Source organism: Agrobacterium sp. SOY23, from assembly GCF_027212525.1.
GTDB classification, from domain to species: domain Bacteria; phylum Pseudomonadota; class Alphaproteobacteria; order Rhizobiales; family Rhizobiaceae; genus Agrobacterium; species Agrobacterium tumefaciens_I.
On record NZ_JAPWDT010000001.1, the window covers coordinates 567966 to 789169 of the forward strand.

At 59.7% G+C, this 221204-nt stretch carries 232 protein-coding genes, 7 tRNA genes, 1 pseudogene and 1 riboswitch (1 of these 241 only partly in view); of the genes and pseudogenes, 136 read left to right on the plus strand and 104 right to left on the minus strand.

Annotated elements, in window-relative coordinates:
- Positions 1-75 precede the first annotated feature (75 nt).
- Positions 76-1185, plus strand: coding sequence for an endonuclease/exonuclease/phosphatase family protein (locus O3S81_RS02710; protein ID WP_269340783.1), 1110 nt, complete (start codon positions 76-78; stop codon positions 1183-1185).
- A gap of 33 nt (positions 1186-1218) precedes the next feature.
- Here O3S81_RS02710 and O3S81_RS02715 read toward each other — a convergent pair whose 3' ends face one another.
- A complete protein-coding gene (locus tag O3S81_RS02715) occupies positions 1219-2958 on the minus strand; it encodes a GGDEF domain-containing protein (protein WP_269340784.1) in 1740 nt (579 codons plus the stop codon).
- Positions 2959-3170: 212 nt separating this feature from the next.
- On the opposite strand from O3S81_RS02715, the gene O3S81_RS02720 reads away from it, so the two are divergent.
- Positions 3171-3246 (plus strand) — tRNA-Thr (locus O3S81_RS02720).
- 58 nt (positions 3247-3304) lie between these two features.
- Here O3S81_RS02720 and O3S81_RS02725 read toward each other — a convergent pair.
- Complete coding sequence (locus tag O3S81_RS02725) at positions 3305-3658, minus strand: nuclear transport factor 2 family protein (protein ID WP_269340786.1); 354 nt, start codon at positions 3656-3658, stop codon at positions 3305-3307.
- Between the two features lie 386 nt (positions 3659-4044).
- On the opposite strand from O3S81_RS02725, the gene O3S81_RS02730 reads away from it, so the two are divergent.
- Entirely contained in the window at positions 4045-4647 is a 603-nt protein-coding gene (locus O3S81_RS02730; RefSeq protein WP_269340788.1) for a J domain-containing protein, read from the plus strand.
- Positions 4648-4656: 9 nt separating this feature from the next.
- On the opposite strand, the gene O3S81_RS02735 is transcribed toward O3S81_RS02730, so the two are convergent.
- Together O3S81_RS02735 and O3S81_RS02740 are read right to left on the minus strand one after the other, a co-directional pair.
- Positions 4657-5265: a DUF922 domain-containing Zn-dependent protease gene (locus O3S81_RS02735; RefSeq protein ID WP_269340789.1), complete on the minus strand. Its 609-nt coding sequence runs from the start codon at positions 5263-5265 to the stop codon at positions 4657-4659.
- A gap of 158 nt (positions 5266-5423) precedes the next feature.
- Positions 5424-5879 (minus strand): PRC-barrel domain-containing protein, encoded by a 456-nt coding sequence (locus tag O3S81_RS02740; protein WP_269340790.1) that lies wholly within the window; start codon positions 5877-5879, stop codon positions 5424-5426.
- Positions 5880-6043: 164 nt separating this feature from the next.
- Between O3S81_RS02740 and O3S81_RS02745 the strand changes: the two genes are divergently transcribed.
- Positions 6044-6469 carry a DUF1801 domain-containing protein gene (locus O3S81_RS02745; RefSeq protein WP_269340791.1) on the plus strand — a complete coding sequence of 142 codons (426 nt, stop codon included), beginning with the start codon at positions 6044-6046 and terminating at the stop codon, positions 6467-6469.
- Between the two features lie 35 nt (positions 6470-6504).
- Here the strand turns inward: O3S81_RS02745 and O3S81_RS02750 are convergent, their stop codons facing one another.
- A complete protein-coding gene (locus O3S81_RS02750; RefSeq protein WP_269340793.1) occupies positions 6505-7473 on the minus strand; it encodes an alpha/beta hydrolase in 969 nt (322 codons plus the stop codon).
- A 169-nt stretch (positions 7474-7642) separates the two neighbouring features.
- Between O3S81_RS02750 and O3S81_RS02755 the strand changes: the two genes are divergently transcribed.
- Positions 7643-8239 (plus strand): hypothetical protein, encoded by a 597-nt coding sequence (locus O3S81_RS02755; protein WP_269340795.1) that lies wholly within the window; start codon positions 7643-7645, stop codon positions 8237-8239.
- 135 nt (positions 8240-8374) lie between these two features.
- Here the strand turns inward: O3S81_RS02755 and uvrB are convergent, their stop codons facing one another.
- Positions 8375-11353: an excinuclease ABC subunit UvrB gene (gene uvrB / locus O3S81_RS02760; RefSeq protein ID WP_269340796.1), complete on the minus strand. Its 2979-nt coding sequence runs from the start codon at positions 11351-11353 to the stop codon at positions 8375-8377.
- A gap of 257 nt (positions 11354-11610) precedes the next feature.
- Here uvrB and O3S81_RS02765 point away from each other — a divergent pair, with 257 nt between their 5' ends.
- Positions 11611-11964 (plus strand): DMT family protein, encoded by a 354-nt coding sequence (locus O3S81_RS02765; protein WP_269340797.1) that lies wholly within the window; start codon positions 11611-11613, stop codon positions 11962-11964.
- 67 nt (positions 11965-12031) lie between these two features.
- Here O3S81_RS02765 and O3S81_RS02770 read toward each other — a convergent pair whose 3' ends face one another.
- Positions 12032-12406, minus strand: coding sequence for a winged helix-turn-helix transcriptional regulator (locus O3S81_RS02770; protein WP_269340798.1), 375 nt, complete (start codon positions 12404-12406; stop codon positions 12032-12034).
- A gap of 156 nt (positions 12407-12562) precedes the next feature.
- On the opposite strand from O3S81_RS02770, the gene O3S81_RS02775 reads away from it, so the two are divergent.
- Both O3S81_RS02775 and O3S81_RS02780 read left to right on the plus strand, forming a co-directional pair.
- Positions 12563-13174: an NAD(P)-dependent oxidoreductase gene (locus O3S81_RS02775; protein WP_269340800.1), complete on the plus strand. Its 612-nt coding sequence runs from the start codon at positions 12563-12565 to the stop codon at positions 13172-13174.
- A gap of 12 nt (positions 13175-13186) precedes the next feature.
- Positions 13187-13663: a nuclear transport factor 2 family protein gene (locus tag O3S81_RS02780; RefSeq protein WP_269340801.1), complete on the plus strand. Its 477-nt coding sequence runs from the start codon at positions 13187-13189 to the stop codon at positions 13661-13663.
- Positions 13664-13729: 66 nt separating this feature from the next.
- On the opposite strand, the gene O3S81_RS02785 is transcribed toward O3S81_RS02780, so the two are convergent.
- The 5 genes from O3S81_RS02785 to rlmB all read right to left on the minus strand — a co-directional run bounded on the left by O3S81_RS02785 (position 13730) and on the right by rlmB (position 17569).
- The gene (locus tag O3S81_RS02785) at positions 13730-15094 is read right to left on the minus strand and encodes a PepSY-associated TM helix domain-containing protein (RefSeq protein WP_269340802.1); all 1365 of its coding nucleotides are present in this window, start codon (positions 15092-15094) and stop codon (positions 13730-13732) included.
- 45 nt (positions 15095-15139) lie between these two features.
- On the minus strand, positions 15140-15544 hold the full coding sequence (locus tag O3S81_RS02790) for a DUF2946 family protein (RefSeq protein ID WP_269340803.1): 405 nt from the start codon (positions 15542-15544) through the stop codon (positions 15140-15142).
- 69 nt (positions 15545-15613) lie between these two features.
- Entirely contained in the window at positions 15614-16207 is a 594-nt protein-coding gene (locus O3S81_RS02795) for a hypothetical protein (protein ID WP_269340804.1), read from the minus strand.
- Between the two features lie 5 nt (positions 16208-16212).
- Entirely contained in the window at positions 16213-16605 is a 393-nt protein-coding gene (locus tag O3S81_RS02800) for an acyl-CoA thioesterase (protein ID WP_046798149.1), read from the minus strand.
- A 76-nt stretch (positions 16606-16681) separates the two neighbouring features.
- Positions 16682-17569 carry a 23S rRNA (guanosine(2251)-2'-O)-methyltransferase RlmB gene (gene rlmB / locus O3S81_RS02805; RefSeq protein ID WP_269340805.1) on the minus strand — a complete coding sequence of 296 codons (888 nt, stop codon included), beginning with the start codon at positions 17567-17569 and terminating at the stop codon, positions 16682-16684.
- A 209-nt stretch (positions 17570-17778) separates the two neighbouring features.
- Here rlmB and O3S81_RS02810 point away from each other — a divergent pair.
- A tRNA-Tyr gene (locus O3S81_RS02810) sits at positions 17779-17863 on the plus strand.
- Positions 17864-17888: 25 nt separating this feature from the next.
- Positions 17889-17962, plus strand: a tRNA-Gly gene (locus O3S81_RS02815).
- A gap of 149 nt (positions 17963-18111) precedes the next feature.
- Here the strand turns inward: O3S81_RS02815 and O3S81_RS02820 are convergent.
- Positions 18112-18438 (minus strand): BA14K family protein, encoded by a 327-nt coding sequence (locus O3S81_RS02820; protein WP_269340807.1) that lies wholly within the window; start codon positions 18436-18438, stop codon positions 18112-18114.
- A gap of 277 nt (positions 18439-18715) precedes the next feature.
- On the opposite strand from O3S81_RS02820, the gene O3S81_RS02825 reads away from it, so the two are divergent.
- Both O3S81_RS02825 and O3S81_RS02830 read left to right on the plus strand, forming a co-directional pair.
- The gene (locus tag O3S81_RS02825; protein WP_269340809.1) at positions 18716-19165 is read left to right on the plus strand and encodes a hypothetical protein; all 450 of its coding nucleotides are present in this window, start codon (positions 18716-18718) and stop codon (positions 19163-19165) included.
- A gap of 605 nt (positions 19166-19770) precedes the next feature.
- Positions 19771-20100, plus strand: coding sequence for an MliC family protein (locus O3S81_RS02830; protein WP_269341386.1), 330 nt, complete (start codon positions 19771-19773; stop codon positions 20098-20100).
- Positions 20101-20572: 472 nt separating this feature from the next.
- On the opposite strand, the gene O3S81_RS02835 is transcribed toward O3S81_RS02830, so the two are convergent.
- Positions 20573-21205: a TerC family protein gene (locus O3S81_RS02835; protein ID WP_269340810.1), complete on the minus strand. Its 633-nt coding sequence runs from the start codon at positions 21203-21205 to the stop codon at positions 20573-20575.
- Between the two features lie 407 nt (positions 21206-21612).
- On the opposite strand from O3S81_RS02835, the gene tuf (O3S81_RS02840) reads away from it, so the two are divergent.
- The 11 genes from tuf (O3S81_RS02840) (at position 21613) to rpoC (ending at position 36692) form a co-directional block, all read left to right on the plus strand.
- Positions 21613-22788 carry an elongation factor Tu gene (gene tuf, locus O3S81_RS02840; protein WP_269340811.1) on the plus strand — a complete coding sequence of 392 codons (1176 nt, stop codon included), beginning with the start codon at positions 21613-21615 and terminating at the stop codon, positions 22786-22788.
- A gap of 383 nt (positions 22789-23171) precedes the next feature.
- Positions 23172-23975, plus strand: coding sequence for a glycosyltransferase (locus O3S81_RS02845; protein WP_269340812.1), 804 nt, complete (start codon positions 23172-23174; stop codon positions 23973-23975).
- Positions 23976-24283: 308 nt separating this feature from the next.
- Positions 24284-24359, plus strand: a tRNA-Trp gene (locus O3S81_RS02850).
- Positions 24360-24542: 183 nt separating this feature from the next.
- Complete coding sequence (gene secE, locus O3S81_RS02855; RefSeq protein WP_003523719.1) at positions 24543-24743, plus strand: preprotein translocase subunit SecE; 201 nt, start codon at positions 24543-24545, stop codon at positions 24741-24743.
- Positions 24744-24788: 45 nt separating this feature from the next.
- The gene (nusG, locus tag O3S81_RS02860; RefSeq protein WP_003523721.1) at positions 24789-25319 is read left to right on the plus strand and encodes a transcription termination/antitermination protein NusG; all 531 of its coding nucleotides are present in this window, start codon (positions 24789-24791) and stop codon (positions 25317-25319) included.
- Between the two features lie 144 nt (positions 25320-25463).
- Positions 25464-25895 carry a 50S ribosomal protein L11 gene (gene rplK, locus O3S81_RS02865; RefSeq protein WP_003523723.1) on the plus strand — a complete coding sequence of 144 codons (432 nt, stop codon included), beginning with the start codon at positions 25464-25466 and terminating at the stop codon, positions 25893-25895.
- A gap of 2 nt (positions 25896-25897) precedes the next feature.
- Positions 25898-26593: a 50S ribosomal protein L1 gene (rplA, locus tag O3S81_RS02870; RefSeq protein ID WP_269340818.1), complete on the plus strand. Its 696-nt coding sequence runs from the start codon at positions 25898-25900 to the stop codon at positions 26591-26593.
- Positions 26594-26947: 354 nt separating this feature from the next.
- Positions 26948-27466 carry a 50S ribosomal protein L10 gene (rplJ, locus tag O3S81_RS02875; protein ID WP_004442637.1) on the plus strand — a complete coding sequence of 173 codons (519 nt, stop codon included), beginning with the start codon at positions 26948-26950 and terminating at the stop codon, positions 27464-27466.
- Positions 27467-27525: 59 nt separating this feature from the next.
- Positions 27526-27903 (plus strand): 50S ribosomal protein L7/L12, encoded by a 378-nt coding sequence (rplL, locus tag O3S81_RS02880; RefSeq protein ID WP_004442635.1) that lies wholly within the window; start codon positions 27526-27528, stop codon positions 27901-27903.
- 263 nt (positions 27904-28166) lie between these two features.
- A complete protein-coding gene (gene rpoB / locus O3S81_RS02885; protein WP_269340819.1) occupies positions 28167-32303 on the plus strand; it encodes a DNA-directed RNA polymerase subunit beta in 4137 nt (1378 codons plus the stop codon).
- Between the two features lie 180 nt (positions 32304-32483).
- Positions 32484-36692, plus strand: coding sequence for a DNA-directed RNA polymerase subunit beta' (gene rpoC / locus O3S81_RS02890; RefSeq protein ID WP_269340820.1), 4209 nt, complete (start codon positions 32484-32486; stop codon positions 36690-36692).
- 167 nt (positions 36693-36859) lie between these two features.
- Here the strand turns inward: rpoC and O3S81_RS02895 are convergent, their stop codons facing one another.
- The 4 genes from O3S81_RS02895 to O3S81_RS02910 all read right to left on the minus strand — a co-directional run bounded on the left by O3S81_RS02895 (position 36860) and on the right by O3S81_RS02910 (position 39735).
- The gene (locus tag O3S81_RS02895; protein ID WP_269340821.1) at positions 36860-37885 is read right to left on the minus strand and encodes a hypothetical protein; all 1026 of its coding nucleotides are present in this window, start codon (positions 37883-37885) and stop codon (positions 36860-36862) included.
- A 12-nt stretch (positions 37886-37897) separates the two neighbouring features.
- The gene (locus tag O3S81_RS02900; RefSeq protein ID WP_269340822.1) at positions 37898-38980 is read right to left on the minus strand and encodes a helix-turn-helix transcriptional regulator; all 1083 of its coding nucleotides are present in this window, start codon (positions 38978-38980) and stop codon (positions 37898-37900) included.
- Between the two features lie 98 nt (positions 38981-39078).
- Positions 39079-39429 (minus strand): VOC family protein, encoded by a 351-nt coding sequence (locus O3S81_RS02905; protein WP_269340823.1) that lies wholly within the window; start codon positions 39427-39429, stop codon positions 39079-39081.
- A gap of 12 nt (positions 39430-39441) precedes the next feature.
- Positions 39442-39735 carry a transcriptional regulator gene (locus O3S81_RS02910; RefSeq protein WP_269340825.1) on the minus strand — a complete coding sequence of 98 codons (294 nt, stop codon included), beginning with the start codon at positions 39733-39735 and terminating at the stop codon, positions 39442-39444.
- Between the two features lie 527 nt (positions 39736-40262).
- Between O3S81_RS02910 and rpsL the strand changes: the two genes are divergently transcribed.
- From rpsL to rplQ, 32 genes are all read left to right on the plus strand, one after another.
- On the plus strand, positions 40263-40634 hold the full coding sequence (gene rpsL / locus O3S81_RS02915; RefSeq protein WP_003507760.1) for a 30S ribosomal protein S12: 372 nt from the start codon (positions 40263-40265) through the stop codon (positions 40632-40634).
- Between the two features lie 77 nt (positions 40635-40711).
- Entirely contained in the window at positions 40712-41182 is a 471-nt protein-coding gene (gene rpsG / locus O3S81_RS02920; RefSeq protein ID WP_003507761.1) for a 30S ribosomal protein S7, read from the plus strand.
- A gap of 34 nt (positions 41183-41216) precedes the next feature.
- Positions 41217-43316: an elongation factor G gene (gene fusA, locus O3S81_RS02925; RefSeq protein WP_080834948.1), complete on the plus strand. Its 2100-nt coding sequence runs from the start codon at positions 41217-41219 to the stop codon at positions 43314-43316.
- 66 nt (positions 43317-43382) lie between these two features.
- On the plus strand, positions 43383-44558 hold the full coding sequence (tuf, locus tag O3S81_RS02930; RefSeq protein WP_269340811.1) for an elongation factor Tu: 1176 nt from the start codon (positions 43383-43385) through the stop codon (positions 44556-44558).
- Between the two features lie 312 nt (positions 44559-44870).
- Complete coding sequence (gene rpsJ / locus O3S81_RS02935; protein WP_003507767.1) at positions 44871-45179, plus strand: 30S ribosomal protein S10; 309 nt, start codon at positions 44871-44873, stop codon at positions 45177-45179.
- Between the two features lie 168 nt (positions 45180-45347).
- Positions 45348-45989, plus strand: coding sequence for a 50S ribosomal protein L3 (rplC, locus tag O3S81_RS02940; protein WP_003507769.1), 642 nt, complete (start codon positions 45348-45350; stop codon positions 45987-45989).
- Between the two features lie 12 nt (positions 45990-46001).
- Positions 46002-46622, plus strand: a complete 621-nt coding sequence (gene rplD / locus O3S81_RS02945; protein WP_003495173.1) for a 50S ribosomal protein L4 — start codon at positions 46002-46004, stop codon at positions 46620-46622.
- Positions 46619-46912 (plus strand): 50S ribosomal protein L23, encoded by a 294-nt coding sequence (locus tag O3S81_RS02950; RefSeq protein WP_003521003.1) that lies wholly within the window; start codon positions 46619-46621, stop codon positions 46910-46912. Before rplD ends, O3S81_RS02950 begins: the two co-directional genes overlap by 4 nt.
- 43 nt (positions 46913-46955) lie before the next feature.
- Entirely contained in the window at positions 46956-47792 is an 837-nt protein-coding gene (gene rplB / locus O3S81_RS02955) for a 50S ribosomal protein L2 (RefSeq protein ID WP_003507771.1), read from the plus strand.
- A gap of 15 nt (positions 47793-47807) precedes the next feature.
- Positions 47808-48086 carry a 30S ribosomal protein S19 gene (gene rpsS / locus O3S81_RS02960; RefSeq protein ID WP_003507772.1) on the plus strand — a complete coding sequence of 93 codons (279 nt, stop codon included), beginning with the start codon at positions 47808-47810 and terminating at the stop codon, positions 48084-48086.
- Positions 48087-48088: 2 nt separating this feature from the next.
- A complete protein-coding gene (gene rplV, locus O3S81_RS02965) occupies positions 48089-48478 on the plus strand; it encodes a 50S ribosomal protein L22 (protein WP_006313972.1) in 390 nt (129 codons plus the stop codon).
- Complete coding sequence (rpsC, locus tag O3S81_RS02970; RefSeq protein ID WP_003495188.1) at positions 48478-49209, plus strand: 30S ribosomal protein S3; 732 nt, start codon at positions 48478-48480, stop codon at positions 49207-49209. The genes rplV and rpsC overlap by 1 nt, the downstream gene beginning before the upstream one ends.
- A 38-nt stretch (positions 49210-49247) precedes the next feature.
- On the plus strand, positions 49248-49661 hold the full coding sequence (gene rplP / locus O3S81_RS02975) for a 50S ribosomal protein L16 (protein ID WP_003507774.1): 414 nt from the start codon (positions 49248-49250) through the stop codon (positions 49659-49661).
- 12 nt (positions 49662-49673) lie between these two features.
- On the plus strand, positions 49674-49874 hold the full coding sequence (gene rpmC / locus O3S81_RS02980) for a 50S ribosomal protein L29 (RefSeq protein ID WP_003495193.1): 201 nt from the start codon (positions 49674-49676) through the stop codon (positions 49872-49874).
- An 11-nt stretch (positions 49875-49885) separates the two neighbouring features.
- Positions 49886-50122, plus strand: coding sequence for a 30S ribosomal protein S17 (gene rpsQ / locus O3S81_RS02985; RefSeq protein ID WP_077983837.1), 237 nt, complete (start codon positions 49886-49888; stop codon positions 50120-50122).
- Positions 50123-50356: 234 nt separating this feature from the next.
- Positions 50357-50725 (plus strand): 50S ribosomal protein L14, encoded by a 369-nt coding sequence (gene rplN / locus O3S81_RS02990; protein ID WP_003495199.1) that lies wholly within the window; start codon positions 50357-50359, stop codon positions 50723-50725.
- A gap of 12 nt (positions 50726-50737) precedes the next feature.
- Positions 50738-51046, plus strand: a complete 309-nt coding sequence (rplX, locus tag O3S81_RS02995; RefSeq protein ID WP_003521006.1) for a 50S ribosomal protein L24 — start codon at positions 50738-50740, stop codon at positions 51044-51046.
- Complete coding sequence (gene rplE / locus O3S81_RS03000) at positions 51039-51593, plus strand: 50S ribosomal protein L5 (RefSeq protein WP_142856880.1); 555 nt, start codon at positions 51039-51041, stop codon at positions 51591-51593. Before rplX ends, rplE begins: the two co-directional genes overlap by 8 nt.
- 33 nt (positions 51594-51626) lie before the next feature.
- Positions 51627-51932, plus strand: coding sequence for a 30S ribosomal protein S14 (rpsN, locus tag O3S81_RS03005; protein ID WP_003507785.1), 306 nt, complete (start codon positions 51627-51629; stop codon positions 51930-51932).
- 12 nt (positions 51933-51944) lie between these two features.
- Positions 51945-52343: a 30S ribosomal protein S8 gene (gene rpsH / locus O3S81_RS03010; RefSeq protein ID WP_269340883.1), complete on the plus strand. Its 399-nt coding sequence runs from the start codon at positions 51945-51947 to the stop codon at positions 52341-52343.
- Between the two features lie 43 nt (positions 52344-52386).
- The gene (gene rplF, locus O3S81_RS03015; protein ID WP_003495204.1) at positions 52387-52920 is read left to right on the plus strand and encodes a 50S ribosomal protein L6; all 534 of its coding nucleotides are present in this window, start codon (positions 52387-52389) and stop codon (positions 52918-52920) included.
- A gap of 12 nt (positions 52921-52932) precedes the next feature.
- On the plus strand, positions 52933-53295 hold the full coding sequence (rplR, locus tag O3S81_RS03020) for a 50S ribosomal protein L18 (protein ID WP_269340884.1): 363 nt from the start codon (positions 52933-52935) through the stop codon (positions 53293-53295).
- A 119-nt stretch (positions 53296-53414) separates the two neighbouring features.
- Entirely contained in the window at positions 53415-53984 is a 570-nt protein-coding gene (gene rpsE / locus O3S81_RS03025) for a 30S ribosomal protein S5 (protein ID WP_004442585.1), read from the plus strand.
- An 11-nt stretch (positions 53985-53995) separates the two neighbouring features.
- A complete protein-coding gene (gene rpmD / locus O3S81_RS03030; RefSeq protein ID WP_003495212.1) occupies positions 53996-54202 on the plus strand; it encodes a 50S ribosomal protein L30 in 207 nt (68 codons plus the stop codon).
- A 16-nt stretch (positions 54203-54218) separates the two neighbouring features.
- Entirely contained in the window at positions 54219-54698 is a 480-nt protein-coding gene (gene rplO / locus O3S81_RS03035) for a 50S ribosomal protein L15 (RefSeq protein WP_003521009.1), read from the plus strand.
- A 218-nt stretch (positions 54699-54916) separates the two neighbouring features.
- Positions 54917-55084, plus strand: a complete 168-nt coding sequence (locus O3S81_RS03040; protein ID WP_269340887.1) for a hypothetical protein — start codon at positions 54917-54919, stop codon at positions 55082-55084.
- On the plus strand, positions 55029-56369 hold the full coding sequence (gene secY / locus O3S81_RS03045; RefSeq protein ID WP_269340888.1) for a preprotein translocase subunit SecY: 1341 nt from the start codon (positions 55029-55031) through the stop codon (positions 56367-56369). The genes O3S81_RS03040 and secY overlap by 56 nt, the downstream gene beginning before the upstream one ends.
- A complete protein-coding gene (locus O3S81_RS03050) occupies positions 56366-56956 on the plus strand; it encodes an adenylate kinase (protein WP_269340890.1) in 591 nt (196 codons plus the stop codon). The genes secY and O3S81_RS03050 overlap by 4 nt, the downstream gene beginning before the upstream one ends.
- A 303-nt stretch (positions 56957-57259) precedes the next feature.
- Positions 57260-57628 (plus strand): 30S ribosomal protein S13, encoded by a 369-nt coding sequence (gene rpsM, locus O3S81_RS03055; RefSeq protein ID WP_003516122.1) that lies wholly within the window; start codon positions 57260-57262, stop codon positions 57626-57628.
- Positions 57629-57766: 138 nt separating this feature from the next.
- Entirely contained in the window at positions 57767-58156 is a 390-nt protein-coding gene (gene rpsK, locus O3S81_RS03060; protein WP_003495225.1) for a 30S ribosomal protein S11, read from the plus strand.
- 193 nt (positions 58157-58349) lie between these two features.
- Positions 58350-59360, plus strand: coding sequence for a DNA-directed RNA polymerase subunit alpha (locus O3S81_RS03065; RefSeq protein ID WP_003495228.1), 1011 nt, complete (start codon positions 58350-58352; stop codon positions 59358-59360).
- Between the two features lie 120 nt (positions 59361-59480).
- Positions 59481-59906 (plus strand): 50S ribosomal protein L17, encoded by a 426-nt coding sequence (gene rplQ / locus O3S81_RS03070; RefSeq protein WP_003521014.1) that lies wholly within the window; start codon positions 59481-59483, stop codon positions 59904-59906.
- Positions 59907-60067: 161 nt separating this feature from the next.
- Here the strand turns inward: rplQ and O3S81_RS03075 are convergent, their stop codons facing one another.
- Positions 60068-60940, minus strand: coding sequence for a DUF817 domain-containing protein (locus tag O3S81_RS03075; protein WP_269340892.1), 873 nt, complete (start codon positions 60938-60940; stop codon positions 60068-60070).
- A gap of 57 nt (positions 60941-60997) precedes the next feature.
- Here O3S81_RS03075 and O3S81_RS03080 point away from each other — a divergent pair, with 57 nt between their 5' ends.
- Entirely contained in the window at positions 60998-61426 is a 429-nt protein-coding gene (locus tag O3S81_RS03080; protein ID WP_269340893.1) for a ribosomal maturation YjgA family protein, read from the plus strand.
- On the opposite strand, the gene msrQ is transcribed toward O3S81_RS03080, so the two are convergent.
- Positions 61380-62027 (minus strand): protein-methionine-sulfoxide reductase heme-binding subunit MsrQ, encoded by a 648-nt coding sequence (msrQ, locus tag O3S81_RS03085; RefSeq protein WP_269340894.1) that lies wholly within the window; start codon positions 62025-62027, stop codon positions 61380-61382. The two genes, O3S81_RS03080 and msrQ, sit on opposite strands and share 47 nt — an antisense overlap.
- Before the next feature lie 2 nt (positions 62028-62029).
- Complete coding sequence (gene msrP / locus O3S81_RS03090) at positions 62030-62971, minus strand: protein-methionine-sulfoxide reductase catalytic subunit MsrP (RefSeq protein WP_269340895.1); 942 nt, start codon at positions 62969-62971, stop codon at positions 62030-62032.
- A gap of 310 nt (positions 62972-63281) precedes the next feature.
- Between msrP and ilvD the strand changes: the two genes are divergently transcribed.
- Together ilvD and O3S81_RS03100 are read left to right on the plus strand one after the other, a co-directional pair.
- Positions 63282-65117: a dihydroxy-acid dehydratase gene (ilvD, locus tag O3S81_RS03095; protein ID WP_269340896.1), complete on the plus strand. Its 1836-nt coding sequence runs from the start codon at positions 63282-63284 to the stop codon at positions 65115-65117.
- 453 nt (positions 65118-65570) lie between these two features.
- Positions 65571-66572 carry a serine hydrolase domain-containing protein gene (locus tag O3S81_RS03100; RefSeq protein ID WP_269341387.1) on the plus strand — a complete coding sequence of 334 codons (1002 nt, stop codon included), beginning with the start codon at positions 65571-65573 and terminating at the stop codon, positions 66570-66572.
- Positions 66573-66588: 16 nt separating this feature from the next.
- On the opposite strand, the gene O3S81_RS03105 is transcribed toward O3S81_RS03100, so the two are convergent.
- A complete protein-coding gene (locus O3S81_RS03105; RefSeq protein ID WP_269340898.1) occupies positions 66589-66939 on the minus strand; it encodes a lysozyme inhibitor LprI family protein in 351 nt (116 codons plus the stop codon).
- Between the two features lie 173 nt (positions 66940-67112).
- Between O3S81_RS03105 and O3S81_RS03110 the strand changes: the two genes are divergently transcribed.
- Complete coding sequence (locus O3S81_RS03110) at positions 67113-68519, plus strand: DegQ family serine endoprotease (RefSeq protein ID WP_269340899.1); 1407 nt, start codon at positions 67113-67115, stop codon at positions 68517-68519.
- On the plus strand, positions 68516-69832 hold the full coding sequence (locus O3S81_RS03115) for a replication-associated recombination protein A (protein WP_269340900.1): 1317 nt from the start codon (positions 68516-68518) through the stop codon (positions 69830-69832). Before O3S81_RS03110 ends, O3S81_RS03115 begins: the two co-directional genes overlap by 4 nt.
- 114 nt (positions 69833-69946) lie before the next feature.
- On the opposite strand, the gene O3S81_RS03120 is transcribed toward O3S81_RS03115, so the two are convergent.
- Positions 69947-70261: a DUF1883 domain-containing protein gene (locus O3S81_RS03120; RefSeq protein ID WP_269340902.1), complete on the minus strand. Its 315-nt coding sequence runs from the start codon at positions 70259-70261 to the stop codon at positions 69947-69949.
- Positions 70262-70504: 243 nt separating this feature from the next.
- On the opposite strand from O3S81_RS03120, the gene O3S81_RS03125 reads away from it, so the two are divergent.
- From O3S81_RS03125 to O3S81_RS03145, 5 genes are all read left to right on the plus strand, one after another.
- Positions 70505-72319 carry a methyl-accepting chemotaxis protein gene (locus tag O3S81_RS03125; RefSeq protein ID WP_269340903.1) on the plus strand — a complete coding sequence of 605 codons (1815 nt, stop codon included), beginning with the start codon at positions 70505-70507 and terminating at the stop codon, positions 72317-72319.
- A gap of 401 nt (positions 72320-72720) precedes the next feature.
- Positions 72721-74034 (plus strand): extensin-like domain-containing protein, encoded by a 1314-nt coding sequence (locus tag O3S81_RS03130; protein ID WP_269340904.1) that lies wholly within the window; start codon positions 72721-72723, stop codon positions 74032-74034.
- 502 nt (positions 74035-74536) lie between these two features.
- The gene (locus O3S81_RS03135; RefSeq protein WP_269340905.1) at positions 74537-75358 is read left to right on the plus strand and encodes a sulfite exporter TauE/SafE family protein; all 822 of its coding nucleotides are present in this window, start codon (positions 74537-74539) and stop codon (positions 75356-75358) included.
- Positions 75359-75462: 104 nt separating this feature from the next.
- Complete coding sequence (locus tag O3S81_RS03140; RefSeq protein ID WP_269340906.1) at positions 75463-76389, plus strand: ABC transporter ATP-binding protein; 927 nt, start codon at positions 75463-75465, stop codon at positions 76387-76389.
- Complete coding sequence (locus tag O3S81_RS03145; protein WP_269340907.1) at positions 76386-77147, plus strand: ABC transporter permease; 762 nt, start codon at positions 76386-76388, stop codon at positions 77145-77147. The genes O3S81_RS03140 and O3S81_RS03145 overlap by 4 nt, the downstream gene beginning before the upstream one ends.
- An 87-nt stretch (positions 77148-77234) precedes the next feature.
- On the opposite strand, the gene ribB is transcribed toward O3S81_RS03145, so the two are convergent.
- The 4 genes from ribB to O3S81_RS03165 all read right to left on the minus strand — a co-directional run bounded on the left by ribB (position 77235) and on the right by O3S81_RS03165 (position 79995).
- Entirely contained in the window at positions 77235-77876 is a 642-nt protein-coding gene (ribB, locus tag O3S81_RS03150; RefSeq protein ID WP_269340909.1) for a 3,4-dihydroxy-2-butanone-4-phosphate synthase, read from the minus strand.
- A 118-nt stretch (positions 77877-77994) separates the two neighbouring features.
- A riboswitch (FMN riboswitch) is annotated at positions 77995-78144 on the minus strand.
- Between the two features lie 150 nt (positions 78145-78294).
- Complete coding sequence (locus O3S81_RS03155; RefSeq protein WP_269340911.1) at positions 78295-79002, minus strand: TIGR02281 family clan AA aspartic protease; 708 nt, start codon at positions 79000-79002, stop codon at positions 78295-78297.
- Entirely contained in the window at positions 78999-79190 is a 192-nt protein-coding gene (locus O3S81_RS03160; RefSeq protein ID WP_269340913.1) for a DUF1289 domain-containing protein, read from the minus strand. Before O3S81_RS03160 ends, O3S81_RS03155 begins: the two co-directional genes overlap by 4 nt.
- Before the next feature lie 19 nt (positions 79191-79209).
- A complete protein-coding gene (locus tag O3S81_RS03165; RefSeq protein WP_331284170.1) occupies positions 79210-79995 on the minus strand; it encodes an adenosylcobinamide-GDP ribazoletransferase in 786 nt (261 codons plus the stop codon).
- 152 nt (positions 79996-80147) lie between these two features.
- On the opposite strand from O3S81_RS03165, the gene cobT reads away from it, so the two are divergent.
- Both cobT and O3S81_RS03175 read left to right on the plus strand, forming a co-directional pair.
- Positions 80148-81182 (plus strand): nicotinate-nucleotide--dimethylbenzimidazole phosphoribosyltransferase, encoded by a 1035-nt coding sequence (gene cobT / locus O3S81_RS03170; protein ID WP_269340916.1) that lies wholly within the window; start codon positions 80148-80150, stop codon positions 81180-81182.
- A gap of 8 nt (positions 81183-81190) precedes the next feature.
- Complete coding sequence (locus O3S81_RS03175) at positions 81191-81595, plus strand: diacylglycerol kinase (RefSeq protein WP_269340917.1); 405 nt, start codon at positions 81191-81193, stop codon at positions 81593-81595.
- Between the two features lies 1 nt (position 81596).
- On the opposite strand, the gene pdhS2 is transcribed toward O3S81_RS03175, so the two are convergent.
- Complete coding sequence (pdhS2, locus tag O3S81_RS03180; RefSeq protein WP_269340919.1) at positions 81597-83132, minus strand: two-component system sensor histidine kinase PdhS2; 1536 nt, start codon at positions 83130-83132, stop codon at positions 81597-81599.
- A 107-nt stretch (positions 83133-83239) separates the two neighbouring features.
- Here pdhS2 and O3S81_RS03185 point away from each other — a divergent pair, with 107 nt between their 5' ends.
- The 3 genes from O3S81_RS03185 (at position 83240) to O3S81_RS03195 (ending at position 85038) form a co-directional block, all read left to right on the plus strand.
- The gene (locus tag O3S81_RS03185; RefSeq protein ID WP_269340921.1) at positions 83240-83833 is read left to right on the plus strand and encodes a thermonuclease family protein; all 594 of its coding nucleotides are present in this window, start codon (positions 83240-83242) and stop codon (positions 83831-83833) included.
- Entirely contained in the window at positions 83826-84479 is a 654-nt protein-coding gene (locus O3S81_RS03190; RefSeq protein WP_269340922.1) for a uracil-DNA glycosylase family protein, read from the plus strand. The genes O3S81_RS03185 and O3S81_RS03190 overlap by 8 nt, the downstream gene beginning before the upstream one ends.
- Before the next feature lie 70 nt (positions 84480-84549).
- Complete coding sequence (locus tag O3S81_RS03195) at positions 84550-85038, plus strand: Lrp/AsnC family transcriptional regulator (protein ID WP_065115978.1); 489 nt, start codon at positions 84550-84552, stop codon at positions 85036-85038.
- Positions 85039-85257: 219 nt separating this feature from the next.
- Here the strand turns inward: O3S81_RS03195 and O3S81_RS03200 are convergent, their stop codons facing one another.
- The 5 genes from O3S81_RS03200 to O3S81_RS03220 all read right to left on the minus strand — a co-directional run bounded on the left by O3S81_RS03200 (position 85258) and on the right by O3S81_RS03220 (position 89118).
- The gene (locus tag O3S81_RS03200) at positions 85258-86082 is read right to left on the minus strand and encodes a class I SAM-dependent DNA methyltransferase (protein WP_269340924.1); all 825 of its coding nucleotides are present in this window, start codon (positions 86080-86082) and stop codon (positions 85258-85260) included.
- 84 nt (positions 86083-86166) lie between these two features.
- Complete coding sequence (locus O3S81_RS03205; protein WP_269341388.1) at positions 86167-86433, minus strand: usg protein; 267 nt, start codon at positions 86431-86433, stop codon at positions 86167-86169.
- A 168-nt stretch (positions 86434-86601) separates the two neighbouring features.
- Positions 86602-87432, minus strand: coding sequence for an ABC transporter permease (locus tag O3S81_RS03210; protein ID WP_269340925.1), 831 nt, complete (start codon positions 87430-87432; stop codon positions 86602-86604).
- Positions 87429-88232, minus strand: a complete 804-nt coding sequence (locus O3S81_RS03215) for an ABC transporter permease (protein ID WP_269340926.1) — start codon at positions 88230-88232, stop codon at positions 87429-87431. Before O3S81_RS03215 ends, O3S81_RS03210 begins: the two co-directional genes overlap by 4 nt.
- 112 nt (positions 88233-88344) lie before the next feature.
- Positions 88345-89118 carry an ABC transporter substrate-binding protein gene (locus O3S81_RS03220; RefSeq protein WP_269340927.1) on the minus strand — a complete coding sequence of 258 codons (774 nt, stop codon included), beginning with the start codon at positions 89116-89118 and terminating at the stop codon, positions 88345-88347.
- A 344-nt stretch (positions 89119-89462) separates the two neighbouring features.
- Here O3S81_RS03220 and O3S81_RS03225 point away from each other — a divergent pair, with 344 nt between their 5' ends.
- Positions 89463-91760 carry an OmpA family protein gene (locus O3S81_RS03225; RefSeq protein ID WP_269340928.1) on the plus strand — a complete coding sequence of 766 codons (2298 nt, stop codon included), beginning with the start codon at positions 89463-89465 and terminating at the stop codon, positions 91758-91760.
- Positions 91761-92049: 289 nt separating this feature from the next.
- Here the strand turns inward: O3S81_RS03225 and O3S81_RS03230 are convergent, their stop codons facing one another.
- Together O3S81_RS03230 and O3S81_RS03235 are read right to left on the minus strand one after the other, a co-directional pair.
- Positions 92050-92973 carry a pseudouridine-5'-phosphate glycosidase gene (locus O3S81_RS03230; RefSeq protein WP_269340930.1) on the minus strand — a complete coding sequence of 308 codons (924 nt, stop codon included), beginning with the start codon at positions 92971-92973 and terminating at the stop codon, positions 92050-92052.
- 30 nt (positions 92974-93003) lie between these two features.
- On the minus strand, positions 93004-93945 hold the full coding sequence (locus O3S81_RS03235; RefSeq protein ID WP_269340931.1) for a carbohydrate kinase family protein: 942 nt from the start codon (positions 93943-93945) through the stop codon (positions 93004-93006).
- Between the two features lie 246 nt (positions 93946-94191).
- Between O3S81_RS03235 and recA the strand changes: the two genes are divergently transcribed.
- The 3 genes from recA (at position 94192) to O3S81_RS03250 (ending at position 99196) form a co-directional block, all read left to right on the plus strand.
- Entirely contained in the window at positions 94192-95283 is a 1092-nt protein-coding gene (recA, locus tag O3S81_RS03240; RefSeq protein WP_269340932.1) for a recombinase RecA, read from the plus strand.
- A gap of 229 nt (positions 95284-95512) precedes the next feature.
- Positions 95513-98176 carry an alanine--tRNA ligase gene (alaS, locus tag O3S81_RS03245; protein ID WP_269340933.1) on the plus strand — a complete coding sequence of 888 codons (2664 nt, stop codon included), beginning with the start codon at positions 95513-95515 and terminating at the stop codon, positions 98174-98176.
- Between the two features lie 168 nt (positions 98177-98344).
- A complete protein-coding gene (locus tag O3S81_RS03250) occupies positions 98345-99196 on the plus strand; it encodes an AraC family transcriptional regulator (protein WP_269340935.1) in 852 nt (283 codons plus the stop codon).
- A 21-nt stretch (positions 99197-99217) separates the two neighbouring features.
- On the opposite strand, the gene O3S81_RS03255 is transcribed toward O3S81_RS03250, so the two are convergent.
- Complete coding sequence (locus O3S81_RS03255; protein WP_269340936.1) at positions 99218-99847, minus strand: glutathione S-transferase family protein; 630 nt, start codon at positions 99845-99847, stop codon at positions 99218-99220.
- 352 nt (positions 99848-100199) lie between these two features.
- Entirely contained in the window at positions 100200-100736 is a 537-nt protein-coding gene (locus tag O3S81_RS03260; protein ID WP_269340938.1) for an anthrone oxygenase family protein, read from the minus strand.
- 80 nt (positions 100737-100816) lie between these two features.
- Between O3S81_RS03260 and O3S81_RS03265 the strand changes: the two genes are divergently transcribed.
- Positions 100817-101440 carry a TetR/AcrR family transcriptional regulator gene (locus O3S81_RS03265; protein WP_269340940.1) on the plus strand — a complete coding sequence of 208 codons (624 nt, stop codon included), beginning with the start codon at positions 100817-100819 and terminating at the stop codon, positions 101438-101440.
- A gap of 19 nt (positions 101441-101459) precedes the next feature.
- Here the strand turns inward: O3S81_RS03265 and O3S81_RS03270 are convergent, their stop codons facing one another.
- Positions 101460-102674 carry an NADP-dependent isocitrate dehydrogenase gene (locus O3S81_RS03270; protein WP_269340941.1) on the minus strand — a complete coding sequence of 405 codons (1215 nt, stop codon included), beginning with the start codon at positions 102672-102674 and terminating at the stop codon, positions 101460-101462.
- Positions 102675-102889: 215 nt separating this feature from the next.
- Between O3S81_RS03270 and O3S81_RS03275 the strand changes: the two genes are divergently transcribed.
- From O3S81_RS03275 to O3S81_RS03305, 7 genes are all read left to right on the plus strand, one after another.
- Positions 102890-103420, plus strand: a complete 531-nt coding sequence (locus tag O3S81_RS03275) for a hypothetical protein (protein WP_269340942.1) — start codon at positions 102890-102892, stop codon at positions 103418-103420.
- Positions 103421-103699: 279 nt separating this feature from the next.
- Positions 103700-104533 (plus strand): RNA methyltransferase, encoded by an 834-nt coding sequence (locus tag O3S81_RS03280; RefSeq protein WP_269340943.1) that lies wholly within the window; start codon positions 103700-103702, stop codon positions 104531-104533.
- Positions 104517-105338 (plus strand): glutamate racemase, encoded by an 822-nt coding sequence (murI, locus tag O3S81_RS03285; protein WP_269340944.1) that lies wholly within the window; start codon positions 104517-104519, stop codon positions 105336-105338. The genes O3S81_RS03280 and murI overlap by 17 nt, the downstream gene beginning before the upstream one ends.
- 378 nt (positions 105339-105716) lie before the next feature.
- Entirely contained in the window at positions 105717-105953 is a 237-nt protein-coding gene (locus O3S81_RS03290; RefSeq protein WP_269340945.1) for a hypothetical protein, read from the plus strand.
- A 164-nt stretch (positions 105954-106117) separates the two neighbouring features.
- Complete coding sequence (locus O3S81_RS03295; protein WP_269340946.1) at positions 106118-106756, plus strand: LysE family translocator; 639 nt, start codon at positions 106118-106120, stop codon at positions 106754-106756.
- Between the two features lie 37 nt (positions 106757-106793).
- A complete protein-coding gene (locus O3S81_RS03300) occupies positions 106794-107687 on the plus strand; it encodes an EamA family transporter (protein WP_269340947.1) in 894 nt (297 codons plus the stop codon).
- 95 nt (positions 107688-107782) lie between these two features.
- The gene (locus O3S81_RS03305; protein WP_269340948.1) at positions 107783-109327 is read left to right on the plus strand and encodes an ATP-binding protein; all 1545 of its coding nucleotides are present in this window, start codon (positions 107783-107785) and stop codon (positions 109325-109327) included.
- 237 nt (positions 109328-109564) lie between these two features.
- On the opposite strand, the gene O3S81_RS03310 is transcribed toward O3S81_RS03305, so the two are convergent.
- Positions 109565-110548 (minus strand): TerC family protein, encoded by a 984-nt coding sequence (locus O3S81_RS03310; RefSeq protein ID WP_269340949.1) that lies wholly within the window; start codon positions 110546-110548, stop codon positions 109565-109567.
- A gap of 451 nt (positions 110549-110999) precedes the next feature.
- On the opposite strand from O3S81_RS03310, the gene rpsD reads away from it, so the two are divergent.
- From rpsD to O3S81_RS03335, 5 genes are all read left to right on the plus strand, one after another.
- On the plus strand, positions 111000-111617 hold the full coding sequence (gene rpsD / locus O3S81_RS03315) for a 30S ribosomal protein S4 (RefSeq protein WP_046798221.1): 618 nt from the start codon (positions 111000-111002) through the stop codon (positions 111615-111617).
- A gap of 69 nt (positions 111618-111686) precedes the next feature.
- Positions 111687-112616 carry a glutaminase gene (locus tag O3S81_RS03320; RefSeq protein ID WP_269340951.1) on the plus strand — a complete coding sequence of 310 codons (930 nt, stop codon included), beginning with the start codon at positions 111687-111689 and terminating at the stop codon, positions 112614-112616.
- Between the two features lie 64 nt (positions 112617-112680).
- Positions 112681-113601: a tRNA 2-thiocytidine(32) synthetase TtcA gene (gene ttcA / locus O3S81_RS03325; RefSeq protein WP_269340952.1), complete on the plus strand. Its 921-nt coding sequence runs from the start codon at positions 112681-112683 to the stop codon at positions 113599-113601.
- 19 nt (positions 113602-113620) lie between these two features.
- On the plus strand, positions 113621-114448 hold the full coding sequence (locus O3S81_RS03330) for an inositol monophosphatase family protein (protein ID WP_269340954.1): 828 nt from the start codon (positions 113621-113623) through the stop codon (positions 114446-114448).
- A gap of 30 nt (positions 114449-114478) precedes the next feature.
- Entirely contained in the window at positions 114479-115303 is an 825-nt protein-coding gene (locus tag O3S81_RS03335; protein ID WP_269340955.1) for an inositol monophosphatase family protein, read from the plus strand.
- 233 nt (positions 115304-115536) lie between these two features.
- On the opposite strand, the gene O3S81_RS03340 is transcribed toward O3S81_RS03335, so the two are convergent.
- From O3S81_RS03340 to O3S81_RS03355, 4 genes are all read right to left on the minus strand, one after another.
- Complete coding sequence (locus O3S81_RS03340) at positions 115537-116745, minus strand: multidrug effflux MFS transporter (protein WP_269341389.1); 1209 nt, start codon at positions 116743-116745, stop codon at positions 115537-115539.
- Between the two features lie 137 nt (positions 116746-116882).
- Complete coding sequence (grxD, locus tag O3S81_RS03345) at positions 116883-117218, minus strand: Grx4 family monothiol glutaredoxin (protein WP_004442454.1); 336 nt, start codon at positions 117216-117218, stop codon at positions 116883-116885.
- A gap of 153 nt (positions 117219-117371) precedes the next feature.
- On the minus strand, positions 117372-117800 hold the full coding sequence (locus O3S81_RS03350; RefSeq protein ID WP_269340958.1) for a hypothetical protein: 429 nt from the start codon (positions 117798-117800) through the stop codon (positions 117372-117374).
- Positions 117797-118045 carry a hypothetical protein gene (locus O3S81_RS03355; protein ID WP_269340960.1) on the minus strand — a complete coding sequence of 83 codons (249 nt, stop codon included), beginning with the start codon at positions 118043-118045 and terminating at the stop codon, positions 117797-117799. The genes O3S81_RS03350 and O3S81_RS03355 overlap by 4 nt, the downstream gene beginning before the upstream one ends.
- Positions 118046-118155: 110 nt before the next feature.
- On the opposite strand from O3S81_RS03355, the gene O3S81_RS03360 reads away from it, so the two are divergent.
- Positions 118156-119304: a hypothetical protein gene (locus tag O3S81_RS03360; RefSeq protein ID WP_269340962.1), complete on the plus strand. Its 1149-nt coding sequence runs from the start codon at positions 118156-118158 to the stop codon at positions 119302-119304.
- 138 nt (positions 119305-119442) lie between these two features.
- Here the strand turns inward: O3S81_RS03360 and O3S81_RS03365 are convergent, their stop codons facing one another.
- The 3 genes from O3S81_RS03365 to O3S81_RS03375 all read right to left on the minus strand — a co-directional run bounded on the left by O3S81_RS03365 (position 119443) and on the right by O3S81_RS03375 (position 123500).
- On the minus strand, positions 119443-119676 hold the full coding sequence (locus tag O3S81_RS03365; RefSeq protein WP_003507909.1) for a BolA/IbaG family iron-sulfur metabolism protein: 234 nt from the start codon (positions 119674-119676) through the stop codon (positions 119443-119445).
- Between the two features lie 16 nt (positions 119677-119692).
- A complete protein-coding gene (gene purL / locus O3S81_RS03370; protein WP_269340965.1) occupies positions 119693-121927 on the minus strand; it encodes a phosphoribosylformylglycinamidine synthase subunit PurL in 2235 nt (744 codons plus the stop codon).
- Between the two features lie 154 nt (positions 121928-122081).
- Positions 122082-123500 carry an aminotransferase-like domain-containing protein gene (locus tag O3S81_RS03375; protein ID WP_269340966.1) on the minus strand — a complete coding sequence of 473 codons (1419 nt, stop codon included), beginning with the start codon at positions 123498-123500 and terminating at the stop codon, positions 122082-122084.
- A gap of 93 nt (positions 123501-123593) precedes the next feature.
- Between O3S81_RS03375 and O3S81_RS03380 the strand changes: the two genes are divergently transcribed.
- Positions 123594-123899: a DUF1127 domain-containing protein gene (locus O3S81_RS03380; RefSeq protein WP_269340968.1), complete on the plus strand. Its 306-nt coding sequence runs from the start codon at positions 123594-123596 to the stop codon at positions 123897-123899.
- Between the two features lie 192 nt (positions 123900-124091).
- Here O3S81_RS03380 and O3S81_RS03385 read toward each other — a convergent pair whose 3' ends face one another.
- From O3S81_RS03385 to O3S81_RS03425, 9 genes are all read right to left on the minus strand, one after another.
- A complete protein-coding gene (locus O3S81_RS03385) occupies positions 124092-124541 on the minus strand; it encodes a hypothetical protein (protein WP_442864856.1) in 450 nt (149 codons plus the stop codon).
- A gap of 33 nt (positions 124542-124574) precedes the next feature.
- Entirely contained in the window at positions 124575-125246 is a 672-nt protein-coding gene (purQ, locus tag O3S81_RS03390) for a phosphoribosylformylglycinamidine synthase subunit PurQ (protein ID WP_269340971.1), read from the minus strand.
- Between the two features lie 19 nt (positions 125247-125265).
- On the minus strand, positions 125266-125508 hold the full coding sequence (gene purS / locus O3S81_RS03395) for a phosphoribosylformylglycinamidine synthase subunit PurS (protein ID WP_080790454.1): 243 nt from the start codon (positions 125506-125508) through the stop codon (positions 125266-125268).
- A gap of 55 nt (positions 125509-125563) precedes the next feature.
- A complete protein-coding gene (purC, locus tag O3S81_RS03400) occupies positions 125564-126328 on the minus strand; it encodes a phosphoribosylaminoimidazolesuccinocarboxamide synthase (protein ID WP_003495374.1) in 765 nt (254 codons plus the stop codon).
- Between the two features lie 203 nt (positions 126329-126531).
- Positions 126532-127095 (minus strand): alpha/beta hydrolase, encoded by a 564-nt coding sequence (locus tag O3S81_RS03405; RefSeq protein ID WP_269340973.1) that lies wholly within the window; start codon positions 127093-127095, stop codon positions 126532-126534.
- 68 nt (positions 127096-127163) lie between these two features.
- Positions 127164-128471 (minus strand): adenylosuccinate lyase, encoded by a 1308-nt coding sequence (gene purB, locus O3S81_RS03410; RefSeq protein WP_269340975.1) that lies wholly within the window; start codon positions 128469-128471, stop codon positions 127164-127166.
- An 81-nt stretch (positions 128472-128552) separates the two neighbouring features.
- Positions 128553-129059 (minus strand): hypothetical protein, encoded by a 507-nt coding sequence (locus tag O3S81_RS03415; protein WP_269340977.1) that lies wholly within the window; start codon positions 129057-129059, stop codon positions 128553-128555.
- 56 nt (positions 129060-129115) lie between these two features.
- Positions 129116-129793, minus strand: coding sequence for a ribulose-phosphate 3-epimerase (rpe, locus tag O3S81_RS03420; protein WP_269340979.1), 678 nt, complete (start codon positions 129791-129793; stop codon positions 129116-129118).
- Between the two features lie 132 nt (positions 129794-129925).
- Positions 129926-131005, minus strand: coding sequence for an ABC transporter substrate-binding protein (locus O3S81_RS03425; RefSeq protein ID WP_269340981.1), 1080 nt, complete (start codon positions 131003-131005; stop codon positions 129926-129928).
- A 71-nt stretch (positions 131006-131076) separates the two neighbouring features.
- On the opposite strand from O3S81_RS03425, the gene O3S81_RS03430 reads away from it, so the two are divergent.
- Positions 131077-131313, plus strand: a complete 237-nt coding sequence (locus O3S81_RS03430; RefSeq protein WP_269340982.1) for a hypothetical protein — start codon at positions 131077-131079, stop codon at positions 131311-131313.
- A gap of 956 nt (positions 131314-132269) precedes the next feature.
- On the opposite strand, the gene O3S81_RS03435 is transcribed toward O3S81_RS03430, so the two are convergent.
- From O3S81_RS03435 to bcp, 5 genes are all read right to left on the minus strand, one after another.
- Positions 132270-132695 carry an NUDIX domain-containing protein gene (locus O3S81_RS03435; protein ID WP_269340983.1) on the minus strand — a complete coding sequence of 142 codons (426 nt, stop codon included), beginning with the start codon at positions 132693-132695 and terminating at the stop codon, positions 132270-132272.
- Between the two features lie 8 nt (positions 132696-132703).
- Entirely contained in the window at positions 132704-134200 is a 1497-nt protein-coding gene (locus O3S81_RS03440; protein ID WP_269340985.1) for a DEAD/DEAH box helicase, read from the minus strand.
- A 219-nt stretch (positions 134201-134419) separates the two neighbouring features.
- Positions 134420-135715, minus strand: a complete 1296-nt coding sequence (locus O3S81_RS03445; protein ID WP_269340987.1) for a M23 family metallopeptidase — start codon at positions 135713-135715, stop codon at positions 134420-134422.
- Positions 135716-135804: 89 nt separating this feature from the next.
- Entirely contained in the window at positions 135805-136632 is an 828-nt protein-coding gene (locus O3S81_RS03450) for a ferritin-like domain-containing protein (protein ID WP_269341390.1), read from the minus strand.
- 14 nt (positions 136633-136646) lie between these two features.
- Complete coding sequence (gene bcp, locus O3S81_RS03455) at positions 136647-137114, minus strand: thioredoxin-dependent thiol peroxidase (protein ID WP_269340989.1); 468 nt, start codon at positions 137112-137114, stop codon at positions 136647-136649.
- A 235-nt stretch (positions 137115-137349) separates the two neighbouring features.
- On the opposite strand from bcp, the gene O3S81_RS03460 reads away from it, so the two are divergent.
- Positions 137350-140733, plus strand: coding sequence for a YhdP family protein (locus O3S81_RS03460; protein WP_269340991.1), 3384 nt, complete (start codon positions 137350-137352; stop codon positions 140731-140733).
- Positions 140734-140777: 44 nt separating this feature from the next.
- On the opposite strand, the gene tyrS is transcribed toward O3S81_RS03460, so the two are convergent.
- A complete protein-coding gene (gene tyrS, locus O3S81_RS03465; RefSeq protein WP_269340993.1) occupies positions 140778-142031 on the minus strand; it encodes a tyrosine--tRNA ligase in 1254 nt (417 codons plus the stop codon).
- 148 nt (positions 142032-142179) lie between these two features.
- On the opposite strand from tyrS, the gene O3S81_RS03470 reads away from it, so the two are divergent.
- Entirely contained in the window at positions 142180-143301 is a 1122-nt protein-coding gene (locus tag O3S81_RS03470) for an anhydro-N-acetylmuramic acid kinase (protein WP_269340995.1), read from the plus strand.
- Positions 143302-143542: 241 nt separating this feature from the next.
- On the opposite strand, the gene O3S81_RS03475 is transcribed toward O3S81_RS03470, so the two are convergent.
- Entirely contained in the window at positions 143543-144220 is a 678-nt protein-coding gene (locus O3S81_RS03475) for an alpha/beta hydrolase (RefSeq protein WP_003495402.1), read from the minus strand.
- Positions 144221-144431: 211 nt separating this feature from the next.
- Between O3S81_RS03475 and O3S81_RS03480 the strand changes: the two genes are divergently transcribed.
- From O3S81_RS03480 to sufA, 7 genes are all read left to right on the plus strand, one after another.
- Positions 144432-145601 (plus strand): cysteine desulfurase family protein, encoded by a 1170-nt coding sequence (locus tag O3S81_RS03480; protein ID WP_269340998.1) that lies wholly within the window; start codon positions 144432-144434, stop codon positions 145599-145601.
- A 198-nt stretch (positions 145602-145799) separates the two neighbouring features.
- Entirely contained in the window at positions 145800-147269 is a 1470-nt protein-coding gene (gene sufB / locus O3S81_RS03485; protein WP_020809911.1) for a Fe-S cluster assembly protein SufB, read from the plus strand.
- Positions 147270-147341: 72 nt separating this feature from the next.
- On the plus strand, positions 147342-148097 hold the full coding sequence (gene sufC / locus O3S81_RS03490) for a Fe-S cluster assembly ATPase SufC (RefSeq protein WP_003522658.1): 756 nt from the start codon (positions 147342-147344) through the stop codon (positions 148095-148097).
- A gap of 24 nt (positions 148098-148121) precedes the next feature.
- On the plus strand, positions 148122-149396 hold the full coding sequence (gene sufD / locus O3S81_RS03495; protein WP_269341001.1) for a Fe-S cluster assembly protein SufD: 1275 nt from the start codon (positions 148122-148124) through the stop codon (positions 149394-149396).
- On the plus strand, positions 149389-150639 hold the full coding sequence (locus O3S81_RS03500) for a cysteine desulfurase (protein ID WP_269341002.1): 1251 nt from the start codon (positions 149389-149391) through the stop codon (positions 150637-150639). The genes sufD and O3S81_RS03500 overlap by 8 nt, the downstream gene beginning before the upstream one ends.
- Positions 150640-150677: 38 nt before the next feature.
- Entirely contained in the window at positions 150678-151061 is a 384-nt protein-coding gene (locus O3S81_RS03505) for an SUF system Fe-S cluster assembly protein (RefSeq protein ID WP_269341003.1), read from the plus strand.
- Between the two features lie 105 nt (positions 151062-151166).
- Entirely contained in the window at positions 151167-151556 is a 390-nt protein-coding gene (gene sufA / locus O3S81_RS03510) for a Fe-S cluster assembly scaffold SufA (RefSeq protein ID WP_269341004.1), read from the plus strand.
- 202 nt (positions 151557-151758) lie between these two features.
- On the opposite strand, the gene O3S81_RS03515 is transcribed toward sufA, so the two are convergent.
- Positions 151759-152049, minus strand: coding sequence for a hypothetical protein (locus tag O3S81_RS03515; protein ID WP_269341005.1), 291 nt, complete (start codon positions 152047-152049; stop codon positions 151759-151761).
- Between the two features lie 177 nt (positions 152050-152226).
- Between O3S81_RS03515 and O3S81_RS03520 the strand changes: the two genes are divergently transcribed.
- Entirely contained in the window at positions 152227-152460 is a 234-nt protein-coding gene (locus tag O3S81_RS03520; RefSeq protein ID WP_269341006.1) for a hypothetical protein, read from the plus strand.
- 34 nt (positions 152461-152494) lie between these two features.
- Positions 152495-152944, plus strand: a complete 450-nt coding sequence (locus O3S81_RS03525; protein ID WP_269341008.1) for a DUF6714 family protein — start codon at positions 152495-152497, stop codon at positions 152942-152944.
- Positions 152945-153036: 92 nt separating this feature from the next.
- Here the strand turns inward: O3S81_RS03525 and O3S81_RS03530 are convergent, their stop codons facing one another.
- The 3 genes from O3S81_RS03530 to O3S81_RS03540 are packed head-to-tail and all read right to left on the minus strand — an operon-like array spanning position 153037 to position 156267.
- A complete protein-coding gene (locus O3S81_RS03530) occupies positions 153037-154245 on the minus strand; it encodes an ABC transporter permease (protein ID WP_269341009.1) in 1209 nt (402 codons plus the stop codon).
- Positions 154235-154954, minus strand: a complete 720-nt coding sequence (locus O3S81_RS03535; protein WP_269341011.1) for an ABC transporter ATP-binding protein — start codon at positions 154952-154954, stop codon at positions 154235-154237. Before O3S81_RS03535 ends, O3S81_RS03530 begins: the two co-directional genes overlap by 11 nt.
- 14 nt (positions 154955-154968) lie before the next feature.
- Positions 154969-156267 (minus strand): efflux RND transporter periplasmic adaptor subunit, encoded by a 1299-nt coding sequence (locus tag O3S81_RS03540; RefSeq protein WP_269341013.1) that lies wholly within the window; start codon positions 156265-156267, stop codon positions 154969-154971.
- A gap of 238 nt (positions 156268-156505) precedes the next feature.
- Between O3S81_RS03540 and O3S81_RS03545 the strand changes: the two genes are divergently transcribed.
- On the plus strand, positions 156506-156661 hold the full coding sequence (locus O3S81_RS03545; RefSeq protein WP_269341015.1) for a hypothetical protein: 156 nt from the start codon (positions 156506-156508) through the stop codon (positions 156659-156661).
- A 154-nt stretch (positions 156662-156815) separates the two neighbouring features.
- On the opposite strand, the gene O3S81_RS03550 is transcribed toward O3S81_RS03545, so the two are convergent.
- The gene (locus O3S81_RS03550; protein WP_269341016.1) at positions 156816-157424 is read right to left on the minus strand and encodes a histidine phosphatase family protein; all 609 of its coding nucleotides are present in this window, start codon (positions 157422-157424) and stop codon (positions 156816-156818) included.
- Between the two features lie 174 nt (positions 157425-157598).
- Between O3S81_RS03550 and O3S81_RS03555 the strand changes: the two genes are divergently transcribed.
- On the plus strand, positions 157599-157817 hold the full coding sequence (locus O3S81_RS03555; protein ID WP_269341017.1) for a hypothetical protein: 219 nt from the start codon (positions 157599-157601) through the stop codon (positions 157815-157817).
- Between the two features lie 55 nt (positions 157818-157872).
- On the opposite strand, the gene O3S81_RS03560 is transcribed toward O3S81_RS03555, so the two are convergent.
- Positions 157873-157949 (minus strand) — tRNA-Arg (locus O3S81_RS03560).
- A 48-nt stretch (positions 157950-157997) separates the two neighbouring features.
- On the minus strand, positions 157998-158303 hold the full coding sequence (locus O3S81_RS03565) for an ETC complex I subunit (protein WP_173987132.1): 306 nt from the start codon (positions 158301-158303) through the stop codon (positions 157998-158000).
- Between the two features lie 266 nt (positions 158304-158569).
- Here O3S81_RS03565 and O3S81_RS03570 point away from each other — a divergent pair.
- Positions 158570-158646 (plus strand) — tRNA-Pro (locus O3S81_RS03570).
- A 53-nt stretch (positions 158647-158699) separates the two neighbouring features.
- Here the strand turns inward: O3S81_RS03570 and O3S81_RS03575 are convergent.
- Both O3S81_RS03575 and O3S81_RS03580 read right to left on the minus strand, forming a co-directional pair.
- Positions 158700-159842 (minus strand): ceramide glucosyltransferase, encoded by a 1143-nt coding sequence (locus tag O3S81_RS03575; RefSeq protein ID WP_269341391.1) that lies wholly within the window; start codon positions 159840-159842, stop codon positions 158700-158702.
- A 213-nt stretch (positions 159843-160055) separates the two neighbouring features.
- On the minus strand, positions 160056-160325 hold the full coding sequence (locus tag O3S81_RS03580; protein WP_269341020.1) for a DUF982 domain-containing protein: 270 nt from the start codon (positions 160323-160325) through the stop codon (positions 160056-160058).
- Positions 160326-160538: 213 nt separating this feature from the next.
- Here O3S81_RS03580 and O3S81_RS03585 point away from each other — a divergent pair, with 213 nt between their 5' ends.
- Positions 160539-160787, plus strand: a complete 249-nt coding sequence (locus O3S81_RS03585) for a BON domain-containing protein (protein ID WP_269341021.1) — start codon at positions 160539-160541, stop codon at positions 160785-160787.
- Between the two features lie 60 nt (positions 160788-160847).
- Here the strand turns inward: O3S81_RS03585 and O3S81_RS03590 are convergent, their stop codons facing one another.
- Both O3S81_RS03590 and O3S81_RS03595 read right to left on the minus strand, forming a co-directional pair.
- Entirely contained in the window at positions 160848-161330 is a 483-nt protein-coding gene (locus O3S81_RS03590) for a DUF192 domain-containing protein (RefSeq protein WP_269341022.1), read from the minus strand.
- Positions 161330-161908: a cold-shock protein gene (locus O3S81_RS03595; RefSeq protein WP_269341023.1), complete on the minus strand. Its 579-nt coding sequence runs from the start codon at positions 161906-161908 to the stop codon at positions 161330-161332. Before O3S81_RS03595 ends, O3S81_RS03590 begins: the two co-directional genes overlap by 1 nt.
- Before the next feature lie 192 nt (positions 161909-162100).
- Between O3S81_RS03595 and O3S81_RS03600 the strand changes: the two genes are divergently transcribed.
- The 3 genes from O3S81_RS03600 to O3S81_RS03610 all read left to right on the plus strand — a co-directional run bounded on the left by O3S81_RS03600 (position 162101) and on the right by O3S81_RS03610 (position 164841).
- Positions 162101-162541 (plus strand): VOC family protein, encoded by a 441-nt coding sequence (locus O3S81_RS03600; RefSeq protein ID WP_269341024.1) that lies wholly within the window; start codon positions 162101-162103, stop codon positions 162539-162541.
- 157 nt (positions 162542-162698) lie between these two features.
- On the plus strand, positions 162699-163964 hold the full coding sequence (locus O3S81_RS03605; RefSeq protein ID WP_269341026.1) for a YcbK family protein: 1266 nt from the start codon (positions 162699-162701) through the stop codon (positions 163962-163964).
- Positions 163965-164097: 133 nt separating this feature from the next.
- Positions 164098-164841, plus strand: coding sequence for a glycosyltransferase family 25 protein (locus O3S81_RS03610; protein ID WP_269341028.1), 744 nt, complete (start codon positions 164098-164100; stop codon positions 164839-164841).
- Between the two features lie 16 nt (positions 164842-164857).
- On the opposite strand, the gene O3S81_RS03615 is transcribed toward O3S81_RS03610, so the two are convergent.
- The 6 genes from O3S81_RS03615 to O3S81_RS03640 all read right to left on the minus strand — a co-directional run bounded on the left by O3S81_RS03615 (position 164858) and on the right by O3S81_RS03640 (position 172591).
- Positions 164858-165589, minus strand: a complete 732-nt coding sequence (locus tag O3S81_RS03615; RefSeq protein ID WP_269341029.1) for a siderophore-interacting protein — start codon at positions 165587-165589, stop codon at positions 164858-164860.
- Positions 165586-167556 carry a Fe(3+)-hydroxamate ABC transporter permease FhuB gene (gene fhuB, locus O3S81_RS03620; protein WP_269341031.1) on the minus strand — a complete coding sequence of 657 codons (1971 nt, stop codon included), beginning with the start codon at positions 167554-167556 and terminating at the stop codon, positions 165586-165588. The genes O3S81_RS03615 and fhuB overlap by 4 nt, the downstream gene beginning before the upstream one ends.
- Positions 167553-168443 carry an ABC transporter substrate-binding protein gene (locus O3S81_RS03625; RefSeq protein WP_269341032.1) on the minus strand — a complete coding sequence of 297 codons (891 nt, stop codon included), beginning with the start codon at positions 168441-168443 and terminating at the stop codon, positions 167553-167555. Before O3S81_RS03625 ends, fhuB begins: the two co-directional genes overlap by 4 nt.
- Positions 168443-170863 (minus strand): TonB-dependent receptor, encoded by a 2421-nt coding sequence (locus O3S81_RS03630; protein WP_269341034.1) that lies wholly within the window; start codon positions 170861-170863, stop codon positions 168443-168445. The genes O3S81_RS03625 and O3S81_RS03630 overlap by 1 nt, the downstream gene beginning before the upstream one ends.
- A 114-nt stretch (positions 170864-170977) precedes the next feature.
- A complete protein-coding gene (locus O3S81_RS03635) occupies positions 170978-171934 on the minus strand; it encodes a FecR family protein (protein ID WP_269341036.1) in 957 nt (318 codons plus the stop codon).
- A gap of 153 nt (positions 171935-172087) precedes the next feature.
- Entirely contained in the window at positions 172088-172591 is a 504-nt protein-coding gene (locus O3S81_RS03640) for an RNA polymerase sigma factor (protein WP_269341039.1), read from the minus strand.
- A gap of 68 nt (positions 172592-172659) precedes the next feature.
- On the opposite strand from O3S81_RS03640, the gene O3S81_RS03645 reads away from it, so the two are divergent.
- Positions 172660-172863 (plus strand): hypothetical protein, encoded by a 204-nt coding sequence (locus O3S81_RS03645; RefSeq protein WP_269341041.1) that lies wholly within the window; start codon positions 172660-172662, stop codon positions 172861-172863.
- A gap of 295 nt (positions 172864-173158) precedes the next feature.
- On the opposite strand, the gene O3S81_RS03650 is transcribed toward O3S81_RS03645, so the two are convergent.
- Positions 173159-173234: transfer RNA gene (locus tag O3S81_RS03650), tRNA-Lys, on the minus strand.
- A gap of 282 nt (positions 173235-173516) precedes the next feature.
- Between O3S81_RS03650 and O3S81_RS03655 the strand changes: the two genes are divergently transcribed.
- Together O3S81_RS03655 and O3S81_RS03660 are read left to right on the plus strand one after the other, a co-directional pair.
- Positions 173517-174263 carry a cytochrome c biogenesis CcdA family protein gene (locus tag O3S81_RS03655; RefSeq protein WP_269341042.1) on the plus strand — a complete coding sequence of 249 codons (747 nt, stop codon included), beginning with the start codon at positions 173517-173519 and terminating at the stop codon, positions 174261-174263.
- A 35-nt stretch (positions 174264-174298) separates the two neighbouring features.
- Positions 174299-175237 (plus strand): AEC family transporter, encoded by a 939-nt coding sequence (locus tag O3S81_RS03660; protein WP_269341043.1) that lies wholly within the window; start codon positions 174299-174301, stop codon positions 175235-175237.
- Here O3S81_RS03660 and O3S81_RS03665 read toward each other — a convergent pair.
- The gene (locus O3S81_RS03665; RefSeq protein ID WP_269341044.1) at positions 175221-176429 is read right to left on the minus strand and encodes a UbiH/UbiF family hydroxylase; all 1209 of its coding nucleotides are present in this window, start codon (positions 176427-176429) and stop codon (positions 175221-175223) included. The genes O3S81_RS03660 and O3S81_RS03665 overlap by 17 nt on opposite strands.
- Before the next feature lie 210 nt (positions 176430-176639).
- Between O3S81_RS03665 and pcsA the strand changes: the two genes are divergently transcribed.
- The 12 genes from pcsA (at position 176640) to O3S81_RS03725 (ending at position 188529) form a co-directional block, all read left to right on the plus strand.
- The gene (gene pcsA, locus O3S81_RS03670) at positions 176640-177365 is read left to right on the plus strand and encodes a phosphatidylcholine synthase (RefSeq protein ID WP_269341045.1); all 726 of its coding nucleotides are present in this window, start codon (positions 176640-176642) and stop codon (positions 177363-177365) included.
- 211 nt (positions 177366-177576) lie between these two features.
- Positions 177577-179136: an ABC transporter ATP-binding protein gene (locus tag O3S81_RS03675; protein WP_269341392.1), complete on the plus strand. Its 1560-nt coding sequence runs from the start codon at positions 177577-177579 to the stop codon at positions 179134-179136.
- Positions 179126-180217, plus strand: coding sequence for an ABC transporter permease (locus O3S81_RS03680; RefSeq protein ID WP_269341046.1), 1092 nt, complete (start codon positions 179126-179128; stop codon positions 180215-180217). Before O3S81_RS03675 ends, O3S81_RS03680 begins: the two co-directional genes overlap by 11 nt.
- The gene (locus O3S81_RS03685; protein WP_269341047.1) at positions 180217-181137 is read left to right on the plus strand and encodes an ABC transporter permease; all 921 of its coding nucleotides are present in this window, start codon (positions 180217-180219) and stop codon (positions 181135-181137) included. Before O3S81_RS03680 ends, O3S81_RS03685 begins: the two co-directional genes overlap by 1 nt.
- A gap of 35 nt (positions 181138-181172) precedes the next feature.
- Positions 181173-182246 (plus strand): BMP family ABC transporter substrate-binding protein, encoded by a 1074-nt coding sequence (locus tag O3S81_RS03690; RefSeq protein WP_269341048.1) that lies wholly within the window; start codon positions 181173-181175, stop codon positions 182244-182246.
- A gap of 212 nt (positions 182247-182458) precedes the next feature.
- Positions 182459-183196: a FadR/GntR family transcriptional regulator gene (locus O3S81_RS03695; protein ID WP_269341393.1), complete on the plus strand. Its 738-nt coding sequence runs from the start codon at positions 182459-182461 to the stop codon at positions 183194-183196.
- Positions 183197-183406: 210 nt separating this feature from the next.
- Positions 183407-184768 (plus strand): bifunctional UDP-N-acetylglucosamine diphosphorylase/glucosamine-1-phosphate N-acetyltransferase GlmU, encoded by a 1362-nt coding sequence (gene glmU / locus O3S81_RS03700; protein WP_269341049.1) that lies wholly within the window; start codon positions 183407-183409, stop codon positions 184766-184768.
- 102 nt (positions 184769-184870) lie between these two features.
- Positions 184871-186697 carry a glutamine--fructose-6-phosphate transaminase (isomerizing) gene (gene glmS, locus O3S81_RS03705; RefSeq protein WP_269341051.1) on the plus strand — a complete coding sequence of 609 codons (1827 nt, stop codon included), beginning with the start codon at positions 184871-184873 and terminating at the stop codon, positions 186695-186697.
- Positions 186694-187197 (plus strand): GNAT family N-acetyltransferase, encoded by a 504-nt coding sequence (locus O3S81_RS03710; protein WP_269341053.1) that lies wholly within the window; start codon positions 186694-186696, stop codon positions 187195-187197. Before glmS ends, O3S81_RS03710 begins: the two co-directional genes overlap by 4 nt.
- A 13-nt stretch (positions 187198-187210) precedes the next feature.
- On the plus strand, positions 187211-187879 hold the full coding sequence (locus O3S81_RS03715) for a DUF502 domain-containing protein (protein ID WP_269341055.1): 669 nt from the start codon (positions 187211-187213) through the stop codon (positions 187877-187879).
- Positions 187880-187993: 114 nt separating this feature from the next.
- Positions 187994-188242, plus strand: coding sequence for a CopG family ribbon-helix-helix protein (locus tag O3S81_RS03720; protein WP_269341394.1), 249 nt, complete (start codon positions 187994-187996; stop codon positions 188240-188242).
- Positions 188239-188529, plus strand: a complete 291-nt coding sequence (locus tag O3S81_RS03725; RefSeq protein ID WP_269341057.1) for a type II toxin-antitoxin system RelE/ParE family toxin — start codon at positions 188239-188241, stop codon at positions 188527-188529. Before O3S81_RS03720 ends, O3S81_RS03725 begins: the two co-directional genes overlap by 4 nt.
- A gap of 24 nt (positions 188530-188553) precedes the next feature.
- Here O3S81_RS03725 and O3S81_RS03730 read toward each other — a convergent pair whose 3' ends face one another.
- Complete coding sequence (locus tag O3S81_RS03730) at positions 188554-188826, minus strand: hypothetical protein (protein WP_269341059.1); 273 nt, start codon at positions 188824-188826, stop codon at positions 188554-188556.
- Between the two features lie 12 nt (positions 188827-188838).
- Positions 188839-190944, minus strand: coding sequence for an ATP-dependent DNA helicase RecG (gene recG / locus O3S81_RS03735; protein ID WP_269341060.1), 2106 nt, complete (start codon positions 190942-190944; stop codon positions 188839-188841).
- 189 nt (positions 190945-191133) lie between these two features.
- Between recG and O3S81_RS03740 the strand changes: the two genes are divergently transcribed.
- Both O3S81_RS03740 and mfd read left to right on the plus strand, forming a co-directional pair.
- Positions 191134-191445, plus strand: coding sequence for an FAD assembly factor SdhE (locus tag O3S81_RS03740; protein WP_080851721.1), 312 nt, complete (start codon positions 191134-191136; stop codon positions 191443-191445).
- Between the two features lie 3 nt (positions 191446-191448).
- The gene (mfd, locus tag O3S81_RS03745; RefSeq protein WP_269341061.1) at positions 191449-194946 is read left to right on the plus strand and encodes a transcription-repair coupling factor; all 3498 of its coding nucleotides are present in this window, start codon (positions 191449-191451) and stop codon (positions 194944-194946) included.
- Between the two features lie 49 nt (positions 194947-194995).
- On the opposite strand, the pseudogene O3S81_RS26590 reads toward mfd, so the two are convergent.
- Positions 194996-195153 (minus strand): annotated as a pseudogene (locus O3S81_RS26590) (bifunctional diaminohydroxyphosphoribosylaminopyrimidine deaminase/5-amino-6-(5-phosphoribosylamino)uracil reductase RibD); the annotation flags it as partial.
- Positions 195154-195338: 185 nt separating this feature from the next.
- Here O3S81_RS26590 and O3S81_RS03750 point away from each other — a divergent pair.
- Positions 195339-195683: a hypothetical protein gene (locus O3S81_RS03750; protein WP_013636325.1), complete on the plus strand. Its 345-nt coding sequence runs from the start codon at positions 195339-195341 to the stop codon at positions 195681-195683.
- 58 nt (positions 195684-195741) lie between these two features.
- Here the strand turns inward: O3S81_RS03750 and O3S81_RS03755 are convergent, their stop codons facing one another.
- Genes O3S81_RS03755 through O3S81_RS03765 form a run of 3 tightly spaced genes read right to left on the minus strand, consistent with a single transcriptional unit; the run spans position 195742 to position 199278 of the window.
- Positions 195742-196674, minus strand: a complete 933-nt coding sequence (locus O3S81_RS03755) for a DMT family transporter (RefSeq protein ID WP_269341065.1) — start codon at positions 196672-196674, stop codon at positions 195742-195744.
- A 51-nt stretch (positions 196675-196725) separates the two neighbouring features.
- Entirely contained in the window at positions 196726-197394 is a 669-nt protein-coding gene (locus O3S81_RS03760; RefSeq protein ID WP_269341066.1) for a DsbA family oxidoreductase, read from the minus strand.
- A gap of 36 nt (positions 197395-197430) precedes the next feature.
- Positions 197431-199278 carry an extracellular solute-binding protein gene (locus O3S81_RS03765; RefSeq protein WP_269341067.1) on the minus strand — a complete coding sequence of 616 codons (1848 nt, stop codon included), beginning with the start codon at positions 199276-199278 and terminating at the stop codon, positions 197431-197433.
- A gap of 306 nt (positions 199279-199584) precedes the next feature.
- Between O3S81_RS03765 and O3S81_RS03770 the strand changes: the two genes are divergently transcribed.
- Entirely contained in the window at positions 199585-200241 is a 657-nt protein-coding gene (locus O3S81_RS03770; protein WP_004442311.1) for an invasion associated locus B family protein, read from the plus strand.
- A 102-nt stretch (positions 200242-200343) separates the two neighbouring features.
- On the opposite strand, the gene hspQ is transcribed toward O3S81_RS03770, so the two are convergent.
- From hspQ to O3S81_RS03790, 4 genes are all read right to left on the minus strand, one after another.
- Positions 200344-200673 carry a heat shock protein HspQ gene (gene hspQ, locus O3S81_RS03775; protein WP_269341068.1) on the minus strand — a complete coding sequence of 110 codons (330 nt, stop codon included), beginning with the start codon at positions 200671-200673 and terminating at the stop codon, positions 200344-200346.
- An 87-nt stretch (positions 200674-200760) separates the two neighbouring features.
- Positions 200761-201681, minus strand: a complete 921-nt coding sequence (locus O3S81_RS03780; RefSeq protein ID WP_269341070.1) for a DMT family transporter — start codon at positions 201679-201681, stop codon at positions 200761-200763.
- A gap of 97 nt (positions 201682-201778) precedes the next feature.
- On the minus strand, positions 201779-203188 hold the full coding sequence (gene glnA, locus O3S81_RS03785) for a type I glutamate--ammonia ligase (RefSeq protein ID WP_003508040.1): 1410 nt from the start codon (positions 203186-203188) through the stop codon (positions 201779-201781).
- A gap of 71 nt (positions 203189-203259) precedes the next feature.
- Positions 203260-203598: a P-II family nitrogen regulator gene (locus O3S81_RS03790; RefSeq protein WP_003515720.1), complete on the minus strand. Its 339-nt coding sequence runs from the start codon at positions 203596-203598 to the stop codon at positions 203260-203262.
- Positions 203599-203687: 89 nt separating this feature from the next.
- Between O3S81_RS03790 and O3S81_RS03795 the strand changes: the two genes are divergently transcribed.
- Together O3S81_RS03795 and O3S81_RS03800 are read left to right on the plus strand one after the other, a co-directional pair.
- Complete coding sequence (locus O3S81_RS03795; RefSeq protein ID WP_269341076.1) at positions 203688-203960, plus strand: hypothetical protein; 273 nt, start codon at positions 203688-203690, stop codon at positions 203958-203960.
- On the plus strand, positions 203957-205432 hold the full coding sequence (locus O3S81_RS03800) for an NAD(P)H-hydrate dehydratase (protein ID WP_269341078.1): 1476 nt from the start codon (positions 203957-203959) through the stop codon (positions 205430-205432). Before O3S81_RS03795 ends, O3S81_RS03800 begins: the two co-directional genes overlap by 4 nt.
- A gap of 184 nt (positions 205433-205616) precedes the next feature.
- Here O3S81_RS03800 and O3S81_RS26595 read toward each other — a convergent pair whose 3' ends face one another.
- Positions 205617-206654, minus strand: a complete 1038-nt coding sequence (locus O3S81_RS26595) for a GlxA family transcriptional regulator (RefSeq protein WP_442864858.1) — start codon at positions 206652-206654, stop codon at positions 205617-205619.
- Between the two features lie 271 nt (positions 206655-206925).
- Positions 206926-207144: a hypothetical protein gene (locus O3S81_RS03820; RefSeq protein ID WP_269341080.1), complete on the minus strand. Its 219-nt coding sequence runs from the start codon at positions 207142-207144 to the stop codon at positions 206926-206928.
- A 238-nt stretch (positions 207145-207382) separates the two neighbouring features.
- Between O3S81_RS03820 and O3S81_RS03825 the strand changes: the two genes are divergently transcribed.
- The gene (locus tag O3S81_RS03825) at positions 207383-208321 is read left to right on the plus strand and encodes a LysR family transcriptional regulator (RefSeq protein WP_269341082.1); all 939 of its coding nucleotides are present in this window, start codon (positions 207383-207385) and stop codon (positions 208319-208321) included.
- A gap of 44 nt (positions 208322-208365) precedes the next feature.
- On the opposite strand, the gene O3S81_RS03830 is transcribed toward O3S81_RS03825, so the two are convergent.
- Positions 208366-209286 (minus strand): methylenetetrahydrofolate reductase, encoded by a 921-nt coding sequence (locus O3S81_RS03830; protein ID WP_269341083.1) that lies wholly within the window; start codon positions 209284-209286, stop codon positions 208366-208368.
- Between the two features lie 105 nt (positions 209287-209391).
- The gene (locus O3S81_RS03835) at positions 209392-210168 is read right to left on the minus strand and encodes a formyl transferase (protein ID WP_269341397.1); all 777 of its coding nucleotides are present in this window, start codon (positions 210166-210168) and stop codon (positions 209392-209394) included.
- Between the two features lie 191 nt (positions 210169-210359).
- Here O3S81_RS03835 and O3S81_RS03840 point away from each other — a divergent pair, with 191 nt between their 5' ends.
- Together O3S81_RS03840 and O3S81_RS03845 are read left to right on the plus strand one after the other, a co-directional pair.
- On the plus strand, positions 210360-210521 hold the full coding sequence (locus O3S81_RS03840) for an entericidin (RefSeq protein ID WP_269341085.1): 162 nt from the start codon (positions 210360-210362) through the stop codon (positions 210519-210521).
- 119 nt (positions 210522-210640) lie between these two features.
- On the plus strand, positions 210641-211393 hold the full coding sequence (locus O3S81_RS03845) for a phosphodiester glycosidase family protein (protein WP_442864859.1): 753 nt from the start codon (positions 210641-210643) through the stop codon (positions 211391-211393).
- 9 nt (positions 211394-211402) lie between these two features.
- Here O3S81_RS03845 and O3S81_RS03850 read toward each other — a convergent pair whose 3' ends face one another.
- Complete coding sequence (locus O3S81_RS03850) at positions 211403-211753, minus strand: hypothetical protein (protein ID WP_269341087.1); 351 nt, start codon at positions 211751-211753, stop codon at positions 211403-211405.
- Positions 211754-211975: 222 nt separating this feature from the next.
- On the minus strand, positions 211976-212410 hold the full coding sequence (locus O3S81_RS03855; protein ID WP_269341410.1) for a hypothetical protein: 435 nt from the start codon (positions 212408-212410) through the stop codon (positions 211976-211978).
- Here O3S81_RS03855 and O3S81_RS03860 point away from each other — a divergent pair.
- Together O3S81_RS03860 and O3S81_RS03865 are read left to right on the plus strand one after the other, a co-directional pair.
- Entirely contained in the window at positions 212409-213812 is a 1404-nt protein-coding gene (locus O3S81_RS03860) for an L-serine ammonia-lyase (protein WP_269341089.1), read from the plus strand. The genes O3S81_RS03855 and O3S81_RS03860 overlap by 2 nt on opposite strands.
- A 65-nt stretch (positions 213813-213877) precedes the next feature.
- On the plus strand, positions 213878-214312 hold the full coding sequence (locus tag O3S81_RS03865; RefSeq protein ID WP_269341090.1) for a DUF1489 family protein: 435 nt from the start codon (positions 213878-213880) through the stop codon (positions 214310-214312).
- A gap of 246 nt (positions 214313-214558) precedes the next feature.
- Here O3S81_RS03865 and O3S81_RS03870 read toward each other — a convergent pair whose 3' ends face one another.
- From O3S81_RS03870 to O3S81_RS03885, 4 genes are all read right to left on the minus strand, one after another.
- On the minus strand, positions 214559-215167 hold the full coding sequence (locus O3S81_RS03870; RefSeq protein WP_003523403.1) for a transglutaminase-like cysteine peptidase: 609 nt from the start codon (positions 215165-215167) through the stop codon (positions 214559-214561).
- A 383-nt stretch (positions 215168-215550) separates the two neighbouring features.
- The gene (locus O3S81_RS03875) at positions 215551-216105 is read right to left on the minus strand and encodes a DUF1993 domain-containing protein (RefSeq protein ID WP_269341092.1); all 555 of its coding nucleotides are present in this window, start codon (positions 216103-216105) and stop codon (positions 215551-215553) included.
- A 234-nt stretch (positions 216106-216339) separates the two neighbouring features.
- Positions 216340-216957, minus strand: a complete 618-nt coding sequence (locus tag O3S81_RS03880) for a PilZ domain-containing protein (protein WP_269341093.1) — start codon at positions 216955-216957, stop codon at positions 216340-216342.
- A 181-nt stretch (positions 216958-217138) separates the two neighbouring features.
- Complete coding sequence (locus tag O3S81_RS03885) at positions 217139-217696, minus strand: PAS domain-containing protein (protein ID WP_269341095.1); 558 nt, start codon at positions 217694-217696, stop codon at positions 217139-217141.
- A gap of 353 nt (positions 217697-218049) precedes the next feature.
- Here O3S81_RS03885 and O3S81_RS03890 point away from each other — a divergent pair, with 353 nt between their 5' ends.
- Both O3S81_RS03890 and O3S81_RS03895 read left to right on the plus strand, forming a co-directional pair.
- Complete coding sequence (locus O3S81_RS03890) at positions 218050-218787, plus strand: rhomboid family intramembrane serine protease (RefSeq protein WP_269341096.1); 738 nt, start codon at positions 218050-218052, stop codon at positions 218785-218787.
- Between the two features lie 156 nt (positions 218788-218943).
- Positions 218944-219378 carry a CBS domain-containing protein gene (locus tag O3S81_RS03895; protein WP_269341098.1) on the plus strand — a complete coding sequence of 145 codons (435 nt, stop codon included), beginning with the start codon at positions 218944-218946 and terminating at the stop codon, positions 219376-219378.
- 52 nt (positions 219379-219430) lie between these two features.
- Here the strand turns inward: O3S81_RS03895 and O3S81_RS03900 are convergent, their stop codons facing one another.
- From O3S81_RS03900 to hisI, 3 genes are all read right to left on the minus strand, one after another.
- On the minus strand, positions 219431-219760 hold the full coding sequence (locus O3S81_RS03900; RefSeq protein ID WP_269341100.1) for a hypothetical protein: 330 nt from the start codon (positions 219758-219760) through the stop codon (positions 219431-219433).
- Between the two features lie 69 nt (positions 219761-219829).
- Entirely contained in the window at positions 219830-220771 is a 942-nt protein-coding gene (locus O3S81_RS03905) for a patatin-like phospholipase family protein (protein ID WP_269341102.1), read from the minus strand.
- 96 nt (positions 220772-220867) lie between these two features.
- Positions 220868-221204 carry the 3' portion of a phosphoribosyl-AMP cyclohydrolase gene (gene hisI, locus O3S81_RS03910; protein WP_269341103.1) on the minus strand. The gene runs 116 nt beyond the window's last position, so only the last 337 of its 453 coding nucleotides appear in the window; its start codon lies beyond the right edge, outside the window — the gene reads right to left on this strand; it ends in the stop codon at positions 220868-220870.

The window sequence follows — 221204 nt, forward strand, 5'->3', positions numbered from 1 at the left end:
GTTCGTCTTATGAGAACTCCACTGGCGATGCTGAGTTGGAATCGCTAATCTCGGCCTGCAAAACAGGAATGACCCATGTCGCTTCGGCTCGCCACCTTCAATATCGAAAATCTTCTCACGCGTTTCGATTTCACCGGCTTTCGCAACCAGACGCGGCGCGACAGGGCGATCCAGCTTTTCGACATTCGCGACGAGGCGACCTATCAGGCGCTGGAAAGCGCGCGGATGGTGTCTTCCACCGACGATACACGCCAGCTTTCGGCGCTCGCCATTGCGGATGCGGATGCCGATATTCTCTGCCTGCAGGAAGTCGACAACATGGCCGCCTTGCAGGCCTTCGAATATGGCTATCTCTATCGCATGGTCGGCAATGGCTATCTGCAGAAATATCTGGTCGAGGGCAATGACAGCCGCGGCATCGATGTTGCCGTCGTCATGCGCGAGGAGACGCGGGATGGCGACCGGATCGAGGTCGTGGACATCAAAAGCCATGCGGCGCTGACCTATCGCAATCTCGATCTCTTCAATGCCGATCTTGCCGCTACCAACCAGATCGATGACAAGATTTTCAAACGGGACTGCCTGGAAATTGACCTCAGGATCGGCGGCAAACCGCTGACGCTCTATGTCACGCATTTCAAATCCATGACCAATGCCCGCGACGCGGTCGATGCCCGGATCGCCACCATGCCGATCCGCGAGGCGGAGGCCATGGCCGTTCGCCGCATCATCGAAAACCGCTGGGGCGTGGGCAATACCCGCAACAAGAATTTCGCGATCTGCGGTGATATGAACGACTATCAGGAGCGTGTTGCCATTTCCGGCGACCGGCGCAATGGCTACAGCTTCGCGCCAGTCGAGGAGGAGCGCAGCGCGCTCGATATCTTCACGGCCGATGGTTTCGTGGTCAATCCGATGATGCGCCGCGACGTCATGGATCGCTGGACGCTTTATCATTCGCGCGGGCCGCAGGAACAGCATCTGTGCCAGCTCGATTATATCTGGCTGTCACCGCGTCTGGCGGAAACGAACGCCACGCATGTTCCCGAAATCATCCGCAACGGACAGCCTTTCCGCACGGTTTTCCCGCCGGGGCAGGAGGTGGAGCGTTATCCCCGCACCGGCTGGGATCGCCCGAAGGCGTCCGATCATTGCCCGGTGGTGATGACGCTGGATCTGGTGTGATCCGCTCCTTTTTCCGGCTGGAACAGGTTCCGCCTAGCCGTTTGCCACCTTCGGGAAATAGGTGGCCCAGACACGGTTGCGGCCGGCGCGTTTGGCCTCGTAGAGCCGGTCGTCGGCAATTGCGATCAACTCGTCCCAGCTGTTGACCGCGCGCGCTTCCTGCCAGACCACCCCGAAACTCGCCGTCAGCGACAGTCCGCTCTGTTCATCGATCGTCTGGGCTTCGATCATGCGGCGAAGACGGTCGGCCGTGGCAGTCGCCGTGGCGTGGCTGACATCCTGCAGCACGACGACGAATTCCTCACCGCCGTAGCGGGCGAGAATATCGTTCTTGCGCAAGGCGTTTCGCAAAAGCCCTGCCGTCTTTTGCAGCGCTATATCGCCCATGGCATGGCCATAACGGTCGTTGATCGATTTGAAGTGGTCGAGATCGACAATCATCACGCCGAGCGACTGACACTGGCCCTCGCCGGTCAATATGGAATGAACGGCCTTTTCGAGGGCGCGGCGGTTGAAGACGCCCGTCAGGGCATCGGTTTCGGAAAGAGCGCGCAACTGCTCGGCCAGCGCACGCTGCTGATCCTCCATTTCGCCCTTCTGGCGAAGCTGTTCGCGCAGGAAATCGAGTTCCTGGAACATCTTCCGCACTTCCGGGGCCACCCTGTCCTCATGCTCACCTTCGGAAAGATCACCGGCGGCGATCGCCGCGATCTGCGCCCGGACGGATTGCATGGGGCGGAACAGCGCCGTCTTGTAGACAGATGTGAGCCGCAACAGGACCAGGACCGCGATACCGGCCAGCAACAGCGACGCTCCGCCGTAAACCAGGGCTTCCTGTTTCTTCTTTTCGATTCTCGCGCGGGTTTCTGCCAGAATGAGGTCGCGCAACGTATCGGACGACCGCATGCCGGAAATATAGTTCCGGGAGAACTCCAGAACGCTAGGCTGGGCGGATGGCATGGCCATCACGATCGTATTCTGCGCGTAACGTAGCGCCTGACCGAAATAATGGGTCTCCAGGTCGAGCAATGCCGCATCCAGTCGCGGCGTTGACAGATAGGCCGCGGTATAGTTGGTCAGCGATGCCTTCAGCGACAGCAGGCTCTGCAACTCGGTATCGAATTTGGTGCGATAACCCAGCTTTTCCTGCCGGTTGGCCCGCAGGCTCATGATCACATAGGAGCCGAGGCGGCCGATCCTGTCCCGCATCACGCCCGCCGTGCCCGTCATCGCGATGTCTATCGCCACATCGGGCGTTTTCTTGATGATGGCGCGTGCGGCCCTGCCGCGAAGCAGGTTGACGCTGTCCGCCGCCTTGAACATTGCTGAAATCGCGTTGGACATGGCGCTGTGGTTACGCGCCTGAGGGGGGAGTGCTGCAACCTGATCGACCAATTCGCGTGACTGCGCGAGCTTCTGACGGGTTTCGGCAAGGGATTTCGCCAGTTCAGGCTGCGTCCTTATATCCTCGGCGAAGGATGCTTCCAGCTCCAGCAACTTGTCGTCCGTCGCCTGGCGTGCGGAGGCAAGCCCTTCAACCAGCATTGCTTCCGGTGCGGACGCGCCCATCAGATTATTGGCGGGGCCCCGCTCGGCCGATACCAGCCATGCGGACTGGAGAGCTGTTTCAAAACGGGTGAGCTGCGCCGCATTGGTGCGATAACGCAGATAGTTGTGAACGCTGGGCAGCGCGGCAAGGGTGGCCAGCAGGATGGAGCTTGCGGCGATGATGATCGTGCCTGTCAGCTGGGTTTTCTGTATGCTCGCGCGCATCTGGTGCGTTGTTCTCACTGAAATGGTTATGTTTCATTGTCATTTTAGCGGTACTGCGTAAATACTTCGCTTATTTCGCAGGCTATTTGCTTTAATAGTGATCGTGCGGATAAGTCGGCGGGCACGGTGTGGAAAAGAAGCCGGCTGATGATAAGCAGACAGTTTTTGCTTTACACCAAGTCAGAATCTGATAGTTGGCAAGGCACTGGCTTGCCCTTGTAGCTCAGTTGGTAGAGCACCTGATTTGTAATCAGGGGGTCGCGGGTTCGAACCCTGCCGGGGGCACCAGTATTTTCAAAGGCTTGGCCTTTTCCCCTTTATATTCTTGCGGCAGTTTCGGTGATGCTTACGGCTTTATGTGATAAAGCTTGTGCACGATCGACCAATTGCCGTCGCGTTCCAGCAAAGACAGATATTCGTAGAAATCCATACCGTCGAAACGGGTCGTCAGCTTCACGGAAGCGCTGTCGCCCTCCTTGTCGATGCCCATGATTTCGAAGGCGGGATCGTGATTGGGGAGGCCGCGGTCGCTCTTGCGCATCTGGTCGACGAAATCCTCCAGCGACAGCCATTCGATTTCGCCCTCGAAGGTGCCGACGATGCTGGCGCGCGGGTCGAAAACGTCACGCATCAGGCTCTCATCCGCATAGGCCATGGCATGAACATAGTCCGTGACGGTCTGGGTAATGGTTTGAGGCATCGGATCGTCCTCCCTTCGGATCCAAAAGCCGAGCTTACACCCGTTGGGGAGGTTCCACCATAACCCGCTGAAAATGCGCGGGTTACTCTTCCCTTCAGGGTGTTTTCCGGCTGCTCGAAGCAAGCGCTGCGCAGAATGATGCGGCATGTTTTGCCGCAGCTTTCCACAATTTTGTCCCGCCCGTCATTATAGTCGCCTTCTGTCCGACAAATTTCGGCAGCAAGGGCTTTTCCGGCCGTTGCGCCGCGAGGCTTTGTGTGGGCTTTGCCGGTTTAAAAGCCGGAGCGGGGTGCCGCACGGGGCGGAATTGGCTTATGATCCGCCCGCAGGCCTCTTGAGCGTGGCATCAGGCATGCGGGTAACAGTTTGCGTTTGAAGGTGTTTTTGTGATTGATCCCTATGTTTTGCTTGGCGTGGAGCGCGATGCCGACGAGGCGGCGATCAAGACGGCTTACCGCAAGGTGGCCAAGGCCGCGCATCCCGACAGCGGCGGCGATGCCGAGCAATTCGCGCGCCTGCAAACGGCTTACGAGCTTCTGAAGGATCCGGTGCGCCGCAAGGTGTTCGACGATACCGGTTACGATCCGCAGCTTGCCGATGCCAAGGACCTCAAGGGTCTGCTGATGCTTGAAACGCTGGTCAATGAATTCATTCTGGACGAGCGCGAACCCGGCAGTTTCGACCCCGTGGCGGCCATGCGCCGCAAGCTGACCGACGATATTCTGAAAAGCCGTTTCCATATTCTCGAGCTGGAACGGCACCGTACCCGGGTGCGTAAACACATGGATCGGCTGGGCCGCAAGCCGGAGACCGATGTGCTGAGTTCCATGCTGCGCGCCCGCAGCCAGTCCATCGCCGAAGCCATCCGCAACGCCGAAACCCAGATCGAGGCGATCGAGCAGGCCTATACGATGCTGGAAGGTTATTCCTACGAGCTGGAGAGCGTGACACTCGCCGAACCACTGCTGAAGGGCGAAGCGGCGGAATAGGCCGGTCGTTCAGGGACCGTTGGCCAGCGCGAGGATGAGCTGGTGCACCCGCCCGCCGGGGGAAAGCTCGTCCCGGTCGAAATCGCGGCCGCGCTGGCGTTGCTCGTTGGAAAGCTCGCCGAGGCGCTCTTGCAGAACGGCACGCACTTTCTGGCATTTGGGATCGTTCTCCGCCCTCAGCCCGGTGCTGAAGGCTTCGATCTTCTTGACCATGTCGAGAATATGTTCGCCATGCACGCGCTCATGGGTTTCCACGCCGGAAATGAAAGTCTTCCAGCTGGCGGCGACGGCCGGCGGCAGGTTGGCCGGGGCTTTCGGCCAGGTATAGATGATGGTGAGGTTGGGCCTTGCAGTGGCCAGCACGCAGGCGCCATCCGGCTGCGGACGATAATCCCGCCGCCATGTCAGCTTGAAGGTGGTGTGGGCGATCGCCTGCACGCCGGCCGTCGGGCCACGTTCGCCGATGGACTGGTAAAGCGCGCCCCCGGAATTGCCGCTGATGGCATAGGTCTTGATCTGTTCGGCGGGTTTCCAGCCGGCGGATTGTGCTGACAGCGGAAGGGCGCTCAGCAACAGGGCGGCACTGACGGAAAGGGAAAAGAGACTATGGGCGGGCACGCATCGATCCTTGGTGGTTTGCGTGCCGAAGATAGGCGAGGGGCAGGTCGTCAGGCAAGGGGTTGCCGGGCGCGGACTGTCGGCTGTTGCATCAATAGTTCATACGAAAACCCCCGCGCCTCGGCGCGGGGGAGACAAGTGTCCGACTGCAGGAGTAATCAGTCGTCCAGCTTGTCGTAATCGAGCTTCGGCGCGGTCTGCAGCGCGTCCTTGGTGGTGTCGACATAGGCCTTCCAGGTGCCGTTGTCGTTGTGAACCGCAACGGATGCCGGGTCGAGCACCACATAACTCTTGTCGATGCCGAGGAAGCCGCCGACGCTGGCAACCAGACCGATCATCGACTTGCCGTCGCCAATCACCACATCCTCAATCTCGCCGATGTTTTCGTTCTGGGCATTGTAGATGTCCATGCCGTCAAGCTGGGAGGCGGTGAGATCGGTCTTCTGGACATTGACGAACTTCAGCGGCCCGCTGGCCTTGGTGCCCATGGTGATGCCGGGGCCGGACAAAGTGGCGTCCGCGCCGGCGGCAGGGGGCGTGGTTGCCGTCTGGGCAAAGGCCACGGAAGAGGAGAGCGCTGCCGCGGCAGCGAGAGCGATGACATTGATTTTCATGATGTTTCTTCCCTTTGCATGCTGAACGTTGCGTTCGGGGAGGAAACGGGGGAATGGGAATTTGGTTCCGCATGGGAGGACCGGAAAATTTGGTCTATGTTGAAAGCCGGAACAGAGACGCAGCAGGCCGGGAGTGGCGGCGCAGTGAAAATCGGGAGGGCATCATGGCAAAAACGCTTACGGAAAAAGACGCGGAGGAGACCGCAGCATCTGACGCCATCGATCGTAAAATCGCGGAGCTGGGCGACTGGCGCGGCGAGATGCTCGCGCGCATCCGCGCGGTGATCCTGAAGGCCGATCCGGAGGTGATTGAAGAGGTGAAATGGCGCGGCGTGCCGGTCTGGTCGCATGCCGGCATTCTCTGCACGGGGGAAACCTACAAGAGTGCCGTGAAGATGACATTTGCGAAGGGCGCTTCGCTTGAAGACCCGGCGGGCCTGTTCAATTCCAGCCTTGAGGGAAACACGCGGCGGGCAATCGATTTTCACGAGGGGGATGTGGTGGATGCGGAGGCGCTGGCGGCGCTCATCCGGGCTGCGGTGGCGTTGAACGTGGCGGGGAAAAGCGGGAAGAAGCGGACCGGAAATTAATACGTTTTATTCAGTGGCGAAAAGAGCGCCATGCCTCAGTCCCTGGCGACATCCGCGGCCTTGTCCCACTCCCCGTCGATGAATTTCAGCGCATCGATGATCGAAACCTTCCACACCGACCAGACGTGATCACCATCCGTCACCCGCAATTCTGATTTGCGTTTGTCGGCCTGCAAGGTTTCGTAAAGGGCGATGGCGCCGCGCCAGAGGAAGAAGCCATCGTCATCACCGACCGTCAGATAGGTGGCGGGCAAATCCTGGCTTTCGGCGACATGCTGGGCAACGAGGGTGAAGACGTTCTTTTCATTGAAGAGCCGTGCATCAAAAGGCGTGCCGAAAGCGCCGGAGAAATGATCGCCGGTTGAAGGCAGCACGATGCCGCTGGTGATGGTGGTGCGGTCGACCTGATGGAAAAAGGCGCTGTCCTGAATGAGTTTGAGTTCGGCGGGCGTCTTGTCGAGATCGGCGGCGGGGACGTTCTGCCAGATGGCGCCGGACAGGCTGGCGACGGCGCCATAGAGGTCCTCATGGCCATAGGCGAGATGCAGGGCGCCGAAACCGCCCATGGAAAGGCCGGCTATGGCGCGGCCTTGCCGATCCTTGCGCACCGGCAGGGTTTTTTCGATCTGGTGGCGCAGATCGCCGGTCAGCGCCGTTTCATAATCGCCGGGGCCGCCGACGGTGGCGGAATTCACATACCAGCTGTTCTCGACGCCGGGCATCACCACCACCAGCGGGCGGATGGCGCCGGCCTCAATAAGCGTATCGAGTGTCTTTTCGATATTGCCGAGATCGCGCCAGCTGTTCTGGTCGCCATCATGGCCATGCAGAAGGTAAAGCACGGGCCAGCCATTGTCCGGCGGTGCGCCATCCGGGCGGTAGATGTTGACGGGAAGCGGCGCGTTCAGGGCTGCGCTGTGGAAGGTAGCGTCTTCGATTTGCCCGGCGAGGGCAGAACCGGAGGACATAAGCAGGCAGAAGGCCATAAGGTTTTTCCGGCACATATGGGGTCTCCTGTCATCATTCCCGAAACGATCAACGTTCCTCGGAGCTACGCGTTCCGGAACCCATAATGTTGCGGCAATGCCGCTCGCGCAAGTTTGTGCGCGGTGTGGCGCTTCAACGTCGCAAACGTAATTTCATATCGCTGTGCTTTTTTCAGGTTTTAATATGATGACATTGCCATTATCGCATTTTGCCCGCCTGCCGGTTCTGCTGCTCTTCCTCTCCGGTTGCATGACCGTGCCGATTTCCAGCATTCCCAAGCTGATGCAGCAGGATTTTCTGACGATGAATTTCGAGCATGTGCGGGTCGGGTTACAGCTCCCGGCCTATCTTTCCCTGCGTTCCGGGGATGCGGTGATGATTACCCGCAGCAAGATAGATGGCGCGACAGGTGAAACCGTCGATACCTATGCGCTGGTGGCGGATACGGATGCCGCAGCCCTCACGAAGTTCCGGTCGGAAAGGCGGGAAGGAATGCTGGCGAGCGTGTGGCGGGTCAAACCCGAAGACGTCGGGAGGCTGGCGGAGTTGCAGGAGCGGGTGCGACGCTCCCGTGTCCAGGGACCGCGTATCAGGGGCAGCACCGAGATCAAGATCGTGAAAGCTTGCTTTATCGGCGCGTTTCCCGCCGGCCCGATCTATTCCTCGATCTATATGAAGCCCGCGGCAAACGAAGACTATATTCCCACATCGATTGACGCGGATCTGGTCAAGCTGTTCGGGCCGGCCGAGATCAGGTCGCTGATCACGCCATGCGAAAATTGACGGGTGCTGCCGGAGTGTCCGCATGTCCCGTGGCGCGTTTGCGGCTTCCCGCCGGCAATCCTGATAAAAACGGCGGGTAACTTAACCCGCCGGCCTGTCACGCCGACCCGTCAGGCCGGGCTTGCACGCCGGGCATCACTGCCCCGGCCGGCCCGTCTTGCCCTTCGTCCGGCCCTTACGCTTCTGCTCGCCGGCATCCTCATAGGAGCCCGCACCGATCTTGCCGCGCACCAGAGGTCTCGGGTCATCGGCCGTCCGTTCGGGCTGGCCTTCCAGCAGCGGCGAGAACCGTTTGCCGGATTCGGTTTCGGGCTTGTCGGGCAGGGCACCGCGCACGGGCTTTTCGGTTCGGCCCACCGTCATCTCGTCCAGCGTGTTCCTGCGGAACAGTGGCTTTCCGCCATCCGAGCCGGGACCCATTTCGTCGAGTGAGGGTTTGGCGAAGAGGGATTTCCCGCTTTCGTTCGCGGCGGCACTCCCCTCTGTCCTGCCGGACATCTCCCCCTCAGGGGCGGGAATCGACTCGTGGCGGGCGCTCGTTCCGCTTTTCCTGCCCTTGCCGCCACCCTCAAGCGATTTCGCCTCTTCCTTGGCCATGGGGTCATCCATGGTGGCGAGTTCGGCGGCCTTGAGACGCTTGATCTCGTCGCGCAGGCGTGCGGCTTTTTCGAAGTCTAGGTCGGCTGCGGCGTCGCGCATGGATTTTTCCAGCGCGTTGAGATGGGCCTGGAGATTGTTGCCGACCAGATGGCCGCCATCGGCGAAGCCCTTGCCGGAAACGCCGGATATATCGGCCCTTACGTGATCGCGCTCATAAACAGAATCAAGAATGTCAGAGATCTTCGCCTTGACCGATTCCGGTGTGATGCCGTGTTCGGTATTATAGGCCATCTGCTTTTCGCGGCGGCGGGAGGTTTCCTCCATCGCCCGCTTCATCGAGCCGGTGACATTGTCGGCGTAGAGTATGACCTTGCCGTCGACGTTACGGGCGGCGCGGCCGATGGTCTGGATCAGCGAGGTTTCCGAACGCAGGAAACCTTCCTTGTCGGCATCGAGGATGGCGACGAAACCGCATTCGGGAATGTCGAGACCTTCGCGCAGCAGGTTGATACCGACAAGCACGTCGAAAGCGCCAAGGCGCAGGTCGCGGATGATCTCGATGCGCTCCAGCGTGTCGATGTCCGAGTGCATGTAACGCACGCGAACGCCCTGTTCATGCAGATATTCGGTCAGGTCTTCGGCCATGCGCTTGGTCAGCACGGTGCAGAGCGTACGGTAACCCTTGGCGGCGGTTTCGCGGATCTCACCGAGAACATCGTCCACTTGGCTGCGGGCGGAGCGCACCTCCACCGGCGGATCGATGAGGCCGGTCGGGCGGATGACCTGTTCGGCGAAGACGCCGCCGGACTGTTCCATTTCCCACGATCCGGGGGTGGCCGAAACCGCCACCGTCAGCGGCCGCATCGCATCCCACTCCTCAAAGCGCAGCGGGCGGTTGTCCATGCAGGAGGGCAGGCGGAAGCCATATTCGGCCAGCGTCGCCTTGCGCCTGAAGTCACCGCGATACATGCCGCCGATCTGGCTGACGGAGACGTGGCTTTCGTCGATGAACAGCAGCGCGTTGTCAGGAATATATTCGAACAGGGTCGGCGGCGGCTCGCCGGGATTGCGGCCGGTCAAGTAACGCGAATAGTTCTCGATGCCGGCGCAGGAGCCGGTCGCTTCCAGCATCTCGATATCGTAGCGGGTACGCTGCTCCAGCCGCTGGGCTTCCAGCAGTCGTCCGGCCTTTTCCAGCTCGGCGAGACGGACTTTCAGTTCTTCCTTGATCGACTTGATCGCGCCATTCAGCGTCGGGCGCGGCGTGACATAGTGCGAATTGGCGTAAATCTTGACGGATTGCAGATCGCCGGTCTTCTGGCCGGTCAGCGGGTCGAATTCGGTGATGGAATCGATCTCGTCGCCGAACATCGAGATGCGCCAGGCGGCATCTTCAAGGTGGGCAGGGAAAATTTCGATGGTATCGCCGCGCACGCGGAACGAACCGCGCTGGAAATCCATGTCGCGGCGTTTGTATTGCTGGGCCACGAGGTCGGCCAGAAGCTGGCGCTGGTCCAGCCGATCGCCCACCTGCATCTGGAAGGTCATGGCGGTATAGGTTTCCACCGAGCCGATACCGTAGATGCAGGAGACGGAGGCGACGATGATGCAGTCATCACGCTCCAGCAGCGAGCGGGTGGCGGAGTGGCGCATCCGGTCGATCTGTTCGTTGATCGAGGATTCCTTCTCGATGAACGTGTCGGAGCGCGGCACATAGGCTTCCGGCTGGTAATAATCGTAATAGGAGACGAAATATTCCACCGCATTGTCGGGGAAGAAGTTCTTGAATTCGGAATAGAGCTGTGCGGCCAGCGTCTTGTTGGGTGCGAGGATGACGGCGGGGCGCTGCGTGGCCTCGATCACCTTGGCCATGGTGAAGGTCTTGCCCGAACCGGTAACACCGAGCAGAACCTGGCTGCGTTCGCCGGAATTGATACCCTCGACAAGATCGCTGATGGCGGTCGGCTGGTCGCCGGCTGGCTGGTAATCCGAAGCCATGCGGATGGCGACGCCGCCTTCCGATTTCGGCGGACGGGCGGGCCGGTGCGGCGTCCACATCTTGCCGTCCTTGAACAGCGGATTACCGCTCTCGATCAGCTTGGACAAGGCGTCCACGGTGGCGGTGACGGCCCCCGGCGCGAGGTTTGCGGCCTCCTCCAGCGAGACATCCAGACCAGCAACCGGATTGAGGCCGGCCGCCGCGCGGGTCTTCGGATCGCTCGATCCGCCGATGGAAACGCCGCGCGCTGTCTTGGACACGGTGGTGTTCTTGGCCGTTTTGGTGGCGGCCTTCTCCGTTTCCTTGCGCGTCTCGATCTCGATCTTCTTGCGGTGCTTGCCCGCCTTGGAAGCGATTTCGCGCTGGGTTTCGACGGAGGATGCCTCCGCCTCAGCCTCAAGCTGCTTCACCCAGTCGGCAACGCTGCCGCTCAGCGGTGCGCCTTCGAATGACGATTGCGGGGCTTCCTCGAAGCCCGAGGGCGAGGAGGTGGAGTTTTTCGGTGATCTGGCCATGCGCGAAATATGGAGGGAGTCACGCGCAAAGGGAAGGGGAGGCGGTGAAAAAATGAGTACAAAAAGGAAACGAAGCGCGGGGAACAAAATTCGGCCGGATGCGTTGCGTAGCGGCTGAAGCGAGCTTTACGGAAACCCTTCAAAAATCCATTCCGGTTTTTGTTGCGATACGCTAGAGCAATCCCCACGGGCAGAATGATGGTTGCGTTTTCAAACTGCCTTTTAATGACCTCCCTTCTTATTTTTCAGGAACCATCATGCCGTTCTCGATCAGTCCCGCCCACATCTGGCCTGTCCTGATGCTTATTGTCTCCAATGTTTTCATGACCTTTGCCTGGTACGGCCATCTCAAGCACAAGGGCAGCGCGCTCTTCCTGGCGATCGTTGCGAGCTGGGGTATCGCCTTCTTCGAATATGTGCTCGCCGTGCCGGCGAACCGTATGGGATCGGAAGTTTATTCCACGGCACAGCTCAAGACCATTCAGGAAGTCATCACGCTCGCGGTCTTCGCGCTGTTCTCGATCTTCTGGCTGAAGGAAAGCATCACCATCAACCATGTGATCGGTTTCGCGCTGATCGCTTTCGGCGCTTCCTTCATTTTCCGGTCCTGAACCCGCATTCTCCAGCCGTGGCGGAGCGTTCCGCCGCGGCTGGCGCATTTCATTTTATGACGAGGTTCTAGGCGTTGGCGACGTAGTCCAGCCGCGCCTTGCAGATGCGGACATGGTTCTCATCGGCCCATTGCACCAGCAATTGCATGGGCACCAGAAACGAGCGGCCGAGATTGGTCAGCTCATATTCCACGCGCGGGGGCACCTCCGCATAGAGCGTGCGGCGGATGAAGCCATCCTCCTCCAGCCGTTTCAGCGTGCGTGACAGCATCTGCTTGGAAATATCGTCGATCCTGCGGTTCAACTCGTTAAAGCGAAGCACGCCACCCTGCAGGGCTTCGAGTACCAAGAGGCTCCATTGATCGCCGATGCGGTCCAGCACATCGCGGATGGGGCAGGGCTGGTCGAAGGCGAATATTTCTTTCGTTTGCATATCCGGCATTTTTCTTACCCCTTGCCTGTTTTTACCCTTGCAGGTCATCGCCATGTGACCAGATCAGCCGCCGCTGACTTCTTGCGGTTATGGTTGCGATACCATAGCTCTTCCTCGCGGTCTATTATTTAGACCAATGAAGGTATCAATAAGAGGAAAGAAGCCATGGCTAACATCGCGCTCATCGGCGCTTCCGGCAATGCCGGGTCCCGTATTCTCAAGGAACTCTCCGATCGTGGGCGTCAGGTGACCGCGATTGCCCGCAATCCCGAAAAGATCGCCAAGCTGCCGAATGTGGTGGCAAAAAAGGGCGATGTCTTCGATCAGGCGGGGCTTGCGGACCTGCTGAAGGGTCACGATGCCGTGATCAGCTCGGTTCACTTCACCGCCAGCGATCCGGTGACGCTGATCGAGGCCGTGCGCGCCTCCGGCGTTCAGCGTTATCTCGTGGTCGGCGGCGCCGGCAGCCTTGAAATCGCACCGGGCCAGCGTGTGGTCGATCTGCCGAATTTCCCCGCTGCCTACAAGGAAGAAGCGACCAAGGGCGCAGCGTTTCTGGATCTGCTGAAACAGGAAAAGCAGCTCGACTGGACCTTCCTGTCGCCTTCGGCCGAATTCGTGCCGGGCGAAAGAACCGGTAAATTCCGGATCGGCAAGGACAACCTTCTGAGCAACGACCAGGGCAGCCGTATTTCTTTCGAGGATTACGCCATCGCGCTTGCCGATGAAATCGAGAAGCCGCAACATTCCCGCCAGCGTTTTACCGTCGGTTATTGAGAGGTATCACCCATGAATTTCGTAACACGCCGTCTCGCCATCGCCACGCTTGCGCTCGCACCCGCGCTGATGGCCGCCCCCGTTCTGGCGCAAACCGCCAAACGTGATCTGGCGCAGGAAGAAGCCAACCGCAAGCTGGTGATCGAGTTTTACGACACCGTCTTCAACAAGCATGAGGTGGAGAAGGGCGCGGCCGTCATCGTCGACAGCTACAAGCAGCACAATCCCATGGTGCCCGATGGCAAGAAGCCCTTCGTGGATTATTTCACTGGCCACTTCAAGGAAAACCCGCAGTCGAAGGCACGGATCGTTCGCAGCGCGACCGATGGCGATCTCGTTTATCTGCATATTCACTCGACGGAAAAAGACGGTGATCGCGGCACCGCCATCGTCGATATTTTCCGCGTCACCGATGGCAAGATCACCGAGCACTGGGACGTGATCCAGCCCGTGCCGGAAAAGGCTGCGAACAATAATACGATGTTCTGAGCAGCCTCCCATCGCAACGCCGATAGCCAGTGTGACAGCCGGGATTTTTCCCGGCTGTTTGCATTTTCAAAGGGCTCGTCGTTTGTGACGGGACTGTATGACCAGATCCAGCACGAGCATTGCCAAAAGGCTCGCACCCACCAGCGGGAAAATGATGCCGCCGATGGCGAGCATGGCGAGCAGACCGCGCAGGACGCGTTTTTCCTGCGGCAGGGGTGGCACGCCGAGCGACCCCTTGGGGCGGCGTTTCCACCACATGATGCCGGCGGACACGGCAAGCAGGACGATGCCGATACAGACCGCAAGGAGTACGATCTGGTTGGCGAGGCCATATTGCTGGCCGAGATGCACGTTGATGCCCCATTCCAGCGCCCTGCCGAGCGGGCCGTAATCGGCGTAGCTCATGTCGATCAGCGGCTCGCCGCTATATTGATCGAGATGAACGACACGCTGCTGCGCGAGATCGTCGGGATAAACCGAGCCGCTATAAACACCGGTCGATTTCCCCGGCAGGGCAACGGCGTAACCGGCGGCAAGGCGGAGCGTGTCGAAACGCGCGATCGCGGCATCAATGCCGATCGGCCGGGTTTCGGTGGAGGCGGTGGATTCGGGGATTTTTGCCTGTTCCAGCGACCAGCTGGTCTTGGCGACGTGGTCGAGATGCTCACCGGACATCGGAACATCGGTGCGCAGGCCGGCCGGATATCCGAAATTGCTGCCATTTGCCCATTCATTGACCTTCGCGCCCCAGACGCCCGACCAGGGCATACCGGTGATCGCAAGGAAGACGATGAAAAAGCCCACAAAAATGCCGGTGACGGCATGGGTATCGCGCCAGAACACGCGTTTCTTCGGCGTGCCGCGCACGGTGATGACACCGCCCGTCTGCTTGCGCGGCCACCAGAGATAAATGCCGGTGGCGACGAGAAGGATGGACCAGCCCGCGGCGATCTCGATCAGATAACGGGCATAGGTGCCGAAATATTTCAGGCTGTGGAGATAGCGGATCGTCCACATGACGGTGCCGCGATCCGGCAGGGAGCCGGCAACCTCAGCCGTATAGGGATTAACGTAAACGGCGCGCTTTCCTTCTACCGTATTGACGGTGATTTCCGTGGAAGCACCCGGATCGGCGGGTGTCGTATATTTGACGGCGGTACCCGGTACGGCCGCCAGCGCCGCAGAGATGATTTCCGAAGGAAGCGCTTTCGGCGCGTTCTGCGCCACCTCCACCCGTTTCAGATCGGAATGGATGAGATTGTCGAATTCATCCCGGAAGAGATAAAGCGCGCCGGTGACGGCAAGCGATATCATGAAGGGCAGGACGAGGAGGCCAGCGTAAAAATGCCAGCGCCAAACGGCGCGATAAAGATTGATGGACGAGGACTGCGCAGGCGCGCGCTCGTCCTCGAAAGAGGTCGTGACGGACATGAATGTCTCCGCAAAAGGGTTGATTTCCGGCGGGCCGGGAAGGTTTCAAGCGTGCGGAGAAGCGGGTGGTGCGCGCGGGCGCGATTCCAGATTGGGCGGCGATGGCGGTGACGCGGCATCGAAGTTCACAAAGGCGACTTCGCCACTTTGGATGATCCGGTCCGCTCGCTCGACAGGCGTAATCGGAAGAGTAGCGATTGTGGCCGATGCCAGTCGGCAGAGCGTGCCGCAGCAGTCGGCGGCGATCTTGCCCGCCGGGTCCTGCTTGCCTGCGCCGCCATCAGGCATATGGGTGGAGCAGATGACCTCATCCGCCGCCAGCGCGGCCATTGCCATATTGCCGCTGGTCAGGCCATTGGCGAGACCCTGCAACAGGAAAAGCAGGATCGCCAGCGTGGCGATGGCGCCCGCCGAACTCCTGTCCTGCATGATCCTGCGAATGAATCCCATGCAATCGCAATGTCATATTCGCGGCGAAATGTCACCGCGACACAATGACGGTAGACGGTCGGGTGTTCTTCAGGCCAACAGGTCGTAGGTGCGGAAAATCCAGGCGATCTGGTAGACCAGCGCGAAGATCACGAGAAATCGATGAAAACGGCGATTGTCGATGAAGACCGCCAGCGTGAAGAGAACGACGTAAATGGCGGTGCGGATGAGATATTCCGGGCCGAGCGAGGCGAGGTAATCCTGCCCTTTCAGCAGGGTGTCGCCGACATCCGTGACGAAAAGCGCGGCCAGAAAGGCGAAGAACCAGCTTTTGCGGGAAAAGAAATAATCCTCATATCCCTTATATTCCTTCATCTCCGTGGGAAACAACAGCACGCAGAGGAAATAGAACAGCGAGCAGAACAGGATGAGGAAAAGGAAGGCACCGAAATCCAGCACATGACCGGTGGCGGAAAGCCGGTGCTCCCACCACCAGAAATGCACCAGCATCAGAAACAGGAACGCCACCCAGCCGAGATGCAGCGGATAGATGCGCTCCTTCTTCGGGTGCTGCACGAAGCCGGCAAGGCCGGTCAGCAGGCGCGCGAGGCTGAGGCCGACCACCATGCCCATGACCGCGCGGATGTGCGAATAGGCTTCTGCGGCGTTGACGGCGGCCTCCATCGTGTTCACTCCGCCGGAGGAATGGGCGTCGGCTGCCCGTTCTCGTCCATCGCCACCATGATGAATGTGCCGGCAGTGACCTTTTCCAGCTTGTCGAAACGCGACCGTTGCGCCCAGGCTTCTACCGTCAATGTGATCGAGGTACGGCCGACGCGGGCGATATCGGTATAGATGGACAGCGTGTCGCCGATCTTCACCGGCAGTTCGAAGGCCATTTCCTTGACCGCCGCCGTGACGACGCGACAGCGGGAGCGTTCGGCAGCGCGGATGCCGCTTGCCAAGTCCATCTGTGACATGACCCAGCCGCCGAAAATATCACCGGCCGGATTGGCGTCGGCCGGCATGGCGAGCGTCCTGAGCGTCAGCTCGCCCGTCGGTTTGATGGTCTGCTCGGTCATGTTGAGATGTGCTCCATGCGAATGACAAAGGCGCAGCATGCGATGCGCTTTGCGATTTCGCAAGGAAAGGAAAGCCTCAGGACGAGGCTTTGCCCAGAAATTGCTGCGTTGCGTAAAGGGCGATGGCCGCCGCATTCGAAACGTTGAGCGATTTGATCTCGCCCGGCATGTCGAGGCGGGCGAGTGCCGAGACCGTTTCGCGGGTCTTCTGGCGCAGCCCCTTGCCTTCGGCGCCCAGCACCAGCGCGATCTTGTCGCCGCTGAAGGTCTGTTCGATGGGGGCGGGGCCTTCCGAATCCAGGCCGACGGAGAAGAAGCCGAGCTTGTGCAGTTCGCCTAGCGCATCGGCGAGATTGGTGATCTGTATATAAGGAATGAGTTCCAGCGCGCCGGAGGCGGATTTCGCCAGTACGCCGGACTCCGTCGGGCTGTGGCGCATGGTGGTGATGACCGCGCCGGCGTTGAAGGCGACGGCCGAGCGCATAATAGCGCCGACATTGTGTGGATCGGTGACCTGATCGAGCACCAGGATGAGCGGGCTGTCCTTCAGCGCGCCGAGCCGCTTGACCGGCAGCGGTTTCGTTTCCAGCATCACGCCCTGGTGGATGGCCTCGGGGCCGAGTACCCGGTCGATATCCTGCGGGGAAACCATCTCGACCGGGAAGGGCTGGGCATCCGCCTCGCCAATATCCAGACGCGCAAAGGCGTTCTGGGTGACGGAGAGCTTGACGATCTGCCGTTCGGGATTGGCGAGTGCCGCGCGCACGGTATGCAGGCCGTAAAGATGCACCTGATCGGGCGCAAGCTGCGGCGGCTTCCAGTCGTCAGCGCCACGGTTGCGGCGTTTCGGCTGCGGCGGTGTCGGAATTTCACCGCGCTCGCGCTTGGCATCGCGCACGGCACGGCGCAGGGTGGCGTAATGCGTGTCGCGGGTGGATTTGTTCTTGGGATCGTCTTTGCTCATGGCGCCTTATATCTCCGGCAAGAGCCGCGCACCAGCCCCCGCGATAATCCACAGGGCCGCAAAGGGGTTTGAATTTTTTCCCGAAAATTCGTGAAAGGGCGTGTTGACAGAAACGAACGAGGCCGTCATATACGCGCCACAGACGACGCAACGGCGCTTCGCCGCAGCGAAATCTGAAGAGCTTGGTCGCTCGATCCTAGCAGAAAGCTGGAGGGATGCCCGAGTGGTTAAAGGGGACGGACTGTAAATCCGTTGGCTACGCCTACGTTGGTTCAAATCCAACTCCCTCCACCATTCTGCACGGATCGAAATCACCACCGCGGGTATAGCTCAATGGTAGAGCAGCAGCCTTCCAAGCTGAATACGCGGGTTCGATTCCCGCTACCCGCTCCAGCAATCTCCCAATAAAATCAATGGTATCTGCTTAGCGCCTATCTTTTAGCCCCCTGGCTCGATGGCGAGTTGTGTCCGCCTTCCGAGTTTTAGCGGTCGTGCGAAGGCCTTCTGGCCTGCCTGAATGTTCCTGACTGCGTTAGGCAGCATCAATAGGGAGAACGGCACTGGGTGCGCGTGCCTGCCGGCGCGATATAACTGTTATCGGTCGGATGATAGGAAGCGTAACGCGCTGCGCACCACTTTACATGATTTATTTCGGCCTGCGACAGGGCGTATCCGCCGGACGTGGCTTCTTCGCCGGTTCCGGCGGCGAAGGCGGATGCGGGGTAGCTGCGTCCGTTGGAATTCTGCGCCTGTTCCTGCGGCGCATAAGCCGGTTGTATGAGGCTCAGCGCATGGGCGGGCACGACGGAAGCGGCAGATAAGGCGACGCCAAGAGCGAGCGCGCAGATGGTCTTCGGCATCCTCAACATCGGGAAATCCTCGTTATTCGTTCGGGACGTTAACGAAAATTCAGGACATTCGTTCCGGTGGAGGATTGACGCCAAACGCAGACGTGATTCTTGGGGCCGCAACTGATCCATGCATGACGGCCTGCCGGCCCGATGCCACTTTCGCCGGGAAAATGTCGTGAGCGATGAGCCGCTTATTGCCGTTTAACGGGACTTTTCGTCCTTATTGCACTGCTCGTTGACAAGCGGAAAATCCGGTCGGATAGTCGGCCCGCAATCATGCAAACGGGAGTCTTCAATGATTAACAGGGTTGTCATTCTCTCATCCTTTGCGCTGCTGGCATCGGCGGCGTTTGTCTCCCCCGCAGCCGCACTCACCATGAAGGAGTGCAGCGTGAAGTATCAGGCGGCGAAAGCCGACGGGTCTGCCAAGGATATTAAGTGGAACGACTATCGCGCCAAGTTCTGCGGCAGCGAGGCGGCCGCTGAAGATGCCGCCGACGACAAGCAGGTCGCGGCCACCAGCGAAAAAGAACCCGCAAAAGCAACGATCAAAGCTCCGAAGGGCGTCGCTTTTCCGAGTGCTGTCGATAAGAAATATTCAAGCGAGACGCCCGGAAAGGCCCGCCTGAAGACCTGCGTCGACGCCTACCACAAGAACAAGAATGACGGCACGCTCGGTGATCTGAAGTGGATCCAGAAGGGCGGCGGTTATTGGAGCCTGTGCAACACGGCCCTGAAGAGCTGAGACCGGCAGGGCCGTCGGTTGATTGCCGCTTGCCCGACATTGGGGCGTTATCCGAATAACATCGGATAACGCCCGTGCCGATTCGTCTGGCAGCTATGCGGCCAGGGTGCTTTGCCGCCAACGCAAGGTATGAGCGGACCGGTTCTTCAAGCGGAACTGCCCTGTTTGGGTGAAGGGCCGGCCCTTTGACGGGGCGGTGTCGCGTGCCATGGGCAACCCCGTTTTCGGGCGGGTAAAATCTGTGAATGGTTTATGATTCAGTCTCTTGCTAGAAACGGCTGATCATGCGGTTTGATCCGCATCCAGCAATTTAACGGCTTACCGCTCCTGTGCTGCGGTCGGCCGCAATGTGGGCGGATGACCAGACGATTTAGAAATTATCTCGCTGTGCTGGCCATATCATTGTTGATGTGGACGGTCATTCTTGGCGTCGTTTATTGGCTGTTTCGCTAGGGCCTTTCCCTGTTAGGCGAATCGTAAGAGTGAGCTGACTCCCTGTTTTATTGCGTCTCCGGACGAAAAATCGGGCTCCGCCTTTCCTGAAAATGCCCGGTTTTTTTGCGGCTTGCCGGTCAAAATGAAAGTGCTGTGCTGCGCCTGTCGCGATAAAGACGACATGCTTCCGCGCCCTTGCGGAGGATCTGGTGATTCCGCTGCCGAACGATACGACTGTCGAAAAGGTGGAGAACGTCTATCAATGCGGCGCCGACAGGGTGGAGGCCGTTTATTTCAATGCCGGCGATGTCAGCCTCGTGCGGCTGGGGCTGAAGGATGGCGTTACCGTTGCCGCGAACGTCATTTCAGGGTCGGGCGCCAAATATCAGGGCGGTGTTTATGTCTGGTGGTCGAAGGGTGATGAAGCGGATCTCTATGACTTGATGGCGGATCCGGAGATGAAACAGCCGGTTCATTGTGTCGAGGCCGGGAAATCCTGATCGCCGGTGATTCCTCCCGAAGGAGCGGCGGCAGGGCGGTGTGGGAAACCTTGCCATGCCGCCGGTCAGCGTTGGATTGCGCGCGTGGCGCGTTCAGCCAAGAACGAGCGACGCAAGAAGCGCCAGCAGGATGAGAGAGCTGGCGACGACGCCAAATTTCATCCGGCGAAGGCGGCGGGTGCGACCGCCACTCCAGTCATAAGCCATTGGCAGCTTTACCTTTCTTTTTATTATTATGACTTATTGCCTAGCTCCCTAGGCTTGCCCGTGGCTGACCTCAATTGCCAGAAACCATAGGCGAAAAATCACGATTTCCCTGTCTTCTCCAGATGTTGCAGCGAGGATGGCGATTGATTCTCGTTCTCTGCCAGCGGCGGGGGCAGGCGCTGCGGGCGAGGCGGCCGGATGATACGAAAAAGGCCCGGAAGCGGGCGTTTCCGGGCCTTCTGAAGAAACATTGCTGCCGGTGATCTTAGCCGAGGTAGGCCTGGATATGGGGCAGAACTTCGAGCGTGCCGTGATACAGCATGTTGAGCGCCACATAGATGATGACCATCAGGCCGAGATAGGAAATCCAGCGATAGCGGTGCAGCAGCTTGGCGACGAAGTTGGCGGCGAGGCCCATGAGGGCGATCGAAACGACGAGGCCGATGATCAGCACCGTCACATGTTCCTGCGCGGCGCCGGCGACGGCAAGCACGTTATCCAGCGACATGGAGACGTCGGCGATGACGATCTGGGTTGCGGCCTGGAAGAAGGTCTTGTGACCCTTGGTCAGATCGGCCTCTTCGTCCGTCACCTCGTCTTCGATGGAGCCTGCGGCCTCGCGCAGTTCGGTCCACATCTTCCAGCACACCCAGGCGAGCAGCAGACCGCCGAACAGTTGCAGGCCGACGATGGCGAGAAGCTGCACGGTGACGGCGGCAAAACCGATGCGCAGCACCGTTGCGGCGATGATGCCGACCAGGATCGCCTGGCGGCGCAGATGGGCGGGAAGACCGGCGGCGGCAAGGCCGATGACGATGGCATTGTCGCCCGCCAGAACGAGATCGATCGCTATGACCTGTAAGAATGCCGTGAAACCGGCGGCTGTAAAGATTTCCATGGAATGGTCCTGAAACGGATAGAAAGATAGCGCGGGGAAAGCGGCGGAGCGGGATATGTTGGTTGGGACGGCGCGACCGCGCCTCGTTCCACTCGCCCGTCTCCCCCCGGCGATGGAATGTCCTTAAGCCATCATGCCGGTGCAGGTAAAGAAGTTGTGATGGAAATATCTTGATTAGTGATCGGAAATGGTGGGAGGAGGTCCTCTCCGGACCTGCGTCGACTTTGCCATTCGGAGGGTTTAAATGTCGAAAACCATACACCATATACGCGGCTCAGGGCACGCTTTGGACGCGCGCGCAGGCGGTTTCACAATTAAGTCTTGCGCATTCGCTTACAAAGCCTTAAACGGCGACACCAAACCGGTTCGCCGGGGAAACTACTTCACGTTCACAGGAAGCAATTCACATGGCAAAGAGCAAGTTTGAGCGGACGAAGCCGCACGTCAACATTGGCACGATCGGTCACGTTGACCATGGCAAGACGTCGCTGACGGCAGCAATCACGAAGTTCTTCGGCGAGTTCAAGGCGTATGACCAAATCGACGCTGCTCCGGAAGAAAAGGCTCGTGGTATCACGATTTCGACGGCGCACGTTGAGTATGAGACGCCGAACCGTCACTACGCTCACGTTGACTGCCCCGGCCACGCCGACTACGTGAAGAACATGATCACCGGTGCTGCGCAGATGGACGGCGCGATCCTGGTTTGCTCGGCTGCCGACGGCCCGATGCCGCAGACCCGCGAGCACATCCTGCTTGCCCGTCAGGTTGGCGTTCCGGCGATCGTCGTGTTCCTCAACAAGGTCGACCAGGTTGACGACGCCGAGCTTCTCGAGCTCGTTGAGCTTGAAGTTCGCGAACTTCTGTCGTCCTACGACTTCCCGGGCGACGATATCCCGATCATCAAGGGTTCGGCACTTGCTGCTCTTGAAGATTCCGACAAGAAGATCGGTGAAGACGCGATCCGCGAGCTGATGGCTGCGGTTGACGCCTACATCCCGACGCCTGAGCGTCCGATCGACCAGCCGTTCCTGATGCCGATCGAAGACGTGTTCTCGATCTCCGGCCGTGGTACGGTTGTGACGGGTCGCGTTGAGCGCGGTATCGTCAAGGTTGGTGAAGAAGTCGAAATCGTCGGCATCCGTCCGACCTCGAAGACGACTGTTACCGGCGTTGAAATGTTCCGCAAGCTGCTCGACCAGGGCCAGGCCGGCGACAACATCGGTGCTCTCGTTCGCGGCGTTACCCGTGACGGCGTTGAGCGTGGTCAGATCCTGTGCAAGCCGGGTTCGGTCAAGCCGCACAAGAAGTTCATGGCAGAAGCCTACATCCTGACGAAGGAAGAAGGCGGCCGTCATACGCCGTTCTTCACGAACTACCGTCCGCAGTTCTACTTCCGTACGACGGACGTGACCGGTATCGTTTCGCTTCCGGAAGGCACGGAAATGGTTATGCCTGGCGACAACGTCACGGTTGAAGTCGAGCTGATCGTTCCGATCGCGATGGAAGAAAAGCTGCGCTTCGCTATCCGCGAAGGCGGCCGTACCGTCGGCGCAGGCATCGTTGCTTCGATCGTCGAGTAATATTCGATTGTGGTCGTCGTCGAATGTTCATTCGGCGATGACTTGACTGAATATCGTAAATTCAAAAGCGGCGGTGTCATCGGCACCGCCGCTTTTGTTTGTTGAAAATGATCCCGTCGGCGGCAGGTCGCTTGAAACAGGACGAAGAATTTCCTAGCTTCACCCCGGATAAAAGCAGCCTGTTATTGGTCTCATCTGATGTGTTGCGGTGTTTCCAGGCGCTGTTTCTATTGAGATCATAGTCCGGCTACTGAAAAGGTCTTTCCGGGACTGTTCGTCTGTCCGGCAGCGCATCCATGAGGGGTGTCGCGCGGGACGTCTGGACGACATGAAACCGGTCGCCCGATCCCATTATTCGTGATTTTCCGTCTGAGACCGTTTCCATGTCCGATTTAACTGTTGTGCTGACGAGTTGCCGCCGTCCCGATCTTCTTGCCGGGACTCTCGATAGCTTTTTTTCGACGAATGACTATCCCCTGCACGAGTTCATCATCATAGAGGACTCGGACGACGTATCCGTTCTGGAGGTGGCGAAGCGCTATCCCGACCAGCCGATCCGGGTCATTCTCAACGGCGTCAATATGGGGCAGCACCGGTCGATCGACAGGGCCTATTCGGAAGTCACGACGCCCTATATTCTGCATCTGGAAGATGACTGGGCCTTTCCCGTCACCGGTGTCGTGCGCAGGGGTGTCGAGATATTGAAACGCGACCCGGTGGTTAAGCTCGTTCAGCTGCGGACGGATGCCGACATGCCGGGCAACATTCGAAACATGGCCCGGGCGCCCGGCGATATCGGATACTGGCGTATACCGCCGACGGCGCACCGCGTCTGGCACAGCTTCACCTTCAATCCCACGGTGAAACGACTGGCGGATTACCGCGAATTGCCTCAGGGTTATGCCGGTTTCCGCACAGAGGCCGAGATCAGCCTGTACTACAAGGATCGCGGCGCGGTCATGGCTTGGCTTGCCGGCACGGACGTCAAGCATTCCGGCTTCGGGCGCAGCAATTATGGTTCCAAGTCGGGGCCGGGCTTTGGCGGGGTGCTCAAGAAGGTGAACCGCTTCTTCTCAATCGCGACGATTCAGAAATGGAAGCGTTCGGCATCCCGTCGCGTCGCGCATTTCAAGCGCAAATATCGCGAGCAGCAGGCGGCAAAAAAGACGCTCGACACCCGAAAATAGCGGTTAACCGTTCCGGTATGTGCCGGGTTTATCGACAGGGTGGGAAACGCCGGTCGCCCCGCACTGGTCCCGTGGGCGCTCGGGGAGGGCGTGCCGGCTTTTGGCCGGAAAATGCGTAAAAACCAAAGCTGTGGAGCGTGTCCGGCGATTCCGCCCGGATCGCCGAGGGTCTCGTGAAAATCCCGGAAGAGGGGTGTCGCATATTCTTCAGATGCTGCGTAAAAAAGCGCTTGCCATTCTTTTCCCTGCACCTTAAAGGAGCCCATACCGAATTGGCCAAGCGATTTCGCGGCCGATTCAGGTGACTAAGGGGTATAGCTCAGTTGGTAGAGCGGCGGTCTCCAAAACCGCAGGTCGGGGGTTCGAGCCCCTCTGCCCCTGCCACTTTCCATTCGCAAGCGCGGTTTTCGCTGCATGGCAGATGGGGCCGGTTTTCCGGCGAATTTCGCCGAATGTCGATTTCCTCTTGTTAAAAGTGGAATCGGCGTTTATGTAGGGTCAAAACAGACACGCGGTGCGTGGGGCTGATTAGTTCGGCTTTACGCGCCGTAATTGCGTGGGCAGTCAATGGCATCCAAAACCAATCCGTTTACGTTTCTGCAGCAGGTTCGCGCCGAAGCGTCAAAGATCACTTGGCCGTCGCGCCGCGAGACCATGATTTCGACGGCTATGGTGCTGGTGATGGTCATTTTTGCGGCTCTGTTCTTCTTTGCTGCGGACCAGCTCATCGGCTGGCTGCTCAGCCTGGTGCTGAACGTAGGCCGGTAACGGCACGGTCAAAGGCCCGGTAGAAGGATCGAACGGAGAATAAAAATGGCAGCGCGCTGGTACATCGTTCACGCATATTCGAATTTCGAAAAGAAGGTCGCCGAGTCGATCGAGGAAAAGGCCCGTCAGAAGGGTCTTGATCATCTTTTCGAGAAAATCCTCGTGCCGACCGAAAAGGTGGTCGAGGTGCGTCGCGGCCGCAAGGTCGATAGCGAGCGCAAGTTCTTTCCGGGTTACGTGCTTGTGCGCGCCAACCTGACGGATGAGGCCTATCACCTCATCAAGAACACGCCGAAGGTCACCGGTTTCCTCGGTTCGGACAGCAAGCCTGTTCCGATTCCCGATTACGAAGCCGAGCGCATCCTCGGTCAGGTTCAGGAAGGTGTCGAGCGTCCGAAGTCTTCGGTTTCGTTCGAGATCGGCGAGCAGGTTCGCGTTTCCGACGGTCCGTTCGCGTCGTTCAACGGCGTGGTTCAGGATGTCGACGAAGAGCGTTCGCGCCTGAAGGTGGAAGTTTCGATTTTCGGCCGCGCTACGCCGGTCGAGCTGGAATACAATCAGGTCGAGAAGGTCTGATTGGCGGGGTAAAGCCCCAAGCGCGTGGAAGGCAAACTGGCTCTTTAAGCCGGGGCAGGGCGCCGCACCACGCAACCGCAGCCGCCGGAGCGATCCGGCTTAAGAGAAGCCGGGTAACCGGTTTGAATTGAAAGGCAGAGAGATATGGCTAAGAAAGTTGCAGGCCAGCTCAAGTTGCAGGTAAAGGCCGGGGCGGCCAATCCGTCCCCGCCGATCGGTCCGGCACTTGGTCAGCGTGGCATTAACATCATGGAATTCTGCAAGGCGTTCAATGCCGCCACGCAGGAAATGGAAAAGGGTATGCCGATCCCGGTCGTCATCACCTATTACCAGGACAAGTCCTTCACCTTCGTCATGAAGCAGCCGCCGATGACCTACTGGCTGAAGAAGGAAGCTAAGATCACCTCCGGTTCCAAGACGCCTGGCAAGGGCGCCAAGGTCGGCTCCATCACCAAGGCTCAGGTCAAGACGATCGCTGAAGCCAAGATGAAGGATCTGAACGCAGCCGACATCGAAGGCGCAATGGCAATGGTCGAGGGCTCTGCCCGCGCCATGGGCCTGGAAGTGGTAGGTTGATCATGGCCAAGGTAGCAAAGCGCATTCAGAAGATCCGCGAAGGCGTGGATCCCAACAAGCTTTACGTTCTCACCGACGCCATCTCGATGGTCAAGGAACGTGCTGTCGCCAAGTTCGACGAAACCGTTGAAGTTTCGATGAACCTCGGCGTTGACCCGCGCCATGCGGACCAGATGGTTCGCGGCGTCGTCAACCTGCCGAACGGCACCGGCCGTGACGTTCGCGTTGCCGTTTTCGCCCGCGGCGTCAAGGCTGATGAAGCCACGGCTGCTGGCGCTGACATTGTTGGCGCTGAAGAACTGGTTGAAATCGTTCAGGGCGGCAAGATCGACTTCGATCGTTGCATCGCGACCCCGGACATGATGCCGCTCGTCGGCCGTCTCGGCAAGGTACTCGGCCCGCGTGGCATGATGCCGAACCCGAAGGTCGGTACGGTGACGATGGATGTTGCCGGCGCCGTCAAGGCGTCCAAGGGCGGCGCTGTCGAGTTCCGCGTCGAAAAGGCCGGTATCGTACATGCTGGCGTTGGTAAGGCTTCGTTCGACGCCAAGGCTCTTGAAGAAAACATCAAGGCTTTCGCCGATGCCGTCATCAAGGCAAAGCCGACTGGTGCCAAGGGCAACTACGTCAAGCGCGTCGCGATTTCCTCGACCATGGGTCCGGGCGTCAAGATCGACCCTTCGTCGGTCACCGCTTAATCAATTCTCGCGCTTCGTCATGAGGCGTGAATAAAAGAATTTCCGGCTCCCAGGGAGCCGGAGATTTCCGGGGAAACCCGGAACTCCTGTCCGAGATTGCGGGTGGCCTTGTCTTTCGGGATTTGGCCTTAATCATTTAGCCTGCATGAGACGGGTGAGGCTGGATTTGAGGCATCTGTCGATGCCTGACTGTCCGGTTCGAACCTGGTGTGCCTGTGCCTGAAGCCGTTTGCGGCGACAGAGCGGGGGACAGGATCCTCGAGCGTCGCTCGGGATCTTTGTAAAAAGGTCCCTTGGGGCAAAGGCAAACCCGACGGGTTCACATGTTGTGTTCCCGTCTACTGGAGACAGACAGTGGAAAGAGCGGAAAAACGCGAATTCGTCACGGAGCTGAACGAAGTCTTCAAGGCTTCCGGTTCGGTTGTCGTGGCCCACTATGCTGGTGTCACCGTTGCGCAGATGAACGACTTCCGTTCGAAGATGCGCGCTGCCGGAGGCACCGTCAAGGTCGCGAAGAACCGCCTGGCCAAGATCGCTCTTCAGGGTACGGAGTCGGAAGGGATGACAAATCTCTTCAAGGGACAGACGCTGATTGCATACAGCACTGACCCGATGATCGCTCCGAAAGTCGTCATGGATTTCGCCAAGACCAACGACAAGGTCGTTGTTCTCGGTGGTGCCATGGGCGCAACCACGCTCAACGCCGAAGCAGTTAAGTCGCTTGCGACCCTGCCTTCGCTGGACGAGCTGCGCGCAAAGCTGCTGGGCCTTCTCAATGCCCCGGCAACTCGCGTCGCTACGGTTGTCGCAGCACCTGCAAGCCAGCTGGCACGGGTGTTCTCGGCTTACGCCAAGAAGGACGAAGCCGCTTAAGGCGGTTTTTCGCTGTAAATATTCAAACTGGTTCGAACTGAACAAAAGGAACTATCAAAATGGCTGATCTCGCAAAGATCGTAGAAGACCTCTCCTCGCTGACCGTTCTGGAAGCTGCAGAACTGTCCAAGCTTCTCGAAGAAAAGTGGGGCGTTTCCGCTGCTGCTCCGGTAGCCGTTGCTGCTGCTGGCGGCGCTGCTGCTGCTGCTGCTCCGGAAGAAGAAAAGACCGAGTTCGACGTTATCCTGGTTGACGCTGGCGCCAACAAGATCAACGTCATCAAGGAAGTTCGCGGCATCACCGGCCTCGGCCTCAAGGAAGCCAAGGACCTCGTTGAAGGCGCTCCGAAGCCGGTCAAGGAAGCCGTTTCCAAGGCTGAAGCTGCTGATCTCAAGAAGAAGCTTGAGGACGCAGGCGCCAAGGTTGACGTTAAGTAATCTTGCGATTGCTGGCGGGAAGGGGCCTCGTGCCCCTTTCCGTCGTTATCGTTTTTAAAACTCATTACCCAAAAGCCGCGTGAAAATGGCTTTTGGGTAATGGGTTCTTCAAGAGAATGGTTCCGAACCGGCTCATCTAGGCAATCCGGCCTGATCGATCCGGGATGTGGAACGAGATTGATGATACCCATTGCTTGACGGGATCGACTGGCCATCGGTTCCCGTCCGTTGCAGGCCCGGATGCAATTTTTAAAGGAGCGACGATGGCTCAGACCCTTTCGTTTAACGGTCGCAGGCGCGTACGCAAGTTTTTCGGCAAAATTCCAGAAGTAGCGGAAATGCCGAACCTCATCGAGGTTCAGAAGGCTTCGTACGACCAGTTTCTCATGGTTGACGAGCCCAAGGGTGGCCGTCCCGACGAGGGATTGAATGCCGTATTCAAATCCGTATTCCCGATCACCGATTTTTCCGGCGCCTCCATGCTCGAATTCGTATCCTACGAATTCGAAGCGCCGAAGTTCGACGTCGAGGAATGCCGTCAGCGCGATCTGACCTACGCAGCGCCGCTCAAGGTGACGCTGCGCCTCATCGTGTTCGATATCGATGAAGATACGGGCGCGAAGTCCATCAAGGACATCAAGGAACAGTCCGTCTACATGGGCGACATGCCGCTCATGACCAATAACGGTACGTTCATCGTCAACGGTACCGAGCGCGTCATCGTTTCGCAGATGCACCGTTCGCCGGGCGTTTTCTTCGATCACGACAAGGGCAAGAGCCATTCTTCCGGCAAGCTGCTTTTCGCTGCCCGCGTCATTCCGTATCGCGGTTCCTGGCTCGACATCGAGTTCGACGCCAAGGACATCGTCTATGCGCGTATCGACCGTCGCCGCAAGCTGCCCGTGACCTCGCTGCTGATGGCGCTTGGCATGGATGGCGAAGACATTCTGTCGACCTTCTATACCAAGGCTTCCTACGAGCGCTCCGGCGATGGCTGGCGCATTCCGTTCCAGCCTGAGACGCTGAAGAATGCCAAGGTCATCACCGACATGATCGACGCCGATACCGGCGAAGTCGTTGTCGAAGGTGGCAAGAAGCTGACCCCGCGCCTCATCCGCCAGCTGACCGAAAAGGGCCTCAAGGCACTCAAGGCGACTGACGAGGACCTCTACGGCAACTTCCTCGCCGAAGACATCGTCAACTACGAGACGGGTGAAATCTATCTCGAAGCCGGCGACGAAATCGACGAGAAGACCCTCGGCCTCATCCTGCAGTCCGGCTTCGACGAGATTCCGGTTCTCAACATCGACCACGTCAATGTTGGCGCCTATATCCGCAATACGCTGTCTGCCGACAAGAACGAGAACCGCCAGGAAGCCCTGTTCGACATCTACCGCGTCATGCGTCCGGGTGAGCCGCCGACCATGGAATCGGCGGAAGCGATGTTCAACTCGCTGTTCTTCGATGCGGAGCGTTATGACCTGTCGGCCGTTGGCCGCGTGAAGATGAACATGCGCCTCGACCTCGACGCCGAAGACACCGTGCGCACGCTGCGCAAGGAAGACATCCTCGCCGTCGTCAAGATGCTGGTCGAACTGCGTGACGGCAAGGGCGAAATCGACGACATCGACAACCTCGGCAACCGCCGTGTTCGTTCTGTCGGCGAGCTGATGGAAAACCAGTATCGTCTCGGCCTTCTGCGCATGGAGCGTGCGATCAAGGAACGTATGTCCTCGATCGAAATCGACACCGTGATGCCGCAGGACCTGATCAACGCGAAGCCGGCTGCTGCCGCCGTTCGCGAATTCTTCGGTTCCTCGCAGCTGTCGCAGTTCATGGACCAGGTGAACCCGCTTTCGGAAATCACCCACAAGCGCCGTCTTTCGGCTCTTGGACCGGGTGGTCTGACCCGCGAGCGCGCTGGCTTCGAAGTCCGCGACGTTCACCCGACCCATTACGGCCGTATTTGCCCGATCGAAACGCCGGAAGGCCCGAACATCGGTCTGATCAACTCGCTTGCAACCTTTGCCCGCGTCAACAAATACGGCTTCATCGAAAGCCCGTACCGCAAGATCACCGATGGCAAGGTTACGAACGACGTGATCTACCTCTCCGCCATGGAAGAGGCCAAGTATTACGTCGCGCAGGCCAATGCCGAGCTCGATGCCGAAGGCGCCTTCGTTGAAGAGTTCGTCGTCTGCCGTCACTCGGGCGAAGTTATGTTTGCACCGCGTGACAACATCAACCTGATGGACGTTTCGCCGAAGCAGCTTGTTTCGGTCGCAGCGGCTCTCATTCCGTTCCTGGAAAACGACGACGCCAACCGCGCTCTCATGGGCTCGAACATGCAGCGTCAGGCCGTTCCGCTTCTGCGCGCCGAGGCACCGTTCGTCGGTACCGGCATGGAGCCGATCGTTGCCCGTGACTCCGGCGCTGCCATTGCAGCCCGTCGTGGCGGTGTTGTCGATCAGGTGGATGCGACCCGTATCGTTATCCGCGCCACGGAAGACCTCGATGCCGGCAAGTCCGGTGTTGACATCTACCGTCTGCAGAAGTTCCAGCGTTCGAACCAGAATACCTGCGTCAACCAGCGTCCGCTGGTGTCCGTTGGCGACATCATCTCCAAGGGTGATATCATCGCGGACGGTCCGTCGACCGACCTCGGTGACCTGGCTCTCGGCCGCAACGCGCTCGTCGCGTTCATGCCCTGGAACGGCTACAACTACGAAGACTCGATCCTGATGTCGGAGCGTATCGTTTCCGACGACGTGTTCACCTCCATCCACATCGAAGAATTCGAAGTGATGGCGCGTGACACGAAGCTTGGTCCGGAAGAAATCACGCGCGACATTCCGAACGTTTCGGAAGAAGCACTGAAGAACCTCGACGAAGCCGGTATCGTTTACATCGGTGCGGAAGTTCAGCCGGGCGATATCCTCGTCGGCAAGATCACGCCGAAGGGCGAAAGCCCGATGACGCCGGAAGAAAAGCTTCTGCGCGCCATCTTCGGTGAAAAGGCTTCCGACGTTCGCGACACCTCCATGCGCATGCCTCCGGGCACGTTCGGTACGGTCGTGGAAGTCCGTGTCTTCAACCGTCACGGTGTGGAGAAGGATGAGCGCGCGATGGCTATCGAGCGCGAAGAGATCGAACGTCTGGCAAAGGACCGTGACGACGAGCAGGCGATCCTCGACCGTAACGTTTACGGCCGTCTGATCGACATGCTGCGTGGCCAGGTTTCCATCGCCGGTCCGAAGGGCTTCAAGAAGGGTGTGGAGCTTTCCAACGCCGTCGTTTCCGAATATCCCCGCTCGCAGTGGTGGATGTTCGCAGTCGAGGACGAGAAGGCCCAGTCCGAAATCGAAGCGCTTCGCGGCCAGTACGACGAATCCAAGTCGCGCCTTGAGCAGCGCTTCATGGACAAGGTCGAAAAGGTCCAGCGCGGCGACGAAATGCCTCCGGGCGTCATGAAGATGGTCAAGGTCTTCGTCGCTGTGAAGCGCAAGATCCAGCCGGGCGACAAGATGGCCGGCCGTCATGGTAACAAGGGCGTCGTCTCGCGTATCGTTCCGGTCGAGGACATGCCGTTCCTCGAAGACGGCACGCATGTCGACATCTGCTTGAACCCGCTCGGCGTGCCTTCGCGCATGAACGTCGGCCAGATCCTCGAAACCCACCTCGCATGGGCATGCGCAGGCATGGGCAAGAAGATCGGCGAGATGCTCGAAGAGTATCGCAAGACGATGGATATCAGCGAGCTTCGCAGCGAACTGACCGAAATCTATGCGAGTGAATCGCATGACGAGGTCCAGCGCTTCGACGACGAATCTCTGGTCAAGCTTGCCGAAGAAGCCAAGCGCGGTGTTTCCATCGCGACCCCGGTCTTCGACGGTGCGCATGAGCCCGACGTTGCCGCGATGCTGAAGAAGGCAGGTCTGCATGAATCCGGTCAGTCCGTTCTTTATGACGGCCGTACCGGTGAGCCGTTCGACCGCAAGGTCACCGTCGGCTACATGTACATGATCAAGCTGAACCACCTTGTCGACGACAAGATCCACGCTCGCTCGATCGGTCCTTACTCGCTCGTTACCCAGCAGCCGCTGGGCGGCAAGGCGCAGTTCGGCGGACAGCGCTTCGGGGAAATGGAAGTCTGGGCTCTGGAAGCATACGGCGCGGCTTACACGTTGCAGGAAATGCTCACCGTCAAGTCGGACGACGTGGCGGGCCGCACCAAGGTTTACGAAGCGATCGTCCGTGGCGACGATACCTTCGAAGCCGGTATTCCGGAGAGCTTCAACGTTCTCGTCAAGGAAATGCGGTCGCTTGGTCTTTCGGTCGAGCTGGAAAACTCGAAGATCGAGAACCAGTCCGAAGACCAGCTGCCCGACGCGGCGGAATAAAATGAGAGAGGCGGGCGCCTTCAAGGGCGCCTGCCGGTTCCCCGTCAGCCTCCGGTTGCCGAGGGACACTTTCGCCGCATTGTGCGGTTAATCCGTATTTAAAGCTCTGGACGGCGACCCGGGAAGAAGCCGGTCCAGATGCAAACAGGGGCAGCAGCTAGCCTCTCAAGGAGACAAGGCATGAACCAAGAGGTCATGAATCTTTTCAATCCTCAGGTGCCTGCGCAGCATTTCGATTCCATCCGGATTTCGATCGCTTCGCCGGAAAAAATCCTGTCGTGGTCCTACGGCGAGATCAAGAAGCCGGAAACCATCAACTACCGTACGTTCAAGCCGGAACGTGACGGTCTCTTCTGCGCGCGCATCTTCGGACCGATCAAGGACTACGAGTGCCTGTGCGGCAAGTACAAGCGCATGAAGTACAAGGGCATTATCTGCGAAAAGTGCGGCGTCGAAGTCACGCTGTCGCGCGTTCGCCGTGAGCGCATGGGCCATATCGAGCTCGCAGCGCCGGTTGCCCATATCTGGTTCCTGAAGTCGCTTCCCTCGCGTATCTCGACCCTGCTCGACATGACGCTGAAGGATGTCGAGCGCGTTCTCTATTTCGAGAACTACATCGTCACCGAGCCTGGCCTCACTTCGCTGAAGCAGAACCAGCTTCTGTCTGAAGAAGAGTACATGATCGCCGTCGACGAGTTCGGCGAAGACCAGTTCACCGCCATGATCGGCGCTGAAGCCATCTACGAGATGCTGGCTTCGATGAACCTCGAAAAGATCGCCGGCGACCTGCGTGCCGAACTTGCTGAGACCACCTCTGATCTCAAGCAGAAGAAGCTGATGAAGCGCCTGAAGATCGTCGAGAACTTCATGGAGAGCGGCAACCGTCCGGAATGGATGATCATGAAGGTCGTTCCGGTCATTCCGCCGGACCTTCGCCCGCTGGTTCCGCTGGATGGCGGTCGTTTTGCGACGTCCGACCTCAACGATCTCTATCGCCGCGTCATCAACCGTAACAACCGTCTGAAGCGCCTGATCGAGCTTCGCGCACCTGGCATCATCATCCGCAACGAAAAGCGTATGCTGCAGGAATCCGTCGATGCGCTGTTCGACAACGGCCGTCGCGGTCGCGTCATTACGGGTGCCAACAAGCGTCCGCTGAAGTCGCTCTCCGACATGCTCAAGGGCAAGCAGGGCCGCTTCCGCCAGAACCTTCTCGGCAAGCGCGTCGACTATTCCGGTCGTTCGGTCATCGTGACCGGTCCGGAACTGAAGCTGCACCAGTGCGGCCTGCCGAAGAAGATGGCGCTCGAACTGTTCAAGCCGTTCATCTATGCCCGCCTCGACGCCAAGGGTTACTCCTCGACCGTCAAGCAGGCCAAGAAGCTGGTTGAAAAGGAAAAGCCGGAAGTCTGGGATATCCTCGACGAGGTCATCCGCGAGCATCCGGTTCTCCTGAACCGCGCACCGACGCTGCACCGTCTGGGTATCCAGGCTTTCGAACCCATGCTGGTCGAAGGCAAGGCCATCCAGCTGCACCCGCTCGTCTGCACGGCCTTCAACGCCGACTTCGACGGTGACCAGATGGCTGTTCACGTTCCGCTTTCGCTGGAAGCCCAGCTGGAAGCGCGCGTGCTGATGATGTCGACCAACAACATCCTGCATCCGGCGAACGGTCATCCGATCATCGTTCCTTCGCAGGACATGGTTCTTGGCCTGTATTACCTGTCGATCATGAACCAGAACGAGCCGGGCGAAGGCATGGCCTTCTCCGACATCGGTGAGCTGCATCACGCGCTTGAAAACAAGGTCGTGACGCTGCATGCCAAGATCCGTGGCCGCTTCAAGACCGTGGATGCCGATGGCAAGCCGGTTTCGAAGATCCATGAGACGACCCCCGGCCGTATGCTCATCGGCGAACTTCTGCCGAAGAACGTCAACGTGCCTTTCGACGTCTGCAACCAGGAAATGACCAAGAAGAACATCTCCAAGATGATCGACACGGTCTACCGTCATTGCGGCCAGAAAGACACGGTCATCTTCTGCGACCGCATCATGCAGCTCGGCTTTGCCCATGCCTGCCGCGCCGGCATTTCGTTCGGCAAGGACGACATGGTCATTCCGGACAGCAAGGTGAAGATCGTCGGCGACACCGAAGCTCTCGTGAAGGAATACGAACAGCAGTATAACGATGGTCTCATCACCCAGGGCGAAAAGTACAACAAGGTTGTCGACGCCTGGGGCAAGGCAACCGAGAAGGTCGCCGAAGAAATGATGGCACGCATCAAGGCTGTCGAGTTCGATCCGGAAACGGGCCGCCAGAAGCCGATGAACTCCATCTACATGATGTCCCACTCGGGCGCTCGTGGTTCTCCGAACCAGATGCGTCAGCTGGGCGGCATGCGCGGCCTGATGGCGAAGCCGTCGGGTGAAATCATCGAGACGCCGATCATCTCGAACTTCAAGGAAGGCCTGACCGTTAACGAGTACTTCAACTCGACCCACGGTGCCCGTAAGGGTCTCGCAGACACCGCCCTGAAGACCGCGAACTCGGGTTACCTGACCCGTCGTCTCGTCGACGTCGCGCAGGATTGCATCGTCAACTCCAGGGATTGCGGCACCGACAAGGGCCTCACCATGACCGCCATCGTCGATGCCGGTCAGGTCGTTGCCTCGCTCGGCGCACGTATCCTCGGCCGTACGGCTCTGGACGATATCGACAATCCGGTCACTGGCGAGAACATCGTCAAGGCTGGAACGCTGATCGACGAAGCCGACGTTGCTACCATCGAGAAGGCTGGTATCCAGTCCGTCCGCATCCGTTCGGCTCTGACCTGCGAAGTGCAGATCGGTGTCTGCGGCGTCTGCTACGGTCGTGACCTTGCACGCGGTACGCCTGTCAACATGGGCGAAGCGGTCGGCGTCATCGCCGCACAGTCGATCGGTGAACCGGGCACGCAGCTTACCATGCGTACGTTCCACCTTGGTGGTACGGCGAACGTGGTCGACCAGTCGTTCCTCGAAGCGTCGTATGAAGGCACGATCCAGATCAAGAATCGCAACATTCTGCGGAACTCCGAAGGCGTTCTCATCGCCATGGGCCGTAACATGTCCGTTACGATCCTGGATGAGCGTGGCGCGGAACGTTCCACCCAGCGTGTGGCCTACGGTTCGAAGATCTTCGTGGATGATGGCGACAAGGTTAAGCGTGGCCAGCGTCTTGCAGAGTGGGACCCCTACACCCGTCCGATGATGACGGAAGTGGAGGGTACCGTTCACTTCGAAGACCTCGTCGACGGTCTCTCCGTTCTGGAAGCAACCGACGAATCCACCGGCATCACCAAGCGTCAGGTCATTGACTGGCGTTCGACGCCGCGCGGTTCGGACTTGAAGCCCGCGATCGTCATCAAGGACGCTTCCGGTGCTGTGGCGAAGCTTGCCCGTGGTGGCGAAGCCCGCTTCCAGCTTTCGGTCGACGCCATTCTGTCGGTCGAGCCGGGTTCCAAGGTCTCTCAGGGTGACGTGCTTGCACGTTCGCCGCTGGAAAGCGCCAAGACGAAGGACATCACCGGTGGTCTGCCGCGCGTTGCGGAACTGTTCGAAGCCCGTCGTCCGAAGGATCACGCCATCATCGCCGAGATCGATGGTACGATCCGCCTCGGCCGCGACTACAAGAACAAGCGTCGCGTGATGATCGAGCCTGCGGAAGACGGCGTCGAGCCGGTCGAATACCTGATCCCGAAGGGCAAACCCTTCCATCTTCAGGAAGGCGACTACATCGAGAAGGGCGAATACATTCTCGACGGCAACCCGGCACCGCACGACATTCTGGCGATCAAGGGCGTGGAGGCTCTGGCTTCCTACCTCGTGAACGAAATCCAGGAAGTCTACCGCTTGCAGGGCGTTGTGATCAACGACAAGCACATCGAAGTGATCGTTCGCCAGATGCTGCAGAAGGTTGAAATCACCGATGCCGGCGACAGCCAGTACATCGTTGGCGACAACGTCGATCGCATCGAGCTTGATGACAACAACGACCGCCTGATCGAAGAGGGCAAGAAGCCTGCCTATGGCGAGCCGGTTCTGCTCGGCATCACCAAGGCTTCGCTGCAGACGCCGTCCTTCATCTCGGCCGCATCCTTCCAGGAAACCACCAAGGTTCTCACGGAAGCTGCGATTGCCGGCAAGACGGACACGCTGCAGGGCCTCAAGGAAAACGTCATCGTCGGCCGTCTCATCCCGGCCGGTACTGGCGGCACCATGACGCAGATCCGCCGCATCGCCACCTCGCGCGACGACCTCATTCTCGAGGAACGCCGCAAGGGTACGGGCGCAGGCTCTGCCAACCAGATGCTGCAGGACATGACGGACCAGGCTCCGGCCGCCGAATAAGGTCAGACGAGGGCAGGGGCTTTGCGAAGCCCCGCCAAAGTTCAATGAAAAACGCCCGGAGCAATTCGGGCGTTTTTTGTTGTTCGGCTTTCTGCATCAGGAGCTATCGGGTCTTCCGTACGATCAAACTCGCGCTGTTTCATGATCTCGCCGGGGCGGCGCAGTCGTCAGCTCTGTTTTGCCACGCGCCTGGAGTCCGGGGCGCGAAGCGCCCTGTCGCCCTTGATGCAGCTGATTGCGACGTGGTCGGCAACATTGCCGGTGATGATCTCGATGCAGTCGCGCTGCTTTCGAAGAACCACACCGATAAGCAGACGACTTGACGCTTCCGGCAAATTCGCGCGGCGGAATATGGCGAGCGTTCCCGGCCTTACATCGTCCTGCGGAAGCTCCACACCCCAGTTTTGCCAGGCAAGAAAGGACGGCGCCGCCCGCGGCGGTTCAAATCCGGCGTGGGTAACGACCCAGCTCAGAAAAGCCCCACCCCAGGGAACACCCTCGGTCGGCGTGTTCCAGCCTGCAACCGATCGCCAGTAGTCCGATATACGGTCCTTGTCCTGCTGGGTGCCGTTTTCATCAACGCCAACCTCGATCAGGGCGGCGCCGAGCAACTCCCTGGCCCCCTTGTCGGAGATCGACGAAAGGATAGCGAAGTCATCCGCGGTTGTTACCCATCTCGTGCTGGCGACGACCATATCGGTTGCGGCGGCTTGAGACTGTGTGGGGGGTGCAGCGGGGAGGTCCCTTGCAAGTTCACCCGGCTTTTTCCAGTCGTTTGGAAGAAATTTCACGGTGATCTTTTCGCCGCGCCGCTGGATGCCGACGGCATCGCGGGCGATTTCAACCTGGCCGTTGTTTATTCGTTTGACGGTCATGATGTAGTTGTCCGGTTCGGCGTAAACGACGATGCTTCGTTCCGAGACCACGTCATAACGTGAATACCCCTCGGGATCGGCCTCTTCCGACGGTTTTCGTAGATATAGGCCGCGCTCGGCCAGAACTATCGGCTCATCGAACGACAGGTTCGCGGTGTGCGGATCGTAGAAATTCTCTATCTTTTGTGAAATCGCGGGTATGATTTTGGCCGTGAGATTATCGAATACTCCGATGGCCAACAGCGACAGGATCCAGATCACAGTGGACAGGACCCCTCTGCGTTTCAATTGGCTGATAATGCGCTTCCAGTCAGGCATTGCTCACCCTCTCTATCTTTGCTCACCGATAGTATAGCGTGTCAAAACGGAAAGGCGGCGAACGAGATCGGCCTGGCCGGTACTGCCGGTCTTGGCGTAGATCGACTTGGCGTTGCTGCGCACCGTTTCGTGGGAAATCTGCAATTGCTTCGCCACGGAGGGAAGTGAAAGCCCCTTCATGATTTCGAGCGCGACGCGGGCCTCGGCCTTGGTGAGATCGTAAAGCCCCTTCAGAAGCGGCGTGGCGTCGAGGACTGTGTCTGACGGTTGCGATATCAGAATGATGGCTGAGCCGTTCGGGGAAAGGTCCAGCGCATCCTTGCGCAGTGGTATGACGTGCAGGATGCAGGCCCTGTCTTCGGTCGGCAGGGGGAAAGAGCTGACGTTATGTCCGGCAAGAGCCTTGTAGAGCAGCCGGTTCACTCTCTCGTCGGAGATCACGATCCTGTCGCGGGCGCGGGTGGAAATACATTTCTGGATTGTCTGAAACAGGGTGTTGGCGGAAAGAACGCGGCCACTCGCTTGAATGACCGCGGCGGGGGCGCCGATGACGTTGAGGCCGAGCGCCATGGCATCAGCTTTCTGCCGCTGCAGCCGGGTTGCAAGGGTGAGGCTGCGGGCAATGTGCGGCCTCAACCCGCCGAGCGCCGCCATGGTCTCCGGCCCGATGACGCCGCTCTCCAGCTTGCGTTCAAAAAGCACCGTCATTTCCGGATGATCGGGCGGCGCAACCTGGGTCGCTGCGCCATACCCCAATCCGCGTGGCATGAGGAAATCACGCACGATCGGCAGCCCGGCCCATTCATCATGGGTGAAGACGTCGAAATCCTGCACGAAGGAAAATTGTCCCTCGCGGATTGCGCGGGTGAGGCGGTCGTTGCGGCGGTTCCAGCCGCCCTCCATGAAGGCCTGCATCAGCTCCTGCAAGTTCGGAGTGTAAAGCCAGGCTTCCTCCTCACCCTTGCCCCAGGTGAGGGCGCCACCCCAGAAATCCAGCCGGTGGCCGATGGTGGCAATCACCTTCGCCCAACGATCAGGGAAAAGCGCTGCCTCGTAAATGTCATCGATAATGTCTGCCGACGATATAGTATTCAACCCGTCACCGGAATCTTGTGTCGGGATTATTCTAAGCTCATATTTCGGTATTGTTCAACGGATAAAGTAATAATACTATTGTATCCAAAGTATATAATCTATGCGTGACTTAATATATTGATCAGCTTGCCGAAGGGATCGCGCAGAAACAGCCGGCGCACACCCCAGGTTTCGGTAATAGGTCCATATTCGATCGGCAACCCTGCCTTCAGTATCTTCGCGTGGACCTCGTCGAAATCATCGACCTCGATGGAAAGGTCCGGCACTGCCGTGCCGGAACCGCCTTCGCGTGCGAAGCTGACCTGGGCGCGCGCCTCGAGCGGGCTGGCATGGGTGACGATCCAGCCGTGATCCATGGCGACGGACATGCCGAGAATATCGCCATAGAACGCCTGCGCCAGCGAGGGCTCCGGCGTTGCTATATTGGCGACGACACGTCTGACCGCCATTGCTCCCACACCTCAGGCGAAACGGATGATGGCGACTTCGCCTTCCAGCGCACCCTGATAGGCGGAAGCGTGCGGCTCTTCATCCGGAACGTCGGTCAGCATGCCGATCTGGTCGAGATCGGCTTCGATGAAACCTTCCTCGGACAGTGCGTTCAGCGTCTCGCGCACGGCGGTGTCGTCGTCCGGCGCCCTGAGGATGACGTGGATGTCGATGCCTTCGGAATTGTCGGTCTCGTATGCCTTGCCGATGACGATGAAGACCATCGGCTCGTCGCGTCCATTATCGTTGTCGGGGAGGTTGCTCATGACGCGGTTCCTTGATCTTTCGTTGCTGTCATGCGGGCCGATGGAATCGGTCCCGCGGGTGGCGGAGCCGATCCGGCCCGCCCTCAGGGAATCAATAGACGGATTTTATGAAAAGCCAAAGCACGGAGGTCAAAATCGCTGCCTTCTGCGCCGACTTATGTTAAAGCGCGTTGGAAATGGCCCGGACGTGGGCTTTGCGGCCATGGGTGGTGGCGCAAAATGTGGATTCACCCTTGACGAAAGCTGGCTAAAACAGTAGTACGCCCGCCATCGGAGCCTCTGTGGGTGCTGGCCGTTCGGGATGCTTTTTCCCGAGCATCATCTCAAACGGGTCTCCATTGCACGTAGAAGACACGAATGTTGCACGCAAGACGCCTCATCCGGTGTCCTCTGCTCTTGGTGGTCCATCCGTGAAAACGGATCGGGCCACGTTTTGCGCATGAGGATATATGCGTGCATCGTCGCCGGCAACGGCATAGCCGCCACCCGTGAGGGTGGCTAAAGTAGTTTTTGCAAGGGATGGTTATATGCCTACCGTAAACCAGCTGATCCGCAAGCCTCGCCAGGCACAGGTAAAGCGCAACAAGGTTCCTGCTCTTCAGGAAAACCCGCAGAAGCGTGGTGTTTGCACCCGCGTTTACACGACGACCCCGAAGAAGCCGAACTCGGCTCTGCGTAAGGTTGCCAAGATCCGCCTCACCAACGGCTTTGAAGTCATCGGCTACATTCCGGGCGAAGGTCACAACCTTCAGGAACACTCCGTGGTCATGATCCGCGGCGGCCGCGTAAAGGACTTGCCGGGTGTGCGTTACCACATCATTCGCGGTGTTCTCGATACCCAGGGCGTCAAGAACCGCAAGCAGCGCCGCTCCAAGTACGGTGCGAAGCGTCCGAAGTAATTCGGGTTTAACAAATTCCGGCGCTGCGCGAGGTTCTCCGCGTGGTAAAGCGTCAATAACATTGAGAGACAAAGAATATGTCCCGTCGCCATAGTGCAGAAAAGCGTGAGATCAACCCGGACCCGAAGTTCGGCGATCTGGTCGTCACCAAGTTCATGAACGCCATCATGCTTCACGGCAAGAAGTCGGTCGCAGAAAGCATCGTTTACGGCGCGTTCGACGTCGTTCAGGGCAAGACGAAGCAGGAGCCGCTCGGCGTGTTCCACTCCGCCCTCGACAACGTTGCTCCGCACGTTGAAGTGCGTTCGCGCCGCGTTGGTGGTGCAACGTATCAGGTTCCGGTCGACGTTCGTCCCGAGCGCCGTCAGGCTCTGGCCATCCGCTGGCTGATCACCGCTGCACGCAAGCGCAACGAAACGACCATGGTCGATCGCCTTTCCGGCGAACTCATGGACGCTGCGAACAACCGCGGTTCTGCTGTCAAGAAGCGTGAAGACACGCACAAGATGGCCGACGCTAACCGCGCATTCTCGCATTACCGCTGGTAATCTTAAACGGTCGCATATCGAAAGGCAGTCCATTATGGCTCGCGAATATAAAATCGAAGACTACCGCAATTTCGGTATCATGGCGCATATCGACGCCGGCAAGACCACGACCACCGAGCGTATTCTTTATTACACCGGTAAGTCCCACAAGATCGGCGAAGTCCATGATGGCGCTGCCACGATGGACTGGATGGAGCAGGAGCAGGAGCGTGGTATCACCATCACCTCCGCAGCTACCACGACCTTCTGGAAGGGTCGCGACGGCAAGATGCGCCGCTTCAACATCATCGACACCCCCGGCCACGTTGACTTCACCATTGAAGTTGAGCGTTCGCTGCGCGTTCTCGACGGTGCCATCGCTCTTCTCGACGCCAACGCCGGTGTTGAGCCGCAGACGGAAACCGTCTGGCGTCAGGCTGAGAAGTATCATGTTCCGCGCATGATCTTCTGCAACAAGATGGACAAGACCGGTGCTGACTTCTACCGCTCGGTAGAAATGATCAAGACCCGTCTCGGCGCCATCGCCGTTGTCATGCAGCTGCCGATCGGCGCTGAGACCGAGTTCAAGGGCGTTATCGACCTGATCGAGATGAACGCACTCATCTGGCGCGACGAATCGCTCGGCGCTCAGTGGGACGTCGTCGAGATTCCGGACGACATGAAGGCCAAGGCTGACGAATATCGCGAAAAGCTGATCGAGACCGTTGTCGAGATCGACGAAGAAGCGATGGAAGACTACCTGAACGGTATCATGCCCGACAACGACAAGATCCGTGCGCTCGTTCGCCGCGGCACCATCGACGTGAAGTTCCACCCGATGTTCTGCGGTACCGCGTTCAAGAACAAGGGCGTTCAGCCGCTTCTCGACGCTGTTGTCGACTACCTGCCTTCTCCGCTGGACATCCCGGCGATCAAGGGCATCGACTTCAAGACCGAAGCTGAAATCGAGCGTCATGCCGACGACAGCGAGCCGCTTTCCATGCTCGCGTTCAAGATCATGAACGACCCCTTCGTTGGTTCGCTGACCTTCGCACGTATCTACTCGGGCAAGCTCGAAAAGGGTACGTCGGTCATCAACACGGTCAAGGACAAGCGCGAGCGCGTCGGCCGTATGCTGCAGATGCATTCCAACAGCCGTGAAGACATCGAAGAAGCCTTTGCCGGCGACATCGTTGCTCTGGCTGGCCTCAAGGAAACCACCACTGGCGACACGCTCTGCGATCCGCTGAAGCCGGTTATCCTCGAGCGCATGGAATTCCCCGAGCCGGTCATCCAGATCGCGATCGAGCCGAAGACCAAGGGCGACCAGGAAAAGATGGGCCTCGCGCTCAACCGTCTGGCTGCTGAAGATCCTTCGTTCCGCGTCAAGACCGACGAAGAGTCCGGTCAGACGATCATCGCAGGCATGGGCGAACTTCACCTCGACATTCTCGTTGACCGTATGCGTCGCGAGTTCAAGGTTGAAGCGACCGTCGGTGCTCCGCAGGTTGCCTACCGCGAAACCATCACGCGTCAGCACGAAGAAGACTACACGCATAAGAAGCAGTCCGGTGGTACCGGTCAGTTCGCTCGCGTGAAGATCATCTTCGAACCGAACCCCGAAGGCGAAGACTTCAAGTTCGAATCGAAGATCGTCGGTGGTGCTGTTCCGAAGGAATACATCCCGGGCGTTCAGAAGGGTATCGAAAGCGTTCTGTCTTCCGGTCCGCTGGCTGGCTTCCCGATGCTCGGCGTCAAGGCGACGCTGATCGACGGTGCATTCCACGATGTTGACTCGTCGGTTCTCGCCTTCGAAATCGCATCGCGTGCCTGCTTCCGTGAAGCAGCGAAGAAGGCTGGTGCACAGCTTCTCGAGCCGATGATGAAGGTCGAAGTCGTAACGCCGGAAGACTATGTCGGCGACGTTATCGGCGACCTGAACTCCCGTCGTGGTCAGATCCAGGGCCAGGAAAGCCGTGGTATCGCCGTCGTCATCAACGCGCATGTTCCGCTCGCGAACATGTTCAAGTACGTCGACAACCTGCGCTCCATGTCGCAGGGCCGTGCACAGTACTCGATGACGTTCGACCACTATTCGCCGGTTCCGTCGAACGTGGCGCAGGAAATCCAGGCAAAGTACTCCGGTCAGAAGTGATCGGGGTACGCCCCAAACGAGATTTGAAGATTATTCCCGTCAAGGGACAAGAATGGAGAGCCACTAATGGCAAAGAGCAAGTTTGAGCGGACGAAGCCGCACGTCAACATTGGCACGATCGGTCACGTTGACCATGGCAAGACGTCGCTGACGGCAGCAATCACGAAGTTCTTCGGCGAGTTCAAGGCGTATGACCAAATCGACGCTGCTCCGGAAGAAAAGGCTCGTGGTATCACGATTTCGACGGCGCACGTTGAGTATGAGACGCCGAACCGTCACTACGCTCACGTTGACTGCCCCGGCCACGCCGACTACGTGAAGAACATGATCACCGGTGCTGCGCAGATGGACGGCGCGATCCTGGTTTGCTCGGCTGCCGACGGCCCGATGCCGCAGACCCGCGAGCACATCCTGCTTGCCCGTCAGGTTGGCGTTCCGGCGATCGTCGTGTTCCTCAACAAGGTTGACCAGGTTGACGACGCCGAGCTTCTCGAGCTCGTTGAGCTTGAAGTTCGCGAACTTCTGTCGTCCTACGACTTCCCGGGCGACGATATCCCGATCATCAAGGGTTCGGCACTTGCTGCTCTTGAAGATTCCGACAAGAAGATCGGTGAAGACGCGATCCGCGAGCTGATGGCTGCGGTTGACGCCTACATCCCGACGCCTGAGCGTCCGATCGACCAGCCGTTCCTGATGCCGATCGAAGACGTGTTCTCGATTTCCGGCCGTGGTACGGTTGTGACGGGTCGCGTTGAGCGCGGTATCGTCAAGGTTGGTGAAGAAGTCGAAATCGTCGGCATCCGTCCGACCTCGAAGACGACTGTTACCGGCGTTGAAATGTTCCGCAAGCTGCTCGACCAGGGCCAGGCCGGCGACAACATCGGTGCTCTCGTTCGCGGTGTTACCCGTGACGGCGTTGAGCGTGGTCAGATCCTGTGCAAGCCGGGTTCGGTCAAGCCGCACAAGAAGTTCATGGCAGAAGCCTACATCCTGACGAAGGAAGAAGGCGGCCGTCATACGCCGTTCTTCACGAACTACCGTCCGCAGTTCTACTTCCGTACGACGGACGTGACGGGCATCGTTTCGCTGCCGGAAGGCACGGAAATGGTTATGCCTGGCGACAACGTTACCGTTGAAGTCGAGCTGATCGTTCCGATCGCGATGGAAGAAAAGCTGCGCTTCGCTATCCGCGAAGGCGGCCGCACCGTCGGCGCCGGCATCGTTGCTTCGATCGTCGAGTAATATTCGACCGTTGAAATTCTGACTGGCGGCGGTGTGAACAACACCGCCGCCGGACTTTTCATAAAAAGCCTGGCGGCGTTGCATTTTTAGTGCTTGAAAAATTCGGTGAAAGCGCGTAAACGCGCACTCACACTCACCGCTGGATTCGCAAGCGATTGCGAAACGCGGTGTTTTAGCAATACAGACTACTGAAATGATTGGGGTGCGACGCGCATCCCCTCTCGATTTTTGAAAATCTGCGGCGCCACGATCAATAGAAGTTCATGTGTTTCCGCGTGCGGAAACGAATAACAAAGAACAAGGACAAGACGAATGAACGGCCAGAATATCCGTATCCGCCTCAAGGCGTTCGATCACCGGATCCTCGATGCCTCTACCCGTGAAATCGTGTCGACCGCAAAGCGCACCGGCGCCAGCGTTCGCGGCCCGGTTCCGCTCCCCACCCGCATCGAAAAGTTTACCGTCAACCGCTCTCCCCACGTTGATAAGAAGAGCCGTGAACAGTTCGAAATGCGGACGCACAAGCGTCTTCTCGATATCGTTGACCCCACCCCGCAGACTGTCGATGCTCTGATGAAGCTCGACCTCGCTGCTGGCGTTGACGTGGAAATCAAGCTCTAAGACCCGGCCCGAACCATCCAAGGTGAGGGCTGAAATAACAAGGAAGGTACGTGGAGCAATCCAACGACTTCCAAACCGGAGACCGGAAACATCGTGAGATGTCGAAGGGCACTCCTTAACAAAGGCCAGAGAGGGTTTTCCCTTCAAGGCTCGCAAGAGGATGAACCAATGCGTTCAGGTGTGATTGCACAGAAAGTGGGTATGACACGCGTCTATAACGACGCAGGTGAACATATCCCTGTAACAGTATTGCGACTGGATAACGTACAAGTCGTTGCCCAGCGCACGGAAGACAAGAATGGCTACACCGCAGTTCAGCTCGGTGCCGGCCAGTCCAAGGTCAAGAACACGACGAAGGCGCTTCGCGGCCATTTTGCCGCTGCCAATGTCGAACCGAAAGCCAAGCTCGTCGAGTTCCGGGTTTCCCCCGAGAACCTGATCGACATCGGTGCAACACTGACCGCAAATCATTTTCAGTCCGGCCAGCTGGTCGACGTCACTGGAACCACGATCGGTAAAGGTTTTGCCGGTGCTATGAAGCGTCACAACTTCGGTGGTGGCCGCGCTTCGCACGGTAACTCCGTATCGCACCGTGCACACGGTTCGACCGGTAACAACCAGGATCCGGGCCGCGTCTGGAAGGGCAAGCGCATGGCTGGTCATATGGGCCAGACGCGCGTTACGACCCAGAACCTCGAAGTCGTTTCGACTGATGAAGACCGTGGCCTCATCCTCGTGAAGGGTGCAGTTCCCGGCTCGAAGGGTTCCTGGATCATCGTCCGCGACGCCGTCAAGTCGGCTGCGAAGTAAGGGAGCCTTATCATGGAATTGAACGTCAAGACCCTCGAGGGAAAAGACGCCGGCAAGGTTTCTCTGTCGGATGAGATCTTCGGCCTCGACCCCCGCCAGGACATCCTGGCCCGCATGGTTCGCTGGCAGCTTGCAAAGAAGCAGCAGGGAACCCACAAGTCCAAGAACCGGTCGGAAGTTTCCCGCACCGGCGCGAAGATGTACAAGCAGAAGGGTACGGGCCGCGCTCGTCACCATTCGGCTCGCGCACCGCAGTTCCGCGGCGGCGGCAAGGCCCACGGCCCGGTCGTTCGCAGCCACGCCCATGACCTTCCCAAGAAGGTTCGTGCGCTCGCTCTGCGTCACGCCCTGTCTGCAAAGCTGAAGGCTGAAGAACTGATCATCGTTGATCAGCTCGTTGCATCCGAAGCAAAGACCAAGGCTCTGCTGGGCAGCTTCGCTTCGCTTGGCCTGACCAACGCTCTCGTTATCGGCGGCGCCGAACTTGATGGCAACTTCAAGCTCGCTGCTCAGAACATCCCGAACGTGGACGTTCTGCCGGTTCAGGGCATCAATGTTTACGACATCCTGCGCCGTGGCAAGCTGGTGCTTTCCAAGGCTGCTGTAGAGGCTCTGGAGGAGCGGTTCAAATGACGGATCTTCGCCACTACGATGTGATCGTATCTCCTTCGATCACGGAAAAGTCGACGCTGGTATCCGAACAGAACCAGGTCGTATTCAACGTCGCCAAGAATGCTTCCAAGCCTGAAATCAAGGCTGCCGTGGAAGCTCTCTTCGGCGTCAAAGTCACGGCTGTGAACACGCTTATCCGCAAGGGTAAGACCCGTCGTTTCCGTGGGTTCGCCGGTAAGCTTAAGGACGTCAAGAAAGCCGTCGTTACGCTCGCCGAAGGTCAATCCATCGACGTGTCCACCGGACTCTAAAGGTTAGGCCCAAGCGGGCAAAGACCCAAAAGGGAACAAGAATATGGCATTGAAAAGTTTCAATCCGACCACGCCGAGCCAGCGTCAGCTGGTTATCGTGGACCGCGCTTCGCTCTACAAGGGCAAGCCGGTAAAGGCTCTCACCCAGGGCCTCAGCTCCAAGGGTGGCCGTAACAACCAGGGCCGGATCACCGTCCGTTTCCAGGGTGGCGGTCACAAGCGGACCTACCGTCTGGTAGACTTCAAGCGTCGCAAGTTCGACGTTGAAGGTACCGTTGAACGTCTGGAATACGACCCCAACCGCACCGCGTTCATCGCGCTGGTTACGTATACCGACGGCGAACAGGCTTACATTCTCGCGCCACAGCGTCTCGCTGCCGGTGACAAGGTGATCGCCTCCGACAAGGCAGTGGACGTGAAGCCCGGCAACACCATGCCGCTTCAGTACATTCCGGTCGGTTCGATCATCCACAACGTCGAGATGAAGCCGGGCAAGGGCGGTCAGATCGCTCGCTCCGCCGGTACGTATGTCCAGCTCGTCGGCCGCGATGCCGGTATGGCCATCCTGCGTCTCAACTCGGGCGAACAGCGTCTGGTGCATGGCTCCTGCCTCGCATCGATCGGTGCTGTTTCGAACTCGGACCACGGCAACATCAACGACGGCAAGGCCGGTCGTTCCCGTTGGCGCGGCAAGCGTCCGCACGTTCGCGGCGTCGTCATGAACCCGGTCGACCACCCGCACGGTGGTGGTGAAGGTCGCACGTCGGGTGGTCGCCACCCGGTTACTCCGTGGGGCAAGCCCACGAAGGGCAAGCGCACCCGTTCGAACAAGTCGACCGACAAGTTCATCATGCGCTCGCGCCATCAGCGTAAGAAGTAAGAGAGGTAGTCACTAATGGCTCGTTCAGTATGGAAAGGTCCGTTTGTTGACGGCTATCTTCTCACCAAGGCTGAGAAGGTGCGCGAGAGCGGACGTAACGAAGTAATCAAGATCTGGAGCCGTCGCTCCACGATCCTGCCGCAGTTCGTTGGTCTGACCTTCGGCGTCTACAACGGCAGCAAGCATGTGCCCGTCTCCGTCAACGAAGACATGGTCGGACACAAGTTCGGTGAATTCTCTCCGACCCGTACCTATTACGGTCACGGCGCGGACAAGAAGGCAAAGAGGAAGTAATCATGGCGAAGGCTAAGACCGAACGCCGGCTGAAGGACAATGAGGCTCAGGCCATTGCCCGTACGCTCCGCGTCAGCCCCCAGAAACTGAACCTGGTTGCCGCTCTTATCCGTGGCAAGAAGGTTGATCGCGCTCTCGCCGAGCTCGAATTCTCCCGCAAGCGCATTGCAGGCACCGTCAAGAAGACGCTTGAATCTGCAATTGCCAATGCGGAAAACAACCATGACCTCGACGTCGACGCTCTCGTCGTCGCCGAGGCCTATGTTGGCAAGTCCATCACCATGAAGCGTTTCCACGCTCGTGGCCGTGGTCGTGCTTCCCGCATTGAAAAGCCGTTCGCTCACCTCACGATCGTTGTTCGTGAAGTTGAGGAAAAAGGGGAGGCCGCATAATGGGTCAGAAAATCAATCCGATCGGCTTCCGCCTCGGCATCAACCGTACCTGGGACAGCCGCTGGTACGCTGACACTGCTGAATACGGCAAGCTGCTGCATGAAGACCTGAAGATCCGGGCTTACCTGATCAAGGAACTCAAGCAGGCCGGCATCGCCAAGGTCGTCATCGAGCGCCCGCACAAGAAGTGCCGCGTTACGATCCACTCGGCTCGTCCGGGTCTGATCATCGGCAAGAAGGGTGCAGACATCGAAAAGCTTCGCAAGAAGCTTTCCGAGATGACCAACTCCGAAACGCACCTCAACATCGTTGAAGTGCGCAAGCCGGAAATCGACGCGACGCTGGTTGCCCAGTCGATCGCCCAGCAGCTCGAGCGCCGCGTGGCTTTCCGCCGTGCGATGAAGCGTGCTGTTCAGTCCGCAATGCGTCTTGGCGCCGAAGGCATCAAGATCACCTGCGGCGGTCGTCTCGGTGGTGCAGAAATCGCTCGTACCGAATGGTACCGCGAAGGTCGCGTTCCGTTGCACACGCTGCGTGCGGACATCGACTACGGCACGGCCGAAGCTGAAACTGCATTCGGCATCTGCGGCATCAAGGTCTGGATCTTCAAGGGCGAAATCCTTGAGCATGATCCGATGGCTTCTGAGCGTCGCGGTCTCGAAGGCGACGCACAGGGCCCTGCAAGCCGTGAGCGTGGCGATCGTCCCGATCGTCGTCGCGAAAACGCTTGATTGACGCTGGCGAAAGATAAGCTCGGAGAAGTAAGAAAATGTTGCAGCCAAAGCGTACTAAGTACCGTAAGCAGTTCAAGGGACGCATCAAGGGCGTCGCCAAGGGCGGCTTTGACCTGGCATTCGGTGAATTCGGCTTGAAGTCGCAGGAACCGAACCGCGTGAATGCACGCGAGATCGAAGCGGCCCGCCGCGCGATCACGCGTTACATGAAGCGCGCAGGTCGTGTGTGGATCCGCGTATTCCCCGACGTTCCGGTTACGGCCAAGCCGACCGAAGTTCGTATGGGTAAGGGCAAGGGTTCGGTCGATTACTGGGCATGCAAGGTCAAGCCCGGTCGTATGATGTTCGAGATCGACGGTGTTACCGAGGAGATCGCCCGTGAGGCGCTTCGTCTCGGCGCTGCCAAGCTCTCGGTCAAGACGCGCTTCGTACAGCGCATCGCAGAGTAAGGAGCAAGGCACATGAAAGCCGATGAAGTTCGCGGCCTCAGCGCCGACCAGCTCAAGGACAAGCTCGCCGATCTGAAGAAGGAGCAGTTCAACCTGCGCTTCCAGAAGGCAACTGGCCAGCTGGAGAAGTCCTCGCGCATCAACGAAGTCCGCAAGGACATCGCCCGCGTTAAAACCATTGCCCGCCAGAAGGCGGCAGAAGCCAAGGCCTAAGGAAGAATAATATGCCGAAACGCATTCTGCAGGGCGTCGTAGTGTCCGACAAGAACGAGAAGACTGTCGTGGTCCGGGTTGAGCGTCGATTCGCTCACCCGCTCATGCAAAAGACCGTTCGTCGTTCGAAGAAGTACAAGGCACACGACGAAAACAATCAGTATAAGGTCGGCGATGTCGTTTCCATCGAGGAATGCGCACCGATTTCCAAGGACAAGCGCTGGACGGTCGTTTCCGCCCAGGCTTAATTTCATCAGAATCGCGCCAGGTCTCTTGTACTTGGCGCGGAATCCTGTATGAAGCAGCGCAAGGACGCTCGTGACCCGGGCGTCTTTTGCTTTGATGCGCACGGAAGGTCCTTCGGGAAACCACCCTGTCACGACATTTCCGCGCAAAAAAAGAGATATTCATAAGCTGGGGCAGGGGGCTCGCTCGGGAGAGTTTGCCCAACCGTTCTGGTAACAACAAGAAGGCGACCTGACATGATTCAGATGCAAACAAACCTCGACGTGGCGGATAATTCCGGCGCACGTCGTGTCATGTGCATCAAGGTGCTGGGCGGCTCGAAGCGCAAATATGCTTCTGTTGGCGACATTATTGTCGTTTCCATCAAGGAAGCTATTCCGCGCGGCCGCGTCAAGAAGGGCGACGTGATGAAGGCGGTTGTCGTGCGCACCGCCAAGGACATCCGCCGCGCTGACGGCAGCGTCATCCGTTTCGATAACAACGCAGCCGTTCTTATCGACAACAAGAAAGAGCCCATCGGCACCCGTATCTTCGGACCGGTTCCGCGCGAACTTCGCGCCAAGAACCACATGAAGATCATCTCGCTGGCTCCGGAAGTACTGTAAGGAGCGAATGCGATGCAGAAGATTCGTAAAGGCGACAAGGTTGTCGTATTGACCGGTAAGGACAAGGGCCGTACCGGCGAAGTAATCCAGGTTTTGCCGAAGGAAGATCGGGCCGTTGTGCGTGGCGTTAACATGGTGAAGCGTCACCAGCGCCAGACCCAGGCCCAGGAAGCCGGCATCATCAACAAGGAAGCATCCTTGCACATCTCCAACATCGCCATCGTCGACAAGGATGGTAAGCCGACCCGCGTTGGCTTCTCGGTTGTGGATGGCAAGAAGGTCCGCGTGGCCAAGCGTTCGGGAGAAGTGATCGATGGCTGATAAGTACGAGCCGCGTCTCAAGGCGGAATACGTTTCCCGTATCCGTGGCGCCATGCAGGAGAAGTTCTCCTACGCGAACGTCATGATGATCCCGAAGCTTGAAAAGATCGTGATCAACATGGGCGTCGGCGAAGCAACCGCCGACTCCAAGAAGCCCACCATCGCTGCCGGTGACCTGGCTGCGATTGCCGGCCAGAAGCCGGTCGTTACCCGCGCTCGTAACTCGATCGCAGGTTTCAAGGTTCGCGAAGGCATGCCGATCGGTGCGAAGGTTACCCTTCGTGGCGCCCGCATGTACGAATTCCTTGATCGTCTGGTCAACATCGCGCTGCCGCGCGTTCGCGACTTCCGGGGCCTGAACCCGAAGAGCTTTGACGGCCGTGGCAACTTCGCCATGGGCATCAAGGAACACATTGTGTTCCCTGAGATCAACTACGATAAGGTTGATCAGATGTGGGGCATGGACATCATCGTTTGCACGACGGCGACGTCGGACGACGAAGCTCGGGCTCTGCTGACAGAGTTCAACTTCCCGTTCCGTCACTAACCGTAACGACGAGCGTAGAAAAGGAACTCCGATATGGCGAAAACAAGCGCAGTTGAAAAGAACAAGCGCCGCCGCAAGTCGGTCGCCCAGCAGGCCGCCAAGCGCGCCGCACTGAAGGCGATCGTGATGAACCAGTCCCTTCCGATCGAAGACCGGTTCAAGGCCACTCTGAAGCTCGCTTCGCTGCCGCGTGACGGCTCGAAGACGCGTATCCGCAACCGCTGCGAAGTAACGGGCCGTCCGCGCGCGTTCTATCGCAAGCTCAAGATGTCGCGTATCGCGCTTCGTGAGCTGGGCAATTCCGGCAAGGTGCCGGGCATTGTCAAGTCGAGCTGGTAAGGAGACGGGCACATGACCATGACTGATCCTTTGGGTGATATGCTCACCCGCATCCGCAATGGTGCTGCTCGCCGTAAGTTGTCGGTAAGCACGCCTGCTTCCAGCCTGCGCGCACGCGTTCTCGACGTGCTGCAGTCTGAAGGCTACATCCGCGGTTATTCCAAGGTCGATTTCGAAAACGGCAAGTCCGAATTCACCATCGAGCTGAAGTACTACGAAGGCGCGTCGGTGATCCGTGAGATCGGCCGCGTGTCCAAGCCGGGCCGCCGGGTTTATGTCTCGGTAAAGTCCATTCCGCAGGTCGCGAACGGCCTCGGCATCACCATCCTTTCGACCCCGAAGGGCGTGATGGCCGATCACCAGGCTCGCGAACAGAACGTTGGTGGCGAGGTTCTTTGCTCGGTCTTCTAAGACCCGAGCAAGGATCTCCATAACGAACAGACAGGATTGAATAATGTCTCGTATCGGTAAAAAGCCCGTTCCGGTTCCCGCAGGTGTGACGGCCAATGTCGACGGCCAGAAGGTCACTGCTAAGGGCCCGAAGGGTGAGCTGTTTTTCGTCGCTAACGACGACATCCAGCTGAAGCTCGAAGATAACGGCGTTTCCGTAACGCCGGCAAACGGCACCAAGGAAGCTCGTTCGAAGTGGGGCATGTCCCGCACGATGATCGAGAACATCTTCAAGGGTGTTAAGGACGGCTACGAGCGCAAGCTCGAAATCAACGGTGTTGGTTACCGTGCCGCCATGCAGGGCAAGAACCTGCAGCTGGCTCTCGGTTTCAGCCATGACGTTGTTTATGAGCCGCCGGTCGGCATCACCATTGCCGTTCCGAAGCCGACGGAAATCATCGTTTCCGGCATCAACAAGCAGCAGGTTGGCCAGGTAGCCGCGGAAATCCGCGAATACCGCGGTCCCGAGCCCTACAAGGGCAAGGGCGTGAAATACGCTGAAGAGCGTATTGTCCGCAAAGAAGGCAAGAAGAAGTAAGGATCACGCGAAATGGCTAGCAGGAAAGAAGCACTTGCACGTCGCGCGAGCCGTGTGCGCCGCCAGATCAAGGCGGTTGCCAACGGCCGCCCGCGCCTGTCGGTTCATCGCTCGTCGAAGAACATCTACGCCCAGATCATCGATGACGTTGCTGGCAAGACGCTTGCGTCTGCCTCCACGCTCGAAGCCGATCTGCGCGGCTCGCTCAAGACTGGCGCCGACGTTGCAGCAGCATCCGTTGTCGGCAAGCTGGTTGCCGAGCGCGGCGTCAAGGCTGGCGTCAAGGATGTCGTATTCGACCGTGGCGCGTTCATCTATCATGGCCGCATCAAGGCCCTGGCAGACGCTGCCCGCGAAGGCGGTCTGAACTTCTGATTTTTTTCCGCCCGGACAATGATCCGGGCGGAATTTCACCGGACCATGCGGATCTCTTCATCGAGGCCGCTGGTCTTTTCGTTTGCCGTTCCACCCGCAAAAGAAAAAGGACAAGGACAATGGCACAGGATAAAAGAGGTTCCCGCGAAGAGCGTCAGAACCGCGAAGAGCGCGATAGCGAATTCGTCGACAAGCTGGTCGCGATCAACCGCGTTGCAAAGGTTGTTAAGGGTGGCCGTCGCTTCGGCTTTGCCGCTCTCGTCGTCGTTGGCGACCAGAAGGGCCGCGTTGGCTTCGGTCACGGCAAGGCTCGTGAAGTTCCGGAAGCTATCCGCAAGGCAACCGAAAGCGCAAAGCGCGATCTGATCTTCGTTCCGCTGCGCGATGGCCGCACTCTGCACCACGACGTCAATGGCCGTCACGGCGCAGGCAAGGTTCTGCTGCGTTCGGCCAAGGCCGGTACCGGTATCATCGCCGGTGGTCCGATGCGCGCCGTTTTCGAAACGCTCGGCGTTCATGACGTTGTTGCGAAGTCGACCGGTTCGTCGAACCCGTACAACATGGTTCGCGCCACGTTCGACGCTCTGAAGCATCAGGTTCATCCGAAGGACATCGCTGCACAGCGTGGCCTCAAGTATGCGACCCTTCAGGCTCGTCGTGCCGCTTCCGGCAACGCTTCTGAAGAATAAGGAGCTGGATCATGGCCAAGAAAACTACTGAAGCCAAGAAGACTGTCACGGTCGAACAGATCGGCAGCCCTATTCGCCGCCCGGCAATCCAGCGTCAGACGCTGGTCGGTCTGGGTCTCAACAAGATGCATCGTCAGCGCACCCTGGAAGATACTCCTGCGGTTCGCGGCATGATCCGTGCGGTCCAGCATCTCGTTCGCGTCGTTGACGAGAAGTGAGACGGAGTAACCTATCATGAAACTCAATGAAATCAGAGATAACGAAGGCGCCTCCAAGGATCGTATCCGCGTAGGTCGCGGTATCGGTTCCGGCAAGGGCAAGACCGGTGGTCGCGGTGTGAAGGGTCAGAAGGCTCGTTCGGGCGTCGCCATCAACGGCTTCGAAGGCGGTCAGATGCCCATCTACCGTCGTCTGCCGAAGCGCGGTTTCAACAACATCTTCGCTTCCGAATATGTTGTCGTATCGCTCGGCCGCATTCAGACCGCCATCGACGCCAAGAAGCTTGACGCTTCCGCAACGATCGATGCCGCTGCTCTCAAGGCTGCCGGCGTTATCCGCCGCGCCAAGGACGGCGTACGCATTCTCGCCGACGGCGAGCTGAAGGCCAAGGTCGCTTTCGAAGTTGCCGGTGCTTCCAAGCCCGCAATCGAAAAGATCGAAAAGGCTGGCGGTTCGATCAAGCTTCTCGCAGTTGCAGCAGAAGCCGCCGAGTAATATATAGACTTCAGACGCCCGGTGCGCATGTCGCTCCGGGCGTTTGCGCTCCCTGGCCACTGGTGCTTTCGATCTAAATCGATTTATAGAGCATCAGGGCAATCTCTTCGCGGTGTGCTTTCAAGGCCCCGCTTGCGGCAGAAAGTGCTGCAGGGAGAGCCTCACAGTTCTTGAACTTCCGTAGGGGAGGGGATAGGACATAAAAAACAGGGTGAGGCATGATGGCGGCCAAGAGCCGCATTCGTCCGAAGCCCGGTTTTGACCAGTATCTTTTAGACCTTTCCGCATTGGCCGGTGTTGCTGGCTGGCAAGGGTCATTCGGAGAAATTTATGGCTTCAGCAGCGGAACAACTGGCTTCGAACCTGAATTTTTCGACCTTCGCTAAGGCGGAGGATCTGAAAAAGCGTCTCTGGTTTACTCTTGCCGCACTTCTCGTCTACCGTCTCGGCACCCATATTCCGCTTCCGGGCCTGAACCCCGAAGCCTATGCGCAGGCCTTCCGTGGCCAGGCCAACGGTATTCTCGGTCTTTTCAACATGTTTGCGGGCGGCGCCGTCGAGCGCATGGCGATCTTCGCCCTCGGCATCATGCCTTACATCTCCGCTTCGATCATCGTGCAGCTCATGACCTCGGTCGTGCCCTCGCTCGAAGCGTTGAAGAAGGAAGGCGAAGCCGGCCGCAAGATCATCAACCAGTACACCCGCTACGGCACGGTGCTGCTCGGCACACTGCAGGCCTATGGCATTGCGGTCGGCCTTGAAAGCGGCAACGGTCTCGTGGTCGATCCGGGCATGTTCTTCCGCATTTCCACCGTCATTACGCTGCTCGGCGGCACGATGTTCCTGATGTGGCTTGGCGAACAGATCACGTCGCGCGGTATCGGCAACGGTATTTCGCTGATCATCTTCGCGGGCATCGCCGCCGGCCTGCCCAAGGCTCTGGCCGGAACGCTGGAACTTGGCCGCACCGGTGCGCTGTCTACCCCGCTCATCCTGATGGTTGTCATCGTCGCCATCGGCGTCATTGGCCTCATCGTCTTCGTGGAGCGCGCCCAGCGCCGCCTCCTGATACAATATCCGAAGCGACAGGTCGGCAACCGGATGTTCCAGGGCGATACCTCGCATCTGCCGCTGAAGCTCAACACGGCCGGCGTCATTCCCGCGATCTTCGCATCGTCGCTGCTGCTCCTGCCGGCAACGGCTGCGGGTTTTGCCGGCAACACCAACCTGCCGACCTGGGCGACCTCGATCATCGCGTCGCTTCAGCACGGCCAGCCGCTGTTCATGGCGCTCTACGGCCTGCTGATCGCGTTCTTCGCATTCTTCTACACGGCGATCGTGTTCAATCCGAAGGATACGGCTGACAATCTCAAGAAGCATGGCGGCTTCATTCCGGGCATCCGTCCGGGTGAGCGCACTGCGGAGTACATCGATTACGTCCTGACCCGCATCACCGTGGTCGGCGCGATTTATCTGGTCTTCGTCTGTATCCTTCCTGAGACACTTATCGCACGTACGGGCATTCCATTAGCCCTTGGTGGTACTTCGCTTTTGATCGTCGTCAGTGTAACTCTGGATACGGTTGCGCAGATTCAGGGTCACCTGATCGCCCAGCAGTATGAAGGTCTGATCAAGAAGTCGAAGTTGCGTGGAGGAAAGAGGGGACGATGAGACTGATATTTTTGGGTCCGCCGGGTGCGGGCAAGGGAACCCAGGCCAAGCGGCTGACGGACAAGTACGGGATCCCGCAGCTTTCCACCGGTGACATGCTGCGCGCTGCGGTCAGCGCGGGCACCGAAATCGGCAAGCGCGCCAAGGCCGTCATGGATGCCGGCGGGCTCGTTTCCGACGATATCGTCAATCAGATCGTTTCCGAACGTATCGAAGCAGCTGACTGTGCCAAGGGCTTTATTCTCGACGGCTATCCGCGCACCGTTCCGCAGGCCAAGGCGCTTGCCGACAATATGCGCAAGAAGAATCTGGTCCTTGATGCCGTCATCGAGCTGAAGGTGGATGAGGAGGCGCTGATTCGCCGAATCGAAAACCGCGTGGCTGAAACCATTGCCGCCGGCGGCACGGTTCGTTCGGATGACAATCCGGAAGCCTTCCGCAAGCGCCTGACGGAATATCGCGAGAAGACCGCGCCGCTGTCGGCCTATTACAGCGAGCAGGGCGAGCTTGTGACGCTGGATGGCATGGCCGATGTCGATGCTGTCACCGAGGCTATCGAGCGCGTTCTCGAGAAAGCCTCTGCCTGATCGACGGAGCGGATGGGCAGGCGCTGTTGCGTTCTTGCCCATATCGCGCTTGCGCATGGCGGCAGATCCTCTGGATCGCAAAAGAATCTTGGCGGAGCCGGTTGCTTTTTTGCGCTGATTCCGTTAAACACCGCGCCAACTCGCGACATCCCAAGCGACTGGCGCGGATTTCCCTTAGGGAAGGGAGATCCGGGTTCGGTCGTTTTGACTTGTCACGGACACCAATTTGAACTGGCGGTCTTGTCGGCCGCTCAAATGGAATCACCACTTGCCGGATGGCAACTGGAACCAAGGAGAAAAGACGTGGCACGTATCGCTGGCGTCAACATCCCGACTGCGAAGCGCGTTGTTATTGCGCTGACCTACATTCACGGGATTGGTCCGAAATTCGCGCAGGAAATCATGGACAAGGTCGGTCTTCCGGCTGACAAGCGCGTTCATCAGCTGACGGATGCTGAAGTTCTTCAGATCCGCGAAGCCATCGACCGCGACTACCAGGTCGAAGGTGACCTGCGTCGTGAGACCTCGATGAACATCAAGCGTCTGATGGACCTCGGTTGCTACCGCGGCCTGCGTCACCGTCGTGGCCTTCCGGTCCGCGGTCAGCGCACGCACACCAACGCTCGCACCCGCAAGGGTCCGGCGAAGGCTATCGCTGGTAAGAAGAAGTAATTTTCCGGTTCTCCGGAAAGGGGAGGCTGGTGCAGTCCGCGCCAGCCTTTCTGAGTTTGGCGAAAAGCTCGGTCACGGGCTGATTGCCGGTGTAGCCGCTGGTGTTACGGCGGTGAAGAGATCAATGAAAGGTATAAAATGGCCAAGGAAGCCGCACGCGTCCGTCGTCGCGAACGCAAAAATATCACGTCTGGCGTCGCGCACGTCAATTCGACCTTCAACAACACGATGATCACCATCACCGACGCACAGGGCAATGCTATTGCCTGGTCGTCCGCTGGTGCCAAGGGCTTCAAGGGTTCGCGTAAGTCGACCCCGTTCGCTGCCCAGATCGCTGCTGAAGATTGCGCGAAGAAGGCTCAGGAACACGGCATGAAGTCGCTTGAAGTTGAAGTTTGCGGTCCGGGTTCCGGCCGTGAATCGGCACTTCGCGCTCTGCAGGCTGCCGGTTTCATGATCACCTCCATTCGCGACGTGACGCCGATCCCGCACAACGGTTGCCGTCCGCGCAAGAAGCGCCGCGTCTGACGCGACCGTGGTTCGGAAATTCCGCCTTACCTCAGGTCTGGCGGAATTTTCGTGTATCTGGCGTGTGCGCGTCGATTTCGATCGACGGACTTGCGCTCAAGAACCCACCGATGAACCGGCTTAAGGTTCCTCTCGGTGTTTTCATGCTCGGTCCGTCACGATTGGATGGTGGCGGCGAACGGAAGGTTTAAAGATGATTCAGAAGAACTGGCAGGAACTTATCAAGCCGAACAAGGTCGAGTTCACCTCGTCCAGCCGCACCAAGGCAACTCTGGTTGCCGAGCCGCTGGAACGTGGTTTCGGTCTTACCCTCGGCAACGCGCTGCGTCGCGTTCTGTTGTCTTCTCTGCGTGGTGCCGCTGTAACGGCCGTGCAGATCGACGGTGTCCTGCACGAATTCTCCTCCATCCCCGGCGTTCGGGAAGATGTGACGGATATCGTGCTCAACATCAAGGAAATCGCCATCAAGATGGACGGCGATGATTCCAAGCGCATGGTCGTGCGCAAGCAGGGTCCGGGTGCCGTAACCGCTGGTGACATCCAGACGGTTGGCGACATCGAGATCCTGAACCCCGACCACGTGATCTGCACGCTGGACGATGGCGCTGAAATCCGCATGGAATTCACCGTCAACAACGGCAAGGGTTACGTACCGGCTGAGCGCAACCGCGCGGAAGATGCCCCGATCGGCCTCATTCCGGTGGACAGCCTCTATTCTCCGGTCAAGAAAGTGTCCTACAAGGTGGAAAACACCCGTGAAGGTCAGGTTCTTGACTATGACAAGCTGATCATGACGATCGAGACCAACGGTTCGGTTTCCGGCGAAGACGCCGTTGCCTTCGCCGCTCGCATTCTCCAGGACCAGCTGGGCGTCTTCGTCAACTTCGACGAGCCGCAGAAGGAAGCAGAAGAAGAATCGGTTACCGAACTCGCGTTCAACCCGGCGCTTCTCAAGAAGGTCGACGAGCTCGAACTGTCCGTTCGTTCGGCAAACTGCCTGAAGAACGACAACATCGTTTATATCGGCGACCTGATCCAGAAGACCGAAGCCGAAATGCTCCGCACGCCGAACTTTGGTCGCAAGTCGCTGAACGAAATCAAGGAAGTTCTCGCTTCCATGGGTCTGCACCTCGGCATGGAAGTGCCGGCATGGCCGCCTGAGAACATCGAAGATCTCGCAAAGCGTTACGAAGACCAGTACTAACAATCAAAAAGGCAGACCCTTTAAAGACTGCCTTTCCCCGTCAAACAGCAGATAAGTCATCTGCATGTGCCAGGAAACGGCAGGCCTTAGAGAAGGAACCTGCGTAGAAGGAGAATAGCAATGCGCCACGGTAATTCAGGCCGCAAGCTCAATAGAACCGCCAGCCACCGCAAGGCAATGTTTGCCAACATGGCTGCTTCGCTCATCACCCATGAGCAGATCGTCACCACGCTTCCGAAGGCGAAGGAAATTCGCCCGATCGTTGAGAAGCTCGTCACCCTCGGCAAGCGCGGCGACCTGCACGCTCGTCGTCAGGCGATTTCGCAGATCAAGGATCAGGATGCCGTTCGCAAGCTGTTCGACGCGATCGCAGCCCGTTACGCAAACCGCAACGGCGGCTACCTGCGTATCATGAAGGCCGGCTTCCGCCAGGGCGACAATGCCGCTCTCGCCGTCATCGAATTCGTCGAGCGCGACGTTGACGCCAAGGGCGCAGCCGACAAGGCTCGCGTTGCCGCTGAAGCTGCTGCTGCCGAAGCCGCATAAGGTCTGACGCCTTTTCCAGGCGTCGTGAATTAAAAAGCCGGGTGAGAGATCACCCGGCTTTTTTGCGTTTGGGTTTTGGGAAATCGAGCAGGCGAGGGTGCTGCCTCTGCAAAGCCTTTGGCGCCTGCCAGATCAGATGCTCGGCTGAAGCTTTGCTTCTCTTACTCCGGAACGTGAATACGGGCCTTGATGTGCTTGAGTTGCGCGACGATTGTAAACGTCATGATGACCAGCAGCGACCATGAACTCCATTTCCCGATATGCACCACGGACCAGGCGCCGATCTGATCGGGATATTTCCAGATGCCGAAGAAGGTGGAGATATTCTCCGCCAGCCAGACGAAAAAGCCGATCAGGATGAAGGAGAGGAGAAGCGGCATCTTCCGATCCCGATCGTAGGGGCGATACACCACCGTTGCGCGGGAATAGAGACCGATGGCGCAGGCGGCGATGTACCAGCGGTAATCACCGATGAAGTGGTGGGTGAAGAAGTTGGCATAGATGGCGATGCCGATCAGCGTCGCCATCCAATAGGTGGGATAGTGGCGAATGCGCACATCCAGCAAACGCCACGCCTGGATGATGTAGCTGCCGACGGCGGCATACATGAAGCCGGAAAAGAGCGGTACACCGAGGACCTTGCTATAGGCGAAGTCGGGATAGGACCATGACTGGATGGCGCCTGACGTCTTGAACACCTCCAGCGCGAAACCGACGATATGGAACAGCAGGATGGCCTTGGCCTCATCCAGCGTTTCCAGCCTGCTCCAGATCATGAAGGACTGGATGCCGAGAGCGATGATCAGCAGCACGTCATAACGCGGAATGCCAAATAGTCCGGCATGTGGCACCACGAAGATGGAGATGAAGAACAGTCCCGCAAACAGGCAGGCACGAGCTTCCTTGATGCCGAAATAGAGAAATTCGACGATGAAGCGCCTGATGCCCTTGAGTTCGCCCCAGGGATAGGTATCGCACAGAAGATCGTCCAAAACCGAGAGGCGGGTTGCGGCTGTACCTGTTGCTGTGCTCATGTTCGCGCCTCGATTTGCATCCGTTAGATTTTCATACGAAAACCGGAAGGAACTCGCATGGGTCCGTCACGCCTTTCCCCGCCTTATTTTGCCCGCATCCGGCTTTTGGCGGCGGCCGTGACGGTGATCATTGGCGGCCTTTGCCTGCGGGCGTTCGGCTACGAGGTGGGATTGCCGTTCGTGGCGGTAAAATACGGCGGATCCGTGCTCTGGGGGGCGATGGTCTATCTGCTGCTGGCGGCCATTCTTCCGTCCCGCTGGCACGGCTATGAGGTTCACATCGCCGTCATTGTCGTTGTCGTCGTGGAATTGATCCGGCTCGTTCATTTCCCGGCGCTGGATGCGTTTCGCGCAACGGCGTCCGGAGCTTTGCTGCTCGGCCGCGTTTTTTCCGTGTGGAATATCGTCTGTTATATCGGCGGGATCGCGGTGGCGTCCTTTACGTCCGGACGGGCCTTGCGCGCTTATTCCTCTTCATCGTCATGATCGTCGGCCGCACCAGCCGATAGCCCAGCAAGACAACCATGGTGCTGATATAAAACACCGGCTCCAGCGTGATCGATTTCCGGGCCAGCACGAAATGCAGCACGCCGACGATGAGGACGAGATAAACGAGCTTGTGCAGTGTGTTCCAGCGACTACCGAGCTTGCGGATGGACCAGCGGTTAGAGGTAAGCGCCAGCGGAATGAGCATGAGAAGGCCCGCCATGCCGAACATGATATAGGGGCGCTTCAGAATATCGCCGGCGATGGAGCCCAGCATCAGGCCGCGATCCAGCACCAGATAGACGGTGAAATGGGCGAGCACATAATAAAAGGCGATCAGCCCCAGCGCCCGGCGATAGGCGATGAGGTTGATGTTGAGGAGATCGCGCAGCGGCGTTACCAGCAGTCCGAGGCACAGGAAGCGCAGGGCCCAGATGCCGAGCAGGTGCTCGAAATCCTTGACCGGGTTGAAGCCGAGGCCACCGGTTGCGGCGAGGTAGAAATACCAGACGCCCGGACAGAGGCCGAGCACATAAAGCGACCAGATGGCTGTCGGCTGGTAACGCTTCGGCAGCGTGGGAAGGGGCAGGGCAAAGGCCATGGTCAATAATTCGCCTTCAGATCCATGCCGGCATAAAGGCTCGCCACCTCGTCATAACCGTTGAACATCAGGGTAGGGCGGTTCTCCGTGCCGAAAAAGCCGCCTTCGCCGATACGCTGTTCCGTCGCCTGGCTCCAGCGCGGATGGTCCACATGCGGATTGACGTTGGAATAGAAGCCATATTCGCGGGCATTGGAGTTTTTCCAGGTCGTTTCCGGTTGTTTTTCGGTGAGCGAAATGCGGACGATGGATTTGATGCCCTTAAAACCGTATTTCCACGGCACGACAAGCCGGATCGGCGCGCCGTTCTGGTTTGGCAGGGTCTCGCCATAAAGCCCGACGGCGAGGATGGTGAGCGGATGACGTGCTTCATCAAGACGCAGGCCTTCGACATAGGGCCATGACAGAGGCTGGAAAAGGCCGCTCTGGCCCGGCATTTCGTCCGGCCGCACCACCGTCTCGAAGGAAACGTATTTTGCGCTGCCCAGCGGCTCCACCTTGTCGAGCAGTGTGGCGAGCGGAAAACCGATCCACGGAATGACCATCGACCAGCCTTCGACGCAGCGCATGCGATAGGTGCGTTCCTCCAGCGGATATTTCATCAGTTCTTCGATGCCGAATTCCTGCGGTTTGGAAACGAGACCATCCACCTTCACCGTCCACGGCGTCGGTTTGAACTTGCCGGAGTACTCCTTCGGATCGGATTTTCCGACGCCGAATTCGTAGAAATTATTGTAGCTGGTGACGGCATCGAGCGGGGTGAGCTTGTCATCCAGCTTATAGGCACCGGCCTTGGCGGAGAGCGGCGCGGCAATGGCCTCGCGTCCTGCCAGTCCTATGGCAGCAAGGCCTGCCGCCGTTCCGAGGAAGTTGCGTCGGGACAGATAAAAGGATTTGGGCGTTATCTCTGAAGACGCGATATGGGGCGGACGATAGGCGGGCATAAAAACCTCCACAAAAGCCGGGTGCATCGGCGATAAATCGATTATGATAGCCAATACGGTCGCTGCACAGATATGTTTCAGCGCTCTGCGGAAAAACAACGCTGAACAGGTGGTAATCGCGCATTTGTGATGGCGTGTCCTCTGCCGATGGTGCCGAATAGAAAGCGTACCGTACCGAACCGTACTGTTTTGCCCCAAGGTGACAGTGACAGGGCTTGCGGTTTGCGCTAGAAAAACCGCAAAATAGGGCAGGAGCTATTTTTACCGCGTTTGCGGAATGCGCTCTTCGCCAGAGATCGAGGAAAACACCATGCCAGCCTATCGCTCCAGAACGACAACCCACGGCCGCAACATGGCGGGCGCGCGCGGCCTTTGGCGCGCCACCGGCATGAAGGACAGCGATTTCGGCAAGCCGATCATCGCGGTGGTCAATTCCTTCACGCAGTTCGTGCCGGGCCATGTGCACCTGAAAGATCTCGGCCAGCTGGTCGCTCGCGAAATCGAGGCGGCCGGCGGTGTTGCCAAGGAATTCAACACCATCGCGGTTGATGACGGTATCGCCATGGGCCATGACGGCATGCTTTATTCGCTGCCGTCGCGCGAGATCATCGCGGATTCGGTGGAATATATGGTCAATGCCCATTGCGCCGATGCGATGGTTTGCATTTCCAACTGCGACAAGATCACGCCCGGCATGCTGAATGCGGCCATGCGCCTCAACATTCCCGCGGTCTTCGTATCCGGTGGTCCGATGGAAGCGGGCAAGGTCGTTCTGCATGGCAAGACGGTCGCGCTCGATCTGGTCGACGCGATGGTGGCTGCCGCTGACGACAAGATTTCCGACGAGGACGTCAAGGTCATCGAGCGCTCTGCCTGCCCGACCTGTGGTTCCTGTTCCGGCATGTTCACCGCCAATTCCATGAACTGTCTGACCGAGGCGCTTGGCCTGTCCTTGCCCGGCAACGGCTCGACGCTTGCCACCCACTCGGATCGCAAGCGCCTGTTCGTTGAAGCCGGTCACCTGATCGTCGATCTCGCTCGCCGTTATTACGAGCAGGATGACGAAACCGTTCTGCCGCGCACCATCGCCAACAAGGCGGCGTTCGAAAACGCCATGTCGCTGGATATCGCCATGGGCGGCTCCACCAACACGGTTCTGCATATTCTGGCGGCAGCCCATGAGGGCGGCGTCGATTTCGGCATGGAAGACATCGACCGTCTTTCCCGCAAGGTTCCCTGCCTTTCCAAGGTCGCGCCTGCCAAGCAGGATGTGCATATGGAAGACGTTCACCGCGCCGGCGGCATCATGCGCATTCTGGGTGAGCTTGAGCGCGGTGGCCTCATCAACCGCGATACCTATACGGTGCACGAAGCGACGCTGGGCGACGCCATCGACCGTTGGGACATCACCCGCACCAACAGCGAAACGGTGCGGCAGTTCTTCAAGGCTGCTCCCGGCGGCGTGCCGACGCAGGTGGCCTTCAGCCAGTCCTCGCGCTGGGACGATCTCGATACGGACGGCGAAAACGGCGTTATCCGCTCGGTCGAAAAGCCTTTCTCCAAGGATGGTGGTCTGGCCGTGCTTTACGGTAACATCGCGCTCGACGGCTGCATCGTGAAGACTGCGGGTGTCGATGAATCCATCCTGAAATTCACCGGTCCGGCGGTTGTTTACGAAAGCCAGGACGCGGCCGTGAAGGGCATTCTCGGCAACGAGGTCAAGGCGGGCGACGTCGTCGTCATCCGTTATGAAGGGCCGAAGGGCGGACCGGGCATGCAGGAAATGCTCTATCCGACCAGCTACCTCAAGTCCAAGGGCCTCGGCAAAGCCTGCGCGCTGATCACCGACGGTCGCTTCTCCGGTGGCACATCAGGCCTCTCCATCGGTCACGCCTCGCCGGAAGCGGCACAGGGCGGTGCCATCGGCCTCGTGCGTCAGGGTGACCTGATCGAGATCGACATTCCGAACCGCACCATCAACCTGAAGGTCTCCGATGCGGAACTGGCGTCGCGCCGCGCCGAGCAGGAAGAGCTGGGCTGGAAGCCGGAAGCACCGCGCAAGCGCAATGTCACGACGGCACTGAAGGCCTATGCGGCCTTTGCGTCCAGCGCCGACAAGGGTGCTGTGCGGATTCTGCCGGAGTAATCCTGTCGCAGAATGGGGTGGGGTTGCCCCAGGTGGGCAGCTTTCTTCTCGAAGTGTCGCAGAGCGACAACAAGCACGCCTCGTCACCCCGGACTTGATCCGGGGTCCAGCGCGATCAAGTCTTTGATCGCATGAGACTCCTCTCACGGCGCAGACGCGCCGTGGCTGGTTGCCGGATCAGTCCGGCAGGACGGAGGAGAGAGCTTCGCACCTCGTCTTCAACTTGAGCCGCCCTCTGGGGCGGCTTTTTGCTGTCTGCACCAGATGATGCAACTCAGCTCACAAACAGATTCAATTGCCTCACAGGATGATTCTTCGACTGCCTTCAACATTTTGTTTTTCCATCGTAAATGCGAATCTACTTGCAGGCTGTTTCCTATCCCGCAGTCACATTGGAGTGATGTTCGTCCAGCGGCTCTTTTCCAGAACGCTGGGATGCCTAACTTCATCACCATGAAAAGACGAACCGCACTCGCCCTCATCGCGTCGCTGCCTCTTGCCCGGCTTGCCCAGGCGCAGAGCGCCGGCAACAATATCCGTTTCGATCCGTTGCTAAGGCAGGCGGATGCGCTTTCCAGCCTCAAGGCGGTGATTGTCAGCATCGATGGCGAAGAGGTTGCGAGCCGCGCCTATCATGGCGCCAGCCTCAATGGCTCCACCAATATCAAGTCGGCCTCGAAATCGGTCATTTCGGCGCTGGTGGGCATGGCGATCGATCGCAGGATCATTACGGGTGCAGACCAGCCGATCGCCACTATTCTGCGCAGTGATTTTCCGCCAAATCCCGATCCTCGGCTGGAGCGGATCACCATCGGCAATCTCCTGTCCATGCAATCCGGTCTGGAGCGCATGTCCGGCCCGAATTATGGACGCTGGGTTGCCAGCCGCAACTGGGTGAGAATGGCGCTGGATTCCGGTTTTGCCGGGGAGCCCGGCGGCGGCATGCTCTATTCCACGGCATCTACACATCTGCTCTCGGCGATATTGACCAAGGCATCGGGCCGCTCGACGCTTTCTCTCGCCCGAGACTGGTTCCGCCCGCTCGAGGGATTTTCCATCGGCGGCTGGGAGCGCGATCCGCAGGGTATCTATCTCGGCGGCAACCAGATGGCGATGACGGCGCGTTCCCTGCTGGCTTTCGGCGAGCTTTATCGTCTTGGCGGCGTAACGCCTGAGGGTGAGCGGCTGATCTCACAGGAATGGATCAGCCAGTCCTGGCAGCAGCGCACCAATTCCGTCTTTAATGGCGATGGTTACGGTTATTGCTGGTTCATCAAGGAAATGGCGGGTGAAACGGTCTATTACGCCTGGGGTTATGGCGGGCAGATGCTCTATATTGTTCCCGCCAGACGGCTTTCCGTGGTCATGACCTCCCGCGAGGACGCGCCTTCGGCCAGAACCGGTTATCGCGACCAGCTGCATGGGCTTATGGAAAACATCATCCGTGCGGTGTGAGGGCAGGCGGTAGAGATCAGAGCGGGCGGTTGATGCTCTGGAAGGCTTCGCCGAGTTTCTTCATCCGTTCCTCATAGGCACCCGTCAGGCAGGCCACGTCGGCTGCGCATTCCTGGCGTTTCTTCAGCCATCGGCTCTGCTCGTCGCGCAGCGTATCGCGCGCGCCCATGGCCATCAGCTGGGTGAGGATATCGAAGGTGGTGGCCATCTTCACATCCTGGTCGTTCAGCGCGCGGTTGTCGCAGATCGCCTTTTCGTCGGCCGCCAGATCAGGTTTGCTGCAATCGAAGCTTGCCGCGCTGGCCGGTGTAACGAAGGAGGAGGCGAGGAGGGTGGCTGCGGCGAGGAGGCTTGGTTTCAGATGCATGGATCGTCTCTTTTAAGGACAGTCGGATGCCGGTGAAACCAGAAAGGGGCGCCGTTGGTTCCAATTGCGTGAACCGATCCCCGCCTGGAAAAGCTTGGCCATCATCTTGCCGCTCTTTGCTTTACAGGCTTTGGCGTTATAACTCCATCATACTGATGACGATGAGGAATCACATGCGAAGCGTGTTGAAGTATCTGTCCACCGGCTTTCTCGCCGCGCTCGTTCTCTTACCCGTGGGGGCTGCGGCGCAGGACAACAAGACCGTGCCGGCAAGCCACACGGAAATGCAGCTTTCCTTCGCGCCGCTGGTGAAGCGCACCGCAGGTGCTGTGGTGAATGTCTATGCCGAGCGCGTGGTACAGCGGCGCCTTTCGCCCTTTGCCGGCGATCCCTTCTTCGAGCAGTTTTTCGGCCAGCAGATGCCGAACCGCACGGAAAAACAGTCGTCGCTCGGTTCGGGCGTGATCGTGACGGCTGGCGGCCTCGTGGTGACCAACAATCACGTCATTGATGGCGCTGATGACATCAAGGTGGCGCTGGCGGATGGCCGTGAGTTTTCCTCCAAGGTTCTGCTGAAGGACGACCGGGTCGATCTTGCCGTGCTGCAGATCGATGCCAAGGAGCAGTTCCCGGTGCTGTCGCTCGGCGATTCCGACAAGATCGAGGTGGGTGATCTGGTGCTGGCCATCGGCAACCCCTTCGGCGTCGGCCAGACGGTGACGAGCGGCATTGTCTCCGGTCTCGCGCGCAACCAGGTGACGCAGGGTGATTTCGGCTTCTTCATCCAGACAGATGCCTCCATCAATCCCGGCAATTCCGGCGGTGCGCTGATGAACATGGCGGGTGAGCTGATCGGCATCAATACCGCGATCTTTTCCAAGGGTGGCGGTTCCAACGGTATCGGTTTTGCCATTCCAGCCAATCTGGTCCGGGTTTTCGTGGCTGCCGCCGAGCGTGGCGATCCGAGCTTCCAGCGGCCCTATATCGGTGCGACTTTCGATCCTGTGACGTCCGATGTCGCGGAAGCGCTCGGCCTGCATCGCGCCCGTGGCGCGCTCGTTGTCAGCGTCGTCAAGGACGGCCCGGCTGAAAAGGCGGGTATCGAGCCGGGACAGGTGGTGACCGCCGTTAATGGCCTCGAGGTGGAGCATCCCGATGCGCTGGGTTATCGCGTGACGACGGCCGGCATCGGCAAATCCGCCGAGCTGACGGTCATGGACAAGGGCAAGGAAAAGAAGGTGACCATCGCGCTCGATACGGCGCCGGAAACCGCGCCGCGTGATGAGCGCCTGATCGAAGGCCGCAATCCCTTTGCCGGCGCGAGTGTCGCCAATCTCTCGCCGAAGCTTGCCGATGAATTGCGCATGCCGTCGCAGATCAAGGGCGTTGTCATCGTTGACGTGAAGCGCGGCTCGCCGGCGTATCGTGTCGGTTTCCAGCCGAAGGATATCATCCTGTCGCTCAATGGCGCGGATATCGGCTCGACGGCTGCGGTCGAAAAGGCGCTGGACGATAATCCCGGCTTCTGGCGCGTGGAAATCCTGCGTGACGGGCAGCGTATCCGGCAGTTCCTGCGATGAGCGACGATCTCTTCGCCCCGCAAGTGCCCGTGGAGGTCGCCAACCGGCGGCCTCTCGCCGATCGCCTGCGTCCGAAGACGCTTGCCGAGGTGAGCGGGCAGCCGCATCTGACGGGCGAAGAGGGCGTTCTGCGCCGCATGATCGATAGCGGCTCCCTGGGGTCGATGATCTTCTGGGGCCCGCCCGGCACCGGCAAGACCACGGTTGCCCGCCTGCTTTCCGGCGAGGCGGGGCTGGCCTTCGAACAGATTTCGGCGATCTTTTCGGGTGTCGCCGATCTCAAGAAGGTGTTCGAGGCGGCGCGCACGCGCCGGATGAATGGCCGGCAGACGCTGCTTTTCGTCGATGAGATTCATCGCTTCAACCGCGCCCAGCAGGATAGCTTCCTGCCGGTCATGGAAGACGGCACCATCATTCTCGTTGGTGCCACCACGGAAAACCCGTCCTTCGAACTCAATGCCGCTCTTCTGTCGCGGGCGCGTGTGCTGACCTTCCGCTCGCATGACGAGGAGAGCCTGAGCGAACTTCTGAAACGTGCCGAGGAAGCCGAGCAGAAACCGCTGCCCTTGACGGAGGATGCGCGGGCAAGCCTCATCCGTATGGCCGATGGCGATGGCCGCGCGGTGCTGACGCTTGCCGAAGAGGTCTGGCGCGCGGCGCGCAGGGATGAGACCTTCGATACCGAAGGGTTGACCCGCATCGTGCAGCGCCGCGCCCCGGTCTATGACAAGAGCCAGGACGGCCATTACAATCTCATTTCCGCGCTGCATAAGTCCGTGCGCGGTTCGGATCCGGATGCTGCACTTTATTATCTCGCCCGCATGTTCGATGCCGGCGAAGACCCGCTCTATATCGGCCGTCGGCTGGTGCGCATGGCGGTGGAGGATATCGGCCTTGCCGATCCGCAGGCGCTTGCCGTCTGCAACGCCGCCAAGGATGCCTATGATTATCTCGGCTCACCGGAAGGGGAGCTCGCGCTGGCGCAGGCCTGCGTCTACCTCGCCACCGCCCCGAAATCGAACGCCGTCTATACCGCCTTCAAGGCGGCGATGCGGGCGGCCAAGGAAAACGGCTCGCTGGTGCCGCCGAAACATATTCTGAACGCCCCGACCAAGCTCATGAAGGGTGAGGGTTACGGTGACGGTTATCGTTATGACCATGACGAGCCGGACGCCTTTTCCGGGCAGGATTATTTCCCGGAAAAAATGGGGCGCACGACCTTTTACGATCCCCCGGACCGGGGCTTCGAGCGGGAAATCCGCAAGCGTCTCGACTGGTGGGCGAAGCTGCGCCGGGAGCGTGGCGCGCGCTGACCTCGTCACGCGGTTTGGCCGAAGCCCATATCGCGCATCGATCTTCACAAACAGAATCAAGCCGCTGGCAAAAAGAGTCGCGAAGTCGCGACAACTGACTGTTTTTAAAGGAAATCAGGATGCCTTGCGATGCGGCGCGGCCTGCGGCTGGGCGGGCAGCATCTTGACCGAGGATTCCGCGAGACCGCTATGACCTTCGGCATCGATCACCAGATGCCAGTGCATCGTTTCGGGAATGGCGATGCGGATCGGCGATTTTTTCGCGACGCCGCCGAGATATTTGAAATCCAGCAATTCGGTAAAGCGCTGGAAGTTCGCACCCGTCATCAGCCGAACATTGTTGATGGACGACAGTGAGACTTCGATGACCGTGCCGGCCCGCAGTTCCTTCAGGTCATAATGTGTGTAGCGAAAATTCGGCCGGGCCATCGCGCGCCTCCGTGTAACGTAATTTTGGTCAAAGAGGATAGGGGCCGCACGGTTAACGCTGTCTTTAAATGCCGTGGATCGGCCTCGAAATTCGCGCGTGCCGCCGCCGTCTGGAATGAAGGTGTGAACATCTATGGGTGCAAAGGAATAATACCAACGTATAATATGTGTATTTAATAATAATAAATTTTTTGCCTTTAACATTGCCCGGTCGAAGTGCAATCGGCGATGTTGAGGGGGAACATGAAAAACGTAACGATATCTATGCGCCTTTATGCGCTCGTCGCATTGTTTCTGGCAATACTGGCTGCGGCCCTGACATTCAGCCTGTTCGAGAGCTACCATGAAATGGAGCGCGAGCGGAAAGCCGGCCTTGCGGCGATGAACGAAACGGCGGTTGCCATTCTCGACCAATATTACCGGCTGGAACAGGCCGGAAGCCTGACGCGCGAGGCGGCGCAGCAGCAGGCCAAGACAACCATTGCGGCGATGCGCTATGGCAAGGGCAGCGGTTATTTCTGGATCAACGACATGCATCCCAAAATGGTGATGCATCCGATCAAGCCCGAGATGAACGGCACGGACCTCACCGCCAACAAGGACCCGAATGGCAAGGCGCTGTTCGTCGAGTTCGTGAATACGGTGAAGGCCGGCGGGCAGGGCTTTGTCGATTATTACTGGCCGAAACCCGGTGCGCCGGAGCCGGTCGAGAAATTTTCCCATGTCGCCGGTTTCGCCCCCTGGGGATGGATCGTCGGCACCGGCGTTTATGTCGATGACCTGGAAGCAGTGTTCTGGCGCGACGTCTATTTTAATGGCGGTGTCTGTCTCCTGGCGGGCCTTCTTGTGGTCGGTGTGGCTGCCGCCGTCGTGCGCAGCGTGACACGGCCGATCGATCTCATTCGCCAGAGCATGCGGCGGATTGCCGACGGTGACGGCGAGGCCGAAATCCAGTTTGCCGACCGCCGCAATGAAATCGGCGCGATCGCCAAGACGCTGCTGGTGTTGCGCGACAGCGTCAATGAGCGCAGCGCGCTGCAGGCTCGCGAGGCGGACCAGCAGCGGGCGCTGGAGGAGGCGCGGCATGGCAACGAGATGGTTCTACGCTCCGCATCCGAGCGGCAGGCCCATGCCATGGAGCGGCTGGGCAATGCGCTCGAGACACTTGCCAATGGCGATCTGACCGTCGAACTGTCGGATATCGGCGCGGATTACGAAAAACTGCGCGTGGATTTCAATCGTGCCGTCGGCGCGCTGCATGGCGCGATCGAGGCGATTGCCAGAACCGGCCATGTCGTCAATGACAGCGCTTCCGACATCAGCGGCGCGACCGGCAATCTTTCCCGCCGGACCGAACAGCAGGCGGCGGCGCTGGAAGAGACAGCGGCCGCTCTGGACGAGATCACCGCCACCGTGCGCACCGCCTCCGAACGGGCCAATGAAGCCCGGCAGATGGTGCAGGACACGAAAACCAGCGCAGGCCGTTCGGGCGAGATCGTCCGCAATGCCGTTGAAGCCATGGGCCGCATCGAGGACTCCTCGAAGCGCATCGGGCAGATCATCTCCGTCATCGATGAAATCGCCTTCCAGACCAACCTGCTGGCGCTGAATGCCGGCGTTGAGGCGGCGCGGGCGGGCGAGGCGGGGCGCGGTTTTGCCGTGGTGGCGCAGGAAGTGCGTGAACTGGCGCAACGCTCCGCCAATGCCGCCAAGGAGATCAAGACGCTCATCAACCGCTCGGCGGAAGAGGTGGGCGGCGGCGTCGCACTCGTGCGCTCCACCGGCGATGCGCTCGACGAGATCGTGGCGCTGGTCAACCGCGTCGAAGGCCATGTGAATTCCATCGCCACGGCGGCGCGGGAACAGGCGACCGGCCTGCAGGAGATCAATACCTCCGTCAACCACATGGACCAGATGACCCAGCAGAACGCTGCCATGGTGGAAGAGACGACCGCGGCCAGCCAGACACTGGCCGAAGAAAGCCAGCAGCTGCGGGCGCTGCTTTCGCGTTTCGAACTGGGGCAGGGTGCGGCGCGCGCGGTTTCGCGGGCGGCGTGATTTGATTTACAGGGATGAGTGAAGGGCGCGGCTGCGGCTGCGCCCTTTGCCATTGGCGAGATGCAAACCGTTCTTCCGTCATGCCGGACTTGATCCGGCCGCCCCCAGTCGCGGTGCGTCTGCTCCGTGAGAAGACTCTCTTGCGATCAAGGACTTGATCGCGCTGGACCCCGGATCAACTCCGGGGTGACGGAGTGCGGACGTTGCGGCTTCGCCAGAAATCCTCGTTTGGCGGACATCGCCAAAGCCTTTGCGAGTTTCGGTTCGGCTTCTCCGTCTGCAGTGTCGCGCGACAGGCCATTTCGTTATTTCCCGCAACCAATAAGGTTTCGTTTACCTCATTTCTTTAAAATTTGTCCTGTATTGCCGCGATAGCGGCCGCTGAAGGTACAGGTTCTCGTATGGCGTATGTTTCCCTTCCGCGTCGTCTTGTGACGTTGCTGATGATTTCCACGGTCATGGTGTCGTGTTCGGCGGAGGGTCTCGTGCCTCCGGCGGAGGTGGATGGCACCACGCGCGTCAGCGCCATTCGCTCGTCGCGGCAGCAGGGTTACAGTGCACCGGCCGGGGCCGTCTATCAGGCCGAGCGGGCCGGACAGAGCGCCGATTATCCTTCCGCCATATCGCAGCCGATGCCGGAACCCTACGCCTCTCAGGATCCGCTGCTGCGGTCGCCGCAGGGCGGGCAGGGTTATTCCACGCTCGACGCGCAGCACCAGGCGCGCATGGCGGCCAGCGGCCATGCCAATATACCTTCCCAGACGATGCAAAGCCAAACCATGCAGAATGAGGCCATGCAAGGCCAGACCATGCCCGCGCAGCAGATGGCCGGCAACCAGATCGCCGAAGGCGAGGGCGGCGTGAACATGGATTCCATGCTGGGTGTGGAACCGGTTCGCGGCCTTGCCGAAGAACAGGATGCGCAGATCGCCGAGGGCGCTTCGACGCAGCCGGTGGTGGATGGCATCGGTACGGACAATCCGGTGGCCATGTCTCCCGCGCGCCGGCAACCGGCCTCCAGCCAGTCACGCCTGATACCGCCGCCACCGCCCGGTTCCTCTTCCCGCCGCCAGCCGGTGGAGGAAGTGGCCATGCTCATGCCGAACGATCCGATGGCGGGTGGCGGGATGCAGAGCAACCGGCAGATGCCGCCCGGCGTCATGCCATCCTCCGAAATCGCCTGCCGTAGCGAATTGCGCCGCCTCGGTGTCGCCTTCCGCGACGTCGCCCGTATTGCCGACGGCCCGACCTGCGGCATCGATTATCCGATCGAACTCAGCGGTCTTGCCAGCGGTGTCGCCATTCGCCCGGCGGTGAAGCTCAATTGCCAGGTCACGCTTGCCTTCGCCAAATGGGTGAAGTTCGAACTCGTGCCGTCCTCGCGCTTCCGCTATCTCTCGGGCGTCGGTCGCATCACGCCGATGGGCGGTTATTCCTGCCGCAAGATGAACTCCCGTTCCAGCAATCCCTGGTCCGAACATGCGCGCGGCAATGCCATCGATATCGGCACCATTACGCTGAAGAACGGCAAGGAGATCGACGTCCGCAAGAAGAGCTTCTTCGCCTTCCGCGAAAAGGCGCTGCTGAAGGCGGTGAGGTCCGACAGCTGCAAATATTTCTCGACCGTTCTTGGGCCGGGCAGCGATCCCAATCACTGGAACCATTTCCACTTCGACCTGCGCACGCGCAAATCCGGTTACAGGCATTGCGATTAGGGTGTGCCGGTGGAGGTTGACGACTGAGTTTGAAAGCGTCTTCTCCGTCATGCTCGGGCCTGTCCCGAGCATCTGCGACGTCGCGATTGGCGATGGGTTGGCAGATCCTCGGCACAAGGCCGAGGATGACGTCGAATGTGGAGGGCGGCTTGTTATCTGCCTGTTGCCGATGACTTGGGCTGCGGATTTCGGGAGAAGGCCGGAATGACGAAGATTGGGGATGTTTCTCCAGCTGCGTGCCAGTTCGATAGCCGCCTGTCACACCGCACAAAAAAAGACCGGCCCGAAGGCCGGTGAAGAAGACAGCCATATCGGGGGGATATCGGCGTCTTTGCAAGGGCATGCAATGGGAAAACGATCCCACGGAGTGGTCTATCCGGCGCGGATATGCGGCAAAAGACATCGCGCCGTACTGACCTGCGGCCAACATGGCTTGCCGCGCCTTTCTGATACGCTATGAGCGTCACATGTTTGTGACAACGGCCCCCTGGAGCCTGCTTTCATGCCCCCTGTTTCGGAGATAATGGTCTTTGCCGCCGCGCTCGCGGCCGCGGGTGTGGTGGCCGGACTTCTGGCGGGATTGTTCGGCATTGGCGGCGGCGCGGTGCTGGTGCCGGTCTTCTACCATGTCTTCGGCCTTCTGGATGTGCCGGAGGCTGTGCGCATGCATCTTTCGCTCGGCACGTCGCTCGCCATCATCGTGCCGACCTCCATCCGTTCGTTCCTGACGCATCGTCAGAAGGGGGCCGTCGATATCGATCTTCTGAAGGGCTGGATCATTGCCGTGCCGCTCGGCACCATCCTCGCATCGGTGGTGGCCGCCCATGCCTCCAGCATTGCCCTGCGGCTGATCTTCGCCTTCATCGCACTGGCGCTCGCCTTCCGGATGATCTTCAACCGGGCGAGCTGGCATCTTGGTTCCGACCTGCCGAAAAATCCGGGCCGTTTTCTGGTGGGAACCGGCATCGGGCTTTTTTCCGGCCTGATGGGCGTGGGCGGCGGGGTGATGAATAACACCTTCATGACGCTTTACGGACGCACCATCCATCAGGCGGTCGCCACCTCTTCCGGCGTCGGCGTGCTGATTTCGCTGCCGGGTCTCCTTGGCTATATCTGGGCCGGCTGGGGCGATGCGGGCCTGCCGCCGTTCTCGACCGGCTTCATCAACTGGATTGCCGTGGTGCTCCTGATCCCCATCACGCTTTTCGTCGCGCCTTATGGGGCGCGGCTCGCGCATGCGCTCAGCAGGAAGCAGCTTGAGCGGGCTTTCGGGCTGTTTCTCGTCTTCGTCGCAGCGCAGTTTTTCTATAGCGTCTACGGCTGATTTTCCCTTTTTGCCGAACGCAGTGTTCAGGCTGCCGGGCTGGCAATCGCGCCTTTCCCGGCCTATATGGCGTGCATCTTACTCGGTTTTTCGAAAGATTCGTCATGAATGCCATTGTTTCGATACGGAATCTGACAAAATCCTACGCAAATGGCTTTCAGGCGCTCAAGGGTATCAGCCTCGATATCAGGCAGGGGGAAATCCTCGCGCTTCTGGGGCCGAACGGTGCCGGCAAGACGACGCTGATCTCGATTGTCTGCGGTCTCGTCAATCCGGGCGAAGGTTCGGTGCTTGTCGGCGGGCATGACGTGGTCAAGGATTTCCGCCAGACGCGGGCGCTCATCGGCCTCGTGCCGCAGGAACTGACGACGGATATGTTTGAGACCGTGTGGAACACGGTCAGCTTTTCGCGCGGCCTGCACGGGCAGAAGAAGAACCCGGCGCTGATCGAGAGCGTTCTCAAGTCCCTGTCGCTGTGGGACAAGAAGGACAATATGCTGCGGGAACTTTCCGGCGGCATGAAGCGGCGTGTGTTGATCGCCAAGGCGCTGGCGCACGAGCCGAAGGTTCTGTTCCTCGACGAGCCGACCGCGGGCGTGGATGTGGCGCTGCGTCGTGACATGTGGAACGTCGTTTCCGATCTGCGCGCCCGGGGCGTCACCATCATTCTCACCACGCATTACATCGAGGAGGCGGAAGAAATCGCCGACCGGGTGGGCGTCATCAATGGCGGCGAATTGCTATTGGTGGAAGAAAAGACGGCGCTGATGAAAAAGCTCGGCCGCAAGCAGCTTTTCCTCGAGTTGGCGCAGCCGGTGGAGCAATTGCCGGAAAGCCTTGCGCCCTTCGGCCTGACGTTTTCGGATGATCGCTGCACGCTCACCTATGAAATCGAGGATAATGGCGAGCAGGGGCGCATCGCCGATCTCCTGGGAGCCCTTTCCGCCGCCAACATCCATTTCAAGGATATTTCAACGCGGCAGAGTTCGCTTGAGGATATCTTCGTTTCGCTGGTCGGAGACCAGAAATGAATTTCGAAGCCATCAAGTCCATCTATCTGTTCGAAATGGCGCGCACGCGGCGCACTCTGCTGCAGAGCGTGGTGTCGCCGGTCATTTCCACCTCCCTTTATTTCATCGTGTTCGGAACCGCGATCGGTTCGCGGATTCAGGAAGTTGGCGGGGTTTCCTATGGCGCTTTCATAACGCCCGGCCTGATCATGCTGACGCTTCTGACCCAATGTATCGGCAATGGTTCCTTCGGTATCTATTTCCCGAAATTCACCGGCACGGTCTATGAAATCCTCTCCGCCCCGGTGTCGATGACGGAAATTCTGGCCGGTTATGTCGGGGCGGCGGCGACCAAGGGGCTGATGATCGGCACGATCATCCTGATAACCGCCACCTTCTTCGTGGATATCACCATTGCCCATCCGTTCATGATGATCCTGTTTTTCGTGCTGACGGCGGTAAGCTTCAGCCTGTTCGGTTTCATCATCGGCATATGGGCGACGAATTTCGAGCAGCTGAACCTCATCCCCATGCTGGTGGTGCCGCCGCTGACCTTCCTTGGCGGCAGCTTCTATTCCATCGACATGCTGCCACCCTTCTGGCAGACGGTGAGCCACTTCAATCCGGTGCTTTATCTCATCAGTGGTTTCCGCTGGAGTTTTTATGAGATCGCCGACGTCAATCCCGTCATCAGTCTGGCGATGATCACGCTGTTCCTGGCGCTCTGTCTTGGCGTTGTCGGCTGGATGTTCAAGACGGGTTACCGGCTGCGCAACTGACGGCGGGCTGGTTTCTGACCTGATTTTATCAGATTGACGCCCGGCTCTCGCCGGGCGTTTTTGTATTCACGACACAGGGTGTGCAGATCAGGCGACCTGCTTCTGCACCACGTCCTCAAGCTCCTCGCCCTTCAGATAGGCAACGAGGTCCTTGATGGTGACGATCAGCAGGCCGTGGCGTTCGGCGAAGACCCTGAGCTGGGGCAGGCGGGCCATGGTACCGTCATCATTGGCGATTTCGCAGATGGTGCCGCAGGGGAATTTCCCGGCAAGACGGCAGAGATCAACGGCCGCTTCGGTATGGCCGGTGCGGCCGAGAACGCCTTCCGGGTTGGCGCGCAGCGGGAAGATATGGCCGGGGCGGGCGAAATCGTCCGGGCGTGAGCTCTCCGATACCAGAGCGCGCACCGTGTTTGCCCGGTCGGCGGCAGAAATGCCTGTCGTGGTGCCGGGAATATAATCCACGGAGACGGTGAAGGCCGTTTTCATGGATTCGGTGTTGCGCGGCACCATCAGCGGAATATCGAGCGCATCGAGGCGCTCGCCCGGAATGGCGACGCAGATCAGGCCGCGCGCATGGTTCATCATGAAGGCGATCTGCTGCGGCGTGATGCTGTCGGAAGCGGCGATGATATCGCCTTCGTTTTCGCGATCCTCGTCGTCGACGACAATCACCATCTCGCCACGGGAAATGGCTTCGATGGCATCTTCAATTCTGGCAATAGTCATTTTCTTTCAAGCCTTTCAAGGGTTATGCCGTTTTGCGGCATTTTCGCGCTTCACGAAGCGCCAAATATCCCTTGGGCGAACAATGCAATGCGAGCCCGCTACGCGCGGGCGTCTTATGCCTTGTCCTCTTCCATCCGGACTATACCGTCGGCTCCGGCCTCTCACCGGATCTGCTGACCTTCCGGCTTTGGAGACCGGAAGCGCTCGCGGGCTCCGGGAAAATCCCGATACCGCCGGTGGGGAATTGCACCCCGCCCTGAGAACGGAACCAACATAAATTATCAAATGAGGGGGAATCAAGGGGCAATGGTTTGCCGGATTCTCAATAGGCGAAAAGAACGTCCCAAATATATTCGAAATGGGGCATTTCCTTTCCGGACCTATGGCGGCCCGGAGATCGGTCTGTCGGTGGTTGGCGTTACCGGTCGCGCAGCCGCAATTCGTCGGTCTGCATCTGTAGCGAGCCGAGTGTGGACAGGAAGCTCATGCCGAGCAGGCTCTGGCCCAATTGCCCGTCCTGCGCGACGAGGGCAGGGATGTTGCGCCGTACGATCGGGCCTATGCCGATCTCGGACAGGGTGACGGGCGCCGCCGACGTGCGGCCGTTCGCGGTCATGACGGGTACGGTGTAGCGCAGGCCCGTCGTGTCGATGCCGATTGCGGCTGCATCGGCATTGGCGAGCACCACCGAGCTTGCGCCGGTATCGACCAGCATATGAATGGTCTTGCCTTCGATGACGACATTCGCCTCAAAATGGCCGCTCATCGACTTGTGCAGCACGATTTCCTGCTCGCCGCCGGCCGTTGTCACCATCACGGCGCGGCCGGGCATCAGGCCGCCCAGCAGCCGGTCGGCGAAGGATTGCAGGTCGTAGCGATAGAGGTAAAGCGAGACGAGGCCGAGGATGATGACGAGCCAGACCGCAAGCTGGCGGATGACGGTGCCGAAGCTGCCGCGCCTTCCCGCCAATATGCCGGCGGAGAGGAGACCGGCGATGGGCAGAAGATAAAGGACCTGGGCGAATTGATCATTGTCGATGCCGAGCGTCCGTCCGCCGTCATGATTGATGAGCAGCAGGCCAAGGCCGACGGCCAGCAGAAGGAGAACGATGGTCAGTCTGTTCATGCGGTATGTGTCTCCCTGGCGCTCTCGCTCAAATTTTCCAGTCTCTGCGGCAGCGCCCGCATGATCGTGCGGCGCTTCTCGTCGCTATACCCTGCCCAGCTGCCGATTTCATCCAGCGTGCGGCCGCAGCCGATGCAGAAACTATTGGTCGCGTCGAGGCGGCAGATATGGATGCAGGGTGTTTCCATGGCGTTCTATATCAGGCCGTCATGTCGCAAGGGCAAGGGCGACGAGAGTAACGATCTCCGTGATCTGCTGGCAGGCGCCGATGGTGTCACCGGTATGGCCGCCGATCTTCCTGTCACAGAGCCTGCCAAACAGCACCGCTGCAAGGACGGCGGCGGCCAGCACACATGCGATGGCGACAAGCGGCAGGGCGTGCAGCGTGAAGAGTATGAAGAGAAGCAGACCGCTCACCAGCGCGATGTTGCGTTCGCTTTCGCCCGGCTGGCCCGCATTTGCGGCAATGCCGGAGGTCTTGGCGGCGGGCAGGGCCTGCCAGTGCCACACCATCAGGGCGCGGCTGAGGACAAGGGCGGCGATCAGGCAGGCAGCGGCGGTTTTTCCGGGCAGGGTCTCGATCAGCGACGCAAGCGCTGTGGCACGCAGTGCAAAGGACAGAACCATGGCGATGGTGCCATAGCTGCCGATGCGGCTGTCCTTCATTATCTCCAGCATGCGGGCCTTGTCCTTGCCGCTGCCGAAACCGTCGGCCATGTCGGCCAGCCCGTCCTCATGCAATGCGCCGGTGATGAGCGCCGTCAGGCCGATGGCGAGCCAGCCCGTGAGCTGCGGCGAGGCATCGAAGCCGGCGAAAATCACCACCAGGAAAGCGGCGGGCAGGGCGATCAGCAGGCCGGCGGCGGGAAAGGTCCGTGCAGTGCGACGCATGGAGGTGCCGTCGGTATCTTCGAAAAACCGGGAAGGAACCGGCAGGCGGCTGAGAAAGGCAACGGAATGCATGACATCTGTTATAAAATCCCCGGCCTTCATGCTCTCTCCGTTGCAGTCGCTGCATTTCCGGTTGTTCCGCGGCGCATCCGCGATTATGAGAGGCGCAACAAAGACCGATTTGCCGGAAAACACAAGTTCCGGACGCATGAGCCGATGCGAAAGCCAACCCGGCGATGAGAGAGACAGATATCATGAGCATGAGCGGATTGCCCTTCGATGATTTCCGCGCGCTGTTGCGCGAGCTTCCCGGCCCGGATACGCACGCGCTTGTGGCGGCCAAGGAGCGCAATGCGCAGCTGACCAAGCCTGCCGGCTCGCTCGGCCGTCTCGAGGAAATCGCCATGTGGCTGGCCGCCTGGTCCGGCCGTTCGCCCGCCGTCACCCGCCCGCTGGTGGCGATTTTCGCCGGCAATCACGGCGTTACCCGCCATGGCGTCACGCCTTATCCGACGTCGGTTACCCAGCAGATGGTGGAGAATTTTGCAGCAGGTGGCGCGGCGATCAACCAGATCTGTGTGGCCAATGATCTCGGCCTGAAAATCTTCGACCTGGCGCTCGATTATCCGACCGGCGACATCACCTGTGAGCCGGCCCTTTCGGAGCGTGACTGCGCCGCCACCATGGCCTTTGGCATGGAGGCGATTGCCGGCGGCACCGATCTTCTCTGCGTTGGTGAAATGGGCATTGGCAACACCACGATTGCCGCCGCGATTAATCTGGCGCTCTATGGCGGCACGGCGGAAGAATGGACCGGTCCCGGCACGGGTTCGGAAGGTGAGGTCATGGCCCGCAAGATCGCGGCGGTTAAGGCTGCGGTGGAATTCCACAAGGACCACCTGTCCGATCCGCTGGAAATCATGCGCCGTCTCGGCGGGCGCGAGATCGCGGCGATTGCCGGCGCCATTCTGGCCGCCCGCGTGCAGCGCATCCCCGTGCTGATTGACGGTTATGTGGCAACAGCCGCTGCCGCTCTCCTGAAGGCCGCCAATTCTTCGGCGCTGGACCATTGCCTCATCGGCCATGTCTCGGGTGAGCCGGGTCATCTTGCCGCCATCGAAAAGCTCGGCAAGACACCACTTCTGGCGCTTGGCATGCGGCTCGGTGAAGGCACCGGTGCAGCACTTGCCGCGGGCATCGTCAAGGCCGCTGCCGCCTGCCATTCCGGCATGGCGACCTTCGAAGCGGCGGGTGTGGACACCCGCATCAGCTCCCGCACCGACCATTGAGGCCGAAGATGGACGTGACGCCGCAAAAGAAGCAACCGGAACCCGCCTTTCGCAAGGAAAAAGGCTGGCGGCATCTTTTTGCCGCCGCCCGTTATTCCGTGCAGGGGCTTGGCCGGTTGTGGCAGGAAGCGGCGTTCCGCCACGAAGTTTTGGCCTTTGGCGTCGGGCTCGCCCTGCTTCTGGTGATCGGCGCGCCCTTTGCGCATCTTCTCACCTTCATGGTATTGATGCTGCTTCTGTTTTCGGTCGAGGCGCTGAATACCGCTATCGAGGAGCTGGTGGACCGCATTTCGCCGGAAATCTCCTCCGTCGGGCGGCATGCCAAGGACCTCGGCTCCTTCGCCGTCTTCTGCCTTTTGTTGGCGAACGGATTTTTCGTGCTCTATTCGCTGGTGGCGACGCTGTTCTTCTGATTTACGCGAAGGACCGGCGGCGCGGCTGGACGGCGTGGGTTTCTTCCACCGCCGGCAGGCTTTGCAGCACGCGCTTGGCCGGCAGGATGGCGATGCCTTCGGTGCCTTCGCGCAGCTTCGACTTCAGGATGAACTGGCCATCATGCTTGGCGAGGATGGCTTGAACGATGGGCAGGCCAAGGCCCGTTCCCTGTTCTGCGCTCTTGATCGCGATCGATCCCTGACCGAAGGCCGACAGCACCACGGGGATTTCGTCCTCGGGAATGCCGGGGCCATTATCCCTGATCGACACATATTGCCCGCCGCCCGCAGTCCAACCCGCCTTCACCAGAATCTCGCCGCCCTGCGGGGTGAACTTCACGGCGTTGGAAAGCAGGTTGAGAATGACCTGACGGATGGATTTTTCATCGGCCCAGACCTGCGGCAGGCTGGTTTCGAACTGTTGGGAAATCCTGATGTTCTTGGCGCGGGCGCGCAGCTGGATCATGCCGATGCAATCCTCGGCGATTTCCAGCATGGAGATGGATTCCTCGTTGAGATCGTAGCGGCCGGCCTCGATACGCGACAGATCGAGGATTTCGTTGATGAGATCGAGCAGATGCTGGCCGGAGCGATGGATGTCGCCGGAGTATTCCTTGTAGAGCGGATTGTTGAGCGGGCCGAGCACCTCTGACGACATGACCTCGGAAAAGCCGAGAATGGCGTTGAGCGGGGTTCTGAGCTCATGCGACATGGAGGCGAGAAAGCGTGATTTCGCCAGATTGGCCTCTTCGGCGCGCCGCCGCGCTTCGTCGGAAACGGAATTGGCGACTTCGAGTTCGGCGATCAGGTCGTCCTTCTCCGTCTGCGAGGAGAGGAGCTTGACGCTGGTCTGGTAAAGCCGGCTGGTGATGCGATGACAGAAGAGGATCGCCATGCCGAACATCAGCGCAAGACCGACATCGAAGGGATCGCGCGAGATGGCCGAGGTCATGCACAGGGCCGCCAGAACCGGCAGGAAGGTCACGAAGGTTGCGCGCCGCAGCATGAAACCGGCCATGGCGGTCAGCGAAAGCGCGATCAGCAGCGTCGAGCCCTTGAAGAAAAGCACGAGTGTCGGGTCGTTGCGCACTGGCTCGACCAGTGCGAACATCGCCCAGGCGCAGCCGATGAGGATCTGAACGCCGAGAAAGAGGTTTTTCCAATGCTGGAGATTTTCGACCGTGATCTCCTGTTTCGCCGCCCGTTTGGCCAGCAGCAGGGATATGGCATGGAAGCTCAGCGCGATCAGCGACCAGAGGATCAAACCGATGTCGCGGGTGATATAGAGGCCGATGATGGAGGCAAGCACGATAAAAAGCGGCATGATCATCGCGCCCTGAAGGGTCTCGGCGATGTGCATGGTCAGCATTTCGCGTTCATAGGCGTCGCTAGCGCCGGCCCCCTGCTGCAGGCGTTCACGCGTCGTCTTCACCGTGTCGAAAACCGCCTTGTTACGGTGTTTTCTCGACCGGTCGACGATGATCTTGTCGGTGGACGTGCTGACGCTTTTACTCATTGTTACAACGCGAGTGACATGAACCCTTGCAGGCTACGCCCAAAATCTTAAGAAGATGCTGCCGTGAAAGGATTTGTTTGCCATTTCTGACAAGGGTTTGTTGTGACATGAGACGAAATGGAGGCAGGCGCGGGCGTTTTTCGGCCTTTCGCGATGGCGGGCTTTTTCTCGCCACGGTTTTTCTCGGCATTCTCATCGCCGCCAAGCTGGACCAGATCAACAGCGAAACCTATGTCGGTCGTTTCTTTGTGATCGATGGCGACACGCTGTCTAAGGGCGAAGACCGGTTCCGGCTGCTCGGTATCGATGCGCCGGAGCTTGCGCAGACATGCCTGCGTGACGGTGGGAGCTGGCCTTGCGGTGAGGAGGCGCGCCGTGTGCTGCAACGGCTGGCCGGCGCTCGGGATTTTTCCTGTTCCGGCAGCTCGAGGGACCGTTACGGACGGCTGCTGGTTTATTGTTCCGCGGGCGGTCAGGATGTTTCCTCGGAAATGGTGTCGGCGGGTTTTGCCGTTGCCTCCGGTTATTTCCAGTTTTCAGGCGAACAGGCGGCGGCCCGCCGGCAGGCACGGGGCATCTGGGCGGGCGAATTCGAAAAGCCGTCACAATGGCGGCGCGAGCATCGGGCGGCGGATATCGAGACGCCGGCCGCGGGTTTCCTGACCATCATCCGCCATCTTCTGGGGTGGAACCATGGCTGAGCCGGATCTGCTGGATGATGGGCTTGATGACGGGCTGGATGGGCTGCGCGGCGAGATCGCCCGCTGCCGTCTCTGTCGTGACAAGCCGCTCAAGGGAATGGCCGATCGCCTGCCGCACGAACCGCGGCCGGTGGTCGTCATGTCGAAGAAGGCCCGCATCCTGATTGCCGGGCAGGCGCCGGGGTTGCGCGTGCACGAAACCGGGCTGCCCTTCAACGATGCTTCCGGCGACAGGTTGCGGCAGTGGCTGAATGTCGACCGGGAGACATTTTACGATCGCGATCGTTTTGCCATCGTGCCAATGGGGTTCTGTTTTCCCGGTTATGACGAAAGTGGCAGCGACCTGCCGCCACGACGTGAATGTGCGCCGCACTGGCGGGAGCGGGTGATGGTGGCGATGCCGCAGGTGGAGCTGATCCTCGCCGTAGGCCAATATGCGCAGGCTTTTCACCTGGGCGAAAAACGACGCAAAACCATGACCGAAACCGTGCATGACTGGCGCAGCTACCTCCATGCCAATTCCGGCCCCGGCATTTTTCCCCTGCCGCATCCAAGCTGGCGCAACACCGGCTGGCTGAAAAAGAACCCGTGGTTCACCGAGGAATTGCTTCCGGTTCTGTGGCAACATGTGGAAATGCGGATTTAGTGAAACAATTTTCTGTTTTTCTGCAAAAATTAGTGTATTGAAAGGAAATTAATTCAGGAGGATAGACGCATTGGATCGCCTTGACCGTAAGATTTTGCGCATTTTGCAAGAGGATTCCACACTGGCCGTCGCTGACCTTGCGAAGAAGGTCGGCCTTTCCACAACGCCCTGTTGGCGGCGCATCCAGAAGATGGAAGAGGATGGCGTCATCCGCCGGCGTGTGGCGCTGCTCGATCCGGGCAAGGTCAACACCAAGGTCACGGTTTTCGTCTCCATCCGCACTGCTTCCCATTCCATCGAATGGCTGAAGCGTTTCTCCGAGGTGGTGTCCGAGTTTCCTGAAGTCGTGGAATTTTATCGCATGAGCGGCGATGTCGATTATCTGCTGCGCGTCGTCGTGCCGGATATTGCCGCCTATGACGCCTTCTACAAGCGGATGATCGCCAAGATCGAAATCCGCGACGTCTCGTCCGCCTTCGCGATGGAACAGATCAAATATACGACGGAACTGCCGCTCGACTATATGCTGCTGGATAACCCGAAATCCGGCGAAGAGTGATCCGCTGCCAATCCGGTTTTTGAGCAATGCCCTTTCCGGTCGTCGGGAAGGGCATTTTTCGTTTTGTGGGTTTCGGTGACGGAAAGTCGAATCTCTTCAAGCCGCTGGGCGGAGTTGATGAGATATTGATTCAGCAAAGCGGGTTCGTCGCATTGAAACGAGCCTCCGCGGCATCTTTCTTCTCCCCGGCGGGGAGAAGAAAGATGCCGCGACGCCGCCTCAGCCCTTGAGCTTGGCGATAATCAGATGGCCCGGCGTGGGGTTGCCGTCCTGCATGCGCACATTGATGTCGGTGACCTCGACGACCTCGAAACCGGTCGCGGCCAGTCTTTCCCGGACATAGGTTTCCGCATGGGCGAAACGCTGGTGCGGGCCGACCATATAGGGGCGGCCGGCCATGATGTCTTCGGGCAGGGTTTCCGAAGAGAAGATCAAGAGACCGCCGGCATTGAGGTTTTCGGCGGCGCCGAAAAACAGCGGCTCCAGTGCGCCGAGATAGGGCAACACATCAGTGGCGGTGATGATGTCGAAGGGCTCGTCGTCGTTGTCCTCGAGGAAGTCCTCGGCTTCGGCGACATAGAGCGTCTCGTAGAGATCCTTCTCATGGGCGATCTCGACCATGTTTTCGGAAATGTCGATGCCGGTGATGTCGTCAGCCATATCGCGCAGCGCCTCACCGGTGAGGCCGGTGCCGCAACCGAGATCGAGCAGGCGCTTGAAGGGGCCGAGGTTCAGTGTCTGCAGCCGCTGGCGCACCATCATCGGCACGGCGTAACCGAGCTGCTCGACAAGAATATCCTCGAAGGCTTCGGCGTGCTGGTCGAACAGGGTTTCGACATAAGCATCGGGGGCTTTCGACGGCTGTTCGCCCCGGCCCATGGCGGCGATGCGCACGGCCGCGCCGCCGTGGTCTTCCGGATCGATGGCCAGAACTTCCTCATAGGCCTTCACCGCCGCGTCCACATCGCCGGCTTTTTCGAGCGCGAGTGCACGGTTATAGGCCTCGGCAAGCGCCTCTTCGTCGATCTTCTGGTTCTTCGTCATCGTGCCTTATCCGTCAGCATCTTCAGTTGAGGTTTGCTGTAAGCCGCATCGGGGATGGGCGCAATGCTTATGTGACGCGACGCATCAGTGGATGATGAACTCTCCTTTGAGCGCGCGCCATTCCTGCGCCGAGATCACCTGCCGGTGCACGTAGCGGACGGAGTGCAAAGGCCCGTCGAGCTTTTCCTGCCAGAATTTGAGGAAGCCGTGCATTTCGGGGAAGTCCGGGGCGAGATCATAGTCCTGCCAGACATAGGTCTGGAGAAGCAGCGGATGGTCCGGCAGGCGGTAAAATATCTGCGCGGTGGTGAGGCCGTAGCCTCTCAGCATCATTTCCATGTCCTTGTTCATGACGGCGGTTCCCGTATCCATGATTGCCGATCACAGCATTGCCGCTGTATCGAATATGGGAACACGACAGGGTTAATCCAAGCTTGCCAAAGGCGTGGACTGTCACAAAATATTTATATTTTTCAAAATGTTGGCAGCCGCTCTTGATGAGTGCTGCCAATGTTTCGCCTAGCGCTTGAGGTGGCGCGTCAGGCGTGCTTCCAGCCATGCCCAGACATGCCGCAGCGTTTCGACGATCGTCAGATAGAAGATCGCGGCCCAGAGATAGGCCTGATAATCGAAGGTGCGGGAAAAGGCGTAACGGGTCTGCCCCATCAGATCGAAGACCGTGACGATGGAGACCACCGCCGAACCCTTGATCATCAGGATGATCTCGTTGCCATAAGGGCGCAGCGCCACGATGAGCGCCTGCGGCAGGATGATCTTGCGGAAGGTGACGAGTTTCGACAGGCCGAGCGAGGCCGCACCCTCATGCTGGCCGCGCGGCACGCTGCGGATTGCGCCGCGCAGGATTTCGGCCTGATAGGCCGCCGTGTTGAGGGTGAGCGATAGCAGGCCGCAATACCAGGCCTCGCGGAAGAACCACCACAGGCCAACGGTCTCCAGCCCCTGACGGAAGCTGCCGAGGCCGTAATAGATCAGGAAAAGCTGCGCCAGCAGCGGCGTGCTGCGGAAGACATAGACATAGGTATAGGCCAGCGCGCCGAGGACGCGATTTTCCGACATGCGGGCAAAGGCGATCGGCACGGAAAGAATGGCGCCGAGAATGATCGAACTGCCGACGAGGGTGATGGTGGTGATGAGACCATCGATATAGCGCGGCCCGTAACGCTCGAACTTGTCCCAGTCCCAGCCTTCGATCATGGCGAAGATCAGCCCTGCGGCGAGCAGCGCCCAGAGCGCGATGACGGCCATGCCGACGATGCGCGAAATATTGAGCGGCTTGTCCGCAACGACGGGCGCGGGGCGTGGCGGAATGAGTTCCTGAATATGGCTCATCGGCTCACCTCCGACTTGCGTGACCAGCGATCGATGAAACCGATGCCGATGGACGAAAGCAGCGCGAGGATGAGATAGAGCAGGCAGGCGATGCTGTAGAAGAAGAAGGCTTCCTTGCTGACGCGGGCGGCGATGCCGGTCTGGCGAATGATGTCGGCGAGGCCGATGATCGAGACGTAGGAGGTGTCCTTCAGCAGGATGACCCAGAGATTGGTCATGCCGGGCAGGGCGATCCGCACGAGCTGCGGGATGATGATGAGCACCATGGTGCGGCCGCGCGACAGGCCGAGCGCGTGGCCGGCCTCATATTGTCCCTTCGGTATGGCTTTGAAGGCGGAAAGCAGCACTTCAGACGCATAGGACGAGAACACCACGGAGAGTGCCACCATGCCCGCCACGAAGGCGTTGATTTCGACGGGACCGGTGATGCCCACATAACCGGCCACCGATTGCAGCAGCATCTGGATGCCGTAATAGACGATGAAGAGCGTCAGGAGTTCCGGCAGGCCGCGGAAAATGGTGGTGTAGATGCCGGTCGCCAGCCGCAGCGATTTTTCTTCCGATTGTGCGGCAAGCGCGATGAGGAAACCGATCAGCAGCCCGACGGGCAGGGTGGCGAGCGCCAGCGAGATGGTGACCTTGACGCCGAAGGCGATTTCATCGCCCCAACCCGCATCGCCGCAGGCGACGAGGGTGCCGTTTCCGAAAAGCGAGAAGAGACCGACCGGTCCGCAGAAAGGATCGAGAAGTGTCGAGACATAGGTCCAGAACGCACCTATGGCGGAAAATGCTCCGCTCATGCCAGTTTTCCCCCGCGGTCTTAAGCCGCCGTGATTGTTATGCTGACGTTTTCAAACAAAAATGGCGGAAGGGCAAGCCTTCCGCCACCAGATTTCAACAGATCGAACAGGCTCACTCGCCGTAAACGTCGAAATCGAAGTATTTTTTGTTGATCTCCTGATACTTGCCGCTGGCGCGGATACCGGCGATGGCGGCGGTGAACTTGTCGGCGAGCGCCGTGTCACCCTTGCGAACGGCGACGCCCGCGCCATTGCCGTTGATCTCGACGTCGACCTTGAGCGGCGTCAGGATCTTGCAGCAGGCGCCGGCATCCGTCTTCAGCCATTCCGAAAGCACGACGATATCGTCGATGACGGCGTCGATGCGGCCATTGGCAATGTCGAGCTTATATTCGTCGGCGGTCGGATACATCTTCACGTTGGCATCCGGAAAATGCTTTTCGGCATAGTTGGAGTGGGTGGTGGAACCCTGCGCGCCGAGCGACTTGCCCTTGAGATCGTCGAGCGACTTGATCGGCGAATCCTTCGGCACGGCGATGGCCGGCGGGGTGTTGTAATATTTCTTGGAGAAGTCGACCTTCTGGAGGCGTTCCGGCGTGATCGACATGGACGCGATGATGGCGTCGAACTTCTTGGCCTGCAGGGCGGGAATGATGCCGTCCCAGTCATTGGTGACGAAGGTGCATTCGGCCTTCATTTGTTCGCACAGCGCCTTGGCGATGTCGATGTCGAAGCCGGTCAGCGTGCCGTCGGCTTCGAGATTGTTGAAGGGCGGGTAGGCGCCTTCGGTGCCGATGACGATCTTGTCCTGCGCGAGGGCAGCGCCGGAAAACAGCGAGATGGCGGCAATCGATGCGGCTGCGAGCAGACGGGTGGAAATAGGCATTTCGATCCTCTCTTTTGGTCGTTCATCCGCAGTCTGTTGTTGTTTTCAGTGCGGACGCCAGGGGCGCTGGGCGCGGCAGAACGGATTATACCGCCTGTGGCCTTCAGCGCGGATCAGATTATTCGTCCGGTTGGTCAAAAAATGCAACTGCAATATTAGCGACCGCGTTTGTGCCGCAGAGCTTCCACGAAAACGCCTTGATCTGTTCATTTCCGGTACAGAAGGCTTTGTTCATCATGGGAACCGAAGCGTGTGCCGGGCGTTGACCAGCGCCTGCACGCGCAGCCGGATTCACGATGTCGCGGCACACGCGACGTAAAACGATGGCAGATGAGGAAGCACTGATGCTGAAGAAGAACACATTGCTGACGGGGGTGGTTTTCCCCCTCATGTCGCTGGCGATTGCGGTGGAGCCGGCAGCCGCCGGTTTTGCCGGCGCCGCGCGGGCGCAGACACAGATGCCCCATTCGCAGAGCCCGCTGATCCTGGCGCAGGCACAGCCGGAAGCGGAGAACCCGGAAGAGGAACTGCGCAAGAAGCACAAGCAGGCCGAGGAGGCGCAGCCGCAGGCCGAGCCTCAGAAACACGAACGCGCGCCGGAAGCCCCGCGTGAACGGCCGCCCGAACCGAAGGCCGAAGCACCCGCCGAACCACGCCCCGAACCCCAGCGGGAGCCCCAAAGGGAGCCCCAGCGCGAAGCGCAGCCCGAACTGCAGCGGGAACCCCAGCAGCGCGAGGCCCGCCCGGAACCGGCGCCGGCACCTGCCGAACAGCCGCAGGAGCGCCCGCGTAAACCCGAACGTGCGCAGGAGCCGCAGGGCGAGGGTGAACAGCGCCCGGCACGCCAGCGGGAGGCAGCGCCCGACGCCGCACCGGCCGAACAGCAGCCGCAGGAACGTCCGCGCAAGCCTCAACGGGCGGAACAGCCGGCTGGCGAGGGCGAGCAACGCCCGGAACGTCCCCGCAAGGAGAAGGAACCCACGAAGGAGCCTGCGAAGGAACCCGCTGCCGAACAGCAGCCCGCCGCGCGCCCGGAAAGCGCCGAGCAGCCCGCCAAGCCCCGCGAACCGGCACCCGCGAAAAAACCGCAGGTAGAGGAAAAGGCCCTGGAACAGAAAGCCGAGCCGGCTGAAAAACCCGTTCCCGAGAAAAAGCCGGCAGCTCCCGAGCCCGCCGTGAAGGAAGCGCCGGTCCCGACCGAAGCGCCAACACCTGCGCGCCCACCGGCACCTGAGGTGCAACCCAACCCCGCACCCGGCCGCCAGCCTTCCGAGCAGCCGGCCGAAGGCCAGGGCAGGACGGAGCCCGCAGCGCCGCTGCCGGGTGCCCCGACACCTCCGCCGCCGAGCGGTGCGACGACCGGACAGGCGCCGGCCGGTGAGCCCGTGCCCAATCAGGTCGCCGTGCCGCAGACGGAAGCGCCGCCGATGACGAAGGAGGAACTGGACAAGGCCAAGGCAATCGCCAAGGATCCGTCCAAGACCGCTGACACCGTCATCCTGCCGGTCGACAAGGGCGCGGCCGTTCTTGACAGCGACAAGGAAGTGGAACGCTCCGGCAACCGCCAGACCCGCGAGGAACGTCGCCGCGAGCGCGAACAGGCCGGTGACGTCAAGGTTCCGACCTCCGACGCCGAAGCACAGCGCGCCGGTGCCGCCGAAGGCAAGGTCCCGCCGCCGCCCGTGAAGATGGAGGCGATCACCTCCCAGCAGGGCGAGCGCATCGACCGTCGTCCGCAATATGAGCGGCCGGAAGGCGTGCGTGAATGGCAGCCACGCGAAGGCCGTCCGCGTGACCGGGATCGTGACGCGCCGATCATCCTGCAGTTCGGCGACCGTGTCGTGGTGCGCGGTGACGACAACCAGCGCTTCATCCGTGATGGCGGCGAGCCCTATTACGAACGCCTGCCGGGCGGCCGTGTGCGCGAAACCGTCGAGCGCCGTGACGGCACGCAGGTGGTGACGATCCGCAACCGCTACGGCGACGTCATCCAGCGTTCGCGCATCGATGATCGCGGCCGGGAATATGTGCTGTTTTATGCACCGGAACTGATGGACGATCCCGACCGCGATTATGTCTATCGCGACCCGGGCCTCGACCTGCCGCCGATGCGCCTGCGCATTCCCGTGACCGACTACATCATCGACACCTCGAGCGATCCGGACCGCGATTATTACCGCTTCCTGGAGCAGCCGCCCGTCGAGCCTGTGGAGCGTGTCTATTCGCTGGACGAAGTGCGTTATTCGGCCCGTATCCGCGACAAGGTGCGCCGTATCGACCTCGATACCATCACCTTTGCCACCGGCAGCGCCGAAATTCCGATGACGCAGGCCCGCTCGCTGCGCAAGGTTGCGGATGCGATCAACAAGGCGCTGAACAAGAACCCGGCGGAAACCTTCCTGATCGAAGGCCATACCGATGCCGTCGGTTCGGATGAAAGCAACCTCGTCCTTTCCGACGAGCGCGCCGCCTCCGTCGCCAATGTGTTGACCGACGTTTACGGCATTCCGCCGGAAAACCTCGCGACGCAGGGTTATGGCGAGCGTTACCTGAAGGTGCAGACGCTCGGCCCGGAACAGCAGAACCGCCGCGTCACCATCCGCCGCGTGACGCCGCTGGTGAAGCCCGTCGCGCAGAACTGATCGGGTTCGGGAAGAAAAACAAAGGCCCGGAAAGCGCAAGCTTTCCGGGCCTTTTTGTTGTTGGCGACAGGTCTTTCCAGCAACTCGACGTCATCCTCGGGCTCGTCCCGAGGATCCAATCACGTCTCACCGGGTGAGGCGTCGCAGATGCTCGGGACAGGCCCGAGCATGACGGATGGGACGTTTGCGATGACCTCCCATGTCCGGGAAGTCAAAAGCTCCCCGGCTCATCTCTATTTTGACGAAGACTCTCTGCTGTCGAACGGAACAGAAGAGGGGAGGCATGGCCTCAGTTCAGCGCCACGGCGATTTCAGCCGCAAGCTGCGCATTGTTGCGCACCAGCGCAATATTGGTCTCGAGGCTGCGCCCATCCGTCAGGCGGAAGATATCGCCGAGCAGGTAAGGCGTGACCGCCTTGCCGGTGACTTCATCACGCTCGGCGTGGGAGATGGCGCGGTTGATGTAGATTTCCATCTCCTCGCGCGGAATTTCGTCGGCTTCCGGCACGGGATTGGCCACCAGCATGCCGCCATCGATGCCGAGCTGTTCGCGGGTCGCCTGGAAATTGGCGATTGCCGCAGGGCTGTTCAGCGAGAGCGGGCTCGCCAGGCCGGAGGAGCGCGACCAGAAGGCCGGGAATTCTTCAGACCCGAAGGTGACGACCGGCACGCCGTTGGTTTCGAGAACTTCCAGCGTCTTCGGAATATCGAGGATTGCCTTGGCGCCGGCGCAGACGACGATCACGCCGGTCCTGGCAAGCTCGGTCAGGTCTGCGGAAATATCGAAGCTTTCTTCCGCGCCCTTGTGCACGCCGCCAATGCCGCCGGTGGCGAAAACGCGAATGCCGGCGCGGGCGGCGGCGATCATGGTGGCGGCGACCGTGGTGGCGCCGGTGCGACGCTCGGCGATCGCAAAGGCGATATCGGCGCGCGAGACCTTCATGGCGTCGGTGGTCTGCGCAAGCGCCTCGAGCTGGTCTTTCTCAAGGCCGATATGCAAATTGCCGTGAATGACGGCGATGGTGGCCGGAACCGCACCCTGATCACGGATGATCTGTTCGACGCTTTCCGCCATCTCGATATTGCCGGGATAGGGCATACCATGGGTGATGATGGTCGATTCGAGCGCGACGATCGGCGCACCGCGCTGCTTGGCGGCGGCGACTTCCTGAGAATAGACGATGGGCAGGAGCGGGGAGATGGGGCGGGTCATTTTAGTTTGTTCCAATTTTCAAAAGCGGGTTCATGCCAGTATTTCAGCCTGGGGAACAAGCCCCAACATGGCGTCGACACTGTCTTTTGATAGTTCCTGGGCCGTGGCGAAGGGCGATTGCACGGTGATGGCGGCCGCGGCCGCCCCTTGTCTCAATGCTTCCGTAATCGTCTTTCCCTCGGCAATGGCGGCGAGATAACCCGACGCCATGGCATCACCGGCGCCGGTGACGTCCTTCACCTCACGGATGAGGGGCGGGTGGAGGATTGCTTTTTCTGTTCCGTTAAAGGCCACCACTTCGCTTGCGCCACGGGTGACGACGCCGCCGGAAAGCCCGGCCTTGCGCAGAATATCCGGCCAGTCACGGACATTCTGTGCCGTCTCGCCGGTCAGTGCGCGGGCTTCCGCCTCGTTCATGAAGAGAATGCCGATATCACCGAGCGCCGCTTTCAGCTTCACCGCCTTGGCGGGCGAAATGGCGATGGCCGCAAGCGGCTTTTCGCAGGCCCGGGCAATGAGGCCGAGCGCCGTCAGCGTATCTTCGGGCAGATTGGCGTCGCAGAGCAGGATATCGCTGGCGGTGATCGCCTCGCGCACGCCGCGTACCTTCAGGCGGCGCGGGGTGAAGAGCTTGTAGAGGTCCATGTCGGCAAGCGCGATGACCAGATTGCCGTCGCGCTCCAGAATGGCGGTGTAGCTCGGCGTGCGGCGGTCGAGGAAGACGAAGGGCGTGTCCTCCACCCCCGCCTGCCTTGCTGCCTCCGCCACGGCTTCTCCTGTCACATCGCCGCCGCGCGGGGCGATGATGCGGACCTTAAAACCGAGGCGGGAAAGATTGCGCGCGGCGTTAAAACCGCCGCCGCCGGCCTCTTCCATCCACGAGCCGGGATTGCTGGCGCCGGGCGCCGTCTCGGTCTCGATCATGCCGCGCCGGTCGATATGCGCGCCGCCCAGAACGAGTATTTTCTTCACGCTTGCGTTTCCCTCTTTGGCGGATGGAAAGACCGGACGATTCGGCCTAAACTGATGTCTTCCTGACCTCGCATCCGGTTTGCGGCGATGGGCCGGGCACGGAAAAACGAAAGCAGAACAAACTACTTATCGCTATTTGTTTTCAATATGCTGGCTCAGCCTTGCGAAATGAGAACAAATAGAGTACATACCGTTTCCATACTGCTTCATTGCCTGTGCGGCTTCAATAACCTAAAGGTGGTTCGGATGGCACAAAATTCTTTGCGTCTCGTAGAGGATAAATCGGTGGATAAAAGCAAGGCACTGGAAGCGGCGCTCTCCCAGATCGAACGGTCGTTCGGCAAGGGATCGATCATGAAGCTCGGTTCCAATGAAAACGTGGTTGAGGTGGAGACCGTTTCGACGGGTTCGCTCAGCCTGGATATCGCGCTCGGCATCGGCGGTCTGCCGAAGGGGCGCATCATTGAAATTTATGGCCCGGAAAGCTCGGGTAAGACGACGCTGGCGCTGCAGACGATTGCGGAAGCCCAGAAGAAGGGCGGCATCTGCGCCTTCGTGGACGCCGAACATGCGCTCGATCCGGTCTATGCCCGCAAGCTCGGTGTGGATCTGCAGGGCCTTCTGATCTCGCAGCCGGATACGGGCGAGCAGGCGCTTGAGATCACCGATACGCTGGTGCGCTCCGGCGCGGTGGATGTTCTCGTGGTCGACTCCGTTGCGGCACTGACGCCGCGGGCGGAAATCGAGGGCGAAATGGGCGACAGCCTGCCGGGTCTTCAGGCCCGTCTGATGAGCCAGGCGCTGCGCAAGCTCACCGCCTCGATCTCCAAGTCGAAGTGCATGGTGATCTTCATCAACCAGATCCGCATGAAGATCGGCGTCATGTTCGGTTCGCCGGAAACGACGACGGGCGGTAATGCGCTGAAGTTCTACGCCTCCGTGCGCCTCGACATCCGCCGTATCGGCGCCGTCAAGGAGCGTGAAGAGGTTGTCGGCAACCAGACGCGCGTCAAGGTCGTCAAGAACAAGATGGCGCCGCCCTTCAAGCAGGTGGAATTCGACATCATGTATGGCGAAGGTGTTTCCAAGACCGGTGAGCTGGTCGATCTCGGCGTGAAGGCCGGTATCGTCGAGAAATCCGGTGCCTGGTTCTCCTATAACAGCCAGCGTCTGGGGCAGGGGCGTGAAAACGCCAAGACCTTCCTGCGCGACAATCCGGATACGGCCAATGAGATCGAACTGGCGCTGCGCCAGAATGCCGGTCTGATCGCCGACCGCTTCCTGCAGAATGGTGGCCCGGACGCCGGCGAAGGTGACGACGGCAGCGACGAGGGCTGATACGGTCCGCGAAGGTCCGGGTATCGCAGCCCGGAGACTTTGCCGAACTGATATGGATTAAAAGGGTCGTGCGATTTTTCTTCGCGCGGCCCTTTTTCCTTGCCTATATGTCTTGCTTCGCCTCCATGGCTGGACAGGGCAGGATGCGGACGATAAAAGCCAGTGATTTTGCAATATAGCCATCTTCGGGATGGCGGTGATGGACTCCAGCTGTGAGCGGTGTGTGGGCATGAGCGGTGTGAATGAAATTCGGTCGACCTTTCTCGACTACTTCAAGAAGAACGGACACGAGATCGTGCCTTCCAGCCCGCTGGTGCCGCGCAACGATCCGACACTGATGTTCACCAATGCCGGCATGGTGCAGTTCAAGAACGTCTTCACCGGTCTTGAAAGCCGCCCCTATTCCACGGCCGCTTCGGCGCAGAAATGCGTGCGCGCCGGCGGCAAGCATAACGACCTCGACAATGTCGGTTATACCGCCCGTCACCACACCTTCTTCGAAATGCTCGGCAATTTCTCCTTCGGTGATTATTTCAAGGAAGAGGCGATCACCCATGCCTGGAACCTGATCACCAAGGAATTCGGCATTGACCGTAACCGTCTGCTGGTCACGGTCTATCATACCGATGACGAGGCCTTTAACCTCTGGAAGAAGATCGCCGGTTTCTCCGACGACCGTATCATCCGCATTCCGACCAGCGACAATTTCTGGGCGATGGGCGATACCGGTCCCTGCGGTCCCTGTTCGGAAATCTTCTACGATCACGGCGACCATATCTGGGGCGGCCCGCCCGGTTCGCCGGAAGAGGATGGCGATCGTTTCATTGAAATCTGGAACCTCGTCTTCATGCAATATGAGCAGCTGACGAAGGAAGAGCGCATCGACCTGCCGCGCCCGTCGATCGATACCGGCATGGGCCTGGAGCGTATTTCGGCGCTGCTGCAGGGCAAGCATGACAATTACGACACGGACCTGTTCCGTGCGCTGATCTCCGCTTCCGTGGAAGCAACCGGCGTTCCGGCCGAAGGCGAAAAGCGCGCCAGCCACCGGGTCATCGCCGACCATCTGCGCTCGTCCGCCTTCCTGATCGCCGATGGCGTCCTGCCTTCAAACGAAGGCCGCGGTTACGTTCTGCGCCGTATCATGCGCCGCGCCATGCGCCATGCCGAGCTTCTCGGCGCGCGCGAGCCGCTGATCTACAAGCTGCTTCCGGCACTGGTGCAGCAGATGGGCCGTGCCTATCCGGAACTCGTGCGCGCCGAAGCGCTGATTTCCGAGACGCTGAAGCTTGAGGAAACCCGTTTCCGCAAGACGCTGGAACGCGGCCTGTCGCTGCTCTCCGACGCTACCTCGACCCTGCACAAGGGCGATATGCTGGATGGCGAAACCGCATTCAAGCTTTACGATACCTATGGTTTCCCGCTCGACCTGACGCAGGATGCGCTGCGCGCCCGCGAAATCGGCGTCGATATTTCCGGTTTCACTGATGCCATGGAGCGCCAGAAGGCGGAAGCCCGCTCACATTGGGCCGGCTCCGGCGACAAGGCAACCGAGACAATCTGGTTCGAGCTCAAGGAAAAGCTCGGCGCGACCGAGTTCCTCGGTTACGACACCGAAACCGCCGAAGGCGTCGTCCTGGCGATCGTCAGGGACGGCAAGGCTGTCGAGAGCGCTGCCGATGGCGAGACCGTGCAGGTCGTCGTCAACCAGACGCCGTTCTACGGCGAGTCCGGTGGCCAGATGGGCGATACCGGTGTGATCTCCGGCGACAACGGCGCCTTTGCCGTTTCCGATACCCAGAAGAGGGGCGAAGGCCTGTTCGTGCATATGGGCACCGTCTCCAAGGGCGGCCTGAAAGTGGGCGATGCCGTTCAGCTGACGGTCGATCACGAACGCCGCTCGCGCCTGCGTGCCAACCACTCCGCCACCCACCTTCTGCACGAGGCGCTGCGCGAAGTGCTCGGCACCCATGTGGCCCAGAAGGGTTCGCTGGTTGCGCCCGAGCGCCTGCGCTTCGACGTTTCGCATCCGAAGCCGATGTCGGCCGAGGAGCTGAAGGTTGTCGAAGAGATGGCCAACGAAATCGTGCTGCAGAACTCGCCGGTCGTCACCCGCCTGATGAGCGTTGACGACGCCATTGCCGAAGGCGCCATGGCGCTGTTCGGTGAAAAATACGGCGATGAGGTTCGTGTTGTCTCCATGGGCACCGGCCTGCATGGCGCAAAAGCCAACCGTCCCTATTCCGTCGAGCTTTGCGGCGGCACCCATGTGGGCGCCACCGGCCAGATCGGTCTCATCCGCATTCTCGGCGAAAGCGCCGTTGGTGCCGGCGTGCGTCGTCTCGAAGCGGTCACCGGTCAGGGTGCGCTTGCCTATCTTTCCGAACAGGATGAGCGGGTGAAGGCGCTTGCGTCGTCGCTGAAAGTACAGCCGGGCGACGTTCTCTCGCGCGTTGAAGGGCTGCTGGACGAGCGCAAAAAGCTGGAGCGTGAACTTGCCGATGCCCGCAGGAAGCTTGCCATGGGCGGCGGTTCTGCCGATGCCGGCGCAAGCGACGTCAAGCAGGTGGCCGGCGTCAATTTCCTGGCGAAGTCCATGTCCGGCATCGATGCCAAGGACCTCAAGGGTCTCGCTGATGAAGCCAAGGCCAACCTCGGCTCCGGCGTCGTGCTGCTGATCGCGGTTTCCGAAGACGGCAAGGCAAGCGCTGTTGCGGCCGTGACCGAAGACCTGACCGCGCGCTTCAGCGCCGTGGACATTGTTCGTACTGCTTCCGCCGCACTTGGCGGCAAGGGCGGCGGCGGTCGCCCTGACATGGCACAGGCCGGTGGCCCGGATGGCGCCAAGGCGCAGGAGGCCATCGAAGCGGTGGCCGCGGCACTGGCGGCCTGATCCTAAAACCACAGGGTTGGTCCGGTTTTCCGGGCCAACCACTTCCGTTTTCACCAATAAGGTGAGGACTGTCGGCTGCCGGCCCCGTTTGCCGGGCACCCAACTGAGCAGGATTTGTCAAATCGAGTTATGGTTCTATTGGCCATCGGATTTGCAAAGAGGCTCGATATGAACGGTGACACGGCTTGGGCAATCTATGAAACGCGTCTGAGGCGGGTTTCAGCCTATATTCACGACCATCTTGACGAGGAACTGGATATGGGCCGGCTGGCGGAAATCGCCTGCATGTCAAGCTATCACTGGCACAGAATTTATCGGGCAATCCATGGCGAAACGGCGGCCATGACCGTCAAGAGGCTGCGGTTGCACCGCGCGGCGGGCGAAATCGTCCGCGGCGATCTTGCCATCGGCGATATTGCAAAACGATCGGGCTACCCGAACCTCCAGTCCTTCAACCGCATTTTCAAAACGGCCTATGGCATGCCGCCGGCGCGTTACCGGAAAGAGGGGAGCCACAGTCTGTTCAACGCAGTTCCTTTGGAAAAGGTGACCGATATGTTTGATATTGCTGTGAAAACCGTTTCTCCGATGATGCTGACCGGGGTTCCGCATCGCGGCTCCTACATGCTGATCAGCAAGGCGTTCGAAACCCTGTTCGGGACGCTGTATGCGCGTGGACTGGCCGGACCGGACATGCGCATGATCGGGGTTTATTTCGACGATCCCGATATCGTGCCTGCCGACAAGCTTCGTTCCATTGCCTGCGTCACCGGTGTTGTGACACCGATGGAGAGCGAGCCGTTGCAGCGGCAACCCATCGCAGGCGGTGAATATGCCGTGCTGCGTCACAAAGGTCCCTATGCGGATATGCACCGGGCTTATCGATGGCTTTACGCTGAATGGCTTCCCGCCTCCGGACGACAGATCGGCGATGGCGCGATGTTCGAGGAATATCTGAATAGTCCCAGGGACACACCGCCAACCGAACTGCTGACGGATATTTACCTGCCGCTGGCATGACCATGGGAGCCGACAGGCCGGTCAGCTTGCCGCCGCCTGCAGATCCTTTGCCGCTTCTTCATCGAGTTGGGCGGCGCGCTTGAAGGCCGGGCGGTCGGTGAGATGCGCCATGTAATCGAGAAAGGCCGGGCGTTTTTCGATGGTGCCGAAATGGAGCCCCCAGCCAATATGGGCGCCGACATAGACATCCGCCGCGGTGAAGAGATCGCCGGCGATGAAGCGGTTTTCGCTGACGGCCCGTTCAAGCGTGTTCATCACATCCGCGTAGCTGCCGCAGCCGGCCATGCGCAGCTTTTCCTTCGGCACTTCGAAACCCATCGCCTTCATGCTCACTGCCATTTCCAGCGGGCCTGCGGCAAAGAACATCCAGCGGTAATAGAGCCCGCGTGCCTTCGGTGTGGGCGCAAGGTTCGCGCCGGGAAAGGCATCGGCGAGATAGGCGCAGATCGCGGCCGCTTCGGTGACGATGGTATCGCCATGTTTGATGGCCGGCACCTTGGCCATCGGGTTGATCAGCCGGTAGGCGGGCGATTTCATCGAGGTCTCGAAGCCCAGTATTTCCGTCCGGTACGGAACGCCCACTTCCTCGAGCATCCATCGCGCGATGCGTCCGCGCGACATGGGGTTGGTGTAAAAGATCAATTCACTCATGCTTTTGCCTCCCCAAGCAAAATCGTCGAAGCATCACGGGAAAACCGGTAGGGATTTCGCACTCGTGCTTCGCTTTTTAACAATCCGCAGCGTCATTCGCGTATTCCCTAAAGATCGCGCCGATGCTCCGATGAACGTTTGACTGTGCCTGGCAAGTTATGTGCAAGTAGATGCTGTTTCAGCTTTGTCTTATTGTTGTACTGGCCGTGGCACGCGGAATCGAAGTCTGCGCCTAGTGTCACGGCTAATCAAGATACTGTGAACAAAAAAGAAAACCCGGCGTTACGACCGGGTTCCGTTCCCTGATGGCGCATGAGGCTAGCCGGCTATCGGTGTCGTCGGATGCCGCGGCCTAATCGTCTGTTTTCTTTCCCGCCTGCCGCGTTGCGGCCAGCAGTGCGAGGAAAAAGGCAATACTGGTCAGCACGGTGCGGATAAGGTTGGAAAGCGCCCAGTGATCGCGCAGTTCCTGCCAGTTTGACGGTATTTCGGTTGAAACGGTTTTGAAGAACTCGTTGATGGGAACATTGACCATTCGCGTCTGGATCACGACAACAGCGTAGATGACCAAAGCGGACAACCATATCAGGCGGTTGTGCCTGTCGGCCAGTGCGGCGGCGAAAAGGATCGCCAGCGGGGAGAAGAAGGCGGCATAAAATACGCCATTTCGAACGCTGAAATTTATGCTGTTGAATGCTGCAACAAAAATTTCCGCATCAAGCTGCGGGAAAGCCATCATCACGGGATTGCTGAAGGCAAAAAAGAAGCCGGCCATGATGCCGAGGCTCAGGGGCGCGGCGATGCGCAGGGCCGATGCTGCCGGTTCTCTCACAAGGGTCTTCGCAGGAAATTGCCTTGTTCTTATCGCGTGCAGAAATGAGCTGGACATGAAAATCTCCATCGAATAACCGTACATATGCGTACGGATAATCCGTACGCATATGTACGGTTATTGTCAAGGAAATGCGGATGCGTAACGAGAGCAGGGAATTGCGCCGGCGCGAGATTGTCGAACATGCCTTCGCCATGCTCGCGCAGGAGGGATATGCCGCCTTTTCCATGCAGGCGCTGGCGAAGGTGAGCAGGTCGTCGAAGGAAACGCTCTATGGCTGGTTCGGCGGCAAGGCCGGGCTCTACGAAGCCATGGTGGCAGAAAATGCCGCAAGGCTGGTATTGCCCTCGGCGGAGGTGGCCGATGGGGTGAATGAGCTTTCCCGTTTCGGGGCTGAATTGTTGTCGATGCTCCTGGGGGAGCGGGCAGTCCTGCTCAATCGGGTCGCGGCGGCGGAGGCCGGCGGCGAGGCTGCACTCGGCGGATTTCTGGCGGAAAAGGGTCGTGACCAGGTCATGCCGAAGCTTGCGGCATATTTTCAGGCACTGGAAAAACAGGGTGTCCTGCGCATGGCGGCATCGGAAGAGCCTGCGGAACTCTGGCTGTCGCTTCTGGTCGGGGATTTGCAGATCAGGCGCGCGACGGGGGCGATTGGCCTGCCGACGCAGGAGGAGATGGCGGCACGCTCGGCCTGCGCCGCGGAGCTGATATTCCGTCTTTACGGCACAAATGAAAAACCCGGCACTGAGGCCGGGTTCTGAAGTGGCTGAGAAGGCAGGCTCAGGCCGCCATGGCCTTCTTGAGGTTTTCGTCGATCTTGTCGAGGAAGGCGGTGGTGGAGAGCCAGGGCTGATCCGGTCCGATGAGGAGCGCGAGGTCCTTGGTCATGTAGCCGCTTTCGACGGTATCGACGCAGACGGTTTCGAGCGTTGCCGCGAACTTGGCCAGATCGGCATTGTCGTCCAGCTTGGCGCGGTGGGCGAGGCCACGGGTCCAGGCGAAGATCGAGGCGATCGAGTTGGTCGAGGTTTCCTGACCCTTCTGGTGCTGGCGGTAGTGGCGCGTAACCGTGCCGTGTGCAGCTTCGGCTTCGACCGTGCGGCCATCCGGCGAAAGAAGAACCGAGGTCATCAGGCCGAGCGAACCGAAGCCCTGCGCGACCGTGTCGGACTGCACGTCGCCATCGTAGTTCTTGCAGGCCCAGATATAGCCGCCGGACCACTTCAGCGCGGAAGCGACCATGTCGTCGATCAGGCGGTGCTCATAGGTGATGCCGATTTCGTCGAACTGCTTCTTGAATTCGTTCTGGTATACTTCTTCGAAGATATCCTTGAAGCGGCCGTCATAGGCCTTGAGGATGGTGTTCTTCGTGGAGAGGTAAACCGGCCACTTGCGCATCAGGCCATAGTTCATGGAGGCGCGGGCGAATTCGCGGATGGATTCGTCGAGGTTGTACATGGCTAGTGCTACGCCGGCGCTCGGGGCGTCGAAGACGTCCTTTTCGATGACCTGGCCGTCTTCACCGACGAACTTGATGGTCAGCTTGCCCTTGCCGGGGAACTTGAAATCAGTTGCCTTGTACTGGTCGCCAAAGGCGTGACGGCCGACGACGATCGGCTTGGTCCAGCCGGGAACGAGGCGCGGAACGTTCTTGCAGATGATCGGCTCGCGGAAGATGACGCCGCCCAGAATGTTGCGGATCGTGCCGTTCGGGCTCTTCCACATCTGCTTCAGGCCGAATTCCTCGACGCGGGCTTCATCCGGGGTGATGGTGGCGCATTTGATGCCGACGCCGTGCTTCTTGATGGCGTGTGCCGCGTCGACCGTGACCTGGTCATTGGTGGCGTCGCGGTTTTCAACCGAGAGGTCGTAATATTCGATATCAAGATCGAGGTAAGGCAGGATCAGCTTGTCCTTGATGAGCTGCCAGATGATACGGGTCATTTCGTCGCCGTCGAGATCGACGACCGGATTGGCTACCTTGATCTTTGCCATGAATTCCTCACCTTCGAAGCTGTGGCGCCGGGTGACGCCAATAGTCGGAAAAATATCCGGTGCGGCTATAGCATCGCACGCGCCTGAGGCAAAGCCATGGGGGGCGCTTTTTTGGCGCAGCGCAATAACGCTTTGCGCATTGCCAAACCACAATGCCGGAATACAGTCAGGCGAATCGCTTCGCCCGCTTGTCGGGCCTATCCCGGGATCACATCATGCGGAATATTCTGCTTCTGACTGCCGCCGTCCTCTTTTCCCACAGCGCCCTTGCGGCCTCACCTGCCGATCCCGTTCAGAAGGTGATGGATATCACCGTCAAGAACTGGTCCGGTGATGCGGAGAACTGGAAGTATATTTTCGATGAGGACATGCTGACCAGCCTCTTCAGCAAGGACTTCGTGACGCAATATCGCGAAGCCTCCAAGAAGCCGGCTTACGAGGCTGAAAGCGGGGAGAAGGGTGATCCCTTCGGTTACGATGTCGTGACCAACTCCCAGGATGGCTGCCCGCTGGCCGATGTTTCCGTGACGCCCGGTGCGGTGAAGGACGGCGTGACGGATGTGACGGCGAAATTCAAGCTCTGGGCCTGCATGGACGAGGCCGAGATGAAGGCGACCGTCGACGAAGTGCATTTCGATGTTGTCGAGGAGGATGGCCGGCCGGTCATCAGCGATATTCACCGGGTGGGGGACGAGGGCCGGGATTCGCTGCGCGAAGAGATGGCGGCGATCATCAAGGGCGAGTGAGGGTGGCGATACGGAGGTTCGCCGCACTTGAAAACAGCTCCTCCGTCATGCTCGGGCTTGTCCCGAGCATCTGCAACAGATTGATTTTACGAGACGTGCGTGGATCCTCGGGACAGGCCCGAGCATGAAGTAGGGTGTGGGGTGGAGCTTCTGTCCCACTCGAAGGCCGCCATTCGCCCGCTCCGCCTTTGATTTTGGTGCCGATCTGTGCCAGTGAAGCGCGCTTTAGCGCATCGGATGCAAAATCGACGCGCAGCTTTAAAAAACGGACAAATGACGATGGCAGGCACAAATAGCGAGCTTGAACTTCTGGCGGAAGGCCCGGCGATCATTCTGGTCGAACCGCAGCTCGGCGAAAATATCGGCATGGTGGCGCGGGCCATGGCCAATTTCGGCCTTGCCGAATTGCGTCTCGTCAACCCGCGGGATGGCTGGCCGAGCGAAAAGGCGCGCTCCGCCGCCTCCAAGGCCGATCACGTCATCGATGGAACGAAGGTGTTCGACACGTTGGAAGAGGCGATCAAGGACCTCAATTTCGTCTATGCCACGACCGCGCGCGAGCGTTATGGTTTCAAGCCGGTGCGTGCGCCGGTGACTGCCGCCGATACGCTTCGCGCAAAATTCAAGGCGGGCGAAAAGACCGGCATCCTGTTCGGGCGCGAGCGTTGGGGGCTGACGAACGAGGAAGTGGCGCTGGCCGACGAGATCGTGACCTTCCCGGTCAACCCCGCCTTTGCCTCGCTCAACATCGCCCAGGCCGTGCTTCTGATGTCCTATGAATGGATGAAATCCGGCATGGACGATCTGGGGGAGACGCTTTTCCAGTCCGTCGAGCAGCGGCCTTCGACCAAGGAACAGGTTTTCGGCCTGTTCGAACATATTGAAGAAGCGCTGGATGCGCGCGGTTATTTCCATCCGGCTGAAAAAAAGCCGAAAATGGTCGACAATCTGCGCGCGGTGCTGTCGAGACGCGGTTTTTCCGAGCAGGAAATCAGCGTTTTCCGCGGCGTGATCAATTCGCTTGACCGTTTTCCCCGGCAATGGCCGAAGCAGGCGGGCAGGGCAGCGGGGCCGTCGGCCGAGGGAGCAGGGGAGAATGCTGAAGACGAGTGAGGCGGCCGCTGATGTGCTGAAACCGGTGCTGGTGTTTGATTCCGGCATTGGCGGGCTAACCGTGCTGCGCGAGGCGCGAGTGCTGATGCCCGAACGCGGTTTCATCTATGTCGCCGACGATGCGGGTTTTCCCTATGGCGGCTGGGAGGAAGAGGCGCTGAGGGCGCGTATTCTCTCGCTTTTCGAGAAGCTGCTGCAGGAATACAGCCCGGAAGTCTGCATCATCGCCTGCAACACCGCCTTCACGCTGGCCGGGGCCGATCTTCGCGCCCGGTTTCCGCAGATGACCTTCGTCGGCACTGTACCCGCCATCAAGCCGGCAGCGGAGCGCACACGCTCCGGCCTCGTCTCGGTTCTGGCGACGCCCGGCACCGTCAAGCGGGCCTATACGCGCGATCTCATCCAGTCCTTTGCCACCCAATGTCATGTACGTTTGGTTGGCTCGGAAAATCTGGCGCGCATGGCGGAAAGCTGGATCAGGGGCGAGCCGGTCCCTGACGATGCGGTGCTGGCCGAAATCGAACCCTGTTTCATCGAAAGTGACGGCAAGCGCACGGACATCGTCGTTCTTGCCTGCACGCACTATCCTTTCATGGCCAATCTGTTCCGCAGGCTCGCCCCCTGGCCGGTGGACTGGCTCGACCCCGCCGAGGCGATTGCCCGGCGTGCGCGCCATCTGGTGCCGCTGCCGCAGGATGCGGAACATCCCGATGGTTTCGATTTCGCCGTATTCACCTCCGGCAGGCCGGATTTCGCCACACGGCGGCTGATGCAGGGTTTTGGCCTCAGCGTTGCGGCAGCTTGAGCTGCTGTTGTATTTTTGCATCGCCCTTGCCTGTCTTTTGCAATTCGAGATTGCGGCCTCTTGTCGCGCCGGTTTTCTCGTGTAAGGTAATTCTCGTCTGTAACCGCACTAGATGGAGGCGTGAAATGACTAATGACATGAATATGCGCCTTAACGGCATGTCTGGCCTTTCCGGCATGATTATCGGCGGTTATGTGACCCGAGGCGTGACCCTCCGATAAGGCTTATGGCCTGATTTCCTTGCCGTTTGGCATTTTCACTTCGCTCGACATGTAACTTGCGCCTTTGCGTGGCATGACTGCTGCGTCCGTCGTTTCGGCATGTCGTTTTCCATCGATAAAGGACCTGGCCGCTTTGCCGCGCCGGGATGGATTCCCCATGCAAAATGATCAACCATTGGTAGCATATGCGCTGCCGGATGCGGTGGACCGTCTGTTCGTCACATTCGGCGTCTGGAAAACCCTGAAAGCGGTTCTTTTGGCCGCACTGGTGCCGCGCGCACCGCCGACCGATCCCGCCGATCTGCCGGACCGTCTGCTGGTCGATATCGGCCTTGAGCCTCGGCAATTGAAGCGGCGGCGAGACTGGTCGGTGCCGTGGGCGCCGCGGTTTTGATGATGGCGGCCTCTTCGGCAAAGAAATGTCGAGGAGGTCGTATCTCTACGAGCAGCCGCCCGTTCCTCCGCCGGATGACAGGGCGGCTTAATCTTCGAAGATTGAGCTTGATACCTCCTGATTTTGGTGGCTTGCTCGACAAATTGGACAAGGGAGACTCAATCATGCCGCTGGAGAACTGGCTGGCCTTCGTGGCCGCATCTGCCATCATGCTCGCCATTCCGGGACCGACGATCCTGCTGGTGATTTCTTATGCGCTGGGCCATGGCCGCAAGGCGAGCACGGCAACGGTGACGGGGGTGGCGCTCGGGGATTTTACCGCCATGACGGCTTCCATGCTGGGTCTCGGGGCGCTGTTGGCCACATCGGCTGCACTTTTCACCGGCCTGAAATGGATCGGTGCCGCCTATCTTATCTATCTCGGCATCAAGCTCTGGCGTTCACCGGTCAGCGGCGAAGGAGCGGAAGGGGCGGGGGTAACCGGTCGGGAGCGGCCGCTCAAAATCTTCCTGCATGCCTATATCGTCACGGCACTGAACCCCAAAAGCATCGTGTTCTTCGTGGCCTTCCTGCCGCAGTTTCTGGTGCCGACATTGCCCTTCTGGCCGCAGGTGCTGATTTTCGAGGTGACGTTCCTGGTGCTTGCCACCGTGAATGCGGCCCTTTATGGACTTCTGGCAAGTGCCGCCCGCAACACGATCCGCAAACCCAAGGTTCAGCGCATCGTCAACCGCACGGGCGGCGGTCTCCTGATTGGCGCCGGTCTCATTGCCTTTGGCTGGAAAAGGGCGGTTGCGCCGTGAGGCACCTCTCGATCGCCTGAAATTCGGACATAACAAAATGGCATTGCCGCATATTCTCCTTGCCCTGATCACCGTGTTTTTGTGGGGCTTCAACTTCGTCGTCATCAAGGTCGGCGTCGCGGATATGCCACCCCTGTTTCTGACGGGGGTGCGTTATCTTTTTGCGGCGGTGCCTCTCGTCTTCTTCCTGCCGAAACCCGATGTGCCGTGGCGGCATATGATCGTTTACGGCATGGCGATGGGCTTCGTGCAGTTCGGCCTGCTTTATCCCGCCATCAAGCTCGGGCTGCCGGCCGGGCTTGCCTCGCTGGTCATGCAGTCGCAGGCTTTCTTCACGCTCGCCCTTGCCGTGGTGTTTCTCGGCGAACGGCCGTTGCCTTCGCAGATTCTCGGCGCACTCATCGCTTTTGGCGGGCTCGCCGTCATCGGCGTGGAGCGCATGACGGCGGCAGCGCTGGTGCCGCTTCTGATGGGCGTCGGTTCCGCGATTGCCTGGGCCTGCGGTAACATCGTCAATCGCCGCATCGGCCAGGTAAACGCGGTCTCTTTCGTTGCATGGACAAGCCTTGTGCCCGTTCTGCCGTTGATCCTGCTCTCGCTTGTGGTGGAAGGGCCGCAGGCGATTGCCGAAGGTGTGGCGAATGCCACGCCGACCATGGCTTTCGTGGTGATCTATATGGCCTATGGCGCAACCATCGTCGGTGCCGGCATCTGGAGTTATCTGCTTCTGCGTTATCCTGCCGGAACGGTGGCGCCGTTTTCACTGCTGGTGCCGATTGTCGGGTTCATCAGCGCCTATCTGGCTTTTGCCGAACACATCACCGTCTTCGAGATCGTTGGTGCGACGCTGGTCATTCTCGGGCTGGCGCTCAACGTCTTCGGCCGGCGCATCGGCATTTCGCGCTTCCGGGTACGGTCGGCACAGGGCTGAGACCGAATTGCCTGTGCATTATCGGCACGGGGCAGACGCAACCGGTGATTTTTTGGTAAAGAGCATGTTCGGCCACGCCTGAGGGAATCGGCCGGATGACATGCAGCACGAGGAACGGAACATTGCAGGTCGGTATCGACATGGGAACCCTATCGGGCGGGCAGCAGGCCAAGCTCGATATCGAGGAATTGCTTGCGACGCGTTTGCTGGTGCAGGGCAATTCCGGTTCCGGCAAGTCGCATCTGCTGCGCCGGCTGCTGGAACAATCGGCGCAATGGGTGCAGCAGGTCATCATCGATCCCGAGGGTGATTTCGTCACGCTGTCCGACAAGTTCGGCCATGTGGTGGTGGATGGCGAGCGTACGGAAGCCGAGCTTGCCGGCATTGCCAACCGCATTCGCCAGCACCGCGTTTCCTGCGTGCTGACGCTGGAAGGGTTGGATATCGAGCAGCAGATGCGGGCCGCAGCCGCTTTCCTGAACGGCATGTTCGATGCCGATCGCGAATATTGGTATCCGGTGCTCGTCGTGGTGGATGAGGCGCAGATGTTTGCGCCCTCCGTCGGCGGCGAGGTGACGGAAGATGCGCGCAAGGCGTCGCTTGGCGCCATGACCAACCTGATGTGTCGTGGGCGTAAACGTGGACTTGCGGGCGTCATCGCCACGCAGCGCCTGGCCAAGCTTGCCAAGAACGTGGCGGCGGAAGCCTCGAACTTCCTGATGGGCCGGACCTTCCTCGATATCGACATGGCGCGCGCTGCTGACCTACTCGGCATGGACCGCCGGCAGGCGGAAATGTTCCGCGATCTGCAGCGCGGCAATTTCGTGGCGCTCGGCCCGGCGCTCTCGCGCCGTCCGCTTCCCATCGTCATCGGGGCGGTGGAAACCTCGGCGCGCTCGTCCTCGCCGAAGCTGATGCCGCTGCCGGATGCGCCTCAGGATGTAGAAGACCTGATCTTCACGCCGGACCCGGAAGAATTCACGCGGCCCGCCGTGCGTCGCACGCCGCCAGCACCGCGTCCGACCACGGATATTCTGGCAGAGCTCTCCCGTTCTACCCCTGCCGCCGTCGGTCCTTCACCCGAGCAATCGCCGCGTGCAGGTCAGCCGGAGATGACGCCGGAGGAGCGCGAGGAGAAGATCGGTGCGGTTCTGGTCGAAATCCTCGATGATCCGCAATCGGCCTATCGCACCGATGCCGTGCTCTATCAGGATTTTCTGGTGCGTGCCCGCATGCGCCGTATTCCCGGCACACCGATGTCGCTTCCCGAATTCCGTCGGCAGGTGGCGATTGCCCGCTCCGGCGTGGATGCCACGATGGCCGCCAGCGAGGGCTGGCAGAAGGCGCTGGAACTCTCGACCTCGGTTTCCGATGATCTGCAGGGCGTTTTCCTGCTGCTGGTCAAGGCCGCACTCGGTGAGGAGCCTTGCCCGTCAGATGCCCGCATTGCCCGGGCCTATGGCACTCATTCCGCCCGCCGCGCCCGCCGGCTGCTCGGTTATTTCGAGGAGAAGGAGCTTGTGGTGGTGCATGCCGATTTCTCGGGCAAGCGCATCGTGGCGTTCCCCGATCTCGACGCAAAAACCGCACCCGGCGATGCGGATGCGGCTGAGGATGATGCCAGACTGGCGGCGGAGTGAGGCCTGGCAGGCTGCCTGTTAGACATACCCTCGGTCAGCCGGACTTGATCTGGCATCCAGCCACGGCGCGTCTGCGCTGTGAGAAGAGTCCGTTGCGGTCAAGGACTTGATCGCGCCGGACCCCGGATCAAGTCCGGGGTGACGGCGCGTGTATTACGTAGCGTTGGCAAACTCACCCATAAGCGGAAACTCTGAGAGAGGTGAAGGCGGCACAATCGCCGCCTCCGTTGCTCATCATTACTCGACGGCCTTCACTTCCTTACGCGTCGCAATCAGCGAACCGATGATGCCGGTTGCGAGGATGGTGACGGTGACGCCGAGCGAGACGACCGGCGGGATCTTGGCGATGCCCAGCATATCGGCGACGAAAATCTTAGAGCCCACGAAGACCAGAACCGCAGCCAGCGCGTATTTGAGATAAGCGAAGCGGTGGATCAGGGCGGCAAGTGCGAAGTAGAGCGCGCGCAGGCCGAGGATCGCGAAGATGTTCGAGGTATAGACGATGAACGGATCGGTGGTGATCGCGAAGATCGCCGGGATCGAATCGACTGCGAAGATCAGGTCGGCGATTTCGACCATGATGAGCGCCAGGAAGAGCGGCGTCACGAAGGTCTTCAGCTTTCCGGTGGCCTCATCCGTTTCCTTGATGAAGAATTTCTCGCCATGCAGACGATCTGTCACCGGCAGGTGACTACGCAGGAATTTCAGGATGCGGTTATTGCCGATATCCGACTCATCATGGTCGGACGAGAACAGCATCTTGAGGCCGGTGAAAACGAGGAAGGCGGCGAAGAGATAAAGCACCCAGTGGAAGTTTTCGACGATGGCAGCGCCGCCGGCGATCATGATACCGCGCAGGACGATGACGCCGAGGATACCCCAGAGCAGCACGCGGTGCTGATATTGGCGGGGAATGGCGAAATAGGAGAAGATCATGGCGATGATGAAGATATTGTCCATCGCCAGGCTTTTTTCGACCACGAAGCCGGTGACATATTCCATCGCTGACTGCTGGCCGGACTGGTACCAGATCCAGCCGCCGAAGGCTAAACCGATGGCGATATAAAAGCCTGACATCAGCAGGCTTTCACGAATGCCGATTTCCTTGGAGTTCTTGTGCAATACGCCGAGATCGAGCGCCAGCAGGCCAAGGACGAGAGAAATGAAGACCGCCCACATCCAGGTGGGGGTACCGAGAAAATCGTTGAGGAGGAAGTCCATCAGTCAACCTTTAGCCGGACGAGGTTGGCTTTGCGGATGGGGAACGTGTGTCAAGAATATACGTGGGCCCCAACCTTAAGAAACTCGACATCGCGTATTGTCCGGTAATACGCCAGAGGGGCCCGAGTTCTGATCACGATCGAAAGATGGGAGGGCTTGCAGGCTTTTCAAGGGGCGGCCCGCGAAAAAAGCGGCGGGCGTTGTTTGACAAATTTGTAAAACGCGTTTAGAAGCCGCCCCAACGCCGGGCAGTGATGTCCGGTGTGTTTTGTTGACTGCCTTGCAGTTTAAAGGCTGACGTTCGGCGGTCAATATCACCGACATGTCCCGTGGTTTCTCCATTTGCATGTGAGAAGCCTGTCAGAGGCCCTGAAACGGGCTTCAGAGGAGGGCGTGTTTCCTTGAACCGGTTTGGTAACAAACCGGCACAACCTTTTGAGAAGGAAATACGATGAGCAAGCGCGAATCGGCTAAGTACAAAATCGACCGCCGTATGGGCGAAAACATCTGGGGCCGTCCGAAGTCCCCGGTAAACCGCCGCGAATACGGCCCGGGCCAGCACGGCCAGCGCCGCAAGGGCAAGATGAGCGACTTCGGCACGCAGCTGCGCGCCAAGCAGAAGCTCAAGGGCTACTACGGCGAACTGCGCGAAAAGCAGTTCCGCGCAACCTTCGACGAAGCAAACCGTCGCAAGGGTGACACCTCCGAAAACCTGATCGGCCTGCTCGAGTCGCGTCTGGACGCCATCGTCTACCGCGCCAAGTTCGTTCCGACCGTTTTCGCTTCGCGCCAGTTCATCAACCATGGCCACGTCACGGTTAACGGCGTTCGCGTTAACATCGGTTCTTACCGTTGCAAGGCCGGCGACGTTATCGAAGTTCGTCAGAAGTCCAAGCAGCTGGTTACGGTTCTCGAAGCCGTTCAGCTCGCAGAGCGTGACGTTCCGGACTACATCGAAGTTGACCACAACAAGATGGTTGCGACCTACGCTCGCGTTCCGTCGCTCTCCGACGTTCCGTACCCGGTCGTCATGGAACCGCATCTGGTCGTCGAATTCTACTCGCGTTAATCGACGCGTTTCAGTATTCAGGAAGCCGCCCTTCGGGGCGGCTTTTTTGTTTGCTGGGGAAGGCATTGCATGCAGGACATTCAGGCGATCGTCGATTCCATCTATGACAGCATGGTGCCCAGGCTCGGCGAGGGTAAGGTCGCGGATTACATTCCCGAACTCGCCAAGGTCGATCCCAACCAGTTCGGCATCGCCATCACCACTGTCGATGGAACCACCTATACGGCCGGCAATGCGCTTGTGCCGTTTTCGATCCAGAGCATCTCCAAGGTCTTCATGCTGACGCTGGCACTCGGCAAGGCGGGGGAAACAGTGTGGAACCGGGTAGGGCGCGAACCTTCAGGTTCTTCCTTTAACTCCATCGTTCAGCTGGAGCACGAGCACGGCATCCCGCGCAATCCCTTCGTGAACGCCGGCGCGATCGTGGTGACCGATATCGTTCTTTCCGGCCACCAGCCGCGCGAGGCGATCGGCGAGCTTCTGCGCTTCGTGCGTTATCTCGCGGACGATGATACGATCAGCATCGATGACACGGTGGCGAAATCCGAGCAGGCGACCGGTTTCCGCAATTTCGCGCTTGCCAATTTCATGCGTTCCTTCAGCAATCTGCATCATCCGGTGGAACACACCCTCGGCGTTTATTTCCATCAGTGCGCGCTTTCCATGACCTGCGCCCAGCTTTCCCGCGCGGGCCTCTTCCTCGCCAATCGCGGCCGCAATCCGCTGACGGGTCACACCGTCGTCTCCGACCGTCGGGCGCGGCGTATCAATGCGCTGATGCTGACCTGCGGCCATTATGACGGATCGGGCGATTTCGCCTATCATGTCGGCCTGCCGGGCAAGAGCGGCGTCGGTGGTGGCATCATGGCGGTGGCGCCGGGCAAGGCGTCGATTGCGGTCTGGTCGCCGGGTCTCAACAAGGTCGGCAATTCGGCACTCGGGTCACAGGCGCTGGAAATGCTGGCGACGAAAACCGGCTGGTCCGTATTCGGGGCTTGATCTTGCCGGCGTATGGGGGCATTGCCTGCATCGAGAACGGCAGTCGTGCCGGAGCGAGCTGATTATGAACATTCTCACCAAGATCGATGACATGGCTGACCAGATCGGGGCAGATCAGGATCCGTCCGAAGAAAACGGCAGCTCGCATCCCCTGTTCGACAATGCACCGCGCTCGGTCTCCTTCAACAAGCTGCGCAAGCGGCTGTTGCGCAATGTGCGTCAGGCCTTTGAAGATTTCGGCATGCTGAAAGGCCAGAAGCGCTGGCTGGTCGGTCTTTCCGGCGGCAAGGACAGCTATGGGCTGCTGGCGCTGCTGCTTGACCTCAAATGGCGCGGCCTCCTGCCGGTGGAGCTCATTGCCTGCAATCTCGATCAGGGCCAGCCGAATTTTCCCAAACACGTGCTGCCGGAGTATCTGGCGAAGATCGGTGTTGCCCATCGCATCGAATATCGCGACACCTATTCCGTGGTGAAGGAGAAGGTGCCGTCGGGTGGCACCTATTGTTCGCTCTGTTCGCGGCTTCGGCGCGGCAATCTCTACCGCATCGCGCGGGAGGAGGGCTGCGACGCGTTGCTGCTCGGCCATCACCGCGAGGATATTCTTGAAACCTTCTTCATGAATTTTTTCCATGGCGGCCGGCTGGCCGGCATGCCGGCGAAGCTGATGAATGACGAGGGCGACCTGATGGTGCTACGTCCGCTCGCCTATTGCGCCGAGGAAGATATGGCGAAATTCGCGGCGGCGATGGAATTCCCGATCATTCCCTGCGACCTCTGCGGCTCGCAGGACGGGCTTCAGCGCAACGCCATGAAGGAGATGCTGGCCGATATCGAACGGCGTATGCCGGGCCGCAAGGATGTAATGCTGCGGGCGCTTGCGCATGTGAACCCTTCGCATCTGCTCGATCCCAGGCTTTTTGATTTTTCGGCGCTTTCTGTCACCGAAGCGTCATCTGAAGAGCGTAGGGAGGCCAGCCCTCCCTGATGAAGAAGTGCCCCGCGCCATGAGCCTTTCCGACAAAGATATCGAATTCCTCGTTTCCACCGTCGCCGCTGCCGGCCGACAGGAAATCATGCCCCGCTTCCGAAACCTGAGTGCCGGCGCCATCTCCGAAAAGACCTCCGCCGTCGATCTTGTCACCGAGGCAGACGTTCTGGCGGAAAAGGCGATCACCACCGCGCTGCTTGAGCGGTTTCCGAAGGCCCATATCGTTGGTGAAGAGACGTATGAGGCGGACCCATCAGTCATTCCGGCCCTTGCCGACGCGCCGCTTGCCTTCGTGATCGATCCCATCGACGGCACCTTCAATTATGCTTCCGGCTTTCCCGCTTTTGGCACATTGCTCGCGGTCACCGTCAAGGGTGAGACGGTGGCGGGCATCATCCACGATCCCGTCATGGGCGATACAATCGTTGCACTCAAGGGCGAGGGGGCCTATCTCCACCGCAAGAACGGTTCGCAGGCGAAGCTCAAGGTTGCTGATCCTGCGCCACTATCCGAGATGGTCGGTATCTTTTCCTGGGGCCACAGCCATGAGGATCGCCGCCCGGTGATCGCCGCCAATATGGCCAAGATCAAGATGGCGCTTTCAATCAATTGTTCAGCACATGAATATTGGCTTGCCTCGGCCGGCAAGCTGCATTTCATCGGTCATGAAAAGCTGATGCCCTGGGATCATCTCGCCGGTGTTCTCGTTCATCAGGAGGCCGGCGGTTACACGGCCCGTTTCGACAATACGCCTTACCGGCCCGGCCAGACGACGGGCGGCATCCTGTCGGCTCCCGACAAGGAAAGCTGGAAGATGCTGCGGCGGGAAATCGTCGCCTTATAAAGTTTACGCTCAGAAAGAAGGATATCGCCCATGGCTCTCGAACTCGACATCGCCTCTCTTGCCAATGCGCTTCAGGAGGCGGCGGCAGTGGAAATCCTGCCGCGGTTCCGCAATCTGGGCGAGGGCGATGTGCGGATGAAGACCGAGGCGATCGACCTCGTGACGGAGGCTGACGAGGCTGCCGAGCGCCTGATCCGCGCCCGGGTGCAGGACATCATGCCCGAAGCGCTGTTCATCGGCGAAGAGGCGGTGGCGGCGGATGCCTCGCTGCTTGGCAAGCTTGCCGATGCCGATCTGGCGGTCGTGGTCGATCCGATCGACGGCACCTATAATTTCGCCTCCGGCCTGCCGCTGTTCGGCGTGATGATGAGCGTTATCTCGAAGGGCGAGACCGTTGCCGGCCTGATCTTCGATCCGATGGGCAATGACTGGGCAATCGCCGAGAAAGGCTCCGGCGCATGGCTTTGCAGCGCCGATGGCGCGCAGACGCAGATGTCGGTGGTGCCGGCGCCGGAACTGTCGCAGATGATCGGCATCGCCAATACCGGTTATTTCGATATCGAGACCCGCCGGAAGGTGCTGCTCAATCTTGCGGATGTACGGCTCTTCACCAGCTATCGTTGTGCTGCGCATGAATATCGCCTGTTCTGCGGCGGCCACATGCATTTCCTGATGTATAACAAGCTGATGCCCTGGGACCATCTGGCCGGCACGTTGATCTCGCAGGAAGCGGGCGCCTATGCCGCGCGCCTCGATGGCTCGCCTTATCTGCCGAGCCATGTGGATGGTGGGCTGCTGCTGGCGCCTGATCAGCAGACGTGGGAACTGCTGCGCGAGAAGATTTTCACGGTTTGAGGTGGCTGGCTGGGCAGGCCGGCAAGGCTTTCTCCCGTCATGCCGGACTAGATCCGGCATCCAGTAGCCGCGCGTCTGCGCGGCGGAAAGACTCTTCTCAGCCCAAAGACTTGGGCTGGCTGGACCCCGGATCGGGGCCGGGGTGACGGAATGTGTATGACGTGAACCGTCAACCAATAAATAAAAAGGGCGCGGAACAGAATTCCGCGCCCTTTCTTTTTGTCCGCCTGAATTTACCGGGTCGGCTTGTTGTGAGCCTGAAACAACACGCCCTTTTCGCCGATCAGCACGAAGACCAGACCAATGATGGAGACGATGAAGAAGCCTGCCACCATGGGCAGCGCCGTGCCGTCGAAGGCCTGGCCGATGGCGGCGCCGATCAGCGAGCCGCCAACCGTTCCCATGAAGCCCATGACGGAAGAGGCGGTGCCGGCGACATGGCCAAGCGGTTCCATGGCGAGCGAGTTGAAGTTCGAGCCGATCCAGCCGAACTGGAACATGGCCAGTGCGAAGAACACGATGAAGACGGCAAAGGGCATGGGTTCCGGTCCAAGCATCTGCACCACCAGCCACAGGAAGGTGATGGCGATGAAGCCGAGCAGCGAGCCGTGCGACAGTTTGCGCATGCCGATCCGGCCGACAAGCCTTGCATTGATGAAGGACGAGAAGGCCATGAACAGGGCAACGCCGGCAAAGGCCGCCGCAAACCATGCGCCAAGGCCATAAATGCCCTTGTAGACCTGTTCAGCCGAGTTGATGAAGCCGAACAGCGCCCCGAAGATGAAGGTGCTGGAAAGCGTGTAACAGAGCGCGATACGGTCGGTGAGCACGATCTTGAAGCCGCCGAGGACCGAGCGAACCGTGAAGGGCCGCACATCATCGGGATGCAGGGTTTCCGGCAGGCGGAAATACATCCAGGCCGTCACCACGGCGGCAATGCCAGCCATGAAGGCGAAGATCAGGTGCCAGTTGCCGAAGAAGAGCACGATCTGGCCGGTGCCGGGCGCGATGACCGGAACGACCATGAAGACCATCATGATCAGCGACATGACTTCCGCCATCTGCCGGCCGCCATAGATATCACGCACGATCGAGATGGTGATGACGCGTGTTGCCGCCGAACCGATGCCCTGGATGAAGCGCAGGAACAGCAGGCCGGAGAAGGACGGAACAAAAACGACAGCGAGGGCTGAAACGATGTAGATTGCGAGCCCGAAAAGCATCGGCTTGCGGCGACCGAAACGGTCCGAGATCGGCCCGTAGAGAAGCTGGGCGATGCCGAAGCCGAGAAGATAGGCGGAAATGACGTATTGGCGGTGGTTTTCATTCTCAACGCCGAGCGATGCGCCGATTTCCTGAAGGCCGGGCAGCATGATGTCGATGGCAAGCGCATTCAGCGCCATCAGCATTGCGGCCAGCCCAATGAATTCCGTGCGCCCCATCGAGCCTGCGCGCGAAGCGGTGGATTGTGAAAGATTTGTCACAGGATTGCCCCAAAAAGAACGGCAAAGGCGTTGCATGAAGCAACGCCTGGCATAAATTTCTGACAATCAGGGTGGGCCGGATGAACCGGCCGAAATCAGGCCGCGCCGCGGACGCTGATACCCTGTTCTTGGAAGTGGCTCTGCAGTTCGCCGGACTGGAACATCTCTCTTACGATATCACAGCCACCGACGAATTCGCCCTTGACGTAGAGCTGCGGAATGGTCGGCCAGTTGGAATAGTCCTTGATGCCCTGACGGATGTCGGCATCGGCAAGCACGTTGATGCCCTTGTAGTCGACGCCGAGATAATCGAGGATCTGTACCACCTGACCGGAAAAACCGCACTGCGGAAATTGCGGGGTGCCCTTCATGAAAAGAACGATGTCGTTGCTCTTCACTTCGCTGTCGATCATGTCGTGAATGCCGCTCATAGGCTCAATCCTTTCACATGCGGTTCAAGGCCGCTGCTTTCTGTTTGTTCCTAGATAACATGTCGCGGCGCGATTTCCACCCGGGGAGCGTAAAAAACTGCGTGTGTTGCATCGACGAAGGGGACAGGAATCGTCTTGTTCAACCGGCATCCTTCAGTGATCCGGATATATGAGCAGTATCTTTCCGATCGTCTTGCGCGGCTTGGAGACAAGCAAGGTGAATATACCGGTTTCCTTACCGGAAAAAAGATCAAGTTCCCGTTGGCTCTGGAGTCTCATGCGTGACTGGCCGTTCGCTAGCGAACAATCAGGCTCGCAGCGCACCCGCATTTCGGTGACTAACGTGCCGCTCTCATAAGCAGGCGTAACTTCAACCCGTATCTTTGGGCTTTCCTTATCGACCAGACGACATGATTTGCCGATTTCACATATGGCTGTGCCAGCAATTGGATCGCTGCCATCAAGCAGCACGCCAAAACCGATATTGATCTCTTTGCTGCTCGTATCCTCTGCGGTGTCTTTCAAAGGCACTGAAATCGCCAGCAGAGCGCAGGCGACAAGCAGATGGGCGCGACGTATCACCGATATCTCTGCCGGCTGCGGGCGGCGGCGGTGCGTCTCCTGCTTACCTGCTTCTTGGCCGGCTTGGGTTTGACGGCGGCGTTGAGTGCAGCCTCCAGAACAGAACCAACGATTCCACCGGCCAGCGAGCCGGTGCTTTTCGTCCGGCGCGCGCGCCGGGTCTTGCGGATACCGGTCTTGGTGAGGATTTCAGAAAGTGCGCCCTTGACGACGCCGTTGAGCACTTGATCGACGATGCCAGACAAATTTCCCTCGCCAATAAATAAATCACATTTCCGTCGCGATTTTTACTATACGTGCATCGCCCACTGTATCAAGCGATCCTTTCGGGTGTCTCCAGCCCGAAGGTTTATGCATGCAGCCCGTCAAGTCGCGACTTGTTCTTTATTTCCCCGGTTTCGATCCGCTCGACGCAGCCGCCCATCATCTGCGTTACCAGCGCGCCGCAGCGCTGGCGGGAAAAACATGGGATGTCAACTATGCGGTAGGGCGACTGGAGAGCAGGCCGGCCGGTGAAGCATTCACCGTGGAAGCCTCGGCGGGCGACTGGCGGACGCGGTCGGATATTTTTGTCTATGACCATAATGACGTCATTTCGCAGCTGCGGGGTGCGCCGGTCTGGCGGCAGGTCTGGCTGGGCTTCAAGGCCGGGGCGGGCATCGTCAGCGAAGGCGGTGCGGCGCGTTATTTCCGCCATGCCTGGCGTTTTGGCCTGTTCTTCATCTTCCCGTTCCTGCTGATGCTGGTGGGAGGCGCGCTTGCGGCTGGCATCGCGCTGTCGCCCTGGCTTTTCGGTTTGCCTCTCTGGCTTCTGGTGGTCAGCCTTCCCGCTGCCGCCCTGTTTTTCGCGAAGGCGTTCCTGCCTTTCGCGGAGCGGTTCCACACCCTGCATCTTTATGCGGACTGGCGTTTCGCGCTCGCGGTTGGCCGTGATGAGCCGATTGCCCGGGACTGGATCGAGGAGAGGGCGGCGCTTGTCCTGTTGGCGCTCGAACAGCCCTCGGATGAGGTGCTGGTGGTATCGCACAGCATGGGCGCAAGCCTCGCGCTGGCGGTTATCGGCCGCGTGCTGGAGTTGAAGCCTGAAGCGCTGGACGGCCGGAAACTGTCTTTCTCGACGCTGGGCGGCGCTGTGCTGCAATGTGCGTTCCTGTCGAGCGCGGACCGGCTTCGTGCAAGCGTCGGCGCAATTGCGCGTCACCCACAGGTGACATGGTTCGATATCCAGTGCCTGACCGATCCGATCCATCTCTATCGCTGCAATACCGTGGCGCTCACCGGTCATAGGGATGCGCCGCAGCCGAAGATCGTACCGATCCGCTTCAAGCATTCGCTTTCGCCCGAGCGCTATAAAAAGAACAAGCGCAATTTCCTGCGCATGCATCGTCAATATGTGCTGGGGCCGGACCGCAAGTCCGGTTACGACTTTACCCTGCTGACGGCGGGGCCTCTGCCGGCTGCATCCTTTGCCGATTTGGATTCGCAGAGCCCGCCCGTTTTGTAAGTGTCCCTTTCCATTTTGCCGGATGTGAAAAGGCCCGCGTGAGAGCATCACGCGGGCCTTTTGGGGTTCGCAGTCTTAGTGCTTATGCGCAGGCGGGACAGAGACCTGCCGTTGCCGCAACCGCTTTGACGGCCGCAATCATTCAGGAGCCGAGGTCTGAAGGGCGAGCGCGTGCAGAACGCCGCCCATATTGCCCTTCAGCGCGTCATAGACCATCTGGTGCTGCTGCACGCGGGTCTTGCCCTTGAATGCCTCCGCGACGACTTCCGCCGCGTAATGATCGCCATCACCGGCCAGATCGCGGATCGTGACCTTTGCCCCGGGGATTCCCGCCTTAATCATGTCTTCAATGTCGCCGGGTTTCATGGGCATGGTGTTTCTCCTTAATTCATTCTGCGGCGAGCAAAGTTTCGCCGTCCATGAATTGAGGGAACCACGATTCATAGGCCGAGTGCAATTCTTTAATCTCCACGGCGCGCGCCGTGCCCAGCTTTACGGTGGAGCCGCCGGTAGTGCCGATAACGGGGCAGGAAACACCCGCCGCCTTGGCTGCCGCCTGCACCTCGTCGAGATCGGCCTTTTTGACCGTCATGACGTATCGGCCCTGATCTTCGCCATAGAAGGTAAGAACCGGGTTGTGGCCTTCGACCGCGTCGATCGTCGCGCCGATGCCGGAGGAAATCGCCATTTCGGCAACCGCAAGCGCCAGACCACCCGAAGAGCAATCGTGAACGGCGGTGGCAAGGCCATCGGTAATGAGGCTGCGGACGAAATCGCCGTTGTTCTTTTCGGCGGCCAGATCCACATGCGGCGCCGGGCCATCGATGCGGCCATGAATGTCACGCATGTAAACCGACTGGGCGATGTGCGTGCCGAGGCCGGCAGGGGCGCCGATGAGCAGCACCACTTCGTCAGCGGCGGCAAAGCGGATACGTGCCATGCGGCCCCAATCCTTCAGGAGGCCAACACCGCCGATGGTGGGGGTGGGCAGGATCGCCTGGCCGTTGGTCTCGTTATAGAGCGAGACGTTGCCGGAAACGATCGGGAATTCCAGCACGCGGCAAGCTTCGCCGATGCCCTTGATGGCATGGACCAGCTGGCTCATGATTTCGGGCTTTTCCGGATTGCCGAAATTGAGGTTGTCGGTGGCCGCCAGCGGCAAAGCGCCGGTGGCAGTGATGTTGCGCCAGCATTCGGCGACCGCCTGCTTGCCGCCTTCGAAGGGATCGGCCTCGACATAACGCGGGGTTACGTCGGAGGAGAAGGCGAGCGCCTTCTTGTCGTGGCCTTCGACGCGCACCACGCCGGCATCGCCACCCGGCAGCTGCAGGGAATTGCCCTGGATCAGCGTGTCATATTGTTCATAGACCCAACGGCGCGAGGAGTTGTTCGCCGAACCGACCAGCGATACCAGCGCATCGGCGATATCGGCGGCGGGAACGTCGTTTTCTGCCAGAGGTGCGGGCACCTTGGCGGGCGTCCACGGGCGGTCATATTCCGGAGCCTGATCGCCCAGTTCCTTGATCGGCAGGTTGGCGACTTCCGCGCCATTGTGCAGCACGCGGAAACGCAGGTCGTCGGTGGTCTTGCCGACGATGGCGAAGTCCAGACCCCATTTCACGAAGATCGCCTTGGCGACTTCTTCCTTGGAGGGCTCGAGAACCATGAGCATGCGCTCCTGGCTTTCGGACAGCATCATTTCATAGGCCGTCATGCGCTCTTCGCGCACCGGCACGGCATTGAGGTCAAGCTCAATGCCGAGATCACCCTTGGCGCCCATTTCGACAGCCGAGCAGGTGAGGCCGGCGGCACCCATGTCCTGAATGGCGATGACCGCGCCGGTCTTCATCAGTTCAAGGCAGGCTTCCAGCAGGCACTTTTCGGTGAAGGGGTCGCCGACCTGAACGGTCGGGCGCTTTTCCTCGATGGATTCGTCGAATTCGGCAGACGCCATGGTTGCGCCGCCGACGCCGTCGCGGCCGGTCTTCGCACCGAGATAAACGACGGGCAGGCCCACACCCTTGGCTTCCGAGAGGAAGATCGCGTTGGACTTGGCAAGGCCGGCTGCAAAGGCGTTGACGAGGATATTGCCGTTATAACGCGGGTCGAATTCCACTTCGCCGCCAACCGTCGGAACGCCGAAGGAATTGCCGTAACCGCCGACACCGGCAACGACGCCGGCCACGAGGTGGCGGGTCTTCGGGTGGTCAGGCGCGCCGAAACGCAGGGCGTTCATGGCCGCGATCGGGCGTGCGCCCATGGTGAAGACGTCGCGCAGAATGCCGCCGACGCCGGTCGCAGCACCCTGATAGGGCTCGATATAGGACGGGTGGTTGTGGCTCTCCATCTTGAAGACGACGCAGTCGCCGTCGTCGATATCGACAACGCCAGCGTTTTCACCGGGACCCTGAATGACGCGCGGGCCCTTGGTCGGCAGGGTCTTCAGCCACTTCTTGGAGGACTTGTAGGAGCAGTGCTCGTTCCACATGGCCGAGAAGATGCCAAGCTCGGTAAAGCTCGGCTCCCGTCCGATCAGGTCGAGGATACGCTGGTATTCGTCGGGCTTCAGCCCGTGGGATGCAACGAGTTCCGGGGTGATCTTGATGGAGTTTGAAATCGACATAGGTCTCACGCGGTTCGAGCCGAGGAAAGTTTCCGGTTCTTTAGCGCAAGAGGCTCCATGGCGCGACAGGAAAATGCGCCGCTTTGCTGGCTAATGGGCGGTTTTTGCGGTTATTCACCCGTTGTGGGTGATGCCGGAAAGGTCACAACCCGCATCACGCCTCGCTTTCATAGCCGGACGAACCGTTGTCGAGCAAATTGCGCAGGATGCTGAAGGCATGCGTCAGTTCCTCACGCGTGGAAGGTCCGGAAAAGCTGATACGGACACGGTGAAACACCTTTTCGGACCGGCCGGCCTTGAACTCGTCCTCGTCGTCGATCAGCACACCTTCCTTCATGGCGGCATTGCGGAAGGTACCCGACAGCCAGGGTTCGGGCAGCCTCAGCCACATAAAGGCGATATCGGGCAGGGAATTGAATTCCAGCCCGGCAAAGATACGTCTGGCGATCGCCTCGCGCTGATTGATTTCGGCGATGCAATCCTTGCGGATGTCATGGGCGTCGCCGCTATTGACGAGGCGCGCATTCAGCTCGGCCAGCATGAAGGGCAATCCGCCGGTTAACATCGAATGCGAAATCCGTATTCTCGATGAAAACTGCGCCGGGCAGGCGACCCAACCACCCCTGACCCCGGCGGCAACGGATTTCGACAGGCCACCGACAACGAAGGTGAGGTCGGGCGCGAATTCCGCAATGAGCGGGATCGCCTCACGGGTCATGGCGCCGTAGAGATTGTCCTCCACGATCCATACCCCGTATCTGCGGGCAATATCGGCGATTGCCCGCCGCCGATCCTCGGGCAGGGTGGCGCAGGTGGGGTTCTGGCCAGCCGACATCAGGAAGATCATCTTTGGATGTTGCTGGGCGCAGAGGCGTTCGAAATCATCAGGGACGATACCCTTTTCATCCGCGTCCACGAGCGTGACACGGCGCCCGGCGAGGGTGGCGCTGCGGCTGATGTGGGAATAGGTGACGGGTTCAAAGACGATGCGGTCACCCGGCGCCGTCATTGCCGTTACCACGCTCATCACCCCAGCATGAGCGCCGAGCGTGGAGACGATGTTTTCCGGTTTCGGCGACCAGCCGTTCTGGGAGAGCCAGCGAGCGCCCGCCATACACCAGTTGTCGGGAAAGGTGCGGGTGTAGTTGGAAATTTCGAACGGATATTCTCTGGCGAGGGCCTCGACGTGTTTACCGACCAGCGTGCTCTGGCCGACATCCGGTGCTGCCGTGGTGTTCAGGCGAAATTCGGCGCCGGTGTCGATGGCGTGGCGCGTGCCACCAAATGCCGACGCAGACGGTTCCGCGGGCGATAATGGCGCAGGGGTCTTGCGTTCGTTGACATAGGTGCCGCGGCCGACTTCGCCGCTGACGAGCCCACGTTCGTGAATAAGCCCATAGGCCCGGCTGATTGTACCGATTGTCACGCCGAGATCGTAAGCGAGATTGCGCTGCGGTGGCAATTTCGAACCGGCCTGCAAGGTTCCGTCCGAAATCGCGCCTTCGATACTGTCCGCAAGGCGAAGGTAGATCGGGCCGTCGCCCTCGGTGATGTCAGGAAGCCAATTTGTCATGGTGACAATTTATGCATTGTATCTGCATGCAAGTCAATTGTATTTATTGTCTGCATTGAATGACATCAAACACACGGAGACAATAGGTGCAATATGCGCAAGATGGATCAATACCTTTCGACAGCGGATACACTCTATCCTGATGGCTACGAACGGGAACGCGTGTTCCGCGATGCCGGCGACATGGTCGCACCGGCGCCCTTTCCGGCCAAGATCGCCCGCACGCTTATTGGTCGCCTGATTGCGGGCATGTTTCATTGGCACCGGAAACGGCAGGGACGGCTCGCCTTGCGGGAACTGTCGGACGATCTTCTGGAAGATATCGGCGTGACACGGGATGAGGCCCTGAAGGAGGCCGCGAAATCGCAGCTTTTCTCCTGGCCGTCGCGGTCGCTTTGATTTTTTGTCGGAGAGCGGTGCCTTCTTTCCCCGGCACCAAGCAGCCATTCGGCAACCCGCCACGCCAATCCCAACCGGCGTCGGCGGGTTTTTTTATTGGGTATACGCGGTGGGCAGCAAACCGCCAAAACATTTCCACGTCATTCTCGGGACAAGCCCGTGGATGACGTGATTGATGTAGACGTATCTAGATCAGCAGCCCTTGCCGCCATTCGCCCAGCGCTTGACGTCGGTTGCGATGCGGCCGGAGATGGCTTCGTTCATCATCGGTCCGAAAGCATCGAGCTTTGCCGGGTTACCTTCGGCCTGGATCACCAGCATGGGGCGCGATTCCGGGCTGTGGCGCGGCACGAGCAGGATGCGCGGGCGGCCGGAGAAGGAATTCAGCTCAGGAGCCAGACGATAGGCCTTGAAGGCGGCGTCGCCCGATTTGAACCAGCAGGCATTCGCACCGAGCGCGATGCGCTCCATGGTGGGCAATGCCGCGCGGGAGAAGGAGGCGGTCGGCTGCGGTTTCGGCTGGCAGGCGGCGAGCGCAGCCGCAGCAAAGATCAAGCCGGTGGCTTTATAGGCATTGTGTCGAAGAAGGCGAGGCATCAGGTCATCCAGAAGAGAAGCCGAAACGGTGCCGGAAGCCGGCATCAAAAAAGGCGGGCTTGAAGCCCGCCCGGTCTATCAGGCTGCGATGACGCCGAGCGCCGAAGCGAAGAGGCCACGGCCGTCATTACCGCCATGGGCGGCTTCGATGAGGTTTTCCGGATGCGGCATCATGCCGAGAACGTTGCCCTTGGCGTTGATGACGCCGGCAATGTCGTTCAGCGAGCCGTTGGGATTGGTGCCTTCGGCATAACGGAACACCACCTGGCCGTTGCCTTCCACGGACTTCAGCTCATCCGTATCGAGGAAATAGTTGCCGTCATGATGGGCGACGGGGCAGCGCAGGATCTGGCCCTTGTCGTAAGCGCGGGTGAAATCGGTGTCGTTGTTGGCGACTTCGAGCTTCACTTCGCGGCAGACGAATTTCAGCGAGGCATTGCGCATCAGGGCACCCGGCAGCATGCCGGCTTCAACCAGAATCTGGAAGCCGTTGCAGACGCCGAGAACCTTGACGCCCTTTTCGGCCTTTTCGCGGATGGCCTGCATGACCGGCATGCGGGCGGCGATGGCGCCGCAACGCAGATAGTCGCCATAGGAGAAGCCACCCGGGATGACGATCAGGTCGACGTCGGGAATATCCGTTTCCGTCTGCCAGATGGTGACGGGCGCGCTTCCGGAGATTTTCGTCAGCGCCGCGATCATGTCGCGGTCGCGGTTGAGGCCGGGAAGTTGGACGACAGCGGATTTCATGGGCGCGGCTCCTGCGGCTTTAGAGGATGGCGATTGCGTAGTTTTCGATGACCGTATTGGCCAGCAGCTTTTCGCACATTGCCTTCAGGTCGGTTTCGGCCTTGGCCTTGTCGGCGCCTTCCAGCTCCAGATCGAAGACCTTGCCCTGGCGGACGTGGCCGACGCCATCAAAACCGAGGCTGCCGAGCGCGCCTTCGATTGCCTTGCCCTGCGGATCGAGAACGCCGTTCTTCAGCGTAACAGTCACCCGTGCCTTGATCACCTGATCTTCTCCTGATTTTACCCTACGAGGCCAATATTACTTCACGAGGCCGATATTACTTCACCAGAACAGGGCCGGTGCCGCGGATCGGTTCGTTTTCATTGATGATGCCGAGACGGCGCGCCACTTCGGAATAGGCTTCCAGAAGCCCGCCCATATCGCGGCGGAACAGGTCCTTGTCCATCTTTTTCTGGGTCTCGATGTCCCACAGACGGCAGCTGTCGGGCGAAATCTCGTCGGCGAGGATGATGCGCATCATGTCGCCTTCGAAAAGCCGGCCGCATTCGATCTTGAAGTCGACGAGCTGGATGCCGACGCCGAGAAAGAGGCCGGACAGGAAGTCGTTGACGCGGATGGCAAGCGCCATGATGTCATCAAGCTCGGCGGGGTTTGCCCAGCCGAAGGCCGTGATGTGCTCTTCGGAGACCATCGGGTCTTCCAGCTCATCCGACTTGTAATAGAACTCGATGATCGAACGCGGCAGCACCACGCCTTCCTCGATGCCGAGGCGCTTGGAGAGCGAGCCGGCGGCGACATTGCGCACGACGATCTCGAGCGGGATCATCTCCACTTCCTTGATCAGCTGCTCGCGCATGTTGAGGCGGCGGATGAAGTGGGTGGGAATACCGATCTTGTTCAGATGCGTGAAGACATATTCGCAGATGCGGTTGTTCAGCACACCCTTACCGTCGATGACTTCGTGCTTCTTCTTGTTGAAGGCGGTCGCATCGTCCTTGAAGAACTGGATAAGCGTGCCTGGCTCCGGACCCTCGTAGAGGATCTTGGCCTTGCCTTCGTAAATACGGCGGCGACGGTTCATAATTGCAGGTCTCTTGGTTGACGCCGATTCTGGTGGCGTTGCGTTTGGTCTTTGAAGCGGTCCCATAAAGGAAAAGAGTGCATTCTACAATGCGGCTGGCATATTTCCCTTCAATTCTTGTGACAGGCCGGGGAAACCGCCGCGCCCGGAAAATCAGCTTTCCGGGCTGATCGAAGGGGAGGCGGTCCACACGGCTACCGCTGTCAGGGCTCGACTGCCTTCAGCCGGCTCAAAAACTGGGCGAAGACCATACCGCCTTCCGGCCACGGACCATGGCCGGACTCGGTGTTGATATGGCCAGACATGCCGGCGTCGATCAGCAGCGAACCCCAGGCAGCGGCGATGTCATCGGCATGTTCATAGGAGCCGAAAGGATCGTTCCGGCTGGCGATGGTGATCGCCGGGAAAGGCAGCGGATCACGCGGGTAAGGCCCGAAGGTCATCAGGTGCTTGGGCCGGATATCGGGATTGGCGACATCGGGCGGCGCGACGAAAAGCGCGCCGGACACCTTCTTGCCGATTTCCGGCAGCGCGTGGATGACGGTCGGCACGCCGAGCGAATGGGCGACAAGGACGATGGGCTTGGTGGAGGCATTGACCTCTTCCACCAGCCGGGCGACCCAATCTTCCTTCACCGGCTTCGACCATTCCGCCTGCTCGACACGGCGGGCGGTGGAAAGCTTGCGCTCCCAGCGGCTCTGCCAGTGGTCGGGGCCGGAATTGGTGTAACCGGGGACGATCAGGATATCTGCTTCTGAAACTTTCATGCGCCCATATCTGTGTTGTGATGCCGCCGCGATCAAGGCCGCGGCGGCATTAACTTCAAGGAGTTCTCTCAGGCGTTGCCGAAGACGCGGTTGAAGATCGTGTCGACATGCTTGGTGTGGTAACCGAGGTCGAACTTCTCGCGGATCGTCTCTTCGGACAAGGCAGCGCGCACTTCCTCGTCGCCCAGCAGTTCTTCGAGGAAGTCCGCACCCTGTTCCCAGACCTTCATGGCGTTGCGCTGTACCAGGCGGTAAGCGTCCTCGCGGGAAACGCCGGCCTGCGTCAGGGCCAGAAGAACGCGCTGCGAATGCACGAGGCCGCGGAACTTGTTCATGTTCTTCAGCATGTTGTCCGGGTAGATCACCAGCTTTTCGATGACGCCGGCCAGACGGTTCAATGCGAAATCTAGGGTAACCGTGGTGTCGGGGCCGATGGCGCGCTCCACGGAGGAGTGGCTGATATCGCGCTCGTGCCAGAGCGCCACGTTTTCCATGGCGGGCACGACCGACATGCGCACCAGACGGGCAAGGCCGGTCAGGTTTTCGGTCAGAACCGGGTTGCGCTTGTGCGGCATTGCCGACGAGCCCTTCTGGCCGGGAGAGAAGAACTCTTCCGCTTCCAGAACCTCGGTGCGCTGCATGTGGCGAATTTCGATGGCGACGTTTTCGATCGACGAGGCGATGACGCCGAGGGTTGCGAAGAACATGGCGTGGCGGTCACGCGGGATGACCTGGGTGGAGACCGGCTCGGGGATGAGGCCAAGCTTGGCGCAGACATGTTCCTCGACGCGCGGGTCGATATTGGCGAAGGTGCCGACGGCGCCGGAGATCGCACCCGTGGCGATTTCGGCGCGGGCATTGACGAGGCGCTCGCGGTTGCGGTGCATCTCGGCATAGAAGCGGGCGAAGGTCAGGCCCATGGTGGTCGGCTCGGCGTGGATGCCATGGCTGCGGCCGATGCGCACCGTGTTCTTGTGCTCGAAGGCGCGGGTCTTGAGAGCCGTCAACACCCGGTCCATATCGGCGAGCAGCAGATCGGCGGCACGGACGAGCTGGATGTTGAGCGTGGTGTCCAGCACGTCGGACGAGGTCATGCCCTGATGCACGAAACGGCTGTCGGGGCCGACAAATTCGGCAAGATGGGTGAGGAAGGCAATGACGTCGTGCTTGGTCACGGCCTCGATTTCGTCGATGCGGGCGACGTCGAAAGTGGCGCTGCCACCCTTTTCCCAGATGGTCTGGGCCGCGGACTTCGGAATGACACCGAGCTCGGCCAGCGCGTCACAGGCATATGCCTCGATCTCGAACCAGATGCGGAACTTTGTTTCCGGCGACCAGATGGCGACCATTTCCGGTCGGGAGTAACGAGGGATCATGGCAATGACTTTCTTAGTGGAGGAATTTTGCTGCCCGTTTAGCAAAGTGTTCCGGTAATCTCAATCTATCAAGCTGCATGGCTATGTCGCTCGCTGCGCACGCCGGCAGAGGATTGCGCCCGCAGGCAGGAGCGGAACGGCGGCAAAGGGAAAATACAGCCCTAGGCCAAGAATTGCGAACTGATAGATCGCGCCGAGCGAGGTGAAGAGCTGCTGGAAGAACCAGATGCGGGAAAAGGCCGGCGCATGCCACTGCGCATAAAAGATGCGGTACTGGAACGCGAAAAACGCCGCCGCGACCGCTATGGTGAAGATGGCGATGGCCGCACAGCTTGCCGCAAAGCGCAGCGGCAGGGCCGAGGAGGCGGGTAGCAGATGCAACGCCGCCGTGGCCAGCGGCCAGCCCAACAGGCCGCCGCAGAAGAACAGTGCGATTATCTCGGCGGCATGGTCGGTCTCCAGCCGGTTCCTGAGATAAAGGCCAAGCAAGGCGGTGGCCGCCGAACAGCTTGCCCAGACGAACGAGGCGAGAAGGGGAAACAGCGCTTTCGAGATTGCGTTGCGGAAACCCTGCCTGTCGCTGTCCATCAAGCCCCCGCCTTCAAGCGCCCGTCGTAATACTTCCGGCGTTGCCGCCTTTTCGGCTACGACCTTGCGGTTTCCGCTGCCGCGCGCAGCAGCGAAACCGTCTTGCGATAGTCTTCGACGCCATCGCCCTTGAAGACGGCTGAACCTGCCACCAGCGCATTGGCGCCGGCAGCGATGATCGCGCCGGCGGTTTCCGCCGTCACACCGCCATCCACTTCCAGTTCGATCGGCCGGTTTCCGATCATCGCCTTTGCGGCGCGGATCTTGTCCAGCATGGCCGGAATGAACTTCTGTCCGCCGAAACCGGGATTGACGCTCATGATCAGCACGAGATCGACATCATCCAGCACGTTTTCGATGACGGAAAGCGGGGTCGCGGGGTTGAGGGTCACGCCGGCCTTCCTGCCGAGCGTGCGGATGGTCTGGAGCGAGCGATGCAGGTGAGGCCCGGCCTCCGCATGCACGGTAATCCCGTCGCAGCCCGCCTTGGCAAAGGCTTCGAGATAGGAATCGACAGGGGTGATCATCAGGTGACAATCGAAAAAGGCATTGCTGTGCGGGCGAAGCGCCTTGATGACATCCGGCCCGAAGGAAATATTGGGCACAAAATGCCCGTCCATGACATCGAGATGAATCCAGTCGGCGCCTGCTTCCGTGACATCGGCGACTTCCTGTCCCAGCTTGGCGAAATTGGCAGCCAGAATGGACGGGGCTATGCGGATGGGCAGGGACATGGGGCAAACTCCTCTCGACGCGTTGCGTAAGCTGCCTTTAACATCAAGTATCGGGGTTTGAAACGGCTGGCAGCGCGGTTGCCGGTGGTTTTCAGCCGTGCTTCAGCGAATTTCCGGCAAGGTCGGCCGGACCTATTGCCTTTCGGCCTTCTCCACCGGCTCGAAACGCTGGCCGTTCCAGCGCTGCAGGCGGTAGGGATTGTCCGATAGCTCATGTGAGGGATTGAAGCCGAGATCGCCGATCACGGTTTTGAAGACGGTGCCGCCCGTCAATATTTCGGGCGCAGGTTTCGACTGTGCCTGTACCGCTTCCGCAAGTGCTGCGGTGAGTTCCGTTGCCGCATAGGCCGGCAGGACATAGCCTTCGGGCTCGATGCCGGCGGCGCGCAGTTCACCGGCGGCGGCCTGGGCCGAGGGCAGGGTATCAAAGGCAGGGCGGGTGACCGCCAGCACATTCGCGGCCAAAGGGACGGGATTGTTGGCCGCATTCATGGCGTCGCCGCCCATGACCGTCAGGGCAAGGTTTTCGGAGCCGGCGTCTCTGGCGATGATGGCGACGTCGTTGCGTTCGGCGCCGACGAAGACATGCGTGATGCCGGTTCGCGCCAGCCGGCGCACAAGCGCCACCTGCTGCTCCTGATTGGGGCGCATCGTATCGGCAAAGGTGGGTTTGAGGCCGTTTTCCTCCAGTGCCGAGCGGATGCGGTCGACCAGTTCGCGGCTGTAGATCGTGCCGTCATCCACCAGCCCGATGGAATGTCCCTTCCAGTCGCGCAGGATGATTTCGGCGATCCTGTCCGATTCTGCCCGGTCGGACGGGGCAAGCCGGAAAAGCGGCCAGCCATATTTCAGTGCGTCTTCCATGAGAATCGGCGCACGGCTGGAAAGCGTGATCGCCGGAATGGCGGCCGCCTTCAGCGGCGGCAGAACACCCTGAAGTGTTTCCGTGCACAAAAAACCGATTGCGGCGCTGACCTTCGCGGCTGCCAGCCCATCGGCGATCGCGCCGCCGCTGCCATCTTCGCAGCTTTCATGGATTTCCACGACATCCAGGCCAAGCTTGGCAGCCGCCGCCTTCGCGCCCTGCCGCACCTGCTGGCCCAACAGTTCGTAAGGGCCGTTCTGCGGGGCAACAATGCCGATCGACGCCGCGCTTGCTGAGCCCGCAAAGGCAAAACCGGCGATGATCGTTAGCAGGCGAAGTGAAAGCATGACGTGAGCGAAATCCTGTTGTCCCGGCTTGATGTTTATCGGCAACAACCGGTTTTCCAAAGGAAAAATACGTGCGCGTCACTGACATTCCTGCAAAACCACCACATTGCCCACGTGCCGGCATTGCTTTTGAGGATCAGCTTGCCGATCTTTTGCTCGTTTCAGGGCTTGCGCGTTTTGAGCGCAGCTCCTCCCCAAGACTTTGCTCCACCCATGGTAACTGGGACATGAGATCGTTCCATTCGAAGGAGGGGCCGGCGCGGCTGGTCAGATTGTTGTGCCATCTGGTCAGTTCCGCGAAGCGCTGATCGTCGGTTATCCTGACTTCGTGGTCGCGATAAACTTTGTTTATCAGTCTTCCGAGTGTTTCATGTGGTGGATTATTATTTTTTTGCACGCGATTGATTATATCAAAGTTGTAAGTGCGTTAATTCATGGATTCCACACTGCGACGGAATTTATGTCCGTATAATCTCCGCTGGTTGTTCGGGAACTGTTTCACTTCGGGAAATTTGGTGAGACTGGCGTTCATGTTGCTTGATGGATCGCTTTTTTAAGGGCGTCAATTTTAAGTTGTTTTTGCCCGTCACGAATGAAGAGGACCGTTGTCGTTGATTTTCAACGGAACTTTAAGCGTCCGTCTCTCTCGTCGCGGGGAAGAATTCAGCGCGGCTGAATTACTGTATTGCTTTATAAAACTATTATATTTGTGGAGTAGAGATACAATTTGGAGAGTGCGCGCTATTTATTGTGCCCTTTAGAGTGCAGCCCACAAAAATGCACATTTTATTTCCACTTCCCTAACTTGCTGATATATATTCGAAATATATAAAGCTTCCCATTAGAGGCATGTTTTTTCTCGTGGTTTTTTCGCAATTGCGAGAAGATTTGCTTGACGGAAAGTAAATGATTGGCTTAGATATAAGTGTTTCAGGGGACGACTGAAATTGGCTGTAACAGGCCTCGGAAGGTGTTCCGGTATAAGCACTGCCAGACTATATTGCATTCTATATTCTATTTTTTTCATTACGTATAAACCGCTTCGGGAAACTGGGGCGGTTTTTTATATAGAGCTAATTTAAGCAATTTAAAATTGAATTTGAGAAGCCTCCGGCAAAGACGTTCCATCATTTTTATATTTACAGAAAAGATATCGCGCGGAGAGGGCGGGTGTGACGCCGGCATATATGCGCGCGTAACCGTTTGAAAACACCGCCGGCTGCCCTTTTCCCGGCAGGCGAGCCGCTCGGTTTCCTGTTCGGCTTTATTTCAGGGCGGCGAGGGCGTCTTTCGCAAAGGCGGAGATCGGTTCCGGGAGTTTATCCAGATCGAACCAGCCGATGGCGGAAAGCTTGTCCGGTTCGGTCAGGGCAGGTTCGCCCTCTGTGTCACGGGTGACGAAGATCAGCGAGACCCAATGGTGCCGGTCTTCCGGATCGATAAATTCGCTGTGGCAGAGAAATTCGACGTCGCCGATCGTGAGGCCGGTTTCTTCCTCGGCCTCCCGACGCGCTGCGGCGAGGCAGGTTTCAAGGTGATCGACCTTGCCACCGGGAATGTTCCAGTATCCGGCTTCCGGCGCCTTCAAGCGCCGGCATAAAAGCAGGCGGCCTTCGCGCAATATGACAAGACCCACGCCAACGCCCGGAAAATCCAGGCCTGGTTTGATGGTCGATGTCATGCTGTCCATTGCGCTGGTCAGGCCTTGGCGTTGGCCACGATCAGCATGAAGGCGGGAATGTCGTCGCCGAAACCAACCGGTGTCGGGCCGTCATCATGGTCGCGATAGTGGCGGCGGCGGTCACGGTTGTCATCGTTGGCATGCAGCGGGTTGCGGCTGTTGCGCTCGGAATTGCGCGGGGTCTTTTCCGGTTTGCGTTCTGCTTTCACCTTGTCGTCTCCCTGAGCCGCGATGTCCGTGTCCGCAGCGGATTGTGCACCCTGATTGATGGTTTCGACCGGCGCTGCGTCGCGACGGTTGCGGTCGCGGCCTCTGCCGCCCCGTTCCTTGCCCCGGCGGCCGGAACTGCTTTCGAAGCTTTCCATAGGCGCGGGAAGGGTGGAGAGATCACCGTTCAGCCACTCGATCTTTTCGCCGATCAGCTTTTCGATCGCGTCGAGATATTTCGTGTCGCTTCTGGTGACGATGGTGAATGCCTTGCCCGAGCGCCCGGCACGGCCGGTGCGGCCGATGCGGTGGACATAGTCTTCCGAATGAATGGGAATATCGAAGTTGAAGACATGGCTGACATCCGGGATGTCCAGGCCGCGTGCGGCAACGTCGGAGGCGACGAGCAGCTTCAGATTGCCGTCCTTGAAGTTCTGCAGCATCGTGGTGCGCGAACGCTGGTCCATGTCGCCATGCAGCGCGCCGACGGAAAAACCGTGGCGGTCGAGCGAGCGGAACAGGTCCGCCACATCCTTCTTGCGGTTGCAGAAGATGATGGCGTTCTTCAGTTCGGCCTCTTCGGCGCGGACGAGATCGCGCAGCACGGCGCGCTTCTCATAATCCTTGGCATGCGCGGCGACGATGCGCTGGGCAACGGTCTTGGCCGTGGAGGAAGGCTTGGCAACCTCGACACGAACGGGGTTCTGCAGGAAGCGGTCAGCCAGCTTCTGGATTTCCGTCGGCATGGTGGCCGAGAAGAACAGCGTCTGCCGGGTGAAGGGGATCATCTTGGCGATACGTTCGATATCGGGAATGAAGCCCATGTCGAGCATGCGGTCTGCTTCGTCGATGACGAGGATTTCAACGCCGGTCATCAGCAGCTTGCCGCGCTCGCAATGATCGAGAAGGCGGCCGGGTGTGCAGATCAGCACATCGGCGCCGCGCTCGAGCTTGCGGTCCTGGTCCTCGAAGGAAACGCCGCCGATGAGGAGGGCGACGTTCAGCTTGTGATTCTTGCCGTATTTCTCGAAGTTCTCCGCCACCTGTGCCGCAAGCTCGCGGGTCGGCTCGAGGATCAGGGTGCGCGGCATTCTGGCGCGCGCACGGCCCTTTTCGAGCAGCGTCAGCATCGGCAGAACGAAGGACGCGGTTTTGCCCGTGCCGGTCTGTGCGATACCGCAGATATCACGCTTTTCCAGCGCCGGCGGAATGGCGCCAGCCTGAATGGGTGTCGGCGTCGTGTAGCCGGCATCTGCAATAGCGGAAAGAACTTTTTGGCTCAGGCCAAGATCAGAGAATGTTGTCAAAGGAAGAACTTTTTCCGTTCTGGTTCGGTAAGAACACCTGCGTGCCGCTACGGCACTTGCAAAGACTTGGCGCGGGGATAGGCCCAAATTGCCGGAAAGTCAAGGAAACAACGGGAAAAGCGCACGAAACGTGATGCTTCGCGCGGGGCTTTTGAGCCTTGGGCGTGGATTTGTGCGATTTATCGTTAAAAGAGCAAAAGAAGCGTTAAAATCAGGCTGCTATTTCAGATAGGTTTTCAGCTCCGCCCCGGCGATCAGGAACCGCATGGGATCGACCGGCGTATCGTTGCGTCGCACTTCGTAATGTACGTGCGGACCGGTGGAGCGGCCGGTGCTGCCGGCACGGCCGATAATATCGCCGGCTTCGACCCTGTCGCCAGTCCGGACGAGGATGGCGGAGAGGTGGCCGAATCGGGTGGAGACGCCCTGGCCGTGGTCGATCTCGACCATATTGCCGTAACCGCCCGAGTTTTCCGCCACCGTCACCCTGCCGGCGCCGGTGGACTTGACGTCCGCACCGGTTTCGGCGCGAAAATCGATGCCGGTATGCAGAGCGGGACGCCCGAGAAACGGATCCATCCGGTTGCCGAATCGGCTGGTGATCGCCCGGCCGGGGGCAGGGTTCCCGAAGGGCAGGGCGGTCGCGCTTTCCTTGACGACATCAAGCCGGTTCAGCGCATTGTCGAGATTGGTGAGCGACAGGTTGAACGGATCGGTTTCGCCGCGCTCAGGGGCGGCGTAGGGCCCGCCGACATCCTCGGTGCCGTTTTCCTCGATCTTCAGGCCCGCCTGCCGGATGATGTCCTGCATGGCGCTTGCCTTGTCTTCGGCGTCGCTGGTCAGCTTGGCGATGCGCGATATCTGCTGGCGTTCGATATCCTTCAGCGACAATGTAACCTTGGAGAAAACCCGGTCTGCGCGGTCCGAAGGTGTTTCGCCGGATTCGGGCACATAGGCGGCCCGTCGGTCTGCTGCTGCTTTTTCCGCCTGCGGCTTCGGTGCCATTAGCTTTTCAATGGCGGAAAGGCCGCCGGAAATATCCGCGCGTTTTTCCGGAACCATGGCGTTCGAAAGCGAGGAGGGCGCAACCGGGGCGGTGGCCGCGATGCCGGAATTTTCGGCGCGCTCCAGAAGCTCGCTCATGCGCCCGTGGCGCGAGGTGAGCGCGGCTTGCTGTTCCAGCAGTTTTTCCACTTTCTTTTCAACGACCTGCTGATCGAGCAACTGCCGGGAGGTGACGCGGTCCACCTGGGCTCTGAGCGCGGCGATGCGATCTTCATAGTCGTTCTGCATGCGCGTCTGGCGCGCCATGGTCGCGCCGATGAGGTCGTCGCGCAGGATGAGATAGCCGGTGGCGCCGAGATAACCGAGCGAAAACAGGCCGATGGTGCAGCCGGCAAGCGCCGCCATCCATGGCCGGATGGTCACATGCCGCACGCTTTCGCCGCGCGCGAGAATGAGCATGTGCGGCTCACGCTTTTTGCCGAATACCCGGTTTTCCGCCGTATCAGTCACAATCTCTCTCCGGACTGGCCGATTTCTTATGGGAAATCATAATTCGTTAAGGTTAACGAAGTTTTGCCGGAGATGCGTAGCGGTGGTGGTCAGCTATGGCTGACGGATGTGAGTGACCGATAGAACGAGGGCGTCAGGCCGGCTTCGGCGCGGGCAAGGTCGTTGAAGGGCGGTTTCAGCGGGCCACGGAAATTGGCGCGTACCAGTTGCCTGAAGGTTGCGGCCGGGTCTTTCTTTTCACGCGCGCAGAGGAACCGGAACCATTTGGCGCCGATGGCGACATGGCCCTTTTCGTCATTATAGATGACATCGAGAACCGCGGCACTTTCGAGGTCGCCGGTCTCGCGCATCTTGGCCTGCAAAGAAGGGGTAACGTCCAGCCCGCGCGCCTCCAGAATGAGCGGCACGACGGCGAGCCGTGCGGTCAGATCGTTGCGGGTGGAATGCGCCGCCTGCCACAGCCCGTCATGGGCGGGCAGGTCGCCATAGTCGGCGCCGAGGCTGCGCAGCCGGTCCCGCACCAGCCGGAAATGTTTCGCTTCCTCGAAGGCGACCTGCATCCAGCCGTCAAAAAAGGAATGCGGCACCGGCTCACTGGCATAACGGGCGACGATGTCGAGCGCGAGATCGACGGCATTGAGTTCGATATGGGCGATGGCATGCAGCAGCGCGATGCGGCCCCTGACGCTGTGAAGGGAGCGGCGCTCCACCGCGGTCGGCGGAACGAGTTCGGGCTTCTCCGGCCTGCCCGGCCGCTCGGGCAGGGGCGGATCGAGCGGTGAGCGCAGCGACAGGCGGCGCTCGAACCAGCGCGTCGCGGTTTCCTGCGCCAAAGCGGTTTTCCTGTCGAGATCCGCACTGGCGATGGCTTCCGTCGCGCCGCCGCGCAGGGACATGATCTTGAACGGGGGCGTCACCACGGGTCCGTCCTTCAGAGGTTCCTTGCGGCCTCGAGAACGGCCTGCGCATGGCCCGCGACCTTTACCTTGTTCCAGATTTCCGCGATTTTTCCATCGCGCCCGATAAGGAAGGTGGTGCGTTCCACGCCCATATATTTCCGACCATACATGCTTTTTTCCTTCCAGACGCCATAGGCTTCCAGAACCTTTTTATCCTCATCGGAGGCCAGCATGACGGAGAGCGCGTGTTTTGCCGCAAACTTGTCGTGGCTTTTGACGCTGTCGGGTGAAATGCCGATGACGACGGCGCTTGCGGCCTCGAATTCGCCACCGAGCGCGCTGAAATCGATCGCTTCGGCGGTGCAGCCGGAAGTATCGTCCTTCGGATAAAAATAGAGGATGACGGCCTTGCCTTGAAGTTTGGACAGTGTCACCGTCCCTTCACCGTTGCGGGGCAAAGTAAAATCGGGAGCCGGGCCACCAATCGTCAAGTCTGTCATAATCTACCTTTCTTTCGCCGGGATGTTGAGGGAAAGTCGCCACATTCGATATATAGCGAAACCGCGCGTCGTTCAGATCACGATTCAGATTTCAGGCAAATAGGGCCTGAAATCTGAATCGTGATCTGAATTAGAGAACTAGAGCGGGATTCCGGACGAAAACCGCTTACACTTTTCGCCATCCCGCTCCGGTGTTGCGGCGAAACAAGAGCTATCCAGGGGCAAACACGGGCGTATGGCTGAAATACGGGGTGAAAAGGTTACGTTCGGCAGGCGCGATATCATTGCGCTGCACGAGCTTCCTTCGGCGCAGGCGGAAGATCCCATCATCGTGCATTGCCCGCCGCCGCGTTCCATGGCGCGCGCTTTCTGTAAGATTTTCGCGGCACTTTTTGTGCTGGCCTTCCTCTCCATCGGCGGCATCATTCTGTCCGTCGAGACCGGCTCCATCGACAGGACATTGTCCAGCCAGGCGCAGCAGGCGCTTGAGCGGGCGCTTGGCCCGCACTACAGCGCGCGCATCGGTTCCTCGGCGATCCGCTTCTCCACCGGGCTGCGGCTGGCGCTGGTGGCCGAGGATGTGGATATCATCGAGAAGGAATCCGGCCAGCATCTGAGCCGGGCACGGGCGATCGGCATGGCGCTCGATCCGCTTGCGCTTCTGGCCGGCCGTGTCTCGGTGGAAAGCGTCGAAGCCGATGGCATGGAACTGGATACGGCGCTGCTGCCGAAGGGTAACGGCTTCGATCTCACCAGCATCAAGCTCGACGCCGTGCCGCAGCAATTGCAGGAGGCTTTCGGGCAGCTGGACAAGCTCGCTCAGGCCTTTTTGAGCAGCGGCACCGAGGAAATCGATATTTCCAGCGTTTCCATTCACCTGCCGCCGAGCGAGCTTGGAAAGCCGCGCACCATTGAGGTGCGGGAACTGTCGCTGACACCCGACCAGCAGGGTGGATATTCGCTGGACGGCGAGACGATGTTTAACGGTGAAGTCGCCAGCGTGGCGCTTCAGACATCGGGATCGGGTGGCAGGATCGACGGTTTTCAGGCCCGTATCGATGGTTTCGATATCGGTCCGTTTCTGGAGAAATACGATCCCGACGGAAATCTCCATGAGGGGCTGAACGTCAAGACGGGTATGAATATTGTCGCCCGGCGCGCCACGGAAGGGCAGGAGCCCAGGCTGGACGTCTCGGTCGGCATGGGCAACGGAACGCTTCTTATCGGCGGCGAGGCCCAGACCTTCACCTCCGGCACCGTCAATGCCCGTTACGACTTTGCAAAAAGCACCGTGGTCATCGACAATTCGCGCGTGGAACTCGGGCGGACGATCATTCCGGTCGCCGGTGAAATCAGCGATACGGACGATGGATTCGGCCTTTCGCTCAGAATAGACAATGGGATCGCGTCCTCCGAAGCCTCGGGCGAGGCGCCGGTTCCCTTCAGCCTGAAGGCGGACGGGCATTTTGCGGCAGCCACGAAGCAGCTCGATGTTCCCTCGCTGTATGTCAGCGGCCCGCTCGGAGACATGGCGGGATCGCTGAAGATCCGGTTTGGCCAGGGCTCGCCGGAAATCAGCTTCGGCGGTCAGATTCCGAAGATGGAGGCGACGGCGGTCAAGCAGCTCTGGCCGTTCTGGATGGCCCACAAGCCGCGCGACTGGGTGGTGTCAAATCTCTACGGCGGCACCATCACCAATGGCTCGATCGCGATCTTCATCCCGCAGGGGCGGATGTGCGGCCCCGGCTGCCCGCTGGTGCTTGGTGAAAGCGAAATGCAGATCCGCTTCGATATCGACGATACGCGCCTCAACACCACCGGCGACATTCCGCCGCTGCGCGATGTCGATGCGCATTTCGACCTCGTCGGCGGCAGGATGGCCGTCGATATCAAGCGGGCGACATCCTATTTTCCCTCCAACCGCTCGCTTTCGCTTGAAAACAGCCGTTTCCTCATTTCTGCCGTTTACGAGAAGCCGCTGCTTGGAAATCTGGAGCTGAACGTATCGGGTTCGGCCGATGCCGTGGCGGAGCTTGCAACGCTCAATCCCATCAACGCGCTGAAGGACACCCAGTTCAAGCCGGAAGATTTCACCGGCGACGTCAAGGTCAATGCGAAACTGACCGTCGGCCTGCTCTCCAGCCACAAGCCACCGCCGCCAGTGTGGACGGCCGATCTCGACCTGAAGAACCTGTCGCTGACGAAGCCTTTCGCCGGCCACAAGGTGACCGCGCTTGACGGTTTCATGACGCTGAACGACCACCAGCTCAAGCTGGAAGGCAAGGGCCGTGTGGACGATGTGCCGATGGACATCGTGATGACGGAACCGGTGCGCAAGAACAGCGATGTTGCTCCCACCCTGTCCCTGAAGGCCACCCTGAACGAGACGCAGGTCGCCAAGCTTGCGCCTGAACTGTCCTCCGTGCTGGGCGGTACGACGGTGCTGGAGATCAATGGCGCGGATCCGAAACGCCAGGACATCCGGCTCGATCTCGCCAAGGCATCGATCGTCCTGCCGGGGCTTGGCTGGAGCAAGGGCGTCGGCATTCCGGCCAAGGCCGCCTTCACCTTGGAAACCGCCGATGGCCGCACGACGATCAGCGATTTTTCCCTGGACGGCGACGGTTTCGGCGCCGCCGGCGATATCGTCTTCAGCAAGAACGGGCTAATTTCAGCCGATCTCGACCGGGTGCAATTGTCGCCCGCCGATAATTACGCCGTTTCGGTCGCCGCCTCGAAAAACGGCTACACCATCAATGCTTCGGGCAAATCCGCCGATCTTCGGCCGTTCATTTCGAAGCTGCGCAGCCCGTCCAGCGGTGGCGACGGCACATCCCGTTCGCAGCCCACGCTTGCGGTCACCGCGCAATTCGACAAGGTCTACGGGTTCAACGACGAGATTCTTGCCAATGTCAGTGCCGATGTCAGCGTGCGCGATGGCAAAGTCCGGTCGGTCAATGTGCGGGGTGTCACCGGTAACGGCCAGGCGGTCGTGGCGCAGACCACCAATCGCGGGGCGACGGGAACCGTGACGCTGACCAGCAGCGACGCAGGCTCTCTCGCCCGCTTCGCCAATATCTACAGCCGTATCCGTGGCGGCCTGCTCAATCTTGCACTGACGACCGCCAATGGCAGCGACTGGAGCGGCTCGCTCGACCTGCGCAATTTTGCCGTGGTCAACGAAGCGAAGCTGCAGGATATCGTCGCCACGCCGACCGGCGAGGACGGCAGGAGCCTCAACAATGCGGTGCGCCGCAATATCGACGTCAGCTCGGAAAAATTCCAGCGCGGTTTTGCCCGGCTGGTTTATGTCAACGGCTCGGTGGCGGTCGAAAACGGCGTCGTGCGCGGTGAACAGATCGGCGCGACATTCCAGGGGCTCTTGAAGGATCAGAACGGCCGCATGGACATGACCGGCACCTTCATGCCTGCTTATGGGCTGAACCGGCTGTTCGGTGAATTGCCCTTCATCGGCATCTTCCTAGGCAATGGCCGCGACCGCGGCCTGCTCGGTATCACCTTCAAGCTTTCCGGCCAGACGGACCAGCCGAAGCTGACGATCAACCCGCTGTCGCTGATTGCGCCGGGTGTCTTCCGGCAGATTTTCGAGTTCCAATAAAAAGGGCCGCTTGCGCGGCCCTTGATGCGGGTTTGGCGCTGGTTTTACGCCGGGCGAACCAGAACGTGCTTCTTCTTGCCGACCGACAGCTTGATGACGCCATCGCCGGTGACTTCGCCGGTGCCGACGACCTGACGCTCATCGGAAACGCCCTGATCGTTGATCTTCACCGCGCCACCCTGAACGTGGCGGCGGGCCTCGCCATTCGAGCCGGCAAGGCCGGCGCGGACGATGAGGGAAAGAACACCGACGCCGTTTTCCAGTTCGGACGCCGGAACCTCGATGGAGGGCAGGTTTTCGGCAAGCGCGCCTTCTTCGAAGGTCTTGCGCGCCGTTTCCGCTGCCTCTTCCGCCGCTGCGCGGCCATGCAGGATCGCCGTCACTTCGGTGGCGAGGATTTTCTTCGCCTCGTTGATTTCCGATCCGCCAAGGGCGGCGATACGGGCGATCTCATCCATCGGCAGGGTGGTGAACAGCTTGGCGAAGCGAACCACGTCCGCATCTTCCGTGTTGCGCCAGTATTGCCAGAAATCATAGACCGGCAGCAGGTCCTTGTTCAGCCATACGGCGCCCGACGCCGACTTGCCCATCTTCGCACCCGAAGAGGTGGTCAGAAGCGGTGAGGTCAGCGCGTAAAGCTGCGTCGTCCCCATGCGGTGACCGAGGTCGATGCCATTGATGATGTTGCCCCATTGGTCCGAACCGCCCATCTGCAGGCGGCAGCCGGTGCGCTGGTTCAGCTCCACATAGTCGTAGGCCTGCAGGATCATGTAGTTGAATTCGAGGAAGGACAGCGACTGTTCGCGGTCAAGACGCGTCTTCACGCTGTCGAAAGACAACATGCGGTTGACCGAGAAGTGGCGGCCGACATCGCGCAGGAATTCGAGGTAGTTCAGACCACGCAGCCAGTCGGCATTGTTGATCATCAGCGCCGGATTGTTGGCGCGATCGTAATCGAGGTAATTGGCGAAGACGTGTTTGAGCGAGGTGATGTTTTCCTCGATCATGTCGACCGTCATCAGCTTGCGGGCCTCTTCCTTGAAGGAGGGATCACCCACCATGCCGGTGCCGCCGCCCATCAGCGAGATCGGCTGGTGGCCGGTCTTCTGCATCCAGTGCAGCATCATGATCTGGGTGAGGTGGCCGACATGTAAACTGGAAGCCGTCGGGTCATAGCCGATATAGGCGGTCACGGTTTCCTTGGCGAACAGTTCGTCGAGACCTGCCTCATCGGAGATCTGGTGAATGAAGCCGCGCTCATCGAGCGTGCGGAGGAAATCGGACTTGAACCTGGACATAACCTTTTACTTTCTGGTTTGATCTTTTCCGTCATTGAAAGCCAATGAACGCCGGGGCTTTATCATTGTTTTTTGAAATGTGCACCCGTTTCGGCCATGAATATCGGGATTCACGTCATCATGATTCGATATTGCAAGGGAGCGGCGCGTGGGCGAGGTCAAAACGGCAATCGGGCTGATGAGCGGCACATCGATGGACGGCATCGATATTGCGCTTTTGCGCACGGATGGCGAAAGCGTGGTCCGGCACGGGCCGAGCGGTTATTTTCCCTATGATCAGGGCCTGCGCGCCATCTGGCAGAAGGCATTGATCACGGCCAAATCCATCGTCGAAAGGCGCGAACGCCCCGGCGATCTGGGTGAGGCCGAGCGCAAGCTGACGCTTGCCCATGCGGCGGCGGTTAAATCCTTCCTCCATCGCCACAGGCTTCAGCCCGGGGATATCGATGTGATCGGTTTTCACGGTCAGACCGTGCTGCACCGGCCGGATGAGGCGCTGACCGTGCAGATCGGCGACGGGAAGCTGCTCGCCGAAGAGACCGGCATCGACGTGGTTTACGACATGCGCGCCAATGACATGGTGCATGGCGGGCAGGGCGCGCCGCTGATCCCCGCCTATCATATGGCGCTTTCCGCCAACCTGCCTGATGGTTTCGAAACGCCCGCCGTCTTCGTTAATATCGGTGGTATCTCCAACCTGACCTATATCGGCGAGGCGGGACGGCTTGCCGCCTTCGATAGCGGTCCCGGCAATATGCTGATCGACCAGTGGATCGAGGCGCACACCGGCAAGGCCTTCGACAAGGGCGGCAGGACGGCGGCAGGTGGCAGCGTGGTTGCTTCGCTGGTGGAGCGTTATATGGAAAGCCCGTTCTTTTCGGCCAATATCCGCCGCTCGCTCGACCGCAGCGATTTCGTGCCGCCGCAAAAGGGCGAGGCCTCGCTGGCGGATGGCGCGCGGACGCTGGCGCATCTGACGGGTGCGGCGATCCTCAAATCGGCGAGTTATTTGCCGGAGGTGGCAAAGACCTATGTCGTCTGTGGCGGCGGGCGGCTTAACCCGGTGATCATGGCGGAGTTCGCGGGCCTTGCCGCAAAGGTTGGGGCGCGGGTGATCGCGGCCGAAGAGGCGGGTTTCGATGGCGGGGCGATGGAGGCGGAGGCCTGGGCCTATCTGGCCGTGCGCTCGCTGAAGGGGCTGCCGCTGACCTATCCGGGCACGACGGGGGTTAAGGAGCCGGTGACGGGTGGGGTTTTGGTGCGGGCATAGTAGATGAAGGTGGGCTTGGCTCACCCCCTCTGCCCTGCCGGGCATCTCCCCCACAAGGAGGGAGATCAGCCAGATGCCTGCTCTTCGCCTGAGTTGCGAAACTTGAAGTTGGTCGATCGGTTGCCACGATTCGATCTCCCCACCTGTGGGGGAGATGCCCGGCAGGGCAGAGGGGGGTAAGCCACACCCGCCGGGGACCATTGTAGGGATATCAAGCCTGCCCGGATACCGGGCGGCCAAATCACCGAATGCGCTTCGCTGCCGGTTCCGGAACCAGTTCGCCGTTCAGGCGACGGTCGAGGTAGTCCTCGCATTCGCCCATCAGCTCATCCACCTTGCCGTTGAAGAAGTGGTTGGCGCCGGGAAGGGTGCGGTGGGTGATGAGGATGCCCTTCTGGGTCTTCAGCTTCTCGACGAGACCGTTCACGTCCTTTTCAGGCGCGACCTTGTCGGCATCGCCGTTGATGATGAGGCCGGAAGACGGGCAAGGGGCGAGGAAGGAGAAGTCGTAGGTGTTGGGCTGCGGCGCAATCGACATGAAACCTTCGATTTCCGGACGGCGCATCAGAAGCTGCATGCCGATCCAGGCGCCGAAGGAATAACCGGCGACCCAGCAGCTTTTCGAATCGGGATGCAGGCTCTGCACCCAGTCGAGCGCGGAGGCGGCATCGGAAAGTTCGCCGGCGCCGTGGTCGAATTCGCCCTGGCTGCGGCCGATGGAACGGAAGTTGAACCGGAGCGTCGTGAAGCCGCGCTTCTGGAAAAGATAGAAGAGCTGGTAGACGATCTGGTTGTTCATCGTCCCGCCAAACTGCGGGTGCGGATGAAGAATGATCGCGATCGGCGCGCTCTTTTCCTTGGAGGGTTGATAACGGCCTTCGAGGCGACCCGCAGGGCCGTTAAAGATGACTTCGGGCATTGGTACTCCGGTCGTGTTTTTTCATTCCCGAACCGCATTCTTCCGATGAGAAGACTTGACGAACTGTGTCATCTTTTCTAGAACGCAGTTTAGAATAATTCGAAACTTTGCGTGTGCTCAAGCACTCGGGTCGTGTCATAAGGCAAGCGCAACTGTAATTTCAAGAAAAATGCGTTTTGGCGCATATAAGATTGAGCGAAGCTTTTCCGCTATGACGGGTTTAACGCGCACATATATGGACTGGAACGCCACGGCGCCGCTTCTGCCCGCCGTGCGCGATATCCTTGTGTCCGCGCTTGATCTTGCCGGCAATCCGTCTTCCGTGCACCGGGAAGGGCGTGCCGCCCGCGCCGCCGTGGAGGCTGCCCGTCGCGACGTTGCCGCACTTGCTGGCGCGCTGGCATCCCATGTCACCTTCACCAGCGGCGCGACCGAAGCCGCCAATCTGGTGCTGACGCCGGATTTCAAAATGGGGCGCGCGCCTGTGCGTTATGGCCGGCTTTATGTCTCGGCCATCGAGCATCCCGCCTTCCGGGAAGGCGGTCGCTTTGCGAAGGCTGACGTTACGGAAATTCCCGTTACGTCAGCGGGGGTTCTCGATCTCGCCGAACTGGAGACGCTGCTCTCATCGCATGACAAGTCCACCGGCCTGCCGATGGTCACCTGCATGCTGGTCAATAATGAGACCGGCATTCTCCAGCCGGTGGCGGAGGCCGCGCGGCTTGTGCATGCGGCAGGCGGATTGATGGTGGTCGATGCGGTTCAGGCAGCGGGCCGCGTTCCGCTCGATATCAATGCGCCGGATGCGGATTTCCTCGTCATCTCGTCCCACAAGCTCGGTGGCCCCAAGGGCGCCGGCGCTCTCATCTCGCGCGGCGAGGTGATGATGCCGAAGCCGCTGATCCATGGCGGCGGGCAGGAAAAGGGACATCGTTCCGGCACGGAAAATACCCTGTCGGTCATCGGTTTTGGTGCCGCCGCTGCCGTGGCGGCCGAGAGACTGGCGGACGAAGCGACGCGTCTTGGCGCGTTGCGGGCGAAGCTGGAGGAGGGCATGCGGGTCAACGCGCCCGATGTCATCATCCATGGTGCGGATGTTGCCCGTGTGGGTAATACGACCTTCTTCACCCTGCCGGGCCTGAAGGCGGAAACGGGACAGATTGCCTTCGATATCGAGGGTATAGCGTTGTCTGCCGGTTCGGCCTGCTCTTCCGGCAAGGTGGGGGAAAGTCATGTGCTGACGGCGATGGGGCACGATCCCAAGCTCGGCGCACTCAGGATTTCCCTCGGCCACGCGACCGACGAGGCCGATATAGACAGGACGCTTGCGGCGTTCACGAAAATTGCCGGACGGCGCAAGCTTTCCGGTCAGGCCGCGTAAAATGTGGCAAAGAATTGCGGAATAGCAATTTTCCGCTTGCCGGGATGTGTGAAAAGCGCCATCCCGCACCTACATGGGTATAAGCTCCGCCCCGGCTGACGGCTCGGAACGATTTGCCCGAAGATGAATAAGGCGGCTTTCCGCCTTGATACGTTGACAAGCCACCGGACCTTGGCTCCGGCGAGATTGGAGAACGACATGGCAGCGGTTCAGGAAACGATCGATCAGGTCCGCCAGATCGATGTGGACCAGTATAAATACGGCTTCGAGACAAACATCGAAGTCGACAAGGCTCCGAAGGGCCTTTCGGAAGAGGTGATCCGTTTCATCTCGGCCAAGAAGCAGGAGCCGGAATGGATGCTGGAATGGCGTCTTGAGGCTTACAAGCGCTGGCTGACGATGGAAGAGCCGACATGGGCACGCGTAAGCTACCCCAAGATCGACTTCAACGATCTCTATTATTATGCCGCGCCGAAGACCGCGCCCGGCCCGAAGTCGCTGGACGAAGTCGACCCGGAGCTTCTGAAGGTCTATGAAAAGCTCGGCATTCCGCTGAAGGAACAGGAAATCCTCGCTGGCGTCGAAAAGCGCCCGGTGGCGGTGGATGCCGTGTTCGACAGCGTCTCGGTCGTCACCACCTTCAAGGCGGAACTGGCGAAAGCCGGCGTCATCTTCATGTCGATTTCGGAAGCCGTACGCGAGCATCCGGAACTGGTGAAGAAATATCTCGGCTCGGTCGTCCCGACGACGGACAATTTCTATGCGACGCTGAACTCGGCCGTCTTCACCGATGGTTCCTTCGTGTTCGTGCCGAAGGGTGTTCGCTGCCCGATGGAGCTTTCCACCTATTTCCGCATCAACGAGAAGAACACCGGCCAGTTCGAGCGTACGCTGATCATCGCCGAAGAAGGTGCTTACGTCTCCTATCTGGAAGGCTGCACGGCCCCGCAGCGCGACGAGAACCAGCTTCACGCCGCCGTGGTTGAACTGGTGGCGCTCGATGATGCCGAAATCAAATATTCCACCGTCCAGAACTGGTATCCGGGCGACAAGGAAGGCAAGGGCGGTATTTACAACTTCGTGACCAAGCGCGGCGATTGCCGTGGCGACCGTTCGAAGATTTCGTGGACACAGGTGGAAACCGGTTCTGCGATTACCTGGAAGTACCCGTCCTGCATTCTGCGCGGCGATGACAGCCGTGGCGAATTCTATTCGATCGCGGTTTCCAACGGCCACCAGCAGATCGACAGTGGCACCAAGATGATCCACCTCGGCAAGAACACGTCGAGCCGCATCATCGCCAAGGGCATTGCCGCCGGCTTCTCGGAAAACGTCTATCGCGGCCAGGTCTCGGCCCATCGCAAGGCGACCAATACCCGCAACTTCACGCAGTGCGATAGCTTGCTGATCGGCGACAAGTGCGGCGCTCACACCGTGCCCTATATCGAGGCGAAGAACTCGTCTGCGCATTTCGAGCACGAGGCGACGACGTCGAAGATTTCCGAAGACCAGCTGTTCTATTGCCTGCAGCGCGGCATCCCGGAAGAAGCGGCCATCGCGCTCATCGTCAACGGCTTCGTCAAGGAAGTCATTCAGGAACTGCCGATGGAATTCGCCGTGGAAGCGCAGAAGCTGATCGGCATTTCGCTGGAAGGTTCGGTCGGCTGATAGTCACCCAAATATGCACCTGAGTGCGCGACGCTCGCGCACCTTCGCTCACACTATTCTTAGGATAAATCCATGCTTGAAATCATCGACCTGCACGCAAAGATCGCCGATACCGAAACCGAAATCATCAAGGGTCTCAACCTGAAGGTTGCCGCCGGTGAGGTTGCTGCCATCATGGGGCCGAACGGTTCTGGCAAGTCGACGCTGTCCTACATCCTGTCGGGCCGCGAAGATTACGAAGTCACCTCTGGTGACATTCTCTATAACGGCGAAAGCATTCTGGAACTGGATGCCGCCGAGCGTGCCGCCAAGGGCATCTTCCTTGCCTTCCAGTATCCGGTTGAAATTCCCGGCGTCGCCACCATGCAGTTCCTGAAGGTTGCGATGAACGAGCAGCGCAAGGCGCGTGGCGAGTCCGAACTGACGACGCCGGACTTCATCCGCCGCGTCAAGGAAGCGGCTGGCGATCTGAAGATCGACATGGAAATGCTGAAGCGTCCGCTCAACGTCGGTTTCTCCGGTGGCGAGAAGAAGCGTGCTGAAATCCTGCAGATGGCGCTCCTGGAGCCGAAGCTCTGCGTTCTCGACGAAACCGATAGCGGCCTCGACATCGACGCCCTGAAGATCGTGGCTGACGGCGTCAATGCGCTGAAGTCGCCGGATCGCGCCACTGTCGTCATCACCCACTATCAGCGCCTGCTGGATTACATCGTGCCTGACAGCGTGCATGTTCTCTACAAGGGCAAGATCATCCGCTCGGGTGACAAGGCGCTGGCGCTGGAGCTGGAAAACAACGGTTACGCCGACATCATCGGTGAAGCGGCCTAAGCCGAAGGCCAGGAGGTGATGTCCATGAACATTCAAGCTACCAACCGGCTGACGCCCGCGGAAACCGCGCTGGTCGATGCCTATACCGCCAAGTTCAGCGAATTGCCGGGCGATGGCGCCGTGGTTGCCGCGCGTGACGTGCTGTTCGACGATCTGAAGACCGGTGGTCTTCCGACCCGCCGTATCGAGGCCTGGCACTATACCGATCTGAAAAGCCTGCTGCGGACCATCCCGGAAGACCAGCCTGCACCGGTTATCGAGAAGGCTGTATCCGTCATTGCCGGTTCGCCTGTCGCTTATGTGCTGCATGGGACGGCCAATACCGGCAAGATCGACGAGGTTCGCGTTTCGAGCTTTGCCGGAAGCCTGGCCGACGGTTCCGCCGCCGCAGGTCTTGCAGAAGCCAGCAAGGATGACACGATCGGCCGCATCAATGGCAGCTTCGTGCGCGACGGTCTGGTGCTCGACATTCCGGCCGAGGCCGAAATCGAAAAGCCGATCGAATTGCAGGCGATCCATGGTGCAGGTCAGGTTCACAGCCGCTTCCCGGTGCGCTTCGGCAAGGGCTCCAAGGCCACCGTCATCGAGCGTCACCTTTCGGTGACTTCGGATGCGGCCTTTGTTTCCTCCGTCAGCGACATCGTCGTTGAGGATGGCGCGGAAGTGACCTGGATCGTCTTGCAGCAGCAGGGTGCCGCCGATATTCATCTTGGCCAGCTGCGCATGAAAATCGGTGCGGATGCCAAGATTCGCCTGTTCATTGTCAATGCCGGCGGCAAGCTGGTGCGGCAGGAACTGCGCATCGACGTGGAAGGCGAGGGCACGGATCTCATCGTTCGTGGTGTCAACCTTTTGGGTGGCGAAACCCATACCGACGTGACGATGGTTCTTGGTCACAACGTGCCGAACACGACCTCGACGGAAGTGTTCCGCAACGTGGTGTTCGACCGTGCCAAGGGCATTTTCCAGGGCATGATCCGGGTGGCGCCCGATGCCCAGAAGACCGACGCGAAGATGGCCTGCAATACGCTGCTGATGTCTGACGATGGCGAGTTCTCGGCAAAGCCGGAACTGGAAATCTTCGCCGATGATGTTCAGTGCGGCCATGGTGCGACGGTTGCCGATATCGACGACAACCATCTTTATTACCTGATGGCGCGCGGCGTGCCGAAGGCCAAGGCACGGGCGATGCTCGTCAACGCCTTCGTCGCGGAGATCGTCGAGGAACTGGAAGACGAAGAAGAACTGGTAGAGGCGCTGGAGACGATCATCTCCGGCTGGCTGGAACATCATGCCTGAGAGCGAACGCGCCGCAGTGGCGGCCCCCTATGACATCGAAGCCGTGCGCCGGGATTTTCCGATCCTGTCGCGCGAGGTCTATGGCAAGCCGCTGGTCTATCTCGACAACGGCGCGTCCGCTCAAAAACCGCAGGTGGTGATCGACGCCGTCTCGCATGCCTATGCGAACGAATATGCGAACGTGCATCGCGGCCTGCATTTCCTCTCCAATGCCGCAACCGACGCCTATGAGGCGGCGCGCGAAAAGGTGCGCCGTTTCCTCAATGCCGGTTCGGTGGACGAGATCGTCTTCACCAAATCTTCGACCGAGGCGATCAATACGGTTGCCTATGGTTACGGCATGCCCAAGATCGGCGAGGGCGACGAGATCGTCATCTCGATCATGGAGCACCACTCCAACATCGTGCCGTGGCATTTCATCCGCGAGCGGCAGGGCGCGAAGCTCGTCTGGGTGCCTGTCGATGATGACGGCGCGTTCCATATCGAGGCTTTCGAAAAGAGCCTGACCGAGCGCACCAAGCTCGTTGCCATCACCCATATGTCGAATGCGCTCGGCACCATCGTGCCGGTCAAGGAAATCTGCCGCATTGCCCATGAGCGCGGCATTCCGGTGCTTGTTGATGGTTCGCAGGGCGCGGTTCATATGCCGGTCGATGTGCGCGATATCGATTGCGACTGGTATGTGATGACCGGCCACAAGCTTTACGGTCCGTCGGGCATCGGCGTGCTTTATGGCAAGGCTGACCGGCTGCGCGAGATGCGGCCGTTCCAGGGCGGCGGCGAGATGATCCTCGACGTTTCCGAGGACAATGTAACCTATAACGAGCCGCCGCATCGTTTCGAAGCCGGCACGCCGCCCATCGTGCAGGCCATCGGCCTGGGTTACGCGCTTGACTACATGGACAATCTCGGCCGCGCCGCGATTGCCGCGCATGAGGCGGATCTTGCGGCTTATGCCGCTGAGCGGTTGCGTGAGATCAATTCGCTGCGCATCATCGGCAATGCACCGGACAAGGGCGGCATCTTTTCCTTCGAGCTTGAGGGCATCCATGCCCATGATGTCTCGATGGTGATCGACCGGCGCGGCGTTGCCGTGCGGGCCGGCACCCATTGCGCCATGCCGCTCTTGAAACGGTTCGGCGTCACCTCCACATGCCGGGCATCGTTCGGCCTTTACAATACCCGCGCCGAAGTAGACTCTCTTGTCGAGGCGCTGGAATATGCGCGCAAATTTTTCGCCTGATATCGGGATTAAAGAGATCAGGATTGAGGTTTAAGACCATGACTGCCGAAGCCACTGCAAAGACCCAGGATGCGACCGAAGCTCAGGAAAAGGTATCCACCATTCCACCGGAAGAGTTGGCACGCCTCAGCGACGACGTTATCGCGGCGCTGAAGACCGTCTACGACCCGGAAATTCCGGCCGATATCTTCGAACTCGGTCTCGTCTACAAGATCGACATCGAAGACGACCGGATGGTCAAGATCGTCATGACGCTGACCGCTCCCGGTTGCCCGGTGGCCGGTGAAATGCCGGGCTGGGTGGAAAATGCCGTTGGCGCCGTCGAGGGTGTTTCCGGCGTCACCGTTGAAATGACCTTCGATCCGCCGTGGACGCCGGATCGCATGTCGGAAGAAGCACAGGTCGCCGTCGGCTGGTACTGACGTGATTTTGACGGGTGTCATCTCTTGATGACATTCTCAGGCGCTATTAGATTGAATTCCATAAACATCGAGCCTTGAACTCGATTGTCGAAGGAGAATGAGCCCATGGGCTTTGCGATCATGACCATGACGGGGGCTGCGGCCTCTCGCGTTAAAGCAATCGTCGAAAATTCCGGACCGGACGCCAAGGGCGTGCGCGTCGGCATCAAGAAGGGTGGCTGCGCAGGCATGGAATATACCATCGACCTCGTGACAGAGGCAGATGCGAAGGACGATCTGGTCGAATTCGAAGGGGCAAAGGTCTGGGTTCAGCCTTCCGCCGTGCTTTATCTGCTCGGCACCCAGATGGATTTCGAAGTGACCAAGATGCGCTCCGGTTTCACCTTCAACAATCCCAACCAGACCTCGGCCTGCGGCTGTGGTGAATCGGTTGAGCTGAAGCCCGCCGATCTGGCGGCACTGGCAAAGCAGCGCGAGGCTGAGGCGAGCGTTTGATCGCTTGCGTGGGCTCTTCGATGGCGCGGGGTCCTTTCATTGTGCACGCAGCATTCCTGCAAACGCGACGTCATCCTCGGGCTTGACCCGAGGATCCATTCCCCTCACATCGCTTGAAATGTGCGTAGATCCTCGGGTCAAGCCCGAGGATGACGGGGACAGGTCTGAGCTTCCGTTTCCCGGAACTGATTGTCACCGGAAATCAGTTCTCGAAGGACGATGACTGCTGTTTCAGGGTGTTGATAAAATCCGCCAGAGGATGAATCGGTGGCGTCGTCGTCAATAACGGTTCGAGAGCGGCGGCGATCGTCTGGCAATCGTCTGCCGAGAGCGACCGAAGGCTCGAGACGATTTTGTTATAATCGGGCGTCCCGCGCGCCGCGAAGGAGCGATTGATCACAAACTGCTCCGTCTGCCCGTCAACGCGCTCCACGAAGAGGGCGAGCGAACCGCCGTCAGCGGCGGCAGCGCTGTCCGATACCGATTTGAACATCCAAACTCCATCCGGTAAACTTGAGGGCGAGCCTATCCGATTGACGCCCTGACGCAAGATCAGCAAGGATATCGGATATTCTGCGAGGTTTGGCGGAGGTGCGGAACCGCATGCCTTTCATGCTCCGGGAAGGCGTTTCAGGCCACCAACGGGATTGATCGTGGGGAGCGAACCGGGATGGACATCAGTAGCGCCTCGATTGATATCTGGACGATAGGACTGATCGTCGCCAGCGTCGTGGCTGGCCTGACGCTGATCGTTGGTATTGTTTGTCTTGCATTTTACTGGGAGGAGACAAAGGGATCTGCGGCATCCAAGGGTGATGCGTTGAATAGCCCCCCGCTCGAACGGACTGAGGGTGGAGACTGGCCCACAGTGCACGGCGACGCGAGTGGGGGAGCGCATCATTGAACAGGCAGACTATTTGATGAGGCCGGAACCCGATATGATTGCGAATGCCAAAGCCGCTGTGCGGGCGGCATTTGCGGGTGTCACTTTGGGTGGCGGCGTCGGTCTCTCCGAGGCGCAGGCACTTGACGACTATGCGAATGATGAAGTTCGCGCGACATGCCGCGCTGGCGATGAGAAGAATGATTGGGCGGCGATCCCGCCAAGGGGCCTCAACAGACATTCCGGCAGCCCCGCCTTCCTTGATGCTGAAGGAATGCGATTTCATTTGCCTGCCTATATGATCGCTGATCTTGATGGCGACTACAGGCATGAATTCGCACCCTATTTATGCGGGTGCCAGGAGAAGTTTTCCTTGCTGACCCCTTTGCAACGGACTGCCGTGGAAGTGTATCTCCGCGCCATCAGTGAGAGGGAAAATGTGCCGTCCTATCAGGATGACATAAATCGCGCACTTGAAGAGTGGGTTGGTCTGCGCGCGCCTTAGCGAGCGATTAAAGCGGTTCGGCTAATCCCCCGGAAGAACCGGAGGTTTCCGTTTATTGTCCCAAAAGCCGGTTGCGGTTTGAAATCCAGCTTTCATTCATGCCTGAGCGCCTCGATCGGGCTGAGACTCGCCGCCCGCCGTGCCGGGAAATAGCCGAAAATCACCCCGATGGCCGCCGAAAAGGCGAAGGCGAGGAAGATGATCGACGGGCTGGTGACGAAGGGCACGTTGAGATAACCGACGACGGCGTAAGCAAGGCCGAGGCCAGTGAGGATGCCGACGAGGCCGCCGAAGGCCGACAACATCACGGCTTCCACCAGAAACTGCGTCAGCACCTGTTTTTCCAGCGCGCCGATGGCAAGCCGAATGCCGATTTCGCGGGTGCGTTCCGTCACTGACACCAGCATGATGTTCATGATGCCGATGCCGCCGACCAGCAGGCTGACGGCCGCGACCGCGCCCAGAAGCCCGGTCAGCAATGTCGTCGTGCCCGTCATGGCCGAGGCGATCTGGGTCATGTCGTTGACGGTGAAGTCGTCCTCACGGCCGATGCCGATGCGGCGGCGCTCACGCAGCAGGTTCTGCAGGTCGCTCTGCACCTTGGCGGTGGAAACGCCATCCTGCGCCGAGACCATGATCGAGGAAATGGTGGTGGTGCCGCCGATGCGCCGCTGGTGGATTTTCAGCGGCATGATGATGGTGTCGTCCTGATCGTCGCCGAGGCCGGACTGGCCTTTTCTGGCCAGCACGCCAATGACGGGGCAGGAGATGTTGCTGACACGAACTGTCTGCCCCACCGGGTTTTCCGCGCCGAAGAGTTCCTGCCGTACCGTTTCCCCGATGATGCAGCCGATCTGGCCGCCGCGATCTTCTGCAGGCTGGAAATCGCGGCCGAGTGCGATCGTCCAGTCCTGCGCGATCAGATAATCATTGGTGGTGCCGATGACGCTTGTCTGGTGGTTCTTGCCGCCGAAAATGACGGTTGCTGCGGAACTGCGGTTCTGGGGCGCGACAGCACGGATGCCTGTGACCTGGTTGCGGATGGCCTCGACGTCGCGGTCATCGAAGCGTTTGGCTTCGGTGCTTGCCCGTCCGGGGCCGAACTGGCCGGGGCGCACGAACAGCATGTTGGTTCCCAGCCGCGAAAGCTCCGATTTCACCTGCTCGGTCGTGCCGTTGCCGATGGTGACCATGGCGATGACGGCGGCCACGCCGATAACGACGCCGAGCACGGTGAGGAAGGAGCGCAGGAGGTTGCGGCTGATGGCGCGCAACGCAAGACGCGACGTTTCAAAGAACATCCGATGTCTCCTTGTTGTCCGCGGCGCTGTCGGAGGCGAGGTGGCCATCAACGAAGCGCAGGAGGCGTCCGGCGTGGGCGGCGATATCCTCTTCATGGGTAACCATGACGACCGTGATGCCCCTGTCACGGTTGAGCGCGGTGATCAGTTCCATGATCTCGTTGCTGGTTTTGGTATCGAGGTTGCCGGTCGGTTCGTCGGCCAGAAGCAGGGCAGGGCGGGTGACGATGGCGCGCGCAATGGCCACACGCTGCTGCTGGCCGCCGGAAAGCTCCTGCGTGGTGTGATCCTCACGGCCCTTGAGCCCCACCTGCGCCAGCGCTTCCATGGCGCGGGCCCGCCGTTCCGAGGCCTTCATGCCGCGATAGACCAGCGGCAGCTCGACATTTTCCACCGCAGAGGTGCGGGAAAGAAGATTGAAGCCCTGAAATACGAAACCCAGCATGTGCCGGCGCAGCAGCGTCAGATGCTCATTGTCGAAGCCGCTGGTCGGTACGCCCTGAAACAGATATTCGCCTGATGTCGGCACGTCCAGACAGCCGATGATGTTCATCGAGGTGGATTTGCCCGAGCCTGATGGCCCCATGATGGCGACGAATTCCTTCTCGCGAATGGAGAGGCTGACGCCGTCGAGCGCGCGGATCGCCGCTTCGCCGCGGCCATATTGCTTGACGACATCGCGGAATTCGATGAGCGGCGGCTGTTGCATGCGGTTCTCCTCCGTCAGCCGGCGTTGCGGGCCGTTGCGTCGGTAATCACCTGATCATCGGCTTTCAACTCGCCCGATTTTACCACGGTATGCTGACCGTCGGTGGAGCCTGTTTCGATGGCGACGGAGACCGGCGTGTTGTTGCGCAGCACCCACACGGTTCTCTTGCCGGTCGCGGCCTGACCGGCATCGCGGTTCTGCGAGCGTCCCATGCGCGGCGGGCGGAACAGGCTCATCAGCCCGCCACCACGGGAGGCGGATTCGCGCGGCGGCGTATAACGAAGCGCGGAATTCGGCACCAGCAGCGTGTCCTTGATTTCCTCAACGATGATATTGGCGGTCGCCGTCATGCCGGGGCGCAGCAGCAACTCCGCATTGTCGACCGTCAATATGCCCTTGTAGGTCACCACATTGGACACGGTTTCGGAGGCGAAACGGACCGTTTCGATTTCGGCCGGGAAGCTGCGGTCGGGATAGGCATCGACATTAAACGTGGCCTTCTGCCCGGTCTCGACCTTGCCGACATCGGCCTCATCCACCGAGACCTGCAATTCCATATGGCGCAAATCGCCGGCGATCGTGAACAGCACAGGCGCGTTGAGGGAAGAGGCAACGGTGGCGCCGGGATCGACGCTGCGGGTGAGGATGACGCCATCGATGGGCGAGACGATCTTGGCCTTGCCGAGATTGACTTCGGCGAGCCGCAGATCGGCTTCGGCCGAAAGCACGGTCGCTTCGTTGACCTCCAGCGTGGCTGCGGCCGCATCATGGGTGAATTGCGCCGCATCGAGATCCTGCTGGCTGGACACCCGGTTCTGCACCAGCGACCGCAGGCGTTCCATGGAGGTCTTGGCCGAACCGAGATCGGCGCGCGCCTTCAGCACATTGGCCTTGGCGGAGGCGAGCTTGGCGCGGGCGCTCTGCACGTCGGCTTCGAGCTTGTTGGTATCCAGCTCCGCCAGAACGTCTCCGGCCTTGACCGGGCTATTATAGGTGACGTTGACCTTGCGCACCGTGCCGGACAATTCGCTCGATATATCGACCTGATCCGTCGGCTGGACGGAGCCGGTGGAGGTGACGATGACGGACAGATCGCCCTGGCGCGCCGCTTCCGTGGTGTAGCTATAGGCGACGCCCGCCGCACGCGACTGGTAATAATAACCAAGGCCACCGCCGACCAGAACAAGGAAGGCGGCCACATAAAGATAACGGCGCGATTTCTTCTTCCTGCCGTTTCTGTTCGTTCCCAGAATCTCACGCAGATCGGGCTGGCTGTTTGGTGTATCGCGGCCAATGCCGTTGGCGTCATTCATTCTCGTCACCCGCAAAATTCAAAATACCACAGAGGGTTGTTTCCGCTCCGCGGTTTATCCGTCCATCTGTCGTTCTGTATTCCTCTGATTGTGGGAAGTGGCATAGCTTGCCTCAAGGGTGAAGTGAAAACTTGGTAATATTTATGATAGTTCTGGTCTGATAGAGATAGGCACTGGAAAGCCCGATGCCACCGATACGGCAAAAGGTTTCAGCAGCGACAGTCAGGACGATGATGAAATGAACGACAATGTGGTGAAGTTCTGCAAACCGGTGCCGCCGAAAAAACCGCGCGAACCGCTGGGTCCGAAAGCGAGGAAAGCTTTGACGATTGCGGCTGTCATTTTGTTTTTCGTGGCTGCGTGGGGTTATTTCACGCTGATGGGGCAGGGGTAGGGCAAAGGGGCCGGCGTTGGCGCTCTTGCTTGGGGCAGGATGGAAGGCGCCAGTATTCAAGCCGGCTAAAGCGGGTGTCTCTGGAGACGAATAGACTTAGGGGCGTCGCCGCTGATTCTGATGACGGCTATTAGCTCGTAGCGGCCTTTCGATCTCATATTCGGGCAGGCACTGTTGCCGGGGACAAACCGTCGATCAAACAAAAAGCGCCGTCGTGAAGACGATAGAAGCCGTCTTGCGGAACTGGGAGTTCCAGCATTTCTCGTTTCGATAGGCCGGTGTAGACACCACGGACTATTCGACCGAATAACCCGTGTGATACGGCTATCGTCGGACGTCCGATATCTGCAATCCAGGCTTTCGCACGATTACACGCATCGTCGAAACTCTCGCCGTCAGGTGATTTGAAGTACCAGTCGAACGCATCGGAACCGTCAAGATAGCCAGGGAACTCGGAATCGATTTCAAATCTTGTCATTCCGTCCCATGAACCAACTGTGACCTCCATGAGCCGGGCATCTTCGATGCTGGGAAGTGAAAGCAAGCGTCGAACCCGACTTGCGGTTTCGCGAGTTCTACCAAGAGGGCTTACTTGCATCTCAAATGACTGACCGTCATCAGAAAGCTCGTGATAAAGAACGTTGGCGACGAAATCCGCCTGTTCGATACCAAGCGTCGTTAGTGATGAATCTTTTTGGCCCTGAAATCGTCCAAGAGTATTCCAAACGGTTTCACCATGCCGCAGCAGGTAGATCGTCGACACACGAATGCCCCTCTTAAACGACTTAATACAAAAATGGACAATCGCATGACCGATTGATGACGGCAATTGGCGCAATACTGCCCAAACGATAACTTGCTGTCGCCGCTGTAAAAGCCACTTGCCAACGGGATCATACCCAATACCTTATCAACACGGCCAAGGGAGGTGGATTGTATGAAAGGTTTTCGCGACAGTGTGCTTTTTCCGCTCACGCTCCTGATCGGCGGCGTGGTCGCGTTTTTTCTCTTCCTCTACGTGACAGGCCACGACCCGGATGAACGACCCCTGACTCTCGGCGAGTGGGTTATCGGCGGCATGCTGATCGGACCGGGTTTCGGTTATCTCGTGAAATGGAGAAAGGCTAAGAATAGCCGGAGCGCAAATACGGACTGATACCGTGTCTGCGATCGAAACCAAACCAGTCATTCGTGGGGAATGTGAGAAGCGGTGGCGACCCCTGCAGGACTCGAACCTGCGACCTACTGCTTAGAAGGCAGTTGCTCTATCCAGTTGAGCTAAGGGGCCGTCATGCCGGGCAATCGATACTCCGGCAAAAACTTTGATCGTCGTGTTTCAGTGCGTCCAGGGCTGGGTGCGGTTGAAACGAAAATTGTCGGTGTAGGAAACCACCTTGCGGGTTGCTTCTTTCGGCAGGATGACGCGGTATTCGATGCCCTTGCGCTGGGCATAGGCTTCGGCCTGTTCCTGCGTCTCGAATGTCAGCTTGACCTGCTGCTTCATGTCGGAGCTGGAGGTATAACCCATGATCGGATCGATCTTGCGCGGAACCTCGGCGTCGAATTCCAGAACCCAGACATTGGTCTTCGCCTTGCCGGATTGCATGGCGGTTTTTGCAGGGCGGTAAATCTTCGCAGACATGTCGAAACTGCTCCGGTTGGACAGTGGGGCGCAACACCCCGAATTATTCTTCACGTACCTGAATAGAATAACCAAATCGTGTCAGGAACGTTGAATTTGAAATGGACTGACTTCAGGTGAGAGTCAAGACGATTATCCCGCGCTTTCCTTTCGCGCCACTGCAACGCCGGCGACGGATTTTGCCGATCGAGGCCGCGACTGAACAAAGATGAATTTCCCTGTTGCGGACTTCGGGTGAACCGTGTATTCCCCAGCCATCGCCTCGGCGGAGTGTAGCGCAGTCTGGTAGCGCATCTGGTTTGGGACCAGAGGGTCGGGAGTTCGAATCTCTCCACTCCGACCATTTTAAAGCAAAACATCTGCTTTCCGGCGTAACCTCTTTCAAGAAGCCAGTATTTATTCTGCCGATGGTCCGGCCAGCGTGCTTTCCGCCGTGCCGATCGTCATCACATTGCCGCGCCATGCCACCGCGCTGCCGATCCAGCTGCGTGCCCAGACGACGGGCATGATCATGTCGCGGGCGATCATGGCCGGCAGCGTATTGAGCGATACCGGCCAGCGATTGAGGGCGGCAAGCGCCAGTTCCGGCACGTACATGAGGGCGAGCACGGCAAAGGCCGTTGCCACGAGGTTCACATCCATCATGGCAGCGGCGGCGAGCGCGAAAAGAAGCGGGGGAAGCGCACCGGTCAGGATTTCCGGTGCGAAATATTGCGGGAAGGTCACGCGTCTCAACCGCGCCCAGCGGGTCTGGCGCGACCAGATTTCGCCGGCATGGCGCTGGCCGAGTGGTTGCTCGAAGGGAGTGGAGACCAGATGCACCTTGCGGCCGGCGCTTCGCACCAGTTTCGTCGAGGCCGCGTCTTCGGCGATTTCGGCGGCGAGGGCGCGAATGCCGCCATTCTCCTCCAGAAACGGCTTGTTCCACAACATCGACTTGCCCTGCGCAAAACCCATGCCGATCGCTTCCGCAGCATATTGCCAGCGCCCCTGCGAGCCGTTGAGGAAGGCGCATTCCACATGTGCCCAGAAACCCGTCGGCCGCGAGCCGAGCGGCGGCGAGCAGACCAGCCCGCTATCCTGCCGCCAGGCCGACATCATGGTCGTTATATAGGATTTCGGCATCAGCACGTTCGAATCGGCGAGAATGACCCATTCGTGGCGGGCGGCGCGCCAGCCCTTGACGCAATTGTTCAGTTTCGGATTGGCACTGATGCGGTCGTCACCGATCAGCAATTGCGCCGGCACCGTGGGGAAGGCCGATTGGGCTTTGCGCACTTCCGCGATCACGGGATCGAATTCATCGGCGACGCAGAACAGCAGTTCGTAATCCGGCCAGTTGAGCTGGAAGGCACGTGACAGCGTCAGCGGCGTGAAATTTTCGACGCCGCGCAACGGCACGACCAGCGAGACCGGCGGTTTCTTCCGTACAAGCTCGTTTTCGGCATCGCGTCTCCTCAGCCGCCAGCCGGCCAGAACGATGCCGAGAAGATTGAATGCAAGGAGCAGAATTGCACAAAGGGCAAAGACAGTTTCCATGCTGGCCAGTTCCACTCCCAAGCTTTCGGCGGTTATTCCGCCAATCGATTCCATGGAATTCGTCTCTGCCGATTATAACGTTTGCGTGACAGTTACATGTCATCATCCGCAGGCGGGCAGGCTGCGCCGCGTGTGAAAACCTGGTGAAGACACATGGCCGCAAAAGAAAAGCCCTCCGTGGTGAAGGGCCCAATCGTCACGATGACATGAATTCTAGTGGATGTTCAGAATATGGGCATGGCTGCTTGCAACGAGAAACGATTCCCGCGCTATTTCGATGTCGCATTTGCCGGCGATCGCATCGAGGCAGTTTTTGCAGGCTTCCTGATGTTCCGGGCCGTGTTCCTCCGGCCAGCGGTACATCAGCATGTCCAGCGCCACCAGCGGGCTGTAGATTTCCACGGCCGCCGACAGTGGCAGGTGGATCGCCACCGGCTTCATCCACAAGGCGTGGTGACACGGCTCCGTTCTGTTAATCAGCATATCATTCTCCTCCCTGTTTATCTGGTCTCGACAGCCTTTCTCACTCCCATGCGCGAAATGTTTGCCTCACGAAATGGTTCCCGATCACCTAAAATGTGATCGATCAGGGGGTTCCAATTTTCCAAGATGAATGGAAGATGAACGAATAGATGAACCGGAGATGAACAAAACCGCCCATCAGGCGTTGTTGTGTCCATAAGAAGGAGAACGCATATGTTCAATTTGTCAGGCATTCAGGAAAGCTTCTTCGGGGATCGCATGGCGGGCGTCTGCCAGGCGATTACCTCGGCGCTGGCCTTCGAATCGGGCCTCGAAAAGTCACGTATTTCGGCAAGCGTCGAAAATGACGTGATCTATCTGGAAGGCACGGCCGATTCGGTCGAGGCGATCGACATCGCCATCAATCTCGCTTCTTCCATTTCCAATTGCCGGGTTTTGAGCCATATCGAGCCGGTCTACTGATTATTGCGTCGGCCGGGTGAAACCTCGTCCGGCCCGTTCAGACGCAATAACGCGGCAATCTTACTTTCGGTTGCCGATTTGCGCACTGCGGATCATATCGCCCGGCTTGATGCCATAGCGTTTTGCAGTGCCGCCATTCAGTTCAAGAACGAAATTCACCGGGCCGCGGGAGCTGATGATGGCTTCCGAATGCGGAACCGCGTTCTCGTGGATATGGGTGATGCGCCCGTCGCGGGCAATGAACAGCATGTCGAGCGGGATGAGGGTGTTGCGCATCCACATGGCGACGTCGCGTGACATACCGAAATCGAACAGCATGCCACTTTCAGGCGGCATCGACTTGCGGAACATCAGGCCCTGTTCGCGCTGGGCATTGTCCAGCGCCAGCTCGGCAGTGAAATCGTGGGTTTTGCCCGAGGCGGTTTCAATTGTCAGTGGCTCTGACGTGAATGTCAGCCGTTCCTGAGACTGGGCGGCGCCCGCAAGCGTGAAAAAAAGAAGCGCCAGAATGGCGCTTTTCACCATCTGGGGCAGGGCGGCCATCAATGCGACATCCCGATGGAGACCGGGTTGTCGGGGTGGATTTCCGCCGCCATCAGGCCCTTGTCGCCATCGCCGAAACGCACCAGCACCACCTGGCCGGGGCGAAGCTCCGTCAGGCCGAAACGGCGCAATGTTTCCATGTGCACGAAAATATCTTCCGTTCCTTCGCCGCGCGTCAGGAAGCCGAAACCCTTGGTGCGGTTGAACCACTTGACGATGGCGCGCTCGAGGCCGCTCGAGGGCGTCACCTGCACATGGGTGCGCACCGGCGGCAGCTGCGAGGGGTGAACGGCGGTCGTTTGATCCATCGACAGGATGCGGAAAGCCTGGAAGCCACGGTCGCGGCGCTGGATGAGCGCGACGATGCGCGTACCTTCAAGAATGGTCTGGTATCCGTCGCGGCGCAGGCAGGAGACGTGCAGCAGCACGTCCTGCGTGCCGTTGTCCGGCACGATGAAACCGAAACCCTTGGCGACATCGAACCATTTCACGACGCCGGTAATTTCGGTCAGGTCCACGGCATCGCCCGAAAGGTCCTCGACATCGACTATCGTTTTCGATGACATCCTATCAGCCATATCCTGCCAACCCCTCGATTACGCGCCACACATCGGTCAACTGATTCCTGTGCGCCAGATTAACATCTTGGTAACGGTTCCACGCAAGCCCTAGTTTTTGATTTGCGCAGCTGCTTTTATGTCGCCGTCCTTGTCCGGGGCTTGCCGCCAGGCGTTTAACGGCCCCGGACCCGTGTAATGGAGAGGAAGAAAATGCGGTATCTGCACACAATGGTTCGCGTCAAAGACCTTGGCGAGTCACTGAAATTCTATTGCGACCTGCTGGGTCTTGCGGAAATACGCCGAATCGAGAACGAAAAAGGCCGATTCACTCTGGTGTTTCTTGCCGCGCGTGACGACATTGCTGCGGCAAAGGAAAACAAGGCGCCGTGCCTGGAGCTTACCTACAACTGGGACACGGAGGATTATACCGGCGGCCGCAATTTCGGCCATCTGGCTTACGAGGTCGACAATATCTACGATTTCTGCGCCAGCCTTCAGCAGAACGGCATCGTCATCAACCGGCCGCCGCGCGACGGACACATGGCCTTCGTGCGTTCTCCGGATGGCATTTCTTTTGAAATCCTGCAGAAGGGCGAAAGCCTCGCACCAGCCGAACCATGGATATCTATGCAGAATACCGGTTCCTGGTAGGGATTTTCCGGCCAATAGCGGCGTTTTCGGGCGCTCTTGCCTTATCCCGAGGGGATGAGGCATAGTCCGCGAATCGAAACGGCCAGTCCCGTTTTGGGGGAAGCACACGATTCCGTTCCCGTGCTGCTGTTGGAAATGCAAGATACGGAGGCCACCCATGAAAACTGTCGAGGGCGCGAAACAACGCGTTTCCTGTCAGCGTCTCGTCATTGCGGTTTCGCTGCTCGGGCTTTCCGGATGCGTTTCGGCGGTGACGGATGACGAGATGGCCGCCAGTACCAAGAAGCCGGAAATTGCCGCACAGCATAAGCCGCAAACCGCAGCCGCTGCTCCCCAGACATCCGGCGCCCAGCCGGGGCACTATGTGGATCCCGCCGTGGCATCGGCCGCCGGAGCGGCCACGCCTTCCCAGCCGCAGCACGCCGGAGGTCCCGCCCAGGTTTATGGCGCTGCCGCCGATATTGGCGGATTGACGACGCAGCCGACAGCGATTTCGGCCGGGACGGCCAGCATCTATTCCACGGCATCTGCCGCCGCGCCCGCCGCTGTGGCGGGTGCACCGGGCACGGCCCCCGCCGCAGCGGGCGCTCCTTCACAGAAAATCATGCCCGCTGTCAGCAGCGTCTATTCCGCGCCGGTGCAGGCGGCGCAGCCACAGCCGGTATCCGTTCCGGTTCCGGCAGCCGCGCAGGTGCCGGCGGAACAGCACAGCGAAAATCGCCAGCCCGCAGCCGTGCCGGTGCCGCAGCCGCCATCGGCGCAGCTCGCCGCCGCTGAGCCGGCGGCCAATGCCGGAACGACGGGCGAAGGGCAGGAAAGCGAAGGCAAGGGCGTGACGCTTGCGGCGTTTTTCGCCGGCGCGGCCAAGAAGCGCCTGCCGAAGATGATTGAAAGCGGCACGGCGGGCAACACGCAGGTCGCCGCACTTCCCGGTGCCTCGGACGGCTCGATGGGCATTGCGCTTTCCGGCCGCTCGATGATGTCCGATGAATTTGACGATGCCCATCTCGACGAAGAGGATGACCAGCCGACCGGCCTAATGAAGCTCGCTTCGCTTTCCGGTCTCACCCGCGTTGCCCCGAACGGGCTTTTCCTGCAGACGGACCGGGTCGAAGTCGGTTGCTTCAAGCCAGAACTGGTGCGGATGATCAAGGATGTGGAGCACCACTATAACAGCCCCGCAATCGTCACCTCGGGCTATCGCCCGCCAAAGGGCATAAGGCAGGGCTCCAAGCACTATACCTGCGATGCCGCCGATATCCAGATCAAGGGCGTCTCCAAATGGGAGCTTGCCACCTATCTACGTTCCCTGCCTGATCGCGGTGGCGTCGGCACCTATTGCCACACCGAATCGGTGCATATGGACACGGGTGAACCGAGAGACTGGAACTGGCGTTGCCGCCGCACCGCTGCGCGTAAATAATCTCCCTCAGCCTTCCCGTCGAGAATCGTGCGGTTTCGCGCGCTGTCGAGACGGGACATCCCTTCCGCATGGACGTCCGGCCTTGCTTGCTATAGGAGGCTGTCCTTCATCTTAAGCTTATGGTGCCTTGCGAATGCAGCCGATCTCCACCTTCCCGATATACATCATTTCAATTGCCCGGGCGCGGGCGCGGCTTGATAAGATGCTGGAGAGTGCCTCCGGGCTGGGCCTGGACCTGCGGCCGGTGGAAGGGGTGGACGGCAAGAGCCTGTCGCCGAATGACTGGCGGGATTTCGACCGGCGCGGCTTCGAGTTGCGCAATGGCCGGTATGCCCTGCCGGGGGAATATGGCTGTTATGCCAGCCATATCAAGGCACTTGAAATCTTCCTCGCGACCGATGCGCCCGTGGCGGTGATCGTCGAAGACGACGTTGCCTTCACTCCGGATTTTGCCGGGCGGATCAAGGCGATGATTGCGGTGATGCCGGACAATTCCATCGTGAAGCTGACCAACCACCGGCGCAGTGGTTTCAAGGGTCGCAAGACCACCATTCTTGGTGATACGCTGGGGCGCTGCATCTACGGGCCACAGGGATCATCCGCCTGCTACCTCATTTCACGCAGCGCCGCGCAACGTTTTCTGAAGGCCGCAAGGGTTATGACATTGCCCTTTGACCGGGCTCTGGAATGCGGCTGGGGTTACGGCACGCAGGTTTACGTGGCCGACAGGGATTTCCTGCCATTTGGCAACCCGGATACGCTGGTCGGGACGCGGGCGGAATATAAAGACACCAAATTTGCCCGTTTGAAGCGGATCCCCGCCTATCTGTCCAACGTCTATGACAGCATCGCGCGGTATGTTTACGCCTATCGGTAACCGCGAGTGCTCCGCATCAATTGCCCGCTGTCGCGTCATCACGCCAGTAGCAGGCATTGAGACAGCTTTTTTTTGACAAGCGGCCCAGCTTGTCTCGGAAATCCTGCCAATGCGAGAATGGATTGGCGAGCCAGAGGAAGTAGCTCTCGGCCGAAGCCGCTGTCGTCATCGCAGCATCGCAAACATGGTCGACAAATATGGATGGCGATACGGTGGAGCGCGGCAGCCAGGATATGCCTATGCCGGACGGAACAGGCATATCATATCCGACGTTCTCGGACCGCAGGAAAACCTGACCCGTCGCACCCGGTGGGAGATTTTCACAGATGCGGGCAATTGCCGGCAGGGCCGTTTCGTCCCCGGCAAACAGATACTGTTTTGCCGGCTTTATTCCGAGTCCGCAGGGGCCTGTCATGCCGCAGATCGCGCCAGGACGTGCGCTGCGGGCAAAGGAGCACCCCGGTCCCGCGTCGTCATGCATGACAAAATCGACATCGATCCATCCGCTATCGGCGTCTATCGCGCGGATCGTATAATAGCGAACATGGAAAGAATCTGCGTTCAGGGCCTGGGTATCCTGTGGGCCATTACCCGGTTTTGCGAAATGAAGCCTGACATGCAAGTTCTCCAGCGTATCAAAACGATGAAGCTCGGAGCCCGTAAATCTCAGCCGCTGCATGAACGGGGTGATGCTGCGGCTCTCGACCAGGGTTAGCACGCGAAAGCTCTCATCCATCAAAATGGTCATGTGCGCCTTCCAATCAGTATGAGCAAGAACGGCCCGCCGACCACCGTGGCCAGCAGGCCTGCGGGGATCTGAAACGGGAAGATAAGATTGCGACCCAGCCAGTCGGCGATAAGCAGGATCAGCCCGCCGATCAGCGCTGCTGCCGGCAATTGCGTGCCGGCGCGCTGGAAGCCCGCAAGCCGTGCCAGATGTGGTCCCATCAAACCGGCGAAACTCAAGGGGCCGACGAGGATCGTGGCGCTTGCCGTGAGAATGGCCGACAGCGAATAGAGGCTATTGCGGCTCGCCATGATCGAGACGCCGGTGTTTCTGGCAAAGTCTTCGCCAAGCGGCAGCACTTCCAGCCAGCGGCGGATGAAGGGAACCAGGGCAAGTCCGACGGACAGCAGGAGTGCGGAGATGATGGCCTCACCGGGCGCGACGGCATAGGTGGAGCCGGAAAGCCAGGCCAGAAGCTGGCCGAGCCTCGGGTCCTGTGATGTCATCAAGACCGCCATGACGAAACCGGAGACCGAGCTCAGCGCAATGCCGATCAGCAGCAGCCGGTCGCCGGAAAAACCCGGCTTGCGTGACAGGGTCAGCATCAGCAGCAGAACCGTCAGCGAGCCCGCCGCGCCGGCGAGGATTTGCGCGGAGCGGCTGGGCGCGGCAAGCGTGAGAAGAACCGCGATGACGCCGAGCATCGCCCCGGAAGAGACGCCGAGCACTTCCGGCGATGCCATGGGATTGCCGGTGACGCGCTGCAGAATGGCGCCCGCAAGCGCCAGCATGGCCCCGCCGCTGAAGGCTGCGAGCGCCCTTGGCCAGCGCCAGCCGAGGCTATGCGTGTCGTAGAGCCCCGATAAAAACCAGCCTTCCGTGCTTTTCCCGACGAACAATGCCACACCGGCGGCAAGGCAGAGAATGGCGAGGAGGCCGAGCAGGACCGGCATGGGCCGGGCAAGACGCGCCGCCACCGGCTGGGCACCCGGCTGCGGTGGGGCCGGCATCTTCAGCCGCCGGATCAGCGCAAACATCAGCGGCGCGCCAAGAAGCGCGGTGACGGCTGCGGTCGGGAACAGGCGATAGGTAACGGGGAAAAACAGGACGATCTGGTCGGTCAAGGTCAACAGCAATGCGCCAAGGGCGGCTGAATGGAGAAGCTGCGCCGCCATTCGTCTTGCGCCGCAGGCGCGCGCCAGTGCCGGTGCGGCAAGGCCGATGAAGCTGATGATGCCGACGGAGGCGGTGACCACCGCGGTCAAGGCCGCTGCCACAACGAGTGTCATCAACCGGTAGGCCGCAAGCGACAGGCCGAGACTTCTGGCATTGGCGTCCTCGAGCGTCATGATCGTCAGCGGGCGAAGAAGCAGGGCTACGGCAAGGACGAGCACGGCGAGGCGAGGCGCGAGAAAGGTAACCGCGCTCCAGTCCTGCTGATCGAGATAGCCCGCGCCCCACAAAAAGATGCTGACGAGAAAATCATGGTTGAACAGCACCAGAACCGCACTCGCGGCACCGCAATAGAGGCTGACGATCATGCCCGCCAGCGTGACCGTGACAGGCGACAGGCCTTTGCGCCAGGAGAGTGCAAGGATCGCCAGAAGCGACAGCGCCGCGCCCGCAAAGGCGATCCATTCCTGTGCGCCGGCCCATTGCGGGAACCAGAGCGTTGTAATGGCAAGCAGCAGATAGGAACCGGCCGAAATGCCGAGTGTCGCCGGCTCGGCCAGCGGATTGCGCAGGATGTTTTGCAGGATAGTCCCGACGAGGCCGAGCGTCGCGCCGGTCATCAGCGCAACGACGATCCTCGGCAGCAGGGTATTGTGAAGCAGCACCTGAGCCGTCACGTCCGGATCGGGAAAGAACAGGGCTGCAAGCGGCATTCCATCCGGCATGCGCAGATAAAGATTGAGGCCGGTGAGGCCGGCGCAGACGATGGTGAGCGAAGCGATCACGATCGCGGATAGATTTACTGTCCTGCTCATGGCGATGCCTTACCGGCAAGGGCTGTGGAAACGAGACGGGCGAAGCGTTTTGCCGGTGGCAACCCGCCGTAAAACAGCACGTCCTCGATGCGCACCAACCGGTTTTCGCGAATGAAGGGCAGGCTTTTGATGACCGGTGCTGCGAGAAGCATGTCCAGTTTCTCGCTGCTGGTATCGCCGATGCATAAAAGCCGCGCCTGCGGATGGCGGGAAAGCTGGTCGGCCGTTACCGTTGTATGACCATATTGAGAGGTGTAGCCGTCCCAGGCGTTTTTTATGCCGAGTTGGTCTAGGACATTCTGGAACAGGCTGTTCTTGCCGAAAACCAGCAGCCGCCTGCCGTCTATCACCGTTGCCAGCAACAGGGGGCGTCCGTCATAGGCGGCGAGCCGTGCGCGTGCCTGCTGCATTTCGGCGTCGAAACTTTCCTGAAACGCGTAAAACCGGCCGGGATCGCCGATCCGCGCGGCAAGCGCCACGAGAGCGTTTCCGCCGCTGGTAAGATGGTTTTCGCCCGCTACGACGCCGGCATCGAAACGATGGGTCGGAGCGATGGCGGCAAGCTGTCCGGCGGCCATGGCGAAATCATCGCTATACACGATCAGGCACGGCCGAAGCCGGTCGATAAGTTCGAGATTGGGTTCGGACCGCAATCCAAGCTCGGCGACCGAGGGCGACAGCACCGGCTCGACGACGAGGCTGCGATATCGCTCCAGTTCCGGCAGGGTGGCGGGTTGCACGCCAAGCGCCAGCAGGTTTTGGCCGCTCACCCAGTCCATGGCGACGATGCCACCGGAGCAGGCAGCCGAAGATGACCGGCCGGCGAGGAAAAACGAACCCGCCCCGCAGAGCAGCGCTCTGCGGGACAGGGAACTGCGCGATATCATCAGAACTTCGCCTGAACCGAGAAGGAGACGGTTCTCGGCGCTCCGAGATAATAGCTGTTCTGCCAGTAGTTCTCGTCGGTGATGTTGCTGACATTCAGCCGGAAAGTCAGCGGATTGCCGAAGTTTTCGGTGGTGTAGCGCAGCCCGAGATCGGCGGTGACGTAGGAGGAAAGGCGATCATTGTTTTCGGATGTCGCCCATTGTTTGCCGGTATAATAGAGGCCACCGGTCAGGAAGAGTCCTTCGACGGTGGGGACCTCATATTCGGCATAGACCTTGGCCAGAACATTGGCGACATTCATGGGGCGCTTGCCGTCATAGGTTCCGCCTTCGACCCTGGCGTCAAGGAACGTCACGCCACCGAGAATGGTAAGATCATCCGTCACCTTGCCGGTCGCCGTGAACTCGACGCCGCGATGGCGCTGACGTCCGTCCTGCGTGTAGACATTGGCATCCGTCGTCAGTTCGTAGGCCTTGGAGATGTCAAACAGCGCCGCTGTCAGCAGCATGTCGCCGACATCGCCCTTGATGCCGATTTCCTTCTGCTTGCTGACCATGGGGGCGAGAATTTGCCCGCTGTTTATGGCCGTATCCGGTGCGACGCCACCTTGCTCCAGCCCTTCGATATAGCTGCCATAAAGAGTAACAGTCTCTATCGGCTTGAACAGCAGCGAGGCAGAGGGCGAGAGCCTTGCTTCATCGTAATCCGGTGCGGAGCGGGCGCCGCTGCTGTCCAGCGACTGGCTCTGGATCATGCTGTAATTGGCGCCGACGAGGGCCGACCATTGTTCGTCGAATTCGATCTGGTCGCCGACGACGAAGTTATGATTGCGCACATAGCCGGACTTGTAGAGCGTGCCGGTGTTGGGCGGGAAAGTCGGCTCGGCAGTATGCCGGGGAGAAGACAGGGGGAAAGACGGCTGCCAGCCGGTATTGGGGTTGTAAGTCGTACCCCAGTCCTTGCCCTGATACATGTAATATCCGGCGGTCAACTTGTGGGAGACCGCGCCGGTGTCGAAGGAGACATCAGCGAAAACATTCGCGGCGTCGAAGACGCTTTTTGTTCTGCCGGAGCGAATTGTGATCTGGGAATATTCCTCCGCGGACTGAACAAGATTCATGGTATGATCCTGAACCGGCCTGTCGATATATTCCCGCATATATCCGCCGCGCAGGGTAATGGCGTCGTTCACATCATAGGTGAGCTTGGCAGAGTATCGTTTTTTCTCGATTTCGTCGTGAATCCAGGGTTGGCTCCAGTTTCTGCTGGCGTCGGGCGCGTCGCCATGCAGCACGCCGTCTGCGAAAGCCCAGTAGGAGTTGGCGGCGTCCAGCTTGTATTTGCTATAGGACGCGTTGAGTTCCAGCTTCAGCCGGTCGGTGATGTTCCAGTCGAAAGCGCCGCTTGCGAGAAAGCGATCGACATTCTGATCGTCGATGGCGGTGTCTCCCGCCGAGCGGACGATGTTGAGGCGATAACCCATATCGCCTTCCGGATCGATACGGCCGCCGAAATCGCCATGGACGAAGGCCTGCGCGCCGCCGTAATTGCCGACCGTCACGCTATTTAAACGTTCCTGCGTCGGGCGCTTGTAGACATAGTTGATCATGCCGGCGGGCGAGGCCGCGCCATAGAGAAAGCCCGAAAGGCCGGAAAGAACCTCGGTCCGCTCTTTGTCTTCCAGCACCGTCGCGTGGCTGTAGGAGCGGCGGAAACCGTCTTCGGCCGTGTCATAGGTGGTGAAGCCGCGAATATTGGCCATCGGCGCCCAGCCGGACATCTGCGGCGTCTGGCTGCGGATGGTCGGCAGGACACGGTAGATATCCTCAGGCGATTGCGCCTGGATATTCTGCATCAGCTCCCTCGGCGCGACGGAGACGGAAAACGGCGTGTCGCGAATGGCGGTTTGCCCCAACAGGCCAAGGGAGGACAGGGTCTCTGTCCGGTAGCCGTCCTGCGCAAGCCCGTCCTGCTGCAGCACCGATGCGCCCTGCGAACCCTGAACGGTGATGGTCTGGAGAAGGGTGGAGTTCCCGGCTGCAGCAACAGTTGCGGCACTGACCGGCGCAGCGATGACCACGGAGGTAGCGTCGGTGAAGGAATAGACGAGGCCGGTGCCCCGCAGCAGTTCCACGATTGCCTGCTCGCGGGTGGTCGCGCGGCTCACGCCCTGCGACAGCTTTCCGCGTGCGATCGAGGCATCATAGGAAATCTGCGTCCCCGACAGTTTTCCGAAGGTCGCCAGCGACTTGTTCAGCGGGCCGGCCGGAACCGAATAAACCGCCTGCGCAAAAGCGGGCTGTGCTGCAAGGCCGGCGGCGAGTGCCGATGTCGTCGTCAAAAAAGCGGCGACGAGCGCGCCATGACCCATGCGGCCCCGATTGTTACCCTTGTGAGCCGTTGAGAACTCATTCCCCATGTGAAAACCACTCCATTAAATGTCCCCGGAGACCGGCCTGCGGATAGTGCCGGCGGGCTCCCTGAGGACAATACGAATGGCGTTCGAAAATTTTCCTCTTTTTCTCAAGTTTTATCAGATAGAGGAGATAACGGTCAAAAACGGCGTGACTGTTCTTACTTTCCCGCCGAATGGCCGCACCACCGCATCAAGCGCGCGGACGGGATCGGCAAGATCGAATACGCCGCTGACGACATTGTTTTTAAGGGCAGGGGTGGCGATGACCACCTTACCCTTCTGCCAGCGGGCGATGCGATTGACCACCGCCGCGACGGTCTCCCTTTCGGCAATCAGCATGCCCGTGCGCCATGCCGCGATTTCCGAGGCTTCCCTGACGCCACGATCCATACGGCGCGATGCCTGATCGTAGATCAGCCAATCGCCCGCCGCCAGTTTCTCTCCCTCGGAGGAGGGCAGATCAGGCGAGGTGGCGAGAACAAGCCCATGATCGACGGAGACCGAGATCGAGAGATCATCCCCCGAAACATCAAAAGCAGTTCCGAGCGCGGTCGCGGTCAGCTGCCCATAGGTGACCGAGAAGGGGCGCGCCGGATTTGGCGCGACGTTGAAATAGGCCATGCCGGACAGGAGGTTCACCCGTCTTGCCTGCGCGCTGAAATCGATGGCGATTGCGCTGTCCGGCCCGAGCGTGACCATGCTGCCATCCTCAAGGGGAATGTCTCTGATCTCTGCGGTCGAGGTCAGGTAGTCGGCGCGGGCGCGCAGCGACACATAGGGCGCCAGCACCGAACCGCCCGCCGCCGCGCCGAGACAGAGCGCGCCGCCGACGAGCAGCAGGCGCCGGTTGGGGTCGACGTCCTTTTGCGAGGACCGCGCCTCCTCGGCCAGAATCTGGCCGGTCATGCCGTGGATCGCGGCAACCTTTGCCCAGGCAGCCGCATGGGCCGGTCCGCGCTCGATCCAGGCCCGTGCGGTTTCGATGGCGACGGGATTGCCGGGGTCGTTCTGCAGGCGAATGGCAATATCCGCAGCTTCACGAAACAGGCGTCGTTCTTCCGACACTTCGTTCATAGGGAGCCTTTCAGGATTGCCGGAGATCGGACAATGTTACAGCCTTTGATATATACGAATGAGAGGCTGCATATTTCCGGATGAAAAGAAGTTTAGTGCACGGGCCGGCGGCCAAACGGTAATATCCGGGACGGGATGGACGATATTTGTCCCCTAGAGACCGTTCAGCCGATCCTCGATATGTTCGTAGGCGTCGCGGATCAGAACCCAGGTGCGGGTGGTGGACATGCCGAGCTTCTGTGCGACCTCGCTTATGGTCAAACCGCCCATCCGGTGCAACTGGAAGGCCTCGCGCACCCGCCGGGGCAACTCAGCCAGCGCCTGCTCCACCAGTTGCAGCCGCTGGCGGTCGTAGACGATTGTTTCTGCCGATGGCGATGGATCGACGATGGCGTCGAAGGCACTTTGCGGCAGATCGACACGGAGCAGGCTACGTTCACGGCGATAATGGTCGATGCTGAGATTGCGCGCCACCGTATAGAGATAGGATTTTGGATTATGGGAGGCCGCACTTGCGGATGGCCGTGAGGCCAGAACCTTCAAGAACGCATCCTGCGCCAGATCGGATGCCGTTTCAGGATCGATGCCCCTGCTGCGGAGGGACCTGACGATGCCCTTTGCATATAGCCGGAACAGTTCCTGCAGATCCCAACTCAAGCGCTTTGCCTTCCGGTAATCCACCGCCGCGTTTGCTAGCGTTTTCTAGCAGTTCGGCTGAAAGTGAAGTGGGTACGATCAACGCAGTTTCAAAACCAATTGAAGCGATTACTATAACAAAAAGGCCATCACGCAAGCATGGGCTGGCTGTTGTTGATGCCGCTAGCATGGCCACTTCGAGAGAGCAAAGAAAAAATCCAGGCAGCAAAGAGACTGCGATTTCCGTGCGCGTGCAAATTTCCGGTAAGGGCTTCCATGCGCCGATGCGTTGAGCCTTTGTCGGGGGCAATATTGAAGCTTGATACGTGCTTCGTGGTCTTTGAGGTGACGCGGATTGCGCGGCCCGTTGGTGAGCGGCACATACTCCAGCAGAAACTGCCCGGCCACATCCGCAAAGGTGTGCTCGGTCTTCAATTGGCGGATACGGCTCTTGCCGCGCGGCTCCAGATAGGTGGAGCATTCCCACAACGACCTGTCGGTACGGCGGTAAACGCGAACCGTGTCAAACAGCGCGAGAATGATTCTTGCCTGTGTCAGGTAATTTCAACGATAACCGGTTGATTATGTTGGTGAGAGCGCAGGGATTCGAACCCTGGACCTACTGATTAAAAGTCAGTTGCTCTACCGGCTGAGCTACGCTCTCCCGTGTCCGGGCTTGGCTGCCCTTCGGAAGTGCGCGGAACATAGGTAGAGCGATCCGTTCGGTCAACCCAAAAAAAGCGGTTTCGACACTCAATACGGTTTTTTTTGTCGCACCCCCGAAAAGGTGATTGGAGAGAGGGGGCGGCTGGGGATAAAACCGGCTTCAGGCGTGTCGGGCGGACGGGTGAAATCGTTTCGCGGCAATGACATGCGCGAAAATGAAGCGTGAAGTGGTGGCGAATCTCGAGAATCGCGGCGGCTTTGCGGGATGCGGAGTTCTTTCTTGTCGATTGCCGATATTTCCCTGTTCAGTGCGCTTCTGGCCGGCGCTCTTTCGTTTCTCTCGCCCTGCGTCCTGCCGCTGGTGCCGCCTTATCTCTGTTATATGGCGGGTGTTTCGGTCGAACAGTTCCGGACGGAAGAGACCGCGCCGCGGCCGGAGATTCGCCGGGCCGTGCTGTTTTCGGCCTTTTTCTTCACGCTCGGTTTTGCCACGGTGTTCGTGGCGCTCGGGGCTGGCGCCTCGACGATCGGTACGCTTCTGCGCCAGAATCTCGATATCCTCGCCAAGATCGGCGGTTTCATCATTATTCTCATGGGCCTGAATTTCCTCGGTGTTTTCCGCATCGGCCTGTTTTCGCGCGAGGCGCGGTTTCAGGGGGCGGGCAAGCCGGCCACGCTGTCCGGAGCCTATGTCATGGGTCTCGCCTTCGCCTTTGGCTGGACGCCCTGCATCGGCCCGGTTCTGGGAGCTATCCTCGGGGTTGCCGCCGCGCGTGATACGGTCGGCGATGGCGCGATGCTGCTTGCCGTCTATTCGCTTGGCCTTGCCGTGCCGTTCTGGATTGCGGCGGCGTTTTCCGGGTCGTTCATGCGTTTCCTCGTCCGCTTCCGCCGCCATCTCGGTCTGGTGGAAAAGCTGCTCGGCGTGCTGCTGGTGCTCACCGGTCTCGCTTTCATGTCCGGTTTCATCACCAATGTCGCGATCTGGTTCCAGGAGACCTTTCCGATCCTGATGAAAATCGGTTAAGCCTCCCGCGGACATTACAGGCGAGGGGAATGATCGTGGCCGATATCGTGGGATTGCTGTTGCCGTTTTTCGGCCTGATCTTCATCGGTTACGGTGCGGCGCGCATAACGAAACAGCCGGTCGAGGCGATGGGCTGGCTGAATACCTTCATCATCTATGCCGCGCTGCCGGCGCTGTTTTTCAAGCTTGTCTCCAAGACACCGGTGGAAGAGCTGGCGCGCATGGATTTTGTCGCCGCCAGCCTTGCCTGCACCTATGGCATTTTCCTGCTGGTGTTCCTGATCGGCCGTTTCGTGCGGAAAAACAGCCTCGCCGAAACCACGATCCAGAGTTTCGCGGCCAGCTACGGCAATATCGGCTATATGGGGCCGGGGCTTGCGCTGCTGGCGCTTGGCGAGAAGGCGGCGGTGCCGGTGGCGCTGATCGTCTGCCTTGAAAACGCCGCCCATTTCATCGTCGCGCCGGCGATGATGGCGGTTGCCGGCGGGGACAAGCGCTCAGTCGGAAGGCTTGCGCTGGATGTGGCGCGCAAGGTCATCACCCATCCCTTTATCGTGTCTGTTATTGCCGGTTTCCTGGCCGCTTCGCTTTCCTGGCAGCCGCCGGAAGCGGTGCAGCGGCTGGTGGATTATCTGGCGCAGTCGGCGGCGCCCTGTGCCCTCTTCGCCATGGGCGTGACGCTGGCGCTTCGGCCGATGAAACGGGTGCCGGTGGAGATCAGCTATATAGTGCCGGCCAAGCTGATCCTGCATCCGCTTGCCGCTTATCTGCTTCTGTCATCGCTTGGGCGGTTCGAGCCGGTGTGGATTTATTCCGCCGTGCTTCTGGCGGCGTTGCCGACCGCGACGAATGTCTTCGTCATCGGCCAGCAATATCACGTCTGGCAGGAGCGGGCGTCAGCCACGATCCTGATCTCGACGGTGCTGTCGGTGTTTACGCTGACGGGCGTGGTATATTTCATCCAGCCTTTTTGAAGCTGCCGAACAGCAATGAGGGCAGGGCCTTCAGGCCGCGACCGGGCTCGATGCCTTCGCGCATGACCATGCTTCGCAGCGTACCGATGCCGGAAAGGACATGCAGGCCGGCCGCGCGCGCCATCTGTACCGGCAGAAGGTCCGACAGCAGCGAGCGATTGAGAAGATCGACGCTCAGCGTGCGGCTATAGACATCCGCGCGTCGCCTGCGGTCGAAGCTCGCGCCGGCATCGGCCGCGATCCGCCGATCCGAGACGGCGCCAAGCAGTTCCGTCAGGGTGATGATGTCGCGCAGGCTGAGGTTCAGCCCCTGTGCGCCAATGGGCGGAAAACCATGTGCTGCCTCGCCGATCAGGGCGACGCGGCCCTTGCCGAAACGATGCGCGGTCATGGAGGAAAGCGGCCATGCCTGCACGCTGTCTTCCACAGTCACGGCGCCGAGCATGGATTGCATACGCTCCTCGACCCTCAGGCTCAACGCCTCCAGCGGCAGGGCCGTCAGCTCCCTGGCCTGTTCCGGTGTGACGACCCAGACGAGGCTGGAGCGGTCACCCGGCAGGGGAACCTGCGTGAAAGGCCCGGTGGGGGTGTGGAATTCCGTCGAGATATTGCCGTGCGGGCGGCTGTGGCCGAAGTTCAAAACCACGGCGGTCTGCGGGTAGGACCAGGATTTGGCGCCGATGCCGGCGGCTTCCCGCACCATCGATTTCCTGCCGTCGGCGCCGATCAGGAAATCGGCGGAAAGCACCTCGCCATCCGCGATCGTGACCGAAATCCGGTCATTGCCGATGTCGATCGTCTCGGCTGTGGTGTCGAGGCGGGTAATATTGTGTTCCTGCTCCACCGCTTCGCTGAGAACACCGAGCAGCGCCTCGTTGGGAATATTCCAGCCGAAGGCGTCAAGCCCGATTTCGGAGGAGCGGAACTGCACGGTCGGCGCGCGCAGCAGCCGGTCGGTGCCGTCGATGATCTGCATGGTGGACAGGCGTGCGGCCGAAGGCATGATGCGTGACCAGAGGCCAAGACGGTCCATGAAACGGATGGACTGGTCCATCAGCGCTGTGGTGCGCTGGTCCTTCCTTTCGCCCGAAGGCGCGATGAGCGCCACATGGCGGCCGGCCCGGGCGAGCGCGATGGCCGCGATCTGGCCTGCAAGGCCGGCACCGGTGATGGCGATATCGAAGTGTCTCATGGTCCTGATCCATTGTTATTTCCAGAACATCATAGAGGCTTTGGGCGGGTAAATCCACTTCGGCTCTTGAACATCCGGTTGTGAAGATTCGTTGGTTGCCCTCTTATATTAGTCTTAGGATAAGCGGGTTGAGCCGGTTGCAAAGCGTGGTGAATGGCCGCATACCGGAATGAACAGGGCGGATGAAAAAACGGGGCGCAGGCGCTGACCATGAAAATTTTCAACTACAAGCGTGTTCCCTATGCGGAAATCCGCGCCTTTTCCGTTCATATTTTAACGGCGTCCGGCTCTTTCCTGGCGTTTCTCGGTGTCGTGGCCGCTTCCGAACATCGCTTCGTCGACATGTTCTGGTGGCTGGGGCTTGCGCTTCTGGTGGATGGCATTGACGGTCCCATCGCCCGCAAGGTCAGGGTGAAGGACGTTCTGCCCAACTGGTCGGGCGATACGCTCGACAATATCATCGATTATGTCACCTATGTGCTTCTGCCAGCCTTTGCGCTCTACCAGAGCGGCATGATCGGCGAACCCTGGTCCTTTGTGGCGGCCGGCATGATCGTGGTTTCGAGCGCGATCTATTATGCCGATATGGGCATGAAGACGGATGAATATTTCTTCTCCGGCTTCCCTGTCGTGTGGAATATGGTGATCTTCACCCTGTTCGTGATGGATGCCAGCGCGACCACGGCCATGATGGTGGTGACGGTTTCGGTGTTCCTGACCTTCCTGCCGATCAATTTCCTGCATCCGGTGCGGGTGAAGCGGCTGCGGCCGCTCAATCTCCTTGTCGTGGCCATCTGGTGCGCGCTTGGCGGTTATGCGCTGCTGATGCATTTCCAGACGCCGACATGGGCGGTGATCGGCTTCGTGGTGAGCGGAATCTACCTTTATTGCATCGGGGGAATCCTGCAGTTTTTCCCGTCGCTCGGCGCGAAATGATGAAAAGATAAAGCTGTTTATTGCTTGTGCAAATTGCATTTAAGCAGTGTCTTTTTCAGTTGTGCGCAGCAGCAAAACAGTTATCAATATGTCTTGATTGGATGAAATTGCATACGCATTGGCGTCTGATTGGGAACAATGACCACGATCGTTGGAAACGCTTCGAAGAAGGCGCGGCGGTCGGTGAGAGAGGGAACTCGTGACTGGAACTTTGGCGCCGGAGGCCGTGCCTCTCCTGTCCGTCCGCAAGCTGACCAAGCTGTTCGGCAATTTTGCCGCCTGCAACGGCATCGATCTCGATATTGCGCCGGGCGAAATCCATGCGCTTCTGGGTGAAAATGGCGCCGGCAAGTCGACGCTGGTCAAGATGCTGTTCGGTGTACTTGCGCCGACCGAGGGTGACATCATCTGGCAGGGTCAGCCGGTGTCCGTGGGCTCGCCCAGCGAGGCCCGCAGGCTTGGCATCGGCATGGTGTTCCAGCATTTTTCCCTGTTCGAGGCGCTGACGGTCGCTGAGAACATCGCCCTGTCGCTCGATCCGAAAATTTCTCTGAAAGAAATCGCCAGGGAAGCGGAAACGCTGTCGCGCGCCTATGGCCTGCCGCTCGATCCCAATGCGCATGTGGCCGATCTTTCGGTCGGCGAGCGCCAGCGTATCGAGATCGTCCGCGCCCTGTTGCAGAACCCGCGCCTGATCATTCTCGATGAGCCGACCTCGGTTTTGACGCCGCAGGAAGCCGACAAGCTGTTCGAGACACTGGCAAAGCTGAAGGCCGAAGGCCGTTCGGTGCTTTATATCAGCCATCGCCTCGAAGAGGTGCAGCGTATCTGCGACCGCGCCACCGTCCTGCGTCATGGCAAGGTGACGGGCGCCTGCGATCCGCGCAAGGAAACACCGGCATCGCTGGCGCGCATGATGGTTGGCAGCGATGTCGCAAGCGTTTCTCGCGCGACGGGCGAGGCGCTCGGTGCGCCGCAGATCGAAGTCATGGGGCTTTCGGTTGCGCCGCGCACGCCTTTCGCCGTGGCGTTGAAGTCGATTTCCATGCAGGTGCGTGCGGGCGAAGTGCTGGCGATTGCCGGTGTTGCCGGCAACGGGCAGGGCGAGCTGTTCGATGCGCTTTCGGGCGAATATCCCGTCTATAATAATGACGCGATCCATCTGCGCGGCAAGCCGGTCGGTCGTATCGGCATCAATGGCCGCCGGCTGATGGGCGCGGGTTTCGTGCCGGAGGAGCGCCACGGCCATGCCGCCGTTCCAGGGTTGAGCCTTTCCGACAATCTTCTGCTGGCGCGGGCGCGGTCCGACCGCAAGGCGTTCCTGACCGGCGGTTTCCTGCGCGTCATCCGCGGCTCGGTTATCAAGGCGGCAGCGCGGCGCATTTCGGAAACCATGGATGTGCGCAAGAGCGGGGCCGATCCTCTGGCGGGTTCGCTTTCCGGCGGCAACCTGCAGAAATTCATCGTCGGGCGCGAGCTTGACCGTCAGCCTTCCGTGCTTGTCGTCAACCAGCCGACCTGGGGTGTGGATGCGGGTGCCGCAAGCCGCATCCGCCAGGCGCTGGTCGATCTCGCCAGGGCCGGCTCGGCCGTCATCGTCATCAGCCAGGATCTCGATGAAATCTTCGAGGTTGCCACCAATATCGCAGTCATTTCCGACGGCAAGCTGTCCGAAGTCCATCCGGTGGAGGAGATGACGCTTGAAAAGATCGGTCTGTTGATGGGCGGCATTCAGACGTCACATTCGGGAGCTGCCCAGCATGCGCATTGAGCTTGAAAAACGCGCAGGGGTCTCCCGGCTTTTCACCCTGCTTTCACCGCTGCTGGCGCTGGTTTTGACGCTGCTGGTCGGCGCCGTCATGTTCGCCATGCTCGGCAAAAATCCGGCCCATGCGCTTTATGCCTTTTTCGTCGAGCCGCTGCTGGAGGTCTGGTCGCTGCATGAACTGGCGATCAAGGCCGCACCGCTGATCCTGATCGGCGTTGGCCTGTCGATCTGTTATCGCTCCAATAACTGGAATATCGGCGCGGAGGGGCAATTCACCATCGGCGCGATTACCGGCTCCATCCTGCCGGTGCTTTATCCCGACTGGCACTCGCCGCTCATTCTGCCGCTGATGATGGTGATGGGTGCCATTGGCGGCGCGCTTTATGCGGGTATTCCGGCGCTGTTGAAGACGAAGTTTAATACCAATGAAATCCTCGTCAGCCTGATGCTGGTTTATGTCGCGCAGCTTTTCCTCGACTGGCTGACGCGCGGCATATGGCGCGATCCGGGCGGTTATAATTTCCCGCAGACCAAGCCCTTTAACGAGAGCGCCGTTCTGCCGGAAATGCTGGCCTCGGGCCGGGCGCACTGGGGTTTCGTGTTCGCCATCGTCGCTGCCATCGCGCTGTGGTTCATGATGCGCTACATGCTGAAGGGCTTTGAGGTTACCGTGCTCGGCCAGTCTGCAAGGGCAGGGCGTTTCGCCGGTTTCTCATCGAGCCGCATGGTCTGGTTTTCGCTGCTGCTCTCAGGTGCGCTCGCAGGGCTCGCCGGCATTTCGGAAGCCTCCGGTTCCATCGGCCATCTCCAGCCCAGCATTTCGCCTGGTTATGGCTTTACCGCCATCATCGTCGCCTTTCTCGGCCGTCTCAATCCGCTCGGCATCATTCTCTCCGGGCTGGTGCTGGCCCTGACCTATCTCGGTGGCGAGGCGGCGCAGCTTTCGATCGGTGTTTCCGACAAGGTGACGAGGGTGTTTCAGGGGCTGATGCTGTTCTTCGTCTTGTCCTGCGACACGCTGATTTTCTATCGGGTCCGGGTTGTCTTCACCGGCAAGGCACATCGCAAAGAAGGAGCGGCATGATGGATATGCTTCAGGCCATTCTTCTCACCGTCATCACCGCCGCGACACCGCTCGTCATCGCTGCCTCGGGAGAACTGGTGACCGAACGCGCAGGCGTGCTCAATCTCGGCGTCGAGGGCATGATGATCATGGGCGCGGTCTGCGCTTTCGCCACCGCGCATATGACGGGTTCACCCTATCTTGGCATTCTGGCCGGGATTGCTTCCGGTGCGGTTTTCTCGCTGCTGTTCGGTTTCCTGACGCTGACGCTCGTCACCAACCAGGTGGCGACGGGCCTTGCGCTCACCATTCTCGGCCTCGGCGTCTCCGGCATGCTGGGCGAAAGTTTCGTCGGCCTGCCGGGCATCAAGCTGCAGCCGATTGTCTTCCCCGTGCTGTCGGAAATCCCCTTCATCGGGCCGTTGTTGTTCCGGCAGGATCTGATCTTCTACATGTCCATCGCGCTGGTCTTCGGCATCAGCTGGTTCCTGTTCAAAAGCCGCAGGGGCCTGAAAATCCGCGCCATCGGTGACAATCACGCCTCGGCCCATGCGCTCGGCATCAATGTCATCCGCACGCGGTATCTGGCCGTCATGTTCGGCGGTGCCTGCGCCGGCCTTGCGGGCGCGCAGCTGTCGCTCGTTTATACGCCGCAATGGGTGGAAAACATGTCGGCCGGGCGCGGCTGGATTGCCTTGGCGCTGGTCGTCTTCGCTTCCTGGCGTCCATGGCGCCTGCTGGCGGGCGGTTATCTGTTCGGCGCCGTCACCATCGGCCAATTACACGCGCAGGCCTTCGGCATCGGCGTGCCGTCGCAATTGCTTTCGGCGCTACCTTACCTTGCAACTATTGTCGTGCTGGTCATCATCTCGCATAATCGCCGCACGACCTTGATCAATACACCGGCATCGCTGGGCAAATCCTTCGTGCCGGACAGGTGAAGCATTCTCACGTCTCCAAACCAACAGGGGTAAAAATGAAAAAACTGGTCATCGCACTTGCCGCTTCCATCGCGGCGCTTGGAGGCGTTGTTTCCTCCGCTGAAGCCGCCGACGCCAAGAAGGTCTGCTTCATCTATGTCGGCAGCCGCACCGATGGCGGCTGGACGCAGGCGCATGAAATCGGTCGCGAAGAGCTGCAGAAGCATTTCGGCGACAAGATCGAAACGCCGTTCCTTGAAAGCGTTCCGGAAGGCCCGGATGCTGAACGCGCCATCGAGCGTATGGCCCGTTCCGGCTGCGAACTGGTGTTCACCACCTCCTTCGGCTTCATGGATGCGACCGTGAAGGTTGCCCAGAAATTCCCGAAGGTGAAGTTCGAGCACGCCACCGGCTTCAAGACGGCTGAAAACGTCGCGACCTACAATTCGCGTTTCTATGAAGGCCGTTACATTCAGGGCCAGATCGCCGCGAAAATGTCCAAGAAGGGCGTTGCCGGTTACATCGCCTCCTTCCCGATCCCGGAAGTGGTGATGGGTATCGACGCTTTCGTTCTCGGCGCGCAGTCCGTCAATCCGGACTTCAAGGTCAAGGTCGTCTGGGCCAATACCTGGTTCGACCCCGGCAAGGAAGCCGATGCGGCCAAGGCGCTGATCGACCAGGGCGTCGATATCCTGACGCAGCACACCGACACGACGGCACCGATGCAGGTTGCGGCCGAACGCGGCATCAAGGCTTTCGGCCAGGCTTCCGACATGATCGCCGCCGGCCCGCAGACGCAGCTGACCGCCATCAAGGACACCTGGGGCGCCTATTACATCAAGCGCACGCAGGCTCTTCTCGACGGCACCTGGAAGTCCGAATCCATCTGGGACGGCCTGAAGGACGGCATCCTGACCATGGCGCCCTACACCAACATGCCTGATGACGTGAAGAAGATGGCCGAGGAAACCGAAGCCAAGATCAAGTCGGGCGAACTGCACCCCTTCACCGGCCCGGTGAAGAAGCAGGACGGTTCGGAATGGCTGAAGGCGGGTGAAAAGGCAGAAGACAAGGTTCTGCTCGGCCTCAACTTCTACGTTGCCGGCGTGGACGACAAGCTGCCGCAATAATTCGGATTCTCTTCCGTTACTGATGTCGGGCCGCACGTGAAATTCATGTGCGGCTTTGCTTATTTTCATGTGTTTTACTGCGCGGATGAAGTTTGCCTTTGCTTTTCATGCAACTTGATGTTTTTCACTATAATCTGACTTGAGATACACACGTCTGGCGCGATTTTTGTGATCGCCAACCGAACGGAAGGACATGGCACTTGCAGCGCGGAATGCTCGATGCGGCGATCGGTTTTCGAAAGCTGCGGACAAATCATGCACAGGTCGTTCACAAGCTCGGTCTCGATATCGTTTCCGGCATCTTCAAGACGGGTGACATCCTGCCGGGTGACGCCGAGCTTATGGAGCGGCTGAAAGTTTCCCGCACCGTGTTGCGCGAGGCGATGAAGACGCTGACCGCCAAGGGCATGATTTCCCCCAAGGCGCGTATCGGCACCCGGGTGACGGAGCGGGAAAGCTGGAACATGTTCGACAGCGAAGTGCTGCTCTGGCACTTCGAGGCCGGCGTCAGCGATGAATTCCTGCTGCATCTCTACGATATCCGCAAGGCTTTCGAACCCTATGGCGCGGGACTTGCCGCCATCAGGGCGAATGATGCGGATATTGCAAAGCTCGCCGCTTACGCAAACGAGATGGGCAATACGGCCTATTCCAAGGAAAAGCGGGCGCTTGCGGATATGAATTTCCATGTCCTCATCACCGAAATGTCCGGCAATCCGTTCATGCGCACCGTCGGCTCGCTGATAAAGGCGGCACTGGTCGGCATCTTCCGGATGAGCAATCCGGATACCGACCCCGACGAGATTTCCGACGTTTCCGCCTCTCACCTGAAACTCGTCGAAGCGTTTCGTCTGCGCGATGAGGCGGCTGCACGGCGCGAGATGGAGAGGCTGATTGAAAACGGCCGCCAGCAGATATTGCAGTTCACGGCCCGCAATCCCCGCCGATAGGGCCGATCGCCGTCCCGCCGCTGATCACGTTTGATGAAAATCCCTGCGGAAATTTGGTGCAGATTTGCATGGTTTCTTAAGTGGGCCGCCGTTATAGCAATTCCGGAATGAAGTTACCGATGCGCCCGTTCGTTTTGCGGATGGCGTGAAGTCAAACATATGCCGCTGTACCGGCTGCTAGGCAGCCGCTAACGGGGTGTTGGAGGTCTTATGGAGCGCAGCTCTCTAGCCATTATTCTCGCAGCGGGCGACAGCACGCGCATGAAATCGTCAAAATCCAAGGTGCTGCATCCGGTCGCCGGGCGTCCGATGATCACGCATGTGGTTGAGGCGGTGGCTGGATCGGGTGTCGGTACGGTGGCGCTCGTCGTCGGGCGCGATGCCGACAATGTAGCAGCCGCCGCGAGCCTGCCGGGCCTTGAGGTCGAAGCTTTTCTCCAGACGGAACGCAAGGGCACCGGTCATGCCGTTCTCGCTGCCCGCGCCGCCATTGAGCGCGGTTTTGACGACCTGATTATCGCTTATGGCGACGTGCCGCTCATCACCTCAGCGACGCTCGACCGTGCGCGCGAAGCCATTGCCGCCGGCGCCGACGTTGCCGTCATCGGCTTCCACACCGACCGGCCCACGGGTTATGGCCGCTTGCTGGTCGAGAATGGTGAGCTGGTGGCGATCCGCGAGGAAAAGGATGCCACCGACGAAGAGCGCAAGGTGACCTGGTGCAACAGTGGCCTGATGGCAATCAATGGCCGCAATGCGCTGGATCTGCTTGGCCGGATCGGCAACAGCAATGTGAAGGGCGAATATTATCTGACCGACGTTGTCGAGATCGCCCGTTCGCTCGGTCGCCGCGCGGTGGCCATCGACGCGCCGGAAAACGAACTGGTCGGCTGCAACAACCGCGCCGAACTGGCCTTTATCGAGAAGCTCTGGCAGGAGCGCCGCCGTCATGAACTGATGGTCGATGGCGTATCGATGATCGCGCCCGAGACCGTCTTCCTCTCCTTCGATACGAAGATCGGACAGGATGCGCTGATCGAGCCCAATGTCGTCTTCGGCCCCGGCGTGACCATCGAGTCTGGCGCGGTCATCCACGCCTTCTCGCATCTGGAAGGTGCGCATGTCGCGCAAGGTGCGACGGTCGGCCCCTATGCGCGGCTGCGCCCGGGTGCGAACCTGCACGCCAATGCCAAGGTCGGCAATTTCTGCGAAGTCAAGAAGGCTGAGATCGGCGAGGGCGCCAAGGTCAATCACCTGACCTATATCGGCGATGCCTTCATCGGTGCTGGCAGCAATATCGGTGCCGGCACCATTACCTGCAATTACGATGGTTACAACAAGGCGGAAACCCGCATCGGTGCGAACAGCTTCGTCGGTTCGAACTCGTCGCTGGTCGCTCCCGTGACGATTGGCGAGGGGGCCTATATCGCTTCCGGCAGCGTGATTACCGATGACGTGCCCGATGATGCGCTAGCCTTTGGGCGCGCACGGCAGGAAGTGAAGCCGGGCCGGGCGACCGTCGTGCGTGAGCGGGCGAAAGCGCTGAAAGAAGCGAAGAAAAAATCGTCCTGAGAGACGTTACCAAACGATACTGAAAGTGACCGGCGGCATAATTGCCGATTTCACGGAAACGGTTAGTAGTTCCGGCGAAGAGATCGCCGTCTGGAGAAATATATGTGCGGAATTGTCGGAATTGTCGGAACTGAGCCCGTTGCTGAACGGCTTGTCGATGCGCTGAAGCGTCTCGAATATCGCGGTTACGATTCGGCCGGTGTCGCCACCATCGACAATGGCGCGATGGACCGCCGCCGGGCGGAAGGCAAGCTGTTCAACCTGGAAAAGCTGGTTTCGGAAAAGCCGCTGCCGGGTGTCGTCGGTATTGCGCATACACGCTGGGCGACCCATGGCGTGCCGAACGAGACCAATGCCCATCCGCATTTCGTCGAAGGCGTGGCCGTCGTTCACAACGGCATCATCGAAAACTTCGCCGAATTGCGCGATGAGCTGACCGCCGAGGGCGCCACCTTCACCACCCAGACCGATACCGAGGTGGTGGCGCAGCTTCTGGCCAAATATACGCGTGAGGGCCTTGGCCATCGCGAAGCGATGCTGAAGATGCTGAACCGCGTCACCGGTGCTTATGCACTGGTCGTCATGTTCCAGGACGACCCCGGCACGCTGCTTTCGGCCCGCTCCGGCCCGCCGCTTGCCGTCGGTTATGGCCGCGGCGAAATGTTCCTCGGATCCGATGCCATCGCGCTTTCGCCCTTCACCAACGAGATCACCTATCTGGTGGATGGCGACTGCGCCATCGTCACCCGGCAGGGTGCTGAAATCATCGATTTCTCCGGCAAGCCGGTGAAGCGCGAGCGGCAGATTTCGCAGGCGACGGCCTTCGTGGTCGACAAGGGCAATCATCGCCACTTCATGGAAAAGGAAATCTACGAGCAGCCGGAAGTTATTTCCCATGCGCTCAGCCACTATGTGGATTTCGCTTCCAAGACAGTGAAGCAGGCCGACAAGGCCATCGACTTCGCCAAGCTTTCCGGCCTTGCCATTTCTGCCTGCGGCACGGCCTATCTGTCTGGCCTGATCGGCAAATACTGGTTCGAGCGTTATGCTCGCCTGCCGGTAGAAATCGATGTCGCTTCGGAATTCCGTTACCGCGAAATCCCGCTCGTCCCCACCCAGGCGGCGCTGTTCATTTCGCAATCGGGCGAAACCGCCGATACGCTGGCGGCGCTGCGTTATTGCCAGCAGGAGGGGCTGAAGATCGGCGCGGTGGTCAATACGCGGGAATCGACGATGGCGCGCGAATCGGATGCGATCTTTCCGATCCTCGCCGGCCCGGAAATCGGCGTCGCGTCCACCAAGGCCTTCACCTGCCAGCTTGCGGTGCTGGCTTCGCTTGCCGTTGCTGCAGCCAAGGCCCGCGGCACGCTGAAACCGGGTGAAGAAAAGCAGCTGGTGCAGCATCTGATCGAGATGCCGCGCATCATGAGCAAGGTGTTGAACGTCATCCAGCCGCAGATCGAGGCGCTGTCGCGCGATCTGTCGCGTTTCAAGGATGTGCTTTATCTCGGCCGCGGCACCAGCTTCCCGCTGGCGCTGGAAGGCGCGCTGAAGCTCAAGGAAATTTCCTATATTCACGCCGAAGGTTATGCCGCTGGCGAGCTGAAGCATGGGCCGATCGCGCTGATCGACGAGAACATGCCTGTTATCGTCATTGCGCCGCATGACCGCTTCTTCGAAAAGACCGTGTCGAACATGCAGGAAGTCGCAGCCCGTGGCGGCCGTATCATCTTCATCACCGACGAAAAGGGGGCTGCCGCCTCCAAGCTCGACACCATGGCGACGATCACGCTGCCCAATGTCGACGAGCTGATCGCGCCGATGGTCTTCTCGCTGCCGATCCAGCTGCTTGCCTATCACACCGCCGTCTTCATGGGCACGGATGTGGACCAGCCGCGCAATCTGGCGAAATCGGTGACGGTGGAATGATCGTCCGGCCGGAGCGGCAGGGCGACGAAGGGGCGATCGGAGCGCTGACCGAAGCCGCGTTCCGGAATATGCCATTCAGCGACCAGACGGAACATCTGATCGTCGACCGGCTGCGCAAGGCGGGGGCGCTGACCGTTTCCCTGGTGGCGGAAGATGGCGTGGAAATCGTCGGTCACGTCGCTTTTTCGCCCGTCTCCCTGCCCGGTGTGGAAGGCCACTGGTTTGCGCTCGGGCCGATCTCTGTCGCTCCGGACAGGCAGGGTGAGGGAATAGGCTCGCGCCTCGTGCGGGAGGGACTTTCCACGCTGGATCGGCTTGAGGCCGCCGGCTGCGTTCTGGCCGGCGATCCCGACTATTACGGCCGCTTCGGTTTCCGGCATTTCGAGGGTCTGCACAGCAGGGGCATTCCTGACAAATATTTGTTGGCCTTACGCTTGCATGGCGGAACTCCATCCGGCATTGTCGGTTTTCATCCGGGTTTCGATAGCGACAACGCTTAATTCCGAACGGTAAATGACCGATATTCCAGTCAAAATCTCCTTCGCAGCCCGTCTGCGCAACAGCTTCCTCACGGGTGTCCTGATCCTTGCGCCCGTCACCATCACCATGTGGCTGGTGTGGAGTTTCCTGCAATGGGCGGATAGCTGGGTGAAACCCTATATTCCCGCCCGTTACGACCCCGAGCAATATTTCGATGTGGCAATCCCCGGTTTCGGCCTGCTGATCGCCGTCATCGGCATCACCTTGATCGGCTTTCTCGGCAACAACCTCATCGGCAAATGGATCGTCGGTTTCGGTGAATCCATCCTCAACCGCATGCCGCTGGTGCGGCCGATCTACAAGAGCATCAAGCAGCTGTTTGAATCGGTTCTGAAGGAGCATTCGAACTCCTTCAAGAAGGTCGGCCTGATCGAGTTTCCGTCCTCCGGCACCTGGGCCATGGTCTTCGTCGCCTCCGATGCCAAGGGCGAGCTGGCCTATCGTTTCAACGAGATGGGCCAGCAGATGGTCGCCGTCTTCCTGCCGCCGACACCGGTGCCGACGGCGGGTTTCCTGCTGTTCGTGCCAAAAGACAAGATCGTGATGCTGGACATGACGCCGGAAGATGCGGCGAAACTGCTGATTTCCGGCGGTATCGTGGCGCCAGATTTCACGCCGCCGAAGATGATCGCGCCGGTTTGAAGGCGTTGCGAGGCGCCAGGCTCGTTCCTCCATTCTCACGGCAGAATGAAAAGCCATACGGTTGACGAACCAATGTGGTTCACTAATAATCGTGGTGAACCGAAAGAGGTTGCGATCATGACTGCATTCACTGTGCGTCTGCCTGATGAGGTTGCCGACAAACTCGACCAGTTGGCGGAAAAACTTGATCGGTCGCGATCCTACATGGCGGCGCGGGCGATTGAGGACTTTGTTGCCCGTGAGGAGTGGCAGCTTGCAGAGATCGAGGCCGGTGTGGCGGAAGCCGATCGCGGCGAGTTCGGGACGCCTGAGGATCTCGCAAACATTGTTAGAAAATATGTAAGACCTACTCGGCCGTCATGAGTGACCGGCGAATTCGTTGGACCTTACGGGCGCTGCGACGGCTCGATGAAATTGGTGCGCATATCGAAAAGGATAATCCAGCGGCTGCAGCCCGGGTGATTTCCCGCATTGTTTCAGCGGTTGATATATTGGCGGAGCAGCCAGCAATGGGGCGGGTCGGACGAATCAGAGGAACATGGGAAGGCGTGCTTTCCGACATTTCCTACATCATTGCCTATCGCGTGGGCGAGGATGTTGAAATTTTGACGATCATCCACACTTCGCAGCGGTGGCCTTCGGCGCTTTAGCCAAACAGTCTCCAGATTTCATGGTCAATCCTCGTCATCCATATCATCCACTTCCGACCCGGTATTGGTCGCGTGGAATACGGGAACGAAAAGCCGCATATAGACCAGCCGCACACTCCAGCCCTGCTCCTGCGCCTCTGCCCATGCCTTCTTGCGGCCGGGTTTTTTGAACGCCTTGCCGATCGCCTTCTTCTCGCTTTTCGCAAATGTGTCGGGCTGCAGGATATTCTGCGGCGAGCAGAGCGCATAACCCTTGCGGAAGGCGGGTGGCGGGCGGCGTGGGTCGATCATGTTCATGGGCGTTCACTTTCAGCCGGCATGCAGGAAGCGGATCGCTTCGTCGCGGCGGTGCAGGTAGAGCAGGGTGCGCAGCGCACTGCCGCGCGGGCCCGTGAGTTCGGGATCGCGCTCTATGACATAGGCCGCGTCCTTGCGGGCGATTTCCAGAAGGTCGGCATGGGCCTCGAGGCTGGCGATGCGGAAACCCGGCGTGCCTGACTGGCGGGTGCCGAGCAGCTCACCTTCACCGCGCAACTTCAAATCCTCTTCCGCGATCAGGAAGCCGTCTTCGCTGTCACGCAGGATGGAGAGCCGGGCGCGACCGTTTTCGCTGAGCGGGCCTTTGTAGAGCAGGATGCAGGTGGAGGCCTCGTCGCCGCGTCCTACACGGCCGCGCAGCTGGTGCAGCTGGGCAAGGCCGAAACGTTCGGCATGTTCGATGACCATGATTGTCGCGTCAGGCACATCGACGCCGACTTCCACCACCGTTGTCGCCACCAGCAGCCGGGTTTCGCCGCTCTTGAAGGCCAGCATGGCGGCGTCTTTTTCCGGGCCGCTCATGCGGCCGTGGATGAGGCCAATATTGGCGCCGAGCATCTGCGAGAGAACTGCGTGCCGCTCTTCCGCCGACATCAGGTCGGACTCTTCCGTTTCCTCCACCAGCGGGCAGATCCAGTAGGCCTTCTTGCCATCTTTCAGCGCCGCGCGCAGCCGCTCGACAATATCGCCGATCCGCTCGGTGGGGATCGTTACCGTCTGGATGGGTTTGCGGCCGGCAGGTTTTTCCGTGAGCTTGGAGACATCCATATCACCGAAGGCGGCCAGAACCAGCGTGCGTGGAATGGGCGTGGCGGTCATGACCAGCATATGCGGCGTGATGCCCTTGGCGGTGAGGCGCAGGCGCTGATGCACGCCGAAACGGTGCTGCTCGTCCACCACGGCCAGCACGAGGTTTTTGTAACTCACGCTGTCCTGAAACAGCGCATGGGTGCCGATGATGATCTGCGCTTCGCCGGAAGCGACCCGTTCCTCGATCTCGCGGCGCTCCTTGCCCTTGGTGCGGCCGGTCAGCACTTCGACGGTGATGCCCGCTGCCTGAGCGAGTTTGGAGATGGTGGCATAGTGCTGGCGGGCGAGGATTTCGGTCGGCGCCATCAGCACCGCCTGTCCGCCGGCCTCCACCGCCGTTGCCATGGCCATCAGCGCCACCAGCGTCTTGCCGGCACCGACATCGCCCTGCAACAGCCGCAACATGCGGTCTTCGCCGGCCATATCGGTGAGGATATCCTTCACCGCCGCACTTTGGCTTGCCGTCAGCGAGAAGGGCAGCTGTGACAGGATTTTTGCGGCGATATCGCCCTTGGCGCGGATCGGTTGGCCCGCCACCTTGCGCAGCCGCTGGCGCACCAGCGCCAAGGACAATTGCCCGGCAAGGAATTCGTCATAGGCAAGCCGCCTGCGCGCCGGGGCTTGCGGCTCGATATCGGCACTGTCGCGCGGATCGTGCAATTCGCGGAAGCTCGAAGCGACATTGCCGAAACCCTGGCGGGTCTTGAGCGTCTCGTCGATCCATTCCGGAAAGGCCGGCAGCTTCGACAGCCCACCTTCGATCGCCCGCCGCAGTACCTTGGGAGAGAGACCTGCGGTCATGGGATAGACGGCTTCGACCAGAGGCAGGTTTTCCGCCTCGGAAAGCTTCACCATGAAATCCGGATGCACCATGGAGGCGCGACCATTGAACCAGTCCACCTTGCCACTGACGAGAACCTCTTCATCGACAGGCAGCGCCTTGGACAGCCAGTCGCCCTTGGCGCGGAAGAAGGTCAGCGCCAGTTCACCCGTCTCGTCATGCAGGAAAACCCGATAGGGTGCGGAGCGGTTTCCGGGTGGCGGCGGCTGGTGCCTGTCGACTCGTCCCTGGATGGTGACAATGGCGCCGGGTGCGGCAAGCGCGATGCCGGGGCGGTTGCGGCGGTCGATGACGTTCGACGGTGCGTGGAAGAGAAGATCGATGACGCGGGTGTCGTCAGCGCTTTCCCGGCTCAAGAGCTTCGCCAGAAGATCGGCAAGCTTCGGCCCCACACCGGCAAGGGTGGAAACGGAGGCAAACAGCGGATCGAGAATGGCCGGGCGCATGGGTCAGCAAAATCAGGGAAGGGGACGCGTTATGCAAGACTTGGCGCCCGACAAACAGGGTTTATCACCGGCAGATTTTCACTGCTGCGGCATTATTTCGATAAAAACCGGTTCCCAAGCGTTCGCTTCTTGTTCTATAGGAGGTCGCAGTCAACACGTTGTTGATTAGTCAACCGAAAGGTGAATGCGATGACTGGACTGGTGCGCACGAGTGCCGACCTTGATCCGAGACGCCGGCGGATTCTTTACCGCTGCTGGCACCGGGGCATTCGCGAGATGGATCTGGTGCTCGGGCAATTTGCGGAAGACAATATTGCCGGGCTTTCCGATGATCAGTTGGATGAGCTGGAAGTCATCATGGCGGAAGAGGATAACGACCTCGTCAAGATGGTGACGGGCGCGCTTGCCATCCCGGAAAAATTCCAGACGCCGCTGTTTGAAAAGATCGCCTCTTACCGTCCCGATTTCGATCTCGTCACCGCCGAAACCCTGAAAGCCTGAAACATGATAGCCGGATTCGATGCAAAGCTGGTGTCGTCGGCCGATACGCCGCTGACCATCGGAAACGTGCCTTCCGGCATGGAAGCCCTGCTGTTGGCCGACATGGCGCGGGCAGGGACATCGGTGGCTTACGTGATGTCGGATGGCCAGCGGGTCGCCGATCTCGAGCAGATTCTCGGTTTCGTCGCACCTGACATTCCGGTCATGACGCTGCCGGCGTGGGATTGCCTTCCCTATGACCGTGTGTCACCGAGCGCCGACACCTCGGCGCGCAGGCTCGCCGCGCTCTCCGGTCTCATTGCCCATGCGAAGAAACCGCATCCGGCCATCGTGCTGGTCACCGTCAACGCCATGCTGCAGAAAATGGCGCCGCGTGAAATCATCGAGAGCCTCGGCTTTTCGGCCAGGCCCGGCAACCAGATCCGCATGGAAGAGATTGCCGCGCGGCTGGAGCGCAACGGTTTTGACCGGGTGGCGACGGTGCGTGAAGTGGGCGAATTCGCCGTGCGCGGCGGCATTCTCGATGTCTTTGTGCCGGGCACGGAAGAGCCGGTGCGGCTCGATTTCTTCGGCGATACGCTGGAAAGCATCCGCACCTTCGATCCCGCCAGCCAGCGCACAATCGGCCAGGCGCGCTCGCTCGATCTGAATCCGATGAGCGAAGTGACGCTGACGCCGGATACGATCAGCCGTTTCCGCAAGAATTATCTGTCGCTGTTCGGCGCGGCGACGCGTGACGATGCGCTTTATCAGGCCGTCTCCGAGGGCCGCCGTTATGCCGGCATGGAGCACTGGCTGCCACTGTTTTACGAACAGCTGGAAACCACCTTTGACTATCTGAAGGGCTTCCGCATCGTCACCGATCACACGGCGCGCGAGGCGGCAAAAGAGCGCTCCAAGCTGGTGCTCGATTATTACGATGCGCGCCGTGCTTCCGGTGAAACCAAGGGGTCGACGCAGGGTGCGCCCTATAAGCCGGTTCCGCCCGGCCAGCTCTATCTCGACGGCAAGAGCTTCGATGCGGCACTTGCCGCCGTCAACGCCGTACGCCTGACACCCTTCAACGAGCAAGACAGCGAAGGTCGCCCGGTCGCCACGCTGGACGCCCATGTCGGGCCGCGCTGGGCGCGTCCGCCAACCGAAGGTGAGAGCGAAGAACGGGTCAATGTTTTTGATCTCGCGGTGAAGCATATTGCCGAGCGCCGCGCCAAGGGCTGGAAGGTGCTGATCACCGGCTGGTCGGAAGGTTCGCTCGACCGGCTGCTGCAGGTGCTCAACGAACACGGGCTTGAGAAGATCAAGCCGGTCACTTCGCTCAAAGAGGTGGAGAAGCTCGGCAAGGGCGAGGCGGCCTCGGCGGTTCTCAGCCTCGAAGCGGGTTTCGAAACCGGGACGCTCGCTGTCATCGGCGAGCAGGACATTCTCGGCGACCGCATGGTGCGGCGCTCCAAGCGCCGCAAGCGCGGGGCGGATTTCATCTCGGAAGTGGCGGGGCTGGACGAAGGCTCTCTGGTCGTCCATGCCGAACATGGTATCGGCCGCTTCGTCGGCCTGCGGACAATCGAGGCGGCGGGCGCGCCGCGCGCCTGTCTGGAACTGCATTACGCCGACGATGCCAAGCTGTTCCTGCCGGTTGAAAACATCGATCTTCTTTCCCGTTACGGCTCGGATGCGGCGGAAGCGCAGCTGGACAAGCTTGGCGGCGGCGCATGGCAGATGCGCAAGGCCAAGCTCAAGAAGCGCCTGCTCGACATGGCCGATGAGCTTATCCGCATTGCGGCCGCGCGTCTGGTGCGCCATGCGCCGGTGCTGGCGGCCCCCGACGGACTTTATGACGAATTTGCTGCCCGTTTCCCCTATGATGAGACGGAAGACCAGCTGAACGCCATCGAGGCCATTCGCGAAGATCTCGGTGCCGGCCGGCCGATGGATCGCCTTATCTGCGGCGATGTCGGTTTCGGCAAGACCGAAGTGGCGCTGCGCGCCGCTTTCCTTGCCGCTATGAACGGCGTGCAGGTGGCGGTAGTGGTGCCGACTACGTTGCTTTCCCGCCAGCATTTCCGCACTTTCTCGGAACGTTTCCGTGGCCTGCCGATCCGGGTGCAGCAGGCTTCGCGCCTTGTCGGCTCCAAGGAACTGACGCTGACGAAAAAGGAAGTGGCGGATGGCAAGACCGATATCGTTGTCGGCACCCATGCGCTGCTTGGCGCGGGCATCAGCTTCGCCAATCTTGGCCTGCTCATCATCGACGAAGAGCAGCATTTCGGTGTGAAGCACAAGGAGCGGCTGAAGGAGCTGAAGAGCGACGTGCATGTGCTGACGCTGTCTGCGACGCCCATTCCGCGTACGTTGCAGCTGGCGATGACGGGCGTGCGCGAACTCTCGCTCATCACCACGCCACCGGTGGACCGCATGGCGGTGCGCACCTTCATTTCGCCGTTCGACCCGCTCGTCATCCGCGAGACGCTGATGCGCGAGCATTATCGCGGCGGCCAGAGTTTTTATGTCTGCCCGCGTCTTGCCGATCTCGCCGATATTCACGCGTTCCTGCAATCGGATGTGCCGGAACTGAAGGTGGCGGTGGCGCATGGCCAGATGCCGGCCGGCGAACTCGAAGACATCATGAATGCCTTCTACGACGGCAAATATGACGTGCTGCTGTCGACCACCATCGTCGAATCCGGCCTCGACGTGCCGACTGCCAATACGCTGATCGTGCATCGCGCCGATATGTTCGGTCTCGCCCAGCTTTACCAGCTGCGCGGTCGTGTCGGCCGGTCCAAGGTGCGGGCCTTCGCGCTCTTCACCCTGCCGGTCAACAAGGTGCTGACGACGACTGCCGAGCGCCGGCTGAAGGTGCTGCAATCGCTCGATACACTCGGTGCCGGTTTCCAGCTGGCGAGCCACGACCTCGATATTCGCGGCGCGGGCAATCTGCTCGGTGAAGAACAGTCGGGCCACATCAAGGAAGTCGGTTTCGAGCTTTACCAGCAGATGCTGGAAGAGGCGGTTGCCGAGGTGAAGGGCGACGAGCAGGTGCAGGATAGCGGCTGGTCGCCGCAAATCTCTGTTGGCACCTCCGTCATGATCCCGGAAGATTACGTTCCCGATCTGCATCTGCGCATGGGTCTTTACCGTCGTCTCGGCGAGCTTGTCGATATCAGCGAGATCGACGGTTTCGGTGCGGAAATGATCGACCGTTTCGGCCCGCTGCCGAAAGAGGTGCAGCATCTCCTCAATATCGTCTACATCAAGTCGCTCTGCCGTATCGCCAATGTCGAGAAGCTGGATGCCGGGCCGAAGGGTGTGGTCGTGCAGTTCCGCAACAAGGAATTCCCCAATCCGGCGGCGCTGGTCGGTTATATCGGCAAGCAGGGCTCCATGGCGAAAATCCGTCCTGATCACAGCCTGTTCCTGAACCGCGATCTGCCGACGCCGGAAAAGCGGCTGACGGGTGCGGCGATGATCATGACGCAGCTTGCGGAACTGGCGCGGTCGTAGATTTGAGCTTTCGGGAGCATTCACAGCAGGCCTAGGTGCGTGTGGCTTCACCCCCCTCTGCCCTGCCGGGCATCTCCCCCTCAAGGGGGGAGATCGATCTGCGGCGAGGTTTCCCCTATCTCAACGTCTGAGGACGAAGCGACGAGAGAGCCTCCTGCCGATCTCCCCCCTTGAGGGGGAGATGCCCGGCAGGGCAGAGGGGGGTAAACCACACCCACCTTCGGTCAGTTGCCAAATGGCCAACCCCCCGAAAACCCAACCCACTCGGCTCAGCGACATTACCGCGATGTAACGAAATGGACATCTGCCGGTAGCCTTCGTGGGCGTAGTCTCAGTTTCGTACCCGGTGCGGCGGATCAGTGGATGCCGCCGGGTCATGAAGGAGCAGGACGATGTGGACCAACATCAACAGGTTTGCCACCGCTGGCCTGGTTGCTTTGACAATTGCGGGCACCACAATTGCCACCACCAGCCAGGCGGAAGCGCGCAATAATTTCGGCCGCGGCCTTGCCGCGGGCATTGCCGGCACGATCATCGGCGGAGCGCTTATCGCCGGGGCAAGACATCCCGGTTACGCTTATGGCCCCGCCTATTACGCGCCCGCCTACGGTCCGCCCGTTTATGCTGCACCGGCCTACGGCCCGCCAGTTGTTTACCAGCCGGTCTATCCGCGCTGCCACGTGGCCTGGAGGCAGAATGCCTGGGGCGACATGTATCGGGTCAGGGTTTGTGATTGACCGAATGCCATACCGGCGACGCGAATATGCGTCGCCGGTTCTTCGCATTCTTTAGGCGTCAGCGTCCGTCTTCCGGCGTGATCCCCACGGCCACGTTCTGGTCGGTTGCGGCGATGGAGGCGGGCAGCGGCACTTTTCTCTGCTTCTCGCGGATCAGTGTCAGCAGGCCGGAGCCGACGATGAGGGCGATGCCGACGAGCATCCAGCTGTCGATACGGTCACCGAAAATCAGATAACCGAACAGGATGGCCCAGAGCATCTGGCTATATTGCGTCGGGCCGATCATGGCGGCGGGAGCATATTGGGCGGCATACATGACCAGGACGTTGCCGAGCGCGCCGAGCAGGCCATATCCCGCCAGCAGCAGCCATTGCTCACCGCCCGGCATGACAAAGGTGGGCACCATGGCGATGCCGCTGATGGTGAGACAGCCCAGCACGCCGGCCCCATAAAGCGAGACGTTCTTTTCCGAAGGGCCCATGGCGCGGAAGATGACGATGCTGAGTGCACCGCTGAAGCCGCCGATGATGGCGCCGAGATGGCCGACGCCCAGTTCACGGAAGCCCGGCCGCAGGATGACCAGCACCCCGAGAAAACCGATGATGACTGCAGACCAGCGGCGGATGCCCACCTGTTCCTTCAGAAACACCACCGACATGATGGTAACGAAGGAAGGCAGCAGGAAGATCAGCGCGAAGGCTTCGGCCATGGAAAGATGGGTGAAGGCAGTGACGCTGCCGACCGCACCCGTGCCGGCGGCAAAAAAGCGGATGATCCACAAGGGCCGGTTGGTCGTCTTCACCACATCCACCCAGCGATCACTGCGTTTGCGGATGAAGGGCAGGGCGATGAGGCCGAACAGGGCGCCGAAGAAGGCCGATTCGATCGGCGAAATCTGGCCTTCTATGAGTTTAACGCTGGCATCGCTCCAGGCGTAGGCAGCGAAGGCGGCAAAGGCGAGCAGAATGCCTTTCAGGGTCTTGTCGGACACGGAAACACCGGCGAAAAATCGAGTTGCTGAAAACCGCCGGTGGTTCGACCGTCAGTTCATCGATCTATGCTCGTCCGCCTTGATTTTTGCAATATCCCGCAGTGCAGCAATCAGGACATCAGGCGTTTGTGCACCGCTTATGGCGTATTTCTGATCGAGGATGAAAAACGGCACGCCAGCGACACCCATCTGCTGCGCGGCGTCTATTTCTGCAACGACCGTGTCCTTGTCCGCATCGGAGGCAAGCAGCCGCTCGACCACTTTCGCATCCATGCCGGCCTTCGCGGCGACGTCAGCCAATACGGCGTGGTCGCCGATATTGCGGCCTTCCTCGAAATTGGCTTTGAATAGGCCGGTCACGACCTTTTCCTGCACGTCGCGGCCTTCCGAATGGGCCCAGAGCGACAGGCGATGGGCGTCGAGTGTGTTCGGGCCGATCTTGATCGCATCGAAATCGTAGTTGATGCCGACTTCTTTGCCGAGCTGCACCAGCGTGGCATGGGCCTGTTCCAGACGCTCCTTGCCAAGCTTTTCCTCGAGAGCCGCTTTTTGGTCGACGCCCTCCGGCGGATAGTCCGGGTTGAGGCGATAGGGGCGCCAGTTCACGTCGACGCTGATTTCATCCTGCACCTCGGCAATGGCGAGATCGAGCCTGGCCTTGCCGAGATAGCACCATGGGCAGACCATATCCGATACCACGTCGATGACGATGCGTTCCATGGCTTAGTTCCTTGCTCTGGACCCGGCGACGGCAGGCTATTGCGCCCGCGCATCCCACCAGGTCTGTTTCTGATTGCCTGATATTGGTGTCATATCCGGACGGTCGATATATTTCCAGCGCGCGACCCACTGTGCGCCGATGTAATAGAGCGGAATAATGTAGTGGCCGGCAACGAGCAGACGGTCATAGGCGCGCACTGCCGCCTGGAAATCTTCCGTCGAGCGCGCCTGCAGCAGCGCCTCGATCATCCGGTCGATATCGGGATTGGCCGCACCCGCATAGTTGAAGCTGCCCTGCGCATCGCGTGAAAGCGAGTTCCAGCGGTTCAGCTGCTCCATGCCCGGCGAAAGCGAGGAGGGCAGGGAGCGGATGATCATGTCGTAATCAAAGCTGTTCGAGCGGGCCTGATATTGTCCGTCATCGACCGAGCGGATGCCCATGGCGACGCCGATCAGGTTGAGCGAGCGCTGATAGGCAAGCGCGATGCGTTCCTGCGCCGGGTTCTGGGTCATGATCTCGAAGGCGAGCTGACGGCCATTGGCGTCGGACATCCTGCCATTCTTGATCCGGTATCCGGCCTCTTTCAGCTTGTCGACGGCCATCTTCAGAACCCTGCGGTCCGCACCGGTGCCGTCGGTCTCCGGCATGGCATAGGTGCCAGCCAGCAATTCCGGGGGCATGGTCTTCGCCGCGTCGCCAAGCAGGGCAAGCTCGCGTTCATCTGCGGCATTGCCATAGGCGCCGAGCGGGGAATTCTGCCAGTAGCTCTGGGTGCGCTTGAAGGAACCGCCGAGGATGTTCCGGTTCAGCCATTCGAAATCGAGCGCATAGGACAGGCCTTCACGCACCTTTTCATCGGCGAAGACGGCGCGGCGGGTGTTGAAGACGAGGCCGAACATGCCCGTCGGCAGACGCGGCTGGAAGACGTCCTTGACGATATCGCCACGATGCACGGCCGGGAAATTATAGGCCTGTCCCCAATGGGACGTATCAGAGGTGCCGTTGATGGCGTCACCTTCGGGATAGATGTCGATATCACCCTTCTTGAAGGCCTCGAACATGGTGGTGACCTGAAGGAAATAGGTCACGCTGATCTCGTCGTAATTGTCGAAGCCGACCTTACCGGGAACGTCCTTGCCCCAATAATCCGGATTGCGTTCCCAGATGATTCGCTCGCCCGGCCGCAGGGTCTTGATTCGGTATGGACCCGAGCCGACAACCGGCCCAAGGCCTGCCTGCTCGAATTTTTCCGGATCGATCGCATGTTTCGGCAGGATCGGCGTGGAGGAGGCGAGAATGAGCGGCGTTTCGCGGTTCGCCTTGTCGTTGAAGGTGAAACGCACGCCGCGATCACCGACCTTTTCCATTTTCGCCACGCCGTCCAGACGGCTGTTGAACGGAGGCCGCCCTTTTTCCTTCAAGAGGTTGAAGGTGAAGATCACATCATCCGGCGTCACCGGCTGGCCGTCGGACCATTTTGCGCTCGGATTGATGTTGAACTGGATGAAGCTGCGCTCCTCATCCCACTCCACGGTTTCGGCGAGCAGACCGTAAAGGCTGAAGGGCTCGTCACTGGAGCGCAGCATCAGCGATTCGTAGAGGAGATTGCCGAATTCCGGGTCCCAGACGCCGCGTGCGGTGGTGCGCATTCCCTTGAGCACGAAGGGATTGAGGCTGTCGAAGGTGCCGACGACGCCATAGGAAATGCGGCCGCCCTTTTTTACGTCCGGATTGACATAAGGCAGGTGCCTGAAGTCCGCGGGAAGCTCCGGTGTGCCATGCATGGAGATGCCGTGCAGCGGTTGCGCCAGGGCGTTCCCGGCGGGAAGCAGGGATGATCCCAAAAGGAACAATGCGGGGATGAGGGCCGCAAGGTTGCGCATGTCATTATCCTGTCTAACTGTCCGTCCGATGTGCGTCACGACCCGTTTATCGTCATGATTCTGGCAGATATGTAGCACACGGACATTGCATGACCCATGCAAGGGCGGGAAATCTTGGGTCCGCTCAAGAAAAAGTTAAAGAAGTGCTGGATATCGCCGCGATCGGCATGTAACAGGGTGGCCGGAAGAGACGGGTCACGCATTTGCCTCATTTAAACGACAGTTGAACGGGCAGAAGGATACCGCCATCGGCGAACAGGGTCTTAACGGTTCTGTTCTGGCAGACATTCAGGAGACGGAACTCTTATGATGCACAAGGCAAACACATTCACCCGGACGGCTCTGTCCGCTCTGGTCCTCTCTCTGGGCGCGGTTTCCGCTCCGGCCATTTCGCAGGCGCAGGATGCTGCTCCGGCCGCTCAGGGCGCTGGCGCCCCGCCGCTCGGCTGGTTCAAGACCTGCTCCAAGCAGGAAGACAACGATGTCTGCGTCGTGCAGAACGTGGTTCTCGCCCAGAACGGCCAGATGATCACCGCTGTCGGCCTCATCACCGTTGAAGGCAAGGTCAACCGCAAGCTGCTGCAGGTTTCCGTTCCGACCGCGCGTCTCATTCCTCCGGGCGTGATGATGCAGATCGACGGCGGCAAGGGCCAGAAGCTTGACTACGCCGTTTGCCTTCCCGACAAGTGCACGGCCGAAGTTCCGCTGACGGACGCAATGATCGCTTCCTTGAAGAAGGGTAGCGAGGTGGTCTTCACCTCCATCAACTTCCGCCGCGCGCCGAACCCCATCAAGATCGCGCTCTCCGGCTTCACCGGCGCCTATGACGGCCCGGCGATCACCCAGTCGCAGCTGGCCGAAAGCCAGCGCAGCCTGCAGGAAGGCATGCAGAAGAAGGCTGAAGAGGCCCGCAAGAAGCTGGAAGCCGCTCAGGACGCCGCCAAGGGCGCGCCGAAGCCCTGATCGCTGCAAAGCATCGACAATGACAAAACCGGTCTGGCGACAGACCGGTTTTTTTATGCGCGTTTTATGCCCCTGGGAGGGTGGGGAGATGTCTGGCGGGCGTCAATGCGCCGTCGACATTTTCGGGCGCCATTCGCCGTTCGGCGACTTGTCGAAGATGCGGCCGATATTGGGATTTCTCAGCGGCGTCTCGTCTTCATCGTGCACGAGGTTCTGCTCGGAAACATAGGCGACATATTCCGTCTCCTCGTTTTCGGCCAGAAGATGATAGAAGGGCTGGTCGCGATCCGGCCTGATTTCCGCGGGGATGGCGTTCCACCATTCCTCGGTATTGGCATATTCCGGATCCACGTCGATCACCACACCGCGGAACGGAAACACCTTGTGGCGGACGATCTCGCCCAGCGTGAATTTTGCGTTTCTGTGTTTCATGGCATGTACTTCCTTTCCCAATACTAATTGGTGTCGGAACGCGAAATATCAAGACCTAGCGGTTCTGACGCCGGTCAGCCGCCATGCTCAGCGTTTTCTGCCGATCGGTGCTGTGGCGAGGATGACGCCGCCGGTGACAAGCACGATGCCGATGGCGTGATAGGTCTCGAAGGTCTCGCCGAGGAACAGCGTCGCCATCAAGATCGAGACCGGCGGCATCATGTATAGCGTGATGCCGGCCGTGGCGGGTCCAAAAACGCGCACCGTATGGGTGAAGCAATAAAAGGCCAGAAGCGAGGCGAAGAGGATGATGCCACCGATCTTCGCCCAGGCCGCGCCGGTGGCGGGCAGCATGCCGCCTTGGGCAAGTTCCAGTGCCGCCGGAGGCAAAAGCACCAGCGCGCCGGAAAATGCGATCAGGCCGAAAAGGCTGAAGGACGCCATCTGCCGCGCCGCGGGATCGCGCAGCAGCAGAGAATAGATGGCAAAGGCGATCGCCGCCGTCAAAATCGCGAAATCGCCGATGTTGAAATTCATGTGCCTGAGAGCGGAGATATCGCCCTTGAGCACGGTGGCCGCGACACCGGCAAAGGCAATGACCATGCCCACCACTTCAAGTTTCCGGATCGGACGTCCCTGAAAGACGCGCTGGAACAGGATGATGAACAGCGACGAGGTGGTGTAGATCAGCGTGCCGTTGGCGGCCGTTGTCATGGTGAGGCCCCAATAGACCACGCCGCCGCAGATGCCCATGCCGAGAATGCCGAGCACAAGCCAGAGCATCGTTTTCCGCCGCAGGAAGGCAAGGCAGTTGCGCCAGTCGGCAATCATGAAGGGGGCGATGATGAGGGTAGAGCCCATCCAGCGGATGAAGGCGGTGATGAAGGGCGAGACCTCGCCGACGACGCCCCGGCCGAAGATGACATTGCTGGAAAAAAAGAGCGGCACTGCCAGAAAGATGAGCCAGTCCGTGAGGCGTGTGGGCTGAGAGGCTGGCTTCGTCGGCATGGGCTTATGTCACATTCGGCAGAATAGAAAACGGCGGCTTTCCGTAGAAAACCGCCGAGATGGATCGAGCGCCCCCGGGGAGCGCCCGAAAGGCTGATCAGGCCGAGTAATACATGTCGAATTCGACCGGATGCGGGGTCATTTCGAAACGCATGACTTCCTGCATCTTCAGCTCGATGAACGAGTCGATCTGGTCGTCGTCGAACACGCCGCCGGCGGTGAGGAACTTGCGATCCTTGTCGAGGCTTTCCAGCGCTTCGCGCAGCGAGCCGCAGACGGTCGGGATCTTCTTCAGTTCCTTTGCAGGAAGGTCGTAAAGGTCCTTGTCCATCGGCTTGCCGGGATGGATCTTGTTCTTGATGCCGTCGAGGCCGGCCATCAGCATTGCCGCAAAACCGAGATAGGGGTTCTGGGTCGGATCCGGGAAGCGGACTTCGACGCGCTTTGCCTTCGGGTTGGAGCCGAAGGGAATACGGCAGGAGGCGGAACGGTTGCGCGCGGAGTAGGCGAGCAGAACCGGCGCTTCATAACCCGGCACCAGACGCTTGTAGGAGTTGGTGGTGGGGTTGGTGAAGGCGTTGATGGCCTTGGCATGCTTGATGATGCCGCCGATGTAGTAGAGGCAATTTTCAGACAGGCCGGCATATTCGTCGCCAGCGAAGGTCGGCTTGCCGCCCTTCCAGATCGACTGGTGAACGTGCATGCCCGAACCGTTATCGCCGAAGATCGGCTTCGGCATGAAGGTTGCCGTCTTGCCATAGGCATTGGCGACCTGGTGCACGACGTACTTGTAGATCTGCATCTTGTCGGCGCTGGAAACCAGCGTGTCAAACTTCACGCCCAGCTCGTGCTGTGCGGCAGCCACTTCGTGGTGGTGCTTTTCAACGACGACGCCCATTTCGGCCAGAACCGTCAGCATTTCGGAACGCATGTCCTGCAGGCTGTCGATCGGCGGAACCGGGAAATAGCCGCCCTTGACGCGCGGACGGTGGCCGAGGTTGCCGGTCTCGTAGTCGGTGTCGTCGTTGGACGGCAGTTCGGACGAGTCGAGCTTGAAGCCGGTGTTGTAGGGGTCTGCCTTGTACTTCACGTCGTCGAAGACGAAGAATTCGGGCTCAGGGCCAACGAAGACGGTGTCGCCGATACCGGAAGCCTTGAGGTAGGCTTCAGCCTTCTTGGCGGTGCCGCGCGGGTCGCGGTTATAGGCTTCGCCCGAAACCGGGTCGAGAATGTCGCAAAGGACGACCAGGGTGGACTGGGCGAAGAACGGGTCGATATGGGCGGTGGCCGGATCGGGCATCAGCACCATGTCGGACTCGTTGATGGCCTTCCAGCCGGCGATCGAGGAGCCGTCGAACATGACGCCATCGGCGAACATGTCTTCGTCCACACAGACAACATCCATGGTGACGTGCTGCAGCTTGCCCTTGGGGTCGGTAAAGCGCAGGTCCACGAACTTGATGTCGTTATCCTTGATCTGCTTCAAGATATCGTTTGCGGTCGTCATTTAAACGTTTTCCTTGAGTGTGATGATGACGAGGTGAAAACCCAAGCCTCCCCGGCTCGGGACGTTCTTGATTATATGGCGTCCACGCCTGTTTCACCGGTACGGATGCGGATGACTTCCTCGACATTGGAAACGAAAATCTTTCCGTCGCCGATGCGGCCGGTCTGCGCCGCATTGCGGATCGCCTCAATGACGGCTTCCGCGTTTTCGTCCGCCAATACGACTTCGACTTTCACTTTCGGCAGAAAGTCCACGACGTACTCTGCTCCGCGGTAGAGTTCCGTGTGGCCCTTCTGACGACCAAAGCCTTTTGCTTCCGTGACCGTGATGCCCTGAAGTCCGACTTCCTGAAGGGCTTCCTTCACTTCATCGAGCTTGAAAGGCTTAATGATCGCTTCGATCTTTTTCATGAGAAAATATCTCTCCGCTTCTCCCGTTAAAGCAGGTTATTCCCGCTCTGCCACAAGAATGCACGTATTGTGCCAGATCGGAAGCGGGCGTGAAGAAAAAACTTCGCTCACCCGGCTTTCCGACACAAAATGCATTCGGTTTTGGCGGTTTTCCAGCCAATTTCTCTCCGGAACCCGAAAAATCCATCAGCATTTCTGTGAATTCTTATTGTTTTAGCAATTCTGAATATTTTGGAATGCGTAAGTGGAACGATGCCTGTTTGTTTATATTTTATGCATTTGATTATTATTTGGACTTGGCTATCTGCTTATTTTTGTATCGATTGCCTTTCCGGCGTTTTGAAGGGATGATCGGGACATGACATCCCTCCTGTACCTTTCCCTGTTCGACCCGGCCGTGATGGCCCGTATTGATGCGGCGGCCGGGCAATCCGGCATTCCGCTTTATGATCTGATGGAGCGGGCGGGGCAGGCGGTCGCCGCTTCTGCGCTGCGGCACTATCCGCAGGCGCTGCGTTTTGTCGTGCTCTGCGGTGGCGGCAATAATGGCGGTGATGGTTACGTGGCGGCGCGGGCGCTTGTACAAAGCGGCGCGGCGGTTGCGGTTCATCATCTCGGCGATGCGGCCGCACTCAAGGGCGATGCGCGGGTGGCATTCGAACGGAGCGGGGTGACGCCGCTGCCGCTCGGCGACTATGCGCCCGCCGGCGGCGATGTGGTGATTGATGCGGTTTTCGGGGCGGGATTGTCCCGCGATGTTCCGCACGAACTTGTCCGGGTGATCGATGCGGTGACAAAGGAAGGCGTACCTGTTCTTGCCGTTGACCTGCCTTCCGGTCTCTGCGGCAGGCGGGGCGTACCTCTCGGCGCCTCATTCAGGGCGGAACGCACCGTAACCTTCATGGCGCGCAAACCGGGCCATCTGCTGATGCCGGGGCGGGAACTGTGCGGAACGCTTGAGGTGTTCGATATCGGCATACCCGGCCGCATCCTTGCCGCCCATGCGGGATCGGTTGCGGAAAACGACCCGCTGGTCTGGCGGAATGCCATGCCCCATGCCGATATGGAGACCCATAAATTCCGGCGCGGGCATCTGACCGTCTTTTCCGGTCCCGCGCATGCGACGGGCGCAAGCCGCATGACGGCGCTTTCCGCGCTGAAGGCGGGGGCGGGCATCGTCACGGTCGCGGCGCCAAAGAAAGCGCTCGATGTGCTGTCGATGACGCTGACGGCGGTAATGAACACGGCCATGGACGATGCCGACGATCTGCGCCTGTGGCTCGACGACCGGCGCCACGGCGCCTTCGTTCTCGGGCCGGGTTTCGGCGATCTCGAAAAGGCACGGCAATTCGTGTCCCTGCTTGGAGACAGGGCGGTCGTGCTGGATGCCGATGCCATTACGGCTTTCAAGGATCGCCCGGAAAGCCTGTTCGAGCGCATCACATCCGGCGCGGGCAAATTCGTGCTGACACCGCATGAGGGCGAGTTTGCGCGGCTGTTTCCCGATCTTGCCGCAGACAGGGCGTTGAGCAAGATCGAGAAGGCGCAGGCCGCCTCAGCCCGCAGCGGCGCGGTGCTGGTCTATAAGGGGGCCGATACGGTGATTGCCGGGCCTGATGGCCGGGCTCTCGTCAACACCAATGCGCCGGCAAGTCTTGCCACGGCCGGATCAGGCGACGTGCTGGCCGGCATTATCGGCGCTCTGCTCGCGCAGGGCGCGCCGGCCTTCGAAGCGGCTGCCGCCGGCGTGTGGCTGCATGGGGAGGCGGGCAGCAGGGCGGGTGCCGGCATGACGGCGGAAGACCTTGCCCATGCGGTTCGGCCGTTTGGTTGAATTCAGGATGATGGGGTTCCGGTGGCCGTCACCTTGACTTGACCCGTTACTGTCCGGCTCAGATGTCCGGACAAGCGCACGACATTGTTTCTCGCGGGGTTCAGCCGAAAATGCAGCCTGCCTTGAGACTTAAACCGGTCGGCACTGGATCATGCTCGATCCTGTGCAAACACCAGCCGCCTCGTCAGTGTGCGGCCTTGCCCTGGCTCGCCGTTGCCATTCGCGAGGCGCTCATCAGCAGTTTGCGTTCGGCGCGTTCCTGCTGCGGCGTGCGATTGTAGATCTCGCGGTAACATTTCGAAAAATGCGAGGCGGAGACGAAGCCGCAGGCGACGGCAACCTCAACGACGGGCATTGCGGACTGGATCAGCAGATGCCGTGCGCGGTCGAGGCGGATTTCGAGATAATAACGCGCGGGCGAGCGGCCCATTTCCTGCCGGAAGAGGCGTTCCACCTGTCGGCGTGACAGATCGGCGGCATCGGCGATATCCAGCAGCGACAGCGGCTCGGCGAGATTGCCTTCCATCAATTCGATGATCGACAGGACCTTGCTGTTCTGCACGCCAAGCCGCGCGCGCAGCGGCAGGCGCTGGCGGTCGTTGGGGCTGCGCACACGATCGGTCAATTGTTGTTCGCAGACACGGTTGACGAGGTTCTCGCCGAAATCCTGTCCGATCAGGCTCAGCATCATGTCCAGTGACGCCGTGCCGCCGGCGCAGGTATAGATGTTGCTGTCGACTTCGAAGAGGTCCGCATAAACTTCCACCTGCGGGAAGGCCTCGGAAAAGCCGGGCAGGTTTTCCCAGTGGATCGCGCAGCGCTTGCCGTTCAGCAGGCCGGCCTGTGCGAGGATATGTGCGGCGGTACAGAGGCTGCCGATGGCGATGCCGCGATTATAGGCTTCGCGCAGCCAGGCATTGACGGATTTGTTGATGTGTTGGTCCACATCAATGCCCGAACAGATGATTGCCATTTCCGGGCGGTTCTCGCCGCTGACGTAGCGCCGCTCGTCGGCAAGACAGGTATCGGCCTCAAGACAGATGCCGCTGGACGACATGACCTTCTGGCCGTCGAGGGAGGAGAGGCGCCATTCATAGGCCTCATAGCCCAACATTCGGTTGGCGATGCGAAGCGTTTCAACCGCTGCGGCGAATGGCAGCATGGTAAATTGCGGAATGAGAAAAAAGACGATTGAGCGTTTCTTCTGGGAGTTCTTGCTCATTTGCCCGTGCTCCGTTGCGAATACGCAATTCCTCCCTTGGAATTGGTCTTCTGGATGTCCTGATTACGACATCTTTAACGAAAAATACGCCTCGGAATCGGAGCTGTCAAAAAATAGCTTTTGAAATATGCAAATTTTGCGACAAGCCTTTAAAACGGGCGATGTGTCGCATGCAAAACAGGCAGGTAATTTTGCGCCTCTGACCCTGTCACTCAGGGGCGGCGGTGGCGGCTCGCAACACATGCAGAGGTTGCGAGCCATCGGGTGGCCATCATTTGCGGATGGCGTGTATGCGGGTGGTTTCGGTCGTCGGCCATCCGATATCCTTCAATGTTTCAGGCGGCAATGACTCCAGTGCACGAAGCATCCTTTCACGGCGCCATGCCGCGTAACGGGCCGACACATGGTCCGACAGGCGATCGAGCCAGCCGCTGGGCGAGGGATGGTGCTGAGAGCGGTTTGTCACTGGCAGATGATGTATCATGGTCATGTCTTGATCCTTTCCTGAACCACGATCCTGTTTACGACTTCGGTATGTGCCTGCCTCTTTCATCAGGCAAGAGAATGAATCTTATGTCATTCATCAATATTGAGAATGAATGACCGGCGGCGGCGAGGGGGAACATTTCGGTTCGTGCCACGCCAGTGCTTCGTTCCCACGAGGTTCATTCCACCCCGTTTATCGATGTCCCGGATGGTGCGCGCTTGTTGACATTCAATCAAACGAAATGATATCCATCTATAAATCAAAATATTTGAAGGTGCGTGCCATGACCGTGACTTTCCGCCAACCGCTGCCGTTGCTGGATAACGACATATTGAGAACCTTCGTCGCCATTGCCGAAACGGGAAATTTCTCCACCGCTGCGGAAGTGGTGTTCAGAACGCCTTCGGCCGTTTCCATGCAGATCAAGAAACTCGAGGAACAGTTGAAGACGACATTGTTCCTGCGCGATGCCCGCTCGGTGACATTGACGGCGCATGGCGAGACGCTTCTGACCTATGCGCGGCGTATGATCGCGCTATCCAACGAGGCGGTGTCGCGTTTCGTCATGCCGGAACTGTCCGGCGTCGTCCGTCTCGGCGCGCCGGAGGATATTGGCGAGCGTGGCCTGCTGCCCGGCATTCTTAAGCGTTTTGCCGAAGCCTTCCCCGGCATCATGATCGATGTCACCATCGATTCCAGTTCCAATCTCTATAAGCGCATGGACGAACAGCGGCTGGATCTCGCTCTCGTCAACTGTGCCTCGCATCCGCTGCGGGATACGGGCGAGGTGTTGATGCGCGAACGTCTCGTCTGGGCTGGTGCGAAATGCGGCACGGCCTATCTACGCGATCCGCTGCCGATTTCGATCTGGGAAGAAGGCTGCATCTGGCGGTCGGAGGCGATCCATTCGCTGGAGAAGCGCGGCCGCAATTTCCGTGTCGCCTATTTGAGCGGCCATACCATGGCGCAGCGTGCCGCGATTGCCGCCGATCTCGCCATCGCACCCCTGCCGCGATCCTATGTGCAGAATGACTTGGTCATTCTGAGCGACAAGGAGGGGCTTCCGGAGCTTGGCTGTTTCGATATTCGCCTGATCATGGGCGACAAGGCGTCGCGTCCCGTTCTTGCGGTGGCCGAGAGCATCCGCAACGCCTTTGTCGAGGTCGCCAAGGCGGCATAAGCCAAATGGTCGTGCGGCGGCATCGTCCGCCGCGCCGAAGGGCCTTAGACGGCTACCGAATCCGCAGGCGCGGCACGGCCCGTATCGTTCGCCTGCCAGCTTCCGCGGCTGACCAGCCAGTCGGACGATGTCTGCAACCCACCAAAGGGGAAGACGTGAATCTGCCGGATCGGCCCTTGCGGATTGGCCTGCCAATGCCGCTCGATCGGTCCGACGACGCTTTCCGGCGAATGGCCCCTGGCCAGGGTCGTCAGGGAAAGGGCGTTCTTCTTGAGATAGGCGATGGAGTTGCCGACGCCGCAGAGCGCGGCATATTTCAGCAGCGTGGTGATCTTGGCCGGGCCGGAAACGCCGATATGCACCGGAAGCGCAATTCCTGATGCCGCAAGTCCTTCCGCCCAGGCGATGAAACGCGCCGGATCGAAGCCGAACTGGGTGACGATGCGCATCGTCGCATCGCTTCTTTCGGCAAAATCGCGTTTCAGCTGCAGCGCGGCCATCGCCGTCTCTTCGCTGAAATCGGGACTACCTTCGGGGTGTCCGGCGATTGCGATCTGTTTTATGCCGTAACGGTCGAAAATGCCGGTGGACAGCATGTCCATGCTGGCTGCGAAGGGACCGGCAGGCCTGTTGACGCCGCCGCCCACCACCAGCACATCCGTTACGCCCGCTTCGTCGACGAGCCGCCTGACCTGTTCCTCAAATTCCGCACGCGACGGGATGCGCCGCGCCGCCAGATGTGGCACCGGCTCGTAACCGAGATCGCGCAGATGCCTCGCCGCATCAACGAGCCTTTCCTGTGATGCCGCTCCGGTATCGGTGAGATAGACCCGCACGCCCTGCGGAAAAAGACCGGCAAGGCTGCTGGGGCCAAGCACCTGCGCGGGCGAGGCTTCGATGGAGGCGGGAATGGGAGAGGCGGTGGAAATATCGGGCAATTTGTGCGTGATCCTTTTCATTATCATGCACCGGTTTTTCGGCGAAGTCTTTGCCCGTTGCGGCAGGACAGCCCTGCATCTGCGACGAAGCTGTGCCGGATTGTCCGGCCTGCGCCGTTTTCCCGTATCCGTTCACCAGATCCGTTTGGTCAGGCCATTCCACAGCCAGGTCCAGATCGTCGGCGGAAAGCGCAGCACCGATTTTCCGGGAGAGGGTGGCTGCGGCGCAAGGCTGCCGGAAAGGGCGTCTTCGATAGCGCTGACGGCAATATCGACCGAACCGGCGGTGAGAAGCAGCGGATAGGTGGCGATGGTGTCGGAAGGTGATGGTTTCAGCCGTTTTTCGTAAAGCGTGGCGCCGGTATCCACGCCCTTGTCCACCAGATGCACGGTTGCACCGAAATTGCCCCGGTCCTTTTCCACCAGCGCCCAGTAGCCGCCCATCTGGCCGCGATAGGCGGGGTTGATGCCGGCATGAAAATTGATGACCGGGCATTGCAGGGCCTGCAGCGTGGCCGGTGTCAGCAGACGGCAGGAAATGGTGAAGATCGCCGCCGGTTTCAGCAGATTGGCCGCCGTGCGGCAGTTCTCATCGTTGAGCGAGGTGAATTGCGTGACGGGAATGGCGGGATGAAGGTCGGGAGAAAGGCCGTGTTCGGCGATGATGTCGTTGCCGCGCCGAACCGTGAAGCGTTTGCCGAGCCGGGAGGCGATCATCGTCGCCATCTGGCCCATGGCGACAATCCAGCCGAGCCGCCGCGCCCGCCTTCTCAGAATGGCCGATTTGCTTTCGGGCTCTTCCTGGAAGACGTGAATATCCGGAAAACGCCCGGCCAGCGCGTTGATCATGACATTCGGGTTCAGTCCGCCCGCCGTCATTACCAGAAGCCGATTGTTGAAGTCAGTCATATCACCCACGGACTTTTCCCAAACCATGATGCAAGTGACGAGTTTCCCTCGGAAAATTTCAAAACCCTGTTAATTTTCATCGACGGGAATTTTTGAAATGCGCTGGAACCGATTTTCAGGACTCACGTTATTGTGACGCATATCACATCGGTGCTTGTCTTTGGACGGCAAGCCATAGGGGAGTAGTTCAAATGATCACACGCATTCTTTCGACCGTTTTCGTGGCTCTGTTGACCGTCGTAACCTTGAGTTCGTGCGGCAACACCATTCGTGGCATGGGCCGGGATACGGCGAATGCCGTGAATGCGACGCAGGACGCCGGCCGCAGTGTGGACCGCGCCGCCCGTCGCTGACAGCATCTCCCCTTAAAAATCCGGCGTCATTCTGAAACAGGGGTGGCGCCTTTTCTTTGACCGAATTTCCCTGCGAATGTTCCCCTGACGAGAATCACGGGGTGGGCATGAACCGATCGATGAAGAAACTGGCAAAGCTGCTGTTGCCCCTGTTACTGCCGTTTTCGGCTGAGGCGGGCGGACAGGTGGATTTCTGCAAGACCGTGGACCACGCGGGCGGGCGCTACACCGTCTGCAGTTTCGATCCGGCCAGGAGCACGATCCGGATTTATGATCGCGATCATGTCTCCGGTCAGGGATATCGTTCCTTCGCCGATCTTTCCTCCGGGCTCTGGCGGCAGCACATGTTCAGCGTCTTTGCCATGAATGGCGGCATGTACCATTCGGATTATTCCCCCGTCGGGCTCTTTGTCGAAAACGGTGTCGAGCGTGCGCCGATCATTACCGGTGGCGGCTGGGGCAATTTTCATCTTCTGCCGAATGGCGTGTTTTATCTGAAGGGCGCCACGGCCGGCGTGCTGGAGACCGAGGCCTATCTGGCCGCGGCGCCGAAACCCGATTTCGCCACCCAGTCCGGCCCGATGCTGGTCATCGACGGCAAGCTGCATCCGCGTTTCCTGCCCGATAGCGACAGTCTGAAGCGGCGCAACGGTGTCGGCATCTCCCGCGACGGCATGGTGCATTTCGCCATTTCGGAAAATACCGTGCGTTTTTATGATTTCGCCACCCTGTTCAGGGATGTGCTGGATGCGCCCAATGCGCTTTATCTCGACGGTACGATTTCCAGCGTCGACATTCCGGCAATGAACAGGCGGGACGGGCTGTTTCCCATGGGGCCGATCATCGCTGTCGTCGACAGGGTGCCGGACTAGTCAGGGCAATCAGATCGGCGCCTTCGGATAGGCGTTTTCGAGACCGGCCGATGCCGTCAGCCCCTTGCGGAAGGCAAGATAGGCGGGGTGCTGGCTGGCCTTGGCCGTTTCCATGAGGCGTATCTGAAGCCGGGCGGGGGCATTGCCGCCGAGCCAGTCGCCGGTCGCTTCCAGCTTCAGGCTGTTGAGGAAGCGGGCATTGCTCTGCTGGTCGAGATAGAGATTAAGGCCGGCCAGCAGGTTTTCATCCTGCAGCGCGTTTTCCATAAGCAGCAATACCCAGGCCTTATCCTCGCTTGTCAGCGAAGTCAGTTTCGACGCGACCGTTTCGCGGTCGGGAAAGGAGGATGCCTGCTGCATGGAGTGACTCGCATCGTTGCCGTTGCCTCCGTCGATAAAGCAGAGGCGGCAGCCTTTCAAGGCGCGAAGTCCGGATGCGGATGTTCGACCGAAACGTGCCGGCCATAGGGGTTTTCAACAGGGGTTTGTGCGAAACCTTTAAATAACGGTTACACTTTAGTCCAAATTGCGGCGATCACTGAAATGGCGCGGATGACGACCTCAAGCTAACGCCTTGTTTTTTCATATACCTATGCGCGGGGCGAATGGCAGCTTGTCGAAAACGCCTTCATTTAGCCGCTTTTTGCATTTGCCTTCGCCGTCGGATTTTAATAAATGCTTCCTCCACGGGCCGGGTCTTGAAGATCCCCCGGAGAGTGAATAGCTGGAGTAATCATGGAAGAAACCGCTCAGAAATCCTGCTGGGGCGTCACCTTGCGCGCACTTGCAGGCTTTGCCGCTTTTCTCGCATTGACGTACATTTTTGGCAGCCCATAAGCACTTCTCCTGAATGACGGGTTTTGAAACGGCGCGGTTTTCCTTTGGAAACCGTGCTGTTTTCGTTTGCGGGCCCCGGATGTCGCGGCTGCGCAAACCGCTGCCGCTCTTTTGTGGCGATCCGTCGCGGCTTTGGATATGATGGTGGTGGAATCCATTATCATTCAGGACGAATTTCATGTTTCTTTCGGTCTTCGACGTCTTCAAGATCGGTATCGGTCCTTCGAGCTCCCATACGATGGGGCCGATGACGGCGGCCAACCGCTTTCTGGCGCTGATCCTCAGCGACGAGTGGCCGCGTCCGGCGGGGGCATTCGTCTCGCAGCTGAAGGTCAGCCTGCATGGCTCGCTTGCCTTCACCGGCATCGGCCACGGCACCGGGCGTGCCGTCATTCTTGGCCTGACCGGCGAGCGGCCGGACCTTGTCGATCCCGATGCCATGGATGCGATTATCGGAAAGGTCGAAGAGGCTGGCGCCGTATCGCCGCCCGGCCATCCGTCCTACGTATTCCGTCCGGCCGAGGATCTGATCTTCGACAAGAAGAACCCGCTGCCGGGCCATGCCAATGGCATGACCTTTTCCGCCTTCGACAGTCAGGGCAGGCTGCTTATCAAGCGCATCTATTATTCCGTCGGCGGCGGTTTCGTCGTGACCGATACGGAACTGGAAGCGATCAAGCAGCGCGGCAAGACCATCGATAACGGGCCGCGCGTGCCTTATCCCTTCGCGACCGCCCGGGAAATGCTGGATATGGCTGCCCGCTCCGGCCGCACCATCGCCCAGATGAAGCGCGCCAACGAGGAAACGGTGGTCACCCGCGAGGAGTTGAACGAGCGGCTGGACCAGATCTGGGAGGCCATGAATGGCTGTATCGAGCGCGGGCTGAAGGTGGATGGCATCATGCCGGGCGGCCTGAAGGTGCGCCGCCGCGCCCGCTCCATCTACGAGAAGCTGAATGCGGAATGGCGCAGCAACCGGATGAACCCGGTGATGGCGAATGACTGGCTGAGCGTCTACGCCATGGCGGTGAACGAGGAAAATGCCGCCGGCGGGCGCGTCGTTACCGCACCGACCAATGGCGCGGCGGGCGTCGTGCCGGCCACGGTGAGATATTTCCGGCATTTCCATGAGGATGCGAGCGTCGAGGACGTGCGCGATTTCCTGCTGACGGCAGCGGCCATCGGCGGCATCATCAAGCACAATGCCTCCATCTCCGGTGCGGAAGTGGGCTGTCAGGGCGAGGTGGGATCGGCTTCCGCGATGGCGGCGGCGGGTCTTGCCGCAGTCATGGGCGGATCGCCCGAGCAGGTGGAAAATGCCGCCGAAATCGCACTCGAACACCATCTCGGCATGACCTGCGACCCTATCGCCGGGCTGGTGCAGGTGCCCTGCATCGAGCGTAATGCCATGGGCGCGGTAAAGGCGGTGACGGCGGCTTCGCTGGCGCTGAAGGGCGACGGCCAGCATTTCGTGCCGCTCGATGCCTGTATCGAAACCATGCGCCAGACCGGCAATGACATGAGCGAAAAATACAAGGAAACCTCCACCGGCGGCCTCGCCGTCAACGTTGTGGAGTGCTGAGCGGGCAGGGCGGCAGGCTTCGTGCAGATGCTTGACGCCCGCCGCAAAAAGGCATTGATAGAACCATGCCTCTACATCTCATCAAACTTTGCGTCGGCGCGGACTCCCTCCAGGATTTGAGGGAGTGGGTGGCGCATCGCTCCCTGACTGCAATAGCAGCCGGTCTTGAACCGCATAGCGTGCACACCACCCGGATGATCCCGAAACGGGTCGAGGAATTGCTGGAAGGCGGTTCGCTCTACTGGGTTATCAAGGGACAGGTGCAGGCGCGGCAGAAACTGCTCGATATCCGCTCCTTCAAGGGCGAAGACGGTATTTCCCGCTGCGACCTCATTCTCGGCCCGGAAGTCATCGAAACCTCACCGGCGCCGAAGCGGCCGTTTCAGGGCTGGCGTTACCTGAAGGACGATGAGGCGCCCCGCGATCTCGGCGGCGGCGGAGGCGGGGAGGACATGCCTTCCGATCTTCGGCGGGAATTGGCCGAGCTTGGTTTGCTCTGACATTCCATAGATGAAAGAAATCTCGTTTCGCCGGCCGAGTTGATGGCGTCCTGAAAGCTATCCTCCGTTATGCTCGGGCCTGTCCCTAGCATCTGCTACGTTTCGATTGAGCTGGACGTGATTAGATTCTCGGGACAGGCCCGAGGATGACGTCGGGTGTCAGGCGTTTATCGGCAAACAAAAAAAGCCGGCCCCTTGCGGAGCCGGCTTTTTATTTGGGGAGACGGTATTCTTGTTGGTTGGGCGTCAGTTGATGCCGCCGACCGCAGTGGTGGCGCGGCCATCCTGAATTTTCACCCAGCGGCCCGGATTGGCCGTGTCCTGGCGCTTCAGGTAGGTATATTCGGTTTCCGACCAGTTCATGACCTTGTTGCGCATGTTGTCGAGAACGAAATCGCCACGATCGGTGCGGACGGTCAGGACGGCATGGCCTTCGCCATTCGGCTGCAGAACCACGGTGATCAGCAGGTTGGAGGCGGAGAAGCCCTTGTTCATCAGCATCTTGCGCTTCAGGAGCACGAAGTCTTCGCAATCGCCGACGGTGGTGGGATAGGCCCAACGCTCTTCGACGCCGTAGATTTCCATGTCGGTCATCGGCGTGATGGTGGTGTTGACGGTGTAGTTGACGTCGAGCATCGTCTTCCAGCGCTCTTCGGTCAGTTTCATCGGGCCGTTGTCCAGCGAGGTCGGCTGGCATTCGCTCTGATAGGTCTGGCAGAATTCATAGTGGCCGATCGGCGGATTGGCCTTGCCGATGACGCGCATGACGGCGGCCGGCGATGCGCTGGCCTGATGTGCGAAGGCGCTGACGATGAATGCGATCAGAGTGAAAACGAAACGGTTGTTCTTGTTCATTGCTTATCTCCCCGTGGTGAGGAGACATTCGCAGCTATATTTTGACCCTGCGGAAATTTGCGTGGCGCAATTTGAGCTTAAATTTCAGCAAATTAGCCGCTATTTTGAACTGTATTTGAGTGAGTTTTTATGCGTGTTTGAAGCAAATTTTATTACAATTTTACGCATCCGGACTTTAGGGTTTCGGTAGCCATTTAGATCGCTGTATTGAAAGCGGTTTTCAGTGCGGCGGTATTCTCGTGATCCTGTGCGGTCCATCGGCGACGCCTGCTGGAGACACGGATTTCCCGTTTTGGGATGGGTGTTTCAGGCTGGAACAGTCCGAAAAGCGCCGAAAAAAACTTCGAAAAAACTGCATTTTTTCCGGAAAAAATGTTTGCGGGCTAATTTTCCCCGCCGGTTTCGGCGGTGATCTGGGCCGGCCTGGTACGCAATTGTCTCTCATAATCGCGTTTTCCGAGCGGCACGCCGCGCATGCGCAGGATGTCGTAGGCGGTCACGGCATGGAAATGGAAGTTCGGTAGCGAGAACGAGAGAATGAAGGTTTCCGATGTGAAGCGGAGCCTTCGGGGGCCGATCTGAAGGTCCAGTTCCCTGCCGGCCCAGCTATTGACCGCATCAGGGATGAAAGCTTCCAGCGCCGTTTGCGCCTTGCCCATCATGGCCCTGAGGTCGGTGAAGGGGACGGGGCCCACCAGGGCGGGCGGTTCGAACACGCCGGTTTTGGCAGCTTCCACGCCCCATACGGCATGGTGCCAGGCGGCCTCGATCTGAAAGTGGAAGGGCGCCATGTCCTCGAAGAGCCGGGCCTGCACGAAATCATCCGGATCGGTGCCGGTTTCGGCGCAATGCCGGGCCGCACGGTCGAGAAAACCTCCGACCGCTCTCACGGTCTGCAGGAAGGTTGGAACGCTGAGGTCGTAAAATGTCGTCACCATCGGCTTTTTCCATTTGAGCCGAACGCCGCCGCAAAGGACAGGTGCCGATAATCACACCGCCGTCCGGGAACCCTGTTGATTATGAGTCCATGGTCTGGTGCAAATGCGCGCAGAAAATACCGCGCCAATGTCAGGTTACATCACGCCCGGCGGAACGGCCTGTCGGGAGCGTTGCACGCGCACGACCTTACACGTTTTCCGGATGTAAAACCACGCCGTGTCCGGTGGAATTTCCTAGAGGAATTCGATCAGCGCGTCGGGCGACTGGACCCGGTCGAATTCGACCGCGACGCCTTCCATGAAGTGGCGCACGATCTTGCCGCTCATATTCTTGCCGAGCTGAACCCGGCTACCCAGAGGCGGGCGGTTTTCGATCTCGATTGCGGCACCCGACAGGGAAAGGTCGATCAGCCGGCAGGCGACGAGCACGCCGTCTTCCAGAACGAGCTGCGCTTTTGCGTTGCGCGGCGTCAGGCGGTCATGGCGGCGGTCTTCCGGCAGGCCGAGCAATTGCCGTTTGGCGATCCATGCGAGCTGCGCGGCGAGTTTTTCGCGCTTGCGCTCCGGCGCATTGATGGCGATGAGGAAACCCGACGCGGTGAGCGATGTCACCGTGCCTTCGATCCGGCCGATATGCTGGAGATAGGCGATGACACGATCACCGGTGCGGGCAATGCCCGGGCAGGTGAACTGCGCCCTTTCGGCGGTCATCTCGGTTGCGGTGCAATCATATTCTTCATGGTCGGGCAACATCAGGCGGCCGGTGAAAGACACACGGACGGCGTCGTCGAGGTGAGGCTCCTCAACCGGGCGCAGGATTTGGGCGGTGTTGACCGAACGGGACGAAAACATGGGCAGCGCAATTTTATTGAATGATGACGGTCAGTTTCTACCTTGCGCGAGTTAACAGACTGTATTGTTTAATCTCTACAATTTTTCTGATCGGCAATATCGTTACAGCTTTGACCTATTTTTCGAGATTCCGGGGCGGCGTAAATCTTTCGGCCCGGCCATGCGCAGTCCGGGAAATCCGTCAGATGCTTCCTGCGAATGGTATCGCGGCTGCTTCCATTTCCGTCCAATGCCCCGCCGGCGCGATGTCCATGCGCAGCAACCGGCTGCTTTTCATCGACAGGCAATGGATGGGCGCGGCGAATTCATGACGCGGCCGTTCGGGAAGCAGCGCGCCGAGCAGCCTTTGGGCAGCGTCGGCATCCGTGCGCAGCGGCAATAACAGCATTTCGAATGCCAGCGGCGAGGCGCCATGGTCGTCTTCCGCTTCGACATCGAAGACGACGGGCAACTGGTGCTGCAAGATGCCGCGCGCCACGCGGCAGGGGAAGGTGGCATTTGCCCGCGGCCACAGTTCCGAAAACGGCCGGTCGCGCAGTTCCCGGCCGAACAGGTCGCAGAGGCGGGTGCCGGCAAGGCGGAAGAATGGCGTGGCCTCTCCCTTGTCCGTCAGGATGAAAAGGTCGCCGAGATGATGTTTGAGCTTCGCGGGATCGATATCCTCGCGCCGGGGGGCGGGGTTTCTGCCCCGCAATTCATCCCAATAGGCATATATGTCCAGTCCGGCCATGCTTTTCATAGCATCTCTCCCTGTTCGTTTTTGAGACATCATGTCCATCCGAACGCCTGTATCTGGTGATGTAGCGATTTTCGTGCCAACTGGATTTGTTAAGGTTAACAAAGGGTTGAGATTGCGCGGTGGCATGGCCCGTGGCACGGGTGCCGCCATGTCGGGGAATACTCCGTCAGCACAATTGACTGGCGCTGCCCCATGATCTTGCGGCGCGCCGACGAGCCGGACCGCCCGCTGGCCCGCCGCTTGAACCGGTTGCGGTTTGGCGTCGCGCAGCAAAGGCGGGACGGCTTTTTTTTCGTCCGGGCTTCCTATATTGCTCGGTGAACGCAAATTTCTACCAAGACAGGGATGGGATCATGTCCTACGGGGACGGCGAGCAGCCGCCGGTTTCGGAAACGCCGGAGCCGAAAGACGACACGAACAATCCCGTCTTCAACCTGCCGACGCTGCTGGTTGGCATATTGGCGGCGCTGGTCGCTGCCTATGTGGTTCCCGCCTATCTTCTGTCCGAGGAGGGCAATGGCTGGTTCATTTTCACCTTCGGCTTCATTCCGCTGCGTTACGCGGTGCCTTTCTCCCAGCAGGGGCTGGAATGGCTCTGGACGCCGGTGACCTATTCCTTCCTGCATGGCGGCGTTGAGCATATTCTCTTTAACGGCCTGTGGCTGATGGCCTTCGGCGCGCCGGTTCTGCGTCGGATCGGAACAGTGCGCTTCGTGCTGTTATGGTGCATTTCCGCGGCTGTTTCGGCCTTTGGCCATGCGGCGCTGAACTGGGGGGATGTCACGGTCCTGATCGGGGCCTCCGGTGTCGTCTCGGCGCTGATGGGCGCGGCCTGCCGTTTTGCCTTTCCCGCGCGCGGCGGATACAGCGCCTCCTTCGGCCATCTGATGCCGCGGCAGAGCATTTTCGGGGCGCTTGCCAACCGCACCGTGCTGATCTTCACGTTGATGTGGCTGTTCGGCAATGTGCTGATCGCGGTGGGCGTGCCGCTGTTCGGTGATGTCGGCGGGGAAATCGCCTGGGATGCGCATGTCTTCGGCTTCCTGCTGGGTTTCCTGTTCTTCGGCCTGTTCGATCGTCCGTCACGTTAAGCCGATCACGCTCCTTGTCGGCCGTGGCGCAAATTTGCTTTTGCGCGTCCCATCCGGGATTGCATTCATGCGGACCTCAGCGCACCATATCTCATGATTTGCAACCGCCAGGGGAGACTGCGGCGTGCTGCGGGTCGCTGAAAAGAGGAGGAAGGCATGCCAACATTCGTAAAGGATCTTCTCGACCGCAAGGGCCGGGACGTCGTGACTGTCGGTCCGGAAGTCAGCATCGGCGAGGCGGCGGGAACGCTGCATGCGCATAAGATCGGTTCCGTCGTCGTCACCGATGGCGATGGTGTTGTTCTCGGCATTTTCACGGAACGCGATCTGGTAAAGGCCATCGCAGCCCAGGGCGCCGTTTCCCTCCAGCAATCCGTGTCCGTGGCCATGACCAAGAACGTCATCCGCTGTCATCACAACTCCACCACCGATGAGCTGATGGAAATCATGACCGGCGGACGTTTCCGCCACATCCCGGTCGAAGAGAACGGCCGCCTTGCCGGCATCATCTCCATCGGTGACGTGGTGAAGGCGCGGATCGGCGAGATCGAGGCCGAGGCCGAGCATATCAAGGCCTATATTGCCGGATGATCCTGTGTCCCGGCGTCAGGCCGCTGGAAAAGCTTCAGTCTCGGGCCGGGACTCACACATCACCCTTGGTGATAAGTCGCCATGCAAGAAAGTCGGCTATTTTGGCCGATATTTCCACATAGAAGTTTTGCTGCTCATAATCAGAGCAGACGATTTCAACCCGATTAAACTGTGAAATGAATGTGCCGCTGCTGGACCAGTTGCCATCAGCCGTTCCTTTCACAATGGTGATGTCGATCCACGGCTGACCGTCCGCCGCCCCGAAACTGACGGGGTTCGTGCGCCTGAGTTCAGGCTGTCCTTCCAGAAACTCGATCAGTGGATTCGTGTCGTACAGCGTGCTTTCGACGGCTGGGGGCAGGATTGAGATATACCAGTACATGATCTCACCACAGCCCGGTGTTTCGTCGATCCGCCCTTGGGCCTTGAAGGCATCTGCGACGCGGAGCCCTCAGCGCCGGAACGCCTGCTGCATACGCTCGAGTTCCGGAATACGTGCGCGTGTTTCCTGATATCCCCGGTCGATGGCTTCGCTGGCGCGATGGAATTCCGACAGGCCGATATCATTGATGCGCGGATGAAGCATCAGATCGGGTGGATCGCCCGCCAGGCGCGAGCGCGAAATCCTGTCCTGAATGATGTTGAAGGCTTGCACCATGACGCCCGGCAGGCCGGGACGCGGCGGGCTTTCCACAGCCGGCGCAACGCCGCCATGCGAGGGCGAGGCGGCGTGCTTGACCACGGCGGAACGGCCGAAGAGATCGTAATTGAGGTTGACGGCAACGACCAGCGCCTGCTCATAGGCGCGGCAGACGGAAACGGGCACGGGATTGACGAGCGCGCCGTCGATCAGGGTGCGGCCGTTGCATTGCACGGGCTCAAAAATGCCGGGCAGCGCATAGGAGGAGCGTAGCGCGGTGACGAGATCGCCCTGATGGATCCAGACCTCGTGGCCGGTGCGCAGTTCCGTGGCGACTGCGATGAAGGGGTGGTCGAGATTTTCGACACGCAGGCCTTCCAGATGCTCCTGCATGCGCTTGGTAAGCCGCATGCCGCCGAAGAGGCCGCCGCCGCCGATGGTGAGGTCAAGCAGGCCTGCAATGCGGCGCATTGTCAGTGAGCGGGCGAATTCCTCCAGTTCGTCGAGCTTGCCGGCGAGATAACAACCGCCCACAAGCGCGCCGATCGAGGTGCCGGCGATCATGCCGATCTTCACGCCCGCTTCGTCCAGCGCCCGCAGCACGCCGATATGGGCCCAGCCGCGCGCCGCACCGCCGCCAAGGGCGAGCGCAATGCGGTGCTTGTCGACGATCTGGGTGACGGGCGGCTCATTGCCGGTGGCTTCGGGATTTCCAGCCGCAAGCTGATTGTGACGATTTCCCCATCCCAACATGACCGCACTCCCTGCCAGTTCCTTCGGGCTCCCCCCAAATCCCTGGAACCCGTTATATTGGTAGCAAATTGGTGCGGCCGATGGAAGGTGGCCCGTTTACGTGTCGGAATAGGTGGTGGCCGGATCGAAATGGCGGGTATCGTCGGTGATCTTCGTCACAGCATCGCCGTTGGAGAGCTCGACGGTGCGATAAAAGCACGAGCGGCGACCGGTATGGCAGGTCGCATCATGGCCGGCGACGGAGACCTTCAGCCAGACGGCGTCCTGATCGCAATCGGTGCGGAATTCCTTCACCGTCTGCAGGTTGCCGGAGGTTTCGCCCTTCTTCCAGATCTTGTCGCGGGAACGGCTGTAATAATGCGCGATGCCGGTTTCGAGCGTCAGCGACAGGGCTTCCGCATTCATGTGCGCGACCATCAGCAATTCGCCGTCG

Excerpts from the sequence above, each read along its gene's own strand:
- O3S81_RS03780 (WP_269341070.1), bottom strand. The coding sequence starts at position 201,681 with ATGCCGACGAAGCCAGCCTCTCAGCCCACACGCCTCACGGACTGGCTC.
- rplB (WP_003507771.1), top strand. The coding sequence starts at position 46,956 with ATGGCATTGAAAAGTTTCAATCCGACCACGCCGAGCCAGCGTCAGCTG.
- O3S81_RS03530 (WP_269341009.1), bottom strand. The coding sequence starts at position 154,245 with ATGTTCTTTGAAACGTCGCGTCTTGCGTTGCGCGCCATCAGCCGCAAC.
- O3S81_RS03270 (WP_269340941.1), bottom strand. The coding sequence starts at position 102,674 with ATGGCAAAGATCAAGGTAGCCAATCCGGTCGTCGATCTCGACGGCGAC.
- O3S81_RS02770 (WP_269340798.1), bottom strand. The coding sequence starts at position 12,406 with ATGCCGGATATGCAAACGAAAGAAATATTCGCCTTCGACCAGCCCTGC.
- O3S81_RS02785 (WP_269340802.1), bottom strand. The coding sequence starts at position 15,094 with ATGTCCGTCACGACCTCTTTCGAGGACGAGCGCGCGCCTGCGCAGTCC.
- O3S81_RS03040 (WP_269340887.1), top strand. The coding sequence starts at position 54,917 with ATGATGGCGGCCAAGAGCCGCATTCGTCCGAAGCCCGGTTTTGACCAG.
- O3S81_RS03595 (WP_269341023.1), bottom strand. The coding sequence starts at position 161,908 with ATGGCTGATAGGATGTCATCGAAAACGATAGTCGATGTCGAGGACCTT.
- cobT (WP_269340916.1), top strand. The coding sequence starts at position 80,148 with ATGAGCATGAGCGGATTGCCCTTCGATGATTTCCGCGCGCTGTTGCGC.
- rplV (WP_006313972.1), top strand. The coding sequence starts at position 48,089 with ATGGCGAAGGCTAAGACCGAACGCCGGCTGAAGGACAATGAGGCTCAG.
- rpsS (WP_003507772.1), top strand. The coding sequence starts at position 47,808 with ATGGCTCGTTCAGTATGGAAAGGTCCGTTTGTTGACGGCTATCTTCTC.
- O3S81_RS03515 (WP_269341005.1), bottom strand. The coding sequence starts at position 152,049 with ATGTTCAAATCGGTATCGGACAGCGCTGCCGCCGCTGACGGCGGTTCG.
- rpsH (WP_269340883.1), top strand. The coding sequence starts at position 51,945 with ATGACCATGACTGATCCTTTGGGTGATATGCTCACCCGCATCCGCAAT.
- rplK (WP_003523723.1), top strand. The coding sequence starts at position 25,464 with ATGGCTAAGAAAGTTGCAGGCCAGCTCAAGTTGCAGGTAAAGGCCGGG.
- secE (WP_003523719.1), top strand. The coding sequence starts at position 24,543 with ATGGCATCCAAAACCAATCCGTTTACGTTTCTGCAGCAGGTTCGCGCC.
- fusA (WP_080834948.1), top strand. The coding sequence starts at position 41,217 with ATGGCTCGCGAATATAAAATCGAAGACTACCGCAATTTCGGTATCATG.
- O3S81_RS03885 (WP_269341095.1), bottom strand. The coding sequence starts at position 217,696 with ATGAAAAGCATGGCCGGACTGGACATATATGCCTATTGGGATGAATTG.
- O3S81_RS02895 (WP_269340821.1), bottom strand. The coding sequence starts at position 37,885 with ATGCCTGACTGGAAGCGCATTATCAGCCAATTGAAACGCAGAGGGGTC.
- rpsG (WP_003507761.1), top strand. The coding sequence starts at position 40,712 with ATGTCCCGTCGCCATAGTGCAGAAAAGCGTGAGATCAACCCGGACCCG.
- O3S81_RS03115 (WP_269340900.1), top strand. The coding sequence starts at position 68,516 with ATGAGCGACGATCTCTTCGCCCCGCAAGTGCCCGTGGAGGTCGCCAAC.
- rpmC (WP_003495193.1), top strand. The coding sequence starts at position 49,674 with ATGAAAGCCGATGAAGTTCGCGGCCTCAGCGCCGACCAGCTCAAGGAC.
- O3S81_RS02825 (WP_269340809.1), top strand. The coding sequence starts at position 18,716 with ATGATTAACAGGGTTGTCATTCTCTCATCCTTTGCGCTGCTGGCATCG.
- sufC (WP_003522658.1), top strand. The coding sequence starts at position 147,342 with ATGCTTGAAATCATCGACCTGCACGCAAAGATCGCCGATACCGAAACC.
- O3S81_RS03505 (WP_269341003.1), top strand. The coding sequence starts at position 150,678 with ATGACTGCCGAAGCCACTGCAAAGACCCAGGATGCGACCGAAGCTCAG.
- rplO (WP_003521009.1), top strand. The coding sequence starts at position 54,219 with ATGAAACTCAATGAAATCAGAGATAACGAAGGCGCCTCCAAGGATCGT.
- O3S81_RS03825 (WP_269341082.1), top strand. The coding sequence starts at position 207,383 with ATGATATCCATCTATAAATCAAAATATTTGAAGGTGCGTGCCATGACC.
- O3S81_RS03185 (WP_269340921.1), top strand. The coding sequence starts at position 83,240 with ATGAGACGAAATGGAGGCAGGCGCGGGCGTTTTTCGGCCTTTCGCGAT.
- O3S81_RS02780 (WP_269340801.1), top strand. The coding sequence starts at position 13,187 with ATGAATTTCGTAACACGCCGTCTCGCCATCGCCACGCTTGCGCTCGCA.
- O3S81_RS02765 (WP_269340797.1), top strand. The coding sequence starts at position 11,611 with ATGCCGTTCTCGATCAGTCCCGCCCACATCTGGCCTGTCCTGATGCTT.
- O3S81_RS03080 (WP_269340893.1), top strand. The coding sequence starts at position 60,998 with ATGGGTCCGTCACGCCTTTCCCCGCCTTATTTTGCCCGCATCCGGCTT.
- O3S81_RS03110 (WP_269340899.1), top strand. The coding sequence starts at position 67,113 with ATGCGAAGCGTGTTGAAGTATCTGTCCACCGGCTTTCTCGCCGCGCTC.
- O3S81_RS03880 (WP_269341093.1), bottom strand. The coding sequence starts at position 216,957 with ATGTTTTCGTCCCGTTCGGTCAACACCGCCCAAATCCTGCGCCCGGTT.
- recG (WP_269341060.1), bottom strand. The coding sequence starts at position 190,944 with ATGCGCCCGGCCATTCTCGATCCGCTGTTTGCCTCCGTTTCCACCCTT.
- O3S81_RS02710 (WP_269340783.1), top strand. The coding sequence starts at position 76 with ATGTCGCTTCGGCTCGCCACCTTCAATATCGAAAATCTTCTCACGCGT.
- O3S81_RS03565 (WP_173987132.1), bottom strand. The coding sequence starts at position 158,303 with ATGTCTGCGAAGATTTACCGCCCTGCAAAAACCGCCATGCAATCCGGC.
- ttcA (WP_269340952.1), top strand. The coding sequence starts at position 112,681 with ATGAACATTCTCACCAAGATCGATGACATGGCTGACCAGATCGGGGCA.
- msrQ (WP_269340894.1), bottom strand. The coding sequence starts at position 62,027 with ATGGCCTTTGCCCTGCCCCTTCCCACGCTGCCGAAGCGTTACCAGCCG.
- O3S81_RS03365 (WP_003507909.1), bottom strand. The coding sequence starts at position 119,676 with ATGCCCATGAAACCCGGCGACATTGAAGACATGATTAAGGCGGGAATC.
- O3S81_RS03135 (WP_269340905.1), top strand. The coding sequence starts at position 74,537 with ATGCCCCCTGTTTCGGAGATAATGGTCTTTGCCGCCGCGCTCGCGGCC.
- O3S81_RS03075 (WP_269340892.1), bottom strand. The coding sequence starts at position 60,940 with ATGAGCACAGCAACAGGTACAGCCGCAACCCGCCTCTCGGTTTTGGAC.
- O3S81_RS03100 (WP_269341387.1), top strand. The coding sequence starts at position 65,571 with ATGAAAAGACGAACCGCACTCGCCCTCATCGCGTCGCTGCCTCTTGCC.
- O3S81_RS03120 (WP_269340902.1), bottom strand. The coding sequence starts at position 70,261 with ATGGCCCGGCCGAATTTTCGCTACACACATTATGACCTGAAGGAACTG.
- rplR (WP_269340884.1), top strand. The coding sequence starts at position 52,933 with ATGGCTAGCAGGAAAGAAGCACTTGCACGTCGCGCGAGCCGTGTGCGC.
- purB (WP_269340975.1), bottom strand. The coding sequence starts at position 128,471 with ATGATCCCTCGTTACTCCCGACCGGAAATGGTCGCCATCTGGTCGCCG.
- rpsC (WP_003495188.1), top strand. The coding sequence starts at position 48,478 with ATGGGTCAGAAAATCAATCCGATCGGCTTCCGCCTCGGCATCAACCGT.
- rpmD (WP_003495212.1), top strand. The coding sequence starts at position 53,996 with ATGGCCAAGAAAACTACTGAAGCCAAGAAGACTGTCACGGTCGAACAG.
- O3S81_RS03140 (WP_269340906.1), top strand. The coding sequence starts at position 75,463 with ATGAATGCCATTGTTTCGATACGGAATCTGACAAAATCCTACGCAAAT.
- O3S81_RS03280 (WP_269340943.1), top strand. The coding sequence starts at position 103,700 with ATGGCAGGCACAAATAGCGAGCTTGAACTTCTGGCGGAAGGCCCGGCG.
- O3S81_RS02775 (WP_269340800.1), top strand. The coding sequence starts at position 12,563 with ATGGCTAACATCGCGCTCATCGGCGCTTCCGGCAATGCCGGGTCCCGT.
- rplX (WP_003521006.1), top strand. The coding sequence starts at position 50,738 with ATGCAGAAGATTCGTAAAGGCGACAAGGTTGTCGTATTGACCGGTAAG.
- purC (WP_003495374.1), bottom strand. The coding sequence starts at position 126,328 with ATGAACCGTCGCCGCCGTATTTACGAAGGCAAGGCCAAGATCCTCTAC.
- O3S81_RS03630 (WP_269341034.1), bottom strand. The coding sequence starts at position 170,863 with ATGGGGAATGAGTTCTCAACGGCTCACAAGGGTAACAATCGGGGCCGC.
- msrP (WP_269340895.1), bottom strand. The coding sequence starts at position 62,971 with ATGCCCGCCTATCGTCCGCCCCATATCGCGTCTTCAGAGATAACGCCC.
- grxD (WP_004442454.1), bottom strand. The coding sequence starts at position 117,218 with ATGAGCGGCATTCACGACATGATCGACAGCGAAGTGAAGAGCAACGAC.
- O3S81_RS03295 (WP_269340946.1), top strand. The coding sequence starts at position 106,118 with ATGCCGCTGGAGAACTGGCTGGCCTTCGTGGCCGCATCTGCCATCATG.
- rplD (WP_003495173.1), top strand. The coding sequence starts at position 46,002 with ATGGAATTGAACGTCAAGACCCTCGAGGGAAAAGACGCCGGCAAGGTT.
- O3S81_RS03525 (WP_269341008.1), top strand. The coding sequence starts at position 152,495 with ATGATTGCGAATGCCAAAGCCGCTGTGCGGGCGGCATTTGCGGGTGTC.
- O3S81_RS03800 (WP_269341078.1), top strand. The coding sequence starts at position 203,957 with ATGACATCCCTCCTGTACCTTTCCCTGTTCGACCCGGCCGTGATGGCC.
- O3S81_RS03165 (WP_331284170.1), bottom strand. The coding sequence starts at position 79,995 with ATGAAGGCCGGGGATTTTATAACAGATGTCATGCATTCCGTTGCCTTT.
- O3S81_RS03600 (WP_269341024.1), top strand. The coding sequence starts at position 162,101 with ATGCGGTATCTGCACACAATGGTTCGCGTCAAAGACCTTGGCGAGTCA.
- O3S81_RS03130 (WP_269340904.1), top strand. The coding sequence starts at position 72,721 with ATGGCGTATGTTTCCCTTCCGCGTCGTCTTGTGACGTTGCTGATGATT.
- O3S81_RS03250 (WP_269340935.1), top strand. The coding sequence starts at position 98,345 with ATGAACGGTGACACGGCTTGGGCAATCTATGAAACGCGTCTGAGGCGG.
- O3S81_RS03205 (WP_269341388.1), bottom strand. The coding sequence starts at position 86,433 with ATGAACAAGGACATGGAAATGATGCTGAGAGGCTACGGCCTCACCACC.
- O3S81_RS03340 (WP_269341389.1), bottom strand. The coding sequence starts at position 116,745 with ATGGGGCGCACGGAATTCATTGGGCTGGCCGCAATGCTGATGGCGCTG.
- O3S81_RS02820 (WP_269340807.1), bottom strand. The coding sequence starts at position 18,438 with ATGTTGAGGATGCCGAAGACCATCTGCGCGCTCGCTCTTGGCGTCGCC.
- O3S81_RS03765 (WP_269341067.1), bottom strand. The coding sequence starts at position 199,278 with ATGCGCAACCTTGCGGCCCTCATCCCCGCATTGTTCCTTTTGGGATCA.
- rplL (WP_004442635.1), top strand. The coding sequence starts at position 27,526 with ATGGCTGATCTCGCAAAGATCGTAGAAGACCTCTCCTCGCTGACCGTT.
- O3S81_RS03435 (WP_269340983.1), bottom strand. The coding sequence starts at position 132,695 with ATGGACAGCATGACATCGACCATCAAACCAGGCCTGGATTTTCCGGGC.
- O3S81_RS03160 (WP_269340913.1), bottom strand. The coding sequence starts at position 79,190 with ATGGAAACACCCTGCATCCATATCTGCCGCCTCGACGCGACCAATAGT.
- mfd (WP_269341061.1), top strand. The coding sequence starts at position 191,449 with ATGATAGCCGGATTCGATGCAAAGCTGGTGTCGTCGGCCGATACGCCG.
- murI (WP_269340944.1), top strand. The coding sequence starts at position 104,517 with ATGCTGAAGACGAGTGAGGCGGCCGCTGATGTGCTGAAACCGGTGCTG.
- O3S81_RS03475 (WP_003495402.1), bottom strand. The coding sequence starts at position 144,220 with ATGCCCGAAGTCATCTTTAACGGCCCTGCGGGTCGCCTCGAAGGCCGT.
- O3S81_RS03145 (WP_269340907.1), top strand. The coding sequence starts at position 76,386 with ATGAATTTCGAAGCCATCAAGTCCATCTATCTGTTCGAAATGGCGCGC.
- O3S81_RS03265 (WP_269340940.1), top strand. The coding sequence starts at position 100,817 with ATGCGTAACGAGAGCAGGGAATTGCGCCGGCGCGAGATTGTCGAACAT.
- O3S81_RS03740 (WP_080851721.1), top strand. The coding sequence starts at position 191,134 with ATGACTGGACTGGTGCGCACGAGTGCCGACCTTGATCCGAGACGCCGG.
- O3S81_RS03190 (WP_269340922.1), top strand. The coding sequence starts at position 83,826 with ATGGCTGAGCCGGATCTGCTGGATGATGGGCTTGATGACGGGCTGGAT.
- O3S81_RS03855 (WP_269341410.1), bottom strand. The coding sequence starts at position 212,410 with ATGAAATTCGTCCTGAATGATAATGGATTCCACCACCATCATATCCAA.
- O3S81_RS03275 (WP_269340942.1), top strand. The coding sequence starts at position 102,890 with ATGCGGAATATTCTGCTTCTGACTGCCGCCGTCCTCTTTTCCCACAGC.
- O3S81_RS02715 (WP_269340784.1), bottom strand. The coding sequence starts at position 2,958 with ATGCGCGCGAGCATACAGAAAACCCAGCTGACAGGCACGATCATCATC.
- recA (WP_269340932.1), top strand. The coding sequence starts at position 94,192 with ATGGCACAAAATTCTTTGCGTCTCGTAGAGGATAAATCGGTGGATAAA.
- O3S81_RS03840 (WP_269341085.1), top strand. The coding sequence starts at position 210,360 with ATGATCACACGCATTCTTTCGACCGTTTTCGTGGCTCTGTTGACCGTC.
- rplQ (WP_003521014.1), top strand. The coding sequence starts at position 59,481 with ATGCGCCACGGTAATTCAGGCCGCAAGCTCAATAGAACCGCCAGCCAC.
- O3S81_RS02755 (WP_269340795.1), top strand. The coding sequence starts at position 7,643 with ATGACATTGCCATTATCGCATTTTGCCCGCCTGCCGGTTCTGCTGCTC.
- O3S81_RS03155 (WP_269340911.1), bottom strand. The coding sequence starts at position 79,002 with ATGAACAGACTGACCATCGTTCTCCTTCTGCTGGCCGTCGGCCTTGGC.
- O3S81_RS03625 (WP_269341032.1), bottom strand. The coding sequence starts at position 168,443 with ATGATATCGCGCAGTTCCCTGTCCCGCAGAGCGCTGCTCTGCGGGGCG.
- O3S81_RS03875 (WP_269341092.1), bottom strand. The coding sequence starts at position 216,105 with ATGGTGACGACATTTTACGACCTCAGCGTTCCAACCTTCCTGCAGACC.
- O3S81_RS03320 (WP_269340951.1), top strand. The coding sequence starts at position 111,687 with ATGCAGGACATTCAGGCGATCGTCGATTCCATCTATGACAGCATGGTG.
- rplA (WP_269340818.1), top strand. The coding sequence starts at position 25,898 with ATGGCCAAGGTAGCAAAGCGCATTCAGAAGATCCGCGAAGGCGTGGAT.
- tuf (WP_269340811.1), top strand. The coding sequence starts at position 43,383 with ATGGCAAAGAGCAAGTTTGAGCGGACGAAGCCGCACGTCAACATTGGC.
- rpsL (WP_003507760.1), top strand. The coding sequence starts at position 40,263 with ATGCCTACCGTAAACCAGCTGATCCGCAAGCCTCGCCAGGCACAGGTA.
- uvrB (WP_269340796.1), bottom strand. The coding sequence starts at position 11,353 with ATGGCCAGATCACCGAAAAACTCCACCTCCTCGCCCTCGGGCTTCGAG.
- glnA (WP_003508040.1), bottom strand. The coding sequence starts at position 203,188 with ATGACGACCGCAAACGATATCTTGAAGCAGATCAAGGATAACGACATC.
- O3S81_RS03050 (WP_269340890.1), top strand. The coding sequence starts at position 56,366 with ATGAGACTGATATTTTTGGGTCCGCCGGGTGCGGGCAAGGGAACCCAG.
- O3S81_RS03225 (WP_269340928.1), top strand. The coding sequence starts at position 89,463 with ATGCTGAAGAAGAACACATTGCTGACGGGGGTGGTTTTCCCCCTCATG.
- O3S81_RS03610 (WP_269341028.1), top strand. The coding sequence starts at position 164,098 with ATGCAGCCGATCTCCACCTTCCCGATATACATCATTTCAATTGCCCGG.
- O3S81_RS02910 (WP_269340825.1), bottom strand. The coding sequence starts at position 39,735 with ATGAGCAACCTCCCCGACAACGATAATGGACGCGACGAGCCGATGGTC.
- O3S81_RS03890 (WP_269341096.1), top strand. The coding sequence starts at position 218,050 with ATGTCCTACGGGGACGGCGAGCAGCCGCCGGTTTCGGAAACGCCGGAG.
- O3S81_RS03635 (WP_269341036.1), bottom strand. The coding sequence starts at position 171,934 with ATGAACGAAGTGTCGGAAGAACGACGCCTGTTTCGTGAAGCTGCGGAT.
- rpsD (WP_046798221.1), top strand. The coding sequence starts at position 111,000 with ATGAGCAAGCGCGAATCGGCTAAGTACAAAATCGACCGCCGTATGGGC.
- O3S81_RS02800 (WP_046798149.1), bottom strand. The coding sequence starts at position 16,605 with ATGACCGAGCAGACCATCAAACCGACGGGCGAGCTGACGCTCAGGACG.
- hspQ (WP_269341068.1), bottom strand. The coding sequence starts at position 200,673 with ATGAAACACAGAAACGCAAAATTCACGCTGGGCGAGATCGTCCGCCAC.
- O3S81_RS02795 (WP_269340804.1), bottom strand. The coding sequence starts at position 16,207 with ATGGAGGCCGCCGTCAACGCCGCAGAAGCCTATTCGCACATCCGCGCG.
- purQ (WP_269340971.1), bottom strand. The coding sequence starts at position 125,246 with ATGAAATCCGCTGTCGTCCAACTTCCCGGCCTCAACCGCGACCGCGAC.
- sufD (WP_269341001.1), top strand. The coding sequence starts at position 148,122 with ATGAACATTCAAGCTACCAACCGGCTGACGCCCGCGGAAACCGCGCTG.
- O3S81_RS03605 (WP_269341026.1), top strand. The coding sequence starts at position 162,699 with ATGAAAACTGTCGAGGGCGCGAAACAACGCGTTTCCTGTCAGCGTCTC.
- O3S81_RS03210 (WP_269340925.1), bottom strand. The coding sequence starts at position 87,432 with ATGAGCCATATTCAGGAACTCATTCCGCCACGCCCCGCGCCCGTCGTT.
- O3S81_RS03555 (WP_269341017.1), top strand. The coding sequence starts at position 157,599 with ATGAAAGGTTTTCGCGACAGTGTGCTTTTTCCGCTCACGCTCCTGATC.
- O3S81_RS02745 (WP_269340791.1), top strand. The coding sequence starts at position 6,044 with ATGGCAAAAACGCTTACGGAAAAAGACGCGGAGGAGACCGCAGCATCT.
- O3S81_RS03175 (WP_269340917.1), top strand. The coding sequence starts at position 81,191 with ATGGACGTGACGCCGCAAAAGAAGCAACCGGAACCCGCCTTTCGCAAG.
- O3S81_RS03695 (WP_269341393.1), top strand. The coding sequence starts at position 182,459 with ATGCTCGATGCGGCGATCGGTTTTCGAAAGCTGCGGACAAATCATGCA.
- O3S81_RS03905 (WP_269341102.1), bottom strand. The coding sequence starts at position 220,771 with ATGTTGGGATGGGGAAATCGTCACAATCAGCTTGCGGCTGGAAATCCC.
- O3S81_RS03870 (WP_003523403.1), bottom strand. The coding sequence starts at position 215,167 with ATGAACAAGAACAACCGTTTCGTTTTCACTCTGATCGCATTCATCGTC.
- O3S81_RS03680 (WP_269341046.1), top strand. The coding sequence starts at position 179,126 with ATGCGCATTGAGCTTGAAAAACGCGCAGGGGTCTCCCGGCTTTTCACC.
- O3S81_RS03615 (WP_269341029.1), bottom strand. The coding sequence starts at position 165,589 with ATGACCATTTTGATGGATGAGAGCTTTCGCGTGCTAACCCTGGTCGAG.
- rpsE (WP_004442585.1), top strand. The coding sequence starts at position 53,415 with ATGGCACAGGATAAAAGAGGTTCCCGCGAAGAGCGTCAGAACCGCGAA.
- O3S81_RS03540 (WP_269341013.1), bottom strand. The coding sequence starts at position 156,267 with ATGAATGACGCCAACGGCATTGGCCGCGATACACCAAACAGCCAGCCC.
- O3S81_RS03760 (WP_269341066.1), bottom strand. The coding sequence starts at position 197,394 with ATGGAACGCATCGTCATCGACGTGGTATCGGATATGGTCTGCCCATGG.
- O3S81_RS03520 (WP_269341006.1), top strand. The coding sequence starts at position 152,227 with ATGGACATCAGTAGCGCCTCGATTGATATCTGGACGATAGGACTGATC.
- O3S81_RS03850 (WP_269341087.1), bottom strand. The coding sequence starts at position 211,753 with ATGCAGCAGGCATCCTCCTTTCCCGACCGCGAAACGGTCGCGTCGAAA.
- tyrS (WP_269340993.1), bottom strand. The coding sequence starts at position 142,031 with ATGTCCAGGTTCAAGTCCGATTTCCTCCGCACGCTCGATGAGCGCGGC.
- O3S81_RS03830 (WP_269341083.1), bottom strand. The coding sequence starts at position 209,286 with ATGATAATGAAAAGGATCACGCACAAATTGCCCGATATTTCCACCGCC.
- rplE (WP_142856880.1), top strand. The coding sequence starts at position 51,039 with ATGGCTGATAAGTACGAGCCGCGTCTCAAGGCGGAATACGTTTCCCGT.
- O3S81_RS02845 (WP_269340812.1), top strand. The coding sequence starts at position 23,172 with ATGTCCGATTTAACTGTTGTGCTGACGAGTTGCCGCCGTCCCGATCTT.
- O3S81_RS03665 (WP_269341044.1), bottom strand. The coding sequence starts at position 176,429 with ATGAGACACTTCGATATCGCCATCACCGGTGCCGGCCTTGCAGGCCAG.
- bcp (WP_269340989.1), bottom strand. The coding sequence starts at position 137,114 with ATGACAGACTTGACGATTGGTGGCCCGGCTCCCGATTTTACTTTGCCC.
- O3S81_RS03425 (WP_269340981.1), bottom strand. The coding sequence starts at position 131,005 with ATGCTTTCACTTCGCCTGCTAACGATCATCGCCGGTTTTGCCTTTGCG.
- ilvD (WP_269340896.1), top strand. The coding sequence starts at position 63,282 with ATGCCAGCCTATCGCTCCAGAACGACAACCCACGGCCGCAACATGGCG.
- rpsJ (WP_003507767.1), top strand. The coding sequence starts at position 44,871 with ATGAACGGCCAGAATATCCGTATCCGCCTCAAGGCGTTCGATCACCGG.
- O3S81_RS03105 (WP_269340898.1), bottom strand. The coding sequence starts at position 66,939 with ATGCATCTGAAACCAAGCCTCCTCGCCGCAGCCACCCTCCTCGCCTCC.
- O3S81_RS03065 (WP_003495228.1), top strand. The coding sequence starts at position 58,350 with ATGATTCAGAAGAACTGGCAGGAACTTATCAAGCCGAACAAGGTCGAG.
- rpsK (WP_003495225.1), top strand. The coding sequence starts at position 57,767 with ATGGCCAAGGAAGCCGCACGCGTCCGTCGTCGCGAACGCAAAAATATC.
- O3S81_RS03730 (WP_269341059.1), bottom strand. The coding sequence starts at position 188,826 with ATGAACATGATCGACCCACGCCGCCCGCCACCCGCCTTCCGCAAGGGT.
- sufA (WP_269341004.1), top strand. The coding sequence starts at position 151,167 with ATGGGCTTTGCGATCATGACCATGACGGGGGCTGCGGCCTCTCGCGTT.
- O3S81_RS03335 (WP_269340955.1), top strand. The coding sequence starts at position 114,479 with ATGGCTCTCGAACTCGACATCGCCTCTCTTGCCAATGCGCTTCAGGAG.
- O3S81_RS03860 (WP_269341089.1), top strand. The coding sequence starts at position 212,409 with ATGTTTCTTTCGGTCTTCGACGTCTTCAAGATCGGTATCGGTCCTTCG.
- O3S81_RS03380 (WP_269340968.1), top strand. The coding sequence starts at position 123,594 with ATGCGCAAGATGGATCAATACCTTTCGACAGCGGATACACTCTATCCT.
- rpe (WP_269340979.1), bottom strand. The coding sequence starts at position 129,793 with ATGTCCCTGCCCATCCGCATAGCCCCGTCCATTCTGGCTGCCAATTTC.
- nusG (WP_003523721.1), top strand. The coding sequence starts at position 24,789 with ATGGCAGCGCGCTGGTACATCGTTCACGCATATTCGAATTTCGAAAAG.
- fhuB (WP_269341031.1), bottom strand. The coding sequence starts at position 167,556 with ATGAGCAGGACAGTAAATCTATCCGCGATCGTGATCGCTTCGCTCACC.
- O3S81_RS02725 (WP_269340786.1), bottom strand. The coding sequence starts at position 3,658 with ATGCCTCAAACCATTACCCAGACCGTCACGGACTATGTTCATGCCATG.
- pcsA (WP_269341045.1), top strand. The coding sequence starts at position 176,640 with ATGAAAATTTTCAACTACAAGCGTGTTCCCTATGCGGAAATCCGCGCC.
- O3S81_RS02835 (WP_269340810.1), bottom strand. The coding sequence starts at position 21,205 with ATGGAAATCTTTACAGCCGCCGGTTTCACGGCATTCTTACAGGTCATA.
- O3S81_RS03900 (WP_269341100.1), bottom strand. The coding sequence starts at position 219,760 with ATGTACTGGTATATCTCAATCCTGCCCCCAGCCGTCGAAAGCACGCTG.
- rpoC (WP_269340820.1), top strand. The coding sequence starts at position 32,484 with ATGAACCAAGAGGTCATGAATCTTTTCAATCCTCAGGTGCCTGCGCAG.
- O3S81_RS03300 (WP_269340947.1), top strand. The coding sequence starts at position 106,794 with ATGGCATTGCCGCATATTCTCCTTGCCCTGATCACCGTGTTTTTGTGG.
- O3S81_RS02905 (WP_269340823.1), bottom strand. The coding sequence starts at position 39,429 with ATGGCGGTCAGACGTGTCGTCGCCAATATAGCAACGCCGGAGCCCTCG.
- O3S81_RS03535 (WP_269341011.1), bottom strand. The coding sequence starts at position 154,954 with ATGCAACAGCCGCCGCTCATCGAATTCCGCGATGTCGTCAAGCAATAT.
- O3S81_RS02790 (WP_269340803.1), bottom strand. The coding sequence starts at position 15,544 with ATGGGATTCATTCGCAGGATCATGCAGGACAGGAGTTCGGCGGGCGCC.
- O3S81_RS03260 (WP_269340938.1), bottom strand. The coding sequence starts at position 100,736 with ATGTCCAGCTCATTTCTGCACGCGATAAGAACAAGGCAATTTCCTGCG.
- O3S81_RS02750 (WP_269340793.1), bottom strand. The coding sequence starts at position 7,473 with ATGTGCCGGAAAAACCTTATGGCCTTCTGCCTGCTTATGTCCTCCGGT.
- alaS (WP_269340933.1), top strand. The coding sequence starts at position 95,513 with ATGAGCGGTGTGAATGAAATTCGGTCGACCTTTCTCGACTACTTCAAG.
- O3S81_RS03215 (WP_269340926.1), bottom strand. The coding sequence starts at position 88,232 with ATGAGCGGAGCATTTTCCGCCATAGGTGCGTTCTGGACCTATGTCTCG.
- O3S81_RS03690 (WP_269341048.1), top strand. The coding sequence starts at position 181,173 with ATGAAAAAACTGGTCATCGCACTTGCCGCTTCCATCGCGGCGCTTGGA.
- O3S81_RS03255 (WP_269340936.1), bottom strand. The coding sequence starts at position 99,847 with ATGAGTGAATTGATCTTTTACACCAACCCCATGTCGCGCGGACGCATC.
- rpsN (WP_003507785.1), top strand. The coding sequence starts at position 51,627 with ATGGCGAAAACAAGCGCAGTTGAAAAGAACAAGCGCCGCCGCAAGTCG.
- O3S81_RS03580 (WP_269341020.1), bottom strand. The coding sequence starts at position 160,325 with ATGCTGATTAACAGAACGGAGCCGTGTCACCACGCCTTGTGGATGAAG.
- O3S81_RS03790 (WP_003515720.1), bottom strand. The coding sequence starts at position 203,598 with ATGAAAAAGATCGAAGCGATCATTAAGCCTTTCAAGCTCGATGAAGTG.
- O3S81_RS03715 (WP_269341055.1), top strand. The coding sequence starts at position 187,211 with ATGACCGATATTCCAGTCAAAATCTCCTTCGCAGCCCGTCTGCGCAAC.
- O3S81_RS03330 (WP_269340954.1), top strand. The coding sequence starts at position 113,621 with ATGAGCCTTTCCGACAAAGATATCGAATTCCTCGTTTCCACCGTCGCC.
- O3S81_RS02740 (WP_269340790.1), bottom strand. The coding sequence starts at position 5,879 with ATGAAAATCAATGTCATCGCTCTCGCTGCCGCGGCAGCGCTCTCCTCT.
- O3S81_RS03770 (WP_004442311.1), top strand. The coding sequence starts at position 199,585 with ATGATGCACAAGGCAAACACATTCACCCGGACGGCTCTGTCCGCTCTG.
- O3S81_RS03385 (WP_442864856.1), bottom strand. The coding sequence starts at position 124,541 with ATGCCGGCTTCCGGCACCGTTTCGGCTTCTCTTCTGGATGACCTGATG.
- O3S81_RS03290 (WP_269340945.1), top strand. The coding sequence starts at position 105,717 with ATGCAAAATGATCAACCATTGGTAGCATATGCGCTGCCGGATGCGGTG.
- rpsQ (WP_077983837.1), top strand. The coding sequence starts at position 49,886 with ATGCCGAAACGCATTCTGCAGGGCGTCGTAGTGTCCGACAAGAACGAG.
- sufB (WP_020809911.1), top strand. The coding sequence starts at position 145,800 with ATGGCAGCGGTTCAGGAAACGATCGATCAGGTCCGCCAGATCGATGTG.
- O3S81_RS03415 (WP_269340977.1), bottom strand. The coding sequence starts at position 129,059 with ATGGACAGCGACAGGCAGGGTTTCCGCAACGCAATCTCGAAAGCGCTG.
- O3S81_RS03585 (WP_269341021.1), top strand. The coding sequence starts at position 160,539 with ATGTTCAATTTGTCAGGCATTCAGGAAAGCTTCTTCGGGGATCGCATG.
- O3S81_RS03725 (WP_269341057.1), top strand. The coding sequence starts at position 188,239 with ATGAGTGACCGGCGAATTCGTTGGACCTTACGGGCGCTGCGACGGCTC.
- O3S81_RS03125 (WP_269340903.1), top strand. The coding sequence starts at position 70,505 with ATGAAAAACGTAACGATATCTATGCGCCTTTATGCGCTCGTCGCATTG.
- O3S81_RS03200 (WP_269340924.1), bottom strand. The coding sequence starts at position 86,082 with ATGACGAAGAACCAGAAGATCGACGAAGAGGCGCTTGCCGAGGCCTAT.
- O3S81_RS03545 (WP_269341015.1), top strand. The coding sequence starts at position 156,506 with ATGAACGACAATGTGGTGAAGTTCTGCAAACCGGTGCCGCCGAAAAAA.
- O3S81_RS03895 (WP_269341098.1), top strand. The coding sequence starts at position 218,944 with ATGCCAACATTCGTAAAGGATCTTCTCGACCGCAAGGGCCGGGACGTC.
- O3S81_RS03305 (WP_269340948.1), top strand. The coding sequence starts at position 107,783 with ATGACATGCAGCACGAGGAACGGAACATTGCAGGTCGGTATCGACATG.
- rplC (WP_003507769.1), top strand. The coding sequence starts at position 45,348 with ATGCGTTCAGGTGTGATTGCACAGAAAGTGGGTATGACACGCGTCTAT.
- glmS (WP_269341051.1), top strand. The coding sequence starts at position 184,871 with ATGTGCGGAATTGTCGGAATTGTCGGAACTGAGCCCGTTGCTGAACGG.
- glmU (WP_269341049.1), top strand. The coding sequence starts at position 183,407 with ATGGAGCGCAGCTCTCTAGCCATTATTCTCGCAGCGGGCGACAGCACG.
- O3S81_RS03590 (WP_269341022.1), bottom strand. The coding sequence starts at position 161,330 with ATGGCCGCCCTGCCCCAGATGGTGAAAAGCGCCATTCTGGCGCTTCTT.
- rpoB (WP_269340819.1), top strand. The coding sequence starts at position 28,167 with ATGGCTCAGACCCTTTCGTTTAACGGTCGCAGGCGCGTACGCAAGTTT.
- ribB (WP_269340909.1), bottom strand. The coding sequence starts at position 77,876 with ATGACTATTGCCAGAATTGAAGATGCCATCGAAGCCATTTCCCGTGGC.
- O3S81_RS26595 (WP_442864858.1), bottom strand. The coding sequence starts at position 206,654 with ATGAGCAAGAACTCCCAGAAGAAACGCTCAATCGTCTTTTTTCTCATT.
- O3S81_RS03865 (WP_269341090.1), top strand. The coding sequence starts at position 213,878 with ATGCCTCTACATCTCATCAAACTTTGCGTCGGCGCGGACTCCCTCCAG.
- O3S81_RS03405 (WP_269340973.1), bottom strand. The coding sequence starts at position 127,095 with ATGAAAGTTTCAGAAGCAGATATCCTGATCGTCCCCGGTTACACCAAT.
- O3S81_RS03220 (WP_269340927.1), bottom strand. The coding sequence starts at position 89,118 with ATGCCTATTTCCACCCGTCTGCTCGCAGCCGCATCGATTGCCGCCATC.
- O3S81_RS03835 (WP_269341397.1), bottom strand. The coding sequence starts at position 210,168 with ATGACTGACTTCAACAATCGGCTTCTGGTAATGACGGCGGGCGGACTG.
- rplN (WP_003495199.1), top strand. The coding sequence starts at position 50,357 with ATGATTCAGATGCAAACAAACCTCGACGTGGCGGATAATTCCGGCGCA.
- O3S81_RS03500 (WP_269341002.1), top strand. The coding sequence starts at position 149,389 with ATGCCTGAGAGCGAACGCGCCGCAGTGGCGGCCCCCTATGACATCGAA.
- O3S81_RS03750 (WP_013636325.1), top strand. The coding sequence starts at position 195,339 with ATGTGGACCAACATCAACAGGTTTGCCACCGCTGGCCTGGTTGCTTTG.
- rlmB (WP_269340805.1), bottom strand. The coding sequence starts at position 17,569 with ATGAGCAAAGACGATCCCAAGAACAAATCCACCCGCGACACGCATTAC.
- O3S81_RS03310 (WP_269340949.1), bottom strand. The coding sequence starts at position 110,548 with ATGGACTTCCTCCTCAACGATTTTCTCGGTACCCCCACCTGGATGTGG.
- O3S81_RS03460 (WP_269340991.1), top strand. The coding sequence starts at position 137,350 with ATGGCTGAAATACGGGGTGAAAAGGTTACGTTCGGCAGGCGCGATATC.
- O3S81_RS03375 (WP_269340966.1), bottom strand. The coding sequence starts at position 123,500 with ATGACAAATTGGCTTCCTGACATCACCGAGGGCGACGGCCCGATCTAC.
- rplF (WP_003495204.1), top strand. The coding sequence starts at position 52,387 with ATGTCTCGTATCGGTAAAAAGCCCGTTCCGGTTCCCGCAGGTGTGACG.
- pdhS2 (WP_269340919.1), bottom strand. The coding sequence starts at position 83,132 with ATGAGTAAAAGCGTCAGCACGTCCACCGACAAGATCATCGTCGACCGG.
- O3S81_RS03360 (WP_269340962.1), top strand. The coding sequence starts at position 118,156 with ATGCAGCCCGTCAAGTCGCGACTTGTTCTTTATTTCCCCGGTTTCGAT.
- purL (WP_269340965.1), bottom strand. The coding sequence starts at position 121,927 with ATGTCGATTTCAAACTCCATCAAGATCACCCCGGAACTCGTTGCATCC.
- tuf (WP_269340811.1), top strand. The coding sequence starts at position 21,613 with ATGGCAAAGAGCAAGTTTGAGCGGACGAAGCCGCACGTCAACATTGGC.
- O3S81_RS03685 (WP_269341047.1), top strand. The coding sequence starts at position 180,217 with ATGGATATGCTTCAGGCCATTCTTCTCACCGTCATCACCGCCGCGACA.
- O3S81_RS03710 (WP_269341053.1), top strand. The coding sequence starts at position 186,694 with ATGATCGTCCGGCCGGAGCGGCAGGGCGACGAAGGGGCGATCGGAGCG.
- O3S81_RS03480 (WP_269340998.1), top strand. The coding sequence starts at position 144,432 with ATGACGGGTTTAACGCGCACATATATGGACTGGAACGCCACGGCGCCG.
- O3S81_RS03230 (WP_269340930.1), bottom strand. The coding sequence starts at position 92,973 with ATGACCCGCCCCATCTCCCCGCTCCTGCCCATCGTCTATTCTCAGGAA.
- secY (WP_269340888.1), top strand. The coding sequence starts at position 55,029 with ATGGCTTCAGCAGCGGAACAACTGGCTTCGAACCTGAATTTTTCGACC.
- O3S81_RS03575 (WP_269341391.1), bottom strand. The coding sequence starts at position 159,842 with ATGGAAACTGTCTTTGCCCTTTGTGCAATTCTGCTCCTTGCATTCAAT.
- O3S81_RS02950 (WP_003521003.1), top strand. The coding sequence starts at position 46,619 with ATGACGGATCTTCGCCACTACGATGTGATCGTATCTCCTTCGATCACG.
- O3S81_RS03845 (WP_442864859.1), top strand. The coding sequence starts at position 210,641 with ATGAAGAAACTGGCAAAGCTGCTGTTGCCCCTGTTACTGCCGTTTTCG.
- O3S81_RS03820 (WP_269341080.1), bottom strand. The coding sequence starts at position 207,144 with ATGACCATGATACATCATCTGCCAGTGACAAACCGCTCTCAGCACCAT.
- rplP (WP_003507774.1), top strand. The coding sequence starts at position 49,248 with ATGTTGCAGCCAAAGCGTACTAAGTACCGTAAGCAGTTCAAGGGACGC.